This window comes from Nocardiopsis sp. NPDC055879 (genome assembly GCF_053615935.1).
The window spans coordinates 225,789-456,474 of sequence record NZ_JBSHCT010000001.1; the positions used below are offsets into that span (position 1 = coordinate 225,789).

Here is a 230,686-nt window from a genome sequence, read left to right on the forward strand (position 1 = left end):
CTTCGCCCTCACCGAGCACTCCCGAGGCGAGCACATCCGTCTGGAGGCCAACCCCGACCACTGGCGTGGCCCGGCCGGCTTCGACGAGCTGTACTTCCGTTACTACTCCGAGAAGGACGCCGCCGTCGAGGCGCTGCGCAGCGGCGAGGTCTCCTTCGTCTACGAACTGACCGACGCCCAGGTCACCTCCCTGGAGTCGACCGAGGACATCGCGGTCAACATCGCCGACGGCAAGCGGTTCCAGGCCTTCACGATCAACCCGGGCGCGGAGACCCAGGACGGTGAGGCGTTCGGCGACGGACACCCCGCGCTCCAGGACCGGACCCTGCGCCAGGCCATCGTCATGGGCATCGACAACGAGGAGATCGTCCAGCAGGGCGCCAACGGCCAGGCCGTCGCGGCCGGTGGCTACATCCCGCCGCGCTACACCGACTTCCACTGGTCGCCCGAGGGCGAGGAGGCCACCCTCGACTTCGACCCGGACGCCGCCAACGAGATGCTCGACGAGGCCGGCTACGAAAGGGGCGACGACGGGGTGCGCGTCTCACCCGACGACGACCGCCTCGAACTGCGCATGCACGTGCACTCCGACCGCCCGGACAACGTCCAGGCCGGACAGGTCATCGCCGAGCGCCTCGCCGACATCGGCATCGAGATCGACAACCAGACCGTCGACCCGGGCATCCTGAGCGACGCCCTCTACGACGCCGAGTACGACCTCATCTTCACCGGGTGGACGGTCAACCCCGACCCCGACTACGTGTTCAGCATCCACACCTGCGACGCGCTGCCGACCGAACCGGGCACCATGCAGGGCGACGCCTACTTCTGCGACGAGGAGTACGACGAGCTCTACGAGGCGCAGCTGAGCGAGTACGACCACGAGGCCCGCGCCGAGATCGTCCACCAGATGCAGGAGATCCTCTACGAGGAGGCCGTGGTCAACGTCCTGGCCTACCCGAACATCATGGAGGCCTACCGGACCGACCACATCGAGAGCATCCAGCTGGAGCCGACCGAGGGCGGCAACATCTGGGGCCAGGACGGCTACTGGGCCTGGTGGTCCGCCCAGCCCGCTGAAGGCGGATCCGACGCGAACGGCGGCGGGATCTCCACCGGGGTGGGCATCGGCATCGGCGTCGTGGTCCTCGTCCTGCTCGCCGGTGGCGCGTTCCTGTTCTTCCGCAACCGTTCCACCGTGGAGGACCGCGAGTGACGACCACGCCCATCGAGGTGGACGGACCGGACGGGGCGGGGGCCGATGGGCTCCCCGCCCCGGCGGCCCCGGGGGGAGGGCACCGGGCACGACGGGTGATCACCTACGTGGCCGGCCGCCTGATGACCGCGGTCGTGTCCCTGTTCGCCGTGATCGTCGCCGGGTTCTTCCTCTTCCGGATCCTGCCCGGCGACCCCGTCCGCGCCATGACGGAGGGACGCGAGGTCACCGCCGAACAGCGGGCGGAGCTGCGCCGCCAGTTCGGCCTCGACCAGCCCCTGTGGCGACAGTTCCTCGACTACGCCGAAGGGCTGATCCACCTCGACCTGGGTGTGTCCTTCCAGTACCGCGAACCGGTCGTGGACCTCATCCTGGAACGTCTGGGGCCGACCATCCTGCTCGCCGGTACCGGCACGGTCATCGCCGCGCTGCTCGGCCTGTTCCTGGGCTCGCGCGCCGGTTGGAGGCCGGGCGGGCGCGGCGATCGGGTCAACACCGCCGTCGCGCTGTTCTTCTGGTCGGTGCCCACCTTCTGGCTCGGCCTGCTCCTCATCGTCCTGCTGGCCTCCGGCCGCGGCTTCATGCCCGGCCTGTTCCCGACCGGCGGCATGGTCGACCCGGGCCTGACCGGCCCCGTGGAACGTGCGCTGAGCACCGCCCAGCACATGGTCCTGCCGGTCACCACGATGGTGGCGGTGATCTACGCCCAATACCTGATGATCATGCGCTCCTCCCTCATGGACGAGAAGGGGGCGGACTACCTGACCACCGCCCGCGCCAAGGGGTTGCGCGACGTCCTGGTCAGGCGCAGGCACGCCGTGCCCAACGCGCTGCTGCCCACCGTCACCCTCATCTTCCTCAACCTCGGACAGGTCGTGTCCGGGGTGATCCTGGTGGAGACGGTCTTCTCCTGGCCCGGCCTCGGCCAACTCTTCTACTCCGGCCTGGAAGTCCCCGACCTCGGCCTCGTCCAAGGTCTGTTCGTGGTCTTCGCGGCCTCGGTGATCCTCATGAACCTCCTGGCCGACCTGGTGTATCCGCTGCTCGACCCCCGGGTGCGCCCATGAGCGCCCCCACCGAACCCGCGCCCGGCACGGCGGTCTCGCCCCGCGCCCTGGCCCGGAAACGACGTCGTGAGGCCCTGGGTCGGTTCGCCCGCGACTACGCGCGCAACCGCGCCGGCCTGTTCGGCCTGGCCTCGCTGCTCACGATCGGCGTGCTCGCCCTGACCGCGCCCCTGTTCGTGGACCAGGCGCACCTGACCATCACCGGTGCGCCCGGTGACAGCTACCAGCCGCCCAGCACGGAGTTCCCGCTGGGCACCGACAACTTCGGCCGTTCGATCCTGGACCTGATCATCTGGGGCGCGCGCGTCTCGTTGACGGTCGGGCTGCTGGCCACGTTCGTCTCCGTCACCCTGGGCACCCTGGCCGGGGTGACCGCCGGTCACTTCGGCTCCTCCGGAGGGGTGGGCGGCCGAGTGGTCTCCTCGGTGATCATGCGCGTCACCGACTGGTTCCTGGTGCTGCCCACCCTGGTCCTGGCGGTGGCCCTGGCCGCGGTGCTGCCGCGCGGCACCGGCACCATCATCCTCGCGATCGGGCTCACCGTCTGGCCGCCCACCGCCCGACTGGTGCGCGCCCAGACGCTGGCGGTGGAGGCCCGACCCTACGTGGAACGCGCCCGGGCCCTGGGCGGCGGCCACGCCCACGTCATGGGCTGGCACGTGCTGCCGAACGTGATGCCGGTGGTGCTCGCCCAGACCACGCTGTTGGTGGCGACCTCGATCATCGCCGAGTCCACCCTCGCCTTCCTGGGGATGGGCGACCCCACCACCATCTCCTGGGGTGGCATCCTCCAGGCCGCACGCACCTCCGGGGCGATCAGCGCCGGGATCTGGTGGTACATCGTCCCACCCGGGCTGGCCATCGCCGTGGTCGCGCTGTCCTTCACCCTGTGCGGGCGCGCGGTCGAGTCCGTCATCAACCCACGTCTGAGGGGAGGAGCCGGGTGAGCGGCCTTCTCGACGTCCGGGACCTGCGCGTCACCTACGCTACCGGTGGGGGTGAGATCCCGGCGGTGCGCGGCGTGAACCTGTCCCTGGGCCGCGGTGACACCCTCGGTGTGGCGGGGGAGTCCGGCAGTGGCAAGTCCACCGTGGCCCTGGCGCTGCTGCGCCTGCTGCCCGCCACCGCCCGCGTCACCGGGGACATTCTGCTGGAGGGCGAGAACGTCCTGGAGATGAAGTGGGGACGCCTGCGCGCCGTGCGCTGGGTCGGTGCCTCGGTGGTCTTCCAGGGGGCCATGCACTCCCTCAACCCGGTCAAGCGGATCGGCGACCAGATCGCCGAGCCCCTCGTGCTGCACCGGACCGTGAAGTCGGACCGGGTCGCTACCCGGGTCACCGAACTCCTGGAACAGGTGGGCCTGCCGGTCTCCCGTTCCCAGGACTATCCCCACCAGTTGTCCGGGGGACAACGCCAGCGGGTGATGATCGCGATGGCCCTGGCCTGCGAGCCGCGGCTGATCATCGCCGACGAGGCCACCACCGCCCTGGACGTCATGATCCAGGCGCAGATCCTCGCGTTGCTGCGCGGGCTGGTCGAGGAGACCGGCATCGGCATGCTGATGATCAGCCACGACCTGTCCGTACTGGCCGCCACCTGTGATCGGCTCGCGGTCATGTACGCCGGTCGGATCGTGGAGGAGGGGCCGGCGCGGGACGTGGTGCACCGGCCCGCCCACCCGTACGCGAGCGCGCTCAGCGCCGCCTTCCCCAAGATCGGCGACCCCGCCTCCCGACTGGCCCCGCGCGGCCTGCCGGGCGACCCACCGGACCCGGCCGACCCACCGTCGGGCTGCGTGTTCCGACCGCGCTGCGCGGTGGCCGAGTCGGTGTGCGCCACCGTGGACCCGCCACTGTGGCCGGTCCACCCCGGCGCCGACGGGCACGCCGACCGGCACGCGGCGTGCGTGCACGTGGGGCCGGGATCACTCTCGAAGGAGAGCGAGGGCGTCGACCCGACCGGGGAGACCAGCACAGAGGAGACGAGCCGTTGAGCGCCGACACCGCCCCCCGCCCGCCCTCCGCCGACGCCGAGGCGCGGACACCGCCCGTCCTGCGGGCCGACTCCGTGGAGGTGGCCTTCACGGCCGGGTTCGCCCCCGGCGGAGGGCGGGGCACCGCCCGTGCGGTGGACGGCGTTCACCTGGACGTGGCGCCCGGGGAGATCGTGGCCCTGGTCGGGGAGTCCGGCTGTGGCAAGACCACCCTGGCCCGCACGCTCCTGGGATTGGAGCGGCCCACCGCCGGCCGGGTGTTGTTCGAGGGCGAGCCGCTGCGCTACCGCTCCCGTGACCTGCGGTCCTACCGGCGCCGAGTGCAGCTCGTGCAGCAGGACCCGATGGGTTCGCTCAATCCGAGGCGCACCGTATACGAGTCGGTGGTCGAGGGTCTTCGTGTGCACGAGGGCACCACGGTCGACGAGTCGGAACGGGTGGAACGCGCGCTGTCCCGCGCCGGTCTGCGCCCGCCCGAACGCTTCCTCTCGCGCTACCCGCACGAGCTGTCGGGGGGCCAACGCCAGCGTGTGGTGATCGCCGGAGCCCTGGTCCTGGACCCCGAGGTGCTGGTGGCCGACGAACCGGTGGCGTCCCTGGACGCCTCGGTGCGCGGCGAGATCCTGCGACTCTTGCTGGAGTTGCGCGACGAACTGGGGTTGTCCGCCCTGGTGGCCACGCACGACCTCGGCCTGGCCTGGAACATCGCGGACCGGGTGGCCGTGATGTACCTGGGACGAGTGGTGGAACTGGGCACGGTGGAGGAGGTGCTGTCCTCGCCCGCGCACCCGTACACGCGCGCCCTGCTGTCGGTGCTGCCCGACTCCGGTGTGGAGGAGGGGCCGGTGGTGCTCAGCGGTGAGCCACCGGACCCCAAGCAGGTGCCTCCGGGGTGCCGTTTCCATCCGCGCTGCCCGATCCTGGCCTCAGGGGAGGCCGAGAGGGCAGGGGTGGCCGACCGGTGCGTGAGCGTGGATCCGGCGATCCTGAGCGGCGGGGCCGAGCGTCGCGTGGCCTGCCACTGGGCGGCCGCCGACGAGTCCGGTCGCCTGCCCGAACGGGCCACCTGACCGACCGAACCACTGACCGTGGACGGCTCCGGGACTCGGGGTTCCACACCTTGTCCCCGGCCGCGAGGCCCCGGCGTCCGGGCCCGGACGTGAGGTGCGCGAGTCACCGGTGGGAGCGGTGGGACAGGTGCGGCACGAGGTCTTCGAGGTGGGCCTTGACCAGCGGGGACGTGACGTGGGCGCGGCACGGGGGCGAGCCTCCCGTTCAATGTGACTCAGATCACTTTTTGTGCGGGTAAGGCCGGCGTCGACACCTCCCGCGCGAGAAGCGTGTGGCCGGCGGGTGTGCCGACAGGATGTCGGTCCACCCGCCGGCCGCCCTCGATCCGGTTGGGGTGATCGCACATGTTCACCGTCGCGGCGCTCCGGGCAGGACCCTTGAGGTGTCACTCCGAGGGAGTCAACCCATGCCGCACATGACCACGGAAGACGTTCACGAGTACATCAACGGGATCTGTTTCAAGACCGGCCCTCCCGGCAAGGTCGGGGCCGAGACCGAATGGTTGGTCACCGACCCCGAACGTCCCACCGCACCCGTCACCATCGACCGTCTCGCGGAGCTCGTGGAGGCCTGTGGCCCCCCGCCCGCGGGAAGCCGGATCACCTTCGAACCGGGCGGCCAGATCGAGCTCAGCTCACCGGCGTTGCCGGGACTCGCCCAAGCCCACGAGGCCCTCGCCGTCGACCTGCGGCACGTCGAGAAGGCCCTCACGGGCGCCGGACTGTACCTGGCCGAGACCGCGCTCGACCCCGTACGTCCGCCCGAACGACAGCTCCGATCTCCCCGTTACACGGCGATGGAGCGTTTCTTCGACCGACACCGCCACGCCAGTGGCCGCACCATGATGTGCAGCTCCGCGTCCATCCAGGTGTGCCTGGACAACGGAGCGGACGCCGCCGACATCCGTGGGCGTTGGCGGTTCCTGCACCGTCTGGGCCCCGTCCTGGTCGCCGCCTTCGCCAACTCGGCCGTCTGGCGAGGCCACCCGACCGGCTGGAAGTCCTCCCGGTGGGCCATCTGGGCGGCCACCGACGCGACCCGCACCCGACCCGTGCTGGAACCCGGCCCCGAGACCGATCCCGCCACCGCCTGGGCCGAGTACGCCCTGGGCGCGCGGGTGATGGCCCTGCCCGAGATCCCCGGTGGGGGCGGTGCCTGGACCGCCGACCCGGGGATCACCCTGGCCGACTGGGTCGACGGGCGGGGCCCGCGTCCGGTGACCCTCGCCGACCTGGAGTTCCATCTGAGCACCCTGTTCCCGCCCATCCGCCCGCGCGGCTGGTGGGAACTGCGCATGATCGACACCGTGCCCTTGCGCTGGTGGCCGGTCCCGGTGGCGCTCGCCGCCGCCCTGACCGACGACCCACGGGCCAGGGCCATCGCGGAGGAGGCCACCGAGCGCCTGTGCCGCGGCGCCGCGCCCACTCCCACGCTGTGGCTGCGCTCCGCCCGACTGGGCCCCGAGGACGCCGATGTCGCCGCGTGCGCGAGGGCCTGCTTCGACGCCGCGACAGAGGCCCTGCCCCGCATGGGCGCGGCCGGGCTCGCCGCACTCGTCGACGAGTACGCCGACCACTACGTTCGGCGAGGGCTGTGCCCCGCCGACACCGCTCTCCAGGTGCCCGCGCCGCGACCCGCCGACTCGACGGTCACCGCGCGCCGGCACCCCGCCCACCGTGGAGGTTCGTCATGAGCCTGGAACAGGAACGCGCCAAGGAACGCATCGCCGCCGAACTCGACCACAGCAGGCGGCACAGCAGGGAACTGACCATCGATGCCCTCGACGAGGACGAACTGCTCGCCCAGCACTCCCCGTTGATGTCGCCCCTGGTCTGGGATCTGGCGCACGTGGGCAACTACGAGGAGCAGTGGCTGCTCCGTGCCGCGGGCCGCCGCGAGGCACTGCGCCCGGACATCGACGGGCTCTACGACGCCTTCGAGAACCCGCGCGCGGACCGGGTCACCCTGCCGCTGCTGCGTCCCGACGAGGCGAGCGAGTACAACGCGCGGGTGCGGCGGGAGGTCCTCGACACCCTGGACGGCGCCGACCTGTCCGTCCCCCCGCCGACACCGGGCGAGGTGACGCCCTCGGAACACTCCCTGCTCGAAGCGGGCTTCGTCTTCCACATGGTCATCCAGCACGAGTTCATGCACGGAGAGACCATGCTCGCCACCCACCAGCTGCGTCGTGGCGCTCCCGTCCTGCTGGAGAAGGCCTCCGTCCTCGGGCCGGTGAGCCCTCCACCGGCCCGAGAGGTCCTGGTCCCGGCCGGCCCCTTCACCTTGGGCACCGACGACGACCCGTGGTCCTTCGACAACGAACGCCCCGCGCGTACTGTCGACCTCCCCGCCTTCTGGATCGACACCGCCCTCGTGACCAACGCCGCCTACCAGGAGTTCATCGCCGACGGCGGCTACCGGGACCCGCGCTGGTGGAGCCCCGCCGGCCGGGAGTGGGCTCGTGCCAGGGACGCCGCGGCACCGGCCTTCTGGACCCTGGAGAACGGCCTCTGGACCCGCCGCCGCTTCGGTCGACACGAGGAGGTGCCGCCGAACGAGCCCGTCCAACACGTGAGCTACCACGAGGCCGAGGCCTACGCCCGTTGGGCGGGCAAACGGCTGCCCACCGAGGCCGAGTGGGAGAAGGCGGCCCGGTTCGACCCCGCCACCGGACGCTGCCACCGCTTCCCCTGGGGCGACGCCGAACCCGAACCACGCCACGCCAACCTCGGTCGGCGTCGGCTCGGACCCGACCCGGTGGGCACCCACGCCGACGGCGCCTCCCCGCTCGGCGTCCAACAACTCATCGGGGACGTGTGGGAGTGGACCTCCACCACCTTCCACGGTTACCCGGGGTTCCGATCCTTCCCCTACCGCGAGTACTCGGAGGTCTTCTTCGACGACGGCTACAAGGTCCTGCGCGGAGGGTCGTGGGCCACCCATCCCGCCGCCGTGCGTTCCACCTTCCGCAACTGGGACCACCCGATCCGACGACAGATCTTCAGCGGCTTTCGTTGCGCACGCGACGCGGACCGCGCCTGATGTGCCGCCACCTCGCCTACCTGGGCCCGCCGCGCACGTTGCACGAGCTGCTGTACACGGCGCCGCACTCGCTGTTCGTCCAGTCCTGGGCGCCCCGACACCAGCGGTACGGAACCGTCAACGCCGACGGGTTCGGTGTCGGTTGGTACCCGCCGGGGCCCGGGCCGGAGGCGACCGAAGGGCCCACGCCACCCCTGCGCTACCGGAGGGCCATGCCGATCTGGGGTGACTCCTCCTTCGGTGACACGGCCCGCGCCATCACCTCCGGGTGCGTGGTCGCGGCCGTGCGCGACGCCACCGTCGGCTTCGGTTCCGAGGAGTCCGGCGCCCAACCCTTCCGGGCGGACCACCTGCTGTTCAGCCACAACGGGGCGGCCAAGGACGACCACGCGCTCGCCGTGGCGCTCGGCTCGCCCCCGCTCCCGGACGCCCTGGAGGCGCGGGCGCCGGTGGACTCGGCCCCGTTGTTCGCGCACACGCTGCGGCTGTGGCGGGCCTCCGGTGATCTGCCGGGGGCCCTGGCCGCCGTGGTGCGCCGGGCCCGCGAACACTCCGAGGGTCGTTACAACCTGCTGGCCGGGGACGGCACGACGATCGTCGGCACGACCGCCGGGGACACCCTGTTCACCCTGCGTCGGCCCGGACGCGCGGAGGGGGAGGGCGACGAGGTCTTCCTGGCCTCCGAGCCCTTCGACGATGGGCGCGGCTGGCGGGAGGTCCCCGCGGAGTCCTTGGTGGTCGCCACCCGGGAACACACCGACATCCGGCCGCTCGGCTGACCGGTATGGGAAACAGGAGGCAACATGTTCCGGATCGACCGAAACCTCACCGCGGACGACCTCGACAAGGCGTTGCGCGCCGACGTCGCCGAAGGCCTCACCGCCCACCCCAAACGGCTCCCGCCCAAGTGGTTCTACGACGAACACGGCAGCGCCCTGTTCGAGGACATCACCCGGCTGCCCGAGTACTACCCCACCCGTGCCGAACGCGGCATCCTCGAACGGCGCTCGGACGAGATCGCCCGGACCGCCGACGCCGTCACCCTCATCGAGCTCGGATCCGGCTCCGGGGTCAAGACCCGGCTGCTGCTCGACGCCCTGCGCCGCCACGGTGCCCTGAAACGCTTCGTCCCCGTCGACGTCAGCGGTGACTTCCTCGCGGACTCCGCCCGACGCGTCGCCGACGAGCATCCCGACCTGGACGTACACGCCGTGGTCGGTGACTTCGAACACCACCTCGGTCTGTTGCCGGTCAACGACCACGACGGGCGTCGCCTGCTGGCCGTCCTGGGATCCACCATCGGCAACCAGGCTCCCGCCGAACGCGCCGGGTTCCTGCGCGACGTGCGCGGCGCCCTCGACCCGGGCGACACGCTCCTGCTCGGCGCCGACCTGGTCAAGGATCCGGCGCGCCTGGTCGCCGCCTACGACGACTCCCAGGGCGTCACCGCGGCCTTCGACCGCAACGTCCTCTCGGTGATCAACCGGCGACTGGGCGGGGACTTCGACCCGACGGCCTTCGACCACCTGGCCGTGTGGAACGCCGAGCACGAGTGGATCGAGATGCGCCTGCGCGCCCGCTCCCACCAGCGCGTCCGGGTGGCCGACCTCGACCTGGAGGTCGACTTCGCACCCGGAGAGGAGATGCGCACCGAGATCTCCGCCAAGTTCCGTCGTGAGGGGCTCACCGAAGAACTGGACTCGGCCGGTTTCACCCTCACCCACTGGTGGACCGACCCGGCCGGTGACTTCTCCCTCAACCTGTCCACCGTCCGCTGAACCACCCGGTGACCGCGCACCGCGCCGACACCGCGCCACGGCCCCACCACCTGGACTCCGGTACGCTCGTCCCGTGTTCAAGGTAGGAGTTTTCGGCGCCGATGGGCGCATGGGGTCAGAGGTCGTCAAAGCGGTTCAGGCCGCCGACGACATGGAACTCGTCGCGGGCGTGGACGCCGGCGACGATCGTGACGCGGTGCTGGGGGCCGACTACGTCGTCGATTTCACCCACCCCGACGTGGTGATGGACAACCTTCGGTGGTTGATCGACAACGGCATCCACGCCGTCGTCGGCACCAGCGGCTTCGACGAGACGAAGCTGGCGAGCGTCCGCGAGGCGCAGGCCGCGAAACCGGGTGCGAAGGTGCTCATCGCCCCGAACTTCGGCATCGCCGCGGTGCTGATGATGCACTTCGCGAAGAAGGCCGCGCCCTACTTCGACTCCACCGAGATCATCGAGCTGCACCACCCGAACAAGGCCGACGCGCCCAGCGGTACGGCCTACCGGACCGCCGAGCTGGTCGCCGAGGCCCGCCGCGAGGCCGGCACCGCGCCGATGCCGGACGCCACCACCTCCGAGATCCCGGGCGCCCGCGGCGCCGACGTGGAGGGCGTCCGCGTCCACGCGCTGCGCATCCAGGGCCTGATCGCCCACCAGGAAGTGGTCTTCGGCACCGACGGCGAGACCCTGAAGATCCGCCACGACTCGATGAACCGCACCTCGTTCATGCCGGGTGTCCTGCTCGGCGTACGTCGAGCAGCGGACCTGCCCGACCCCCTGACGCTGGGCCTGGAGCCCCTCCTGGGCCTGGAGTAGCCACAGCCGTTCCGAAGGGGGCCGCCCGGTGGGCGGCCCCCTTCACGTGTGTTCAGGCGCCGCGGCGGCAGGTGTAGAAGAGCTGGACCTCGGGTCGGGCGTCGGGGTCCTTCGGTTCGAAGGTGACCACGCGCTCGTCCTCGATGACCAGACCGGCGTTGGTGACCACCTCGCGCAGCTCGTCGCGGGGATATCCCGACACGCGGATCGCCGAACCCAGGAACGGGATCGGTTCGTCGTCGAGGTCGGTCTCCACCATGGACAGGCACAGCAGACCGCCCGGACCCAGGGAGGCGCGCACGCGGCCCAGGGCCTGGGCGATGCGGTCCTTGGGCAGGCACAGCAGCGAGAAGAACGCCACGATGGCGTCGTAGGAGGTTTCGACCGGGTCCAGGTCCATGATGTCGGCCTGGCGGAACTCGGCCCCCGGAACGTTCTCGCGGGCCAACTCCAGCATGCGTTCGGAGATCTCGAAACCGGTCACCCGGGCACCGGCGTTGACCAGCTGGAGGGCGGTCGGCAACCCGGTGCCCGAACCCAGGTCCAGGACGTGCGCCCCCTGGGGGAGGGAGTCCAAGAGTCGACGGACGCAGTCCTCCTGACCCTCCTTGTTCGGGAACGCCTCCTCGTAGCGTTCCCCGATGGCGTCGAAGGCCTCGGCCTGCTCGGCGCGTCGTTCGGCCCACGCTACGGGGTCCGGGGCGAGGTCACGTTGGTCTGTGTGGTCACTCGGCACGGCGGTGGTCTCTCCCTGGTAATGCGGGTTGGGAGGCGAATCCTAACCGGACATGTGTCCAATGTGGTGAACGTTCAGATCCGCCCTGGCAGAACGGGGTGTCCGTCCTCCAGGTAGACCGGTCCACCGGAGTGGTCGTCCACGTGGACACCGGCGATCATCCGGCGAGCCGAACGACCGACCAGGTACTCCTCCAGCTTCTCCGGCGGCACCCAGGCCCATCCGGACAGCTCCTCCTCGGGCAGGACGAACTCCTCCGAGGAGACCTCCACCCGGAACAACCAGTGCAGGGCCGGGGTGCGCGGTGGTGCGGGCGGCGCCCAGTCGGTCACCAACAGGGCCCGGGGCGACGCGGGCACCCCGAGTTCCTCGGCGAGCTCACGAAGACAGGCGGTCAGCGGAGACTCGCCCGCCTCCATCATCCCGCCGGGGATGCCCCATGGCCGATCGGGCGCGTACACCCGCCGTACCAGCAGCACGTCGCCCTCGGCCGAACGGATGAGCGCCCCCGCCGAGCCACGAGTGGCCGGCAGGGACGCGAAGAAGTCCTCTTCGCTCAGTTCCCTCACCCGAACGACTATAGGCCCGCACTATCCCAGGAGCAGGGCGACGGAGAACAACGCCCCGAAGACCATCTGCAGTTTCCCGGTCTCGCCCAGCCCCAGGACCAGGTCGCGGCCGACCTGGCCGCCCAGCACCCGGCGCAGCGGCGGCACGGCCAGGGGCGCCGCCGGCAGCACCAACAGCACCCACCAGGACAGCGGCAGCAGGGCCAACGCGAACACGAACGAGCCGACGATCATCCCCGCGTACATACGGCGGGTGCCGGTCTCGCCCAGACGCACCGCCAGGGTGATCTTCCCGGTCTCCCGGTCGGTGGGGATGTCGCGCAGGTTGTTGATCACCAGCACCGAGCAGGACAGCAACCCGACCGGTACCGACGCCACCCACGCCTGCCAGGGGGCCGCCTCCAACTGCACGAACACGGTGCCCACCACGGCCACCACGCCGAAGAACACGAACACCGAGACCTCGCCCAGACCCCTGTATCCATAGGGGGTGCGACCACCGGTGTAGTACCAGGCGGCGGCGATCGCGGCCACACCGATCAACAGCAGCCACCACGAGGTGGTCGCCACCAGCACCAGCCCCACCAGACCGGCGAACGCGAAGCTCCCCAGCGCCGCCGACAGGACCCGTCGAGGCGTGGCCAGGCCGGAGGCGGTCAACCGGGTGGGCCCGGTCCGCTCCTCGGTGTCGGTGCCCTTCACCCCGTCGCTGTAGTCGTTGGCGAAGTTCACCCCCACCTGCAGGGCCATCGACACCACCAACGCCAGGAGCGCCTTCCACCAGACGAACCCGTCCAGGGCGAAGGCCAGCGCGGTGCCCACCGCCACCGGCACGATCGAGTTCGGTAGCGTGCGGGGGCGCAGCCCCGAGACCCATTCACTGACCGTGGCCACGCGCCGGTCCTCCAGTTTCCACACAGTGGCGCTTCTTGGCGCGCCGCAACGACCACCCCACGGTAGTCCCTGCTCGAAGCGGGCCCGAACGCTACTCGGAGATGGCCGCGTGCAGCCGCACCATGGACACCAGTCGGCCCATGTCGATCTCCCGGCGGGCACCGTCGGCGCGCCACCCCGAAGCCTCCACGAACGACCTCAGCGCGTTGTCCTCCTCCGGGGTCCACACCTGCACCGTGCCGAACCCGCCCTCCACCAGGTGGTCCACGCACGCGTTCAGCAGTCGGCTGCCGTGCCCTTGACGGGTCCGCTCGGGGTCCACGTGCAGGGCGAACAGTTCGGCGTCCTTGGCCGGCCACAGGTCGGGATCGCCGGCCGGGCCGAACGCGGCGAATCCCACAACCGTGCGTTCCCCGTCCACCTCGTCGGTGGCCACCACCAACCGGTGCTTGGAGGTGGGGGGCGACTCCAACGCCGTCGTCCACTGCTCCCGAAAACTCTCCCGGGCCTGGTCACCCGACATCTCCTCGGTCACCTCGGCGGGCAACAACCCCCCGTACAGCGCACGCCACGACGCCACCTGAAGGTCCACCACCGTGTCCACGTCGGCGGCACGGGCGGGACGGACGAACTGCGCACTGGACACGAAGGGCCTCCTCTGGGGGCCATACCCGAAACAAGTGGATGCCGGAGTTTCCGGAGCTTGCCCGAGCATGGGAACATCTATGGTGTGAGCCTCATTATCAGAGTTATCGTGAACGCGCTCGCCCTTTGGGCGGCTGTATTCCTGATCGACGGCATCGAGATCCAGACCGACGACACCGTCGGTCAGATCGTCGTCTACCTGATCGTCGGTGCGATCTTCGGCGTGATCAACGCCGTCATCAAACCGATCGTCAAAACGGTCGGCTGCCTGTTCTACGCCCTGACCCTGGGTCTGATCGGGTTGGTCGTGAACGCGCTGCTGTTCATGCTCACCGGGTGGATCGCCGGACTCTTCGAGCTGCCCTTCCACATCGACGGCTTCTGGCCCGCCTTCTGGGGCGCCATCGTCGTCACCATCGTGAGCTGGCTGCTCAGCATGTTCCTCCCCGACGGCAAGGACGACTGACCCCGGTACGTTCGCCACCTTTCGAATACGGTGGTCTCCGGGTCCCGCCCGAGTGGCGAGGGCCCGGGCCGGGTAGGTTCACACTTCCGGGCCTCACACACCGGCGACGGTCCCTCACCTCGACAGACGAGGACGGGGACCGAACCGGATCACGCTCCCGACACTCATAGGAGCGACACAGACTTTCCCGCGTCCGGCCCCTCACGGCCGATCGCGGTGGCGGACGCACAGCGCCGCCTCACCCGTGCACGGAGGAAAGCACCCGACACGGGACGCATCAGCTGATCGCGCAACACATGGAGAGGAGGAGGGGCACACGAGGGTCCGACCGCCTCACGGCCACGGACCCGAGGGCCTTTCACACACGATGATGGAGAACAAGTACCGGCCGTTCGGCAAGATGCTGACCGCCATGGTCACCCCGATGCTCGAAGACGGCGAGCTCGACTACGACGGCGCCGCCAGACTCGCCACCTACCTGGTGGACGAGCAGCACAACGACGGCCTGATCATCAGCGGCACCACCGGTGAGTCGCCCACGACCAGCGACGAGGAGAAGGACCGCCTGCTCCGCAGCGTCGTCGAGGCGGTCGGTGACCGCGCCCAGATCGTCGCGGGGGTGGGCACCAACGACACCCGCCACAGCGTCAGACTGGCCAAGGCCGCCGAGAAGGCGGGCGCGCACGGCCTCCTGGCCGTCACGCCCTACTACAACAAGCCTCCGCAGGAAGGGCTGATCCGGCACTTCACCGAGATCGCCGACACCACCGAACTGCCGGTGATGCTCTACGACATCCCGCACCGCACCGGGACGCCGATCGCCTCCGAGACCCTGGTCCGGCTGGCCGAGCACCCGCGCATCGTCGCCAACAAGGACGCCAAGGACAACGTCGGCGCCAGCTCCTGGGTCATGGAGCGCACCGACCTGGCCTACTACTGCGGAACCGACATCCTGAACCTGCCGCTGCTGTCGGTGGGAGCCGCCGGTTTCGTCAGTGTCGTCGGCCACATCGTGGGCGCCGACCTCAAGGACATGATCGACGCGTTCGAGAAGGGCGAGGTCGGTCAGGCACTGGCCATCCACCGCCGCCTCACCCCGGTCTACACCGGCATGTTCCGCACTCAGGGCGTCATCACCACCAAGGCCGTCCTCAACCTCTTCGGTCTTCCCTCCGGGCCGGTGCGCACCCCGCTCGCCGACGCCTCCGCCGAGCTCCAGGCCCTCCTTCGCGAGGACCTGGCCGCGGCCGGGGTCAAGGGCCCGATCGGGCTCGCCCCGCACCAGGCGGTTCCGGCCAGCGCCGTCCGCGTCGAACGTCTCACGGAGGGTTCCGTATGAGTCACCCGCATCCCGAGCTCGGCCCGCCCCCGCCCCAGGGCGAAGGCGTTCTGAGAATCGTCCCGTTGGGCGGTCTCGGAGAGATCGGTCGCAACATGACCGTCTTCGAGTACGCGGGTCGACTCCTCATCGTCGACTGCGGCGTGCTCTTCCCCGAGGAGGAGCAGCCCGGCGTCGACCTGATCCTGCCGGACTTCGACTACATCCGGGATCGCCTGGACGACATCGAGGCCATCGTGCTCACCCACGGGCACGAGGACCACATCGGTGGTGTGCCGTTCCTGCTGCGCGAGCGCGCGGACATCCCGATCGTCGGCTCCAAGCTCACCCTGGCGCTGATCAGCGCCAAGCTGGGGGAGCACCGCATCAAGCCGGAGACGGTCCTGGTAGAGGAAGGGGAGCGGCACGACTTCGGCCCCTTCGACCTGGAGTTCTTCGCGGTCAACCACTCCATCCCGGACGCGCTGGCCGTCGGCATCCGCACCCCCGGCGGGTCGGTGCTGCACACCGGTGACTTCAAGATGGACCAGCTGCCGCTGGACAGCCGCCTCACCGACCTGGCCGGGTTCGCCCGGTTCGGCGACGAGGGCGTCGACATCCTGCTGTCGGACTCCACCAACGCCGAACAGCCCGGGTTCGTCGTCAACGAGCGCAACCTGACCGAGGCCATCGACAAGGTGTTCCGGCAGGCCAAGAAGCGCATCGTCGTGGCCTGTTTCGCCTCGCACGTGCACCGCGTCCAGCAGGTCATCGACTCGGCGACCCAGCACGGCCGCAAGATCGCGTTCGTGGGCCGCTCCATGGTCCGCAACATGAACATCGCGCGCGACCTGGGCTACCTGAGCATCCCCGGCGACACCATCGTCGACGTCAAGCAGCTCGACAAGATGCCCGCGGACGAGGTCGTGCTGATCTGCACCGGCTCCCAGGGCGAGCCCATGGCGGCGCTGAGCCGCATGGCCAGCCGGGACCACCAGATCCGCATCGAGGAGGGCGACACCATCCTGCTCGCCTCGTCGCTCATCCCGGGCAACGAGAACTCGGTCAACCGGGTCATCAACGGCCTGACCCGCTGGGGCGCCAAGGTCGTGCACAAGGGCAACGCCCTCGTGCACGTGTCCGGCCACGCCTCCGCCGGCGAGCTGCTGTACGTGCTCAACATGGTGCGCCCGCGCAACTTCATGCCGGTGCACGGCGAGTGGCGGCACATGCGCGCCCACGCCGACCTGGCCAAGCTCACGGGTGTGCCGAGCGACCGTATCGTCATCGCCGAGGACGGCGTGGTGGTCGACGTGTACAAGAACCGCGCCAAGATCGTGGGCGCCGTACAGGCCGGCTACGTGTACGTGGACGGCTCCTCGGTCGGCGACGTCACCGACGCCGCGCTCAAGGACCGCCGCATCCTCGGCGAGGAGGGCTTCATCTCCGTCGTCGTCGCGGTGGACTCGGGCTCGGGCAAGATCCTCGGCGACCCCGAGATCCACACCCGGGGCGCGGGCATGGGCGCGGAGGCCTATGACGACGTCATCGACAAGATCCAGGACGCCCTGGACAAGGCGGCCGCCGACGGGGTCAACGACCCACACCAGCTGCGGCAGCTCATCCGCCGCAGCACCGGCCGCTGGGTGAACGAGACGTACCGCCGTCGTCCCATGATCATCCCGGTCCTGGTCGAGGTCTGACCGGCAGCAGACGATCCACCGAACGGCCCGGAGCGCGACCAGCGTCCCGGGCCGTTCTCTCTGAGGCGGCGCGCTCTCCTTCGAAGGGACGACACGCCGGGGGAGTGTTCGTGCCTCGGGCTGGACGGCTTAGTAGGCTTCCCGCCGTGCCGGGACGCTGTGTCCGGGCCCCCGAGTTCGACCCCGTCCCCGTGGAGGTGACCCCCGATGGCCACGCGTGCCTCCTCTGGTGGTGCCGGGCGCAAGAAGCCCGCCGCGCGCAAGCCCGCGGCCAAGAAACGCATGCCGGACGGGCCCATCGCCTACGTGGTGGCCCTCTTCGGTCAGTTCCTGCTGGTCCTGTGGAAACTCATCGCCCACACGGTGGGCGGCGCGGCCCGCGCGGTCGGCCGTAGCGCCCGTGATCTGGACCCCGACCTGCGCCGGGACGGCGTCGGACTGGTCCTGCTGGCCCTGGGCATCCTGGTGGCCGCCGCCGTGTGGTGGCAGAGCGACGGCCCCCTGCTGGAAGCCACCCGAATGGTGGTCGTCGGCGGCGTCGGCGCCTTCTCACCGATCCTGCCCCTGCTGTTCCTGCCCCTGGCCATCAAACTGATGCGCACGCCCAGCACCGCCAAGGAGGGCGACGCGGGCCGGCTCTTCATCGGGGTCACCTCGATCATGCTCGGTCTGCTCGGGCTCATCCACATCGCCCACGGCATCCCGCAGCCCGCCGACGGCATGGAGGGCGTCCAGAACGCCGGCGGCATCATCGGGTTCGTGGCCTCGGGCCCGCTCAGCTCGGTGGTCACCCCCTGGCTCACCGGCCTGTTGTTGGCCCTGGTCCTGATCTTCGGTGTCCTCGTGGTCACCGCGACCCCCATACGGCGTATCCCCGACCGACTCCAGACCCTGTTCAACGCCTTGATGGAACGCGACCCCGGGCCGGACGCGGGCATCGGGATCCTGGGCGCCGAGGCGGAGAAGAAGCCCGCCAGGTCGCGCAAGCGCAAGGCCGCGCCCGCCGACAACGAGACGGTCGCCGGCGACCACGAACGTCCCTACGACACACCCGTGGTCTCCGAGGCCGCCGGGACGATCGCCCCGGCCCTCACCGACGAGGAGGAGGCGGCCGCCCAGGCGGAGAAGGCGCCCCCCAAGAAGAAGGCCAAGGCCAAGGCCAAGACCACGGCCCCCGACCCCACGCCGGCGCCCGTCACCACCGAGCAGCTCTCCATCCCCTCCCGCGTGGTCGAGGGCGACTACGAACTGCCGATCACCACCCTGCTCAAGCCCGGATCCGCGCCCAAGGAGCGGACCAAGGCCAACGACGACGTCGTGGCGGCCCTGTCCGGGGTCATGGAGCAGTTCAAGATCGACGCCGAGGTCACCGGGTTCACCCGTGGGCCGACGGTCACCCGTTACGAGATCGAGCTCGGTCCCGCGGTGAAGGTCGAGAAGGTCACCGCCCTGTCCAAGAACATCTCCCTGGCGGTCAAGAGCGCCGACGTGCGTATCCAGTCGCCCATCCCCGGTAAGTCCGCGATCGGTGTGGAGATCCCCAACACCGACAAGGACATAGTGAGTCTGGGCGACGTGCTCCGCTCCGCGGCGGCCACCTCCGACGACCACCCGATGCTGGTCGGGCTGGGCAAGGACGTGGAGGGCTCCAACGTCGTGGCCAACCTGGCCAAGATGCCGCACGTGCTGGTCGCGGGCGCCACCGGCGCCGGTAAGTCCACCTGCATCAACGGGCTCATCACCTCGCTGATGATGCGCGCCACGCCCGACGAGGTACGCATGATCCTGGTCGACCCCAAGCGGGTCGAGCTCACCATGTACGAGGGCATCCCGCACCTGATCACCCCCATCATCACCAGCCCGAAGAAGGCCGCCGAGGCACTCCAATGGGTGGTGGGGGAGATGGACCGCCGCTACGACGACCTGGCCGCGTCCGGTTACCGGCACATCGACGACTTCAACGCAGCCGTGCGCACCGGCGAGCTCACGGCCCCGCTCGGCAGCGAACGCCGGTACGAGGCCTACCCCTACCTGCTGGTCATCGTCGACGAGCTCGCCGACCTGATGATGGTCGCCCCGCGCGACGTCGAGGACTCGGTCGTGCGTATCACCCAGCTGGCCCGGGCCGCCGGCATCCACCTGGTCCTGGCCACCCAGCGGCCCAGCGTCGACGTCGTCACCGGTCTGATCAAGGCCAACGTCCCCTCCCGGTTGGCGTTCGCCACCTCCAGCCTCGCCGACAGTCGGGTCATCCTCGACCAGCCCGGCGCGGAGAAGCTCGTCGGCAAGGGCGACGCCCTGTTCCTGCCGATGGGCGCGGGCAAACCCATCCGATTGCAGAACGCGTGGGTCGCCGAGAAGGAGATCCGCGGGATCGTCGACCACTGCAAGAAGCAGGCCGAGCCGAGCTACCGCGAGGACGTCGCCACCGAGGCCGTCAAGAAGAAGGAGATCGACGAGGACATCGGCGACGACATGGACGTGCTGTTGCAGGCCGTCGAGCTGGTGGTGACCACCCAGTTCGGGTCCACGTCGATGCTGCAGCGCAAGCTCCGGGTCGGCTTCGCCAAGGCGGGCCGGCTCATGGACCTCATGGAGAGCCGCGACGTGGTCGGCCCCAGCGAGGGTTCCAAGGCTCGTGACGTCCTCGTGCAGGCCGACGATCTGGCCGCCGTGCTGACCGACATTCGCGGCGGCTGAACCCTCCCCCGACACGCTCACGCCGTCCGGGTCGCCCGATTTGGTGCGATCTTGGAGACGGCATGGGGCGTGGTGACCTGCGATGAGTGCCCTGAAGTAGCAGAGTGGGTCGACGTAGGCACGGACAGTCGCGGGGGGAGTGCACATGGCGACGATCGGCCAGACCCTGTCCGCCGCACGGATCGCGGCGGGTTGCTCCTTGGAGCACCTGAGCACACGTACACGCATCCGCATGCAGGTCCTCAGGGCCATCGAGAACGAGGACTTCGTCCCCTGTGGAGGGGACTTCTACGCACGCGGTCACATCCGCAGGATCTGCAAGTTCCTCGGAGTCGACGCGGGGCCTCTGTTGGAGGAGTACGACCGCGAACACGCCTCGGACGAGAAGCCCCTCTTCGTTCCCCCACAGTGGCAGCCGGTCACGAAGACGAAGAAGAGGGCGCGGGCCGCGGCGGCCCGAGGAGAGCAGGGCCACGCGGAGAACGAGCAAGAGGAGGGCGAGGAGCCCCAGGACGTCACCCGTCGGGTCGGTGACGAGGCCCTCGACCCCACGCAGCGGGCCGAGCGCTGGGGCCACTTCGAACGCAACAAGAAGCTGGCGCGCCCGCCCCACCCGGCGGGTCGATCCCACAGGCGTGCCGCCGAGGTGCCGCCACCTCGTGGTTCCGAGGAGGGGCAAGCGGAGGAGGCCGACACCGAAGTGGCCGCCACCGAAGACGCCGCCACCGGGACGACGGTCGAGGAACCGCGGACCCGGAGCACCGCCGCCCGGACACGCCCGATCGGGGGCGTACGTCGACACTGGCCCTGGGCGGTGGTCGGCCTCATCCTCGTCGTCGCCCTCATCGTCGGTGTGCGGACCTGGAACGGCTGGGAGGAGGGAGATCCGTCCCGGACCGCCTTCGAGAACGTGACCGACGACGACTCGGGCGCCGAGAAGAACGCGGGTTCCGTGGTCGTGCCCGAGGAGGAGAACGTGGGGAAGGCACTGGCACGGGGGCCCGAGAAGGCCGCCGAGCCCACCGAGTTCACCGTTCGACTCACGGGCGTCGGACGGAGCTGGGTCGAGGTCACCGACCACGCGGGCGGGGACGTGTTCACCGGCTTCATCGTCGAGGGCGAGAGCCTCGACTACGTCACCGAGGATCCCTTGGGCTTCCGTCTCGGGAAGCCCTCGCTGGTCGGCGTCTCCGTCGACGGCGAGGACCTGGGGAGCGGGGCGGAATCCGGGGGAGTCGGGGACTTCACCGTCGGGGCCGGCGGATTCGTCGACTGAAGTAGGAGAGGGTCCACCCCACCGGAGCGGGAATACGTGAAGGCCGGGGTACGGGCGGGTGAGCCGACCACTGTAGGGTGGGGGGCTGCGGGCGACTCCGAGCGACGTCGCGCCGCGCGAGCGATCCGACCGTACTTCCGGCCTTCGCCGTGCCGCGTTCCCGCACCACTCACAGCTCTCCCACACGCTTGGAAGCCATGTCATCGCGCCGTACTGTCTCACTCGTCACCCTGGGGTGTGCGCGTAACGAGGTCGACTCCGAAGAGCTCGCCGGACGCCTGGCGGCCGGCGGCTGGGACCTCGTCGACGACGACACCAAGGCCGACGTGACCGTCGTCAACACCTGTGGTTTCATCGACGCCGCCAAGCAGGACTCCATCGAGACCCTGCTGGAGGCCGCCGAGAACGGTGGCAAGGTCGTCGCGGCCGGATGCATGGCCGAACGGTACGGCTCCGAGCTGGCCGACTCCCTGCCCGAAGCCCAGGTGATCGGCTTCGACGACTACGCGAACATCACGGACCGTCTCGACGACGTCGTGGCCGGACGTTCTCTGGTCCCGCACGACCCGCGAGACCGTCGCACCCTGCTGCCGATCAGCCCGGCCGACCGCGACGCCTCCCAGGTCCACGTGCCCGGCCACGCCACCTTCGCCGACGCGGAGGGCGCCGAGGGCACCGAACTGCCCTACCGCAGCGCCGTTCCGCGCCGTCGTCTCACCGGCGGACCCGTGGCCAACCTCAAGATCGCCTCGGGCTGCGACAGGCGCTGCACCTTCTGCGCCATCCCGGCCTTCCGCGGCGCCTACATCTCCCGTCAGGCCGACGAGATCGTCCGCGAGGCCGAGTGGCTGGCGAGTGAGGGCGTGCGTGAGGTCTTCCTGGTCAGCGAGAACTCCACCTCCTACGGCAAGGACCTGGGCGACGTGCGCGCCTTGGAGAAGCTGCTGCCGCGCCTGGCCGCCGTCGAGGGGCTGGAGCGGGTGCGGGTCAGCTACCTGCAGCCCGCCGAGGTCCGCCCCGGCCTGGTGGAGGTGCTCACCACCACCCCCGGCGTGGTGCCCTACTTCGACCTGTCCTTCCAGCACGCCAGCGGCCCCCTGCTGCGCCGCATGCGGCGCTTCGGTGACCGTGAGCGCTTCCTGGAGCTGCTCGCCACCGCCCGCAAGGGCGCACCGGAGGCCGGCGCGCGCTCCAACTTCATCGTCGGTTTCCCCGGCGAGACGGAGGAGGAGTTCGAGGAGCTCGTGGCCTTCCTCGGCGAGGCCCGTCTGGACGCCATCGGTGTCTTCGGCTACTCCGACGAGGACGGTACCGAGGCCCTGAACCACGCCGACAAGGTGGCGGAGGACGTCGTCGCCGAGCGTGTGGACAGACTCAACCGGTTGGCCGAGGAACTCATGGCCCAGCGGGCCGAGGAACGCATCGGCGGTGAGGTGACCGTCCTGGTGGAGGCCGTTCTCGAAGACGGTGTCTACGAGGGCCGGTCCGACCACCAGGCACCCGAGGTGGACGGCAGTACCATCCTGTACGGCGAGGGCCTTTCCGTCGGTGACCTGGTGCGCGCCACCGTCATCCAGGCGGCCGGGGCCGACCTCGTCGCCGAACAGGATGGGGAAGCCGGAGAAAGATGAGCACCCACGACCCCGCGGCGTCGCCCGCCCCCCAGGTTCCCCTGTGGAACATCGCGAACATCCTCACGATGAGCCGCCTGGTCATGGTGCCGGTCTTCGTCTGGTTCATGTTCCTGGACGGCACGTGGTGGCGTCTGGCGGCGTTCGGCGTATTCGTCGTGGCCGCCATCACCGACCGTGTCGACGGTGAACTGGCCCGTCGCCGCAACCTGGTCACCGACTTCGGCAAGATCGCCGACCCGATCGCCGACAAGGCGCTCACCGGGGCGGCGCTCATAGTGCTGTCCATCCAGGGCGACCTGTGGTGGTGGGTGACCATCGCCATCCTGGTGCGTGAGTGGGGCATCACCTTCCTGCGCCTGGCCGTGCTGCGCTACGGGGTGATGCCCGCGAGCAGCGGCGGCAAGCTCAAGACCGTCCTGCAGATCGTCGCGATCAGCATCTACCTGTTCCCGTTGCACCTGCTGCCGTTCACCGACGTGTTCACCTGGATCGCCCACATCGTCATGGCGGCCGCCCTGACGATCACCCTGTGGACCGGGCTGACCTACGTCCTGGACGCGGTGCGTCTGGTGCGCGCCAAGGGTGGCAACAGGACGTGAGCGAAGAGGCGCCCCGGCCCGTGGGCGGATCCATCGGTACGGCGGCCCTGGAGGCCGCCACCGACGTCCACCGCGCCCTGTTCGAGGCCGGGGCCACCTGCGCCACCGCCGAGTCCCTCACGGGCGGTCTGATCGGCGCTCACCTGACCGCCGTCCCCGGCACCTCCGCCACCTACCGGGGCGGGTTGGTGACCTATGCCACCGACACCAAGGCCTCCTTGGCGGGGGTGCCCGCCGACCTACTGGCCGAGCACGGCGCCGTCCACCCCGACGTGGCCTTCCACATGGCCCGGGGCGCCCGCCGTGCGTTCGGATCGGACTTCGCGGTCGCCGTCACCGGCGTCGCCGGACCGGATCCCCAGGACGGGCGACCCGTCGGCACCGTCTTCGCCGCGGTGGCGGGACCCGACTCGCGCACATGGGTCGAACGGTTCCGTTTCACCGGCGATCGTGCGGGTATCCGCTACCACACGGTCGAGGGCGCGCTAAGGCTCCTGATGACCGCCGTTCGCGGGAACGATGCGGGCAGCAGCACCCGGTATTGACCCTTTCGCCCGGTGCCCTCTCCCATAGCGTGGGAACAAAAACACCCCCGGATGGGGTTCACCCTCCAGCGAACAGGACAATGAGAGGTGCCCGAATCGGGCGTGAGGCGGGTACGGTGTTGTATATGAAGGTCGCTACCGGTGGGAGGGAGCGCGAATGATGGTCCTGCTTCGTCACCTACTTGGTGACGTGCTCAGGCGGCTAAGGCAGCGCCAGGGCCGCACCCTCCGTGAGGTGTCGGCCGACGCACGTGTTTCCCTCGGTTATCTTTCCGAGGTCGAGCGCGGGCAGAAGGAAGCCTCTTCCGAGTTGCTGTCATCGATCTGCGGGGCCCTCGGGGTGCCGCTGTCGCAGGTGCTCAGGGAGGTCTCCGACCAGCTCGCGTTGGCCGAACTCCAGGAAGCCGCCCTGTTGGAGGACGCGGTCTCCGGCGACCCCGTTCCCGCCCGGGACCTCGGCATCGCGCCCGTACCCGACCGGGTGCCCCAGGTGGCCGACATGGCCGGCGTCTGACCAGGCCCTCCCACACATAGACGTGGGAAACCGGTCCTTCCCCTGAGGGGAGGACCGGTTTCTCGTGTCTTCGGGGGTTCAGCGGTGGCTGTGGTTGACCCAGGAATCGGGGTCCTCGGCCAGGACCCGCACCTGGTCGGGGAGGTCGTTGGTGACCAGGTGCTGGAGGTTGACCCCCTCCAGGATGGCGCGTTCACTGGCGCGCAGGGCGATCCACACCTGTTGCAGACTGCGGGCCGCCCCGTCGTAGTCGACGTGTTCGGGGCGTTCACCGCGCACGTTGGCGAGCGGTCCGTCGACCGCTCGGATGATGTCGGCGAGGGATATCTCCCCCGCGGGCCGGGCGAGCCAGTAGCCGCCAACGGGACCCCGTTGACTACGAACCAGACCTGCTCGGCGTAGCTGGGTGAGGATGTTCTCTAGGAATTTTCCGGGGATGGCCTGCGCGCGTGCGAGCTGCTCGGCCGTCACCGGACCGTCGCCGGCGACAGCGAGCTCTGCGGCCGCGCGAAGCGCGTAGTCGACCCGGGCTGAAAGGCGCATGCTGTGATTATGCCGTGGTTAGAAGGGCGAATGGGGCACCGGTCCCCGACGGGTGTCGCCGAAGGCCGGGATGCTACGGCTCAAGGATACTTCTCCTACCGGGTACGGGGGACATGGGTGACGATTCGGAGACGGGTACGGCGAGAGACATCGGGGCGGCCCACGCGACCGAAACCGGTCAGCCGGTCACCTCCAGGGCCCCGGCCGCGCCGAGAAGTTCGGCCGCGCTCAGCCCGTTGACGTGGGCGGCCCCGTACGTGCTCACATAGGCGCCGCAGTCGGGCCGCCAGATGGGCAGGCCCATCTCCACCACCACCGCCTTCGGGTGGGTCGCCAAAAGGCCTCTGACGAACGCCTGGGCGCTCGGGTAGCGGTGCGCGTCCCGCACGACCACGACCAGGTCGCGATCGCCCACCGCGGACAGGACCGTCGAGGGATCGTCGACCTCGGGGGAGACCCGCACCGTGTCGCGGAACCACGGACCCAGGCCCCAGGGGACGTCGCCCACCGCCATGCCGGCCGGTGCGTCCACCTCGACCACGTACGGGTCCGCCAACGACGGCAGCTCACCGTCCACCCGTACGGCCCGACGGGCGCCGGTCAGCCCGATGGCCGAAGAGGCGTCGTGGCGGGCGCGTTCGACGGCCGAACGACCCACCCACGCGCGCAGGTCCGCGTTGCGTTCGGCGGCCTCCTCCAGCCGTTCCCCGCGGAGCCGACCCTCGCGGACCGCCCGCACCAGGGCGGCCCGGACCTCGGCGACCTGGTCGGCGTACACGAAGCGGCCCAGGCACAACAGGTCGCAACCGGCCGCGACGGCCAGCACGCTCGCCTCGGGGATGCCGATGCGCTCGCTCACCCCGCGCATGTCCATGGCGTCGCTCACCACGACCCCGGTGAAGCCCATCTCCTCGCGCAGCAGGTCGTTGAGCAGCGCGTGGTTGAGGGTGGCGGGCCCCTCGGTACCCAGCGCGGGTAGTTCGATGTGGGCGGTCAGGATCGAACGCACACCCGCGTCGACGGCGGCCCGGAAGGGCATCAGCTCACGGCGGCGCAGCAGGTCGGCGTCGGCCTCCACCAGGGGCAGCGTGTGGTGGGAGTCCTGCGAGGTCGCCCCGTGGCCGGGGAAGTGCTTGGCGCAGGCGGCCACTCCGGCCTCCTGCAGGCCCCGCACCGAGGCGGCCGCGTGTCGGGCCACCAGTTCGGCGTCCGAACCGAAGGAGCGCGTTCCGATCACCGGGTTGTCGTCGGCGACGTTGACGTCCACCGATGGCGCCAGGTCCAGGTTGAAGCCCAGGCCGGCCAGTTCCAGCCCCAGGGCCCGGAAGGTCTCGCGGGTCAGGTCGGGGTCGTCGACCGCGCCCAGCGCGGCGTTGCCGGGGTAGTCGCTGCCGTGCGCCTGGCCGATGCGGGTGACGTCGCCGCCCTCCTCGTCCAGGGAGATCAGCGGCGGAAGGTCGGTGACCTCACGCAGGCTCGCGTTGAGCGCGGTCACCTGCTCGGGGCTGCGCAGGTTGTTGTGGAACAGACAGACGCCCGAGATCCCGTCCGCCAGACCGTCCAGGATCCAGCGGGGGGCCTGGTAGGACTCGAAGGGCACCAGCAGGGTGGCGTTGGCCAGACGCTCCAGGGTCGGGTCGTGCGGCATGGCGGACTCCGTTCGTGAACATGGGTGCCCGATCGCGGGCATACGTGTGGCGGGTGAAGGGGGTGTCGGTGTGTCTTACGAGGTCAGCCCTTGACCGCTCCCATGGTCAGGCCCGATACCATGCGGCGTTGGACGAAGAGGAAGAAGATCATCACGGGGACGGTCAGCAGCGTCGAGGCGGCCATGATCGACCCCCACTCGATGGACACGGCGCCGAAGTAGTACTGCAGGGAGATCGGCAGGGTGTAGGCACCGGTGTTGTTCTGCAGGAACGTGAAGGCGACGAGGAACTCGTTCCACGCGGTGATGAACGCGAAGATGCTCGCCGCGGCCAGGCCGGGCGCCACCAGCGGCATGAGGATCCGCCAGAAGATCGTCCACCCGCCGGCGCCGTCGATGGCCGCCGCCTCCTCCAACTCCCGGGGCACCGCGGACACGAAGTTGCGGATCATCAGGATGGTGATCGGCAGCGCGACCGCCACGTAGATCACGAACACGCCGGACAGGTTGCCGACCAGTTCGAGGTCCAGGGCGTTGCCCAGGTGGAAGAAGTTGATGAACAGGGAGATGATCAGCGCTTCGACCGGGACCATCTGGATCACCAGCAGCATGATGATGAAGGCCGAGCGCAGCTTGAACCGGAACCGGGCCACGGCGATGGCGGCGAGCAGGGCCAGCATCGCCGCGAAGGCCACCGATCCGACGGTCACCACCAGGCTGTTGCCGAGGAAGGACCAGAACGAGGTGCCGGGGATGAGGACGCCCGACAGGACCCGCTCGAAGTGCTCCAGGGTGATCTCACGTGGGAACAGGGTGGGCTGCCGGGTGAAGATCTCGCCGGTGGGCCGCAGAGCGGTGGCCAGGACCCAGTAGACGGGAAAGACCGCGAAGACGAAGACCGCGAGGGCGGCCAGGTACAGGCCGAGTCTTCCGACGGACCTGCGCAGTCGGTGGACGTTGTTCATCGGGCCTCCTCCTGGCGGATCATGGTGCGCAGGTAGTACGCGCTGATCACGAGCACCAGGACGGTCATGATCACGGCGATCGCCGACCCCATGCCGTAGTTGGGCGGGGTCGAGGCGAAGCCCAGTTGGAAGATGTAGGTCGGGATCAGCGAGATGTCCCGGTTGCTGACGCCGTTGCCGAGGATGAACAGCTGGGTGAAGATCCGGAAGTCCCAGATGACCTGCAGCACCAGCAGCAGCGCGAAGAGCGGGCGCAGCATCGGGAAGGTGACGCTCCAGAAGCTCTTCCACGCGCCGGCGCCGTCGATGCGGGCGGCCTCGTAGAGCTCGTGCGGGATGCTCTTGAGCCCGGCCAGGACGCTGATCGCCACGAACGGGAACGACTGCCACACCACGGTGACGATGAGGATGGGGAAGAGGGTGCTCGGTGAGTTGAACCAGTTGAACTCGTTCCACCCCGAGCCCACCAACCAGTCCGGCAGCGCGGTCAGGAGGGTGTTGATCAGTCCGTACCTGGTGTCGAACAGCCAGCGGTAGACGATGGCGGCACTGATGACGGGCGTGGCCCACGCCAGCATCAGGCCGAGTCCCAGGGTGGTCGACGCCCACTTGGGCAGCTTGTGCATGAGGAGGCCGACGAGCGTTCCGAGGATCATCGTCAGGACCACCATGGTCAGGCAGACGATGATCGTGTTCCGGAACACCGACCAGAAGCGCTCGTCGGTGAGCACGTAGAGGTAGTGGCCGAAATCGTTCCACTGCGCCTCTTGGCCCCGCAGCTGCTGTAGTCCGTAGTCGTGCAGCGAGATCCACAGCATCTGGCCGATCGGCCAGAGCAGGACCACCGCGAGCACGGTCAGCGCGGGCAGGATCAGGAGGTAGGGGACGAGTCTGATGCGGGTGCGACGGGAGGCGGCCCGTGGCCGTCCTGGCGAGGGCGCCTCGGGTTCCGTGGCGCGTTCCAACGTTTGAGTCATGGACCGTTCCTGGCGGGTCGAGGGGCGGCCGCCTGGTGCGCGACCGCCCCTGTGCTTGGGGCGACCTACTCGGAGACCTCACGGTTGAGGGCCTCGGTGAGCTCTTCGTTGAGCTCGGGCAGGACGTCGTCGGCGGACTCGCCCTCGGCCATGCGCTGGACGGCGGTCTGGATCGTGGTCAGTTCCCACTGGACGTGGCCCCAGTTGGCGGTGTCGGGGAACAGACGCAGGTCGCCGGTGGCCTGGGTGGCGGCGCCGGCCAGGATCGGGTCCTCCTGGAAGGTGTCGCTCTCCAGCACGTCGGTGTAGGTGGGGAACATCGACGACACCTCGTTGTAGGGCAGCGCGTTGTCCTTGCTGTTCAACGTGGTGATGTAGTCGAAGGCGGCGTCGGGGTACTCGGAGGTGCCCCACACGGCCAGGTCGGAGCCGCCGCCGAAGGCGGGCGCCATACCGTCCACCCCCGGGATGGGCGTGGTGGCCCAGTGGCCGGCGTGCTCGTCGTTGAGGTCCTCCAGCTGGGCCTGGGCCCAGGGACCGTCGATGAACATGCCGACCTCGCGGTTGACGAAGTCGGCGTGGGCGCAGTCGACCTCGTTGAGGCCCACGCAGGCGCTCGGGGAGATGCCGTCGACGGTCAGCCCGGCGTAGAACTCCAGGGCCTCGGCGGTCTCGGCGGAGTCGAGTTGTCCGACCCACTCGCCGCCCTCCTCGACGGCGAACTCACCGTCGTTGGCCCAGACGAAGCTGGCGATGCCGTTCAGGAAGTCGGTGGGCGCGGCGAAGCCGGGGACGTCGTACTCGTCCTCGATGTCCTCGGCGACCTCGACCAGTTCGTCCCAGGTGGTGGGCGGCTCGTGGCCCAACTCCTCCAGCTGGTCGGTGTTGTACCAAAGGGCGCGAACGCCGCTGTACCAGGGGATGCTGTACTGTGCGTCGCCGAAGGTACCGTTGGCGTAGGCCCCTTCGAGGAGGTCGGCGCTGTCGTCCCAGCCCTCGACGTACTCGGACACGTCGTAGAGGGCCTCGGCCTCGGCCCAGGTGGCGACCTGGTCGTTGCCGATCTCTACGACGTCGGGGCCGCCGGAGACCAGAGCGGTCTGGAAACGCTGGCTGAACTCGCCCCACGGGATCCACTGGACGTCCACGTCGGTGTCGGGGTAGAGCTCCTGGTACTGCTCGGTGACCGAGTCCATGAAGGCGTTCTGGTCCTCGTTGGCGTCGCCCATACGCCAGACGGTGAGGGTGTCGGGGGCGTCACCGGACGAGCCGCCGTCATCGGATCCGCCACCGCAAGCGGCGGCCAACATGACCACGGTCGAGGCCAGTGCGATCTTGGGGAACCTCATGTGAACCTATCTCCCTTCGCACGTCGCGCCGGGGCGCGGCGCCTGTGCTCGAAGCAACCTGGGATCATGAACGGATCCGTGTGCCTCGACGTCTGATCGGGGGGTGCTGGGGCAGCACTTTCCTGGTCGCCCCTCCGGCGCGGGTACCGGGGTCCGAAACCACTACGGACCAGCCGGGACGTGACCTCCTGTGAGGTTGTGAGCTAAATTAACAGGAAACTTTCCTAATAAAAACAGGGTGAGGTGTCACGGTTATGTCTCAACGTCCGGGGACTCCCCGGCTGCTGCGCCAATTGAACGATCGCGCGGCACTCGAACTCCTACTCTCCGGCGGCCCGTTGACCAGGACGCAACTCGGCACGAGGACCGGTCTGTCGAAGGTGACGGCGTCCCAACTCCTGGCTCGGCTGGAGGAACGCGACCTGGTCCGGGTGGTGGGCAGCAGGGCCGGAGGGCGAGGCCCCAACGCCGCCCTCTACGCGGTCGTCCCGGAGAGCGCCTACGTCGCCGTCCTCGACGTCAGCGCCCACCGCGTCACCGCGACCATCGCCGACATCACGGGTCGGATCATCAGTGACGTCAGTGTCGACCCCAGCGCCTCCGACGATCCGGTCGCCCTGGTCCACACCGCCGTGATGCGGCTGGTGGAGACCGCCGAGGTCCCCCTCGAAAAGGTCCGCGCCTGCGTCATCGGCACCCCCGGGGTCGTCGACCCGCGCACCGGGGACATCCGCTTCTCCTTCGACCTCATGTCCTGGCACGAAGGGGTGCTCGAAGCGCTGCGCGCCGACCTCGAACGCTCGGTCATGTTGGAGAACGACGTGAACCTGGCGGCCCTGGCCGAACACGCGGAAGGGGCGGCCAAGGGGGTCGAGGAGTTCGTGCTCATCTGGCTCAGCGCCGCCGGCGGTGTCGGTATGGCCTCCATGATCGGCGGGCGCGTCCACAGGGGCCGCTCCGGTGGCGCGGGCGAGATCGGCTACCTGCCGGTGCCCGGAGCCCCCCTGTCCACCGACGTGGGTCTCTCCGGTGGCTATGAGTCCCTGAAGTCCGACGGCGACCGGGAGCTGCCGCACGGCTTCCAGGCGCTGGTCCACGCCAAGCAGGTGCTGCGCCTGGCCGCCGAACACGGCTTCACCGGAGAGGACGTCACCGAGGTGGTCGCCCGCGCCGCCGGCTCCGGAACCCCCGAGGGCGACGCCTTCCTCGACGTCTTCGCCGAACGGCTCTCCCGAGGAATCGCCGCCGTCAGCGTGATGATCGACCCCGGGCTGGTCGTCCTGGGCGGGGACGTCGCCCGCGCCGGAGGACCCAAGCTGGCCGAACGGGTGGAGGCCGCGACCGCCCGGATCGCACCCAACGCCACCGAGGTCGCCCTGGGAACGGTCGAGGGCAGCCCGGTCGTGCGCGGAGCCCTTCTGCACGGCCTGGAACGCGCCCGCGACGAGGTGTTCTCGGCCACCGTCTGACACCGTCTGACCCCCGACCGCGCCCCGGACGCCCCGGGGCGCGGGGGAGTCAGTCCTCCTCGCCGTCCGGGGACGGGGCGAAGGAGTCGAGCACCATCTCGAAGTCCTCCCGCTGTTCCTCCCGCAGGTCCTGCGGGAAGTTGAAGCTCAGCCGGTAGGAGACCGCGGTGTTCCCGTCGGTGATCTCACGGGTGAACATCCACCGTTCGGGGATCTCGCGCTCCTCGTGGATGTAGGTGGCCTCGTAGACCGCGCTCTGCACGCCGGGGCCCTCCAACCGCGGCTCCAGCATCAGCTGTTCCGCGTCGCTGTAGGCCTCGTCCTCGTTGAGCAGCTCGTCCATCCGGAGCATGGCGCCCTCGGCGTCGAAGACCAAGAGGTCGTATCTGGTCACGAACAGATCCATGTCGCCGGTCTCCACGCCGGTATCGAACTCGTAGGAGGCCAACCGGGTGACGCCGTTGCCCGGTGAGTCCTCCTCGTTCTCGACCATCGCCCAGCCCTCGGGGGCGACCAGCGTGACCACCCCGTCGTCGTAGCGGGTGAACCCCTCGGGAGCCCCCTCGGTCGAACCCTCCTGGGCCTGGGCGGAGGGTTCCGCCGATGGTTCCGGACTGGGTTCGGCGGCGGGCGTTTCCGGATCGGCGGCGACCTCCCGATCATCGGAGGAGAAGACGGACCACACCGTGAACGCGCTCAGCACCAGTAGGGCCAGGACGGCGGCCGCTCCGACGAACAGCGGCGTACGCGAGCGGCCGGGCCTGGTTCCGGTCGACGGCTCCGAGGCAGGGGTCGGGGTCGGAACAGGGGCCGGGGTCGGGACGGGATCGTCCAACAGGGCCAACGCCCGCTCCGGCAGCAGCCGGCGGCGCGGATCCCGTTCCAACAACCCGTTGATCACCGAGGCCGTCCGTCCCCGGGCCGGTACCGGCGGTACCGGATGGGTGAGCACCGCGGTGAGCGTCGATGTGATGGTGTCGCGTTTGAACGGCGACTCCCCGGCCAGGGCCGCGAACAGGGTGGCGCCCAGGCTCCACAGGTCCGACACCGCGCCGTTGTCGTCGTGTTCCAGGCGCTCGGGTGCCGCGTACGCCGCGGTGCCCAGGATCGCGCCGGTCCCCGTCAGCGCCGTCCCCCCGTGGTCGGGCAGGTTGGCGATGCCGAAGTCGGTCAGCACCGGCCGGGTACCGCCCGACGTCAGCATGATGTTGGCGGGCTTGACGTCACGGTGGACCACCCCGGCCCGGTGCGCCGCCCACAACGCGTCCAACAACGGGCGCGCGATCCGCTCCACCTCGGCCTCCGGCATGGGGCCGGTGCGGCGCAGACGGTCGCGCAGGGACTCGCCCTCCAACAGCTCCATGACAATGAACGGGGTCCCGTCCACCTCCAGGACGTCGTGCACGGTCACCACCGAGGGGTGGGCCACCCGTGCCGCCGCCTGCGCCTCGCGGATCATGCGCGCCCGGGCGCGCTCGCGTTCACGTGGGGGCATGTCGTGGGGGAGGTGGACCTCCTTGACCGCCACCTCACGGTTCAAACGGGTGTCGTGGGCACGCCACACGGTGCCCATGGCGCCGCTGCCGAGCTCGCCTCGAAGCTCGTAACGGCCGACGGAGGTACGGGGCGCCGGGGGATCAGTGGGGACCATGGGCACATCATCTCAAATCGGGAGCGCCGGAGCGTCCCGAGGCCGGGACGGATCCCGCCACATCGCCACGCGGGGACGGACCAGGATGCCCGCCTCCTCTTCGATCTCCCACTGACGGACCAGACCCGGTCCCCACTCGGTCCGGGCGAGTGTGACGAAGCCCCGCCGCTCGTACCAGGGGCCGTTCCAGGGCAGGTCACGGAAGGTGGTGAGGGTGACCCGGTCTCGTCCCCGGGCGGCGGCCTCGGCGCACACCCGCTCCAGTAGGGCACCGCCGATTCCGCGCCGGCCGTGTTCCGGATCCACCGCGAGCTGTTCCAGATGTGCGGCGTCGTCCAACGTGATGGTCGCGGCCAGACCGACCACGGAGCCGGCCACCTCGGCCACCCACACGTGTTCGACGTGCTCCACCATCTCCCGCGGATCGTCAGGGGGCAGCTCCAGTCCCGCTCGCGCGAACAACGTGTCGGCGGCCAGGGAGACCGCCACCACCGCGTCCATGTCCTGTCGCCGCATGCGGCGGATCACCGGTTCGATCATGATGCTCAGCGTCGCAGACGCAGACCCTTGGGGGTGACGTGGAAACCCGCCGCCACCAACGCCGGGTCCAGCGACGTACCGAACACCTCGACCCCGTCGGCCCGCTCCACCAGCAAGGACTCGACCCGGCCGCTACGTACCAGATCGGCCACGGCCCGGGCCGCCCGCTCCAACAACGCCGCGGCGGACCCGAAGGTCAGCGCGGACCGGCCCGGCGACAGGTACAACGTGGGCAGGCCCCCGTCCAGGACGACCAGGGCCCCCGCCGTGCGACCCGGTCGATGCGCGCCCACCACGCCCGCCGGCCACGCCAGCTCGACGCCGTACGGATTGGCCGGATCGGTGGCCGCCAACACCACCGGATCCGAGGTCCCACCGGGTGTCTCTCCCGACAGGGCCCGCAGCCGGTCCACCGCACCCGGCAGCGCGAACTGCGCGCCACCGAGACCCTCCACGAAGTAGCCCCGACGCACCCGCCCGGTCTCCTCCATGGACCGCAGCACCCGGTATTCGTCCGTCGACAGGCCGCGCCCCTGGTGCCCGCGCACCAGGACCCCGCCGCGTGCCAGTCGTGCCTCCACCCGTGCCAGGGCCCGCCGGGTCGGATCCGGGTCCGGTTCGGGCAGCGCCCACCACCGGCCCGCCGCCGTCGGCGGCCCCGCGCGGGTCGGCAACACCGGGCGTCGTCGCGAACGTGACGAGGGCCGACGTGGCGCCGGGCCCGAACCCGCCCACGCACGCAACGGCGCCAGGGAGTCATTGGTGACGCACCCCGACCACACCAGCTCCCACAACGCCGTCACCAGATCGGCGTCGGAGAACACCGCACCGCCCGCCGCCCGGGCCACCCCGTCGGCGAGGTCACGGAAGAACAGGGCCCCGCCCGAGCGCAGTGTCCCCAACACGGCCGCCGCCGTCGTTCCCTCCTGCGGTGGAAGCGGCTCCGGCAACGACGACGAGGCGTCCTCGGCGGGGGCCACCACCAACCAACCGTCCCCACCCGGCAGCGAGCCCGCGCCCGTCCACACCACCTCACCGGCCTGGGTGAGCGCGTCCAACGAGGCGGGGACGAAACCCTCCACCCTGGCCGGCAGCACCAACGATTCCAGGGACGAGGCCACCAATGGCACGCCCCGAAGCGACTCCACCGCCTCGAACACCGCGTCCGGACCACGCCACCGCTCACCCGGAACCGCCCGTTGCCACAACGGGACGAAGACCGCCAACGTCGCCGGTTCCACCGGTTCCACCTCGCGGCGCAGCCGGGCGATCGACCCCCGCCGCAACCGGCGCAGCACGTCCGCGTCACACCACTCGGTGCCCGTGCCACCGGGACGGAACCCACCACGGGCCACCCTGCCCCGCCGGGCCAGGTCCCGCAGGGCGCCCTCGACCGCGTCGACGCCCACACCCCAGCGGGCCGACACCTCCGCCGACGTGAACGGTCCGTGCGTGCGCGCGTACCGGGACACCAGGTCCGAGAGGGGATCCTCCACCGGTTCCAGGAACACCGACGGGACCCCGGGCGGTGGCTCGGAGCCCAACGCGTCCCGCAGCCGCGACACGTCCTCCACCGCGCACCAGCGCTCCACCCCGGCCACCCACACGCGCACCACGCGCCTGGCGCCCTCCAGGGCGAACAACCAGTCGGGGTCCGCCCCACGCTCGACCGCCTCATCGGTCGACAACGGACCCACCTCCCGCAGCAGGTCCGCGGTCCCCTCCAGGTCCCGCACCGGAGCCGCCGACCGCTGCAACAGGGCGCCGGTACGCTCCACCACCTCCGGGTCCAACAACTCCCGCAGGTCCGCGCCGCCCAACAGGTCCGCCAACAACGACGTGTCCAGGGTCAACGCCTGCGCCCGCGACTCCGCCGCCGGCGCGTCCCCCTCGTACAGGAACGCGGCCGTGTACTCCATCAGCAACGACCGCGCGAACGGCGACGCGTGCGTGGTCTCCACCTCCACCACCCGGATCCGCCGCGCCCGCACGTCCGACAGCACCCGCGCCAACTCCGGAACGTCGAACACGTCCCGCAGACACTCGCGCACCGTCTCCAACACGATCGGGAACGACCCGTACCGACCCGCCACCGACAACAGGTGCCGCGCCCGCAGACGCTGCTGCCACAACGGCATCCGACGGTCCGGGCGTTGACGCGGCAACAGCAGCGCCCGCGCCGCGCACTCACGGAACCGCGACGAGAACAACGCCGACCCGGTCAGCTCTTCGGTGACCAGCGCCTCCACACCGTCGGGGTCCACCGACACCAGATCCGTCAACTCGCCGGGACGACCCACGCCGCCGTTCTCCACGTCCGGCAGCCGCAGCACGATCCCGTCGTCGCCGTGCACCACCTGGGCGTCCATCCCGAACCGGTCGCGCAACCGCCCACCGATCGCCAACGCCCACGGCGCGTGCACCCGGGCGCCCAACGGCGAATGCACCACCGCGCGCCAGTCGCCCACCTGGTCACGGAAACGTTCGATCACCACCGTGCGATCGTCGGGCACCTGACCGGTGGCCTCACGTTGCTCCGCCACGTACTCCACCAGGTTGTCCGCCGCCCACTCGTCCAACCCGGCGGTGATCGCCCAGGCGCGCCCCTCCTCGGCGTCCGCCCCGGCCAACTCCCTGGTGGCCGCGCCCACGGCCCGACCCAGCTCCGCCGGACGACCCTGCGCGTCCGCCTTCCAGAAGGGCATCCGCCCCGGTCGCCCCGGCGCGGGCGACACCATCACCCGGTCCGCGGTGATCGCCTCGATCCGCCACGACGTCGAGCCGAGTACGAACACGTCGCCCACCCGCGACTCGTACACCATCTCCTCGTCCAGCTCACCGACCCGGGTGGGCGCCCGACCGTCCGGATCCGAGGCCAGATGCACCTTGAACAGGCCCCGGTCGGGGATGGTCCCACCACTGATCACGGCCAGTCGCTGGGCGCCGGGGCGGGCGCGCAGCACGTCCTCCTGCCGGTCCCAGACCAGACGTGGGCGCAGCTCCGCGAACTCGTCCGAGGGATAGCGTCCCGACAGCATGTCCAACACCGACTCCAGCACGGAGTCGGCCAGGTCGGAGAAGGGGGCCGCGCGCCGCACCACCGAGGCCAGCTCCGACACCGACCACTCGTCCATCGCCACCATCGCCACGACCTGCTGGGACAGCACGTCCAGGGGGTCGCGCGGCATCTCCAAACGCTCGATCCCGCCCTCGCGCATCCGCCCGGTCACGACGGTGGTCGCCAACAGGTCGCCCCGGAACCGGGGCAGGAACACCCCGCGCGAGACCTCGCCTACCTGGTGTCCGGCCCGTCCGACGCGTTGCAGACCACTGGCCACAGACGGGGGAGAGGCCACCTGTACGACCAGGTCCACGGCGCCCATGTCCACACCCAGTTCCAGGCTGGAGGTGGCCACCACGCAGCGCAGTCGGCCCGTCTTCAGGTCGTCCTCGATGAGTGCCCGCTCCGACTTGGACATCGACCCGTGGTGGGCGCGGGCGATCACGGCGTCCGCGCCCCGGCTCTGTCCGGACTGGCCGGCGACCTGCGCGGCGACCTCCTCCTCGGGCAACGTGACGCCGGTGCGTTCGGCGTACAGATCGTTGAGCCGGGAGCACAGCCTCTCAGCGGTGCGGCGGCCGTTGGTGAAAACGATGGTGGAGTGGTGCGCCTCCACCAGGTCCAGGACCCGGCGTTCCACGTGCGGCCACACCGATCCGCCCGGCTCGTCCAGGTCCGGCACCGGGACCTGCACCCGCAGATCCATGTGCGGGGCGTCCGGAGGGGCGACGATCCGCGCGCCGCCCAGATAGTCGGCGACCACCTCGCGCGGGCGCACGGTGGCCGACAACCCGATCCGCTGCGCCGGACGTTCCAGGAGTCGGGCGAGTCGTTCCAGACTGAGGGCCAGGTGGGCGCCGCGTTTGGTCCCCGCCAGGGCGTGCACCTCGTCCACGATGATCGTCTCCACCCCGGCCAGCCCCTCACGGGCCTTGGAAGTGAGCACCAGGAACAGGGACTCGGGGGTGGTGATGAGTACGTCCGGCGGGTGTGTGGCCAGACGGCGACGTTCCCGAGCCGGGGTGTCTCCGGTGCGCACCCCCACCGTGACGGGGGAGAGTTCCTGTCCGTCGGTGGCCGCGGCGTCGGTGATGCCGGCCAAGGGGCGACGCAGGTTGCGCTCCACGTCCACCGCGAGCGCCTTCAACGGGGACACGTACAGGACCCGGCAACGCCGAGAACGGTCCTCGGGCACGGGGGAGTGGAGCAACCGGTCCAACGACCACATGAAGGCGGACAGGGTCTTGCCCGAACCCGTGGGCGCCACCACGAGGGTGTCGTCACCGCCCGCGACCGAGGCCCACGCCTCGGCCTGGGCCCGAGTGGGCCCGTCGGGGAAGGCCTGTTCGAACCAGGTCCGCGTCGCCGTGCCGAAGGGTTCCAAGGGGCCGCTCATCCGGCCAGTCTGCCGAACGGCTCGGACAGAAGGAGGCGGAGGACACACCCGGCACCTCGAAAAAGGGCCTGTGGACAACGCCGTCGGGGTCCCGTCCATCACCCATACTGGGGCCGATGAGACTCACCAACTTCTGGAACAACATGCGCGAGCAGTTCGGCGAGGCCTACGCCGAGAGCCTCGCCAAGGACTACGTGATCGAGGGACTGGGCTCTCGCACCATCGAGCAGGCGCTGGCCGAGGGGGTCGGGGCCAAGGAGGTCTGGCGTGCGGTGTGCGAGGCGTTCGACCTTCCGGCCACCGCCCGCTGACCGACACGTTCGGTCCGGGTCCGATCCGCGTTCGATCTGTGGATGAACCAAGAATCGAACATAGGTTCGGGTAGAGTGGCCGCATCGCCGGCGAACGTCGCGATTGTCGTACCGAAGGCGTAGCGTCAGGCGCATCATGAAGAAAAAGGCATCGACCCTACAGGGGAACCCCGTGGCTTCTGGAGACCGAGACAAGGCTCTCGAAACAGCGCTCGCGCAGATCGAGCGGCAGTTCGGCAAGGGCTCCGTCATGCGCCTGGGCGACGACGATCGTCCGCCGATCGAGGCGATCCCCACCGGCGCCATCTCGCTGGACGTGGCCCTGGGCATCGGTGGCCTTCCCAAGGGCCGGGTCGTGGAGATCTACGGTCCCGAGTCCAGCGGTAAGACCACCGTCGCCCTGCACGCGGTGGCCAGCGCGCAGAAAATGGGTGGCATCGCCGCCTTCGTCGACGCCGAGCACGCCCTGGACCCCGAGTACGCCAAGAAGATCGGCGTCAACACCGACGACCTCCTCCTGTCCCAGCCGGACACCGGTGAGCAGGCGCTGGAGATCGTCGACATGCTGATCCGCTCCGGCGCGATCTCCGTCATCGTCATCGACTCCGTGGCGGCCCTGGTGCCCCGCGCCGAGATCGAGGGTGAGATGGGTGACAGCCACGTCGGTCTGCAGGCTCGCCTGATGTCCCAGGCCCTGCGCAAGATCGCCGGCGCGCTGAGCTCCACCGGCACCACCGCGATCTTCATCAACCAGCTCCGTGAGAAGGTCGGCGTCATGTTCGGCTCGCCCGAGACCACCTCGGGTGGTCGGGCGCTGAAGTTCTACGCCTCGGTCCGGTTGGACGTCCGACGCATCGAGACCCTCAAGGACGGCACCGACGCGGTCGGTAACCGTACGCGGGTCAAGGTCGTCAAGAACAAGGTCGCGCCGCCCTTCAAGCAGGCGGAGTTCGACATCCTCTACGGGGTTGGCGTCTCCCGAGAGGGCAGCCTGATCGACCTGGGCGTGGAACACGGCATCGTGCGCAAGTCCGGTGCCTGGTACACCTACGACGGCACGCAGCTGGGCCAGGGCAAGGAGAACGCCCGCAAGTTCCTGCACGAGAACGTCGACATGGCCAACGAGGTCGAGAAGAAGATCAAGGAGAAGCTGGGCGTTGGCGTGACCGCCGGTGACGACAGCGCCTCCGGATCCGACGCCGAGTCCAAGGCCGACCCGGTCAAGGACGCGATCGGCAAGGACGCCGTCGCCAAGGCCCCCGCCGCGAAGAAGGCCCCGGCCAAGACCGCGAAGGTGACCGACACGGATGCGTGAGCGGCGCCGGTCATCCGACCGCGCCGGGGCGGATGAGTCACCCGACCCGATGAACGCCGAGCACACCCCGGACGGGCCCGAACGCCCGTCCGGGGAGGACACCGAGGCCAAGGTCAAGAACCTGGTCCTGCGTATGCTCACGCACTCCCCGCGCACCCGCGCCCAACTCGAACGTTCCCTGCACCGTCGGGAGCACGAGGAGGAGGTCATCACGCGAGTCCTCGACCAGATCGAGGAAGCGGGGTTGATCGACGACGCCGCCTTCGCCAAGGGGTGGGTCTCCTCCCGCCACCACAGCCGACACCTGTCCCGCCGCGCGCTCTCCCAAGAGCTGCGCACTCGCGGAGTCGAAGAGGAGACCGTCCGCGAGGCGGTCGCCGAGGTCAGCGAGGAAGACGAGACCGAGGCCGCTCGCGTCTTGGCCCGCAAACGGCTGACCGGTAGCCGAGGCCACGACCCCGATACCCGTACCCGCCGCGCCCTGGGCGCCCTGGCCCGCAAGGGCTACCCGGCCGGTCTGTCCTACCGGATTGTTCGGGAGGAGTTGGAAGCGGAGCTGGCGGCGGAGGCTGAGTTGGAGGCCGAGGGCGGGGGAACTGAGGGCGTGTAGGGCATGTGGGGTCGTGAGGTTGTGGGGTTGTGGGGTCGTGGGGCATCGGGATGCTGTCTGAAGCAGGCCGGCCCTGAACTGGGCCCTTGGGTTGTTGGGCGTTGCTCGGGTGGGTGTGTGGGGCGCCTCAGGTAGAGAACCTTGGGGTTGTTGGGCGTTGCTCGGGCGGGTGCGTGGGGCGCCTGGGGTCGAGTTCCTTGGGGTGGTTGGGCGGGGTGGGGGTGGGTTCTCCCTCCTTCCCCGCCGCGTGATTGTTGCCGCCCGCACCGCACGCGTCAAGGCGATGGTGAGTGCTCTGGCAGCGTGGCTGGTGGCCTTGACCCGTACGGCACGGGCGGCGGTTTGGCGGCTATCGGGGAAGGGGGGAGAGTGGTTGAGGTCCCAACGGCCCTGTGGGCCTGCGGGCCCCGGGGGCCCGGTCCGGCCGGATCCCTTCCCCACCGCCTCGCTGCATCGTTGAGCGCGTCGCCACTACGTGACGGGTGAGGTCACGAAGGACCCGCTACAGGCCAGGCACGGGGCGGGCCGCGTCCCTGCGGTAGCCGGCCCTGGTCTTCACAGCGATGATCTTGCTCGTAGCGCCCATTTGGGCGCCCAACATGGCGCTAGGAGCAAGATCGTTTCCATTCAGAGCCCCTTCCCTCGAATTCGCCAGGATTGTCTCCGCGATGGGCGGATCCGGCCATAGGGAAAAGGGGTTGCGGGCAACCCGAAACAGGGGTCCTCGTATGATAGGAATACCGGCCCCAGAATTCGGTCAATAAACTCGCGGGTAGGCCTGCCATTCTTGGGGGTGTTCGCATATAATCAGAGCATGAGCTTTCCTCCCCACGCACCGCGCCCGACCGGGAACACCCCGGTCGATAAGGCGATGGCGGGTGCGCGGGAGATGGCGGTGGAATTCTCCGAACGGGATATCCCGTCCGGGTGCGAAACCGAGGTGCTCGCCCAGTTCGGCCGCCTCAACCAGGAAACAGACCGGATCCGCTACGGGATGCTGCCCGCCCTGGCCCGTATGGAGGCCACCGGTGTCCTGTTGGAAGAGGGTGGCCAGCGCAGTATCCAGGCGTGGATCACCCACCAGTGGGGGACCTCTCCGGCCGAGGCCAAGAGCCTTGCCACCCTCGCCCGAGCGTTGCATCAGCAGCAGCTGCCCCTGGTGGAAGAAGCCTTCCAGAACAAGGCCCTGTCGCTGGGTGAAGCGTGCGCCATCGCGACCTCCACCGAAAAAGCCACCACCGAATGGGCGAAGGTCCTCGAAACAACGGATGAGGAATTCCGTGCCCAGCGTCCTTCGGCGGAGGGGTTTCGGGCCCGGTTAGAATACGGGCTCATCGCCTATAAGAAGGAATGCCCGCAGGCCTCGGTGCGCCAGCTGCGGGACGCGGCGAAATGGTTCGTCGCCCGCCTGGATCCGGATAAGGCCGACCGGAATTACGACGAAACGTTCGAGAACCGGGGCGCGCAATTCTCGCCCACGTTCGAGTCCGGGTTTCTGTTGCGGATGTGGGGGCCTGGGGCCGACCACGAGCTGATCCAGACCGCCCTGGAGGCCTACACCGAACCGTATGGGCCCGATGACGCGGCGATGCCGAAGCATCAGCGCACCTATGACGCGATGATGCGCATCTTCGAGACCGCTCTGACCCACCGGGGTTGCTCCAGCCTGAGCCGCCAACCGTTGGCGACCCTCAACATCACCGTCCCCCTGAAGCGGTTCCTCGGTGATGGGTCGGCTGAACCCGCCACCACCGAGGATGGGGTGGTGTTGCCCGATCAGATGGTGGCCCGCCTGACCCCCCACAGTTGGCTGCGCCGGTTCGTGACCGACGAACAGGGCCGGACCCTGTTGGACGTGGGTCGAAAGCAGCGATGCGCCCCCGACCCGGTGCGCCAGGCGGCGGGGTTCAAGAAGCCCTACTGCGAGTGGCACCAGGGCTGTGACATGCCGCGTAGCTGGTCGCAGTACGACCACATCGTCCCCTTCTCCCACGGCGGAGCCACCAGCGCCGACAACATGCAGATCCTGTGCTCGACCCACAACCGGCTCAAGCACCGGCTACAGGCCAAGGTGAACCGGCAGATCTGGGAACACCACCACGCCCAGAACCACCAAGAAGCGGGAAAGGAAAGCGGGTCCGGGGATGGTGAGGGGGAGCCAGCCCCAGCCACAGCCCCCTAACACCACCAACCGTTTCCACCGCCCGTTTCCGCCAGGTGGAACCCCACCCCGACGACATCACCCCCGGTTGGGTGTCAGACCCCAAGGGCCCGTGCCCTGTGGGGATATCGGCATGCCCAGAGCCAGGAACCCCACGCCCCCCACGAACCCCCCACCCGGAGTCATATCCCGGGGCCGGAGTGGCTCCCATCGGGGGTCTCGGCAGCACTCCTGGCGAGATCGGCCCCTACTGCGGCCACCCGCCCTACCGGTGCCACCCTCAGCACAGGTACCGGTCCACCGGCACCACCAACCCCGTGTTGTCTCTCCACCATGATGATCTTGTCCGTAGCGCCATGTTGGGCGCCCAACATGGCGCTAGGAGCAAGATCATCGCCAAAGGGGCGCCGGAGGTGGCTACCGCGGGGACGCGGCCCGCCACCCGTCCCACCTGTAGCGGGTCCTTCGTGACCTCACCCGTCACGTAGTGGCGACGCGGCCCACGAGGACACCAGAGGGAGGGGAAGGCATCCGGCCGCCTGCGGCCGGAGTGGGCCGCAGGCCCACAGGGCCCTTTGGGACCCCAACCACTCTCCCCCCTTCCCCGATAGCCGCCAAACCGCCGCCCGTGCCGTGCGGGTCAAGGCCACCCACCACAGCGTCACAGAACCCGACATCGCCTTGACGCGTGCGGTGCGGGCGGCAACAATCACGCGGCGGGGAAGGAGGGAGAAACCCACCCCCACCCCGCCCAACAACCCTCAGAGCCAGAAACCTGAGGCGCCCCACCAACCACCTCACACCCACCCACCCACTCACGCCCTCGGTCACCCCTCTGGGAGTGGACGTATTGAGCGGACGTGTTGAGCGGACGCTGTCAGGGGAACGAGCCGATGATGTGGAGGTCGCGGTCGAGAAGGGCGGCGACCTCAGGGCACTCCCCACCCCCGGTGGCCGAAGCGCGGTACAGGGGCTCCCGAACTCAGGGAGACGACCAGGCCTTCAGGTGGGGACGCAGCCGGGCAGCGGCCTCGGGGGCGCTTCGGTTCAGCTCTTCGACCAGGACATCGGTGAGAGCGGACAGGGCTCGCAGGATCTCGGGGGAGGTCGGCTCTCTTACCAGGGTGGGGCCCAGCGCCTCGGTGAAGGACTTGGGCAGGTGGTGGGCGCCCTTGGCGTAGGCGGTGGGCAGGCCGAGGCGCAGGCATGCCAGGGCGATCACCTGGGTGCGCAGGGCACCCACCCAGTGCTCGGCCTGCCAGAGTCGGTCACGCTCCAAGCAGACGCGGGTGTGCCGCCCGTGGTGCCAGGCCAAGCCGACCAGGGTGTCGAGGGTCGGGGCGGGGAAGGGCTCCAGGATGTGCTGGTCGCCGAACAGGGTCTTCCATTGGGGACCGCGGGCGCCGAAGTCGTCCTCGGGGACGAAGGACAGATCGACTTCCACCCCGTCGAGCATCAGGAACACCCGGATCACCCGGTGATCCGTTGTGGGCAGGTCCCAGTGGTGGGCCACGCCGAAGTGTGCGTGGAGTCGGGTGGCCCAGGCATCGGCCGTTGAGACAGGGGAGCCCTGGACAGCGAGGACCAGGTCGATGTCCGACCATCGGTCTCCTTCGCCCAGGGCCAGGGAGCCGGTGAACGCCGCACCCAGGATGTGGGGATCCGCCTCGGCCATGGCGACCAGTCGGTCACGGAGCAGGTTCGGGAAGGCGGCGTTCACCGGGACCTCATTCGTCCTTGGTGACGGGCTCTCCGGTGACGGGCTCTCCGGTTCTCGCGGTGACACCCGCTGCCGGAGTGACGTCCGGGAGCTGCTCGGCCACCGGGATGTCGTCCTCGGACACCTCGTGCGGGTCGGTGCCCGTGCCGGATCGCCTGGTCTCGGCTTCGGTGGAGGCCGGTTCGATGGCCGGGTCCGGGGTCGGCTCGGGTCGGGGCTCGGGTGGGGTGGTGCTGAGCTCAAGGGCCGGCACGTCGGGTTCGAACCCGAACACCTTCCCGTAGAAGGCCAGCTCGGCCTCCAGGGAACGCACGCGGGCCTCTTCGGTGTGGAAGCCGTGCGACTCGCCCTCGAACTCCAGCAGAGCGTACGGAATACCGCGCTCGCCCAGGGCCGTGGCCATGGAGAAAGCCTGGTCCGGGGTGACCACCGGGTCGTCCATGCCTTGGAGCAGCAGCACCGGTACGTCGATCTCGGCGATCCGGTTGATGGGTGAGCGTTCCTTGTATGTCTCGATGAAGCCGGGAAGTGGGCCGAGGAGGGTGTCGAGGAAACGCGACTCGAAGTCGTGGGTGGTCTCGGCGAGGCCGAGCAGGTCGGCGACACCGAAGTAGGACACCCCGCAGGCGAAGGTGTCACCGGTGAGCGCCAACAGCGCGGTGAAGCCCCCGGCGCTGGGGCCGCGGATCGCGAGGCGCTCGGGGTCGGCGACACCGCGGTCGACGAGGGCGCGGGCGACCGCGGCGCAGTCCTCCACGTCCACCACGCCCCACTCCTTGTGCAGACGCTTGCGGTAGGACCTCCCGTAGCCGGTGGAACCCCCGTAGTCCACGTCCACCACACCGATGCCGCGGCTGGTGAAGTAGGCCTTGTTCAGGTCCAGTTCCCGGCGGGAGTGGCCGACGGGCCCGCCGTGCGCCCACACCACGTACGGCGCGGGCTCGCTCCCATCGTGGTCCGGGTGGGTCGGCGGGTACACGTTGGCGTGCACCGTGGCCCCGTAGCGGCCGGGCAGGCGTTCCCGGCGGGGGGTGGGCAGGTAGCCGGCGTCCGGGGCCTGCTCCAGGGACCGGCGCAGGATCTCCACGCTGCGGCGGGCCGGGTCCAGACGCACCACGCAGGGCGCGGAGTCGGGGGAGGCGGCCACCGCGACGACGTTGAGCCCGTCGGAGTCGACCTGGGACCAGGAGGTGAGGTCGGTGGGGACGTCTTCCAGGTCCAGGGTGTCGGGGTCGTACAGGGCGGGGCGCAGCGCGGTGTCGCCGTGCAGCGTCACCACCTTGCCGTTCTCCAGCGCGCAGAAGGAACGGTCGCCCAGGCGCCCCGGCGCCTCGTGGAACTCCTCCTCGGCCGGGTAGAGCGCGATCGCCTGTCCCTTGAGACCGGCGTGGTAGAGGTTCCAAAAGCCCGGCCAGTCCGAGGCCAGGTACATGGAGTCGTCATCGACCCAGGTGGGGGAGAGCACGGACTCGTCGACCCCGCCCTTGAGCGTGTACTCGCCGAGCAGACCGGTCTCGGTGAGCTCGCCCACGCGAAGTTCGGTACCGTCCCAGGGCATCCGCGGGTGGTTCCAGCGCACGTAGGCCAGGTGGCGTCCGTCCGGGGAGGGGGCGGGGGAGGCGTAGAAGCGCGCCCCGGTGACCAGTTCGCGGATGGCGGTCGGGTCCGTGGCGCCCCGCCCGGAGAGCGGAACCGACACGATGGAGCGGCTCAGGTCCGCACCGGTGTGGTCCTCGCGCACGCAAAGGATCTGCTTGCCGTCCGGGCTCAGGACCGGATCGGCGTACCGCAGCCCCGCCTTGCGCGCGGGCTCGGGGGTGAGGGGGAGGGGATCCTTGGCGCCCCGCTCCAGCAGGAACAACCGCTGGGTGTCGTGGTCGGCGAACACCACGCCCACGCGGGGGATGGCCTTGTCGTCACGGCGGGGGACGGGCAGGTAGGAGCGCCCTCCGTACTCGTGCACCCGGGTTCCCACGTTCCAGGGCGCGGGAAGCAGGTCGTGCACGGACCCGTCCGAGTCCCGCCGTACCAGGGTCGTGCGGCCGTTCTCGGCCGGTCGGTACTCCTGCCACCAGACCTCGTCGCCTCGAACAGAGGGGAACGCGGGCAGCAGCGTTCCTCGGGCGACGTCTCCGGCGCTGATAGGCGATGGCCAGCGGCCATGAGGGCTCGACAGTTCAGACATGTCCCGCTCAGGATGGGTCGTGTGTGATGAGATGACATGTCGACCTTAGTGCTCCACGGGGTCGCTGTGCAGCCCTGACCGGTACTCGGAGGGACAAACGGCGGCGGCCCCGCCGATCGCACTCGGGGTGCGTTCGACGGGGCCGCGGCGTGAGCCGTGGAGCGGGCCCGGTCAGCCCTTGTCGGGGCCGGTCTCCCCCGTCGGCTTCTCGTCGGAACCACGGGTGCCGTTCACCTCGGAGGGAGCGCCTCCCGCGGCGGTGGGCTTGGCCGAGGGCCTGCCGCGCCGGGCGTTGCGACGCTCCAGCCAGATCGCGACCCTGCTCAGCGTCAGGTTGATCACGATGTAGATGAGGGCACAGATGATCGCCGCCGGGATGACGTTGCTCTCCCGGGTCGCCAGCAGGGTGAAGCTGCGCAGCAGCTCCGGGAAGGCGATGATGTAGCCGAGTGCGGAGTCCTTCAACAGGACCACGAGCTGCGCCACGATCGCGGGCATCATCGACGTGACGGCCTGAGGGATCAGGATCGTCCACATCGTCTGGGTCCGGCTCATGCCGATGGACTCGGCGGCCTCACTCTGTCCCTTGGGCACCGCGAGGATGCCCGCCCGGAACACCTCGGCCAGCACCGACCCGTTGTACAGGGTCAGACCGGTGACGACCGCGGCGAGCGCGGTCACCTGGAAGGTGCCGGTGGGAACGTTGAACACCTGCCAGGCCACGATGGGCAGCGCCATGGTGAAGAAGATCAGCATCAGCAGGGGGATGCCACGGAAGAACTCCACGATGGCCCCGGAGGGCACGCGGATCCACCAGTGCTTCGACAGCCGGCCGATGCCGAAGACCAGACCGAACACGACGGCCAGCACCGAGGCGGTCAGCGCCGCGGTCAGCGTGTTCTGCAGACCGGGGATGACGTATCCGGTCCAGGTGTCGGCGCGCAGGAACGGCGCCCACATGTCGGCGGCCCACTGGCCCGCCGGATTCACCGCCCAGGTCTCGGCGCTGAACAGGCTCGACTCGCGGTCGGTCAGGGTCCGGTTGAACCCCAGGTACAGGATGGACAGGCCGATCAACGCCAAGAAGACGGTGAGGACCGTGTAGAGGACGTTGCGCTTCCGGGCGCGGGGCCCGGGAACGTCGAAGAGAACCGAGGTCTGGATGCTCATCGGACCACCGCCACACGCTTGGCGAGCCAGCCGAAGAAGTAACCCATCGGCAGGGTCAGGATCAGGAACCCGATCGCGAATCCGACGAAGGTCGGCAGGACCGGAGCGATGCCCTGGTCGAACATGAGCTTCATCTCCCGGGACGCCTCTTGGACGCCCAACCCCGCGACGGAGGCGACGGTGGTGTTCTTGGTGAGCGCGATGAGCACACTGCCCAGCGGACCCACTACGGTGCGCAACGCCTGCGGTACGACGATCAGGCGCAGGTTCTGGGTGAAGGTCAGGCCCAGGGAACGGGCCGCCTCGACCTGCCCGAGGGGGATGGTGTTGATGCCGGAGCGCAGGGTCTCGGACACGAAGCAGGAGGTGTAGGCGGACAGGCCGATCACCGCCCACCAGAACACGTCCATCGCCACGCTGTCGGCCAGGCTCACGCCCAGGGCGCTGTTGAGGCCCAGACCGCAGAACAGCAGCACCAGGGTCAGCGGGGTGCTGCGGATGCCTTCGACGTAGGCGGTGGACAGTCCGCGGAGCAGCGGGACAGGGGAGACCCGCATCGCGGTGAGCAGGATGCCCAGGATGAATGAGAAGAAGGCACTGAGCAGGGTCAGCCTGACGGTCCATGAGAAACCGTCGACGACCCTGTCGATATTGCTGAGAAAGGCTTCCATGGGTCCCAGCCGGTCAAGGCCCGGAAGGTGGGGCCGGTTGTCGGCCCCACCTTCCGAACGAGGTCAAATGACGGTTTTAGGCGCAGGTTTCGAGCTCGGGGACTTCCTCCTCGTAGGCGAAGTCGGTCGCGCCGAAGGCGTTCTCCAGGTACTCGGTGGCCGCGCCCTCGTCCCACATCTTGGTGATGGCCGCGTTGACCTCCTCGCAACGCTCCGTGGAACCGGCGGGCAGGCCGACGCCGTACTTCTCCTCGCCGAACGGGTTGTTGACCATCCGGAACTCGTCCGGGTTCTGGGCCGCGAAGCCAGCGAGGATGGTGTTGTCGGTGGTCACGGCGTCGACGGTGCCGTTACCGAGCAGTTCCAGGCACTCGGAGTAGTTGCCGGCCTCGCGCAGCTCGGCGTCGATCTCCATCTCGTCGGTGATGTTGTGCGCCGAACGGGAACCGGAGGCGGAGCACAGCACGCGGCCGTCGAGGTCCTCGGGCCCGGTGATGTCGGAGTTGTCGGCCTGGGTCAGGATGTCCTGCTGGGCGACGTAGTAGGGGCCGCCGAAGTCGACGACCTGGCGACGCTCGTCGGTGATGGAGTAGGTCGCGATGATCATGTCCACGGTGCCCTGCTGGAGGAAGGACTCGCGGTTGGCCGAGGCTGCCTCGGTCCACTCGATCTGGTCGGCGGAGTAGCCGAGTTCCTCGGCGATGAAGGTGGCGACGTCGACGTCGAAGCCGACGGGGGAACCGCCCTCGTCGAGGCCGAGTCCGGGCTGGTCGTACTTGACACCGATGGTGATGGTGTCGCCACCGCCCTCGCCTCCGTCGCCGCCGGAGTCGCCGACCTCGGCGGTACCACAGGCGGTGAGGGCCAGAGCGAGGACGGCGGCGCCGCCCAGAACGGTGTTGATGCGACGGGCTCGCATGTGGGGTACCTCTTCCTTGAGCGTGCGAAGCTGCTGGGTCATCGTCCGGGGGCGGACTAGTGGGTCAGGATCTTGGACAGGAAGTCCTTGGCCCGGTCCGACCGGGGGGACGTGAAGAACTCGTCGGGGGTGTTCTCCTCGACGATCTGTCCGTCGGCCATGAACACGACCCGGTTGGCCGCGCGACGGGCGAACCCCATCTCGTGGGTGACCACGACCATGGTCATGCCCTCGTTCGCCAGGTCGGTCATGACGTCGAGGACCTCTTGGACCATTTCGGGGTCCAGGGCCGAGGTCGGCTCGTCGAAGAGGATCACCTTGGGGTTCATCGCCAAGGCTCGGGCGATGGCCACGCGCTGCTGCTGGCCGCCGGAGAGTTGGGCTGGGTACTTGTTCGCCTGGTCGCCGATCTGCACCCGGTCGAGCAGTTCCATGCCGCGCGCCTCGGCGTCCGACTTGGACTGCTTGAGCACCTTCATCGGGCCCAGCGTCACGTTCTGCAGAACGGTCTTGTGGGCGAACAGGTTGAAGGACTGGAAGACCATGCCGACGTCGCTGCGCAGCTTGGCCAGACCGCGGCCTTCGGCGGGCAGCGGTTGTCCGTCGAGGGAGATGGTGCCGGAGTCGACCGTCTCGAGCCGGTTGATCGTGCGGCACAGCGTCGACTTGCCGGATCCGGACGGACCGATGACGACTACCACCTCGCCGGAGTTCACCGTCAGATCGATGTCGCGGAGCACGTGCAGGTCGCCGAAGTGCTTGTTGACGTTCTCCAGCACGACGAGAGGAGTTGAAGTCATGATCGGAACCTAATGGGTCCGAGTTGCCGTGTCATCACGAAAACGCCACCTGGCTTCGCCAGTAGCAGACTTGTTACGGCGTGATTCGCGAAACCGTTATGTGATGGCACGCATGGATCCGCCCTCGTCGCAACGAGTGGCGGTTCCGTTCTGTAGCGTCTCATTCGTGACTCCCCGTGATCTCGTCGGGCTCCCTCCGTGCGGAGGCCTTCGGGAGATACCCAGGTCAGGATCGAAGTCCCCATCGGCCGGCCGATACCGGCCACCCACCGTGTCCGCCCTCGCTTCCGGTCTCCGGGACGGCGGCCCGTCCAAGAGCGGATAGCCTGGACCGGTGAGCCAGAGTCGTACCTACCAAGTGCGGACCTACGGCTGCCAGATGAACGTCCACGACTCCGAGCGCCTCTCCGGTCTGCTGGAGGACGCTGGGTACGCGCGCGCAGCCGAGGACACCACCGCAGACATCGTCGTCTTCAATACCTGTGCGGTCCGAGAGAACGCGGACAACCGCCTCTACGGCAACCTCGGGCACCTGCGTCCGGTCAAGGACGCCAACCCCGGGATGCAGATCGCCGTGGGCGGTTGCCTCGCCCAGAAGGACCGCGGCGAGATCGTGCGCCGCGCCCCGTGGGTGGACGTGGTGTTCGGAACGCACAACATCGGCTCCCTGCCGACCCTGCTGGAGCGTTCGCGCGTCCAGCGGGAGGCGCAGGTCGAGATCGCCGAGTCGTTGGAGCACTTCCCGTCCACGCTGCCCAGCCGTCGCGAGTCCGCGTACGCGGCCTGGGTTTCCATTTCGGTGGGCTGCAACAACACCTGCACCTTCTGCATCGTGCCCGCGCTGCGCGGCAAGGAGAAGGACCGCCGTCCCGGTGACGTGCTGGCCGAGGTGCGCGCGCTGGTCGAGGAGGGCGTCACCGAGGTGACCCTGCTCGGGCAGAACGTCAACGCCTACGGCAGCGAGTTCGGTGACCGTCAGGCCTTCTCCAAGCTGCTGCGCGCCTGTGGCGAGATCGAGGGGCTGGAGCGGGTCCGCTTCACCTCCCCGCACCCGCGCGACTTCACCGACGACGTCATCGAGGCCATGGCCGAGACGCACAACGTCATGCCGCAGCTGCACATGCCGTTGCAGTCGGGGTCGAGCAAGGTCCTCAAGGACATGCGTCGCTCCTACCGCCAGGAACGCTTCCTGGGCATCGTGGAGAAGGTGCGGGCCGCCATGCCGGAGGCCGCCCTGACCACCGACATCATCGTGGGCTTCCCCGGTGAGACCGAGGAGGACTTCGAGGAGACCCTGCACGTGGTCCGGGAGTCCCGGTTCGCGATGGCGTTCACCTTCCAGTACTCCAAGCGCCCCGGGACGCCGGCGGCCACCATGGACGAGCAGGTGTCGCCGGAGGTCGTCAAGGAGCGCTACCAGCGCCTGGTGGCCCTGCAGGACCAGATCTCCTGGGAGGAGAACCAGAAGCTGGTCGGTCGGGAGGTCGAGCTCATGGTCGCCGAGGGCGAGGGCAAGAAGGACGGCGAACACCGCCGCCTGTCCGGCCGCGCCCCCGACAACCGTCTGGTGCACTTCGGCCTGGGCGACGGCGAGGAGCCCCGCCCCGGCGACATGGTCACCGTCGAGATCACCTACGCGGCCCCGCACCACCTGGTCGCGGACTCCGGGGTTCGGAAACTGCGTCGGACCCGCGCCGGCGACGCCTGGGACGCCCGTCAGGGCAGGCCGGTCCAGGTGAGCAAGCCCGAGGTGCTGCTCGGCATGCCGAAGATCGGGGTCCCCGACGAACAGCCGGCCCCCGCCGGCGGCTGCTGCGACGTCTGACCCCGACCTCGACCGGACCTACGGCCGCACGAACAGGTTCTCCAAGCGGTTGAAGGCGAAGTTGGGCTGTCGGGAGGCGGGCCTGTCCGGATCCAGGGACAGGCCCGGGAAGGCTCCGAACAAGGACCCGAAGGCCACCTGACCCTCCAACCGGGCCAGGGCGGCGCCCAGGCAGTAGTGCATGCCGTGCCCGAACGCCACGTGGGCCTCACCGGGAACGCCCTGGTGGCGGGTGAGGTCGAGCCGGTCGGGATCAGGGTGCACGTTCGGGTCGCGGTTGGCACCGGCGATCATCGCGATGGCCGCCTCTCCACGTCGGACCACGCCGGTGTTCAGTTCCACGTCCTCGGTCGCGTAACGCATCCGGGTCTGGAACACCGGGCCGCACCAGCGCAGCAGCTCGTGGACGGCCGCGGGCAGCAGTTCCGGGTCGTCCTTGAGCAGCGTCAGCTGGTCGGGGTGGGCGAGCAGGGCGCGGGTGCCGTTGCCGATGAGGTTGGCGGTGGTCTCGTGCCCGGCGATGACGAGCGAGAGGATCATGGTGATCAGCTCGTCCTCGGACATGCGGTCGCCGTTGTCGTCGGTCACCCGGACCAGGTCGCCCAACAGGTCGTCGTGTTCCCGTGCCCGGTGGGCGGCGATGAGTCGTCGTGAGGCGGCGGTCAGTTCCCGCAGGGTCGAGTTGAGCCGCGCGGGATCGCTCAGGTCGAACGAGGTCAGGGCGTGGCTCCACACCTGCCAGATGTCGCGTTCCTCCTCGGGCACGCCCACCAGGTCGCAGATGACCCTGATGGGCAACGGGTAGGCGAAGTGCTGGAGCAGGTCGACCGAGCCGTCCTCGACGTGGTCGGGCAGTTCGGTCAGGAGCTCGTCGGTGATGGCCTGGACACCGGGGCGCATCGCCTGGACCCGGCGCACGGTGAAGGTGCGCGAGACCAGCTTGCGCAGACGCACGTGGTCGATTCCGTCCTTGTCCAGCACACCTTGGGTGGCGTAGACGATCAGGTCGGGTTCGATCCCCAGGTGACGCAGGAGTTCGGGACGGGACAGCGAGGTGGTCTCCCCCTCCATGTTCGCGGCGTCCACGACGAAGCGCCTGTCGCTGAGGATGGTGCGCGCGTCGGTGTCGTCGACGAACAGCCGGGCGGGTGATCCACCGAAGGAGGCGGGGGCCGAACCCCCGGCCTCGCGGAGGCGTTCCAGGATGCCGGGCAGTTCGGCGGCCGCCTCGGGTGAGGTCAGGTCGGGAAGCGTCGGAGTGCTCATGTCCCCTCCAAAGGGGAGGTCAGCCTACGGGTGGGAGATACTCCGCCAGGACGTCCCGGGCCGTGGCCAGCAGGGCGTCGAACAGGGGGAGGATCTCGTCTCTGGCCGCGAGCAACGCCTCAGGGCTCGCGGGTGACTCCAGGGCGCGGTGCACGGTGTCGGCGAGGATGTCCGCCCGTGTCGCGAAGTCCGGAAGCGGATAGGACTGCAGTTCCAGGAGCGACGGCGTGACCAGCGCCCCCAGAACGGTCGAGACGAACATGTGGTTCTGCTGCTCGGCGGTGCGCTCCGCACGGAGCAGACCGTGCCTTCGCAGCAGTTCGGTGTAGGTGAGCATCACCCGGGCCCGGCGCCTGATCAGGTCGCCGCGTTCCTCGCCGACGGCGGTGAGCATCGAGCCGAGGGTGTTGTTGTCACTGGTGAGCAGCGCCTTGAGGATCGGCCATCGCTCCTGGGCGAGGTGGATCTCACGGGCGATCGAACTCGGCAGGACCGCCGCGGGATCCGCCCGGAAACGTTCGATCAGGTGGGTGCCGACCTCGATCTGCGTGCGCACCAGCACCGTGCTGAACAGCGTCTCCTTGGTGGGGAAGTGCAGGTACACGGTGCCTTTGCCGACGTCGGCCCGACGCGCCACGTCCTCCATCGTGATCTTGGTGTATCCCCAGGTGACGAGGGCTTCCCCGGCCACGTCCAGGATGCGTGCCGCGCGTCGGGCGCGTTCGGCCTCCCTGGCCGTCCTGGAGCCGCTTCTCGTCGTCACGGTGGTACCTCGTCGTCTTCGGGTCGATGTCGCTGACTTCCTGACCGGATTTCAAAACCGGTCACGAAGTCAACGATAGATCGACCCGACGCCCCGCACAAGAGGTACCGGTGATTCGGCGGTAGCCTCCTCATGTGTTGATCGCCGCCGCCGTGTGTCCCCATCCGCCAGTACTTTTCCCCGAGGTCGCCCAGGGTGCTCGCGCCGAACTCGACCCACTGCGCGCCGCCTGTGACCGTGCCGTCACCGCGCTCGCCCGCCGCGGGGCCGACCGGCTGTACGTGGTGGGACGTGGCCCCATCGAACGGGAGTACGGAGCGGACACCGGTGGGGACCTACGGGCCTACGGCGTGGACGTACGCGTGGGACCGGCCCCGGGGGTGTTGGACCTGGCGGCGACCACGGGCCGATGGCTGGCCGAACGCGGTGGCCTCACCCCGGACGGCTACCTGGAACTACCCGCCGACGTCACCCCGGAGCGGGCCGCCGAACGGGGCGCGGCCCTGGCCGACTCCGCCGCGCGGGTGGTCCTGTTGGTGATGGGGGACGGCAGCGCACGCCGCACCGAGAGTTCACCCGGATACGTGGACGAACGCGCGATCCCCTACGACGACGCCGTCGCCGAAGCCCTGGCCGAGGCCGACACGGCTCATCTGGCCGGGCTGGACCCCGACACCGCCCGTGCGCTCATGGTCGCGGGCCGCCCCGCCTGGCAGGCCCTGGCGGGCGCGGCGGGGGAGCGGCCCTTCGACGCGGAGACCCTGGCCTACGAGGCCCCCTACGGCGTGGGCTACCACGTCGCCCTGTGGCTCAAGGCCTGATCAGGTGTCCTGGTCTCGGCCCTGCGGGAAGGGGACCATGGTGGCCACGTCCACCAGGGCCTCGCCCGGTTCGTCGCCGCGGCCGGTCAGGGCCGCCTCGACCAGGGCCATCGCCCGCTCCGTCAGGGTGGGGGAGTCGTAGGGCAGCCAACGCACGCGCGGGTCCCGGCGGAACCAGGACTCCTGCCTGCGGGCGAACCGACGGGTGGCCTGGGCGGTGCTCTCCTTGGCCTCCAATTCGGTGATCTCCCCGTCCAGCTGCGCCAACGCCTGGGCGTATCCCAGGGCCTTGGCGGCGGTGCGGCCCTCGCGCAGCCCCTGCTTGTCCAGTCGGCGGACCTCCTCCAACAGACCCTGGTCCCACATGCGCTCCACGCGCAGGTCGATGCGTTCGTCCAGTTCGGGGCGCGGGGTGGTCAACCCCAACTGCAGGCACGGGTAGAAGGACGTGTGGTCGGGCAGGTTGGCGGTGAACGGCCTGCCGGTGAGCTCGATGACCTCCAGCGCGCGGACGATCCGTCGTCCGTTGCCGGGCAGGATGGTGCGGGCCGCCTCGGGATCGGAATCGGCCAGACGGGCGTGCAGCAGACCCGGCCCCACGTCGGCCAACTCGGCCTCCAGACGGGCGCGCACCGCGGGGTCGGTGCCGGGGAACTCCATGTGGTCCAGCACCGCTCGGACGTACAGTCCGGAACCGCCCACCAGCACGGGGATGACGTCCCGGTCGGCGCAGTCCTCCACGAGTTCGCGGGCCATGCTCTGGTAGCTGGCCACGTCGGCGGGTTGGTGCACCTCCCACACGTCCAACAGGTGGTGGGGGACACCACGACGTTCGGCCTCGGAGAGTTTCGCGGTGCCGATGTCCATGCCCTGGTACAGCTGCATGGAGTCGGCGTTGATCACCTCGCCCCGGCGTCCGGTGCTCTCCTCCAACCGCTCCGCCAGGTCGACGGCCAGGTCCGACTTGCCCACAGCGGTCGGGCCCACGACCGCGATCACCTTGATCATTCCTCCAGCGTAACCACGCCGGGCACGGCTCGTGACCATCAACGGAGGATCGATGGTCGGGTCATGTCCACGAGCGCCCCTAGGATGGCCGCATGCGATTCGCCAAGGGCCACGGAACAGAGAACGACTTCGTGATCCTCCCCGACCCCGACGGGGAGCTTCGACTCACGGAGGAGGACGTCCGGCTGCTGTGCGACCGCAGAGCGGGCATCGGCGCCGACGGCGTCCTTCGGGTGATCCGCACGCGTGAGCTCGGCGAGGCCCTCGCCCCGGCGGCGCGCACCGCCGAACGGGCCGAGTGGTTCATGGACTATCGCAACGCCGACGGCAGCGTCGCCGAGATGTGCGGAAACGGGGTGCGCGTCTTCGCCCGCTACCTGTTGCACACCGGGCTGGTGGACGCCGACCGGTTCGAGGTCGGCACGCGTGACGGCGCCAAGGAGGTCGTCATCGAGGACGACGGTGACGTCACCATAGACATGGGCCGGGTGGAGATGCAGGGCACCTCCTCGGCCAAGCTCGCCCGTCAGGTCGTCCACGGCGACCAGATCTCCGTGGGCAACCCGCATCTGGCCTGCGAGGTCGACATCCCGGTCGCCGACGTCGACCTGAGCCTGCCCCCGGAACTGGACCCCGAGGCCTTCCCCGAGGGCGCCAACGTCGAGGTCTACAACGAGGTCGCTCCCGGGGTGCTGGACATGCGGGTGTTCGAGCGCGGCTCCGGCGAGACCCGCTCCTGCGGCACCGGCATCGTCGCGGCCGCCGCCGCGGCCGCCCCCGAGGGCCGAAGCTCCACCTGGAAGGTGCGTGTCCTGGGCGGCGAGTGCACCGTTCACCTGGACGCTTCGGGTGCCCGCCTCCGGGGCCCCGCGGTCATCGTCGCAGAGGGCGAGACCGTCCTGGTCTGACCCCGAGCAGTCGCTCCGCTCTCAGGCCGCGCAGGGAGGCGTCCAGGAGTCGCGCGGTGTGGGTCACCGTCACCGGCGTGCCGGCGCGTTCCATCGCCGAGGCGATCTGCAGTGAACACCCGGGGTTGCCCGACACCAGTACCTCCGCGCCGGTGGTGGCCACGTCCTGCCCCTTGCGGTCGCCCAGCTCGCCCGCGGCCTCGGGCTTGAACAGGTTGTACACGCCCGCCGAACCGCAGCAGATCTCCTTGTTGGGCAGGTCGACCACCTCAAGACCGGGGATCTGTCGGAGGAGCTCACGGGGCTGGTCGGTGATCCCCTGGCCGTGGGACAGGTGACAGGCGTCGTGGTAGGCCACCCGGAGCGGGATCGGGTGGCGCTCGGCGCGCGGTCCCAGGGCGACCAGGTACTCGGTCAGGTCCACCACCTTCGCCGAGATCGCCCGGGCGCGCTCCACCCAGGCCGTGCCCGCGCCCGCCTCCTCCAGGGTCCGGTCGAAGTGCTTCATGCTGGAGCCGCAGCCGGCCGAGTTCACCACGATCCGCTCCACCTGGCGTGCCTCGAAGACCTCGACCAGCCGTTTGGCGAAGCCGGCCGACTCGGTCAGCCTGCCCGAGTGACCCGACAGCGCTCCGCAGCAGCCCTGGGCGCGCGGGATCACCACCTCACAGCCTTCCAAGGCCAGTACCCGGGCGGTCGCGGTGTTGACCTCGGGGAAGAACGCGCCCTGCACACAGCCCACGAGCATGCCCACCCGGGCGCGTCGTTCACCCACGGCGGGTACCAGCTCGGGCAGCGGGGGCGGGGGAGCCGACAGCGGCGGGGCGATGCGCTCCATGGTGGCCAGGGTCGGCGAGATCCGGTCCAGGATCCCGGATCTGCGGATCAGCGACGAGACCCCGCTCGCCTGGTAGGCGCGCAGCGGGCCGCGCATGGCCCGGAGGCGGTTGCGGTACGGGAAGAGCGAGAACACCGCCCCGCGCAGCGCGCGCTGTCCCCGAGGGCGTTCGTACTCCTCCTCGACCCGGTACCGGGTGTGCTCGATGAGCGCGTCGTAGGCCACCCCGGACGGGCACGAGGACACACACGCCAGACAGCCCAGACAGTTGTCGAAGTGCCCGACGGCGGTCTCGGTGAGCACGTCCTCCTCGTGCATCTGCGACATCAGGTGGATGCGCCCGCGCGGGGAGTCCATCTCCTGGCCCCACAGCACGTCGGTGGGGCAGGTCGGCAGGCAGAAACCGCAGTGCACGCAGTCGTTCAGCAGATCGCCGAAGAGTCGTTCCGGTCCGGCTGCCGGTTCGGTCGGTCGTTCGGTCACGGGATCCTCCCAGGAGGCGCTCGGTGAACGGTTCAGATCCCGCCGGCGAAGCGGCCGGGCGAGAGTCGGTGGTCGGGATCGAAGGAGTCCTTGACCGCCCGCATCAGCGACAGGCCCGCAACCTCGCCCCAGGGATCGACCCCGGCCTCCCGCAGGTGTGGTTCGGCGCGCAGCAGGACCGCGGACCGATCGGGGGCGCGGCGGACCGCCGCCGACATCTTCTCCACGACGTCGGCGGGGGTACCGGGAGCGAACGACAGGTACAGGGTCCCCGCCGGGATCGACCCGTACCATCGGACGTCGCCGGCCAGGGCGTCCAGATCCTCGACCAGGGCCGGAACGTCGGCCGGAGGTACCAGGACCCGCGCCAGGGTGCCCTCGGTGGGCAGGACGCCCCACCCCTCGGGGAGCGCCTCGGCGATCTCCACGTCGTCCCCGCCCAACGCCCGAACGGTCTCCTCGACCCGGGGGACCAGACCCTCGGTGGTTCCTTCCAGGACCACGCACAACCGACCGTGGTCGAGTTCCACCGCCGCGGGTACCACCGTGGTGGCCCGCAGCGCCGACAGGACCCGCTCGGTCCCCTCCCGAGACCGCAGCGGCACGCCCACCACCCGAACGGCCGGTGGCAACGGGTGCAGCCGGAACGCCGCCGAGGCGATCACCCCGAGTGTTCCGTAGCCGCCGGTGTGCAGCTTGGCCAGGTCGTACCCGGCCACGTTCTTGACCACGCGACCACCGCTGCGTGCCACCACCCCGTCGGCGCGCACCACGGTCATCCCGATCACCAGGTCCCGCAGCGTTCCGGCGAGCAACCGACGGGGTCCGTTCACCCCGGTCGCCAACGCACCGCCCACGGTCCCGCCCACGCGCACCGGGTCGTAGGACAGGCGTTGCCCGGCCTCGGCCAGCGTCCGCCGAAGCTCGGCCAGTGGCGTACCCGCGCCCACCTCGACGACCAGGTCGCCGGCGTTGTGGTCGACCCAGGACAGCGCCGAGGTGTCCACCATCAGGTCGAGGGATCGGGGCGGCGAACCCCAGTCCAGGGCGGTGCCGCCCCCGCGCGGGGTCACCGTCGCCCCGGCGTCACGGGCGGCGGCCAGCAGCCGTCCGAGCGCCTCGGTGTCCTCGGGACGGGCCACACGGTCGGGTGCGACCCCGCACACCGCGTCCGCCCCGATCCCCGCCCGCAGGGTGACGCCTTCGACGTCCAAGTCCTTCACGCTCGCCCTTCCCACCTCTCGCCGTCCGGGGTCAGAACTGCTCGGCCCGCCCGGACTCCACCAAGGGGTGCGCCCCGGTGCGCACCCCGGGCCGTTCCCCGCACAGACGCGGGGTGGGCAAAAGCTTGTCCGGGTTGGCGATCCCGTCGGGGTCGAACGCCCGCCGGAACAGGTCGAAGGTGGCCAGGTCGTCGTCGGAGTACATGCGCGGCATCTTGCACGCCTTGTCCACACCCACCCCGTGCTCACCGGTGATGGAGCCCCCGTGCTCCACGCACAGGTCGAGGATGGCCCCGGACACCTCCTCGGCGCGCTCTCCCGCGCCGGGTTCGGCGTCGTCGAACAACACCAGTGGATGCAGGTTGCCGTCACCCGCGTGGAAGACGTTGGCCACCCGGATGCCCGTCCGGGCGGACAACGCGGCGATGCGGCCCAGCACCTCGCCCAGGGCCGTGCGCGGCACCACCCCGTCCTGCACGATGTAGGCCGGACTGATCCGGCCCACCGCGGCGAAGGCGGACTTGCGGCCCTTCCAGATCAGCGCCCGTTCCTCCGCGCCACTGGCGGTGCGGGTCTCGAAGGAACCGCTGGCGGAACAGAGCTCGGTCACCCTCTCCACCTGGGCGTCGACCTCCGAGGCCGGCCCGTCCAACTCCACCACCAGAACCGCGGCGGCACCCGCCGGGTAGTCGCAGGCCACCGCCGCCTCGGCCGCCTCGATGGCCAACACGTCCATCATCTCGATCGCGGACGGAAGTACCCCGGCGGCGATGATCGCGCCCACGGCCTCACCCCCCGCGTCCATGGACGTGAACGCCGACAGCAGGGTGACGGTCTTCTGTGGCGAGCGGGTCAGGGAGACGGTGACGCGGGTGGCGACGCCCAGGGTGCCCTCGGATCCGATGAACGCGCCGATGAGGTCGTATCCGTGCGCGCCGGTCGCCTTGCCGCCCAGCTCCACGACCTCGCCGGACGGGGTGACGATTTCCAGACCGCGCACGTGCCCGGAGGTGAACCCGTACTTGAGGCAGTGCGCCCCGCCGGAGTTCTCCGCGACGTTGCCGCCGACCGAACAGACCTGCTGGCTGGAGGGATCGGGCGCGTAGTAGTAGCCGTACGGGGCGGCGGCACGGGTGATGTCGAGGTTGGCCACGCCGGGTTCGACCACGGCGCACTCGTTCTCCAGGTCGATCTCGACGACGCGACGCATGCGCGAGGTGACGAGGAGGACTCCCTCGGCGTGGGGGAGCGCTCCCGCGGACAGGCCGGTGCCGGCGCCGCGGGGAACGTAGGGGACGCCGTGTTCGGCGCACAGGGAGATGACGGCTGCGACCTGCGCCGTGGTGGTCGGCAGGGCGACCACGCCCGGGGTGGCGCGGTGGTAGGTGAGGCCGTCGCTCTCGTAGACGCGACGTCGGGAGAGGTCGGTGAGGACACCGTCCTCACCGCAGATCTCGCGTAGTCGGGGGACCAGGGCGGTCAGCGCCGCCGGGATGCTCGTCGGGCGTACGGACGTGGCCATGGGCGTCTCCCCTGGTGCGGTCGGAAGGACTCGACCTCGCAGAGGGACCGTACGACCGCACCCCTTGCCGAGACAAGGGGTGCGGTGGAAACAATCTTCCGTTTTATGAAATATAACTGACCATTACGGCATGCGCTCGTAGGCGGGCAGGGTCAGGAAGTCGACGTACTCGTCGTCCAGGGCGACCTCGGTGAACAGCTCCTTGGCCTGCTCGAACAAGCCCTCGTCGTAGCCGGCGCCGAGGGCGTCCTCGATGGTGACGAGCTCCTCCTCGATGATCTGCTTGACGAGCTCGGCGGTGACCTTGGGCCCGTCGTCGAGGGTGACGTCGTTGTGCAGCCACTGCCAGATCTGCGAACGGGAGATCTCGGCGGTGGCGGCGTCCTCCATGAGGTTGTGGATGGCCACCGCGCCGTTGCCACCCATCCAGGCGGCCAGGTACTGCAGGGCGACGTTGATGTTGGCGCGCAGACCGGCCTTGGTGACGCCGCCGGGGGTCTGGTCGACGGCGAGCAGGTCGGCCGCGGTCACCTCGACGTCGGGGCGCTGCTTGTCGATCTGGTTGGGCCGCTCGCCCAGGACGCCGTCGAAGATCTCGCGGCAGATCGGGACCAGGTCGGGGTGGGCGACCCAGGAGCCGTCGAAGCCGTCACCGGACTCGCGGGACTTGTCGTCGCGGACCTTGGCGAAGGCGTTCCTGTTGACCTCCTCGTCCTTGCGGGACGGGATGAACGCGGCCATGCCGCCGATGGCGTGGGCGCCGCGCTTGTGGCAGGTCTTGACCAGCAGTTCGGTGTAGGCGCGCATCATCGGGGCGGTCATGGTGACGGCGTTGCGCTCGGGCAGCAGGAACCCGCGGCCGCGGGTGCGGTGGGTCTTGATGATGCTGAACAGGTAGTCCCAGCGGCCGGCGTTGAGACCCGCGGAGTGCTCACGCAGCTCGTAGAGGATCTCCTCCATCTCGAACGCGGCCGGGATGGTCTCGATCAGGCAGGTGGCGCGGATGGTGCCGCGCGGGATGCCCAGCCGCTCCTGGGCCAGGACGAAGACGTCGTTCCACAGGCGGGCCTCCAGGTGGCTCTGCATCTTCGGAAGGTAGAAGTACGGGCCCTTGCCCTTGTCGATCTGACGCTGTGCGCTGTGGAAGAAGTACAGCGCGAAGTCGACGATGCCGCCGCTCGTGCGCTGACCGTCGACGAGGATGTGCTTCTCGTCCAGGTGCCAGCCTCGGGGGCGCACGACGATGGTGGCCAGCTCGGAGTCCTCCTTCAGGGCGTAGGTCTTGCCCTGGGGGGAGGTGAAGTCGATCTGCCGGTCCAGGGCGTCGCGCAGGTTGAGCTGCCCCTGGATCATGTTCTCCCACAGCGGGGTGTTGGCGTCCTCAAGGTCGGCCAGCCACACCTTCGCGCCGGAGTTGAGCGCGTTGATGGTCATCTTGCGGTCGGTCGGTCCGGTGATCTCCACGCGGCGGTCGGTGATGCCGGGGGCGGCGGGCGCGACCTTCCAGGAGTCGTCCTCACGGATGTGCTTGGTCTCGGGGAGGAAGTCGAGGTCCTCCCCGGCCGCGACCCGCGCCTCGACGGTCCTGCGCGCGGCAAGGAGGTCCTGGCGGCGGGACTCGAAGGTGCGGTGCAGCTCGGCGACGAGCGCGAGGGCGTCGTCGGTGAGGATCTCGTCGAACCGGTCGTTGAGGGGTCCCGTGATCTCGACCCCGTGCGTGGCGCCCATGGAAAACCTTCCGCAATACGAAATAAGCTTCTGGTATGTGGAAGTGAAACTACTATCTCGATGTCAAGCGGTCAACGTCACTCGCGGTGTCGATGGCGGGTGAAGTTTCCGCTAAGGGAAGCTTCGTGAATCTTCTTCCGCAAATACGTGGTTTCTTTGGTCTCGCCGCACTTTCGAAGGTTACACGGCGACCGTGTCCTGGTGGCTTGTGTCACACCGGCCGCGATAATTAACGTGCCTTCACTCAAGGCGGATGCCACCATCGAGCCAGGGAAGATTCCCGGAGCCACCCGCGTTGACCCAACTGGAGGGATATGAATACTGCTGACTTCCACGGAGACGACCGAACCGGCCACGAGGCCGAGGACGCGTTCCGTGAGGGCTCGCCCGATCAGGGCGAGATGGAACTGGCCGAACGCCACGCGCTACGTCGCGTTCAGGGGCTGTCCACAGAACTCACCGACGTCACCGAGGTCGAGAACCGGGCCCTGCGCCTGGAGCGCGTGGTCCTGATCGGAGTCTGGACCCGGGGAACCCAGGCCGACGCCGACAACTCGCTCGCCGAACTCGCCGCACTCTCCGAGACCGCCGGTGCCCTGGTCCTGGAAGGCATCACCCAGCGCCGTTCCAAGCCGGACCCCGCCACCTATATCGGTAAGGGCAAGGCGGCCGAGCTCCGCGACATCGTCGAGGCCACCGGCGCCGACACCGTCATCACCGACGGCGAGCTCACCCCCGGTCAGCTGATCCAGCTGGAGGACGTGGTCAAGGTCAAGGTGATCGACCGCACCGCGCTCATCCTGGACATCTTCGCCCAGCACGCGAGCAGCAGCGAGGGCAAGGCCCAGGTCGAACTCGCCCAGCTCAACTACCTGTTGCCACGACTGCGCGGTTGGGGCCACTCCCTGTCCCGCCAGGCCGGTGGCGCCGGTGGTGGCGGCAACGGCGGAGTGGGTCTGCGCGGTCCCGGTGAGACCAAGATCGAGACCGACCGTCGTCGGATCCACGACAGGGTCGCCAAGCTGCGCCGGCAGTTGGTCCACATGCGCACCGCCCGCGACGTCAAGCGCGACGTCCGTCGTACCCGACAGGTGCCCTCGGTCGCTCTGGCCGGGTACACCAACGCGGGCAAGTCCAGTCTGCTCAACCGGCTCACCGGAGCCGGGGTGCTGGTGGAGAACGCGCTGTTCGCCACCCTGGACCCGACGGTCCGTCAGGCCCGCACGCCCGACGGTCGCGGCTTCACGCTCAGCGACACGGTCGGTTTCGTGCGCCACCTGCCGCACCAGTTGGTGGAGGCCTTCCGCTCCACCCTGGAGGAGGTCGCCGACTCCGACCTGATCCTGCACGTGGTCGATGGCTCGCACCCCGACCCCGAGGCGCAGATCTCCGCCGTGCACGAGGTCCTCGCCGACATCGAGGCCGGTGACGTCCGCGAGCTCATGGTGCTCAACAAGGTCGACGCCGCCGACCCCGACATCGTCAAGACCCTGCGCACCCGATACCCCGACCTGGTCGAGGTCTCGGCGCGTACCGGCGAAGGCATCCCGGGCCTGGTGACGGCCCTGGCCGAGGCGCTTCCCGAGATCGCCGAGGAGGTGCGCGCGCTCGTCCCGTACTCGCGGGGCGACCTCATCGCCCGCGCCCACGACGAGGGGCGCGTGGTCACCGAGGAGCACACCGCGGACGGCACCGAGCTGCACGCGTTCGTGCCCGCGTCGCTCGCGGCCAGGTTCGAGGGGTACGCGCTGAGCACCGTCTGACCGGAGGCCGTCCTCCGGACGGTGACACGCCCGGGGCCGGGGAGTCCGCATGGACACCCCGGCCCCGGGCGTCTTCCGGGTCTCTCGTGTTCTGAGAGATAGGCCGTTTTCCACCCGTGACGCGGGTCATCGCAGCTCAAGCGCAATTCGGGTGCTCTTCGTCACTCAACGATTCCGCGAACTTCGCCCCGGAACGTTCGCATTCGTCCCTGTGGGGAGGTGTACACGGCGTCGGCGAATGGACTACGGTTTTGGAGCACTGGCCGGCAGTGGCCTCCGCCCCCCGACGGTGCGCCCCCACTGACCCGGTACCGCGCGGTGGCCCCAGGCCGCCCACGGCCCTGTCGGAAGCACAGCCAGATACGAGGTCGCCATGTCCGCCCGTGTTCTTCGCGCCCCCCGTTCGCGTGGCGCGCAACGGACCTGACCGGCGGGGGCGGACCATCTGATGTCGGTAGTACTCCTCACCAACATCGGTCGCCTCTGGACCGGTAACGAGCTGTTGACCAAGGCGGCGGTCCTCATCGACAACGACCGCATCGCCTGGGTCGGACCCGCCGCCGAGCTGCCACAATGCATTCCCGGCGTGATGGAGGACCTCACCGGCGTCGACGAGATCGTCAACATCTACGGCGGACTCGTCACCCCCGGACTCATCGACGCCCACTGCCACCCCGTGTACGCCGGCGACCGCTACGCCGAGGTCAACATGTGGGCCAAGGGCGCCACCCGCGCCGACATCTTCGCCGCCGGCGGAGGAGTGTCCACCACCGTCACCATCACCCGTGGAACCGACCCCTGGACCCTGTGCAACGCCGTCCGCGAACGGCTCCGGCACTGGGTGCTCTCCGGCTGCACCACCGTGGAGGCCAAGACCGGCTACCACCTCACCCGGGACGGCGAACTCGCCGACGTGCGCCTGCTGCGCTCCCTGGAGGAGGAACCCGGCATGCCGCGCCTGCACGTCACGTTCTTCCCCGCGCACGGGGTACCGCCCGAGTTCTTCGGCCGCCCCCAGGAATACGTGGCCACCGCGGCCTCCTGGCTCGGCGACGCCGCCATGGCGGGCGCCGACGGGGTCGACATCTACTGCGACAACCAGCAGTTCACCACCGAGGACGCCCACATGCTGCTCGGCGTGGGACAGTCCGTGGGGTTGCGCACCACCATGCACGCCTGTTCACGGCCCCGCCACGGCGCCGTGCGCATGGCCGCCGAACTCGGCTGCACCTCCGTGGACCTGATGCACGAGGCCGACGACGAGGACATGCTCGCCCTGGCCGCCACCCGCACACCGGTGGTCGCCTGCCCCACCACGGCCCTGCACGAACGCCGCACCCCGCCGGTGCGAGCCCTGCTCGACCACGGTGTCCCCGTGGGGTTGGGCACCGACCACAACCCCGCCCAGTCCGGCACGACCTCCATGCCCCTGGTCATCTCCCTGGCGGTCTCCATGTTCGAGATGACCGTGCAGGAGGCGCTCAACGCCGCCACGGTCGGCGGCGCACGGGCCCTCGGACTCAACGACCGTGGACGGATCGCCCCGGGCGGTCTCGCCGACATGGTGCAGTGGGACGCCGACCACGAGGGTGCCTTCGCCTGGTCCATGGGGCTGAAGACCCTGCGCGTGTGGCAGGGCGGTCAGACCATCCGCTGACGGCCTCAGCGGTTGCTGCGGGCGCGGGCGATCTCGATGACCGCGCGCTCCAACGCGTACTCGGGGTCACGGCCGGCGCCCTTGATCAGCGCGTCCGTCTCCGCGACCACCGCCATGGCACGGGTGACCCCGGCGGGGCTCCATCCCCTGGCCTGTTGGCGCAGGGACCGCATCTTCCACGGTGGTACCTTCGCCCGCTTGGCCAGATCGGCCTCGCTCATCCCACGCGGGGGCTGGGCGGCCACCGCGATCCCGCGCACCGCCCCGGCCAGGGCGCTGTTGATCAGCACCGGTGCGGTGCCCACCGCCAGCGACCAGCGCAGCTGTTCCAGGGCCTCGGGCAGACGCCCCTCCACGGCCCGGTCCGCCACCGTGAACCCGGAGGCCTCGGCCTTGCCCGAGTGGTAGCGGGCCACCGCGGCGGCGTCCACACGGCCCTCGGTGTCGGCGATCAACTGGGTGCAGGCCGCGGCGATCTCCCGCAGGTCCGTGCCGACCGCGTCGACCAGGGCCTCCGCGGCGTCGGGAGTGATCTGTCGCTTGGCCGTGGTGAACTCGCCCCTGACGAACGCCACCCGCTCCGGACCCTTCTTGGGGCCCTTGCAGTCCATCCGCTGCGCCTTGGCCTTGGTGGCGGCCTCCAACACCGCCTTGCCCTTGGCGCCGCCGGCGTGGGTGAGCACCAGGTTCACGTCGTCGGCGGGGCTCTTGAGGTAGTCGATGACGGTCGCCGCCAGGTCCTTGGTCAGGTCCTGGGAGGAACGGAGCACCACCACCCGGCGGTCGCCGAACAGGGAGGGCGAGGTGACCTCCACCAGGGTGGACAGGCCGATCTGGGAGGGCACGAGGTCGTGGACGTCCACCTCCGGATCGGACTCGCGGACCGCGGCGACCACCGCAGCCACGGCCCGGTCGACGAGCAGTTCCTCGTCGCCGACGATGAGTGTGATGAGGGCGGGTGCAGGCATACCACGAGCATGCCACGACCCACCGACCGGCCGGTGCCGTTCGGTGGGTCATCGGCCCGGGGAGGGCCCGCGGGAGACCACGCGCACCGGGTCGTCCAGCACCGCCACGTCCCCGTCCGTATCGGTACGCGCGTTCACCGGCGCCATCCGTTTCAGGATGTTCCGGGTGAACGGTGCCGGGTGCCCGTAGGGGTTGTCCGCGCCCACCGAGGTCACCGACACCCTCGCCCGAGTCGCGGCCAGGAAGGCGGGGTCCTGGGTACCCGACCCGTGGTGCGGGGTGTTCAGGACGGTGACCGCCAACAGCTCGGAGTCCGGCCCGCGCAGCAGCTCACCCTGGGCCGGCACCTCGATGTCCCCGGTGAGCAGCGCCGACAGGTGCGTGCCGTCCGCCCGGACCACCACCGAGGTGTCGTTGACCGTCCCCACGTAGCCCGGCCGTGGCCACAACACCCGCAGCGTCCACGAACCCACCCTGAAGGTCTGTCCCCGCTCGGCGGTCAGGAGCTCCACGCCCTCCTCCGCCAACAGGCGCCCCACCGCGGTGTCCTCGAAACCCGCGGGGGCCAACGCCGCCGGGACCCGGCGGTGCCGCAGCACCCCCGGAACACCGTCCACGTGGTCGGAGTGGTCGTGACTGAGCATCAACAACGGGACCTCTCGTATCCCCAGCCGCTCCAGGCATCCGTCCACCAGTTCCACGTCGTCCCCGGTGTCGAACACCACCGCCTCTCCGGGGCCGACGGACAGCGCCAACGCGTCTCCCTGCCCCACGTCACAGGAGACCAGCGCCCACCCCTTCGGTGGCCAACCCCCCGGCAGGCAACGGGCCGAGAGTCCCAACAGGAGCACCGCGACGGTCACGGCGGCCAACACCCGGCGTGGCCGACCGCGGGTCAGCAGGAACACCGCCACCAGGGCCGCCAGCAGCAACGCCCCGGCCACGTCGGAGCGCCATGGCAGCGCCCCGTACGGAACCCGCGCCCCCACCGTCGCCACCGCGGCGATCCAGGACACCCCGAGTCCCGGCAGGTGCACCAGGACCGTCGCCGCATCCGACCAGACCGACGCCAGTGCGGCCAACGCCGACCCCGCCACGGTCACCACCGCCACCACCGGAGCGGCCAACACATTGGCCGGTACCGCCACCCACGACACCTCCCCCGACAGCAGCACCAGCACCGGGGCCACCGCCACGTGCGCCGCCACAGCCACCGCCAGGGCCTCCGCCACGGGAAGGGGCATCCGCGCCGACCAGGCGTGCGACCATCCCGGCACCAGCAGCAGAATCCCGGCCGTGGCCAACGTCGACAACGCGAACCCGAAGGAGGTCGCCAGCCCCGGAGCCACGAACAGCACGCCCACCACGGTCACGCCCAACGCGCCCAGACCGGCGTGCGCCCGCCCGGTGGCCAGCGCCAACAACCCCAACGAGCCCATGAACGCGGCCCGCACCACGCTCGGCTCCGGTCGGCACACCAGTACGAACAGCCAGATCATCACCGCGCCGCCCAGGACCGAACACCACGTCGGCGCCCGGGTCCATCGCGCCACCGCCAACACGAACCCGGTCAGGATCGCCAGATTGGCCCCGCTGACCGTCAACAGGTGCGTCATCCCGGTGGCCCGGAAGTCCTCCGCGGTCTCCTCCCGCAGCTCAGAGGTATCGCCGACGATCAACGCCGGCAACAGCCCGCGTTCCGGTTGGGGCAGCGCCGACGCGGCCTCCCTCAGGTCGGCGCGGACCTCACCGGCGAAGGCCTGGAGTCGCCCCGGCCCGTCGGTCTCCTCCGGAGGCCCGCGCACCGGTACCAACGCCGCCGTCAGTGGTTCGTCCTCGGCGGTCAGGAACACCCCGCGCGCGGTGAACTCCTGGCCCGGCAGGAGCCCCGACCAATCCGCACCGGAGGCCAACACCACCACCGACGCCCGCGAGGCACGGATCTCACCGTCCACACGGACCCACACGGTGCGGGCCGGGACCACCCATTGCGCCCTTCCCGGCCGGGGCATGCCCGCCCGAGACCGCGGATCGACGGTCGCCACGGCACGGAACTCCACCTCACCGCCCCGCTCGGCTGCGGCCACCGCGGCGCTGGTCACCGTCCGATGCACGTGGAGGCCGGCCACCGCCGCGACCGTCGCCGCGCACACCAGGGTCGCCGCGACGGCGGCGAGCGGAGCCTCCCCGAGCAGTGCGGACGCCCGTCCTCCCAGGAACGCCAGTGCCGCGGTGAGCGCCATCGCGGCCGCCAACGACCACGCCGCCCACGCGGGCACGGCCAAGGCCACCAGTGCCGCGGCCCAGGACGCCAAGGCCGGAGCGACCAGCCGTAGGTCCGGCGGACGCCCCAACCCGTGCGCGTCGGTCCCCAACCACGTCACCATGGTCGACTCACCCCACCGTCACGTGCGGACGCAGGTTCTCCAGGGTCTTCTCCGCGATCCCGTCCACCCCGAGCAGGTCTTCGACGCTGGCGAAGGAACCACCGATGGACTCCCGGTGGTCGATGATCTGGCGCGCCTTCTTCTCCCCGATCCCCGGGAGGGAACGCAACTCCTCCTCGTCGGCGGTGTTGATGTTCACCGTCGCTCCCTCCCCACCGCTCGCCGCCGCGCCACCGTCACCCGGTATCTCCTCCTGCGGAACCCCCACGAGGACGCGTTCGCCGTCGGTCAGCGTCCGGGCGAGGTTGAGCAGGTCGAGATCGGCGTCGGGAAGTGCGCCGCCCGCCTCCTCCACGGCGTCGGCCACGCGGGAACCCGCGGGCATCGTGTACAGGCCCGGTTCGTTCACCTCGCCGCCCACGTGCACCACCACCTCGCCGTCCGGGGCGTCGTCGTCCGGTGGGGGAGCGCCGGAGGCGGCCGGCGGGGCGTCGTCGGACGCCGCCTGGGTGACCAGCTCTGGTGCGACGACCTCCTCGGGGCGTTCGCGCAGCATCAGGAACGCGACCCCCACCGCCAGCAGACCCAAGACCACCAGTACGGCCAGGGAACGACGCGACAACGCGGCCTCGGTGGCCCAGCCCCGGGTGATCCGGTCCAGGGCCGCCGCGGGTTCGTCCGGGACCAACTCCGTGTACCCGGCGGGAGGGCGGGATGTTCCGGTGGGCCGGTCCGGCACCGAACGTCCACGGCGGCCGGGGTCCCGCCACGGGCCGGAACCGGTGTGGGGCTCGTCCGTCGAAGGGGTGGGCTCGGGCCGCTTTGTCCCGGGACCGGGAACGGGCGCGGGCGCGGGGACGGTGAGCACGTCCTCCGGGGCGCGTTCGGGCCAGTCCCGCCCGGCGGGCCGATAGGGGGTGCGGGTGTCGCGCACCGCGTAGGGCGCGCTCGGGACGTCGGTGCCCGGCCGGGGCACGGGGACGGTCGCGGGATCGGCGGGTGGACGCGGGATACGGGCGCGCAGACGCCTGGCGGAGGGGGAGGAGTCCAAGCCGAGTGCGCGGAGTCGTTCCTCGGGGGTCGAGACGGGAGTGCGGCGCCGTGACCGGCGCGAAGCGGTCATGGATTCAACGCTAGGGAGCTCACCACCGGCTGTCACCGGGTGATCTCAACCTGTGGATAACTCGCGGGTGGCCCGCCCGGGCGACCCGGGGACGCGAAGGGCCCGGTCTCCTCGGGGGAGACCGGGCCCTGAAGGTCGCGTGCTATCTGATCCCTAGGCGGACCGGAGAGCGTCCAGACGCTTGGCGATCGCGCTCTTGCGGTTCGCGGCCTGGTTCTTGTGGATGACGCCCTTGCTCGTGGCCTTGTCCAGGGTACGAGCGGCGTCACGCTGCAGGATGGTGGCCTTCTCGACGTCCCCGGCCTCGGCGGCTTCGCGGAACTTCCGGATGGAGGTCTTCAGCGAGGAGCGCACCGCCTGGTTGCGGAGACGAGCCTTCTCGTTCTGCCGGTTGCGCTTCTTCTGCGACTTGATGTTCGCCATGCGAAAACGTGCTCCAGTAACTTTGATCTGCGCGCCGATCGATCCGGCGGCTCGTCTCATGGGCAGCCGTTCCATGAGTGGCTCGCGTGGGCGCCGACGCAGGGTGTGTGTGAGACCAGAAGGGCTCGAATTCGAACGTGGAAGTCCGAGACACGGACTCTCCATTATGCCGTATCCGTTGGACCACTCGGACCTCGGGAACGCGAGGTCACGGTATCGGTCCCAGCCACCCCGTGCGATAGGCGTCCAGATCGGCCTCCTCGGCCTCGTCGGCCAGGTAGAGCGCCACACCCGTGGTGAGTTCCTCGGGCGGCTCCGCCCTGGAAAGCCCCAACCTGATCGCGGCGATCGCGGTCAGCGCGTTCTCGTTCTCATGGCCGGGCCCCCACTTCTCACCGCTGTAGGCGGGCACCCCGAAACGCAGGGTCAGGTCCTCGCGCCCACCCAGAGCCGCCACGGACTCGGTCACCTGCCGCACCATGAATCCGCCGTACATGCCCTCGGTCGGCATGTTCGCGTCCACCCCCGGCAACACGACCTCGTCGGCGTGTTCGGTCACCTGGTCCAGATACCCCTTGGACCAGTACTTCTCCTCGCCGTCGGCGACGAACGACGCCACGCGACCACCGGGGAGCAGTTCCACGTGGTGGGCCTGCACCGACAGCACCGGGTCCGCGCCCAACTCCTCCCGCACCATCGCCATCAGCGTGGGGATCGACGGGTCGTTCACCGTCACCGGTCGGATCTCCATGTGCAGCCCGGCGAAACCGTCCGCCGCCACCTCGGCGACAGTCGGCGCGAGCGTCTCACGGGCCTCGGTGGGGAAACGGTCCCTCAGCAACGACGACCCGGACTCCACGTGCCGCAACCACGCCAGCGGACGCACCTGCGGGTAGGTGGAGTCCAGCCACGAAAGCAGCGCCTCGGTGTCGGGCACCCGCTCCACCGTTCCGTCGGCGGCCACGTCGCCCGCGTACACGTACAGGGTGTTCACCGCGCCGGTGTCCAACAGCTCGGCCAGGGCTCCGGTGTCCTCCCACGAACCCACCCAGGCCGCGTCCGTTTCCTGGGAGGCGGCCCCGTCGCTCGGCGTGCCCGAGAACTGGAAGCTCAACAGCGCGCCCGCGGCGACCACCAGCACCAGGACCGCCGCGACCCCGGCCAACAGCCGTGTCAGAAACCACTTCACCCCTACGCCACCCGCTCTCACCCACCGGGTCCGTTCCCGGCGTCGGTTCGCATAATCTGGACATCGACACCCGCGCCTCGCGCCCATACTGCCGTACCGCCTCGGGATACACCCGGTGAGGGCGGTGCCCGCGTCATGGGAGGATGGAGGACGCCGTGTGCCCGCGGCCGAGGCGGGAAACCGCCCCCACAGGCGCACACGACCCTGAACCAAACCCGTTGAACGGAGCACGGTGGCACAGCCGAACTGGACCGATCCCGCGCTGATTCGCAACTTCTGCATCATCGCGCACATCGACCATGGCAAGTCGACGCTGGCCGACCGGATGCTCCAGATCACCGGGGTCGTCGAGGACCGCCAGATGCGCGCCCAGTACCTGGACCGCATGGACATCGAGCGCGAGCGCGGTATCACCATCAAGTCCCAGGCGGTGCGGATCCCGTTCACCGCCTTGGACGACAAGACCTACACGCTCGACCTGATCGACACCCCCGGCCACGTCGACTTCACCTACGAGGTGTCGCGTTCGCTGGCCGCCTGTGAGGGCGCGATCCTGCTGGTCGACGCCGCGCAGGGCATCGAGGCGCAGACGCTCGCCAACCTGTACATGGCGCTTGAGAACGACCTGCAGATCATCCCGGTGCTCAACAAGATCGACCTTCCCGCGGCCCAGCCCGAGAAGTACGCCGAGGAGATCGCCGGAATCATCGGCTGCGAGCCCTCCGAGGTACTCAAGGTCAGCGCCAAGACAGGTGAGGGCGTCGAGGAGCTCCTCAACGAGATCGTCAACCAGATCCCGGCCCCGGTCGGCGACGCGGACGCCCCCGCCCGCGCGATGATCTTCGACTCGGTGTACGACACCTACCGCGGCGTGGTCACCTACGTGCGGGTCGTGGACGGAAAGCTCAGCCCGCGCGAGCGCATCCAGATGATGTCCACCAAGGCCTCCCACGAGATCCTGGAGATCGGCGTCAGCGCGCCGGAGCCCCAAAAGTCCGGTGGCCTCGGAGTGGGCGAGGTCGGCTACATCATCACCGGCGTGAAGGACGTGCGCCAGTCCAAGGTCGGTGACACCATCACCGCCCTGAACCGGTCCGCCACGGAGATGCTCGCCGGGTACCAGGAACCCAAGCCCATGGTGTTCTCCGGGCTGTACCCGATCGACGGCACCGACTACCCGGTGCTGCGCGACGCCCTGGAGAAGCTCCAGCTCAACGACGCCGCCCTGAACTTCGAACCGGAGACCTCGGCCGCCCTCGGCTTCGGTTTCCGCTGCGGTTTCCTGGGTCTGCTCCACCTGGAGATCACCCGCGCCCGCCTGGAGCGCGAGTTCAACCTGGACCTGATCTCCACCGCCCCCAACGTCATCTACCGGGTGGAGATGGAGGACGGCACCGAGCACGTGGTGACCAACCCCAGCGAGTTCCCCGACGGCAAGATCGACTCCATCCACGAGCCCATGGTCAAGGCCACCCTGCTCACCCCCTCCGACCACATCGGTCAGATCATGGAACTGTGCCAGGAGCGCCGCGGCGAGCTACAGGGCATGGACTACCTGTCCGAGGACCGGGTGGAGATGCGCTACATCCTGCCCATGGCCGAGATTGTCTTCGACTTCTTCGACGCGCTCAAGTCCCGCACCAAGGGGTACGCCTCGCTGGACTACGAGCCCATCGGCGAGCAGGTGGCCGACCTGGTCAAGGTCGACATCCTCCTGCAGGGTGAGCCGGTGGACGCCTTCTCCGCGATCGTGCACAAGGAGAAGTCCTACGCCTACGGCGTGGAGATGACCAAGAAGCTGCGCGAACTCATCCCCAGGCAGCAGTTCGAGGTCCCGGTCCAGGCGGCCATCGGCGCCCGGGTCATCGCCCGCGAGAACATTCGCGCGATCCGCAAGGACGTGCTCTCCAAGTGCTACGGCGGCGACATCAGCCGTAAGCGCAAGCTGTTGGAGAAGCAGAAGGAGGGCAAGAAGCGGATGAAGATGGTCGGCCGGGTCGAGGTGCCCCAGGAGGCCTTCATCACCGCGCTGTCCACGGAGTCGGCCCCCGAGGACAAGAAGAAGAAGTAGTGGTCCGTCCGGCTTCGGCCGGCGGGCGACGACGAAGGGCGGTGGGGGAGTCCCCACCGCCCTTCGTCGATGAACGAGGTGTCGTTCGTGACCGCTAGCCCTTGACCGCTCCCGAGGTCAGGCCCTCGCTGATGTAGCGCTGGAGGAACCAGAACACCGCCAGGGTGGGCAGGGACAGCATGATGGCGCCCACCGCGAACATGCCGAAGTTGGCGTTGCGCTGGGAGTCCACCAGTTGGTACAGCCCCAGGCCCAGGGTCTGGGAGTCGGTGTCCCGCAGGAACACGCTGGCCAACAGGAACTCGTTGATGGTGTTGATGAACACCAGCAGCGCCACGATCGCCAGCACCGGGGTGACCAACGGCAACATGATCCGGAAGAACACCTGGGCGTGCGTGGCCCCGTCCATCTGGGCGGACTCGTCCAGCTCCTTGGGCACGGTGTCGAAGAAACCCTTCATCAACCACGTGTTGATGCTGAGCGCACCGCCCAGGTACACCAGCATCAGGCCCCAACGGGTGTCGAAGCCGATCGCCGGGTAGAGCTCGCCGATGTTGGAGAACATCAGGTAGATCGCCACGATCGCCAGGAACTGCGGGAACATCTGGATGACCAGAAGCCCGATCAGCCCCACCCGACGGCCCTTGAACCGCATCCGGCTGAAGGCGTAGGCCGCCAGCGCCGACAGCAGCACGGTGACCGCCGCGTTGGTGAGCGCGAAGAACAGTGAGTTCGCGTACCAGGTGGTGAACGGGGTGTTGCGGAACAGCTCCATGGCATTGGACAGGCTGGCGCCCGTCGGCCACAACTGGGAACTGCTCAGGGTACCGAGCGGGTTGATCGCGGCCGATACCACGAACAACACGGGGAAGATCGCGAACGCCGCGATCACCCACATGACGGCGTGACGCCAACCCAGCCGACCGGCCCACAGGGTGAACCGGGCGCTCGGACTGCGCCGGTAGACGGGCCTGGCGGCGACTTCGGAGACGCTCATCGCTCCACCTCCTGCAGGGCCTTGGTCCGACTCAGGGTGACCACGGACATCACCGAGACGATCAGGAAGATCATCACCGACAACGCCGCCGCGTAGCCGTACTGCGCGGTGGCCTCACTGAAGGCCAGCCTGTACGTGTAGGTGATGAGCAGGTCGGTGGCGCCACCCGCGGTGGTGCCCTCCGAACCGAACGGCCCACCCCTGGTGATCAGCCACACCGCGTTGAAGTTGTTGAAGTTGAACGCGAACGTGGAGATGAGGATCGGGGTCATCGCGACCATCAGCAGCGGCAGGGTGACGTGTCTGAAGGCCTGCCAGGGCCCCGCCCCGTCCAGCTGCGCCGCCTGGCCCAGTTCCCGGGGGATGGCCTGCAACGCTCCGGTGGCGACCAGGAACATGTACGGGTAGCCCAGCCACACGTTGGCCAGGATCACCGCGAACCGTGCCGCCCACACGTCGCCCAACCAGTCCACCTGCAACCCGAGCATGCGGTTGAACAGGCCGAAGTCGGCGTTGAACATGTCCCGCCACAGCAGGTACATGGCCAGCGAACTCATGGCGTAGGGCAACACGACCAGGATTCGGTAGACCACCTTGCCGCGCATCTTGGGCACGTGCAGGGTCAGGGCCACCGCCAGGCCGACCACGAACACCAGGAAGGTGACCGTGACGGCGAACACGATGTTCCACACCAGGGTGCCGAAGAAGGAGGAAGCGAAGGTCGGGTTGAACAGGAACCGGAGGAAGTTGTCCAGTCCCACCCCGACCTGCCACCCCTGGGGAAGGCGCTGACCGTCCTCGTCGTAGAACGCGCCGCGCTCGTCGTCCGCGTGGTAGACGACGCCGGTCTCGGTGTCCTCGATGCAGTCGCAGGACTCGTCGTAGACGCGAACGGCGTTGCCCTCGAAGGCACTGGACAGGCCGCTGGAACGGATGCCCGCGCCCTCGTCGGTGGGGACGGCGAACTCCTGCATCTCGTCGCTGCGCGAGTTCACCTGGGCGGGCGTCAGGACGGTGTAGCCGATGGTGTCGGTGATCTTGCCCGAGTCGTCTACCTGGGCGCCGACCAGGTCGCTCAGCCCCTCCTCGGTGCCGGCGTAGGTTCCACCCTCGCCGTCGCTGAGGAGGAAGACCAGTTCACCGGTCTCGGGGTCGCCGTTGGCGGCCACGGTGAGGACGAACTCACGGGAGTCGGCGTCGCGGGTCACCGAGAACGCCTCGATGGACGCGATCGCCTGGTCCTTGGAACCCCGGTGACCATCGCTCATGTTGGTGAGCGAGGTGCTCATCGTGTAGAGCACCGGGAAGATCTGGAAGGCCATCAGGAAGAGCACACCCGGCACGAGGTACTTGGCCGGGACGGTGCGCTTGGAGAAGTAGACCCAGTAGACGAGGGCCACCACGGCCACGACCAGACCGATTCCCCACCACACACCCGCGAGGTACAGGGGCAGGACCGCCCATACGCCGAGGGCGGTGAAGAGACCCAATAGGAGGATCTTCATGATCTGGCCGCCGAGGGAGCCGCCCGCCAGTGGGCCTCTCGGGCTTTTGCGGCCCGCGGGCGCCCCCTTGGAGGAGGCGCCCGCGTCGCCGGAACGGTCTGCCGCCACGGTTACCGGCCGATCCGCTCGGCGACGGCTTCGTGGGCGGTCTCCAGGGCCTCACGGGGGTCCGCGCCACTGATGATCTGGGCCTGGGCCACACCCAGGGGCTCCCAGGTCTCACCCATCTCGGGGATGTTCGGCATCGGCATGCCGTTCTCACCGGTCTCGGCCATCAGCGCGATGTTCGGGTCCTCTTCGGAGACGGCCTCCAGGGCCTCGCTCTGCACCGGGGTGCGCGGGTCGGCGTCGTAGAGCGTCTGGATGAAGTCGGAGTCGGTGACGTAGTTGACCACGAACTCCTCGGCCAGCGCGCTGTTGGCGCTGCCCTCGGTCACGAAGAAGCCCTGGTAGCCGATGTAGGGGCTGGCGGGGTCGAGCCCGTCGAAACCGGGGATGGCGCTGATCTCGTAGTCGATGTCGGAGGTGTTGGCGTCACTGACGTTCCAAGGGCCGGCGACGAAGAACGGGGCTTCGCCGTCGAAGAACAGGGAGGCCTCGTTCTCCAGGTCGATGGAGCGGCGCAGCACCCCTTCGCCCTCCTCGCCGTACTCGGCGATCTTCTCCATGGCCTCGATCGTCTCGTCGGAGCCGATGCCGAGGTCCTCGGGGTCCCAGTCGCCGTTGTCGTCCTGCCCGAACAGGTAGCCGCCGGCCGAGGTCATCAGGGCGTTCATGCGGAAGGGGTCGCCCTCCTGGCCGACCGCCATCGCCAGGACCTCGCTGGTCTCACCGTCGTCCTTGAGGTCGGTGCCGACCTCGACGAGCTCCTCGAAGGTCTCCGGGGCGTCCGGAGCCAACTCGGTGTTGCGCATGAGGAAGATGTTCTCCTGCGCGTAGGGAACGCCCAGGAGCTGACCCTCCAGGGTCATGGCCTCCACGGCGGTCTCGTCCAGCGCCTCGGCGCGGTCGGTGGGCAGCTCGATCGGCTGGACGGTGCCGTTGCGCAGCAGGTTGCCGGTCCAGTCGTGGGCGCCGATGAAGACGTCGGGGGCGTTGCCCGCCTGGTGGGCGTTGACGATGTCGCCCTGGATGTCGTCGAAGGAGACGTTCTGGACGTCGACCTCGATGCCGTTGGCCTCGGCGAATTCGGCGGCGGCGCTCTGGATGGCGTCGGCGCGCTCGGGGTCGGACCAGATGACGAGGGTGCCCTCTGCGGAGCCCTCCTCACCGCCGCCGGTGTCGCCGTCGCTGCCACACGCGGTCGCCATCAAGGCGATCGCGGCGATGCCTGCGACCGCTGACGCGCTTCGAGATCTCATGGTGTCTTCCTTCCAAGAGGACTGACGGAGGGCATGCATGCGGTTCTGGAGGTTGCGGGTCCGTTGCGGGCATGCTTGATGATGTGACGTTAGCAATAACTTGCAGGACATGAAAGTCCTTGCAAACTCTGGGGATAAAGATGTGGATACACCCTGGAAACAGTCGGGTGATGGTCACTGGGAGTGCATGAACCGGTGCTCGTTCGAGGGCCCGGGTCAGGGGCTGAAGCTCTCCAGGATCAGTTGTTCGGCCTCGGTCAGCGCATCCGCCGGGTCGGCTCCACCGATGATGTCCGCGGTCGCCTGGGAGAACGGGTTCCACACGGCCTCCATCTCCGGGATCGCGGGCATGGGGATGCCGCCCTCCCCGGCCCGTTGGAACGCCTCCATGTGGGGGTCCTGGCCGGCCACCATCTCCATCGCCGCGTCCAGCGCGGGCACACGGGGGTCGGACTCGTACAGGATCACCGACAGCTCGGGGTCGGCGAGGAAGGCCTCGGCCAACTCCTGGGCCAACGTCGGCTCGGCCGCGCCGGAGGCCACGAAGAACGTCTGCACACCGATCAGGGAGCGCGCCTCGGCGCCGTCGGCGAACCCGGGGATCGGGCTCACCTCGAACGGGATCCCGTTCGTCTCGATGGTGGAGACGCTCCAGGGGCCGCTGACCAGGAAGGGGGCCGCGCCCGTGGCGAACAGGTCGGTGGCGTTGTCGGCGGTGGTGTCGCGATCGAGCAACCCCGAACCGTCCTCGCCGAGTTCGGCCAACTTCTCGAAGGCCGCGATCGACTCGGGCGCCGCCACCCCCAACTCGGTGGGGTCCGGGTCGCCCGATTCGTCCTCGCCGAACAGGTAGCCACCGGCCGAGGTGAAGAACGGGTGGATGTGGTAGGCGTCGCCCTCCTCGCCGACCTGCAGACTCAACGCCTGATCGACCGACCCCGCGTCCACGAGGTCCTTCCCGATCCGGGCCATGTCCTCGATCGACTCCGGTGCCTCCGGGACCAGGTCCGTGTTGCGGAACAGCCCCAGGTTCTCGGTGGCGTACGGAACCCCGTACACCTCGCCGTCGTAACCGACCGCCTCCAAGGCGCCCGGTGAGAACAGGTCGGACCGGGAGGGGTCCAGCCCCACCGGAACGATCGACTCCGCCGCGGCCAGTTCACCCGTCCAGTCATGGGGGCCGACCAGGAGGTCCGGGCCCAGGCCGGTGGCGTGCGAACTCAGGAAGCTGGCGCGCAGCTCCTCGTGGTCGATCACGATCACCTCCACCTCCTGGTTGACGTCACGGGAGAAGGCCTCCGCGAAGGTCCGCATGGCCTGCGCACGGTCCTCGTCGGCCCAGATGGTCAAGGGGATCGACGAGTAGTCGTCGACCTCCTCCGCGCCCGAACACGCGACCAGGGTCAACGCCAGCGTGCCCGCGCACAGTGAGAGAGGAAGTTTCCTCATGATGCACTCCAAAGGAAGAGCCGGCGGGGACCGTGGACACACGGAAGGGGTGGCCCCGCATCAGGGGATCTGGGGGTGAAGCAGGGGTGAAACAGGGGGTGACGCCGGGCGGTCCGGGACGAGGGCCGCCCGGCGTCGGTGGTCAGACGCTCAGCCAGGCCGAGCTCTCGGCGGGCAGCGTCAAGGTGCCCTCGGACACCTCGACACCCGGGCCACTGGCGACCAGGACCTCACCGGAGGCGGACAGCTCCACCGGCGCCTCGGTCATGTTCACGGCCACCCGAACACCGGGCTCGCGCTCGAAGCAAAGGACACCCTCGGGCGACTCCAGCCAGTTCATGGAGCCGTCGCCCAGGGCGTCCAGCTCCCGACGCAGCCGCAGCGCGGTCTTGTACAGCTCCAGGGTGGAGCCCTCCACGCCGCTCTGGTCGGCCCGGGTCGACCCGGCCCAACGCTCGGGCATGGGCAGCCACGGGATGGAACCCTCGGGACCGAACCCGAACGGCGCCTCCTCGCCCTCCCAGGGCAGCGGCACACGGCACCCGTCACGGCCGCGCTCGGTACGACCCGAACGCTCCCAGTTGGGGTCCTGCAACGCTTCCTCGGGCAGGTCGGTGACCTCCGAAAGGCCCAGCTCCTCGCCCTGGTAGATGTACGCGGAACCGGGCAGGCCGAGCATGAGCAGCGTCGCCGCGCGCGCACGACGCAGGCCCTGCTCGCCGTCGCCGAAGCGGGTCACGTGCCGGACGACGTCGTGGTTGGACAGCACCCAGGTGGTGGTGGCGCCCACGGCCCCGTTGGCCTTCAGGGAACCGTCGATCACCTCGCGCAGCCGGGCCGCGTCCCAGGGGGCGGTCAGGTACTCGAAGTTGAACGCCTGGTGCAGCTCGTCCGGACGCAGGTAGCGCGCGATCCGGTTCGAGTCCTCGACCCAGGCCTCCGCCACCAGGGCGCGGTCGCCCTCGTAGGTGGACGCGATCCGCGACCAACGACGGTAGATCTCGTGCACGCCGTCCTGGTCGAAGTACGGCAGCGAGGTGCTGCCGTCGAGCATGTCGGCCTTGGCGTCGGGGTCGATGTCGGGCAGGGCCGGGTCCTTGACCATGCCGTGCGCGACGTCGATCCGGAAGCCGTCCACCCCACGGTCCAACCAGAAGCGCAGGACGTCGTCGAACTCGTCGTGCACCTCCTGGTGGGTCCAGTCGAAGTCGGGCTGACCGGGGTCGAACAGGTGCAGGTACCACTGTTCGGGGGTGCCGTCGGGGCGGGTGAGGCGGGTCCAGGCCGGACCACCGAAGATCGACTTCCAGTTGTTCGGCGGCTCCTCGCCGTCGGCGCCCTTGCCGTCCCGGAAGATGTAGCGCGCGCGAGCCGGGTCGCCCGGCTCGGCGGCCACGGCCTCGCGGAACCACGCGTGCTCCGAGGAGGAGTGGTTGGGGACGACGTCGATGATCAGACGGATGCCCTGTTCGTGGGCGTCCTTGAGCAGGGCGTCGAAGTCGTCGAGGGTACCGAATCGTGGGTCGACGTCACGATAGTCGGCGACGTCGTATCCGCCGTCGGCGAGCGGTGAGACGTAGAACGGGGTCAACCAGATCGCGTCGACGCCCAACTCCGCCAGGTGGGGGAGACGCTCGCGGATCCCCGCCAGGTCACCCTCTCCGTCCCCGTTGGAGTCGGCGAAGCTGCGCACATAGATCTGGTAAATGGCTGCTTCACGCCACCAGTGCGCCTCGTGCTGCATCAGCGGGGTCCTTCCGTAAGAGTGGCTGCAAGTTCTTGCGCAAGATTACCGTCAACTTTCTGCCATGTGACGCCGATCTCGACTAGAGTTGTCGTTATGGGTCCACGACTTGCCGACATCGCGCGGCACGCAGGCGTCAGCGAGGCGACCGTCTCGCGGGTGCTGAACGACAAGCCCGGCGTCGGCGGCGACACCCGAAAAGCCGTCCTGACCGCCCTCGACGTCCTTGGATACGAGCGTCCGGCGCGGCTGCGACAACGCTCCGCCGGGTTGGTCGGCATGGTGATCCCCGAGCTCGACAACCCGGTCTTCCCGATGTTCGCCCAGGCCGCGGAGGGAGCCCTCGCCCAGCGTGGCTACACCCCGGTGTTGTGCACCCAGACCCCCGGCGGAATATCCGAGGACGAATACGTCGAGCTGCTCCTGGAGCGCAACGTCTCCGGCATCCTCTTCGTCTCGGGCAAGCACGCCGACACCTCCGCCTCGCACGAGCGCTACCACGCCCTGGTCGCCAGACGGTTGCCGATCGTGCTGGTCAACGGCTACTCCGACGCCATCCCCGCGGCGTTCATCTCCGCCGACGACCGTGAGGCCGGCCGTCTGGCCGTCAACCACCTGGTCGCCCTCGGCCACACCCGCATCGGCTTCACCAGCGGACCCGAGCGCTACGTCCCGGTCCACCGCAAGCTGGAGGGCTTCCACCAGGCGCTGACCGAACACGGCCTGGACGCCGACGACCTCGTCGAACTCTCCCTGTTCGGGGTCGAGGGTGGGCACGCCGCCGCGAACCGCCTCATCGAACGCGGTGTCACCGCCATGGTCTGCGGATCCGACATCATGGCGCTGGGCGCCATCCGCGCCGCCCGCCAGCGCGGTCTGCGCGTCCCCCAGGACTTCTCCGTGGTCGGCTACGACGACTCCCAGCTCATCGCCTTCACCGACCCGCCCCTGACCACCGTCCGGCAGCCGATCAACGCCATGGCGATGGCCGCCGTGCGAGCCCTGTGCGACGAGATCGCCGGACACCCCGTCTCCCACGCCGAGTACGTCTTCGACCCCGAACTGGTCGTGCGCGGCTCCACCACCGCGGTACCGGCCGCCCCCTCCCACACCGTCGCGGCGCCCTCCCGACACCAACCCAGGGTCGCCGCCCAGGGCCACTGACCGGCCGGGCGCCCGAACACGAAGAGACACGAACACGAAAAGGGGGGTGCGTGCCGCGCGCACGCACCCCCGTTTCCCGTCCCGCACCCACCGCGGGACGGGAGCTCGGGTCACCGCAGGGCGGGGAACCCGCGGACCAGGGCGGTGGAACCCCACCAGCGACCCAGCCCGAGGGTTTCGGCCGACCGCACGCACGCCAGGCCCACCAGCACCAGGGCGTAGACGATGTGGTCGTCCATGAACGGGTTGGTCTCCAAGGGCAGCACCGCCGCCCACATCAGGATCATCATCAACGCGCCCGTGGCGGCGGCGATCCTCTCACCGATGCCCAGGACCAGGGCGGCTCCGATGCCCAGCAGCCCCGCCATGAACAGCGGGTCCGCCCAGAAAGTCCCGGCGATCGAGCCGAACGCTCCGGCGAAGGGACCATCGACCGCGTTGGTGAGGAACCCTTCGGTGGGGCTCGCCCCGTTGATCCAGGCGGCTTCGGCGGGGGTGGCGAACCCCAGCCCCAGCAGTTTGTCGAAGAAGGCCCACAGGAACACCCAGCCGATCGAGATCCGGGTGACGGCGAAGACGTAACGGGCCGCGCGGGACCCGATGAGGGATCGCCCCTCCATCGGCGCGCTCCGGGGGGTGGTCGTGTGGTCGGACATCGTGTGTCCTCTCGCCGAACTGTTGTGTCACCTCCAAGACAACCCCTTGTACGAGCGCCTTTCGAGGCCCGGTGGTAATGGCCGCCAAGGACGAAGGTCCCACCTCGGCGGGCGTTCCGGGAAAGCCCCGGATCACCGCCCCCGCGCACGTCCGCGACCGGTCGGTATGTGTCCGAGCTCTCGATGTCGCGAGCTCTCCGCCACAGCCGGGCCGCGACCGTGCCCGCCCACCCCGCCCCGTCGGCGACACTGGGAACATGCCTTCCGTAGCCCTCGACGGCGAACCGGTGCCCCGCACCGGGGAGCTTCCCGCGCACTCCCTCGCCGAACTCGGCGACCGGCCCCTCGGGTTCTACGTCCACGTGCCCTTCTGCGTCACCCGATGTGGCTACTGCGACTTCAACACCTACACCGCCGAGGAACTCGTCTCCCGGGACGGCACCGCCACCTCCTCCCGCGAGACCTACGCCGAACAGGCCATCGCCGAGATCGACCTCGCCGACAAGGTCCTGACCGGCGAGCGCCCCCCGGTGAGCACCGTGTTCATCGGAGGCGGCACGCCCACCCTGCTGCCCGCCGAGGACCTGGGGAGCGTGCTGGCCGCCATCAGGGACCGCTTCGGTCTCACCCCCGACGTCGAGGTCACCACCGAGGCCAACCCGGAGACGGTCACCCTCGACTACCTGCGCCGCCTACGCGAGGCCGGCTTCAGCCGGGTCTCCTTCGGTATGCAGAGCGCCCGCCCGCACGTCCTGCGCGTCCTGGAGCGAGGCCACACGCCCGGACGGCCCGAACAGTGCGTGGCCTGGGCACGTGAGGCCGGGTTCGAGCACGTCAACCTCGACCTGATCTATGGCACCCCGAGTGAGAGCGACGACGACTGGGCGGGGTCCTTGGAGGCCGCGATCGGCGCGGGCCCCGATCACGTCTCCGCCTACTCGCTCATCGTCGAGGAGGGCACCCGGCTGGCCGCCCGGGTGCGCCGCGGCGAACTCACCGAACCCGACGACGACACCATGGCCGACCGCTACCTCATGGCCGACCAGGCCCTGGCCGCCGCCGGATACACCCCCTACGAGGTTTCCAACTGGGCACGCGCGCCCGAGGGCCGCAGCGCGCACAACTCGCTGTACTGGACCGGTGGGCACTGGTGGGGCGTGGGCCCCGGCGCGCACAGCCACGTCGGTGGAACCCGCTGGTGGAACGTCAAGCACCCGGCCGCCTACGCCGCGCGCCTGGCCGCCCGGGAGACGCCGGCACAGGCCAGGGAGATCCTCACCGAGGACGAACGCCGCTTCGAACGCGTCCTGCTCGAACTACGGATGGAACAGGGCTGCCCCCTGGAGCTGCTCGACGCCTCCGGTCTGACCACCGCCGAACGCCTGGTGGGGGAGGGGCTGCTGGAACCCGGAGCCCACGCCCGCGGATACGCCGCCCTGACCCGCCGAGGCCGTCTGCTCGCCGACGCGGTCGTGCGCGACCTCACCTGAGTCGCGCCGGCGAACGCGCGACCCGGACACGACGAAGGGGCCCGGCCGAAGCCGAGCCCCGGTCGTGGCCGGAGACTACTTCACCCAGCTGACGTTGAACGGGTAGCGGTACCACTCGCCCTTGTTGGCCGCGATGCCGCCGAGGATGCCGAAGACGACCGCGCACACCCACACGGCCAGCTGCAGGATGGCCCCGATGAAGATGATGTACAGCACCGCCGAGATCAGGTAGCCGATCAACAGGATGAACTGGAAGTTCAGCGCCTGAGCGGCCTGGTCGCGAACGAACGGGGACTCGTCCTTCTTGATCAGGAAGAAGATCAGCGGGCCGAGGAAGCTGAGCAGGATGCCGCTCAGGTGACTGAGCAGACCCATGGTGCGCTCGTCCTGGTTGGGCTGACCGGTGGTCGCCGAGGACCCCTGCATGCCGGGGTGCGGGGCGTAGCCGCCGTACTGGCCCTGCTGCGCGTAACCACCCTGGTCGTAGCCGGGAGGCGGCGGGTAACCGCCCTGGCCGTAGCCGGGCTGCTGCGGGTGGCCACCCTGGTCATATCCGGGCTGCTGCGGGCCGCTCTGACCATAGCCGGGCTGACCGGGCGGCGGGGGCGGGTATCCTCCGCCCTGGTCGGGCGCGGGATAGCCGCCCGAGGGCTGACCGGGTTGGCCGCCCTGCTGGGAGTACGGATCCTCCGGAGATGGGCCGTTGGGGTAGGACATGGCTCGGTTTCCTTGTCGGTGCGAGAGCTGTATCTACTTGAGAAGTCGGATGCTGAACGGGTAGCGGTACCACGCCCCCTTGTTCGCGCCTGAGGCCCCTAGGACGCCGAAGACGATGGAAAGGATCCATACGAGGGCGATGAGAAGGGAACCGATCCACGCCAGGTTCCCGAAGAAGATACCCAGACCAACGTACAGAACCCCCGCGAACACGTAAGGGATCAGCATCGTGATCTGGAAGTTCGCGGCCTCGGCGGCGTGGTGCCGCACGAACGGCGACGTGTTGCGCTTGGCGAAGTAGATGGCCAGCGGCGGGATCCAGCCGAGGAAGGCGATCATGAAGCCGGTCAGGTGCGCCGACATCGCGACCAGGATGCCATCGTCGCCGCTCGACCGCTGGGGCTGCCGCGCGTACCCCTGCTGAACGTAGGGCTGCTGCCCGGGAACCTGCTGGGGCTGCTGGGCGAACCCCTGCTGTGGCGCCTGCGGCTGCTGCGCGTACTGCTGCCCGTGGTCGGCGGGTCGCGCGGATGCGGGCGGGGCGAAACCCGGCTGTCCCTGCTGGGGTGGCCGCTGCGCGTACTGCTGCGGCATCTGGGCCTGCTGCTGCGGCTGCTGAGGCGGATACTGCTGACCGGGACCGGGACCGGGACCGGGCCGGGCGCCCGGGGGCTGCTGCGGATGCGGCCCGGGCGTCCGCCCGTACCCCGGCCCGCCCTGCTGTGGGGGCGCCTGCGGCGCCTGTGGCGGCAGCGGAGGCCGTTGCTGCCCCTGCGGCTCGTCCGGGGACGGGGGATTCGACGGAGTCTCGCTCATGGTCTTCCTTGGATCCGCTGTCGGGGATGCTGATCGGACGTGCCCGAATGGTGGGGCCGGTGGTCCCGCAAGCCTAGTCTTCCAGGGGATGGGGGCCCGTGACGAAGTCGATGAGCTCCTCGACACGTCCCAACAGGGAGGGTTCGAGGTCACCATAGCCGCGCACCGACCCCAGGATGCGGCGCCATGCCTCACCCGTCTCCATCCGCCACCCCAGGGCGTCCACGACCCCCTCCTTCCACGGGAGTCCACGCGGCACCCGCGGCCAGGCCCCGATCCCGACCGCGCCCGGCCGGACCGCCTGCCACACGTCCACATACGGGTGCCCGACCACCAGCACGTCCTCGCCGCGCACCCGCTCGGCGATACGACTCTCCTTGGACCCGGGCACCAGGTGGTCCACCAGCACACCCAACCGGCGCCCCGGCCCGGGGGCGAACTCCGCCACCACCGCGGGCAGGTCGTCCACACCCTCCAAGAACTCCACGGCCACGCCCTCCACCCGCAGGTCGTGACCCCACACCTTCTCCACGAGCTCGGCGTCGTGCGCGCCCTCGACGTAGATACGGCTCTCCCGCGCGGTACGCGCCCGCGCGCCGGTCACCGCGATCGATCCCGAGGCGCTGCGCAGCGGGCCCTTCGGCTTCGCGGTGGGGCGCACCAGCGTCACCGGTCTCCCGTCCACCAGGAACGCGGCGGGTGCCAACTCGAACACCCGGCGACCACCGTCACGGTCCTCCAGGGTCACCGTGGCCTTGTCCCAGGCCACCACCGCCCCACAGAACGTCTCGTCGGCGTCCTCGACCACCAGGTCGTGGTCGAGTGGGATCTCGGGCACCGTGCCCTTCTTGGGGAGTCGCCGGTCTCCGGCCAGAACGTCGCGGCCGTAACGGCCGGTTCCATTGGTAACCACGGTGCCGCAGTGTACTGGTGACAGGCTCAGGAACCGCGTGGTCGGGTGGCGCACGTCGCCGATCCGTCGGGAAGAAGACGGCCTCGCTCCCGTGTTACTACCGGCGGGTACCCACACGCGTTTGCGGTCGGGCATAGAATTAGCACTGAGGACCACGGAGTGCCAGGAGGTGGCGAGTTGCTGGATGAGCGCAAGCTCGCGGTCCTGCGTGCCGTCGTCGAGGATTTCGTCAACACCAACGAGCCCGTCGGTTCCAGGTCGTTGGCCGACCGACACCCGCTCGGTGTCTCCCCGGCGACCATCCGCAACGACATGGTCGCGCTGGAGGAGGACGGGTACATAGCCCAGCCGCACACCAGCGCGGGGCGAGTGCCCACGGACAAGGGATACCGCCTGTTCGTGGACCGGCTCTCCTCGGTCAAGCCGCTCTCGGCCGCCGAACGCCGCGCCATCGAGTCCTTCCTCGGCGGTGCCGTGGACCTCGACGAGATCGTCGCCCGCACGGTGCGGTTGCTCGCGCAGCTCACCCGTCAGGTCGCGATCGTCCAATACCCGTCGCTGACCCGTTCGTCGGTGCAGCACGTGGAACTCGTACCCCTGGGCGGCCAACGCATCATGATGGTCGTCATCACCAACACCGGACGGGTCGAACAGCGCGTCATCGACGGTCTGGGCGTCGTCGACGAGAAGGTGGTCGACGATCTGCGCAACATGCTCAACCGCGCCATATCCGGGAAGCACCTCGGTGACGTACCGGACGCGGTGGACGACCTCCCCGCGCAGGTTGCCCCGGAGGACCGGCCCGTGGCGGTCGCCGTCCTCTCGGTCCTGCTGGAGAGCCTCGTCGAACGACACGAGGAGAAGATCGTACTGGCGGGAACCGCCAACCTCGCCGCGGTCGACTTCGCGGCGAGTCTGCGGGACGTGCTCGAAGCACTGGAAGAGAACATGGTCCTCATCCGTTTGCTGGGTGAGGCGAAGGACCCCTCGATGCTCACGGTGCGCATCGGCGCCGAGAACTTCCACGAGGGCCTTCGATCCACCTCCATCGTTTCGGCCGACTACGGTGTGGGAAACCAGTCGCTGGCCAAGATCGGTGTGGTGGGACCCACCCGGATGGACTACCCGGGGACGATGGGCGCCGTCCGTGCGGTGGCTCGGTATGTCGGACAGATTTTGGCAGGACAGTAACTCAGTGGCCAGAGACTATTACCAGGTTCTCGGGGTGCGTCGCGACGCGTCCAAGGACGAGATCAAGAAGGCGTACAGGCGGCTCGCGCGCGAGCTGCATCCGGACGTCAACCCCGACCCGGCGACCCAGGATCGCTTCAAAGAGGTGACCCAGGCCTACGAGGTCCTCTCCGACGAGAACAAGCGTCGGATGTTCGACATGGGTCACGACCCCTTCGCCCCGGGTGGCGGAGGCGGTGGCGGCGCCGGCGGCTTCGGTGGCGCGGGCGGCTTCGCCTTCGACGACATAATGAACGCCTTCTTCGGCGGCGGCCAGCCCGGTGGGCGGGGCCCGCGCGAGCGGGTCCGGCGCGGACGCAGCATCAAGATCCGCATCGAGCTGGACCTGGTCGAGACCGCGTTCGGCGTCAGCAAGGAGATCACCTTCCCCACCGCCATCCTGTGCGACACCTGCCAGGGTGAGGGGACGGCGGCCGGTTCACAGCGAACCACCTGCGACATGTGCCATGGCCAGGGTGAGGTATCCCAGGTCACGCGCTCCTTCCTGGGCCAGGTCATGACCTCGCGCCCTTGCCCGCAGTGCTCGGGCCAGGGCTCGGTCATCACCAACCCCTGCGGTGACTGCGCCGGTGAGGGGCGGGTCCGCGAGAAGGTCACCCGCACCGTCAAGATCCCCGCCGGTGTCGACGACGGCACCCGCATCCAGCTCGCGGGAGAGGGCGAGGTCGGCCCCAACGGCGGACCGCGCGGCGACATCATCCTGGAGATCGTCCAGAAGTCGCACCCGACCTTCGAGCGTCACGGTGACGACCTGCACTGCACCATCGCCGTGCCGATGACCGCGGCCGCGCTGGGCGCCTCCTTCGCCTTCGACACCCTCGACGGCACAGAGAACATCGACCTGCGCCCGGGTACCAACTCCGGACACGTCATCACCCTTCCCGGCAAGGGCGTCAGCCACCTCGACGGTGGTGGACGGGGCGACCTGCGCATCCGGGTGGACGTGGAGACGCCGAGCAAGCTCGACGAGGAGCAGGAGGTCCTGCTGCGCAAGTTCGCCGAACTGCGCGGGGAGGACCAGAACCCGGGCCGGTTCAGCCCTGGCCACGGCGGGTTCTTCTCCAAGATCCGTGACGCCTTCGGCGCCGGCAAGTGACCCCACCGGTATTCCTGGTCGACACCGCGGCCCTGGCCGCCGACCGGATCCGGCTCGACGGGCCCGAGGGGCGGCACGCCGCCGCGGTCCGACGCGTCCGTGAGGGCGAGACCGTTGATCTCTCCGACGGTCTCGGCTCGCGGGCGCGGTGCGAGGTGGTGGAGGTCCTCGGCAAGGAAGCCCTCCTGTGCCGGGTTCTCGAACGCCTCGACGAACCCGAGCCGCGTCCCCGTCTGACCGTGCTCCAGGCCCTGCCCAAACGGGACCGGGGGGAGCTCGCGGTGGAGACGATGACCGAGGTCGGGGTCGACACCATCGTTCCCTGGGCCGCGGAACGGTGCGTCACCCAGTGGAAGGGCGACCGGGGCGCCAAAGCCCTCGCCAAGTGGCGGGCCGTGGCCCGGGAGGCCGGCAAACAGGCCCGCAGGGCGCGCCTGCCCGAGGTCACCGAACCCGTCGACCGCAAGGGCGCGGCGGCGCTGCTGGCCGAGGCCGACCTGTCGGTGGTCCTGCACGAGGACGCGACCGAACGGTTGTCCCGACTGCCGCTGCCGGACTCCGTCACCGAGGTCGTACTTGTGGTGGGGCCCGAGGGCGGAGTGTCCGAAGCGGAGCTCGCCGCGTTCGACGAGGCGGGTGCCGTCCGGGCGCTGCTGGGCGATTCGGTCCTGCGCACCTCCACCGCGGGGGTGGCGGCCCTGTCACTGCTCCAGGCCCGAACCGGGCGCTGGTAGAACGAAACGAGGAGGACCCGCGCCGTAGGCGCGGGTCCTCCTCGTTTTCTCGGTGTCACACCACCGGAGTCCTCATGCCACCCGGGTCACTGGGCGCTGGGAAGCTCGTCCTCGGTACCGCCGCCGCCGTTGTTCCCGTTACCGGGGGTGCCGCCACCGGGGGACTCGTCGTCCTCGGGGTCGTCCTCCGGGGCGGTGCCGGGGTCCGTGCCGGGACCGGTCGGTTCCTCGGTCGGCTCCTGTTCCGGGTCGCACTCGGGATCGGCCGAAGCCGCGTCCCGCTCCTCCTTGTCCCGCTCGGAGTCGGTCGCCGTGGGCGTGACCTCGTCCTTGGGCGGGCAGCTGGAGGTGGACTCCACGCCCTCCTCCTCCGTGTCCTCCTCGTCCTCCGGAGAGGGGGAGGCCTCGGAACCCTCCTCGGGCTTCTCGGTGGGGTGGCTGGTCCCGGTCGCGGAGTCGCTCGCGGTGGACGAAGCGGACGCGTCACCGCCCTGCTCCTCACCGGCGGCGGGAGGGGTGTCCTCGCGGTCCGCCCCGGCGGGCACGATCTCCATCACCTGGTCGCGCACTTGGGGGTTCGACATGATCACCGAACCGGCGATGAGTACGGCCCCCGCCACCGCGGCGACGGGGCGTAGCCAGGGAAGACCGAGCCAGAGCGCGCCACGGCGGCGTTCGGTGCGCTCACGGATCAGATTGAGTCCCTCGGCCGACGGTGTGAATTCGTCGGCCGAGGCGTGCAGGGCCTGCCGGAGTCGGTTCTCGAACTCCATCTCGTTCGGATCGTTGGGGCTGCTCATGAGGTCTGCTCCAGTGCAGAGCGGAGCGCGGAAACACCACGGGAGGTGTGGCTCTTGACCGCGCCTCGGCTGATGCCCATGGCATCGGCGATCTGTGCTTCGGACAGGTCACCGTAGTACCGGAGCACGATGGCCTCTCGCTGGCGGGTGGGAAGTTTACGCAGGGCGCGGATCACGGCCTCGCGTTCCAACAGGTTCATGGCCCCGTGCTCGGCGCTGGGGGCGTCCGGCAGGGCCTTGGGGGCGTGCTTCTCGACCACGGCGCGGTGACGCAGGACGGACCTGGCCTTGTTCACCACCGCTTGACGCAGGTAGGAGAGGGCCTTGTTGGGGTCTCGCAGCCGGCGCCAGGCTCCGTGCATGGCCACGAAGGCGTCCTGGACGACCTCCTCGGCGGTCGCGTGGTCCCGGACGAGAAGGGTGGCGAGTCGAACGAGTGGACGGTAGTGCTCTCGATAGAGCTCCGTCACGGCGTGGTCCGCGTCCCACTCGACCGAGAGCGGCGCCGTGCCGGCTCCGGCGACCATGGTTTCTGTCGTCACGTCTGTTCGACGCACACCCTTGTCGCGGGGTTTACGAAAGGGCATACCTCTTCTTTTCCAGGTAGTCGTGCGATCCCGTCCGAACGCGCCGGATCCGGCCGAAGGGCAGGTGGAATGGACACTTCGACGCGCACGGACGCCAAGCCTATCGTGCCGTATCCCACTCCCGTGGGGGGAGCCGGGATCGGTACGATCCCGGAAAGGTTGAGGGTTCATCTCTTCCTTGTGTCCCCTGCGACCTACGGGCCACTGCGGCATCATGGTCCACGGACGAACCGGGTACGGGCCCCGCCGCACGGCGAGGGTCCCATGATGGAAGGTGTGCGATGGCCGACCCCGACTGCCTTTTCTGCAAGATCGTCGAGGGGGAGGTGCCGGCGGAGATCGTCCGTGAGGGAGAGCGGACGGTGGCCTTCCGTGACATCAACCCCCAGGCACCAACCCACGTCCTGGTGATCCCGCGCGACCACCACCCCGACGCGGCCTCCGCGGCCGCCCACGACACCGGCCTGCTGGACGCCCTGGTCCAGGACGCCCACGAGGTCGCCGTGGCCGAGGGCATCGACGAGACCGGATACCGGCTCGTCTTCAACACCGGCGCGGGTGCCGGGCAGACCGTGTTCCACCTCCACGCGCACGTCCTGGGAGGTCGTGGCCTCAACTGGCCCCCCGGGTGAGTGGCCGGAAGTGACGGTGGGGCGCGAACAAACTCCTCGAATCCGCCGGATCCGCCTTGGTAGACTCGAACACAGGGCCCCACCGGCCACTTCGGGTGAACCGAACCCCCGTGGTGAGCCGGAACGGCGCCGTCGACCGCGGTGCCTGGCCCGGGACCCGGCCCCGACGAGGGGTCTGTGACCGAAGGGTAGGGACAGCGGCCGTAAGGCCACACCATGGCCGATTCAACTCACACGCACCCGGACGCCGGCAGTCAGGTCAAGGTCGTGGTGCCGGACGAACACACGATGATCAGCCTGCTCGGCTCGGGTGACGAACTGCTCCGAGCGCTGGAGCGGGCCTTCGACAGCGACATCCACGTTCGCGGCAACGAGTTCACGATCAAGGGAGACCCCGAGGAGACGGCCGTCGTGGTCCGCCTCGTGGAGGAGCTCATCGAACTCGCCAAGAGCGGCACGCACGTCACCCCGGACACCATCGAGCGCATGATCCACATGCTGGGCGCCCCGGGCGACGAACGCCCCGCGGACGTGCTCACCACCAACATCCTGTCCAACCGGGGCAAGACCATCCGCCCGAAGACGCTGAACCAGAAGCGCTACGTCGACATCATCGACCAGCGCACCGTGGTCTTCGGCATCGGCCCGGCGGGTACCGGCAAGACGTACCTGGCGATGGCCAAGGCGGTCAAGGCCCTGCAGGACAAGGAGGTCAACCGGATCATCCTCACCCGCCCCGCGGTCGAGGCCGGTGAACGCCTGGGCTTCCTGCCCGGCACCCTCTACGACAAGATCGACCCCTACCTGCGTCCGCTCTACGACGCCCTGCACGACATGCTCGACCCGGACTCCATCCCCAAGCTGATGGCCGCCGGCACCATCGAGGTCGCCCCCCTGGCGTACATGCGTGGCCGGACCCTCAATGACTCCTTCATCATCCTGGACGAGGCGCAGAACACCTCGCCGGAGCAGATGAAGATGTTCCTCACGCGTTTGGGCTTCGGGTCCAAGATCGTGGTCACCGGTGACGTCACCCAGGTGGACCTGCCCGGTGGACAGACCAGCGGGCTGCGCACCATCGAGAACATCCTGCGTGATATCGACGACATCGCCTTCTGCCGGCTGACCAGTGAGGACGTCGTCAGGCACAAGCTCGTGGGGCAGATCGTCGACGCCTACGGCCGCTACGACGCCGCTCAGAGCGGGCGCGGCGGCGACGCGGGTGGGTCGCGGCCCCGTCGCGGGCGCCGACCCGCGGGCGACACCCGGGGAGAGGACGTCTCCGGGGACGGCCCGGAGCGGGCAGACTGAGGAAGAGTACGTAGTGACACCGGCCGGTGGGTCCGCCGAACGCGCGGGCCCACCGCTGTCGGATACGGCGTTGTCGCGAGAACGCCCGGCGGGTCGCCCCGCCGACCACCACCGATCAAGTGAGGCACCCGCATTCGATGAGTATCGACGTCGCCAACGAGTCCGGCGTCTCCGGCATGGACGAGGAGAGGCTCTCCCGCCTCGCCCGGCACGTGCTCGACGCCATGCGCGTCCACCCGCTGGCCGAACTCTCCGTCGTGCTGGTGGACGAAGGGCCGATGACCGACCTGCACGTGCGCTGGATGGACGAGCCCGGACCCACGGACGTGCTCTCCTTCCCCATGGACGAACTGCGTCCCGGTGGCCCCGGCCGCACCAGCGACCCCGGCGTGCTCGGTGACGTGATCATCTGCCCGCAGGTCGCCGAACGCCAGGGTGAGGAGGCCGGACACGGCACCGAGGCCGAGATCGACCTGCTGTGCACCCACGGCATCCTGCACCTGCTCGGTTACGACCACGCCGAGCCCGACGAACACAAGGAGATGTTCGGGCTCCAGGGTGAGATCCTGGCCTCCTGGCGCGAGCGTGAGGCCGCGCGGAAGGAAGAGCTCGAAGGGGACGAGACCGCACGATGAGCGCGCTTTGGCCCGATCTGGCACCGGTGAGCACCGGGGAACCCTGGGAATGGGCGCTGGCCCTGGTCGTCGCGCTGGTGCTGACAGCGCTGGCCGGACTTCTCGTGGCCGCCGAGGTCGCCGTCACCCGCGTGGTGGCGGTCGGTATGGAGGCGACCTACGGCGAGCGGGCGGTCAAGGCGAGTCCCGCCTGGGAACGGGTGGCCGCGGACCCCACCGCGCACCTCAACATGCTGCTGTTCCTGCGTGTGGTGTGCGAGGTGTGCGCCGTCCTGGCCGCCGGGATCGGCATGGTGTTCCTGCTGGGCATCGGCTGGCCCGCGATCATCCTGACCGCCGTCGTGATGATCGTGGTGGAGTGCGTCCTGATCGCCGTCACCCCGCGTATCCTCGGCCGGCAGTTCGCCGGACCCGTCGCCAGGTTCAGTGCCGCGATCATCCACCCGGTACAGGTCGTGCTGGGTCCCCTGGCCCGGCTGCTGGTGGGGGCGGGCCGGGCGCTCACCCCGCGCGGCAAGGGCGACCGAGAGGGACCCTTCAGTACCGAGACCGAACTGCGGCAGTTGGTGGACCTGGCCGAACGGGGTGAGGTCATCGACGCCGAGGAACGGCAGATGATCCACTCCGTGTTCAAGCTCGACGACACCTCCGTGCGCGAGGTGATGGTGCCCCGGCCCGACATCGTCTTCACCGCGCGCGAGGCCGACGCCGACGCGGTGCTCACCCTCGCCTTGGGCAGTGGCTACTCGCGCATCCCGGTCACGGGTGAGGACGAGGACGACGTCGTCGGCATCGTCTACCTCAAGGACCTGGTGGAGCGGCTGCGCGACCGTTGGGCGGCCGCCGCGGGCGGTGCCGACGACGTTCCGCTGACCGCGGGCGACGTGATGCGTCAGGCCACCTACGTCCCCGACACCAAGCCGATCGACGAGTTGCTGCGCGAGATGCAGAAGCAGCGCAACCACGTGGCCGTGGCCATCGACGAGTACGGCGGGACCGCCGGGCTGGTCACCATCGAGGACATCGTGGAGGAGATCGTCGGGGAGATCACCGACGAGTACGACCACGAGATCCCGCCGGTGGAGCGTCTGGACGAATCCCGGGTTCGGGTGACCGCCCGTCTTCCGCTGGGCGAGCTCGCCGAACTCTTCCCCGAACTCGACCTTGAGGTGTCGGACGTGGAGACCGTGGGCGGACTCGTCGCGTTCGTGCTGGGCCGGGTCCCCGCCGGAGGGGCCCAGGCCGAATACGCTGGACTCAGGCTCACGCTGGAGGGCAAGAGCAGCCGCCGCAACCGGATGACGACCGTCCTGGTGGAACGGCTGCCGGAGGAGGACTCCGGCCCCGAGGCGGGCAAGGAAGAGAACGTAAGGAGCATGGACCAGTGACGGACACGACGGGGCTCGACCCCGAGGACACCAAGCTCATCACGCTCGCGCGCGCCTCCCGGGCACGCAACGCGACCGCCGAGGGCGCCGCGGTGCGCGATGAGACCGGCCGAACGTACGTGGCCACGACGGTGTCGTTGAGCTCGTTGCGCCTGTCCGCGCTCCAGGCCGCCGTGGCCGCGGCGGTCTCCAGCGAGGCCTCCGCCCTGGAGGCCGCGGTGGTCGTCACCGAGGCCAAGGAGCTGACCGAGGACGACCGCGCTGTGGCGGACGACCTGAAGACCCAGGTGTTGGTGATCGCCGCCCCTGACGGGGTGCCCGCGAGCATCACCCGGCGCTGAGAAGGACCCATGAACGATCTCGACCTCGAGAAGCTCCGTGTTCCGCTCGAACTCCCCACCTATCCGGAGGGTTTCCGCAGCGGTTTCGCGTGCTTCGTGGGCCGACCCAACGTCGGCAAGTCCACCCTGATGAACGCGCTGGTCGGGCAGAAGGTGGCGATCACCAGCAATCGTCCCCAGACCACGCGGCGGACGGTGCGCGGGATCGTGCACCGCCCCGAAGCGCAGCTGATCATCGTGGACACCCCCGGACTGCACAAACCCCGCACCCTGTTGGGGGAGCGGTTGGACTCCCTGGTGCGGTCCACGCTGGTCGAGGTGGACGTGATCGTGTTCTGCCTGCCGGCCAACGAACCGATCGGCCGCGGCGACACCTACATCGCCAAGGAACTGGCCGCCCAGCGAAACACCCCCGTGGTGGCGATGGTGACCAAGGCCGACCTGGTCGACAAGAGCGCGCTCGGCGAACACCTGATGGCCGTGAACGAGCTGGGCGACTGGGCCGACATCGTGCCGGTGTCCGCGCAGAGTGGTTTCCAGCTTGATACCGCCGCCGAGGTGCTCTGCTCGCACTTGCCGGAGGGGCCGCCGCTGTACCCCGATGGCGACCTCACCGACGAGCCCGACGAGATGCTCGTGGCCGAGCTGGTGCGCGAGGCGGCCCTGGAGGGTGTGCGCGACGAGCTGCCGCACTCCATCGCGGTGGTGGTGGACGAGATGTTCGAGCGTGAGAACACCAAGCCCGGCAAGGAACTGGTGGACATCTACGCGTCCTTGTACGTGGAGCGCTCCAGCCAGAAGGCGATCGTGATCGGCTCCAAGGGTTCGCGGCTGCGGGACGTGGGTTCGCGGGCCCGTAAGCAGATCGAGGGTCTGCTGGGGCAGCGGGTCTTCCTGGATCTGCGGGTGCGTGTGGCCAAGGACTGGCAGCGTGACCCCAAGCAGCTGCGCAAGCTGGGATTCGACCAACAGACTTAGTCATTTTGGGTCTCCGCCGGCACTTGTGAGCATGACGAGGGGCCCTGACCGAAAACGGTCAGGGCCCCTCGTCATGGGTGCCTCAGGACTGGTTGTTGAGGTCGGTGGCCAGGAGCGTGGCCGCGCTTCGCACGATGGGTGCGGCCCGGTCGACGAACTTCCAGCTCACGCGGGCCTCCGGTCCGGAGATGGAGACGGCCATGCCCGAGGGGGCGTCCTTGACGGGGACGGCCACGCAGCGCACGCCGATCTCCTGTTCGCCGTCGTCGATGGCGTAGCCGGCCTCCCGGATGCGGTGGAGTTCGGTCAGGAAGGCGTCCGGGTCGGTGATGGTGCGTTCGGTGGCGGCGGGCATGCCGGTGCGCCGTACGGTGGCCAGCGCCTCCTCGTCGCTCAGCTGGGACAGCAGGGCCTTGCCCACACCCGCCGAGTGCGGCAGGACGCGCCGGCCCACCTCGGTGAACATGCGCATCGCGTGCGGCGAGGGGACCTGCGCCACGTAGATGACCTTGTCGCCGTCGAGCATGGCGAGGTTGGCGGTCTCCCCGAGGTCATCGACGAGCTGGGCCAGGTGGGGTCGGGCCCACGTGCCGAGCATCTGGGCGGCCTTGTCGCCGAGCCCGATCAGGCGCGGGCCCAGGGCGTATCGGCGGGACGGGAGTTGGCGGACGTAGCCGTTGCCGACCAACGTGCGGATGATGCGGTGGATGGTGGGCAGGGGGAGCCCGGAGGAGTCGGCGAGTTGACTCAGTGAGGCCTCGCCACCCGCCTCGGCCATGATCTCCAACAGGGAGAAGGCACGGTCGAGGGACTGTACGCCACCGGGGCGACGGGCCGTCTCCGCGGCGGGGCGGGGTTGGTCCATAGGGGGGGTCTGTGAGGCTGACAAGGGTCGTGCTCCCATGCTGAGGGCCGCTACGGTCACGCTCTCATTCTGCAATACGAAAGGTGTCTTTCGCTCTCGGTCACGCGGGGAAGCTCTCGGCGACGGATTTTCGCCGCCCGAGAGCTCTTGTTCTTCCGAATTGCAAAAGTTAGTATCCGCATGTAGAAAACTTGACCGGTCTTCGAGTGGAGACCGGTGACGCAGACGGAGGAGGACACCCCACGTGGCGAGTGACACCCCACCCGGCCTGAGCGGCCTGGCCACCGAACTCGACTCCCGGCTCGCCGAGGCCGACGCCCGCCTGGACCGTGAGTACCCGGGCGATCAGGGCGGCCGCCAGCCGATCCACAGCGTCTACGTCCCCGCCGACAAGGTCGGGGCCGCTCTCGCCGCCGACTGGGGCGCCAAGGCCCTGGCCGCGCTCGACGAGTTCGCCCCCAAGGCCGCCGACCTGGCCGCGGCCACCGGCATCGGTGAGGCCGCCGTCGCCGACGCCCTGCCCCTGGTCCGCGGCAAACTCGCCCGTGAACCCATCGAGGACCTGCGCGCCGACTTCGAGGACGGCTACGGCAGCCCCGGCGACGAGGCCGAGGACCGGGACGTGCTCAAGGTGGCCCGCGCCTTCGCGTCGGACCTGGCGAAGGGGGAGGCCACGCCCTACTTCGGCATCCGCATGAAGGGAATGGAGGCCGCCGGCCGACACCGCGGGGTGCGCACCCTGGGCATGTTCCTGGGCACCCTCCTGGAGGAACACGGATCCCTGCCCGACAACCTCGTGCTCACCCTGCCCAAGATCACCTCGATGGAGCAGGTCGAGGCCATGGTCTGGCTGAGCGAACGCCTGGAGAGGGACCTGGACCTGGCACAGGGGCGGATTCGCTTCGAGCTGCAGATCGAGACCCCCCAGTCGATCCTGCTGCCCGACGGCACCGTCGCGGTCTCCCGGATGATCCAGGCCGGACAGGGCCGCGTCACCGCCCTGCACTACGGCACCTACGACTACAGCGCGGCCTGCGGGATCACCGCCGCGCACCAGAGCCTGGCCCACCCCGTGGCCGACCACGCCAAGTCCGTCATGCAGGTGGCCGCCGCCGGCACCGGCGTGTGGCTCTCCGACGGCGGCAGCAACATCATGCCCGCCGGCACCCCCGAGGAGGTCCACTCCGCGTGGCGTCTGCACGCCGGGCTGGTGCGGCGCTCCCTGGAGCGCGGCTTCTACCAGGGCTGGGACCTGCATCCCAACCAGCTGCCCATCCGCTACCTGGCCACCTACGCGTTCTACCGCGAGGCCTTCGCCCCCGCGGCGGCGCGCTTGCAGGCCTACCTCGGCCACGCCGCCGGTAACGTCGTGGACGAACCGGCCACCGCCCAGGCGCTGGCCTCCGTCCTGGCCCGCGGCCTGCGGTGCGGTGCCCTGGAGGAGTCCGAGGTCGTCGACGCCTGCGGTACCGACGCCGCCGGCATCGAGGCCCTCGCCACCCGCCGGGTGGGACAGGAGCAGGGATGAGCGAACACGAACTCGTGGTGCGGGCCGACCGCGCCCTCACCCCCGAAGGGGAGCGCCCCGTCACCGTGGTGGTGGACGGTGGGCGCATCACCGACGTCCTCTCCGGGACCGACCACGCCGTCGGCGCCCGCCGTGAGCTGCGACCGGCCGACGACGAGGTCCTGTTGCCCGGACTGGTCGACAGTCACGTGCACGTCAACGAGCCCGGGCGTACCGAGTGGGAGGGGTTCGCCAGCGCGACCCGCGCCGCCGCCCTGGGCGGGGTGACCACCATCGTGGACATGCCGCTCAACAGCGTGCCGCCCACGACCACCACCGCCGGCCTCAAGGCGAAGAAGGCGGCGGCGGAGGGCAAGCTCGCCGTCGACGTGGGGTTCTGGGGCGGTGCCGTTCCCGAGAACACCGGACCCGACACCACCGGCGCCCTGGCCGACCTGTGGGCGGAGGGGGTGTTCGGGTTCAAATCGTTCCTGTCGCCCTCCGGAGTGGACGAGTTCGGGCACCTGGACCCCGAACACCTGGACACGGCGGCCGCCGCCATCCACGCCTTCGGCGGTCGGCTGATCGTGCACGCCGAGGACCCCACGGTGCTGGACTCGGCGCCCGCCGCGTCCGGGCGCGAGTACGCGGACTTCCTGGCCTCGCGTCCCGACGAGGCCGAGCACGCCGCGATCGCCCGGGTCATCGACACCGCCCGCCGTACCGGGGTGCGGGCGCACGTGCTGCACCTGTCCAGCGCCTCCGCGTTGCCGCTGATCGCCCAGGCCAAGGGGGAGGGCGTGCCGCTCACGGTGGAGAGCTGCCCGCACTACCTGACCCTGGTCGCCGAGGAGATCCCGGCGGGGGACACCAGCTACAAGTGCTGCCCGCCGATCCGGGACTCCGCGAACCGGGACCTGCTCTGGCGGGCGCTGCGGGACGGGTTGATCGACTGTGTGGTCAGCGACCACTCGCCCAGCACACCGGATCTGAAGGAGCTGGAGACCGGCGACTTCGGTACCGCCTGGGGCGGTGTCTCGGGACTCCAACTGGGTCTGTCGGCGATGTGGACCGAGGCGGCCGGCCGCGGGGTTCCGCTGGCCGAGGTCGTGCGGTGGATGTCGGAGGGGCCGGCCCGGGTCGCCGGGGTTCGGGGCAGGGGCGCCATCGAGGTGGGCGCCCAGGCGGACCTGGCCGTGTTCGCCCCGCAGGAGTCCTTCCGGGTGTCCGTGGGCGAGCTGGCCCACCGCAACCCGGTCAGTGCCTACGACGGCGCCGAACTCAAGGGCCGCGTGCGTCGCACGTTGCTGCGCGGCGTCGAGGTCACCGCGGACAGCGTGAACGGGCGGATGATCACCCGGTAGGCGTGTTCGGGTCGCAAGACCGTCCTCGGACGTAGGGAGGGCCCCACCGAAACGAACGGTGGGGCCCTCCCCTCATCGATTCATCGATGGACCGAGTGGTCAGGAGCCGGTGGCCTTCCAGCGGGACTCCAGGTCGGCCACACCGGTCTCGGTGAGGGTGCCGAAGACGTGCAGGCGGGCCATGCCGCCGTCCGGGAACGCGTCGACGCGCACGTGGGTCACGGTCACCGGGGCGTCCAGGACGAAGCGGTGCGGACTGTCGGGTTCCAGGCGGGTTCGGCCGACGATCTCGAACCAGGCGTCCGGGTCGGTGCCGCGGGCGTCACGGCCCTTGATGGTGATCCACCCGGCCGCGTTGCCCTTGAGGTAGGCGGTGTCCACCTCCAGGGCGCGCACGGTGGCCTGGGCGGTCAGCCGGAAGCGCACCCAGTCGTTGCCGGTGTCGCGGCGGCGCCTGTTCTCCCAGCCGTCGTCCATCTTGTGCGAACGCCCCGGGGCGATGATGTTCTCCGGCGGCGAGTAGAACCGGTCCGAGGCGTCCTCGACGGTACCGCCGTTGAGCAGCGCGGCCACGTCGAAGGCGCCCTGCGCGGCCAGCCAGGCGGGGTCGGCGACGGGTTCGCCGTACACGCGTAGGCGGGCCACGCCGCCGTCGGGGAACTGTTTGAGGCGCAGGTGGGTCCAGCGGCGGGTCGAGGTGACCTCGAAGCCGTTGGCGGCGTGCCCGTACACGGGGGTGCGGGGCACCAGCTCGGTCCAGTCGGCGGCGAGCAGCTCTTCGGTGGTGGGTGTGCCCTCCACCTGGGCGGCCTCCACACCGATCTCGGTGGGGTGGTTGCCTCGGAAGTGCGCGGTGTCGACGTTCAGGGCGCTGATCACGCCGGGCAGCGCCAGGCGGACGAGTGCCCAGTCGTGGTCATCGGCGGTGGGGTGGGGCCGTTCGGCGCTGACGCCGCGGCGGCGCCGGGTCTCCCAGCCGTCCATGACCTTGCCCTTGTGCCCGAAGGCGTGCGGGTCGAACGAGGCGGGTTCGGGTTTGAGGAGGTTCTCGCGCTGGGCGAAGAACTCGTCGTTGGCCGCGAGCACGCCGCCGCCCAGACGTCGGTCGGCGAGGTCGACCAGGCCGGAGAAGTCGAGCTCGGTCTTCTTGTAGTCGGCGTAGGGGTCACCTCCGCCGTAGGGCCGGGCGTTGTAGTCACGAGGATCGAAGGGCTGGGCCCCGCTCATGGTTCTCCTGTCACGTCGGTGGGTGGGGACGTATCCAGGTTGGCAGGGGAGACCGATAACTTCCAGCGAAACTTTTTGATCTATACGTTCACTTGTACTGAACGGTTGTGCTGTGTAGTTCTTCGGCGACCCGTGTAAGGGAGCGCAGGGCCGCGTCGATCTGGGGGCGTCGGCCCGAACCCGCGCGAACCGCCCACACCACGTGCCGGCGGGGTCGGTCCGACCGTGGGGTCCGCAGCACCACCCCGGGCGCGTCGTCGGCCGCGGCCAGTCGTGGGACGAGAGCCACCCCCAGTCCGGCCGCCACCATGTCGAGGATGGCCCGCCAGTCCGAGGCCACGTGCCCCTGCTCGGGTACGAAGCCGGCCTGGGCGCAGGCGGCCACCGTGATGTCGCGCCAGGGGCCGGACGCGCCGTAGATCCACGGTTCGTCTGACAGGTCGCGCAGATGCGGCGCGGGGGCGTCGGCCAGCCGGTGCCCGGCGGGCAGTGCCACGTCCAGGGGGTCGGTCAGCAACTCGCCTCGTTCGTAGCGTCCGTCCTGGTCACCGGGGGCGTGAGCGGCCAGGGACAGGCCGATGTCGACTTCCCCGGCGGAGAGCAGTTCGTACACCTCGGCGGCTTCGGCCTGGTGCACCCGTGTACGAAGGTGCGGATGGGTGCGGCGCAGGGCGCTCAACGCCGGCACCACCAGGGTCGGGATGGCGGTGGCGAACGCGCCCACGCGCACCCGGCCGGCCTCACCCCGGACGAATCCGTCCAGTTCGGCCTCGGCCCGCTCCAACTGGGCCAGCACCACGTCGGCGTGGCGCAGTAGCACGTGTGCCGCGTCGGTCAGTCGGACGCGGCGCCCGTGCGCCTCCAACAGCGCCACCCCCACCTGTCGGGACAGCGATGACAGCTGTTGGGAGACGGCGGAGGGTGTCATGGACAGCGCCTCGGCGGTCTCCCGGACGGTTCCGCGTTCGTGGAGGGTGCGGAGTACACGAAGCTTGCGCAGGTCCCAGTCGGTCACCTTCACAGGCATACCATTCACCTTCGCTGAACGGAATCGGATCCGTGGAACGAGAGAGGGGCGGGCGCACGATCCCCGTGCGCCCGCCCCGGAGGGTCGTCGATCAGACCGGGTCGGTCGTGCCGTCGCGGTAGGCGTGCCCGGCGTGGTCGGAGTACTTGGCCTCGCCCGGACCGGCGCTGCCGATGTCCTCCCGGTCGATGTCGGAGGGCGGGCCGGAGGCCGGTCGTCCGATCACGTTGAAGCAGATGTTCAACAGGATCGACACGATCGCCGCCCCGATGATGCCCGAGTGCGCGATCATCTCGACGGCCTCGGGGAGGAAGGAGTAGAAGGTCGGGTAGGCCAGGGGGATGATGGCGACACCGATGGAGGTGGCCACCAGGATCAGGTTGAGGTTGTTGGTGAAGTCCACCTTGGTCAGGGTCTTGACGCCGCTGGCGGCCACGGTGCCGAACAGGACCAGGCCCGCCCCTCCCAGGACCGGGGTCGGCAGGGCCGCCATGACCCCGCCCAGGATCGGGAACATGCCCAGCAGCAGCAGGATGCCGGCGCCGGTGGCCACCACGTAACGGCTGCGGATGCCGGTCAGGGCCAGCAACCCGATGTTCTGCGCGAAGGAGCTGGTGGGGGTGGTGTTGAAGATCGGTCCGATGATGGAGCCGCTCACGTCGGCGCGCAGACCGGCGGAGATGCGCTTGGCGTCGACCTTGGAACCGGTGATCTCGCCGACCGCGATGATGTGCGAGGCGCCCTCGGTGAGCACCACCAGCATGATCACGCACATCGTGGCGATCGCGGCGACCTCGAACTCGGGGGCGCCGAAGTAGAACACCGAGGTCGGGTTGAACACGATGTCCGCCTCGCCCACGCGGCTGAAGTCGGCCATGCCGAAGGGGATGGCGATGAGGGTGCCGACGACCAGGCCGAAGAGGATGGACAGACGTCCCCAGATGCCGGGGAACACGCGGGAACCGATCAGGATGACCGCGAGGGTCACCCCGGCCAGGGCGAGGTTGGCCATGGGGGCGGCCGGAACCGTGGAGCCGTCGTCGAGGACCGTGGTGGTGTCGTCCATGATCCAACCGGCGGCCACCGGCATGAGGCTGATGCCGATGACGGTGATGATCGTGCCGGTCACGATCGGGGGGAAGAAGCGGATGAGCTGACCGAAGAAGGGCGTCAGTAGCAGCGCGAACACGCCGGCGGCCATGGACGCGCCGAGGGCGACGGGCATGTTCTCCCCGTCCTGCCCGGCGGCCAGGGTGGCGATGGCGCTGACGGGGACGAACGAACAGGCCACCACGATCGGCATCTGCGCGCCGACCTTCCGGTGTCCGACGGTTTGCAGGAGCGTGGCGATACCCGCCATCAGGAGCGCGCCGCTGACGAGGATTCCCATGGCCGCGGGGTCGTTCGCGAGTCCAGCGGCGCTGCCGATGACGAGGGCCGGTGCCACCGCACCGGCGTACATGGTGAGGATGTGCTGGAGCCCGTAGACGAGGAGGAGCCGGACGGGCAGCTTCTCGTCCTCCGGACGATCGGGGGTCGTGGCGTTCGTTGTGGCCGAGTCCTTCGCGGACGGACTGTTCGACATGGCCAGTTTCCAGCCTTTGCGATCGGCGGTCGTGGAAGACCTGATTGCGGATGCGGGGGATCCGTGGTGTCGCTACGGCCCGGCGGACCGATTTCGGGTACGCCTGAGGCCGGCGGGGCCCATTGGAGCGTGGGCCAGGCGAGGTGGTCCTCGGATGGTGCCCTCAGGTCGGCGGAGCGGACGGGAGCATGAACCGGTCGCGGGGTACGCCGACGAGGGACCGGGGCCCGGCCGCACATGCGGGCCCCGGAGAACGGGAGTCCTGTCGAGGTCGGAGCCGAGACGGTGCCGCCTCGGCTCCGCACGTCGCGATCATGGGGACGTGGTCCCTCGACGTGGTACTAGATGAAGCCCGGGACGGCCTTCCAGGCGTCGCCTGCCTCGGGGGCGTCGTCACGCTCGACGACGGCCTCGATCTTGCCGTAGGGACGGTCGGCGGCGAAGAAGACCTCGTTGGGGTTGTCCAGGCCGAACGGGGACAGATCCACCAGGAAGTTGTGGTTGTTCGGCATGGAGAAGCGGATCTCGGCGATCTCCGGGTGGGCTTCGAGGACGGCCTTGCCCATCGCGTACAGCGTCTGCTGCAGGGCGAGGCTGTGCGTCTCGGCGAAGGCCTCCAGGCACAGGCCGCGGACGGAGGCGTAGACCTTGTCGAAGTCGTGTTCGGTGCCGACGTAGCGCCAGCGGGCGGTGACGTCGGTGGCGAGGATCCGGTCGTTGGTCTCGGGCAGCGTGGTGTACCGGGTCTTGGGGTAGCTGTGGAACTCCGAGCCGGTGGACTTGAGGACGGTCAGGCCCTCGAAGCCGGAGACCACCCACTCCTTGTCCCCGTCCTTGTTGACGACGGTGGTGCGGGTCTCGGCGCCACGGCGGGTGAACGCGTGGTCGTGCGGGCCCTTGGCGGTGGTGATGCGGTCCCAGGAGTACTCCTGGACCTCCTGCCGGGCGCCGTACACGTAGTCGTGCTCGTCCACGAAGTGCCGCGCGAGTCGAAGGGCGAAGTCCTCGATCGCGCCGACGCCGCCCCACTCCCGGGCCTTGGCGTAGACGGTGTTCTTCTGGGTGTCGGTCGGCAGGCACTTGGCGTTGTCGCCGATGGTGTGGACTTCCTCCAGGTCTCCGCGGAGCTGGGAGGTGACGTTGACGTCCTTGATCCGGTGGACGTCGGTGTCGCGGTTGATGTGGACGAGGCGGACCTCGGCCTTGCCGTACTGGTTGTCTCCGAGCCTGATGCCCATCAGGGTGAACTCCATCCGTGTGGATTCGTTTCATCGCTCGCGCCGGTGCGCGCTGTGCGTATGAGGGAGGACCGCTGTGGTCATGCGGAAGGACCTGTCACGCACTCGAAGAGTCGGGGGATGCCTTGTGTGCGGCGGGGATACGGTCTGGTGTTCCTCCTTCTCGGGGCCGGTGGTCCGGGGCTAGGAGCCCCGGTAGGTCGAGTAGGCGAACGGGCTGAGCAGGAGTGGCACGTGGTAGTGCGCGTCCTCGTCCGCGAGGTCGAACACGATGGTGACCTCGGGGTAGAAGCCCTTCTGCCCGGTCGCGGTGAAGTAGGACCCGGTGTCGAACACGACCCGGTAGTACCCGGCGTCGAGCCGATCGGGGCCGAAGTCGGGGATGCGCCCGTCGTCGTCGGTACGGCCCTCGGCCACCGGTTTCCAGGAGGTGCGCGCGTCGTCGGCGGCCGCCTCCAGACGTACGGGCACGTTCCGGGCGGGCAGCCCCAGCGCGGCGTCGAGGATGTGGGTGGTCACGTGGCTCATGCCGCCTCCAACAGTTTGACCAGGCGCAGCCCGGCGATCTTGCGCAGTTCGTCGCCGACCACGGCCAGTTCGGACTCGGGGTCGTTGTCCAGGCGGGCGACCAGGTCCGTGAGGAGTTCACGGCCGGAGCGTCCGCTGGCGCAGACGAGGTAGATCTGCCCGAACCGACCCTCGTACTCCCCCTGCGCGTAGGTGAAGATCCGCTGGACGCGGGTGGAGGCGTCGTCGGTGTCGGCGGAGAACGCGGACTGTTCCCCGCGTGACCAGGTCGCTTCGGTGTTCTCGCCCTTGGCCTTCTCCCCGATGCGCGGGTGGCGGGCCAGGGCGGTGGCGACCTCGTCGGGGGTGATCGCACGCGCGTGCTCGTCGGCACGGGCGAGCAGGGTGGCGCGGTCGGTGAAGGGCGCCTCCGTGGCGACGGCCTCCACCCAGCGGTCGATGTCCAGGCACTGCGCGAGTTCGGTGCGCAGGTCCTCCTTCGACAGCCGGTTCAGGCGGGCCAGTCCCGGCTCGGGGACGGCCCCCGAGGTGTCCGGGGTGGTCTCGGGCATGTGTTCTCCCTGGGTCCGGCCGGTGTCCCCCTGCTCACGGGGCACAGGGCCCACGGGGCGGGGAGTCCCGCGGCTCGGACCTTGGTTTCGTAGGGCAGATAGCTGATTCCGCATTACGGATTGAAGGGACTCTAAACGATGACAGTGTGACCTTGTCAACACTGGCAAGGGGCTTTCTGGGAAAAAGTCCCGGTTCTGTGTCCTCGCGCGAAGAACGCGGGAAGTTGCTGTTCGCGGGTGGTGGGCCGGTCGTTGGGGTGGGGGTGGGGCCGAAAGAGTGGTTGACAAGCCTCGGTGGGGCGCTGCACACTCAAATCATTCCTTAAAGTGAAAAGTAGTTTCCGCAAAGTGGAAGTAGCTTCTGGAGGCCGCGCATGAGCCACACACTCGGGTACACGGTGAACTGCTCCCTGCTGTTCACCGAGCTCCCCGTCAACGAACGCCCTCAGGCCGCCAAGGACGCGGGCTTCCACGCCATCGAGTTCTGGTGGCCCTTCGAGACCGCCACCCCCGAGCAGGCCGACGTCGACGCCTTCGTCGCCGCCATCGACACCGCCGGCGTACGCCTGACCGGCCTCAACTTCTTCGCCGGACGGCTGCCCGGCCCCGACCGCGGCGTGCTCTCCCACCCCGACCGCGTCGCCGAGTTCCGCGCCAACGTCGACGTCGTCGTCCAGATCGCCGAACGCACGGGGATCACCGGCTTCAACGCCCTCTACGGGCTGCGCCAGGACGGTGTCGACCCGGCCGAACAGGACCGCGTCGCGCTGGAGAACACCCTCGCCGCCGCCGAAGGCGTCGCCAAGGTCGGCGGCACGGTCCTCGTCGAACCCATCAGCGGGTCCGAGACCTACCCGCTCAAGACCGCGGCCGAAGGCCTGGCCTTCGTCGCCCGGGCCAAGGCCGCGGGGGCCGACAACGTCGCCCTCCTCGCCGACTTCTTCCACCTCGCCGTCAACGGCGAAGACCTCGCCGCCGTGGTGCGCGAGCACGCCGCCGACTTCGGACACGTCCAGATCGCCGACGCACCCGGACGCGGAGAGCCCGGTACCGGCGAACTCCCCCTCGCCGAACTCCTCACCGCTTCCCGGGCCGGCGGCTACCAGGGCCTGGTGGGCCTGGAGTACAAGCCCACCGTCCCCTCCGCCCAAAGCCTCACCCGGCTCCCGTGAACAGCGCACACACCGACAGACAAGGACCCGCCATGTCCGCCCGCAAGATCGCCTTCATCGGCCTCGGCATCATGGGCCTGCCGATGGCCGTCAACCTCGTCCGCGCCGGTCACACCGTCACCGGTCACAACCGCAGCACGCAGCGCGTCGACGCCCTGGTCGGAGAGGGCGGCCTACGCGGCGGCGGTGTCGCCGACGCGGTCGCCGACGCCGACGTCGTCATCACGATGCTCCCCGACTCCCCGGACGTCGAGGCCGTCCTGACCGGTCCGGACGGCGTCTTCGAGAGCGCCAAGCCCGGGACGCTCGTCATCGACATGAGCACCATCCGCCCCGACGTCGCCCGCGCCCTCGCCGCCACCGGCGCCGAGCGCGGCTTCCGGGTCCTGGACGCCCCGGTCAGCGGGGGTGAGGCCGGCGCCATCGAGGCCAAGCTGTCCATCATGGTCGGCGGCGCCCAGGAGGACTTCGACGCCGCCCGACCGATCTTCGACGTCCTGGGCACCACCCCGGTCCTGGTCGGCCCCAGCGGTTCCGGCCAGACGGTCAAGGCCGCCAACCAGCTCATCGTGGCCGGCCATCTCCAGCTCCTCGCCGAGGCCCTGGTGTTCCTGGAGGCGCACGGGGTGGAGACCGAGGCCGGCCTGGAGGTCCTGGGCGGCGGGCTCGCCGGCAGCACCGTCCTGCAACGCAAGGGCAAGGGCATGCGCGAGCGCGACTTCGAGCCCGGCTTCCGCATCGCCCTGCACGACAAGGACATGCGCATCATCACCGACTCCGCGAGCGCCGCCGGCGTGGCGATCCCGCTCGGGTCGCAGGTGGCGCAGTACGTCGCCGCGCTCAAGAACCAGGGGCACGGCGGCCTCGACCACTCCGCGCTGCTCAAGATCGTCGAACGGCTCTCCGGCCGCGACCGGTAGGAAACCGATCCTCCCGTAGAACACGGGGCGCGGCCGTCGTCCCCGGGTGTTGGCCCACCCGGGATCGGCACGACGGAGCCCCCACCCCCTGGCACACACAGTCACCCCAGCACTGAAGGGTTCGCTCCCATGGCGAAAATGCCCGCGATGAACGCCGTCGTGGAGGTTCTCAAGGATGAAGGCGTCGACACCGCCTTCGGCTGCCCCGGCGCGGCGATCCTCCCCCTCTACAAGGCCCTGGAGGACGTCGGCGGCATCGAGCACCTGACCGTCCGCCACGAGGAGGGCGCCACCCACATGGCCGACGGGTGGTCCCGCACCACCGGCAAGGTCGGCGTGGCCATCGGCACCTCCGGCCCGGCCGGCACCAACATGATCACCGGCCTGTACACCGCGATCGCCGACTCGGTCCCGATCGTGTGCATCACCGGTCAGCAGCGCACCGACCTGCTCGACAAGGAGGGCTTCCAGGCGGTCGACATCGTCGAGATCGCCAAGCCCGTCACCAAGTGGGCCGTGCAGATCAAGGAGGCGGCCACCGCCCCGTGGATCTTCCGCGAGGCTTTCCGGGTCGCCCAGGAGGGGCGCCCCGGACCGGTCCTGATCGACATCCCGTTGGACGTCGCCCAGCGGGTCATCGAGTACGACCCCGCGCTGGACGCCGCGCTCAAGATCAACACCGTCGAGCCGCACCTTCCACGCGTGGAGAAGGCGCTGGACCTGTTGCTGGAGGCCGAGCGTCCGCTCATCCTCGCCGGTGGCGGGGTCATCCTGGCCGAGGCCTCCGAGGACCTGCGCGAACTCGCCGAGTACCTCCAGGTCCCGGTGCAGGTCACCCTCATGGGGAAGGGTTCCTTCGATGAGGACTCACCCCTGTACTCGGGCATGACCGGCGTGCAGACCTCCCAGCGCTACGGCAACACGTCCTTCCTGGAGTCCGACCTGGTCCTGGCCGTGGGCGCACGCTTCGCCGACCGCCACACCGGTCAGATCGACGTCTACCGGGGCGAGCGCAAGTTCGTCCACGTCGACATCGAGGCCACCCAGATCGGTCGGGTCTTCGAACCCGACCTGGGCGTGGTCTCCGACGCCAAACTGTTCATCCGGGAACTGCTCGCCGCCGCCAGGCGTCGTGAGACCAAGGCGCGGGTGGGGGAGTGGATCGCCCGCGTCGGCGAGTTGAAGGAAACCCTGACCCGTCGCGAGGACTTCGACAGCGTCCCGGTCAAGGCCCCGCGCGTGTACAAGGAGATCAACGAGGTCTTCGACGCCGACACCTACTTCGTCACCGCCATCGGCCTCTACCAGATCTGGGGCGGCCAACACCAGAAGGCGTACAAGCCGCGCCACTACCAGATCTGCGGCCAGGCGGGCCCGCTCGGCTGGGAGATCCCCGCGGCCATCGGTGTCAAGAAGGCGCTCAAGAACACCGAACCCGACGCCGAGGTCGTCGGCATCGTCGGTGACTACGGCTTCCAGTACATGGTCGAGGAGCTGGCCGTCGCCGCCCAGTACGACGTGCCGTACGTGATCATCATGCTCAACAACGAGTACCTGGGTCTGATCCGTCAGGCCTCCATCCCGTTCGACATGAACTACCAGGTGGACGTCCACTACGACGAGTACGGCACCGACAACGTCAAGCTCATGGAGGCCTACGGGTGCTCCGGGCGGCGCGTGTGGGAACCGGGCGAGGTCCGCGACTCCCTGGAGTGGGCCCGCAAGGAGGCCAAGGCGACCTCGCGTCCGGTGCTGGTGGAGATCATGATCGAGCGCGAGGCCAACACCCCGCATGGTCCGGCGATCGACGCCGTCAAGGAGTTCGAGCCGCTGCCGAGCGCCTGATCCGAAGACCGCCACGGGGCCGGACCTGCACCCGAGCCCCGTGGCAGGGCCCCTCCGAGACCGGCAGGAGGGGCCCTTTCCCCGCTTCCGGCGTTCCCTCGCCGGGTACATCCGCGGAGGTTTCGAAAGACCCCAAGGCGATCACAGAGACCATGTGGACAAGAACTCTGAGTCATCATCGCTGGTGATCAAGAACGTACGCGTCTTCGACGGTGAGAACGACCGACTCGAACCCGGGCACGTGGTGGTGCGCGGAAGGCGCGTCGACCGGATCGTCCCTCACACGGACCCGGTCGCCGAACCCGACGGTGCCCGGGTCATCGACTGCGCCGGTGAGGCGGGAGAGATCACCCGGGTGCTCATGCCCGGGCTCATCGACGCCCACACGCATCTGGCGGTCGGCGGCATCTCCGCCCTCGAAGTGTTGACCGGTCCGGACGGGCTGGTGCACTGCAAGGCCCTCGTCGAGGCCCGGCGCATGCTCATGCGCGGGTTCACCTCGGCGCGTGACATGGGCGGGCCCACCGCGGCGATCAAGAACGTGATCGACTCCGGTGACTTCCCGGGTCCGCGTATCTATCCGAGCAACGCCGCGATCTCCCAGACCGCCGGACACGGCGACTTCTCCGCCGTCTACGACGCGCCCACCGCCCTGGGCGGGCCCCTCTCCCGAGCGGACCAGGTGGGGATCATGCGGGTCGCGGACGGCACCGAACGGGTGCTCGCCGCCGTACGCGAACAGCTCAAGAAGGGGGCCAGCCAGGTCAAACTCATGGCCGGTGGTGGGGTCACCTCGATCTACGACGACCTGGACGTGGTGCAGTTCACCCCGCAGGAGCTGCGGGTGGCGGTCCAGGCCGCCCAGGACTGGGGAACCTACGTCGCCGTGCACGTGTTCACCACCGAGGGGATCAAGCGTGCCCTGGACGCGGGGGTCCGCTCCATCGAACACGGGCAGTTGGCGGACGAGGAGACGGTCGCCCTCATCGCGAGCAAGGGGGCGTGGCTGAGTACCCAGCCCTTCGCCGAGGGCGACCACACCTTCCCCGACCCGCGCTCCAAGGAGAAGGACGCCAGGGTCTGTCGGGGAGTGGACCACCTGTTCACCTGGGCTCGCGATCACGGCGCGCGGATCGCCTTCGGCACCGACCTGCTCTTCGCCCCGGACGCGGGTGATCGACAATCACGGATGTTCGCCCGCCTGGACCGGTACATGTCACCGGTGGACGCCCTGCGCGTGGGCACCTCGGGCAACGCGGCCCTGCTGCGCATGTCCGGCGCCCGCGATCCCTATGGTCAGGCCGAGCTGGGGGTGGTGCGGCCGGGCGCCTGGGCGGACCTGTTGGTGGTGGAGGGTGATCCCACCCGTGACCTCTCCCTGTTGGCCGACCCCGAGCGGAACCTGTCGGTCATCGTCAAGGACGGGCTGACGTATCGCGATCGCCTCGGGTAGAGGAGAGGCCCCGGTCCGAGCGGGCGGACCGGGGGCCTCGATGAGGCGGCTCAGCCGCAGTAGGTCTCTTCCTGGTCGATGATGCGGTAGGGGCAGTCCGCGTAGTCGAGCAGGCGCAGCACCGCCTCCTCGTTGCGCGAGGTCTCACGCTCGATGACCGACGAGGGCGGGTAGAAACCACCGTCCGCGGGCGACTTCGGATACATCTCAAATGTGAAGTTCACGATGCCCTGGTCGGCCCACAACCAGTCGTTGATGGACCCGTCCGTGACGTACAGGTCGCTGGACTGTTGGGGCGTGTACCCGTTGGCCTCGGCCATGTACTCGCCCAGCGCCTCGTGGGTGTCGTACTCCTCCTGCGACATCGCGTCGTTGGTCTCGTCGTAGGTGTGGCCGAACGGCCAGAGGATGAGCTCGCTGTAGGTGTGGAAGTCGATGGCGCTGGTGATCTGCTGTTCGCCGTCCACCACGCGGCCGCGTACGAAGTCCGCGACGGCGGCCACCTCGACACCGGACTCGGCCGCGTCGCCCCGGTAGGTGATGCTCTCCGGGTCGCCGGAGGAACCGCCGCAGCAGCCCCAGTTGTAGGCCCAGTTACGGTTCAGGTCGGTACCGATGGCCGACGAACCCTCGCTGGGCTGGCGGTTCTTGCGCCAGTCCCGCCAGGTGTCATCCGCCATGTCGTACTCGCTGCCGTCCGGGTTGACGTTGGGCAGGATCCAGATCTCACGGCCGTCGACCAGTTCGGTGATCCGGTCGTCCTCGCCGTACCCGTCGGTGAGCAGGTCCATCAGGTAGATCGCCATCTCGACGGTGAGGTGTTCGCGCGCGTGTTGGGAGTGGGTGAACAGCACCTCGGGCCGGTCCTCGTCCACGGACACGTTGCCGCTGATCTTCACCGCGACCAGGTCCTGGCCCTCGTAGGACTGCCCGTAGACCTCCTTGGCGGCGAGTTCGGAGTGCTGGGCGACGACCTCGTCGACGATCTCCAGCAGTTCGGGGTAGGTGGTGTAGCCCGGGTCGGGGGAGGCCAGGGTCTCGGGGAGTTCGTAGGGCTCGGCGGCGTAACCGAGGGAGTCCAGTTCGTCGACGTCGTCGATCGAGCCGGTGATCAGCAACGAGTCGTCGCCGACGTGGTCGATGGCGACACCGGTGGCGGCGATCTCGGAACGTTCCTCGGCGGTGCTCACGCCGTCGACCTCGTACAGACCGTAGGAGGGTTCGGCGGTGGCGCTTCCGGTGGCCAGCGTCCCCAGGAGGAGGGCGCCGGCGGCGACGGGGACGAGGACTCTTCTGACGGGGGTCGTGGGGGAGGGGTACTCCACTATGCCTCCATGAGCGGGGAGTGAGGCGGCGAATACTAGGCGGTATTGGAGATCGGGCCACCCCGACCTGTCAATGTGGCGGATTTTCCGGCCGCGAGATGGCGAATCGTCTTGTTTGGAGTACTTGCCACGTGAAGCCCGCTTTTTCCGTGACCGCGCGGATGCCGAGCGTGGCCGGATCCGGCCACATGGGACCCCCGTGCCACGTCGACCGCCGCCCCTCGACCGCTTACCCGCGTCGGGCGCCGTCCGGCCAGATCACCTCGACCGGCAACCCCCGGTCCCGGGCCGCGACCACCGCGTCGGCGGTGCCTCCGCGTCCGTCGGAGGGATGCCCGTCCCAGACCGCGAAGAGCCGTTCCACGTTCGACAGCACCGCCTGGTTGGCGTCCTCGTAGGCGGCGCGGCCGGCCCGCCGGTGCGGCATGTAGCGCACCGACGACGCGCGGATGAGGAACCCGTCGAAGTCCTCGCGGTCCTCCGGCTTGACTTTGTTCTCCCGGTAGTCCGCGGAGGGGAGCACGACCTCGACCTTGCCCCCCGCGCGCAGGACGGCCTCGGCGAACAGCCGGTCGGCACCGCGCGCCAGGCAGGAGATGCCGACCAGGTCCTCGCCTCGGTAGGGCGTCAGGGCCGCGCCGAGCGCCTTGACGACCGCCTCGCGGCTCTCCTCGGTCAGGTTAGAGTGTCCGGTGATCCCGATCCGTGGCATCCTGCCCCCTTTGTCTTCTATGGCGTTGCCAGCAGGGTAAGGGGAAGTTCGTCACGGATCGCCGCCGTGTCCGGGTTTTTGTGCAGTGCGGAGGATTCGACGTACCAATCGCGCAGACGTCGGCGCACCCGCCCCGAGGCCAGGCCCGGGCCCGATCCCAGCGCCGCGCGCACGGAACGAGCCGACTCCGTGCCCTCTCCCAGGGCCGCGTACGTGCGGCCGAGTCCGATCAGGTCGAGGGTCCTTCCCCGGCCCGTCCCACGTCGCTCCAGCGCGGACGAGATGTACTCGACCGACTTCAGCGCGAACCGTTCGGACTCGGGCCGTTCCAGGGACCGACCCAGGTCGCGGTAGCGCGCGCCCACGACACCGGCCAGTTCGGCCTCGTCGAATTTTTGCGACCACTCGGGTGCGGGACCCTCCTCCCGTGCCAGGAGGTCCTGGGCCTGACCCACCGTGCGTTCGAACGACGCCACGCGACCCATGCGCGCGTACGACCACCCCTCGCGCGTGCGTAACAGGGCACGGACCGAGGGCGGGGCCCCGAGCGAGGCCGCCTGGTCCAGGGCCAGGCGCGTGATGTCGAGCGCGTCCTCGGGGTGGTGCAGGTCCAACATCTGACGCGCCATGTCGGCCAGCACCCGGACCCCGAAGGACGAGTGCTCGGGGCCCGCGTACCGGACCGCCCGCAGGGAGAGCGAGTAGTAGCGCTGCGCCGTGCCGTGGTCGCCCGAGTCGAAGGACATCGACCCCACGACCCGCGCGAGTTCGGCCATCACCGCGAACAGGCGCTGTTGCACGTCGGGCCGTTGTCGGTGCTCGACCAACTCCGAGACCTCCGAGAGCTGCCCGATCACGGCCTTGCGTCGTGTCCCCATCCGCCACCGTTCGTCCCAGTGGCGCAGGCACACGGTCGCCGCCTCGATCCGCTCCAGTTCCATCACACCGATGGTCGATCCGCCACTTCGGGTCCTTGGTGTGCCGGGTGCGGTCCACCGTTCCAGGAGTTCCGTCAGCGCGGCCCCGACCAGGATCGTGCCGCCGATGGCGAATGCCTCTCTACGTTTCATCAGGTCCCTCAGAGTCTGCTCGGCCATCTCCCGCGCCATATCCGCGGCGGGGGAGGAGTCGCTAACGCGTAAGGAGGATTCTGTCCACGACGCCTCCATTTCATTCTCGGAATCCGAGGCCGCGAGTCCGAGAACCCTTCTGGCCTGCGAGGGCATGGATAAACCGTCGGCCACACGGAGCCAGGTGTCTAGAGCGGTGACCGAACGGCGCCCGCACATGATCGCGCTCACGTGGGGCTGGGCCATGTCGATCGCCGAACCGATCGTCTGCTGGCTCGCACCGGTGTGCAGGCGCACGAGCCCCAAGAGGGCACCCGCGTCCCTTCGTGCGAGGCAGCCACGAACGTCGTTTCGATTCCAGAACGGACCCGGCGGGAGTACCCGGGTCTGGAGCTGCGATTTCGCCATACATATCACCGGTGTATATCTGTGCGGGATTCCGTGCCGAGGGGAAAACGAGGTTTGCTCGCCTTGTTCATCCTTACCCGGATTCGGTGGCCGGTGAATGGACCGAAGACCCTGATCGGTTCGTGTGCCCGCCACATGTGGAGGTCCCCATGTCCATCTCCCGATCGACACGCGAGCGTTCCATGAGCGTGGAGCTCGGACCGGCGGCCATCGAACGAAGAACGTGCCCGGTCGGAGCGGGGGAGGTGGGGACGTGAGCCGGGCCCACCGGAGGATGGTCGACCGTCTTCGCGCGCAGGTGCGAGTGGGCTCCGACTGGGAGAAGGTCTTCGCCGAGGTCCCGCGCCACCGGTTCCTTCCGGACCGCTTCGTCCCGGACGGTGGGCGGGACGAGGTCGACCGGTGGCACGACGAGACGGCGTGGATGGAGGCCGCCTACGCCGACCAGGGGGCCACGGTCGGACACCACCAGGCCGGCGGACTCGACGGCGCGCGCTCGATCGGTGGTTCCGTGTGTTCGCCCTCCCGGGCCGCCGACCTACTGCTCCGCGCCGATCTCACCCGCGGCATGCACGTCCTGGAGATCGGTACGGGCAGCGGCTATTGCTCCGCCCTGATGTGCGGGTTCCTGGGAGAGGACGCGGTGGTCTCGGTCGAGATCGATCCCGACCGCGCCGATCACGCGCGCGTCAACCTCCTGGGCGCGGGAGCGGTCCCCACGGTGGTGGCCGGTGACGGTGTGGACGGTTGCGCGATCCGAGCGCCCTTCGACCGGGTGGTCTCCTCGGTGCCGGTCGAGCGGCTGCCCGACCGGTGGGTGGAACAGTGCCTGCCCGGAGGGCGGATCCTCACCCGTTGGGGCGGTTCCTTCTCCCATGACCTGGTGGCCGACCTGCGCGTGGGCGCCGACGATCGTGCCCGTGGCCACTTCACGGTGGCGCGCCCCTGGGCTCCCGCGCTCGCGGGGGAGCACGAGGCCGCCCTGATCTCCCGGTACGTCAGACCGGGTGAGGAGGAACGGTCACACGCCTTCGACCTGGACGCGTGGGACCTGATGGACGAGGCGAGCGCGCTGTGCTGTGGTCTGACGATGCCCGGGGTGCGGCGGATCGTGCGGCCGGCGCTGTTGCGGTCGGACCTGCGCGTGGCCCTCTACCTCATCGATCCGGAGTCCGGTTCCTGGGCGCTGGGCGCGGTCGCGGCCCAGGCGCCACGAGGGGTCCTGGCCAGGCAACGCGGCCCGCGCATGCTCTTCGACGAGTGGGCGCGCGCCCACATGGCGTGGAAGCGGGTCGGGCGGCCGGGACTGGATCGCTTCGGGGTGACGGCCGGGCCCACGGGACAGACCATCTGGCTGGACGACGAGCGCACGGTGTGGGCGGTGACCGCATGAGGGGGTTCGAGGGCCGGGTCGGTCCGTGTGAACGTGTCCGGCCGCGAGCACGTGGTTCACGCACCGCCTATCCGGGTTTTCCCAGTTCACGTCGGTATCCACAGGTCGTGGAGGCGCTGACCAGGGCCAGGTTCGACGCGGCCCGGGACCTGAGGAAGGTGCCCGGCATGGATCCCTCGAAGCAGGCGGCCGTCATCCTCTGCGTCAGCGAGATGCTCACGGTGACCATGAGACGGGCCGCGCGCGGCGGGCGCAGCGCCGACGTGGTGCGCGTGCTCTCCCTGGGGCGGAACGGTGCCCGCACCATGCTGCGACTGATCGTCACCGAGCGGCCGGTGGGCAGTGCGGTCGAGGCGATGCCGTACCCGGAGGCGGACGATCCCGAGTCCGAGAGCCGGAACCTGGAGATGGTCGACCACCTCAGTGACCGGTGGGGCGCGCGGCGGCTTCGTTGGGAGTGGGGAGAGCCGGTGATCGCGCTCTGGGCGGAGTTCGCGCTGCCGCCGGTGACGGTGGCCCGAGGCGCTACGGGCTGAGAGAAGAAGGATGTCCGTCGGCGGTACCGGCACGCGGTGGCTCGGGCTTACCGGCCTGCCGAGGCCTCGGGTGTTGGCCGCACCCTGGGTCCCGCCGACGGACTCCGTATGACCCCCCTAGCACTGAAGGGTTCCCCTCCAGGGTAGCCCTCATCGCCTGTATCTTGAAGTCGAGGTACCCATTTTGAACGATCATCTCAAATCGTTGTGGGCCCCTCGCGTCACCCCAGATCACGTGGGCACCGTCTCAGCATGTGAGCATCGAGTGTCGAAATTTCGCGACCGTCTGCTAGCGTGACGATCGTTATGTTGCGCGAGCTGCTCCTCCTTAGTGGCCGCGGCGGGGATCGTTAGAAGGTCGGCCCCTCGCCGCGGGACTTCGGCTTGCCTTGTCGGCCGTTACATCACGTGCCACTGATTTCTCCCGAGGAGCAACACCGTTATGGTGCCGCAGCAAAAGCACAGTTCCATGCCGTTCGAGCGCTACCAGGCCTTCAAGCCGGTGGACCTGCCGGACCGCACCTGGCCCGCCGAGACCATCACCGAGGCTCCGCGTTGGCTGTCCACCGACCTGCGCGACGGCAACCAGGCGCTGATCGAGCCGATGGACCCCGCGCGCAAGCACGAGATCTTCCAGCTGCTGGTCAAGATGGGCTACAAGGAGATCGAGGTCGGCTTCCCAGCCGCCAGCCAGACCGACTTCGACTTCGTCCGGGAACTGATCGAGGGCGAACTGATCCCCGACGACGTGCAGATCTCCGTGCTGACCCAGGCCCGCGAGGACCTGATCGAGCGCACCGTGCAGAGCCTGATCGGCGCCAAGCGCTCCACCGTGCACCTGTACAACGCCACCGCGCCCACCTTCCGTCGCGTCGTCTTCAAGGTGGACGAGGAGGCGTGCAAGGACATCGCGGTCCAGGGCACCCGCCACGTCGTACGCTTCGCCGAGCAGTACCTGGGCGAGACCGAGTACTTCGGCTACCAGTACTCGCCGGAGATCTTCGTCGACACCGAGCTGGACTTCGCCCTGGAGGTCTGCGAGGCCGTCATGGACGTGTGGAACCCCGGCCCGGGACGCGAGATCATCCTGAACCTGCCGGCCACCGTCGAGCGGGCCACCCCCAACATCTACGCCGACCAGATCGAGTGGATGAGCCGCAACCTGTCCCGCCGCGAGCACGTGGTCCTGTCCGTGCACCCGCACAACGACCGCGGCACCGGTGTGGCCTCCGCCGAACTGGCGGTCATGGGCGGCGCCGACCGCGTCGAGGGCTGCCTGTTCGGCCACGGTGAGCGCACCGGCAACGTCTGCCTGGTCACCCTGGGTCTGAACCTGTTCAGCCAGGGCGTCGACCCCAAGATCGACTTCTCCGACATCGACGAGATCCGCCGCACGGTCGAGCACTGCACCCAACTGCCCGTGGCCCCGCGCCACCCCTACGGCGGGGACCTGGTCTACACGGCCTTCTCCGGCTCCCACCAGGACGCCATCAAGAAGGGCTTCGACGACCTGAACAAGCGCGCCGTCGAGGCCGGGGTCCCCGTCGAGGAGTACCCCTGGGACGTGCCGTACCTGCCCATCGACCCCAAGGACGTGGGCCGCAACTACGAGGCGGTCATCCGGGTCAACAGCCAGTCCGGCAAGGGCGGCGTATCCTACATCATGCAGCGGGACCACTCCCTGGACCTGCCGCGTCGCCTGCAGATCGAGTTCTCGCAGGTCATCCAACAGTTCACCGACGCCGAGGGCGGCGAGTTCCCGGCCGGCCGCATCTGGGAGATCTTCTCCAAGACCTACCTGGCCGACGAGGGCCCGGTCGCGGTTCTGGCGCACCGCTCCAGCACCGGTGAGGACGGCACGTACACGATCGAGGCCGACGCCCGCGTCAACGGCGAGATCCGTGAGCTGAAGGGCACCGGCAACGGTCCCATCTCCGCGTTCGCCGACGCGCTGACCGACGTCGACGTCAAGGTGCGCGTCAACGACTACGTGGAGCACTCCATGGGCGAGGACGGCAACGCCCGCGCCGCCGCCTACGTGGAGGCCGAGATCGACGGCGAGGTCGTGTGGGGCGTGGGCATCCACAGCAACATCACGACGGCTTCTCTGAAGGCCATGTGCAGCGCCATCGGCCGCGCCTGAGCCACGCTCGAAACCGACCCCTGGCACTGAGGGAACGGGCCGCGCCCCCATCGGGGACGCGGCCCGTCGCGCGTGTTCCTCGAACTACTCGTAGCCGAACTTCTGCGTCCAGGCCCGGTCGGCCTCGCCGACGCCGATGGCCTGCAGGTCGCAGTTGAGGATGTTGGCGCGGTGGCCCTCGCTGTTCATCCAGGCGTCCATGACCTGCTCGGCGCTCTGCTGCCCCTTGGCCACGTTCTCCGCGCCCCAGGAGTCGTAGCCGTGGCGGTTCGCTCGCTCGCCGGGGCCCTCCCCGTCCGGGCTCTGGTGCGCCATGTAGTCACGGGCGGCCATGTCGTCGCTGTGCTCCTGGGCGGCGGCGGTCAGCCGGTCGTCCACGTGCACCGGTTCGCAGCCGTTCGCGGAACGTTCGCTGTTGACCAGGTTCACGACCTCGTTGGCCAGGGGGCCACCGGCGTTGGAGGTGGTGCCGTCGCCACCGCCGCCTCCGTTGCCTCCACCACCGTCGCCGTTTCCACCACCGCCGTCGCCCTCGGAGCCGGCGTCCTCGCCGTCCTGGGGGGAGAACGTGGCGGTCGCCTGCGCGCTGAGGGTCGCGCTGTCACCGGAGGGCTCGGCGCGCTCCGGCGTCGCGGTCGGTTCGTCGAAGAAGTCGTCGTCCTCCGCGTTCTCGGGGACCTGGGAGTCGTCGGCGACGGCGCCCTCCCCGATCTCTCCGACGGCGCTCGCGCCATCGGCCGCGTCCGAACCGTCCTCGCCGACCGTGTTCAGGACCAGGGCCCCGGCCAGGGTCAGCCCGACCGGAACGGCGATGATCCCGGCGACCAGGGGCACCACTCGGCGCTTCTTGCGACGCGCGGAGCCATGGCCCCGCGCGTCGAAGTCATCGTCGTACTCGTCGTCGTAACGAGCGTCGTACTCCGATGACGGGTGGTCGCGGAGCGAGCGCTGTTCGCGAGCGCTCATCCTGCGCCTGCCTCGGCGGCCTCGCGCCATTTCGCTGTACCTTCCGTGCGGGGTCGGGGATCGCGCGGGCACCCCCGTGGGGGATACGGGTCGGGGCCGAGATCCGTCTCGGGGTGATCGTTCCCGTGCCCGCGTCAGAAGGAGCGTGTGCGACGTCGGGGGTCCTGTGAAGCCGAGGGGGGAAGGGCGGCACATCCCGAACGTCGAAACTCCCTAGCGCGTGAGAGTAGAGCAAATGTCCTAAAAAGGGAATCTAAACGGTACTAAACCACTTCAGGGGTGTGCGCGTCGGTATGGACAGACCGTCTGGTCGGTCTTTCCGGGAGCGGCCGACCAGATGGTCTGACGCATCCGCGACAATGGAGGGGTGAGCCTCTACCGAGACGAGGGTGTGGTCCTGCGCAACCAGAAGTTGGGCGAGGCCGACCGCATCGTCACCCTCCTGACCCGCCGCACCGGACTGGTGCGCGCCGTCGGCAAGGGCGTGCGCCGTACCAAGTCCCGCTTCGGCGCCCGCCTGGAACCGTGCACCCACGTCGACCTCCAACTGCACACCGGGCGATCCCTCGACGTCATCACCCAGGCCGAGACCATTCGGTCCTACGGCACGGCGGTGACCCACGACTACTCCCGGTACACCGCCGCGACCGCGATGTTGGAGACGGCCGAGAAGGTCGTCGCGGTGGAGAAGGATCCGGCGCTGCGCCAGTTCCTCCTGCTCATCGGTGCCCTACGTACCCTGGGTGAGGGAGGCCACGACTCCAGGCTGGTCCTGGACGCCTACCTCCTGCGGTCGCTGGCCGTGGCCGGCTACGCCCCGGCCCTGACCGAGTGCGCGCGCTGCGGAACCCGGGGGGAACACCGTGCCTTCGCGGTGCACGCCGGCGGTATGGTCTGCTCGGTGTGCCGCCCGCACGGCTCCGTGTACCCCGCCCCCGAGACGGTTCGACTCATGTTCGACCTGCTCGGAGGCGATTGGGGCAGCGCGGACGCCAGCGACGGCAGGCACCGCTCCGAGTGCAGTGGGATGGTCGCGGCCTACCTACAGTGGCACCTGGAGAACGGAATTCGATCCCTGCGCCATGTGGAGCGTTCTTGAGCCTGTTCAGCTTCGACAAAGGAGGGCGGGACCAGCGGGAGTACACCGCACCCGTCCCGCACCCCAGTGGGGCGCGGCCCCCCCGGATCCCCGCCGACCTGGTACCCCGCCACATCGCCGTGGTCATGGACGGCAACGGCCGCTGGGCCAAGGAACGCGGTCTGCCGCGCACCGAGGGCCACAAGGCGGGGGAGGCCTCCCTCTTCGACGTGGTCGAGGGCGCCCTGGAGATGGGTGTGTCCAACCTGTCCGCCTACGCCTTCTCCACCGAGAACTGGAAGCGTTCCCCCGACGAGGTGCGGTTCCTGATGGGCTTCAATCGCGACGTCATCCGTCGGCGCCGTGACGAGCTGCACGCCCGTGGCGTGCGCGTCAAGTGGTCCGGACGCGCGGGGATGCTCTGGAAGAGCGTCATCTCCGAGCTCAAGGACGCCGAGGAGATGACCAAGGACAACACGGCGCTGACCCTCCAGTTCTGCGTGAACTACGGCGGCCAGGCCGAGATCGTCGACGCCGCCCGCGCTCTGGCCCGTCAGGTCGCCGAGGGCCGCATGTCCCCGGAGAAGATCACCGAGGACACGATCTCCCAGCAGCTGTACGCCCCCGAGGTCCCCCCGGTGGACCTGTTCGTGCGCTCCTCCGGGGAACAGCGGCTGTCCAACTTCCTGCTGTGGCAGAGCGCCTACGCCGAGTTCGTCTTCCTGGAGACACTCTGGCCCGACTTCGACCGCCGCGACCTGTGGCGTGCCTGTGAGATCTACGCGAGCCGGGACCGCCGGTACGGAGGTGCCGTGCCCAACCCGGTCGAGGGGGAGAAGAAGTGAAGGATCGCGAGGACGCACTGATCCGACCCGGGATGTCCCTGGTCTCGATGGGGGACAGCTTCACCGAGGGCGTGGGAGACCCCTACGCGGACGGCTCCGGGGTGTTCCGCGGTTGGGCCGACCGGCTGGCCGAACACCTGGCCGACCACGTCGGAGAGATCCGCTACGCCAACCTGGCGGTACGCGGCAAGCTCATCCGGCAGATCGTCACCGACCAGCTGCCGCCCACCCTGGAGATGGCCCCGGACCTGGTGACCCTGTGCGCCGGCGGCAACGACCTGCTGCGCCCGGCCGGTGACCCCGAGCGCCTGGCCCGCGTCCTGGAGCACACCGTGTCCCGCCTGCGCGAGGGCGGTAGCGACGTGGTCCTCTTCACCGGCGTGAACATCGCGACCGGGTACATGCGCGGCACCATCGGCCTGTTCGCGCGCTACTACATGAACGTGCGCGCGATCGCCGACGAGTACGGCTGTCACGTGGTCGACCAGTGGTCCATGGACGTGCTCACCGACTCCCGCGCCTGGGACGAGGACCGACTGCACATGTCCCCCGAGGGACACCGCCGGTTGGCGCTGCGCGTGGCCGACGTCCTCGGCGTTCCCACCTCCGAGCGCTGGGACGAGCCCTGGCCCGAGATCGATCCGGTGCGCTGGGCCCAGGCGCGCCGTGAGGACCTGCACTGGGTGAAGGAGTCCCTGGGCCCGTGGATCGGCCGCCGCCTTACCGGGCGTTCCTCCGGTGACACGGTGACCGCCAAACGTCCTGAACTGACGCCCCTGACCAAGGATCGTTGACCCGGTCGGCGGGCGGGGACCATGGGCGGTCGCCCCGAGCGACCCAGGGCGCACCGCCCGTGGTGTGAGGTCCACCCCAAAACGTGACGAACCATCAACCTACTGTCGCGTAACCCGGGTCTCGGGTTGCATCATCGAACACCATGAGTGGTGTGCGGACCGGTTCCTCCGGTGAATGGAAGAGCAAGGACATCCTGTCCTACGTCGCCCTCGGTGACAGCTTCACCGAGGGTATGAGCGATCATTACCCGGACAGCGACAGCGTGCCCAACGGCCGCTATCGGGGTTGGGCCGATCGTGTGGCCGAGCATCTCGCCGAACACGTCGGTGAGATCCGCTACGCCAACCTCGCGATCCGAGGTCGCCTCATTCGCCAGATCCGCGACGAGCAGGTGCCGCGCGCGGTCGAGATGAAGCCCGACCTCGTCACCCTGTGCGCGGGCGGGAACGACATCCTGCGCCCCGGCAGCGATCCGGACCAGGTCGTGGCGATCTTCGAGTCGATGGTGGCCGAACTGCGCGCCACCGGCGCCCGGGTGGTCATCTTCACCGGCTTCGACACCAACTGGCAGCCGGTCATGCGCCACCTGCGCGGCAAGATCGCCACCTACAACATGCACATGCGCGCGGTCGCCGACAAGTACGGCTGCGAGGTCGTCGACGTGTGGAGCATGCGCGCCCTCGACGACAACCGTGCCTGGAGCTGGGATCGCCTGCATCTGTCCTCTGAAGGTCACCGGCGCCTGGCCCTGCGCGTGTGCGAGGTGCTGGACGTGCCGGTCGAGGGCGACTGGAACGAACCCTGGCCCCCGCCGGAGCCCCGTGACTGGCGTACCGCCCGCCACGAGGACCTGCACTGGGCGCGAGAGTTCCTGGTCCCGTGGATCCACCGCCGGCTGACCGGTCGCTCCTCCGGCGACGGTGTGAGCGCCAAGCGCCCCACCCTGCAACGCTGCGAGCCCACGCACCATCGCACCGACTGACCCGGTGCCCGGAGCCGTCCGAGCATGAGTGAGGCCCCCACCGATCGGTGGGGGCCTCACTCATGAGGGCGAGCGAAACGGTTCAGCCCTTGGAGCACTCGGCGCAGGTACCGAAGACCTCGACGGTGTGGGTCACCCCGGTGAAACCGTGTTGGGCGCCGATCTCGGCGGCCCAGCGTTCCACCGCGGGCCCCTCGATCTCCACCGCGGTGGAGCACACCCGGCAGACCAGGTGATGGTGGTGGTTCTCGGTGTCGCACGCGCGGTAGACGGCCTCGCCCTCGTCGGTGCGGAGCACGTCCACGTCGCCCGAGTCGCTCAGCGCCTGGAGGGCGCGGTAGACGGTGGTCAGGCCGATCTTGGAGCCGTCGGCCCGCAGGTCCGCGTAAAGGTCCTGCGCACTACGGAAACCGGAGGAGGCCGTCAGTGCCTGATGCACGGCCTCACGTCGTGTACTCATGGTGTCACCTTCCCCCGATCGGTCTGGAGCATCGTATCCGTGGGGCCTGTCGATGTCGGCGCCACCCCACGGCCCTTGGTGGCCCGGCGCAGAACCCCACCGGCGACCACGGCCACGCAGTACACCGCGAGGGCCAGGAGGACGATGGTGGCTCCGGGAGCCAGGTCCGAATAGAACGCGGTGGTCAGTCCGCCCACCGAGGACAGCAGGCCGATGAGCACGGCCAGGCCCATGGTCACACGGAAACTGCGGCTGAGCTGCTGCGCCGCGGCGACGGGGACGATCATCAGGGCGCTCACCATCAGCACGCCCACCACCCGCATCGCGATCACCACGGTCAACGCCGCGGTCACCGCCAACAGGATGCTGAGGAAGCGCACCGGCAGCCCGTGGGCCCGGGCCACCTCCTCGTCCTGGCACAGCACGAACAGCTCCCGGCCGAAGATCGCCAGGACCGCCAGTACGCCCACGGCCAGTACGCCCACGACCCAGATGTCCTCCTCGGCGACGGTGCTCACCGAACCGAACAGGAAGGAGGTCAGGGTGGCGTTGCTCGCCCCCGGCGTCAGCCCGATGAGCAGCACGCCACCGGCGATGCCGCCGTAGAACAGCAGCGCCAGCGCCACGTCGCCGCTGGTGCGGGTACGGACCCGGACCAACTCCATGAGGACGGCGCCCAGGGTCGCCACCACCGCGGCGGTCACCACGGGGGAGGTGCTGGTCATCAGGCCCAGCGCCACACCGGTCAGCGCGACGTGGCCGATGCCGTCGCCCAGCAGGGCCAGACGCCGCTGGACGAGGAAGGTGCCGATCACCGGGGTGACCAGACCCACCAGCACGGCGGCGATCAGTGCCCGCCGCATGAACTCGTAGTGCAGCAGTTCAGTCACGGTGGGGCACCTCTAGTCGGACGATCTCCGCGTTCACGTCGGTGGGCGCCACGCGGGGGTCGGGGTCGTTGGGATCGGGGTGGGGGTGCTGGTGTTCGTGCCCGGGCCGCGCGCACTCACCGGTGGCCTCGGGCGGGGCGCCGTCGTGCACCGACCGGCCGTGCTCCAGGACCACGGCGCGTTCGATGACGTTCTCCAGCGGCCCCAACTCGTGCAGGACCAGGACCACGGTGCTGCCTTGTTCGCGCAGGCGTGCGATGGCGCGGGCCAGTGCCCGCTGGTTCTCGGCGTCCACCCCGGCCATGGGTTCGTCCATGACGAAGGTGTCGGGGCGTCCGGCCAGCGCGCGGGCGATGAGCACCCGCTGCTGCTGGCCGCCGGAGAGCTCGCGTACGGCGTCGCCGGCCCGGTCTCTCAGGTCGACGGCGGCCAGGGCGTCGTCGACGGCGGCTCGGTCGGCCTTGGTGGACAGCGACAATCTGCGGCGTCGGGCGACCTGACCCGAGGCGACGATCTCGCGGACGGTGGCGGGCACGGCGCCCCCTGCGGTGAGCCGCTGGGGCACGTAGCCGATGCGCTTCCAGTCGCGGAAGCGGCGCAGCGGCGTGCCGTGGATCCGGATCTCACCTGAGGTGAGCGGGACGATGCCGAGCATCGCGCGCATCAGGGTCGACTTGCCCGAACCGTTGGGTCCCAGGACGGCCATGGTCTGACCTGAAGGGATCCGAAGGTCGACGCCGTTGAGGACGGGAGCGCCGTCGTAGGCGGCGTGCGCGTCGATGGCCTGGAAGGCGGGCGGGGTCTCGGGGGCGTTCGCCCTCGCCCCGGTGAACTGGTCAGACACTCACACATTATGGCGAAAACGAAAATGGTTGTCAAAACTTGATGTTCGGTTCGCCGCAGGTCAATAGCCCAGGACACGGGCCACCGCCAACACCGACACCACCAGGATCATCAGTATCCGGGGCGCCCGCCGGCGTCGGTCCAGGGTCGGCCAGGTCAGGTACGCCAACCATGAGAAGAACACCACCACCAGGGCCAGACAGAGCGCCCCCGGCACACCCGGCGCCATCAGGCCCGCGATGAACAGGGCGCCCAGCGCCACCGGTGCCGACCAGCGAGGGCGTTGGTGCAACCACACCAGTGGGACCGCGCTGCGCCGCTCCACCTCGCGGCGCAGTCGGCCCGCGCCCGGAGTGAACAGGGAGTCCCCCTCGGGAAGTGGGCGCTCGTCTTCGTGCTCGGGAGAGGTCATCGTCGCCCGTTTCCCCTTCATCGGTGTTCATCGGGATGTCCCGTCCCGCTTGCCTGGTAGATTCACATGCGTGTCCGCCGCAGGTGGCGGGCATGCGCGGGTAGGCGATCCGTGCCAGTCTGCCGAGACCTCTGGGTCACACCATGTCAGTGAAGCCCATGTCAGTGAAGCAGGAACCGGCCGCCGCCGCGAGGCGTGCGACACCACTCGAAGGTCGAGGATCGTCGAGTGGAAATCCCGTCCAGGGAGGAAGCCGAGTTCGTGGGTCAGACCCTGTCGCAGGGCACCGCGGCGTGGGAGCGGGCACCGTCGCCCGTCCCTCGCAGCCCCTCTCCCCCCGGTTTTCGCTGTCCGGGGCTCGGTGCACGAAGGGTCAAGTACCTTCTACATTCAGTTAGTGACCGTCTGATCAGCGCGGACCGTCCGCACTACGGTGCCCGCACGTCGCACCGCGACGAACCCTCCGGAGGGTGTCAACTTCCGTGCCCGAACCCACAGTCATCGTGACGTTCGACGTCACCGAGCCTCATCTGCAGAACTGCCTCGACTCACTGGCCCGTCAACGCGACGAGGTCCAGACCGGGGACGCGTCGCCCGACGACGCCAGGACCGACACCGAGATCGTCCTCGTGCCGGTCCGTAACGGCGGTGGCGACACCGTCGACGAGTCCACCGATCCGGAGGTCCCCGAGGGGCGGGCCACCGAATCGGATACCAACGGTGACAACGAGGACAACGAGGAGCCCGAGACCGGCTCCGAGGGGCCCGGTCCCGAGGAGGACGAGCAGGGCGACGAGGCCGTCGCCTCCGCGCGCGAGGACGGCTTGGCGACGGCCCGCGCCTTCGCGCAGGCACCGCCCGCCGGCCTGCGCGTTCGGCTTTTGGACGGGGAACCGGCGCCGCACCACCCCGAGGCCCGCGCACGCGGCGCGGCCGAGGCCGGCGGCAGCCACCTGCTCTTCCTCACCGGCTCCGACGCCCTGACCAGCTACGCGGTCGCCCACCTGTTCCACAGCGCCACCGACACGCGCTCGGACCTGGTCATCGGCAACGTGTACCGGTTCAACGAGTTGGGCGCCTCGCCCTCCAAGGCGCACAAGAGACTCTGCGGCCGTCTCCGCCTGGCCGAGGACCCCCGCAACATCGGTGGCCTCGCCTCCGACGCCACCCTGGGCAACCGGCTCTGGCGCAAGGAGTTCTGGCTCTCGCGCACCGCGCCCGAGATCGACCCGCAGGACGACGACCTCGCCGTCCGGCGACTCTCACTGAGCGCCGACGCCGTCGACGTCCTGCCCGCCCCGGTGCTGCTCAAGCGCGAACGCACCGACACCCGGCTGCCGCTGGAACAGGCCGTCCTGAAGCGGCGGCTGACCGCGATGCGCCGGATCGCCGAGGATCTGGGCGCGGCCGACCGCGAACTGTGGGACCGTACCCTCCTCCAGGGCGAGATCCACAACCTCCTCTTGCGCCTGGACGACGCGGACGCGCAGGTGCGCGAGATCGCCATGGACCTGGTCAACGCCTACCTGGACCACGTGTCCCCGTCCCTGCTGCGCGGCCTGTCGGTCCTGAACCGACTCCTGTACCACCTGGTGCGCAAGCGCCGTTCCCAGGACGTGCTGGAGGTCGCCACCTTCGCCAAGAGCGTCGAGATCAAGAAGGCGCCCGCCGTCCGTCAGGGGTTGGGCTACTACATCCGCTACCCCTTCTTCGAGACCGACGATCAGACCAAGTCCGTGCCCCGGGAGATCTACCGGCTCGAGGACGAGATCAAGGTCCGGCAGAAGACCGAGGCCGTCCACTGGGAGGACGGGCGCCTGCACATCAAGGGGCGCGTCGGCATCCGCCACCTGCGCGCCCACAAGCGCTGGCACCAGCACATCGTCGCCTTCGCGGTCAACACCGCCACCAAGCGACGCATCCGCGTACCCGTCCAGGTCCGCCTGGCCGCCGAGTACCGTCTGCCCGACCTGCCCGACGCGGCCCGTCACGACTACGGGGGCTTCACCGCGATCGTGGACCCGCGTCGACTGCGCTCGTCGCGCACCTGGGAGCCCGGCGACTGGAAGCTCGAACTGGTGGTGTTCAACCGCGGCCTGACCCGACGCAAGTTCATCTCCAACCCCGTCTCCGGTCAGCCCGAGCGCCCTGGCTACCACAGCGTCGGCGGCGACATGTGGATCCGCCCGCACTGGAGCCGGGAACGCCACCTGCTCATCAGCGTCGAACCCGCCCGTGCCCGCGTCACCGAACACCACTTCGAGAAGCGCGACGCCGAACTCCACATCGAGGGCGAACTGCTGGCCCCGCCCGCGGCGGAGGCCACCGGGATGCGCCTGATCCGCCGTCCCGGCACCGCTCGCCTGACCTACCCGGTCCGGATCGAGGGCGGTCGGTTCAGGGCACGCGTGCGCGCCGACGAGCTCTTCGCCCGGAGCCTGAGCGAGTGCGGCGGTGTGATCCGCCAGGAGGAGTGGGACGCCGAACTCGTGACGGAGGCGGGGGCCCGGGTGCCCCTGATCCTGCCGGACGAGGTGCCCGGACGTCCCTACAACTCCGACGGTGCCCAGCAGGAACTCGTGGTGCTGCGCAGCGCCACCGGCCACCTGAAGCTGCGCGCCGGTCGTGCCCATCCCGTGGTGGACAGCGCGGAGTGGCAGGAGCGCACCCTCGTGTTGGGCGGTGACTTCCCCGCCGGGGTGGACCTGCGCATCGTCGCCAAGGCCCGGGGCCGCGACGAGGAGCACGAACTCGAAATCGAACGCGACGGGGGCCGCTTCACCACCCGCTTCGATCCCTCCCGCATCCGCACCCTGTCCGGCGAGATCTCCCTGCCGGCCGGCTCCTACCAGCTGTGGGGGCGTATCGGGGAGGAGGGCGCCGACGAGGGCTCGGAGGCCACCGTCGACGTGGGCGTGGAGTTCGCCGACGCCATCATCGGTGAGCTGCCGTCGCAGACCGAGAGCCCCGAGCGCACCTACACGCTCACCTACCAGAACCGTGGCATCCCGGTGATCCAGGTCGGTAGCGACCTGCGCCCGGTGGAGCGGGGCACCTTCGCCCAGCGTCGCCTGCGCGAGGTCTTCTACCCGGCCCAGCGCGAACTGCCGGTGACCGATGGCGTCCTGTTCGACACCTACACCGGTCGTCAGTACTCCGACAGCCCGCAGAGCATCTACGCGGAGCTGCGCGAGCGCGAGGGCTGGGCCGACTACCCGATGTCGTGGCTGGTCGCCGACGGGCAGGTGCGCCTGCCCGACGACCTCACCCCGGTCCGTCACAAGGGCGAGGAGTTCTACCGGGAGCTGGCTCGCAGCCGCTACCTGGTGACCAACTCCCGCCAGCCCGCCTGGTTCCATCGCCACCCCGACCAGTTGGTCGTGCAGACCTGGCACGGGTCGATGCTCAAGCGCATCGGCTTCGACGTGGAGAACATCCGTGGCAAGTCGCGCGACTACTTCGACAAGCTGGCCTGGGAGACACAGCAGTGGGACTACCTGGTCTCGCCCAGCCCCTGGGCGACACCGATCCTGCGCAGCGCCTTCCGCTTCGACGGCGAGATCCTGGAGACCGGCTACCCGCGCAACGACATCTTCTTCTCCGCGGACAAGGAGCGCGTCGCCGAACGCACCCGGCGCGTCCTGGGCCTGCCCGAGGGCAAGAAGGTCGTGCTGTACGCGCCGACCTGGCGTGACGACAAGTACTACACCCGGGGCAAGCACAAGCTCGACCTGCACCTGGACCTGCGCCGGATGTACGAGAAGCTCGGCGACGACCACGTGCTGCTGGTGCGCCGCCACCCCCGTGTGGTCGACAGCGTGCCGATCGTCGGTGAGGACTTCGTCTACGACGTGTCCCTGTACCCGGAGATCATGGAACTGTTCCTGATCACCGACGTGCTCGTCACCGACTACTCGTCGATGATGTTCGACTTCGCCAACACCGGGCGTCCCATGCTCTTCTTCACCTACGACCTGGAGGGCTACCGGGACAACCTGCGCGGCTTCTACTTCGACTTCGAGGAGACCGCGCCCGGCCCGTTGCTGACCGAGTCCGACGACGTCATCGAGGCCCTGCTCGACATCGACGAGGTCGCGGCGCGCAACAGCGCCAAGTACCGGTCGTTCGTCGAACGGTTCTGCCCGCTGGACGACGGTCGGGCCTCCGCCAGGGTCGTGGACCGGGTGTTCGGCGAGTAGGCGCGGAAAGACCCGATCACGGGCCGTTCCGGGACTCCCGGGACGGCCCGGCCCGTCTCCTGGGCCACAATGGGATCGTGATCGTCATCACCCGTTACTCCGTGCCCGAGGCCGACACCGAGGCCTTCCGAACCGACGCCGACGCCGCCGTGGCGGTACTCGCCGAACGCCCCGGATTCCGGTGGCACCGCATCGGCCGTGCCGCCGACGATCCCACCCTGTGGACCGTCGTGACCGAGTGGGACGGCGCCGGCTTCTACCGTCGCGCCCTGTCCTCCTACGAGGTCAAGGTCACCGCCGTGCCGCTGCTGTCCCGAGCCATCGACGAACCCAGCGCCTTCGAGATCCTCCACCCCGCGAAGACCCCTTGACCTGATACGCGGCGGGTCGGCCGGCCCCGGTCCTGGGAAAGGAGTGCGCGAGAGTCCCTTGGTTGCTCTAGCCTGGGGTGACGCGGTCGCCCGGTGCGCCACATCCGTGGCTCCGCGCGTGATCCGCGTTCCCAACACACGACGATGTATCGCGAACAGCGATCCACCGACCGCCAGCCGGATGGAGAGTCACCCATGGCCGCCAAGTCAGAGGCAATGGACGCACTGGTCAACCTCGCCAAGCGCCGAGGTCTGGTCTACCCCTCCAGTGAGATCTACGGAGGTCTGCGCGCCGCCTGGGACTACGGCCCCTTGGGCGTGGAGCTGAAGAACAACGTCAAGCGCCAGTGGTGGCGTTCGATGGTGCAGGAACGTGACGACATCGTCGGCCTGGACTCCAGTGTGATCCTGGCCCGCGAGGTCTGGGAGGCCTCCGGTCACGTCCGTGAGTTCGCCGACCCGCTCACCGAGTGCCAGGCCTGCCACAAGCGCCACCGCGCGGACCACCTGATCGAGGCCTACGCAGAGAAGCACGGTCACGAGCCCGCCGAGGGCCTGGCCGAGATCGCCTGCCCCAACTGTGGCGCCAAGGCCTCCTTCACCGAGCCGCGCATGTTCAACGGTCTGCTCCGCACGTTCCTGGGCCCGGTCCAGGACGACAAGGGCCTCGCCTACCTGCGCCCGGAGACGGCGCAGGGCATTTTCATCAACTACAAGAACGTCGAGCAGAGCGCCCGCCGCAAGGTCCCCTTCGGCATCGGCCAGATCGGCAAGTCGTTCCGCAACGAGATCACCCCGGGCAACTTCATCTTCCGGACCCGCGAGTTCGAGCAGATGGAGATGGAGTTCTTCTGCAAGCCCGGCAGCGACGAGGAGTGGCACGAGTACTGGATCCAGCAGCGCCACCAGTGGTACCTGGACCTGGGCATCGCCAAGGACAACCTGCGCCTGTACGAGCACCCGCAGGAGAAGCTGTCGCACTACTCCAAGCGGACCGTCGACCTGGAGTACCGCTTCAACTTCCAGGGCAGCGAGTGGGGTGAGCTGGAGGGCGTGGCCAACCGCACCGACTACGACCTCAAGACGCACTCCGAGGCCTCGGGCGTGGACCTGTCCTACTTCGACCAGGAGAGCAACGAGCGTTACTTCCCCTACGTCATCGAGCCCGCGGCCGGTGTCGACCGGGCGGTGCTGACGTTCATGTTGGACGCCTTCAACATGGACGAGGCCCCCAACGCCAAGGGCAAGCTGGAGAAGCGCGCCGTCATGCGTTTGGACCCGCGTCTGTCGCCGGTCAAGGCCGCGGTCCTGCCGCTGTCGCGCAACTCCGACCTCTCGCCCAAGGCCCGTGAGCTCGCCGCCGCGCTGCGCAAGCGCTGGAACGTGGAGTTCGACGACGCCGGTGCGATCGGTCGTCGCTACCGTCGCCAGGACGAGATCGGTACCCCGTTCTGCGTCACGGTGGACTTCGACACCCTTGAGGACAACGCGGTGACCGTGCGCGACCGCGACACCATGTCGCAGGAGCGCGTGTCGTTGGACAACGTCGAGATGTACCTGGTGGAGCGCCTGCCCGGCTGCTGATCGGTACATCGGGGTTCGGGCCCCGTGCTTCGCGTTCGCGGAGCACGGGGCCCTTCTCGTCCGAGGGGACGGGGACGTTCGTCCTTACCCGTCCCACCCGAAATGCCCTGGTGCGATAGGAGCCGATCTGTACCTGTCGGCCCGACGGTTGTAACGTGACGCGGACACACGACCGGTGCGGACCGGCGTCGGAACGGGGGGCACATGGGACGGGTCACCACACGCCAGAGGATTCTGCGGATCAGGGACGGCGTGGTGAGCGAGCGGGCGGACACCCTGGTGGCCGAGGAACCGCTGGAGGTACGGATCGACGGTTCCCCGCTCACGGTCACCATGCGCACCCCCGGCAACGACTTCGACCTGGCCGCGGGGTTCCTGGTGGGGGAGGGCGTGGTCCACCACACCGAGGACGTGCGGGTCATCCGCTACTGCGCGGGCGCCACCGAGGACGGTTCCAACACCTTCAACGTGCTCGACGTGTCCCTGGCCCCGCACGTCCCGGCGCCGGACACCTCACTGGAGCGCAACTTCTACACCACCTCCTCCTGCGGGCTGTGCGGCAAGGCGAGCCTGGACGCGGTGCGTACCCAGGCCAGGTGGTCGGTGACCGAGAACGAGGCGGGGGTCGGGCTGTCGACGCTGACGCGACTGCCCGATCGGCTGCGCGAGGCCCAACGGGTGTTCGACCGTACGGGTGGCCTGCACGCGGCCGGGCTGTTCACCACCGAGGGCGAGCTGTTGGTGGTGCGTGAGGACGTGGGCAGGCACAACGCCGTCGACAAGGTGGTGGGCTGGGCCCTGCGAGAGGGACGTCTGCCGCTGCGCGAGAGCGTGCTGATGGTGTCCGGGCGCGCCTCGTTCGAGCTGGTCCAGAAGGCCTGGATGGCGGGGATCCCGACGCTGGCGGCGGTCTCAGCGCCGTCCTCCCTCGCGGTCGACCTGGCCACCGAGGCGGGGATGACGCTGGTGGGGTTCCTGCGCGGGGAGTCGATGAACGTCTACGCGGGCCGGGAGAGGGTGCTGATCGAGGCGGCCTCCCCCGTGGCCTGACGCTCCCCGGGAACGCGGAGACGGCCGGACCGGGGGGAGCGGTTTCCGGCCACCGGGTGGATCAACCCGACGTGTACACGACGAAGGACACCGCGATGTAGTGGCATACGAACGCCGCGATGGTCAGCGAGTGGAAGATCTCGTGGAAGCCGAACCAGCGGGGCGCGGGGTCGGGTCGCTTGAGCCCGTAGACCACGGCGCCGACGCTGTAGAGCACGCCGCCGACCAGGATGAGGATCCAGGTGGCCGGGTGCGTGCCGTTGACCAGGTCGGGGATGAACAGCACCGCCACCCAGCCGATGGCCAGGTACAGGGCGGTGGAGAGCCAGCGTGGGGCGTTGAGCCACAGGAGCTTGAACGTCACCCCGGCGATCGCCCCGCCCCAGACCAGGGCGAGCATGGCCACGCGCAGGGTGCCGTCCAGGACCAGCGTGATGAACGGCGTGTAGGTGCCGGCGATGATCAGGTAGATGTTCGAGTGGTCCATCCGGCGCAGCACGCGTTGGGCGGGCGGTGACCAGCGGCCCACGTGGTACACGGCCGAGGTGCTGAAGAGCAGGACCGAGCTGAGCGCGTAGATCGCGGCGGCGAGCATCGCGGGCAGGGTGGGGGAGAGCGCCACCAGGACCACACCGGCGGCGAGCGCGAGCGGGGCGGTGCCCAGGTGCAGCCAGCCGCGCAGTCTGGGTTTGACGGCCTCCAGCAGGTCACCGGCGGCCGTCGCGGCCCGTTCGGGTACGGAGGCGTTCGCCTCGGTCTCCACCCGCCCTTGCCTCTTGATCACGTCGCGCACCCTTCTGCCGGTCCGGTCCCGCCCCTTGACGGGTCCGGGTAAAGCCTAACTTACGGGAGCGTAGGTTACTTAAAGGTAGGGCTGTGTCGCCCCGCACAATATGGGCTTGGAGTGTCGGCCGGGGTGGGGGAGTGGTCCCGGGGTCGCCGGGGTCGGTGGTGGGCCTGGTGCGTTCGGATCCTCCTTGGTCGAACGGCCTTGACCGGTGGGTTCGTTCCATGGATGTGCGCCGATCCCAAGGAAGTCGAGGTGGGGGCGCTGATGAATAACTGGACCATTGGTATAGACCTTTTTAACGCCTTTGAACTGCGAATATGCCATGAAGTGGTGGTATCTGGAGGGTTGCTTTTGTCGGATGTGGATAGGGTCGCGCCCAGATCCAGAGGCCGGCCCCGAACGCCGGGTCGCCGCGAGAACGAGGGAGCACCCCCGTGACCAAGCATGTCTACAAGTTCACCGAGGGCAACAAGGATCTGAAGGATCTTCTCGGTGGCAAGGGCGCCAACCTCGCCGAGATGACCAACATCGGTCTCCCCGTTCCCCCCGGCTTCACCATCACCACCGAGGCGTGCCGCCACTACCTCGACAGCGGCACCATGCCCGCCGGACTGGACGAGGAGATCGAGGCCCACCTCGTCGAGCTGGAGAAGACGATGGGCCGTGAACTCGGCAGGCCCGACGACCCGCTCCTGGTGAGCGTACGTTCGGGCGCGCGCTTCTCCATGCCCGGCATGATGGAGACCGTCCTCAACATCGGCCTCAACGACGAGTCCGTCGTCGGACTGGCCATCCAGGGCGGCGACGAGCGCTTCGCCTGGGACTCCTACCGTCGCCTGATCCAGATGTTCGGCAAGACCGTCCTGGACATCGATGGCGAGCTCTTCGAGGCCGCCATCGACGAACTCAAGGCCGAGAAGGGCGTCACCGACGACCTCGATCTGGACGCCGCCGACTTCCGCCGACTCGTCGAACGGTTCAAGGAGGTCGTCGCAGACCAGACCGGGAAGCCCTTCCCGACCGACCCGCGCGAGCAGATGGCCCTGGCCGTCAAAGCCGTCTTCGAGTCCTGGAACGCGCCCCGCGCCGTCCTCTACCGTCGCCGGGAACGCATCCCCGCCGACCTCGGAACCGCCGTCAACGTCTGCTCCATGGTCTTCGGCAACCTCGGCATGGACTCGGGCACCGGAGTGGCCTTCACCCGCGATCCCGCCACCGGGCGACCCGGCGTCTACGGCGACTACCTGCGCAACGCCCAGGGCGAGGACGTGGTGGCGGGCATCCGCAACACCGTGCCCCTCTCCGACCTGCAGAACATCGACGCCCACGGCTACGAAGAGCTCATGGGCATCATGGACAAGCTTGAGAACCACTACCGCGACCTGTGCGACATCGAGTTCACCATCGAGCGCGGCAAGCTCTGGATGCTCCAGACCCGGGTGGGCAAGCGCACCGCCGCCGCGGCCTTCCGCATCGCCGACCAGCTCCTCGACCAGGGCATGATCACCCTCGAAGAGGCCGTCCAGAGGGTCACCGGCGACCAGCTCGCCCAGCTGATGTTCCCCCGCTTCGACGAGGAGGTCGCCGTGGGTGACGACTTCCACCTCCTGGGTCGCGGCATGAACGCCTCTCCCGGCGCGGCCGTCGGCAAGGCCGTCTTCGACTCCTACACCGCCGTCAAGTGGTCGCGCAGCGGCGAGAAGGTCATCCTGTGCCGCCGTGAGACCAACCCCGACGACCTCGAAGGCATGATCGCCGCCGAGGGCATCCTCACCAGCAGGGGCGGCAAGACCTCGCACGCCGCCGTCGTGGCCCGCGGCATGGGCAAGACCTGCGTCTGCGGCGCCGAGGAGATCGACATCGACACCAAGAACCGGCGCATGACCGCGCCCGGCGGAGGGGTGATCGAGGAGGGCGACGTCATCTCCATCGACGGCACCAGCGGCCGGGTCTACCTCGGCGAGGTACCCGTCGTGGACTCCCCGGTGGTCCGCTACTTCGAGGGCGAGATCGACCCCGCCTCCGACCAGGCCGACGACCTCGTGCGTTCGGTCGACCGGATGATGCACTACGTCGACGCCGCCCGCCGCATGTACGTGCGCGCCAACGCCGACACCCCCGAGGACGCCGCCCGTGCCCGCCGCATGGGTGCACAGGGCATCGGACTGTGCCGCACCGAGCACATGTTCCTCGGCGACCGTCGTCAGTCGGTGGAGCGCCTCATCCTCGCCGACACCCCGGAGGAACAGCGAGAGTCCCTGGAAACCCTGCTGCCCCTGCAACGCCAGGACTTCAACGGCATCCTCGAAGCCATGGACGGCCTGCCCGTCACCGTGCGCCTGCTCGACCCGCCGCTGCACGAATTCCTGCCCGACATCACCGAGCTGTCGGTGCGCGTGGCCGTGGCGGAGGCCCGCGGCGAGAGCCACGAGAACGACCTGCGCGTCCTACAGGCCGTGCACAAGCTGCACGAGCAGAACCCGATGCTGGGCCTGCGCGGCGTGCGCCTGGGCCTGGTCGTGCCCGGCCTGTTCACCATGCAGGTGCGCGCCATCGCCCAGGCCGCCGTCGATCGGATCCGTGAGGGCGGGCGGCCCCGACCGGAGATCATGATCCCGCTGGTGGGCACCGTCCAGGAGCTGGAGATCATCCGCGACGACGCCCTACGGGTGCTGCGCGAGGTCGGCGAGGAGAACGGGATGGAACTCGACTTCCCCGTCGGCACCATGATCGAACTGCCGCGGGCGGCGCTCACCGCGGGTCAGATCGCGCAGAACGCGGCGTTCTTCTCCTTCGGCACCAACGACCTCACACAGACCGTGTGGGGGTTCTCCCGCGACGACGTCGAGGCGTCGTTCTTCTCCGCCTACCTGGAGAAGGGTGTGTTCGGGGTCTCGCCGTTCGAGTCCCTGGACGTGGACGGGGTGGGCCGGCTCATCCGCATAGCCGTCGAGGAGGGGCGAGCCGCCCGTCCGGGCATCAAGTTGGGCGTGTGCGGTGAGCACGGCGGCGACCCCGCCTCGGTGCACTTCTTCCACGAGGCCGGGCTCGACTACGTGTCCTGCTCGCCGTTCCGGGTCCCCGTGGCCCGCCTGGAGGCCGGTCGCGCCGCCGGGCGTGCCCACTGACCGTGCTCCGGATCACCGCCCGTGGTGACGCCTGTTCGGAGGCGTCCCCACGGGCCGTTTCGTGAATAGACTCGGCGTGCGGGGCCGCCTCGCGCGAACCGGTTTCGTGATCTCCTCGTGATATATTCTGGCGGCCGTGACGGTCTCCCCGCCGACGTCTCCGGCACCCCCACACCTTCCTCACCACGTTCACGTGGGGTTCGCGAACCAGCGCGGGGTGGGGGCCGTCCCAGTCGGGGACAGGTATCCCGGTGACGATTGTGTGGAGGTGAGCCGGTGCGAATGGTCGGCGACGATCGCGGTGACGAGGCGTGGAACGGTTCCACGTCCGGCTCGACCGACGACGAGGCCACTCGGGTCTTCTCCCGCGATGATCTCGCCTCCTCCGGTGAGGCCACCAGAGCCTTCACCCGTGCCCAGGACACCGAGCCCACCCAGGAGTTCGGGCGGGCCGAGCCGCCGTCCGACGGGCCCGCGGCGGGCGAACCGGACAAGTTCACCCGCAAGTTCGTGCGGGAACGGCCCGGATCCCGGCCCCGGCCCCGGACCCGTGAGGAGCGCCCGCCGGCCCCGCCTCCCGAGCCCTACGACGACGAACCCTACGACGATGGGCCCTACGACGACGGGCCCTTGGACGAGGACCCCGAGCCCCGGCCCCGGCCCCGGCGGCGCAAGCGTCGCCGCTTCCGGTTGGGCCGGATCATCACCCTGATCCTTCTCGTCGCCCTGGCGATCCCACCCGCGACCTGGGGTTGGGTCTGGTACACGGCGCGACAGGACGACCGCGAGGCCTCCGACGCGATCATCGTGCTCGGGGCCAGCCAGTACAACGGTGTGCCCTCGCCCGTCTTCGAGGCGAGACTGCGCCAGGCCCAGGTCCTCTACCTGGACGGGGTCGCCCCCGTCATCGTCACCGTCGGCGGCAAACAGCCCGACGACAACTTCACCGAGGCCGCAGCCGGACGGAACTGGCTGGTGGACGTCGGAGTGCCCGCCGACCACGTCGTCGCGGTCGAGGAGGGAAGCGACACCCTCCAGAGCTTCCAGGCGGTCTCGGAGGTGTACGAGGCCAACGAGTGGGAGACCGCCATCCTCGTCTCCGACCCCTGGCACAGCCTGCGCTCCAAGGTGATGGCCTCCGACTTCGGCATCGAGGCGGGAACCTCGCCCTCGCGTTCGGGACCCGCCGTCATCGAACGCCGCACCCAACTCTGGTACATCACCAGGGAGACCGCTTCCCTTTGGTACTACTGGATCTTCAATGACAGCAGCGAACTCCGCGTCAACGCCGCCTGACCTCGGCGAGTAGGGTCACGAACATGACGACCACCCCGGGAGAGGCCACCGATCGCGGCTACACCGCCGACGACACCGAACGCTTCGCCCTCGAATCCCGCAAGAGCCGAAGACGTGGTCCGTTCGAACGCGACCGGGCCCGTGTCCTGCACAGTTCCGCGCTGCGCCGGCTCTCGGCCAAGACCCAGGTGGTACAGCCCGGGGTCAGCGACTTTCCGCGTACCCGACTCACCCACTCCCTGGAGTGCGCCCAGATCGGCCGGGAGCTCGGACAGGCGTTGGGCTGTGACCCCGACCTGGTCGAGGCCGCCTGCCTGTCCCACGACCTCGGACATCCGCCCTTCGGGCACAACGGCGAACGCGCCCTCGACGAGGCCGCCGCGGTCTGCGGCGGGTTCGAGGGCAACGCCCAGAGCCTGCGCCTGCTCATGCGACTGGAGGGCAAGGTCGTTGACCCCGACGGCCGCAGCGCCGGACTGAACCTCACCCGCGCCACCCTCGACGCCACGGTCAAGTACCCCTGGCGAAGAGGGGAGGGCGGCGACACCCACAAGTTCAACTGCTACCCCGACGACGTCGAGGTGTTCACCTGGTTGCGCAAGGGCGCGCCGACCGGTCGGACCTGCTTCGAGGCCCAGGTCATGGACTGGGCGGACGACGTGGCCTACTCGGTGCACGACGTCGAGGACGCCATGCACGCCGGGATGGTGCGCATGACGGCCCTGCGCGACCCGGCCGAACGCGCCGAGGTGGTGCGCATCGCCGGTGCCCACTACTGCGACGCCGACGCCGCCGAACTGGAGGACGCCTACCTCTCCCTGCTCGCCGAGCCGATCTGGCCCCGCGAGTTCACCGGCGACCTCGCCTCCCTGGCCGGGCTCAAGAACCTCACCAGCGAACTCATCGGCCGGTTCTGCCACGCCGCCGAACTGGCCACCCGCGAGGCCTACGGTCCCGGCGCGCTCACCCGCTACGGTGCCGACCTCATCGTGCCCCGCCGCACCCTCCTGGAGTGCGCCCTGCTCAAGGCCATGGCCGCGCACTTCGTGATGGACCGCGCGGAGGCGCGCCGCTATCAGATCGAGGAACGCCGCGTCCTCACCGAGTTGGTCGACGTGCTCTGGCATGGTGCCCCCGGGGCCCTCGAACCCCTGTTCCGGGCCCCGTACGAGACCGCGCCCGACGACGCCGCCGCGCTGCGCGTGATCATCGACCAGGTCTCCACGCTCACCGACACCTCGGCCTCGGCCCTGCACAGGCGGCTCCTGGGCTGAGCCCGGAGCCGCCGGCCCGGTCACTGGTAGCCGCGGATCTCCCGGAAGACCTCTTCCAGTTCCATCTCCCGCGCGTCGAAGACCCGACCGCCGGTCTCCGACGACAATCGCTCCATCTGCGCCGCGTCGGCGTCGCCGAACAACACGGTGAACACCGGGGCCGCCGCCACGTGCGAGGGCGCCTCCGCCAACGAACCCAGCAGTTCGTCCAGGTCCCTGCCCTGGTTGACCTCACCGTCGGTCATCAACACCACCGACAGCAGGTGGGAGTCCTCACCGGCCTCCTCCAACAGGTCGTAGGCGCGTCCCACCGCGTCGTAGGCCGCCGTCTCACCGTCGGCCTCCAGCGCGGCGACCTCCTCGGCCAGCTCCGCGCGCACCCCTTCCGAACCGTCCGGTTCCAGGACGAAGGTGAGCGGCTCCCCCGGTTCGTCGGAGAACGGCAACAGCGTGACCTCCTCCCGTTCCTGGAAGGTCTGACCACGCGAGGACAACGGGCCCTCGTCCGTGCCGGTCAACGCGGTCAGCGACGTACGCAGGTCGTCGATCCGCTCTCCGTCCATCGACCCGGACACGTCCAGCACGTACACGGTGCGCGCCGGGCGGCGCAGTTCGGCGAAGTACGCCGCCACCAGGTCGTCGACCACGTCCTGGCGGGCGGGGAACGGCAGCTCCACCACCGGTGGGAGGTCCCGGCCGGCGGCCTCGGCGGTGACCGGACGACGGAACGTGGTCTCGGCGATCTCGGTCTGGACCTCCTCCGAGGTCAGGTCGGCCACGACCCGCTCGTAGGCGTCCACCAGCTCCTGCGAGGCACCGGACAACAGGGTCAGCGGGTAGTCGGCGGTGACCACCCCGTCCTGCGGGTACACCAGGGCCAGGTCGTCCCCGGCCAGGTCGGAGCCGCGCGAGAGCAGTACCGACTCGTAGTTGAGCACCCCGTCCAGGGTGGGACCCTGCGCCCCGGCGTCGCCGGCCTGCCGCAGCACGAACTCGTCCATCAACCACCCGGAGGAACCGGCGGTGAGCCCCTGACCGGAGAAGAACGCCTCCAGACGGTCCTCGACGCCGGCCACGTCCTCGCTCTCCAGGGCCGCGCCGGTGTCCGCCATCGCCGAGGCCGCCCCGACCAGCGCGGAGAACCCGGAGTTGGACGCGGCCGGGCTGGACATCCCGTAGGTCAACCCCTCCCGTTCGACCGCGAGGGCGATGTCCTCCCAGGTCAGGTCGGGGACGGTCCCGTCCGTCACGGTCCAACCGAACGCCTCGGCCCGTGACTCCAGCACCCCCATCACCACGGGGGAGAGCATCATCGAGGTCTCGGTATGGATCGTGGAACGCCCCCCGTCGACCAGGTGCAGGTAGCGGTTGGAGGGGAACCACACCGCGTCGAACCCGTCGGCCCGACCCGCCGCGATCCGCTCGGTTCCGTCCAGGGTCCCGGAGTACTCCAGCTCCAGGCTCACCCCGGTGCGTTGCGCCGACGCCTCCAGCAGCGGCTCCATGTCGGCCAGTTCGCTGCCGGCCAGCACCCGCAGTGTCGCGTCCTCGGCCTCAGGCGCGCACGCGCCCGCGGTCAGCAGGGTCACCGCGACGGCCGCCGCCCCCCATGCCCTCCTCACGACCGACCACCCCCGGAACGGCTCGAAGCCGCTTCCTCCTCCACCGCGGGGCCGGCCCCGGTGTCCTCGTAGGCCGTCTCGACGCCGTTCAACAGGGCCTCCAGGGCATCGTGCGCGGGGGAGTGCACCACGTCACCGACACGTGGCCGCACGGGCAGCCCGTGTTCCTCCACCAGGTCGCCGAAGTGTTCGGTGTCGTCGGTGCGGTAACCGTGTTCGGTGATCAGTTCCCGCAGTTCGGGGTCCTTGGTCAGCAACCGTCCGACCTCGTCGCCGTTCTCGCCGAACGGGACGATCGTGTGGGTGGAGAACACCGTCGGCTCCGGGTACATCAGCACGGTGTCCTCCGGTAACGCGGGGCCGCGCACCGCCGCGTGCACGTACTGTGATTCGTAGGCCCACAGCAGCGGGGTGTGCCCCGGGCCCAGGTCTCGGAACTGTTCGAAGGGCTGCTGGGAGGACTCCGGTGGTTGCCCCTGGGACAGGAACAACCGGGACAGTGTCTCGACGAGCTCCTCGTCCTGCGCGCCGGGCGAGACGACCTCCTCGCCGTTGAGCAGGTAGGACAGCACCACCACGTGCATCGCGGCCGAGTTCGAGGTGCGCGGATCGGTGGTGCGGGCCAGGACCTCGTTGCGGTTGCCCGCGCTCACCGAGTCGCCCGGGAGGTCCCGCCAGCGGGTGCGCTCCTCGGTCAGCTCCAGGTAGGCGGACATGTCGAACGACCAGGCACCGTCCTCGGCCTCGCGCGCCACACCGAACTCCCGCAACGCCTCCGCCATGGGCGCGTAGGTCAGCATCACCATGGGGGTGCTGAAGGGGCGGTGCTCGGTGTCCACCCCGTGCAGTTCGCGCACGTGCTCGGAGGCGATGGTGGACCCGGGGGAGACGAAGTCGGACCGATCGGCCTCCTCGGCCATCAGCCGCGAGCCTCGCGGGCGAACCCGGACGTCGTACCCGAGTTCGGCGAACCGCTCCCGGACCCGCTCGTCCTCGAACAGGTCCACCTTCTCCGAACCCACGACCCCCTCGACCACCACCGGGGAACCCCCGAAGCGGTCGACCACCACGAATCCGAGCGTGGCGACCAGGATCACGACCAGGGCCCCGCCCACGAGAACGATCCACCTTCGGACACGGTCGGACCTGGACTGCGGATCCGGCAAGGGGGCCTCCCGGGGGAAGAGAAGGGACATCCCCAGCATGTCCGCCGGATCCGGCGGGGGACCGAATCCCAGGTGACACCGCGGTTGCGCCCGGACGAACCCGGAAGGTGTGGCCGGACCGCCTCGGGAGCGAACTAGGCTGAAAACCGTGGCAGGACGGATCAAAGACGAAGACATCGCACTCGTACGCGAGCGCACCCCCATCGCCGACGTCATCGGCGAGTACCTCCAGCTGCGCAACGCCGGAGGCGGTTCCCTCAAGGGACTGTGCCCCTTCCACGACGAGAAGTCGCCCTCCTTCAACGTCACCCCGTCGAAGAACCTCTACTACTGCTTCGGCTGTAACGAGGGCGGGGACGTCATCTCGTTCGTGCAGAAGATCGACAGCCTCAGCTTCGTTGAGGCGGTCGAGACGCTCGCTCGCCAGACCGGCATCACGCTGCGCTACGAGGAGGGTGGGCGCAGCACACCCAGGCGGGACGAGGGCAAACGCCAACGGTTGCTCGACGCGCACAAGGCCGCCGCGGACTTCTACGCCGAACAACTCCTGACCCCGGCCGCGGTGACCGCGAGACAGTTCCTCGACGAGCGCGGGTTCAACCGGGCGCACGCCGAACAGTTCGGGCTGGGTTTCGCCCCGGCGGGCTGGCAGAACCTCGTGGACCACCTGCGTCGGAAGGGTTTCACCGACGCCGAGGTCATCGAGGGCGGCCTGGCGAGCCAGGGGCGGCGCGGCGCCTACGACCGCTTCCGCAACCGGCTGCTGTGGCCGGTCCGTGAGGTCACCGGCGAGGTGGTCGGCTTCGGCGCGCGCAAGCTGGACCCGAGCGAGGACGGCCCCAAGTACCTCAACTCGCCCGAGAGCCCCATCTTCCACAAGGGGCGCCTTCTGTACGGGTTGGACCTGGCCAAACGGGAGATCTCCCGCAAGGGCGAGGCGGTCATCGTCGAGGGCTACACCGACGTCATGGCCTGTCACGAAGCCGGGGTGACCACCGCGGTCGCCACCTGCGGAACCTCCTTCGGTGAGGACCACCTCAAGATCCTGCGCCGCATGCTGTTGGGCCGCTCCAACCAGGGCGGCCGGGTCGTGTTCACCTTCGACGGGGACAAGGCCGGACAGAAGGCGGCCGTGCGCGCGTTCGCCGAGGAACACGGGTTCACCTCGGAGACCTTCGTGGCCGTCCAACCCGACGGTCTCGACCCCTGTGACCTGCGACTCCAGCAAGGCCCTCAGGCCGTGGCCGACCTGGTCGACGGCGCCAGCCCGCTGTACGAGTTCATGATCCGCACCATCGTCGAGGGCTATGACCTGACCAACGCCGAGGGCCGCATCGCCGCCTTGGACGCGGCCGCGCCCGTGGTCGCCAGCATCCGGGACGAGGGTGTGCGCCTAACCTACGGCAAGAACCTGGACCGCTGGCTCGGGCTGATGGACGAGGCCTTCGTGCTGCGCCGGGTCCGCCAGCACATGGGCCGAGGCCGTGGACGCGCCGCCGTCCCGGCCCCCGTCACGCCCACCCCGGACGCCCGGGAGGCCCCCTACGACCTGAGCGACCCGTCGGTGCAGCGCGAACGCCAGGCGCTCAAACTCGCGATCCAGCAACCGCACCTGGCCGTGGGCTTCGACGCGCTGGGGGAGGAGGACTTCACCGTCCCCCAGCACCAGGCGGTGCTACGGATCATCCGGGAGCGGGGCGGTGTGGCCGCCGCGGGAGACCCCCAGCACTGGCCGATCGTTCTGCGCGAGGCGGCGCCCAACGATCTCCAACGCGATTTCGTCACGCGCCTCGGTGTAGAGGAGATCAAGTTCTATGGAGAACTCGACGAACATTCCTCCCGAGTAATGCTGAGCACAATCAAGACTCATTCCATCAATCGGCGCGAGGCAAACCTCAAATCCGAGTTGCACCGTATCGATCAGGCGGCTCAGCCGGAGGAGTTCAACCGGGTGTTCGCCGAACTCATGCGGCTCGGCCAGCAAAAACGCGCACTGCGAGAGTCGGGGATCGAGGGTATGTAGCACGGGGGTGACAATAATGGTTCTCCCTATTTCGCTAGTATTGTGGGCACAATGTACGGGTGGCTCCCACGGTTGTGTCCCAGGAAATACCCTCCATTCGTCAGGTCGTCCCACTTCTCCCCGACTCGGGTCGGGGAACGGTCAGTCGTGGGGAGGTCGCGGCCGCGCTGGAACGTCTGGACGCGCCACCCGACTCCCTTGACCGGACGATCTCCGACCTGTCCCGCGCCGGGGTGGACGTGGCCGAACCGGAGGAGGTGCCCATCGTCCTCGACCAGGGCCGCCGCTCCGGCTCGGACCTGGTCCGGATGTACCTGCGGGAGATCGGCCGGGTACCCCTGCTCACCGCGCGGGACGAGGTCGACCTGGCCAAGGCGATCGAGGCGGGGCTGTACGCCGGGCGCAGGGACCCCGAGGAGGACTTCTGCACGGCGGAGGAACTCGCCGAACTGATCGAGGAGGGTCGCCGGGCCAAACGGCGCCTCATCGAATCGAATCTGCGCCTGGTGGTGTCGATCGCCAAGCGCTACATGGGGCGCGGCCTGATGTTCCTGGACCTGATCCAGGAGGGCAACCTGGGGCTCATCCGCGCCGTGGAGAAGTTCGACTACGGCAAGGGCTTCAAGTTCTCCACCTACGCCACCTGGTGGATCCGCCAGGCCATCACCCGCGCCATCGCCGACCAGGCGCGCACCATCCGCATCCCCGTGCACATGGTGGAGACCATCAACAAGATCATCCGGGTCCAGCACCGGTTGCACCAGCAACTGGGCCGTGAACCCAGCCTCGCCGAGATCTCCGCCGCGGCGGGCTTCGGCGGGGAGCGCGTCCTGGAGATCCAGCGCATCGCCCGCGAACCGGTCTCCCTACAGGCCCCCATCGGCGAGGAGGAGTCCGACTTCGGCGACTTCATCGAGGACTCCGACGCCGTCATACCGGTGGAGGCGGCCGCCTTCAGCCTGCTCCAGGAGCGGTTGCGGGTGATCCTGGGCGACCTGTCCGAACGTGAACGCCGCATCATCCGACTGAGGTTCGGGCTGGTCGACGGTCGTCCACGCACCCTGGAGCAGGTTGGCCGGGAGTTCGGGGTGACCCGGGAACGCATCCGGCAGATCGAGGCCAAGACCCTCGCCAAACTCCGCCACCCCTCGCGGGCCGGCACCCTGAAGGACTTCCTGCGCGGCGGTTGATCGCCGTACAACGTCCGGGGGCCGCCCACGGTTCCCCAACGTCCCGGAACGGCCTCATGTGGCCGACATGGGACGAACCACCGCCCCCACCGGGCTCCTGCCCCTACGGTCGTGGTGTGAACGCCCTGCCGACACCCTCCAGGCCCCGACCGTCCCCCGGACGGCGTCCGCTGCTGGTGGTGGGAGCGGCCGTCGTCGCCGTCGTACTCATCGTGGGGACCATCGTGCTCCTGAACAAGCGGCCGCTCGAACGCATCGGCTACTTCGCCGACTGGAACGTGGCCAACCGCGGATTCACCATCGAACGGCTCAGGCAGAGCGGGGCCCCCGAACACCTGACCCGCCTGATGTGGGCCTTCGGCGACATCGACCCCGAGGGCCTGTGCCACATCCCCGAGGACGACCACGACCAGCCCTGGGAGCTGTACCAGCGTCGCTACGACGCCGACGAGAGCGTCAACGGGGAGGCCGACGAGTACGAGCAGGAACTGGCCGGCAGCCTCAACCAACTCCGGCAACTGCGCGCCCTGCGTCCTGACCTGGGCGCGAGCCTGTCCCTGGGCGGGTGGAACTGGTCGGTGCATTTCTCCACCGCCGCCCGCACCGAGGAGTCCCGAGAGGCCTTCGTGTCCTCCTGCCTCGATCTGTGGCTGCGCGGGAACCTGCCGGTGCGCGGGGACGAACCCCAGGGCGGGGACGGGGCCGCGGCGGGTGTCTTCGACGGCATCGACCTGGACTGGGAATGGCCGGGCGGCCAGGGCAACGCCTCCAATGTCGAACACCCCGACGACCCGGCCAACTTCACCCTCCTGCTGGCCGAGTTCCGCCGCCAGATGGACGAACTCTCCGCCGAGACCGGCCAGGAGTACGTCCTGTCGGCGTCCCTGCCCGGCGGGGCCTCCCACAGCGAGGCCTACGAAGCGGAGATCTTCGACCACGTCGACTTCGCCACCGTGCAGGGCTACGACTTCTCCGGTCCCTGGAGCGAGAGCACCGCCCACCACTCCAACCTCTACGTCCCCGACTACGACGACGAGGCCAACAGCGTCGACCAGGCCGTCCGCCGCTACCTGGACCTGGGCGCCGACCCCGGTCGGTTGGTGATGGGGGTTCCGGCGTTCGGGCGCGGCTGGCAGGGCGTGCCCGCGGACGAGGGTGGCCGCGGCCAGACCGCGCAGGGACCGGCGGACGACGACTACGACGGCCCGACCCGCGCGTTCGGCGAGCTGGAGGAGGCGGAGGGACGCCGCTTCCTCGACGAGGAGGCCGGCGCCTACTGGGTCTACGACGGCGACGAGTGGTGGACCTACGACAACCCCGACGTGATCGCCCTCAAGGGCGAGTACGTGCGGGAGGAGGGTCTGGCCGGGATGATGGTCTGGAACCTCGACATGGACACCGACGGTGACCTGGTGCGCGCCATGGACGAGTCTTTGGAATGATCCGCTCCGAGGCGGTGAACGGGTGGTCGCGCGGCGTGGTTGCCAGGACGACGTGCCTCACGCCACGCTGATCCCATGGCCGACCCGAGCAGCACCACCGCACGCCCCGATCTCGCCGCCCTGCGCAGGGACCTGGAGGACTCCGTCCAGGGGACCGTGGCCCTGGACGCGGGAACCCTCGCCCTGTACACCTCCGACGCCTCCAACTACCGCCGTGTCCCCCTGGCCGTGGTCATCCCCGAGACGGTCGAGGACTGCGTGGCCGCGGTCCGCGCCTGCGCCGCGCACGGGGTGCCGGTGATCCCGCGCGGGGGAGGCACCTCCATCGCCGGGAACGCCATCGGCACCGGCGTGGTCATCGACACCTCACGCCATCTGCGGCGCGTCGTCGAGGTCGACCCCGCCTCGCGCACCGCCACCGTCGAACCCGGGGTGATCCTCGACGACCTGCGGGCCGCGACCGCCGAACACGGCCTGACCTTCGCCCCCGACCCCTCCACGCACAGCCGCTGCACCATCGGCGGCATGGTCGGCAACAACGCCTGCGGCTCGCACTCGGTGGCCTGGGGCACCACGGCCGACAACATCGTCGCCCTGGACGTGCTGCTGTCCGACGGCACCCGGATGACCGTCGGCTCCGGGCACACCGCCGAGGAGTTCGCCGCCCTGGCCGAACGCCCCGGCCGTGAGGGCGAGATCCACGCCGCCCTGGCCCGCCTGGTGGAGACCCATCGCGCCGAACTGCGCACCGCCATGCCCGAGTTCCGCCGCCGCGTCTCCGGCTACGGACTGGACCGGCTGCTGCCGGAGAAGGGACGCGACGTGGCCGCGGCGCTGGTCGGCACCGAGGGCACCTGCGTGATGGTCCTGGGCGCCACCGTCCGCCTGGTGGAGTCACCGCCCGCCCGGGCCCTGGCCGTCCTGGGGTACGACGACGCGCCGTCGGCCGCCGACGCCGTTCCCGCCCTGCTGGAACACTCCCCGCTCACGGTGGAGGGCATCAACGACCGCATGGTCGCGGCCCTGGACCGGCAGGGATCGAGTTCCCGGGTTCCGTTGCCGTTGGGCGGGGCGTGGCTGCTGGTGGAGATCGCCGGGAAGGACCCCCGGGACGCGGCCGAGACCGCCGAGGCGATGATCGCCTCGTTGGAGAACGACAGCCGACCCCGGGACGCGTCCGTGGTGGTCTCCTCCGTCCACCAGAAGGCGCTGTGGCGCATCCGGGAGGAGGGCGCCGGGCTCACCTCCCGCACCCCCACCGGTGCCGAGGCATGGTCGGGATGGGAGGACGCCGCGGTGCCCCCGGAGAACCTGGGCGACTACCTGCGCGACTTCGACGCCCTCATGGCCCGGCACGAGCGCTACGGGCTGGTCTACGGGCACTTCGGTGACGGCTGCCTGCACGTGCGCATCGACTTCGAGCTCACCCACGAACGGGGACGGCGGGAATACCGGGCGTTCATGGAGGAGGCCGCCGAGATCGTCGTCCGCCACGGCGGCTCCCTGTCCGGGGAACACGGTGACGGTCAGGCCCGTTCGGAGCTGCTCTCGCGCATGTACCCGCGCGGCGTCATCGACGCCTTCGCCGAGTTCCGGCGGATCTGGGATCCGCGGGGACTGATGAATCCCGGCATCATCGTCGACCCGCTGCCCCTGGACGCCGACGTGCGCGTGGCCACCGATCTGCGTCCCGAACTGCCGCTGATCTCCCAGACCACGCTCGCCTACACCGAGGACGACGGGGACTTCGTCAAGGCGCTGCGCCGCTGCTCGGGCGTGGGCAAGTGCCGCAGGCAGAGCGGACCCGGGGTGATGTGCCCCAGCTACCAGGTCACCCAGGAGGAGAAGCACTCCACGCGCGGGCGCGCCCACCTGCTGTTCGAGATGGCCAACGGCGAGGTGATCACCGACGGGTGGCGGTCCGAGGAGGTGCGCGAGTCCCTGGACCTGTGCCTGTCCTGCAAGGGCTGTCTGAGCGACTGCCCGGTCAACGTGGACATGGCCTCCTACAAGGCCGAGTTCCTGCACCAGCACTACCGGGGCCGGGTACGGCCGGCCGCGCACTACTCGATGGGCTGGCTGCCGGTGCTGGCCCGTCTGGCGTCGCTGGCGCCGGCCGAGACCAACCGGCTGGCGCGGCTACCGGGGGTGTCGTCCCTGGCGAAGAAGGCCGCCGGGGTGGCCGTCCAACGCGACCTCCCGGCGTTCGCGCGCACCACCTTCACCCGGGCCTTCAAACGGCGCCTGAACCGCGGGGAGGGACGCCAGGGCGGTCCCAAGGTGGTGTTGTGGCCGGACACCTTCGGGAACCTGCTCAACCCGGGGGTGCTGACGAGCGCGGTCCGGGTCCTGGAGGACGCCGGGTTCTCGGTGGTGCTGCCCAAGGGACAGGTGTGCTGCGGGCTGACCTGGGTGTCCACCGGACAGTTGGACGTGGCCAGGGCCGTGATGCGCCGGGCGGTGTCGGCCCTGGCGCCCCTGGTCTCCCAGGGGCTGCCGGTAGTGGGCCTGGAGCCCAGTTGCACGGCGGCGCTCAAGCACGACCTGGTGGAGCTGTTGCCGGGGGAGGAGAGCCGCCGGGTGGCGAACGCGGTGCACACCTTCGCGGGCTTCCTCAACGAGTACGCCCCGGACTGGACCCCGCCGAGGGTGGACGCCTCGGCGTTGGCGCAGGTGCACTGCCACCAACACGCGGTGGTCGGGTTCGACGCCGACCGGGAGCTCATCGCCCGCGCCGGCATCGACGGCGAGGTCCTGGACTCGGGCTGCTGCGGCCTGGCCGGCGACTTCGGGTTCACCGAGGGGCACTACGAGGTCTCCAGCGCCATCGGTGAACGCGAACTCCTACCGCGCGTGCGCGAGGCCGAGCGGGACACCCTGGTGCTGGCCGACGGGTACAGCTGCCGCACCCAGATCGAACAGGGGACCGGCCGCCGGGCCCTGCACCTGGCCGAGGTCCTCGCCCGGGCGCTCGGTGAGTCGAACTAGTGCCGCGGCACTAGACGCCCATCTGCTCGCGGATCAGGGCCAGGGCCCGGGAGACGGCGTCGGCGAGACGCGGGTCGTTCGGGTCCAGGCCCTCGCCCAGATGCACCCGCCAGTCGATCTCGTCGCCGAGTGGGGCGCGCCTGGCGACCAGACGGAAACCCTCGGTGGAGTCGGGGGAGGGGAACGGGACGAAGCGGTTGACCAGGATGCTGGAGGTGACCCGCTCGGCGACGGTCTCGGCCATCCGTCGGTAGTCGACGACGCCGCCGGTCAGCTCGGTGCGCAACCGTACGGTGCGCTCACCGTGTCCCTCCTCGATGAACCTCAGCTCCTCGGGGCCCCACTTGGCCTGATCGATGTCCTGCCAACGGACGGCGTGGCCGTCGGGCAGGTACAGGGAGCGGGTGGAGGCCACCAGAACCGGTGGCCGTCCCTCGGGAGAGGGCCCGGCCCCGGCCGGAGCGGCGACGGGCGCGTGCGCGAGCACACGTTCGCCGCGCCCCAACCGGGAACGGATCTGGGCGGGTACGTCGTCCCGTCCGAACCACGCCATGTTCACAGGTCCCGGTCGGGTCCGGTGCGGGGCTCGGGCGCGGTCCCGTTGACGGTGCCGGCCTCCCAATCGAGCAGTTCGGACTCTTCCTCGGTGGGGCGGGACAGGAAGTCCCGCACGGAGGTGATGGGCATCTTGTCCACGGCCTTGTCGTAGACGGCGCGGCCGGCGTTGCTCGCCTGCGCGCCGACGAGCCCGGCGACCTCCTGCACGAGCGGACTGTCGGCCACCTTGCGCGCGGTGCGGGTGAGCTGCTCGTAGCGGGCCCTGCCCGCCTTGGCGCCCAGGACGTAGCCGATGGCCAGTCCGGCGACGAATGTGATCCGGTAGCGCATGGGTCCCTCTTTACAGCCTTGGTGATGGTCGGAGTGGTCCGTGACCGACGTTACCGCCTCGTGGTTCCCACCACACGGGCCGACACCGGTCACGAGCACTCCGGGAGCGCGCTAGTCTAGTGATGTCGCCGAGGCCCACAGGGCCCCGGGAAAAGGCGCGATCCCGCGTAGCTCAATCGGCAGAGCAGCCGGCTGTTAACCGGCAGGTTACTGGTTCGAGTCCAGTCGCGGGAGCTGTGGACAAGGGGTTCGCGTCCCTTTCACGGGAGCGTTGGGCTTGTACCCGAACGCGATCCCGCGTAGCTCAATCGGCAGAGCAGCCGGCTGTTAACCGGCAGGTTACTGGTTCGAGTCCAGTCGCGGGAGCGGTGAGCGAGGCCCGTCGGAGGAATCCGGCGGGCCTTCGTCGTGCGCGGGGTGGACGCGAACAGACGCGGCCCCGCCCGCTGCCGGTCCTCCAGGGCTCCAACGCGGGTACGGGGATGTCGCGGTCAGATGCGGCCCATACCGCCGATGATCAGTCGACGGTTGCGGTGCGGCATCTGGTAGCTGCCCGGGACCGGGGGAGCCACCGGCATGGTGCGCCATTTCTGGGCCTGGAGCAGGCCGGGCGGAACCGATTCCCACCCGTCGAAGAACGCGGTGATCTGCTCCTCGGTGCGCCAGTGGCCGTGACCGAGTCGCTGTAGGAACAGTTGTTCCAGTTGTTCGGCGCGACGTGCGTCCTTGGGGTGCCGCACGGGGTCGGGGCGGCAGTAGTGGCTGAGGACCATGTGGCTGCCGGGGGCGAGGGCGTCGCGCAGGGTGGCGATGTTGCGGGCGGCGTCCTCCGCGTTCGGGGTATGCGAGACGGCACCGGTGAGCAGGAGGCCGACCGGTCGTTCCAGGTTCAGGAAGCGGCTGCTCTCGGGGTCGTGCAGCAGCCGCGCGGGGTTCTCCAGGCCGGCGGGCACGGCGGTGGTCGTGCGGCCGTCGCGGGTCAGGGCGCGATGGTGGGTGAGGACGATCGGGTCGGATGTGGCGTAGACGACGCGGGCCTCTGGAGAGACCTCCTGAGCGATCTGGTGAGGATCACCCGGCGCCGGTAGACCCGCCCCCACGTGGAGGAACTGGGTGATGCCCAGATCGGTGGCCATGTGCCGGACGGCGCGCTGCTGGAAGGCGCGTTCCCCCAGAACGAGGTCGACGAAGCCGGGCGCGACCTGGTCGGCCTGGGCGGCGAACTCCCGGTCCACCTCGAAGTGGTCCTTGCCCTTGAGGTGGAAGGAGTGCAGCCGGCTGATGGCGGCCCTGGTCAGGTTGACGGGCGGCGGGGGTTTCGCCCGGACGTGATTTTCCCCCGCCTGCCTCAGGAAATCGGGGGAGGTGAAACGAGACATCGCCGTCCTCTTGTTCTGAGGTGGGGAAGTGTGGTCGACTCCCAGGATTGTATTCGGAGTTCGCCTGGTTGTTAACCGAGTCCAGGATACATGTGGTAAAAAACGTCGCCCGAGGTCGACCTCGAAGAGGCTGGTCCTGTGGGTAAGGTTCGGCCTGGGGCCCCTTGTGTTTTTATGCCTAATGTCCATTATGCGAGGAATGGGCTCGGGGCGTGTGCGCGGTGAGCGCGGGCCACCGTGGGGATCCGAGGTGCCGAGCGACCCGGGCACTCGGTCGCGAACGGTCTCCAGCGGTCGACCATGGGAGTCGATGGAGGTAGCGGGCATGGTGAAAATACTCCGCCACCCTAAAGGAATGGTCCTGCTCAATTAGCGGCACCGTCCACTGCCAGCGAGAATCCACTACCGAAGAGCCCGACCGTATTCGTTCGACGTGGTTCCGAATCCCTCATGAAATGTACGACGCCGGGAAGGGAACGCGCCGTGCCGGTGCACTCGCCCGGCTCCGCTCCGGGTCCGGCTAGCCTGAGCGCATGGACCGTCCCTACACCATCCTGAGCTGCGCGATGTCGGTCGACGGGCGCATCGACGACAGTGGACCCGAACGACTTCGGCTGTCCAACGAGGCCGACTTCGCCGAGATCGACGAACTGCGCGCCGGATGCGACGCCATCCTCGTCGGCGCCGGCACCCTGCGGGCCGACAACCCGCGTCTCCTGGTCCGCTCGCCGGTGCTGCGCGAGCGCCGCCGCGAGCAGGGACGCACGGAGAACCTCCTCAAGGCCGTGGTCACCCGCGGTGGAGACCTCGACCCCAAGGCCCGGTTCTTCGCCACCGGTGACGCCGGAGCCGTGGTGTACACCGGGGGAGCGGGCGTGCGCACCGCCACCCGACTGCTCTCGGAGCGGCCCGAGACCCACCCGCCCGTGGACGTCGTCGACGCCGGTGACCCGCCCACCGTCGAGGGGATCCTCACCGACCTCGCCGATCGCGGGGTCGAACGTGTCCTGGTCGAGGGCGGCGGCCACATCCACACCCTCTTCCTCACCTCGGGGCTGGTCGACGAGTTGCGGCTGGCCGTCGCCCCGTTCTTCGTGGGGCAGGAGGACGCCCCGAGCTTCGTCCGGCCGGGCGCCTACCCCTACACCCCGCAAACGCCGATGCGTCTGGTGGAGGCCCGTGCCCTGGGCGAGGTCGCCGTCCTGCGCTACTGCCTCGCCCCGGAGGAAGGACGATGACCATGGCACACACGATGCGCGGACCCGCCCCCGCGGAGGGCGACGCCGATACCCACTGGCTGGAACACACGATCACGCTGTCCCGATCCTGCCCTCCGTCGGACACCGCCTACTCCGTGGGCGCCGTGATCGTCACCGCCGACGGCCTGGTCCTGGGCCAGGGGTACTCCCGCCGCGACGACCCCCACGACCACGCCGAGGAGGTCGCCCTGCGCGGCGTGGACCATCACGACCCCCGGCTGGCCACGGCCACGATCTACAGTTCCCTGGAACCGTGCAGCGCCCGCGCCTCCCGGCCCCGAGCCTGCAGCGCCCTGATCCTGGACACCCCGATCCCGCGGGTGGTGCTGGCCTGGCGCGAACCCGAGGTGTTCGTGGACTGCGACGGCGCCGAACGCCTGGCCGCGGCGGGCCGGGTCGTGGTGGAACGCCCCGACCTCGCCGCGCGGGTACGCGAGGTCAACGCGCACCTGCTCGATTGAACGCCTCGGTCACATCCGGTTCACGTCGGTGACGTGGACGACCGCCCGGCCCTCGGCGTCGGAGGCGGCCAGGTCGACCTCGGCGCTGATGCCCCAGTCGTGGTGCTCCTCGGGGTCGGCGAAGACCTGACGGATCCGCCACACGTCCTTCTCCTCCTCGATCTGGAGCATCTTCGGGCCGCGCGCGTCCGGGCCGATACCGATCTCGTCGTGCTCGGCGTAGTAGGCCTCCAAGGCCTCGGCCCACTCCTCGCCGTCCCATTCGTCGTCCTCGGACATCTTGCCGAGTTCGCCGTAGCGGCGGCGGGCGGCCAGCTCCACGCGGCGGAACATCTCGTTGCGCACCAGGACACGGAAGGCACGGGCGTTGGCGGTGACCGGGCGGACCTTCTCCTCGGCCTCCGCCTTGTCCTCGCCCTCGACCTCGTCCTCGGGGTTGGTGAGCTTCTCCCACTCGTCGAGGAGGCTGGAGTCGACCTGTCGGACCAGCTCGCCCAACCACTCGATGAGGTCGCGCAGTTCCTCGGTCTTGGCGTCGTCGGGCACCGTCTGGTTGAGGGCCTTGTAGGCGCCGGCCAGGTAGCGCAGGACCAGCCCTTCGGAGCGGGCCAGCTCGTAGTGGCCCACGTACTCCACGAAGTTCATCGCGCGCTCGTACATGTCGCGGGCGATCGTCTTGGGCCGCAGCGGGTGGTCGCCCACCCACGGGTGGCCTCGCCGGTACACGTCGTAGGCGTGTTCGAGGAGCTCTTCCAGCGGCTTGGGGTAGTCGACGTCCTCCAGCAGCTCCATGCGCTCCTCGTACTCGATGCCGTCCATCTTCATCTGCTGGACGGCCTCGCCACGGGCCTTGTTGAGCTGCGCGCCGAGGATCTGCCGTGGGTCGTCCAGGGTGGACTCCACGATGGTGAGCACGTCGAGCGGGTAGGTGGTCGACTCCACGTCGAGCAGGTCCAGCGCCGCCAACGCGAACGTCGACAGCGGCTGGTTCAGCGCGAAGTCGGCCTGCAGGTCGACGGTGAGTCGGGCGGTGCGCCCCTGCTCGTCGGGTTCGGGCAGGGTTTCCACGATGCCGCCGTCCAACAGCGAACGGTAGATCGCGATGGCCTCGCCGATGTGCTTGCGCTGGGCCTTGCGGTCGTCGTGGTTCTCGGTGAGCAGGTGCTTCATCGCCGCGAAGCAGTTCCCGGGGCGGGCGATGATGCTCAACAGCATCGCGTTGCTCACCCGGAACCGGGAGTTGAGGGGTTCGGGCTCGGCCTCGATGAGCTTGTGGAAGGTCGCGTCATCCCAGGCGACGAAGCCCTCCGGGGCCTTCTTGCGCACGACCTTGCGGCGCTTCTTGGAGTCGTCACCAGCCTTGGCCAGGGCCTTCTCGTTCTCGATGACGTGTTCGGGCGCCTGGGCGACGACGTTGCCGACGGTGTCGAACCCGGCACGGCCGGCGCGTCCGGCGATCTGGTGGAACTCGCGGGCCCGAAGCCTGCGCACCCGCACCCCGTCGTACTTGCTCAGCGCGGTGAACAGCACGGTGCGGATGGGCACGTTCACGCCCACCCCCAGGGTGTCGGTGCCGCAGATGACCTTGAGCAGTCCGGCCTGGGCCAACCGTTCCACCAGGCGTCGGTACTTGGGCAGCATCCCGGCGTGGTGGACGCCGATGCCGTGCCGCACGTACCGGGACAGGTTGCGACCGAACTTGGTGGTGAAGCGGAAGTTGCCGATCTCCTCGGCGATCCTCGCCTTCTCCTCCTTGGTGCACATGTTGATGCTGGTCAACGATTGCGCGCGTTCCACGGCCTGCGCCTGGGTGAAGTGCACGATGTACACGGGGGCGTCGCCGCTGCCCAGGAGTTCCTCAAGGGTCTCGTGCAGCGGGGTGACCCGATAGTCGTAGTAGAGGGGCACGGGGCGCTCGGCGGAGGAGACCACGGAGGTGGACCTGCCCGTGCGCTTCTCCAGGTCCTCCTCGAAGCGGCTGACGTCGCCGAGGGTGGCCGACATCAACACGAACTGGGTCTGCGGCATCTCCAACAGCGGCACCTGCCACGCCCACCCGCGATCGGGCTCGGCGTAGAAGTGGAACTCGTCCATGATGACGGTGTTGATGTCGGCGTTCTCGCCCTCGGCCAGGGCGATCTGGGCGAGGACCTCGGCCGTGCAGCACACGATGGGGGCATCCGCGTTGACGGAGGCGTCACCGGTCATCATGCCGACGTTCTCGGTGCCGAAGATCTCGCACAGGTCGAAGAACTTCTCCGACACGAGCGCTTTGATGGGCGCGGTGTAGAACGCGCACTCGTCCCGGGCCAGGGCGGCGAAGAGGGCACCGGTGGCGACCATGCTCTTGCCGGAACCGGTGGGGGTACTGAGGATGACGTTGGATCCGGAGACGACCTCGATCAAGGCCTCCTCCTGGTGCGGATAGAGGGTGAGACCCCGCTCCTCGGCCCACGAAGCGAAAGCCTCGAAGAGGGAATCGGGTTCAGGTTCGGCCGGAAGCACATCGATGAGACTCACGGTCTCTATACTGCCCGCTCTCGAACCCTCTTCGGGACAAAGGGGGAAGACGACGGCGGGCACCTCCTCATGGGAGGTGCCCGCCGTTCGTACTCGCGAAGGTCCTACTTGACCAGGCCGAGCTTGCGGACGGTGTCGCGCTCCTCGACGAGCTCCTGGACGGAGGCGTCGATGCGGCCGCGGGAGAACTCGTCGATCTCCAGGCCCTGAACGATCTCCCACGCGCCGTTCTTGGACACGACGGGGAAGGAGGAGATGATGCCCTCGGGCACACCGTAGGAGCCGTCGGACGGGATGGCCGCGGAGGTCCAGTCGCCCTCGGGGGTGCCGTTGACCCAGTCGTGGACGTGGTCGATGGCGGCGTTCGCGGCGGAGGCGGCGGAGGACGCTCCACGGGCCTCGATGATCGCGGCGCCGCGCTTGGCGACGGTCGGGATGAAGTCGTTCTCCAGCCACGACTGGTCGTTCACGGCCTGGGCGGCGTTGGAGCCGTTGACCTCGGCGTGGAACAGGTCCGGGTACTGGGTCGCGGAGTGGTTGCCCCAGATGGTGAGCTTCTTGATGTCGTTGATCGACACACCGAGCTTCTTGGCGAGCTGGGTGAGCGCGCGGTTGTGGTCCAGACGGGTCATCGCGGTGAAGCGCTCGGCGGGAACGTCCGGAGCGTGGTTCTGCGCGATGAGGGCGTTGGTGTTGGCGGGGTTGCCGACCACCAGGACGCGGACGTCGTCGGCGGCACCGGCGTTGATGGCCTCGCCCTGGGGCTTGAAGATGCCGCCGTTGGCCTCCAGGAGGTCACCGCGCTCCATGCCCTTGCCGCGGGGACGGGCGCCGACCAGCAGGCCGACGTTGGTGCCCTCGAAGGCCTTCTTGGCGTCGTCGAAGATGTCGATGCCCGCGAGCAGGGGGAAGGCGCAGTCGTCGAGCTCCATCGCGGTGCCCTCGGCGGCCTTGACCGCCTGGGGGATCTCAAGGAGACGCAGCTTCACCGGGGTGTCGGCACCGAGCAGCTGACCGGAGGCGATCCGGAACAGCAGGGCGTAGCCGATCTGGCCGGCGGCGCCGGTGACGGTGACGTTGACGGGTGCTTTGGACATGCGTGAACTCTCCTGACGACGATGTGCGACCCGCGATGTTACCAACGGGTTCGAAGCGGTTCCGGCGCCGGGCCCAGGGGGTACGGCCTGGCGAGCACCGCACCAACCCACCCTAGACCGCCCGTCTCCCACGTCCGTGACCAAGGTCGGGTCAGTCGCCACGGGACGCATACCGGGTGGTCGTGCAACCTCTGCCGAGTAACGGATTCGGGCGCGGAAACGGCGGACGCATCCTGTTAGGATGACGTTTGCCAACGGCGGAGGGCCGGTAGCTCAGTTGGTTAGAGCAGGGGACTCATAATCCCTGGGTCGCGGGTTCGAGTCCTGCCCGGCCTACCCCTTCCTAACACGCAAAAAGCGCTGCCGGCCTGCGGATACAGGCCGGTGGCGCTTTTCTCGTTATCCGAGTGACTACGGATCGTTGCGGCGCGGACCGGGGCGCTTACTCCCGTGCCGTTCGGCCGTCGCTGTTCCCGGCTCTACCGAAACGGTCGCTCTGGGTGGGGTTGGGTAACTCTCTCGACTGCCGTGACCTTTGTCCGAATGGTTCTCCCGTTTATGCATATGGGGGATTTCTCGCACAAAGCAGAAAGACCGTTCGGAATCGAGGCATGTGGGTCCGTCCTCAGTGACCGGCGAGGGGCGGGCCGGTAGCCCGACCTCCCCTAAACTGGCGGCCGGCCCGAGGGGCCCGACGTGTCCCAGGTCTCGGCAACCAACGCCGGGATGAGTACGTCGGACGGGTCGAAGGACATGGTGCGACCGGGGGAAGGCGTGGAGTGGACGGAGGTCGATCGACACGAACGGGGTGGCGGCGGCCTCGACCCGTCCAGGCCCTGCGTTGGGTCGCGGTGGCCGTGGCGGGCGCGATCCTGTTGACCGGGATCGGCCCTGAGGACGCCTTCGAGGTGACCTATCGCTCCGTGCCGGAGTCCGAGCGCTCGGACGCCCTCCCGTTGGCCTCCCTGCTGGATCGCACCGGTGTCTCCGAGGACGGCGATGCCGACGGAGGCGATCTCGACGGCGCGGGCAACAGCCTGTCCGCGCGCACGCTCGAATCCGCCGGTTGGCTCCCCGGTGGAGAGGTCACCCTGCTGGACACCGAGCTGCGCCTGCCCGCCTACGGGGAGGGACGCCCCGACCACATGGTCGCCGAAGGTCAACGCCTCGCCCTGACCGACGTCCCCACCCGGATGGACTCGGTGACCTTCCTGGCCACCGGGACCCGCACCGACGGCACCGGGGCCGACGTTCGCGGTGTGGGCAGCGTGGTCTACACCGATGGTGAGGAGCACAAGTTCGACCTGGTCGTCCCGGAGTGGGTGGCCGGCCCCGCCGGAGACGCCGCCCTGACCCTTCCCTACGCGAACTTCTCGACCGGTTTCGGGCAGGACGCCATCGGTTCGGTGCGCCTATACGCGCGCTCGATCCCCCTGGACCCCGGCCGCGAGGTCGACCACGTGGTCATGCCCGAGGTCGCCGACCCCCGAGCGAACATGCACGTGTTCTCCGTGGGCGGACGCCCGGCGGGTCAGGAGTGGACCGGAACCTGGGCGCGCGCCACCTCCGGATACGCCGAGGTCGGTCCCTGGGAGGACCAGACCCTGCGCCTGGCGGTGCGCTCCACCACCGGCGGCCACAAGGTGCGCGTGCGGTTGGACAACACCTTCGCCGCGCGTCCGGTCACCATCGGGGCGGCGTCCATCGCCCTGCAGGGAGACGGCCCGGCCACGTACGGCGCGGCCGTCCCACTGACCTTCGACGGGGCGCCCGGTGCCGTCATCCCGGCCGGCGGTCGCCTGTTCAGCGACCCTGTGGAAGTACTGCTACCACCGCAGACCGAGGCCCTGGTCAGCATCCACCTGCCCGAACAGGTGCGGTCGGCGCCGATCCACTACGCGGCGGTGGACACCAACTACACCAGCCCCCCGGGCAGCGGAGACCAGACCCTGGACCGCTCGGGTGAGCCCTACACGGGCGAGGTGGACCAGTGGCCCTTCCTCACCGGGATCGAGGTGACGGACGGTCCGGGCTCGGTGGTGACCTTCGGGGACTCCATCACCGACGGCATCCGTTCGACCAGGGACGCCCACCGGCGCTGGCCGGACGTGCTCAGTCAGCGCCTGCACGCGAGCCGGGACCTGCCCGACCCGGGTGTGCTGAACCTGGGGGTGGCCGGCAACCGGGTCACGGCCGACGGCTACCCGGGTGAGGGCGTCTCGGTCTACGCCAACGGTGTGAGCATGTTGCACCGGGCCCAACGGGACGTGTTCTCGCAGAGCGGCGTGGGCACCGTGGTGGTGTTCGCGGGCATCAACGACCTGCGCTGGGGTGCCTCCTCCGAGGAGGTGATCGCGGGTCTGAACCGGCTGGCGCGGATGGGCAGGGACCACAACGTGCGGGTGTTCGTGTCGACGTTGGCGCCGTGCGCCGGATCGCCGCGTTGCACGGCCACGGTGGAGGAACAACGGAGCCGGGTCAACTCCTACCTGCGCGAACAGGCGTACGACCCGGAGTCGTCGTTCGCCGGGGTGTGGGACTTCGAAGCGGTGCTGCGCGACCCGGAGTTCCCGACGCGGATGCGGCCCGAGTACGACTCCGGTGACCACCTGCACCCCAACGACGCGGGTCTGCGCGCGATCGCCGAGTCGGTGGACCTGTACGAGTTGCTCGGGGTGTGACCCGGAGGCGGGGCACGGCCCGGGGCGGAAGCCGCACGGTTCAGCGAGGACAGCCCAGCTGGTGGTGGATGACCAGGTCGACGTAGACCTCGCTCAGGTCCCGCAGACTCAACCCGGCCTCGGGGTCGTACCAGTGCACGAGGGAGTCGAAGGTCTCCAGGACCTTGTCGGCGGCCCCGCCCGTGTCGGTCACCACGAAGCGGCCTTCGGTGACCCCGGCGACGACGATCTCCCGCACGCGTTCGCGCAGGGCGCGGTACAGCCCGGCGATCTCCCGGTATCGGGCGGGGTCGATGGCGCGCAGGGTGGGCATGAGTTCGCGGCTGAGCGCGAGGGCGGTGCGGTGCTTCCAACCACCGATGATGTGGCCGCGCACGAGGCCGGCCATGCGCTCGGTGGCGCTCGCACGCGGATCGTCGGCGGCCAGCCGGTCCTGGACGTGCTCGTGGGTGGCGTGCAGGACGACCGCGTGGATCAGGTCCAAACGCGTGGGGAAGGCACGCCGTAGGTCGGCGGCGTCGATGTCGGTCTCGACGGCGATCCGTTGGGTCAGGACGGACATGGGCATGCCGCGAGAGCCGTGTTCGTCGAACAGGCGGGCGGCGCATTCCAGGACGGGGGCCGTGGTGCGCAGTGCGTGAGGGGAGAGGTCGGCCGTCATTGCTCTGGTTATCTCAGTCGGTCGTCGTACGCCTTTAAGGGGAAGGGCGCCAAGGATATCGCCGAAGGGGTGGCGAATTGCGTGGAACGGCGAAACTCGATGAGGAATGTCGAGATCACGATACGTATGTTGTCGATGTTCTGGTTGAAGTGGTCGATGTACCTTTCGGCGTTTTCGTCAGGGGTGGACGGACCCCTCCCTCCACCCCTGACACGTGCGGATCGTCAGGGAACCCGATTCGCGCCGGCCACCCCGGGGGCAACGGGGGGAAGGGCACCGGAATCGGCTTCCACGGGTATCGGAGGCGCCTGCGCCCGGCCGGTGGTCAACGACACCAGGTCGTCGACGCGTTCGGTGGCCAGTGCGTCCACTCCCATTCCGATGAGTCGTGCCATCTCCGGGAATTCGTTCACGGTCCAGGCGACCACCCGGTGACCGGAACGGTGTATCTCACCGATCGTTTCCCGGTCCAACAGGGTGTAGTGAGTGCCCAGGAAAGTGGGACACAGTGAACGCACCAGGTCCTGCGGTGGGGCCCCCGGCCGATCCCAGGCCAGCATCAGCCGCGCGCCCGGGCTGCGCTCGCGCAGCGCCCGGAGCACCTCCACCGGTCCGGTGAACAGGGCCTGATCGACGAAACCGTGTTCGCGCAACACCTTGTCGGCGGCCAGGGCCGTCTCGGGTGTGAGCGCGTCGATCATCAGCGGGGAGGCCTCCCGGCCGCAGAACTCGGCCAGGACCTCCATCAGTGTCGGGACACGCCGCTCCACGTCCTCGCGAGCGGCGGCGAGCTCGGCCAGGGTCAGTTCACCCACCTGGCGAGTCTGGGAACCCGGGACGGTCACGACACGTTCGTCCACCAGGACGGGATATCCGTCCGCGGTCAGGTGGACGTCGATCTTGACCAGGTCGACCCCGCCGCGCAAGGCTGAACGTAGGGCCGGCAGCGTGTTACCCGGGTAGCGTGCGGTGTCTCCGCGTAGTGCGATGGACAACGTCATGTGTCCAAGGGTCGCAAAAACCGGCGCCGCACGTGGCGCAAACAGGAAAAACGCCTACCAAGGCCGTCCCTGTCGGGCTTGTGGACGCATGGATGGTCCCCCGCGGACCCAGTGCGAGCGTTGTCACGTCGCGTCGGTCCGTTCCGACCGCGACGAACTGGGAAACTTTGTTATCGGGTGTCGTGACGGCACGGCACCCTCAGGCAGGCCCCGAGTGTGAGGCGAACGATGATTCCGGACCAACGACGAGAGCACATCCTCAAACTCCTCCAGGAGCGCCATGTGCTGAGTATCAACGAGCTCACGTCGATGCTGTCCGTGTCCCACATGACGGTGCGCCGGGACATCCAGGCCCTGGAGAACGACGGCAAGGTCCTGTCGGTCACCGGCGGGGTGCGTCTGGCCGCCCGTCTCAAGAGCGAACCCTCCTACCTGGCCAAGGCCCAGCTGGAGGTCCCCGCCAAGCGCGCCATAGCGCGCGCCGCCGCCGACCTGGTGCGCGAGAACTTCACCATCTACCTGGACGCGGGCACGACCACGCTGCAGATGGTGCCGCTGCTCACCGACAAGGTGGGGCTGACCGTCATCACCAGCGACTTCAACGTCGTCGGCCACCTCATGGAGTACCCGGGCATCGAGCTGATCCACACCGGTGGCGTGGTCTCGCACTCGGACCACTCCTCGGTCGGCCAGTTCACCGCGGACTTCCTGCGCAAGGTCAACGTGGACCTCGCGTTCATCGCGAGCAGCTCCTGGGACGTCGACCGCGGCTCCACCACCCCGTCCGAGGCCAAGGTGATCGCCAAGCAGGAGTTGCTGCGCATCGCCTCCAAGAGCGTCCTGGTGGTGGACAGCACCAAGTACGGCAAGTTCGGCACCTTCCGGGTGGCCCGTCTGGAGGAGTTCGACCTGATCGTCACCGACGACCGGTTGCCCCGTTCGGCGGTGGACGAGCTCACCGAGCGCGAGATCCGTCTCCAGATCGTCCCCAGCGAATAACGCCCCGGCCCCGGCGGCGCACCGACTACGTCCTCAACGAGGGTTCGGCGGGCGCCTCCGGGGCCGACTCGTTCCGGCGCGTGTACCAACGACCCCGCATCACCAGGGTGGTCATCGCCAGCGAGATGACACCGCCCGCCGTCCCCAGCGCGAACGCGCCGTAGTGACCGTGGGCGTCGGCGAGGGCCCCGGCGACCATGGAACCCAGCGCCTGCCCGAGGATCAGACAGCTCAGTACGATGGCCATGGACTGCGAGAGCCGTTCGGGCGGAGCGGCCCGCTCGATCAGACCGAACAGACTCACGATGTGCGGGCCGATCGCGAAGCCGAGCGCGAAGAGCGTCACGGCGAGTGTCGCGGGACCGTGTTCCAGGTACAGCGGCAGGGTGAGCAGGGCCAACCCCGCGGCGGCCACTCGCGTGCGGGCGGTCAGGGTGAACCCCACCGGCAACGAGGCCATCAGCAGGCCCGCCACGGCGCTGCTGGTCCCCATCACCGCGTACATGAGCCCCGACAGGTCGCCGTGGCCCGCGTTGTCGGCGAAGGCGGTCACACCCGTGGACATCCCGCCGAAGAACAGGCCCTGGCAGAACATGGGGACGGTCAGCACCATCAGGGCCGGGCGCAGGATGCGCCCGCCGTTACCGGGCGCCGGCGCGCTGCCGGACGGGGCGGTGGGGTGCAGGGCGAACACGGTGCCGAACACGCCCAGGAGCACGGCGGCGCCGATGACGCTCGCGGTGGGGGACATGGTCACGGTGAGAATGCCCACGAGCGCCGGGCCCAGGACGAAGGACGCCTCGTCCAGTACGCCCTCCACGGACATGGCGGCCGACACCGAGCGTTCGCGCTCCAGGCCGCGCTCGGGCCCCTCGCGGATCAGTACCACCCAACGGGTGCGTGCCATGGGGCCGACCTGGGGCAGGCACAGGCCGCCGAGTGCGGCGAGCGCGACCAGCACCGCCAAGGGGGCGTCGGCGATCACCGCGATGACGAGCGCGGCGATCAGGACGGTGTCCACCAAGGCCGTGACCAGGACCGGGAGACGTTGCCCGTGACGGTCGGCGAAACGGGCGATGACGGGGCCGCCCACGGCCTCTCCGAGGGCGAACGCGCCCGAGACCAGCCCTGCCGCGGCGACGCTGCCGGTGGTGACGGTGACGAGCGTGAGGAGCCCGATCAAGGTCATCGAGATGGGGAGACGGGCCAGGAAGGTGGCGAGGAGCAACGGCCAACCGGCGATCCGGTGCATGCGCCGCAGGGTTTCAAATGGTGACATCCGCCCTCGTTCTGTACTCGCCCTCGGCCGCGAACCATCCCATGATAGGTCCACCGAAGTCCCGATTCGGGTTCGCGAATGTGTAGGTTCCCTCCCATGGACCACCCCCATCCCCTCGGCGGGCCACGCTCATTCCTCACCCCCGGGCCCGGCTGGCCCGACCGGAGCGCGGTCGTACGCGACGTCTTCCTGACACTGGGCTTCTACCTGCTCATGGCCGCCGAACTGTACGCGTTGTCGGTGCTGGACATCCTCGGCCCTTGGCAAGTCCTGGGCGCGCTCATCGGGCCGGTGGTGGTGGTACTGCTCGGCCGTCTCCATCCGCTGCTCGCCCCCTGCGCGGCCATGATCCTCGGCTACCTGCTCCTGGCCTTCGTCGTCGTGCTGACGTGCGCGTCCTACCTGGCCGGACGGCGTTCCCCGAAGGCGAGGCCGGTGGCGATCCTCATCGTGTTCGCGGTCGTGGTGTTCGCCGACGTGTGGCGCAGCGGGATGGGCGGGGAACCGGTGATCTGGATCCTCTCGCTCCTGGTGACCGTGTTGTCCGTGGCCGTGCCGTGGTTGGTCGGTGTCTACCGACGCCAACACGTGGAACTGATCGAGGGCGGATGGGAACAGGCCCGCCGGTCACGCCGGGAGCAACGGCTGACCGCGGACCAGGCAAGGATGCGCGAACGTTCCCGCATCGCCCGCGACATGCACGATTCCCTGGGCCACGAACTCACCCTCATCGCGCTCCGGGCGGGTGCCCTGGAGGTCGCCCGCGACCTGGACGAACGGCACCGGGAGAAGGTGGTCGAGCTTCGGGAGACCGCGGTCTCGGCCACCCGGAACCTGCGCGAGATCATCGGGGTCCTGAACGACGACGAAGGCGAGCGGTCGGCGCCCACCGGCCCCGCCGGCGAGAGCGTCGTCGCGTTGGTCGAACGGGTCCGCGACTCCGGACTCCGGGTGATGCTCGTCCAGGAGGGACCGATGGAGGATCTGGCCCCGATGGTGGATCGAGCCGCCCACCGGGTGGTGCAGGAGTCCCTCACCAACGTCGTCAAGTACGCCCCGGAGTCGCGGGCCACGGTGCGGCTCACCGCCGACAGCCGAAGGTTGGCGGTCCATGTCACCAACACCGCCACCGAGGGCGCTTCCGGGGAGGGCGCGGTCAGCGGTCACCGTGGACTCGCCGGCCTGCGGGAACGGGTCCGGCTGACCGGCGGCACCTTCGCGGCCGGTCCCGCCGAGAACGGCTGGGAGGTGTGCGCGATCCTGCCTCTGGACGGTGAGGCGGTTCCGGACGAGGAGATCCGCACCGACGGCGCCGCGGAGATCGACCGGCTCCGGCACAATGCCCGTCGCGGGGTCCGGAACTGGTCCGTGGCGCTGTTCGCCGCTCCCATCATGTTGCTCATGGCCGTGGCCGTCTTGATGTACCTGTTCGTCCTCGACGTCCTCACGGAGTCCACACTCTCCCCGCAGGACTACGCCGAGGTCGAGGTGGGGCGCGACCAGGACGAACTCGCCCCCCTGCTGCCCGCCTACCCGCTCGACCAGACGACACAGCTCGAAGAGGTCGCCGACCCCGACCCCGACTGCGACCAGTACCGGGTCGATCAGGGAGCGTCCGACACCGACGCGGACTTCTACCAACTCTGCTACGAGGACGGGGTCCTGGTCAGCAAGGAGGAGTTGCGGGGGCCGTGATCGGGCCCTTGTGGGATGCTTCCCGCGGACCACCGACCCCCGAGGAGGAACGTTCGTGATCAGGGTGCTGCTCGCCGACGACGAGGCGATGATCCGCGCGGGTGTGCGGGCCATCGTGGAGAGCGACCCGGACATCGAGGTGGTGGCCGAGGCGGCGGACGGACGCGAGGCCGTGGAACTCGTCCTCGCCCACCGCCCCGACGTCGCCCTGCTCGACATCCGCATGCCCCGGATGGACGGCCTGGCCGCCACGGCCGAACTCCGCAAGCTCGCGCCGGACACCCGGGTCGTCATCCTGACCACCTTCGGCGAGGACGAGTACATCGCCCAGGCGCTCGGTGACGGGGCCGCCGGGTTCCTGCTCAAGGCCGGTGACCCGCGCCAGCTCATCTCCGGAGTGCACGCCGTCGCGGACGGTGGCGCCTACCTGTCCCCACACGTGGCACGGCAGGTGATCAGCCGGATCGGTTCCGGGAGGGCGGCCAGGGAGGCCGCCGCCGCCGAACGTCTGGCCGAACTCACCGATCGCGAACGTGAGGTGCTCGCCCTGGTCGGCACGGGGTTGTCCAACGCCGACATCGCCGGACGGCTCTTCCTGGTGGAGGGCACCGTCAAGAGCTACGTGAGCGCCATCCTCGGCCGGTTGGGGATGAAGAACCGGGTCCAGGCCGCCATCCTCGCCTACGAGGCGGGCCTGGTGGAGCGGGACGCCGACGACGGTGGGAGGCTCGGGCCCGGGCCGACGTGAGCGCCGAGATCGAACGGCCGCGTCAGACCTGCGACGAGGGCCGGCTTCTCCGGTCGAGCATCGGCCGGTGCTTGGGCCTGCGCAACCCCGAGGCGCGCAGCCGGGTGACCAACTCGCGTCCGCTGACGTGTTCGGCGCCGAGCGCCACCGCCCGGGCGTGTACGTGCTCGGGGATGTCGTAGTGGTCCCGTTCGAAGGCGCGCTCGGGAACCCCGAGCTCGCGGGCGAAGGCGTGCAGTTCGTCGAGGGACACGTCGCTGACCAGGTGTGCGAAGCGCCATCCGCGTGGACCGGGCCAGACCGGGCTGTCGACCAGGACGCTCACGACGCCTCCGGTGCGGTCACCGCGCGCCAGGGCACCGGACTGGACATGACCATGGTGCTGGAGGGCCGACCGTGCTCGGCGAGCTGGTCGATGACCTCCTCGAAGTGCTCCATGGAGCGCACCGCGATGAGCAGGAAGCAGCAGGCGTCACCGGTGACCCGGTGGACCTGGAGGATCTCGGGCAGCTCCAGCGAGGACCGTTCGCGCAGCAGGCAGTGGGCGCCGAAGCACTCCATCCGGACCAACGCCGTCACCGGCAGCCCGGCGGCGGCCGGGTCGACGTGCGCGTGGTAGCCGGTGATGACCCCGCGGTCGGTGAGCCTGCGGACACGGTCGGCCACGGCGGGCGCCGAGAGGTTGACCCGGCGGGACAGCTCGTTGAACGACAGACGCCCGTCCTGTTGGAGCTCGTGGAGGATCCGCTGGTCAACGCCGTCCAACGGGAGGGGAGTGTGTGGGGCCATGCTTTTCGTTCCCAAGGTCGAGATCGGTTTCCAGTAATGAATGTAAACCCGATGGGGGATCCGCGTTACCATCGGCCATTCCTTCCCTGGGTGATATGTCCGATCATGTGAGCTCACGTTCACGGCGCCGTGCACGGCGGAACCCGGTGGCGCCGCAGGGCGTGCGAACACCGAAGCCACGCCGTACCCGAGGGGTAGAGACCATGCTCTCCAACACGTCCGTCCAGCAGTGCCCCTACGCACCCGCCGAGGGCGGCGCGCAGGACGTCGCGACGGCCCGGGCCCGCAAGGCCGAGAGCAACAAGGGCGAGCCGACCCTGGCCTTCGACCACAACACCCCCTACGTCGACTACGTGGGCATCGACACCCTGCTCGACCTGGAGCGACCTCGCACCGAGGAACCCGCCGAGTCCGCGTTCATCGTCACCACCCAGGTCATGGAGCTGCTCTTCCCCCAGGTACAGCGACGGTGGGAGACGGCCCGCGACGCCCTGGAAGCCGACGACGTACCCGCGGCCCTGGTCGCGCTGCGCGGCGCGTGCAACGTCCAGGACGTACTCAACTCCTCCTGGGGGCTGCTCTCCGACATGACCCCCACCCAGTTCAACCGGTTCCGGGACGCCTTCGGCGAGGCCTCGGGCTTCCAGTCCTACGGCTACCGAAAGCTGGAGTTCCTCCTCGGCAACAAGTCCGCCGCCATGATCCGCCCGCACAAGGGCATGACCGGTGTGGCCGCCGAACTCGCCGAGATCCTGGAACGCCCCGGTCTGTACGACGCCGCGCTGCGCCTGCTGGGCCGACGCGGTCTGCCGGTCCCCACCACGGTCACCGAGCGCGACTGGACCGGTGAGTACGAACCCTCCGCCGAGGTCGAGCGCGTCTGGCTGGGGGTCTACGAGGACGACCGTCCAGGCAACGACCTGTTCCTGCTGGCCGAGGGACTGCTGGACGTCGCCGAGCGGGTCACCCGGTGGCGTCACCTGCACTTGATGGCGGTGAAGCGCACCATGGGGGGTAAGCCCGGCAGTGGCGGGTCCAACGGACTGAACTGGTTGGCCCGCAACGTCGAGAAGGACGTCTTCCCCGAGCTGTGGTCGCTGCGCAGCACGGTCTGACGTCGACCCGAACCTTTCGAGCCACCCCGGCCCACCGGATCTATGTAGGAAGCGGGACCCGATGACACCCACCACCCGTGAGGACTGCGCCGCGCTGGACGCGGCCGACCCCCTCGCCCACCTCCGCGAGGAGTTCGTCCTCCCCGAAGGGGTGATCTACCTCGACGGGAACTCGCTGGGCGCGCTGCCGCGTTCCACCCCCGGCCGGGTGGCCGACATGATCGAGCGCGAGTGGGGACAGGACCTCATCCGTAGCTGGAACGACGCCGGCTGGTGGGACAAGCCGCGCACATTGGGCGCGAAGGTGGCCCCTCTGGTGGGCGCCGACCCCGACGAGGTGATCGTCGGCGACGGAACCTCCGCCAATTTGTTCAAGTGCCTGGTCACGGCGTTGCGCCTGTCCGGCCGATCGGTCGTGTTGGGGGAGGCCGGCAACTTCCCCACGGACCTGTACGTCACCGAGGGCGCCGTCTCCCTGACCGGCGCCCGCCAGCGCCGGATCGACCCGGACGGCCCCGCGTTGGCCGCCGAACTCGCCAGGGGCGACGTGGGCGTCGTGCTGTTGAGCCACGTGGACTACCGCAGTGGCGTGCTGCGCGACATGGCCGGCATCACCCGAATGGCCCACGAACACGGCGCCTTGGTGGTCTGGGACCTGTGCCACAGCGCCGGAGCCGTCCCCATGGACCTGTCCGGCCAGGACGTGGACTTCGCCGTGGGGTGTACGTACAAGTACCTCAACGGCGGTCCCGGCGCGCCCGCGTTCCTGTACGCGGCCCGTCGCCACCACACCACGGCGGAGCAGCCGCTGAGCGGCTGGCACGGTCACGCCCGCCCCTTCGACTTCACCCCCGAATACGAGCCCTCCCCGGGCGTCTCCCGGTTTCTCAGCGGCTCACAGCCCCTGGTGGCGGACGCCGCGCTGGAGGCGGGGCTGGACGTGTGGGCCAAGGCCGACATGGCAGGGGTGCGGGCCAAGAGCCTGGCCATGACCGACCTGTTCTTGGCCCGTGCGGCTTCGGTGGGACTGTCCTCGATCACCCCGGCCGAACACGATCGTCGTGGCAGTCAGGTGTCCCTGCTCGAACCGGAGGAGGGCGCCGGGTATCCGATCGTGCAGGCGCTTATCGAACGCGGCGCGATCGGTGACTTCCGGTCCCCCGACGTCATGCGGTTCGGGTTCACGCCGCTGTACCTGCGTTACGTGGACGTCTTCGACGCGGCCGCCCACCTGGTGGAGGTCGTGGAGTCGGGTGAGTGGCGAGACGAGCGCTTCAACCGGAGGTCACAGGTCACCTGACCCGGATGACCCGGAATCGACTCCCCGGTGGGACGACCCACCGGGGAGTTCTTTACGTCCGATGGACCTCGACCGATGTGACCTGACCCCGGGCCGGCATGGACTTGCGTGTCCTTTACCACGACAGGCCCCTCCGAAGTCACGTCCGACATATGCGGCGTGTCGTGACCTACCGGCCGTTATGAGGGCTTTGAGAGGGGTTCCGGGTGGTCTCGCGCCATGTATCTCGGTTTATGGCGAGGGTCACCATCGGGCCCCTTCGCCGCCCTCGTTCAGACCCTGGGTCCCCTGTGGTCAGGGGTTTTTCGTGGTTTCAGGCCCTTTGTCGGGTGGCGTCATAAGGTAATTGCACGAATGCCGACCGTCATTTTACCCAGAATCCTTCGGTACTTTGCCAACCGCTGGGTTAGTGTCCTTCGTGACCGGTTCGTTATTGATCTTTAACGAGCCGGTGCCGAGCCCTTGACCGGCCACAGGCCGGAAGGGAAGACGAGGCCTTCTTTTCGTCTCAGGGAACGAGCCGCGCGAATCCAAGTGCCGGCTGTTACGGCGGAGCCGATCCGGCCCCCCGTTCCCACCCGCCGCTCGCCGCCGGCGACGCGGGAAGCCCCATGACCTGATCTCACCCACCGTGTGCCGCTCCGCGTGCCCCCGTGTGCCCCGACCTGTCCTGGGCGGCCTTCTCGGCCCTGTCACCAACCTGGCTGATAATCCATGAGCAACGACACTCCCATCCAGTACGGCGAAGTCACCGCGACCTATTTCTGGGACGACGGTTCCGGCATCAACGGTGACACGGGTGCGCCCGCAGGTGGCGAGCCCATGCAGAAGGGGCTCTTCTCCAGCCCCAGTTGGCCGTTGGGTACCGAGGGCTACATCGAGTACGAGGGTGAGCAGCACGAGTTCTTCATCGGCGACCGCGGTCCCGGTGAGCCCTCCAACGACTGTGACGTCCTCCTGGACATCGACGGCAAGACCTTCGCCGACATGATGGGCGAGGAGTGGAACGACGAGACCCTCGTCGTCGACGGCGGCAACGGTCACGCCGAGGTCGAGTACTTCATCACCGAATGGGGCGACGGCAACGGTGAAGAGGGCGCCCCCCACCCCTTCCAACAGCCCGACAACAAGTGCGAGAACGCCGTCGCCCCGGTCCCCGAGGAGCACCTGCCCCAGGAGGAAGAGGAAGAGGAGGAGCCCGAGGAAGAGCAGGCCGAGAAGGAGTCCGAGGACTCCTCCGAGAAGCAGGACGAGCAGGAGACCGAGGAAGAGGAGCAGCAGGACGCCGCTCCCGCGACCTCCGAGGACGAGGGCCAGGACGACGGCGTCACCGCCGAGACCGCGGCCAACGACCTGTCCGGCTTCGGGCTGATGAACGCCGAGGGCACCCCTTCGGCCGCCGGCCTGCTGACCCTGGCGATCATCCCCGCCATCCTCATCGCGCTGGCCTTCGCCTGGATCCGTCGTCCCTCAGGCGCCCACGCCGGTGCCACCGACGACAGCGGCAAGGGACTCATGGCCGAGAGCGACGGCCGTCACGGCATCGCCTCGTTCATCGACCGTCTGCGTGGCAAGGACAAGTAGCCGAGACCACCACCCCGGACGGTTCACCGGAGAGTGGGCAGAGGAAGGGTCGCGCGTATCGCGCGGCCCTTCCTCACATGTCGCCGAGCAGAAGTTCGGGGCGCTCCACGCAGTCGGCCACCCAACGCAGGAAACCGCCCGCGACACCGCCGTCGCACACACGGTGGTCGAAGGCCAGGGTGAGCTCCACCACCGGGCGCGGCACCACGTCGTCGCCCACCACCCACGGACGACGCAGGATCCGACCCAGGCCGAGGATCGCCACCTCGGGGTGGTTGATCACCGCCGCCGAGCCGTCCACCCCGAACACCCCGTAGTTGTTGACGGTGAAGGTCCCGCCGGACAACTCGCCGGGGCCGAGGGAACCGGAGCGCGCCGCCTCGGCGCGCTCGCCCAACCGCGCCGACAACTCACGGGTGGTGAGGCGGTGCGCGTCGGCGAGCACCGGGACCACCAGGCCGCGCGGAGTCTGCGCGGCGAACCCCAGGTGCACCGCGTCGAAGCGCACGGTCTCACCGCGTTCGGTGTCGAAGTGACCGTTGAGTTCGGGGAAGCGGGCCAGACCCAGCAGCGCGAACCGGGCAACCAGGCCCAGTACGCTCACCGGCCGGTCCGGCGCCGCCTCGTTGAGCCGTGAACGCAGCTCCATCATCGCGCCGGCGTCGGCGTCCACCCACACGGTGGCCTCCGGGATCTCCCGGCGTGAACGCGACAGTCTTTCGGCCATGGTCCGGTGCGCGCCCCGCAACGGCGCACGGTGCACCCCGGGTTCCTCGGACGTGCGGGGCGGTGGGGCAGAGGCGATCCGAGACTCCACGTCCCGGCGCAGCACCAGCCCGTTCTCTCCGCTGCCGCGCAACGCGGACACGTCGACGCCGTGCTCCCGTGCCAGCCGTCGGACCAGGGGCGATATCACCCTGGTCGGCCCATCGGAGGTCGTGGGCGAGCCGTCGATCGCCGTTGATCGAGGCGGCCCGCCCGACCCGCGGGCGGCGCGACGCGAGGGCCGCGCGCCCGTTCCCGTGCCGTAGCCCACCAGGACGGCACCCGAATCCGCGCTGTGGTCGGCGGCGCCGTTGCCGCCCGCGGAGTCCGGGACCTCCCGTGTGCTCGGCACGGTGGTCCGAGGGTCGCCACCCGCCCCGGAGGGTCGGGCGGGGGCGACGGAGATGAGCGGAGCGCCGACGGCGACGACCGCGCCGACCGCTCCGTGCAGTTCGGTGACGACGCCACCGAAGGGACAGGGGACCTCCACGGTGGCCTTGGCGGTCTCCACCTCGGCGACCGGCTGGTCCACGACGATCTCGTCGCCCGCGCTCACCAGCCACGACACGATCTCGGCCTCGGTCAACCCCTCACCCAGGTCGGGGAGTTCGAAGGTGCTCACCGGTCCTCCACCCACTCCGACTCCCACTGCAGGCGGTCCACGGCGGCCAGGATCCGGTCGACCCCGGGCAGGTGGTGTTCCTCCAGCTTCGGTGGGGGATAGGGGACGTCCCACCCACCCACGCGCAGTACCGGGGCCTCCAGGTGGTGGAAGCACTGTTCGGTGACGCGCGCGGCGACCTCGGCCCCGTAGCCGCCGAAGACCGAAGCCTCGTGCACCACCACGGCGCGGCCGGTCCGGCGTACCGAAGCGGTCACGGTGGCGTCGTCGAACGGGGCCAGTTGACGCAGGTCCACCACCTCCAGGTCGCGCCCCTCGCCGGCGGCGGTCTCGGCGGCCTCCAGAGCTGTGGCCACCATGGGGCCGTAGACGATCAGGGTGGCGTCGGAGCCGGACCGTCGTACCACCGAACGCTCCATGGGTTCGGTGCGTACGGGCAGTTCGACGGCCTCCTTGGCCCAGTAACGGCGCTTGGGTTCGAGGAACAGCACCGGGTCGTCGCAGTCGATGGCCTCGCGCAGCATCGAATAGGCGTCCGCGGGCGTGCCCGGGGTGACCACCCGCAGTCCGGGGGTGTGCGTGTAATAGGCCTCGGAGGAGTCGCTGTGGTGCTCCACTCCGCCGATCCCACCGCCGTAGGGGACACGGATCACCACGGGCAGCGTCACCGCGCCGCGCGTCCGGTTGCGCATCTTCGCCAGATGTGAGGTGACCTGCTCGAACGCGGGATAGGCGAAGGCGTCGAACTGCATCTCCACCACGGGCCGTAGCCCGTACGCGGCCATCCCGATCGCGGTGCCCACGATCCCCGACTCGGCCAGGGGCGAGTCGAAACAGCGCTCCTCGCCGAAGGCCGCCGTCAGCCCGTCGGTCACCCGGAACACCCCGCCCAACGGTCCGACGTCCTCGCCGTAGACCAGCACGTTCGGGTCGGCGGCCAAGGCGTCGTGCAGGGCACGGTTCAGGGCCGCGCCCATGGTGGTCTCGGAGGTGGGGAACGTGTGCGCCATCAGACCTCCCGCAACTCCTCGGCGAGCTCGCTCCGTTGCCGCTCCAGCACCGGCGGGACCTCGGCGTAGACGTCGGTGAACAGGGACGCGGGGTCGAGTCGGTCCTCGCCCGCCATCCGGTCGCGGACCACGGTGGCGACCCGTTCGGCGTCGCGTTCGTAGACCTCCAGGAGTCCGTCGTCGACGATCTGCTCGTTGCGCAGCAGCGTCTCCATACGGATCAACGGGTCACGCTCGACCCAGTACGCCACCTCGCCGTCGTCGCGGTACCGCTGCGGGGCGTCGGCGTTGGTGTGCGGATCGACCCGGTAGGTGAGCGCCTCCACGATGGCCGGGCCGCCGCCCGCGCGGGCCTCGGCCAGGGCGTGGGCGACCACGGCGTGCACGGCGGCGGCGTCGTTGCCGTCCACGTGGTGGCCGCGCATGCCGTACCCCACCGCCTTGTGGGCCAGCGTGGGGGCCGCGCTCTGCCGGTGCAGCGGCACGCTGATGGCCCAGTGGTTGTTCTGGACCAGGAACACCACCGGGGTGTTCCACACGGCCGCGAAGTTGTAGGCCTCGTGGGCGTCGCCCTCGCTGGTGGCCCCATCGCCCATCAGGACCAGGGCGGCCACGTCGTGGCCCTTATGTCGGGCGGCGTAGGTGAGGCCGACGGCGTGCGAGGCGTTGGTGGCCAACGGGGTGCACTGCGGGGCGCAGCGGTAACGGGGCGGGTCGTAGCCGCAGTGCCAGTCCCCGCGGAAGAGTGTGAGCGTCTCCACCGGGTCCACGCCGTGCGTGATCATGGCGACGCTGTCGCGGTAGCTGGGAAAGAGCCAGTCCCGTTCGCCCAGGGCCAGCACCCCGCCCACCTGCGCGGCCTCCTGTCCGGTGGAGGACGGGTAGACCGCGAGCCGTCCCTGGCGAGCGAGGGTGCCGGCCTGCTGGTTGAAGCGGCGTCCGATGACCATCGCTCGGTGGAGTTCGGCGAGCACGGCGGGGTCGGGAGCGGTGAACGAGGAGTGTTCGCGACGGCCGCCGTGCCGGTCCACGAGGCGCACCGGTTCCTGGGAGGGCAGGGGAGGAACCGGACGAGTTCGCTCATCGGTGTGCTTCATGTCTTGAATATGAGCCGAATCACCCCATATTGTCGATCCCTCCACGCCGATGCTGGACGAATTGCTCGGCATGGTGCCCCCCGGTACAGAACATCTAATATGTCCATCACCTGGACGGTATGAGGTAAGACACATGGCCGTGCAGCTGGATGACACCGACCGTCGGATCATCGCCCTCCTTCGCGATGACGGTCGTATGTCGATCCGCGCCGTCGCCGAGCGCGCGCACATCTCCCGGGCCAACGCCTACTCCCGGCTCGAACGCCTCCGCAACGACGGGGTGATCAGGGGCTTCACCGCCGTCATCGACCCTGAGAAGTACGGCACCGCCCTGTCCGCCTACGTGTCGGTGCGCATCGAACAGCACTCCTGGGAACGATTTCGCGAATACCTGCGCGACATCCCCGAGGTCGACCACGCCGCACTCGTCTCCGGCGACGTCGACCTGCTCCTCCTCGTACGCGTCACCGACGCCGCGGCGCTGCGCACGTTCGTCCTCGAACGCCTCCAACGCCTGCCCGAGGTCAAGAGCACCCAGACCATGTTCATCCTGGACGAGCCACATCTACAGTGACCGCCACGTCCTACCCTGAAGGTATGGAATATCGAGTCGTCGACGCCTTCACCGACCGACCCTTCAAGGGCAACCCCGCGGCCGTACTCGTCCTGGACGGTCCCTACGACGAGGCATGGGCCCGGCGGGTGGCGGCCGAGTTCAACCTCTCCGAGACCGCCTTCACGCGCCCCCTGGCCGACGGCACGCGTGAACTGCGCTGGTTCACCCCCGAAGTCGAGATCGACCTGTGCGGGCACGCGACCCTGGCCACGGCACACGTGCTCACCGAACTCGGTGTCGAGGGGCCCTACCGCTTCAGCAGCCGCAGCGGTCCCCTCACCGTGACCGCGGAGGACGGGCGGCTGTGGCTGGACTTCCCCTCACGACCGGCCGAGAAGATCGACGCCCCCGAAGGACTCGCCGAACACCTGGGCGTGGAACCCCTCTGGGTCGGTCGCGGCGGAACCGACGACCTGCTCGTCGAGGTCGCCGACGAAGCCGCCGTCCGAGGCCTGGAGCCGAACCTGTACGGCCTGCGCGACATCCCCGCGCGTGGAATCATCGTGACCGCGCCCGGTACCGAGTACGACATGGTCTCCCGGTTCTTCGCCCCCGGTTCCGGCGTACCGGAGGACCCGGTGACCGGCAGCGCCCACACCGTGCTCGCGCCCTTCTGGGGCGAACGCCTGGGCCGCACCGAACTCACCGCCCACCAGGCCTCAGCGCGCGGCGGCGACCTGCTCCTGCGTTGGCGCGGCGACCGGGTCCACATCGGCGGGCACGCCGTCTCCGTCGCCACCGGCGACCTCAAGGTCTGAAAGGGATCCCCCATGGAGCAGTGGAACACCAGGGACGAGATCGTCGCCGGACTGACCCGACTGGAGGAGGAACATCCCGGTTGGGAGCGACCCGCCGCCTACGCCGTCGGTGTGCACCAAGGGGGCGAGACCGGTTTCACCCTGGTCAACGTCGGTGAGCGCCTCCTCCCCGCCATCGCCCTGGGGCGTGCCTGTGGGCACACCTCCGGAACCGCCACCTACGAGCTCACCCCCGAGCAGCTGGACACGGCCATCGCCGGTCTGTCCCCGGCCGTGGGGTGCACCGAGATGGAACACCCCAACCATCACCACTGGGTGGAGGTGTCGGAGCAACTCCGGGATGGTGGTGGTCGGGCCGTGGCGGTGTTCGTCGCGTCGCTGGATGACGCGCCCGTCGACGACCACGACCGCGCGTTCCGCACCACCATCTCCGGTACCGCTGGTGGCTGACCAGGGGTTGTTGGGCGGGTGTGGGGTGTGTGGGCGGGGCCCCGACCCGAGGCGCCCCACCAACCCACCCCACTCACTCACGCCACCCCTTCCGGGAGCCGACGTGTTGAGCCGACGCGGTCAGGGGAACGGGTCGGTGATGTGGAGGTCGCGATCAAGAAGGGCGGCGACCTCCGGGCCCTCCCCGGCCTCGACAAGAGCGAGCAGGCCCAGAAGCCGGCCACGGGCCTGGGCGAGCAAGTGGGGCAGATCCCGCAGGGGTATCTCGATGCGCTGTTCTCGGCCCTCCTGGGACAGGTGCACCTTGTCGCCTACGAATTCCTGGTCGACGCCGGGGTCGTGGCCCATCCACACGGGCAGTCGGTCCAGCAGGCCCAGCCAGGTTCGCCGGTACTCCAGGCCGCAGCAGCAGCCCGGGTTCACGCCCGTTCCGGAGGCGTGGACGGTGCGCAGGCCTCCCGGGACGAGGGTCATCTCCTCCGTGAGGAGTTCGCGCAGGCTCTCGACACCGTTGTAGTCGGTCCATTCGCGCAGAAAGATGGTCAGCTCGGTGGGGGAGAGGTCACCGGACAGCGGTAGGAAGGCTCCGTCAGGGAGCTCCAAGACCGGCTCGACGCGGATCATCTCGTGATCAGGGCGTGGATGTGGTCGGCCGCGTTCCGGGCGCCGTCGGTGTGGGCGAGGTGCTCGCGCAGGTCCTGGGCGCGGGCGCGCAGGGCCGGGTCGTGCAGGACCGCTTCGAAGGCGCGGCGGAGGGACTCTCCGTGGGCTTGTCGGGGGCTGAGCCCCACGGCGTTGCCGAAGCGTACACATTCGTCGACGTTCCAGCGTTGTTCGAACTGCAGGCCGATACCCACGAACGGTTTTCCGGAGGCGGCGGCGGTCTGCACGGTGCCCTCGCCGCCGTGGATGACGGAGACGTCGATCAGGTCGTCGAGCCGATGCGCCGGGAGCAGGTCGAACACGTGCACGTGCTCTCCGAGTTCCGGGTGGTCGTCGGGGACCAGGTAGCGGGCGACCGGGGCCAGGACGGTGACGGGCAGACGGGACAGCTCACGCAGGACGCGAAGGACGATGTCCCGGTTCGCCGAGCTGCCCATGGCGAAGTACACCACCGGGCGTTGACTCTTGCGGGCCTTGCGCACCAGGTGTGGCACCTCGGGCGGGAGTTCGTGGTCCAGGTGGGCGTAGACCGGCCCGACCCAGCGGTAGTTCGGCGGCAACAGGTAGGGGCGCAGCCGGATGGAGGCGACGAGGTTGAGGTCGCCGTCCAGCGCGTCGACGGTGCGCCGGGGCAGGCGCACGCCGTTCTCCTGGGCGATCCGGACCCAACCCCGGGGTTTGAGGGTGGTGTGCCGGGCGGTCTCGCGCAGGAGCCGGGCCGCGGTGGTGTTGACGGCGCGGGCGAGGCGACCGTGCCCCTGGACGACGGGCAGCGCGGAGGTTTGGCGCAGGTGCGGCCAGGAGTACGCGAACGGTTTGACGTAGACCAGGGGGACGCCGTCGGCGCGCGCGGACACGAACTGGCTGAGGGTACTGCCGATGACGGTCGCGGCCGGGCGCAGCAGGGCGTTGAGGGCGCGTTCGCTCTCCACCCGCTCCCGGAACATCTCGGGGGTGAAGGGGTGTTCGAGCCCGGCGCCCTGGTCGAAGCGGATCGCCTGGTCGGCCTGTTCCTCGCTGAGCGGGGGAGTGAGCGCGTGGTACTCGAACCCCGCCTCCTCGATCAGCCCCGCGTAGCGCTCGGAGTAACCGGCGAAGACGCACTCGTACCGGTCCCGCAGTCGACGGGCCACCTCGATCGCCCGCGTGGTCTCGGCGAGGTTGAAGGTCTCCGGGGCGAACAGGACCGTGTTCACGGCGGAACTCCTTGTCTGGAAGGGCCTCTAGGCAACGTAGTCGCCCGGTCCGCGACACGGCAACGTTGTCCACAGGCTCGGAGCGAGAACTTCTGGAAAGTCCTAACCTGGCGGGGCAGCGCAGTACACCGAACTGGGGGAAACGATGTCGGGACGTCAGGGGAACGGTCACCGAGGTGGCGGTGGCGGTGGCCGTGGGGGTGGTGGCCGCAGGCCCGAACCCGAACCCATCCGCGGCGTGCGCGACGACGCCCGTCTGTCCCAGGAACTGCTGAGGATGGACGGCGCCTCCTACGGGCGCTACAAGTCCCTCAAGGGCGACTGGGACTTCGGCGACTTCACCCTGACCGTGGAGCGGGTCCAGGCCGACCCGTTCGCCCCACCCTCGCGGGTGCGCATCCTCCGTCCCGACGCCGGGATCCCGAGCGGCGCCTACGCCGATCCGGTGCGCCGCCGGGCCACCGCCGACTTCCTCGGCCGGTTGGCCCGCCGCCGACTCAAGGGGTCGCTGCTGCGGATCGACACCGGGGGTCAGGAGGTCATCGCGCGTTCGTCCTGCCAGGTGGGCGCGGACGGTTCACTGGACCTGCGGATCGGCCTGGACCTGCCCGGGCACGGGCGGCGCATCGACGGCCGTACCGCCGAACGCGAGCTGTGCCGCACCGTCCCCGAGCTGGTCGACGACCTGGACTGGGAGGAGATCGACCAGGACGCCGCCCGTGCCTTCGCCGACAGTGTGGCCGACACCGTCGCGCTGCGCGCCTCTCTGGCCGAGCGCGGACTGGTGGCGTTCGTCGCCGACGGGGCGATCCTGCCCCGCCTCAGTGGGATCAGCGACGAACCCATGCGCGGCGAGGGCGTGGTCCCCTTCACCTCCCCGGACTCCCTACGGGTGAGCGTGGACCTGCCACACCGGGGCACGGTGACCGGGATGGGGGTGTCCGAGGGCATCACGCTGATCGTGGGCGGCGGCTTCCACGGCAAGTCGACCCTGCTGCACGCCCTGGAGCGCGGGGTGTACGACCACGTACCCGAGGACGGCCGGGAACTGGTGGTGACCAGGGACGACGCGGTGAAGATCCGCGCCGAGGAGGGTCGCCGGGTGGAGCGGGTGGACGTCAGCCCGTTCGTGCGCAACCTGCCCACCGGGGCGGACACCCGTGACTTCCGCACCGAGAACGCCTCCGGCTCCACCTCGCAGGCGGCCAACATCTGTGAGGCGGTGGAGATCGGCGCGCGCACCCTGCTGGTGGACGAGGACTCCACCGCCACCAACCTGATGATCCGAGACGAACGCATGCAGTCCCTGGTGCACGGAGACCGCGAACCCCTGGTGCCCTTCGTCGACCTGGTGCGCCCGCTGCGCCGAGAGCACGGGGTCTCGACCGTGTTGGTCATGGGCGGCAGCGGCGACTACTTCGACGTGGCCGACCACGTGATCATGTTGGACGCCTACCACCCGCACGACGTGACCGAACGTGCCCGGGACCTGGCCCGGGATCGTACCGACGCGGAGTTCGCGCTGCCACGCGCCCGCATCGTGGACCGCGCGTCGGTGGACGATCGCACCGACCGGGGGCGGTCCAAGCTCAAGCGACGCGACATGGACGTGCTGGTGTTCGGCGAGAGCGACATCGACGTGCGCGCGGTGGAGCAGTTCGTCGACGCCGGGCAGATCACCGGAGCGGGGCTGGCGTTGCGCGCCCTGGTGGCCGGTGGCCACCTGGACGGTGGGAGGACCCTGGCCGAGGCCCTGGACTCCCTGGAGGAGGGTCTGGCCGAGCGGGGCGTGACCCTGCTCGGTGAGGACTTCGCCGGGGACTACGCGCTGCCGCGCAGGCAGGAGATCGCAGCCGTCCTCAACCGGTTGCGGAGCATGCGGGTGGCCGAACAACGCTGAGTTCGCGCCGGGACCCGCCCGTGGGGTGGCCGCGGTGTGTCCGTGGTCACCCGGAGGGGGTCGAGGCCGGTCGTTGGTCGGGGCGGGTCGGTATTGTGGAAACGCAGGGTGCGGTAGCCCCGAAGGACATCGAAACGGAACATCTCGGACCGATGTCGGTGTGAGTGCCGTCCTGCGTTCCCGACCCCTTTGGAGACGAGAATCCGGTGCGTGACCCCGCAGATCTGTACCAACTCCATCCCGGTTTCGACGACGTCGCCGGGCAGGCGATGCTGGTCTGTTTGGACGGCTTCGTCGACGCCGGACACGCGGGACGTCAGATGGCCGAGTTGCTCTTCGAACGGTTCTCCGCCGAGGAGATCGCGACCTTCGACACCGACCGGCTCGTGGACTACCGCGACCGTCGCCCATCGATGACGTTCCGTGAGAACACCTGGATCGACTACACGGCGCCCAAACTGGCCCTGTACCGGATGCACGACGACGAGGGCGCGCCCTTCCTCGTCCTGCACGGCCCCGAGCCGGACCGTGAGTGGGAGCTGTTCGTCGCCGCCGTCCAGCGGCTGGTCGACCGTTTCACCGTCTCGCTGTCCGTCAGCACCCATGGGATCCCCATGGCGGTTCCGCACACCCGCCCGGTGACGGTCACCCCGCACTCCACCCGCCCCGAACTGGTCGCCGGTCACACACCCTGGATCGGTCGGGTCGAGGTGCCCGGCAGCGCCGTGTCGCTGCTGGAGTTCCGCCTGGGCGAGAGCGGCCACGACTTCATCGGCTACGCCGTCCACGTACCCAGTTACCTGTCCCAGTCCCAGTACCCGCGCGCGGCCATCGCGGCCCTGGGCTACGTCACCGGGGCCACCGGACTGGCCGTGTCCACCACCGAGGTGGAGGAGACGGCGGCCACCACCGATGTGGAGATCGCCGAGCAGGTAGCGTCCTCCGAGGAGATCCAGCGTGTGGTCACCAACCTGGAACGCCAGTACGACGACATCATGTCCTCGCGCTCCGAGGGCGACACCCCGGGCTCCCCGCTGGGCGAGGACGAAGTAGGCCTGCCCACCGCCGACGAACTCGGCGCGGAACTCGAACGCTTCCTCGCAGAGCGCGAGGGCGACGGAAACGGATAGCCGTGTTCTACCAGATCCTCTTCAGCTCGGTCCTTCGGCACATGGACGCCGAGAGGGCCCACAAGCTGAGTTTCGCCGCACTGCGCGGAGTCACCGCGATCCCCGGCGTGGCCGAGACCCTGACCCGGGTCCTGGGGCCGCGCGAGCCCGAGCTGACCGTGCACGCCCTGGGCCGGGACTTCCCCGGCCCCCTGGGCATGGCCGCCGGGTTCGACAAGAACGCGGAGAGCCCACGCGGCCTGGCCGCGCTCGGCTTCGGCTACGTGGAGGTGGGCACCGTCACCGCCCACCCGCAGCCCGGCAACCCACGGCCCCGCCTGTTCCGCCTGGTCGAGGACCGCGCCATCGTGAACCGGATGGGCTTCAACAACGAGGGTTCGGCCCTGGTCGCCGAGCGGCTGCACCACGAGCAGGCCCGTCTGGAGCGCCAGGCAGGCCGCGCAGGTCGGGAACGTCCCCTGCTCGGGGTCAACATCGGCAAGACCAAGGTCACCCCGGAGGCCGAGGCTCCCGCCGACTACGCGCTCAGCGCCCTACGACTGGCCCGCTACGCCGACTACATGGTCGTCAACGTCAGCTCGCCCAACACTCCCGGCCTGCGCAACCTCCAGGGCGTGGAACAGCTGCGCCCCCTGCTGGCCGCGGTCCGCGCGGCGTTGGTCGAGGCCGGCCGCCCCACGCTGCCGCTGCTGGTCAAGATCGCCCCCGACCTGGCGGACGAGGACGTCGACGCCGTCGCCGACCTGGCCCTGGCCGAGGGCCTGGACGGGATCATCGCCACCAACACCACCATCTCCCGGGAGGGGCTGGACGCCCCGGAGGAGCGGGTGACGGAGGCCGGCGCCGGCGGCCTGTCCGGTGCCCCGCTCAAGACGCGTTCCCTGGAGGTGCTGCGCCGGCTGCGCGCCAAGGTCGGCGACCGCGTCACCCTGGTGGCCGTCGGCGGTATCGAGACCCCTGAGGACGCCTGGGCGCGCATCCGCGCCGGGGCGACCCTGGTGCAGGGCTACACCGGTCTGATCTATGGCGGTCCGCTGTGGCCGCGCGGCATCCACCGTGGGCTGGCCCGCCTGGTGCGTGCCGCCGGTTACCGGTCGATCCAGGAGGCCGTGGGTGTGGACGCCCCGGCCCCCGCCCTGAAGGTGGTCCCGGAGACCACCGAGGCCGGCTGACGCCCGGGACGGCGACCGGTCACCAGTCGCCGTCCCAGTCCTCGGGGAAGCTGTAGCCGGGTTCGGGGTGGCCCATCGCCTGGGTCGAGGTGACGAACACGTAGTCCAGTCCCCGCAGGCGTTCGATGATCTCGGGGACGGCCGCCAGCGTCTCGGGCAGCGGGTCGTGCATCAGTACCACCGCGCCCGGCTCGACCCGGCCGATCACGTTCTCCACGATCTCGTCGCGCTTCAGGTCCTCCCAGTCCTGGCTGTCCACCGTCCACATGGTCTCCACCAGCTCCTGCTCGGCGATGGCCCCGTGCACGTCCTCGTCGGTGGCGCCGAACGGTGGCCGGAACAGCTCCACCGTGTGCCCGGTCTGCCTGCGGATCATCGCTCCCACCGCCGCGACCTGGGCGGGCAGTTCCTCGGCTTCCATCCGGTTCATCGGGTCGTGCACGTCGCCGTGGCTCGCGATCTCGTGGCCCTCGGCGTAGGCGCGACGCAGTACCCCCGGCCGGGTGAGGGTGGGGCCTCCGTTCAGGAAGAACGACGCGGTGACCTCTTCCTCGGCCAGGATGTCCAACAGGTGTGGTGTGGCCTCTACCGGACCGTCGTCGAAGGTCAGCGCCACGCAACGCGTTTCGCCGTCGTAGCAGTCCACGTCCGGGACATGGGGGACGAACACCCCGGGCGGCGGTGGGTCCTGCGCGTCGTCGTCCTCGGCGGTGGGCAGCGTCAGATCGGTCTCGTCCACAAGGGAGGCCTCCCTGGCCCGCTCGCCCAGGTCGGACAGGAGCGGCGCGGCGGTCTCGTGGTCGACCACCACGACCTTGCGGCCGAACTCGGCGGAGGGCACGTGTCCCTCCTCCACGGGTGACAGGTGCCCGTCGTCGAACTCCACCACCAGGTCGCCGTCGCCGTTGAAACCGATGGAGTCGTAGGTGCGCAGGACGGGGAACAGGGAGTCGGGGTCGACCTCCACGTCCTCGGAGAGGTCTTCGCGGACGATGTCGTTGAGCGCGTCCAGCTCCTCCTGCCCGGCGAGCAGCTCGGTGGAGTAGGCGGTGTGCCGGGTGGTCCCGTCGTACCAGTAGGTGGAATAGCCCTCGCGAAGGCCGTGCATGTCCTCCTCGGTGCGCAGGAGTCGCACCCCGAGCACTCCGTCGGCGGCGGCCACCAGCTCCCAGTCGATGTCCAGGCTCACCGGGTCGCGGGTTCCCGCGCGAAAGTCCTGGACCTCGTCGTCGGCTCGGGCCGCGAGGGTCTCGGTGAAGGGCTCGGCGTTCGCGAACTCGGGGAGGGAGACCGCGACCTCGGCCTCCGGGACGTGGTGGTGATCCTCGTACCCCTCCGCGCCGGTCGTCCGTTCCCGGACGCCGTCACCGATCTCCGCGGACAGGACTCCGATCGACTCGGGGTCGCCGCCGCCCGCCGGGTCCTGCGTACACGCGGCGAGGGGGAGGGCCAGGGCGACCATCAGGGATCCGGGCCAGAGCCGTCCCCCACCGCTCCCACGACGTCGGGCGGTGGTGTGTCCCGGTGCGTTCTCGCTCGACGACAAACCCGGCTCCCTCTCCCTGAAAGCGGATGCTCCCGCACCTGATGGGAGCAACATAGGGGAGAAGAACGCCGGGCCCGGGGCGCTGTCCACATGTGGACAGCGCCCCGGGCCCGGTAATCCCAGGATCCCCGTCAGCCGTCCTCGGCGGCCCCCTGGGCCCCCTCGGACTCCTCGTCCTCGGGCTCCTCCGGAACCCCGTCGACGTAGCTGCGACCCGGCTCCGGGGTGCCGAGCAACTGCGAGACCGTCACCATGGTGTAGCCCTGCTCGTCCAGCTCACGGACGATCTCGCGGGACGCGTCGATGGTGGTGTCGTGGATGTCGTGCATCAGGATGATCGCCCCGTCCGAGGCGCCGTCCACGGCCCGGTCGGCGACCACACCGGCCTTGCGGTCCTTCCAGTCGTTGGTGTCCACGCTCCACAGGATCTGGGCCATGCCCATCTCCTCGGTGACCTGGGCGACGGTGTCGTTGGTGGAACCGTAGGGCGGACGCATCAGGTCCATCGTGTATCCGGTCTCCCGGTACACCAGCGCCTGGACCGGGTCCAGGTCCGCGCGCACGCCTCCGGCGCCGAGCGTGGCCAGGTCGGGGTGGGCCAGGGTGTGGTTGGCCAGTTCGTGGCCCTCCGCGTAGGTGCGGCGCACCGTGAACGGGTCCTCCATCACCGGGTGGCCGGTGACGAAGAAGGTCGCCTTGGCGTCGTGCTCGGCGAGTGTGTCCAGCAGCTCCGAGGTCCGGCCGCCGGGGCCGTCGTCGTAGGTCAGCGCCACGCAGCGCGTCTCGGGGTCGGTGCAGTCGATCCCGTCGTCGACGGGGGAGATCTCACCGGGGGAGGCGACGCCGGTGCCATCCTTCTCCGCCTCGGGGGCCGCGGCCACGGTGAACTCCTCGACGCCCTTGGTCGCGGCGTCGCGCGCCCGCACCCCGAACTCCGACAGCAGTTCCTCGGCCTCGTCGCGTTCGATCACGACGCCGACGCGACCCTCGGAGGTGGGCGCGACCTGTCCATCGTCGAACTCCACGATCAGGTCGCCCTCGGGGCTGAACGCGAGGGAGTCGTAAAGGCCGCTGATCGGGTACAGGGACACCGCCGCCACGGTGTCCGGGACCTCTTCGAGTACGCGGTCGTTGAGCGCGGCCAGCTCGTCCTGTCCGGCGAGCAGGCCGCTGGAACCGTGCACCGAGCCGTCGTCGGTCTCGTACCAGTAGGTGCTGTGACCGACGCGGGTCTCCTCCGAGTCGGTCTCGGTGGTGGTGATCCGCACGCCCACGACCCCGTCACCGGCGGCGGTCAACCGCCACTCGCCCTCGAAGGAGGCCGCACCGGGGTTGGCGGCGTCGAAGGCGTGCACCTGGTCGGTCAGGGTGCGGTCCAGGAAGTCGGTGAGGGGGTCGGCGTTGGGGATGGCCGGGTAGGCGACGGCCACCTCACTGTCGCCCTCGTAGTCGACCGAGGCCTCCTCGGTGCCGGGGAGCGCGGCCGTGTCCACCACGGTCGTCCCCTCCTCGGAACCTTCCGCCGGAAGGTCGTCGTCGGTGTCCACCGCCACGTTCCGTGTGATGCTCTCGATGACTCCGTCCTCGGGCAGGCCCGGTGGTCGTGTCGCCGACAGCACCAGTCCCAAGAGGACGACCATCGCGATCGCTGCCGTGAGAACGGGGCGGTCGGGGGCCATGCTGGGACCGTCTTGCTGCTTCACCTGGGGGCTCTCCACGCTCATCGTCAGACGAACGTTCGCGAAAGGACGGGGGTCTTTCGCGTAACGCTGGTATCGGGTGTGATGCCGGGCACACGAAATGGGTTCGCTGGTGTGCTCCGGGCCAAGGGGTCACGCCGGGTGCAGGGGCGAAGGGGGTGCTCCCTATACTTGCAGGCGTGGAAGGTACACACTCCCACCATCGACTCCCGGAGCCCGCTCCGGTCGGTCGGAGTGTGTCGAAAGAGGGAACCCGGTGCGAATCCGGGACTGCCCCGCAGCGGTATGTGGGAACGAGCGTCGCCATAAGCACTGGTGATCCGACCGGAAAAGTCGGAAAACCGGGAAGCGGTGATCATTAGGACGACCGGCGCACGACGTCGGAAACGCCCACGAGTCCGAAGACCTGCCTCCACCCGGTGGTGCGCCTGTGCCGCCGGTGGTCCCGCGCCCCGAGGGAGGGCCGAGGTCGTCAGGCACGTGCGCCCCGGGTGAGCCCCTCGTCGTGCCGCGCTCCTCGCCCCGCTCTCGTGGCCGGTACCCGGCTTTCGACGAGGGAGAGAAGCTTCATGGTCAGCAACCCCGCGGCCTCCGGGCCGTCCGTGCGCTCCACGGTCCACGGTTACCCGCGCATCGGCCCCGCCCGCGAACTCAAGCGCGCCAGTGAGTCCTACTGGAAGGGCGACACCACGGCCGCCGAACTCGACGCCGTCGCCGCCGACCTGCGCAAGGGCGTCTACGCCCGACTGCGCGAGGCCGGAGTGGACGACATCCCGTCGAACACCTTCTCCTACTACGACCAGGTGTTGGACACAGCGGTCCTGTTCGACCTCGTGCCCGCCCGTTTCACCTCCCCGGCCCAGGCAGAGGAGCGGGACGAGCAGCTGCGCCGCTACTTCGCCCTCGCCCGCGGCGAGCAGGGCGCGCCGCCGCTGGAGATGACCAAGTGGTTCGACACCAACTACCACTACCTGGTCCCCGAACTCTCCCCGAGCACCCGCCCGCGCCTGGTCGGCGACAAGCCCCTCGCCGAGTTCCGTGAGGCCGCCGAGGCCGGTTTCCAGACCCGCCCGGTCCTGGTCGGTCCGCTGACCTTCCTGCTGCTGGCCAAGGCCGCCGAGGACGCTCCCGAGGGCTGGGAGCCCATCGAGCTCCTCGACCAGCTCCTGGACGCCTACGCCAAGCTCCTGAGCGACCTGTCGGCCGCGGGCGTCACCGAGGTCCAGCTCGACGAGCCGATCCTGGCCACCGACGAGGGTCGCGCCGCCGTCGGCCACCTGGAGCGCGCCTACCAGCGCCTGGGGTCGCTCACCGAGCGTCCCTCGCTCCTGGTGTCCACCTACTTCGGTTCCATCGGCGCCGCCGCCCTGCGCGTGCTCAAGGACTCTCCGGTCGAGGCCGTGGGCCTGGACCTGGTCACCGACTCCGAGGGTGCCTCCGACCTCACCGCCGTCTCGGGGCTGGGCTCCACCCGCCTGGTCGCGGGCGTGGTGGACGGCCGCAACGTCTGGCGCACCGACCTGCCGGCCGCCGTCGCCGAACTGGGCACCCTCCTGGCCCTGACCGACGAGCTCACGGTGAGCACTTCCTGCTCGCTGCTGCACGTGCCCATCGACCTGGACGCCGAGACCTCACTGGCGCCCGAGCTGCGCTCCACCCTGGCCTTCGCCGAGCAGAAGACCAGGGAGGTCGCGCTGCTCGGTCGGGTGCTCTCCGAGGGAGCCGACGCCGACTACCAGGGCGCGTCCGAGCCGCGGGACGCGTCCTTCACCGACGCCCGGGTGCGCGCCCGCCTGGACGCCCTCGGCCCGGACGCCTACGAGCGTCCCCAGGATCGGGACGTGGCCGCCCTGCGACCGCTGACCACGACCACCATCGGCTCCTTCCCGCAGACCGCCGAGCTGCGTCGCGCCCGCGCCGCGCACCGGCGGGGCGAACTGCCCACCGAGGACTACAAGGCGCTCCTGCGCGCGGAGATCGACCGGGTCATCGCGCTCCAGGAGGAGATCGGTCTGGACGTGCTGGTGCACGGCGAACCCGAGCGCAACGACATGGTCCAGTACTTCGCCGAACAGCTGGAGGGCTACGCCACCACCGAGAACGGGTGGGTGCAGTCCTACGGTTCGCGGTGCGTGCGCCCGCCGATCCTGTTCGGGGACGTCTCGCGTCCCGAGCCGATGACGGTGGAGTGGATCACCTACGCCCAGTCGCGCACCGACAAGCCGGTCAAGGGCATGCTGACCGGTCCGGTCACCATGCTCGCCTGGTCGTTCGTGCGTATCGACCAGCCGCTGGGTGAGACCGCCCGCCAGGTGGGTCTGGCGCTGCGCGACGAGGTCGCCGACCTGGAGCGGGCCGGCATCCGGCACATCCAGGTCGACGAGGCGGCTCTGCGCGAGTTGCTTCCGCTGCGCGAGGAACAGCGGGCGGCGTACCTGAAGTGGGCGGTCGACTCGTTCCGACTGGCCACCTCCGGGGTCGCGTCGAGCACGACCATCCACACGCACATGTGCTACTCGGAGTTCAACCAGATCGTCGACGGGATCGAGGCGTTGGACGCCGACGTCACCAGCGTCGAGGCGGCCCGGTCGCGCATGGAGCTCGTGGAGGCCCTGGGCGAGCGCGGTTACAAGCGCGGGATCGGTCCGGGCGTGTACGACATCCACTCGCCGCGGGTGCCCTCGGTCGAGGAGATCGAGGCCTCGCTGCGACTGGCGGTCTCGCACGTGGACGCCGCGAACCTGTGGGCCAACCCCGACTGTGGTCTGAAGACGCGCGGTTACACCGAGACCGAGCAGGCGCTGCGCAACATGGTGGAGGCGGCCCGCCGGGTGCGCGCCGACCTCTGATCCCACCCCGAACGCACGAAAAGGGGGCCGCGGCACGAAGCCGCGGCCCCCTCTCGTCGTTTCTTCCGGGGAGGAGCCGGTGATTTCCTACTCGGCGCCGAGCAGGGCGATCGCCTCTTCGGCGGAGTTGGTGAGCAGGGCCTCGACGTCGTCGACCATCGTCAGGTCGGAGCCCTCGAAGTCCGAGACCTGGTAGGTGATCTCGATGTTCATGTTGGCCGAACGGACCAGCATGATCGCCGTGGGGGCGGGGTCGTCGAGGATGATGTTCTCGGTGATGATGAGGTGCGCCTCATCGCCGAGACCGTCGATCTCCTTCTCCTCCTCCAGGTTCTCCTCCGGGTAGTAGTCGCTACCACCGGTGTAGTTGGCGAGGGAGTCCTGGTAGTCCGACGAGGCGCCCTCGACGGAGTCGCTGCCGGCGTAGGGCGTGGCGTACTCCAACCAGAGGCTGCTGTAGGCGCGCTCCGGGTTGCCCTCGGGGGCGTCACCCGTGGCGGTGCAGCTGGCGCGGTTGTCGGAGACGCTCTTGCTGGGGTCGTCCCGCAGGATGAAGTCCGTGGAGACCTGCTCGGTGATGGCGTCGCAGGGCTCGATGGGCAGCGCGTAGGGCGGCTCCCCGGCGGGCCCGTCACCGCCGCCGGAGTCGGGCTCCTCGGTGTCGTCGTCGACCGGCTCGTCGGTCTCCTCGGTGCCCTGGGTGGTGTCGGGACCGGTGGCGATCTCCTCGCCGCCGGTGTCACGCGTGACGAGCATGACGATCACGGCGATGACGAGCACCACGATGATCGCGCCGCCGCCGATGACCACCCAAAGGCCGGCCTTGCCGCCGCCACCACCGCTCTGGGGCGGCGGGGGCGGGGGGTATCCGCCGGGTCCACCCGGACCGCCGGGGCCACCGTAGGGCGGCTGGCCACCCGCGTACATGCCCTGGTCCTGACCGGGGCCGCCCTGGTAGGGGCCCTGGCCGTAGCCAGGCTGCCCGCCGGTGCCGCCCCCATAGGGGTTCTGCGGAGGCTGGTTGTAAGGTCCGTTTTCGCTCATGGCTCCCCTCGCCCGGTGAAGTGTTGGCCGTGTTCTCTGGGACGCGTGTGCCCATTGGTGGGTTCTCACGAGTTTCCCGTGACGGCCGCCGGCGGATCGCCGGGTGGGTGACGGCACGGGAGACCGTGGGGGAGGAGAGCCCGGGACCAACGCCGGTCCGCGGGCGAGTGCGGTACGGCGAGGAGCGGGAATTCCCCGTGTCGTGAGTGGATGCCCCGACTGCGCGCGGGGTTCTTTCCGACCGCCGAGATGATGCCGAGGGGACGGGCCACGGCGACCGGGGGTCGGGACGACAAGCATCCTAACCGTGACCTTAAGGGGAGCGGCGTAGCGGGCCAGGGGTAACGGGGCGAATCGTCATCGATTCGTTCCGGTCGAGCCACACGTCACCCTTGGCGTGACTTGATCGTGATTATCCTGTGTGGTTTTTCGAGTCGTTTCACCGGTAAAGGGGCCGTCCTTTCCGGCCCTTGGTCCCGAGAGGACGGGTGCGGGGAAGTCGTGTTCGCCGCACCCGCCGGGGATCAGAACATCGAGATGTGCACGTGGTCGAAGTGGTTCTCGGTGATGCTGCCGCGGTCCGACATCGGGCGCCAGTCGGTGTCGCCTCGACGCACGTCCCAGATCTGCTGGCGGTAGATCACGTACATGACCCCGAGGTCGTCGGCGTTGTCCCGGGCCCAGTTCGCGATGTCCCAACCGCGCTCGACCTGGTCCTCCGGGGGCATGGAACCGTTGCCGTCCACCATGAAGTCGCAGGCCCGGCCCTTGGGGTGCTCACCCACGACCCAGCCGCCCACCGCGCGGTAGCAGCCGACACCGCCCACTTCCGACCCGCGCCCGAAGATCTCGATGCCCAGGTCGCGCATCTGCTCGGTGCGCGGAGTGATGTTGTCCGGCGGTCGCATGGGCTGCTCCGGGTGGTCGGCGATGAGCCGGCGGACGTCCATGCGACGATCCTCCAGCTCGTCCATGTCGGCCTCGGCCTCGGCCAAGCGATCCTCGGCGTTCTCTTGGGCGACCTCGTCCCGGGACAGGGCCTGGTCCAGCTGGTCGATCTTGTCCTGGTTGCTGGTGGACAGGTAGTCGATGACGACCGCGCGCTCGATGACCTCGTCGGGCTCGGCCTCGACGAACAGCGACATGGAGGGGTCGATTCCGCCGCTGGTGTAGGTCGCCACCGCCAGGGAACGGACCTGCCCACGGGCGGCCTCCACGTCCTCGCGGGTGGAGTCGGCGCGCGACTGGGCGCGGTCGGCCTCCTCCATCACGTTCTCCATGTCCCGGAGTTCGCCGTTGTACTCCTCGGTGAGGGTCTCGGCGCGCGATTCCAGGGTGCCCATGTCCTCGTTGTCCCGGGGGACCGGCGCGGCCAAGGCGGGCGCGGGCAGGGCGAGGGCTGCCAACAGCGACAGGACCACCGCCGCGGTGCGGCCCGGGGTCGGGTTCGTGCGCACGACCGTCGGAAACGGGCGCGCGCAGTCGGCGATCAGCTCCCGCCAGGTGCGGACGGGAGGATCGGGCGCCCAGAAGTCGGCGTGGTCGGCCACTCGGCTCGGATCGTCTGACTGCAAGGTGTGGTCGCTCCTCGTGCCCACACACGGACCCCATAGCGGGCACGGGGACGCTGTGGACGCAGATGCTCGTCTTTCCCGGACGGGGCGCGGGGCACGTCGTCTTCGCGGGCCGCGCCGCACTCACCCCGCTCGAAGGGGGAAAGGTCACGGGACGGTAATGAGTCTAAGCATTCTCACGGGTCTTCGGGAGGGACGAGGTGATCACATCCCCCAACAAAGCCGTAGGTGTGGTCTAAATAACCATATTCGGGTCAAGAATTTTGCCGAATCGAGGCATCCGAGATGGTTGAGTTGGTGCCGTGATGGCTCCTGAACACTACGAAACGACCCCCGTCACCTTGGCGGACACCACCCGGCGGTGCGTACCTCTGCCCGGTGGTCGCTGTCGTCCGTCCCGTCGTTCCTGAGTCCGAGGGCGAGAACCCGCCCCGTTCGGCGCCACCGCGCCCTCCGACCGCCGCTCCGGCGCGTCGCCGCCGCTCGCCCACCGCGCGCTTCGTACGCTCGGATGCGGGCGTCGACCCCCACGCTGAGTCCGGTCTCCTTCCGCGCCCCCACGCGCGTGGGAGCCGTGACACCACCGCCAGACGTCGATGGGAAAACCGTGATTGACGCAGTGGGTCTCCACAAGACCTACAGGTTGAAGAAACGTCGGATCGAAGCCCTGAAGGGGGTCGATCTGCACGTCGAGTCCGGCGAGATCTACGGGGTCGTGGGCCAAAGCGGTGCGGGTAAGAGCACCCTCCTGCGCTCGGTGAACCTCCTGGAACGCCCAGACGGTGGCACCGTCCGCGTCGGGGACGAGGAACTCACCTCGCTGCGCGGCGCCCGCCTGCGCGAGGCCCGACGCCACATCGGCATGGTGCACCAGCACTTCGCCCTGCTCTCCTCGCGTACGGTCGCCGGCAACGTCGGCTTCCCGCTGGAGGTCACGGGGATGTCCCGCGCCGCGCGCGCCACCCGGGTCGGTGAACTCCTGGAACTGGTCGGCTTGGGCGACAAGGCCCGCGCCTACCCCTCCCAGCTCTCCGGCGGCCAGAAGCAGCGCGTGGGCATCGCCCGCGCCCTGGCCTCCGACCCCAAGGTGTTGCTGAGCGACGAGGCGACCTCCGCCCTGGACCCGGTCACCACCGAGTCCATCCTCGCGCTGCTGCGCCGACTGCGCGACGAACTCGGCCTGACCATCCTGCTCATCACGCACGAGATGGACGTGATCAAGCGGATCTGTGACTCCGCCGCGATCATGGAGGACGGCGAGTTCCGTGAGTCCGGCCGGGTCCTGGACCTGATCGGGACCCCCGGTTCGCTGCTGGCGCGTTCGCTGTTCCCGCTGCCGGAGCACGGGGGGCCGGAGACGGTGTTCATCACCTACCCGCGCTCCTTCGACGAACCGTTCATGTCCGAACTGACCCGTCGGTTCGACGTGGACGTCAACATCCTCGGTGGCGGTGTGGAGCAGGTCGCCGGTCAGTCCGTGGGCCGGCTCAGCGTCGACATGCGTGGAAGCCGTCGTCGTGAGGCACTGACCTACCTGTCCGAGAACGGCCTGCTGGTCGAGGAGGCCGGAAAGTGATCACCAACGAGATCCTCTACCTGGCCCAGGAGGGCAACGCGGTGACCGCGATCACCGACTTCGTCCGGGACTGGCCGAACATGTGGCCGAGCCTGTGGCTGGGAACCATGGACACCGTCTACATGGTGTGGTGGGCCACGGTCTTCAGCGTCCTGTTCGGTCTGCCCCTCGGCGTGCTGCTCGTGGCCACCGACAAGGGCGGCCTCATCCCGGCCCCGGCCGCGCGCGCGGTGCTCAGCGCCATCGTCAACATCGGCCGTTCGCTGCCGTTCATCGTGTTGATGGTGGCGGTGCTGACGCTGACCCGCTTCCTGGTGGGCACCACGCTCGGCCCGACTGCCGCCATCGTGCCGCTCAGCATCGGCGCCATCCCGTTCTTCGCGCGCCTGGTGGAGACCGCGCTGCGCGAGGTGGATCGGGGCGTCGTCGAGGCCGCGCACGCCATGGGCACGCGCAAGTTCACCATCGTGGGCAAGGTGCTGCTGCCCGAGGCCATGCCCGGGCTCATCGCCGGCCTGGTGATGACCGTGGTCACGCTCATCTCCTACTCGGCGATGGCCGGCGCCATCGGCGGAGGCGGTCTGGGAGACCTCGCCATTCGTGAGGGCTACCAGCGCTTCAACGACCACTACCTGTGGGCGACCGTGATCCTGCTCGTGGTGATCGTGCAGGTCGCGCAGAGCCTGGGCGACCTGTTGGTGCGCCGACTGTCCAGGCGCTGACGCGTCCCTCTCGATCCCGCCCCCCCGTGATTCCCCCCGAGTCGTCCGGTACCAACGGCAAGGAGACAACCATGACCAGGAGAGCGAACGTACTGCGGGGCGCCGCGGTGTTCGGCGCCGCGACCGTGCTGCTGGCGGGGTGCGGGAGCCCGAGTGAGCGGGCCGACGAGGGTGGTGGCGACGACGACGTGGTGACCCTGAAGGTGGGGGCCACACCGATGCCGCACGCGGAGATCCTGGAGTTCGTGAACGATGAGCTGGCGGCCGACGCGGGCCTGGCCATCGAGGTGGTCGAGTACACCGACTACAACCAGCCCAACGCCGCCCTCGTCGAGGGAGAGCTGGACGCGAACTACTACCAGACGGTCCCGTTCCTGGAGGAGTACCAACAGGGCAACACCGACGCCGACCTGGAGTACGTGAGCAACGTGCACCTGGAGGCCTTCGGTCTGTACTCGCAGGAGTTCTCCGACCTGGAGGAGCTCCCCGAGGGCGCGGAGATCGGGGTGCCCAACGACGTGTCCAACATGGGCCGGGCGCTGAACCTGCTCGATGCGAACGACGTGATCACCCTGTCCGAGGGCGCCGGGGACAACGCGGCGGAGTCCGACATCGAGGAGAACCCGCTCGACATCACCCTCACCCCGGTGGAGGCCGCGCAGCTGCCGCGTTCCCTGGAGGACCTGGACGCGGCCGTGGTCAACGGCAACTACGCGCTGGAGGCCGACCTGGCCGAGAACGCGAACGTGATGGCCTGGGAGGAGACCGAGGGCAGTGTGTACGGCAACGGTCTGGTGGTACGCACGGAGGACGCCGAGTCCGAGGAGATCGAGCGGCTCGACGAGCTGCTGCACAGCCCGGAGGTGAGCGACTTCATGGAGGAGCGCTGGCAGGGCGTGGTCATCCCCATGGGCGGGATGCGGGACGACGACGAAGACTAGGGGACCAGGGGACCAGAGGTCTCGTGTTCGGGCGTCGAAGGCGGATCCGCCTTCGACGCCCGAGCCATGTCGGTAACGGTTGGGTTTCGGGGGCCTACTGGCGAGTTGACTTGACCCGTGGCTTCTGCTTCCGTTATGGGAGCGCTCCCAAGCTGATTTCGCTCGTCATGGAAGGTGCGTAACAAAGCAGTGAGTAACCCGAACGATTTCCCCGAGGGCTTCCTCTGGGGGGCGGCCACCGCCTCTTTCCAGATCGAGGGCGCCACCACCGCCGACGGCCGAGGCCGCAGTATCTGGGACACCTTCGCCGAGACCCCGGGCAAGGTGCTCAACGGGGACACCGGTGACCCCGCGGACGACCACTACAACCGTTACACCGAGGACATCGCGCTCATGAAGCGCCTCAACCTCGGCTCCTACCGCTTCTCCGTCGCCTGGCCGAGGATCCTGCCCGAGGGCGGTGGCAAGGTGAACCAGGCGGGCATCGACTTCTACGACCGCCTCGTCGACGGTCTCCTCGAAGCCGGCATCCAGCCCTGGGCCACGCTTTACCACTGGGACCTGCCCCAGCCCTTGGAGGACGCGGGCGGCTGGCCCGAACGTGACACCGCGTTGCGCTTCGCCGACTACGCCAAGGTCGTCGCCGACGCCCTCGGCGACCGGGTCTCCCACTGGATGACCATCAACGAACCCTGGTGCTCGGCCTTCCTGGGCTACCACAACGGCCACCACGCCCCCGGACACCGGGACGCGGAGAAGGCCCTGGCCGCCACCCACCACCTGCTCCTCGGCCACGGCCTGGCGGTCGAGGCGATCCGCTCCACGGGTCACCCGGCCACCGTGGGCCTGGCCCACAACCAGGCGGTCATCCGACCGCACGGGGCCAACGCCGCCGACACCCGGGCCGCCCGACGGGCCGACGGCGTGCGCAACCGCATCTTCACCGACCCCCTGTTCAAGGGCGCCTACCCGGCGGACGTCCTGGAGGACCTCGCCGACATCAGCGACTTCTCCTTCGTCAAGGAGGGGGACCTGGCCACCATCTCCGCCCCCCTGGACTTCCTGGGGGTCAACTACTACTCGCCCGAGTTCGTCGCGGGTTCGGCCAAGGGCCTCGACCCGGCCCTGGTCAGCGGCGAGGGCGAGGCCTGGCTGGGCGCCGACCCCGAGGAGGTGCACGTCTCCCAGGGGCTGCCCGTCACCCACATGGGATGGGAGATCGACCCCAGCGGCCTGTTCGACGTCCTCCAACGACTGGCGGGCGACAGCGGCGGCATCGACCTGTACGTGACCGAGAACGGCTGCGCCTTCGAGGACACCGTGGTCGACGGCGCCGTCCACGACGTGGATCGCACCGACTACTACGAGGGTCACCTGCGGGCCGCCAAGGAGGCGATCCACGCCGGGATCCCCCTGCGCGGCTACTTCGCGTGGTCCCTACTGGATAATTTCGAATGGGCGTGGGGGTACTCCCGCCGATTCGGCATCGTGCACGTGAACTACGAGACGCAGGAGCGCATCGTCAAGGACACGGGCCACTGGTACGCCGAACTGGCCAGGACCGGGAGGTTCCCCACACGGTGAACCACGAGAGTTCGTGGGGTGTCCCTCCGGGGCACCCCACGCGCTCCGGGACGGGTTCGGCCCCGGGCACGGGACCGAACCCGTCCACGCCCGCCGTCCGGAAGGTCCGGTCGGATCGGTAGAGAACGCGCAAGGAGCCTCGAAGTGGCCAAGAGCGGCGGTCGACAGCGACCGACCCTGGAAATGGTGGCGCAGCGGGCCGGGGTCGGCCGGGGGACCGTATCCCGGGTGATCAACGGATCCTCACAGGTCAGCCCTCGTACCCGCGAGGCGGTCCACGACGCGATCTCGGAACTGGGCTACAGCCCCAACCATGCCGCGCGCACCCTGGTCACCCGACGCACCGACATGGTCGCGTTGGTCGTCTCGGAGTCCAGGGACCGACTGTTCGAAGACCCGTTCTTCGCCGACATCATCCGCGGCGTGAGTTCGGTGCTGCACGAACGCGACCTGCAGTTGATGCTCACCACCGCCCGGGGCGACGCCGAGCACAAGCGGGTGGGCGAGTACCTCAGCGGCTCGCACGTGGACGGCGCCATGCTCGTCTCCCTGCACCGGGACGACCCCCTCACCTCTCGGCTGGCCGACTCCGGAGTGCCGGTCGTGCACGGAGGCCGGCCCTACTCCGAGGCGGTGCCCGCGCGCTTCTTCGTGGACATCGACAACGTGGAGGGCGGGCGTATGGCCACGCGCCGGCTGCTGGAGACCGGACACGAACGCGTGGGGACCATCACCGGCCCCCAGGACATGAACGCCGGCATCAGCCGTCTGCGGGGCTTCCGGGAGGCCATGGCCGAGAGTGGCCGTGAGGTCGACCCGAACCTGGTGGCGCAGGGCGACTTCAGCGTCGACGGTGGGGCAGTGGCCATGGCGGAGATGCTCGACCAGGGCGGGAACCCGGACGCCCTGTTCGTGGCCTCGGACATGATGGCCATCGGCGCCATCCGTACCCTGCGCGAGCGCGGCCTGAGCGTGCCCGAGGACGTGGCCCTGGTCGGGTTCGACGACAGCATCATGGCCCAGCACAGCACCCCGGCGCTGACCACGGTCCACCAACCCACCGTCCAGATGGGTCAGGAGATGGCCCGACTCCTCGTGGACGTGGCCATCCCACGTGCCGCCGACTCCGAACGGGTCACGCTGGAGACCCACCTGGTGGTTCGCGAGTCGGCCTGAACCGGGGTCCGGATCGGTACGAGAACCCCGACAACGCCGCTGACCCGGACTTTCGTCCCTTTCGTCCCTCTGGACTCGCCGGTCCGGCCTGTGCGAGGCTGGTCCAGGTTTCGGGACGGTGGGAGCGCATGGATTCTACGGGGGAGCCCACCCACGCCCGATGCGCCATCGCCGAGTGCGGTTGGTGCGATCGGGACGGGCTGGAATGCCGGTACTGCCGTGGCACCGGATGGTGGCGGCCGGAACGGCCGTATCGGGAGCTCAGCGGTGTGATCGTCTGGTCGCGGATCGACGAGCCCTGTCGGGGCTGCGCCGGGACCGGCAAGGAACACGGCCCGGTGGTCGCCACCTGAGGGCGCGGTGGGACCATGGCCGCGTGGGATGGACGACCGCGGGGACCGACCTCGCGAGGAGCCTGACCAGCACGGGGGAGTGGGCGCATTGCGTTGGGTCACCTATCTGTCGCCGAGCGGCGGCGGTACCCGAGTGGGCGCGCTCGACGACGGCGACGTGATGGGCAGCCCCGACGAGGGCGCCCTGGACCGGCTGTTGGAAGGCGGTCCGGCGGTCCTGGAGGCCGCACACGAGCGCGCCGTGGAGCACGCCATCGAGATCATCGTGGAACCGGAGACGCGAATGTGCGCCCCGGTCGCGCCCACCTCCCTGGTCCCGGTCCGGATCGGCGACCGCGAGCTGGAGATCCACCCTGAGATGGTGCGCGGCGTCGACGACGCCGTGCTCTCCGAGGCCCGCACCGCCTGTGTCGGCGTGGCCGCGCTCACCGTGGGCCGGGGCGAGGCCTTGGCCTACACGCCCGCGTGCCTGTGGCTGGACGCCACCGGGGACGCGGTGCAACTGATGTTGGGCCCGGTCCTGACCACCGCCGACGAGATCGTCGGTGGCACGGTGGAGATCGCCACCTCGGTGGAGGACGAGGAGAACGGCCGCGGCCTGGTCGACCTGGAGGACGAGGGGCTCGCCCATGGTCCCGGTCGGGTGCGGGCGCTGCTCACCGTCGTCACACCGGCTCTGGAGGTCGACGACGAGCTGTTCGTCGACGTGGGCGAGCTCGGCACCTTCGAGGTCAGGGTCGGCTCCCAGGTCTGACCGAGGGGTCAGGGCGTGTACTCCCAATGCCAGGGCTCGAACCCACCGCGCGCCCAGTCGGGGTTGTCCCATCCGTGCTCGGGGGCGTGTTCGAGCATCCAGCGATGCTCGACGGTCTCGGGTTCGTTGACGCCCCCGCACAGGTCCACGGCCATGCCCATCCCGTGCGCGCTGGTCCCGGGGTGGGCCGCCATGCCGGGCAGCATCTCCTCGAAGAGTCGCACCTGCTCGTGGTAGGGCCGGTAGGAGTCGGTCACGCACATCGGGCGGCCGAACTCGGACCGGTAGGCGCCGTCCAGTTCGATGAAGGCCTCCGCTGCGTCGGAGCGCAGGCTCTCCCCGGTCTGGGGGAGCGGGCACAGCATCGTGTCCGGGACATGACCGTTCGCCGGCCCGGTGGTGTCGCCGGGATCGCAGGCGCCCTCGCGGGCCGGCGGGGTCCCGTCACGGCGCCCCTTCTCGCCCGAGCCCCGCCCGTCGTCGGACGCGGCCAGGGCCTCCTCCAGCTCCGTCTGCTGTTCGAGTAGATCCCGAGCGCGCTCCTCCTGCCTCTCGATCGCCTCCTCGGCCTCCTTGCGGGCCTCGTCGGCGGCGTCGGTCGCCTCGGCCTGTTCCTCCTCAGCGGTACCGGCGGCCTCGGCCAGAGTGGTGGCGGCGACCTTGGCGGCCTCCGACCGGCTCACGTCGGCGGAGCGGTGCTCGCCCAGGAGGGTGAGGTAGGCGCCGCGTTCCAGGAGCCCCACGGGACCTTCGGGGCCGGCCCAGGCGCGGGTGATGCTCAGGTCGGCCCCCTTGTAGGCGCCGGCGGCCTGGCGGGCGGCGCCCAGGCGTCGGTCGTCGTGGCGCTCCGCCGCGGTTCGCGAACGTCGGTCGGCGGCCCTTCGTGTTTCGGTGGCCTCCTCCAGCCGCCCGGCCTCCTCCCTGTAGAGGTCGATCTTCTCCGTGGCCTCGTCTCGGAGGGTGGCCACCTCCGATCGGGCGGTGGCGAGTTCGACGCGCAGCGTCCGGAGCTCGTCGGCGGGCTCGGCCACGGCGGGGGAGGCGAGGGAGAGCGCGCACAGCAGGGTGACGCTCAACGGGAGCAGGCCTATGACCGAAATATGTTCGAGTGTGCCGGCCCGATCCGATTCCATAGTAGAGCCCAGAGTGCCAGAAGCATCACTCTGAGTGTTCGCATTTGAGCGTCGTGTGGTGCGCATTCCCGAAAACTCCCCCGGACCTGCATATGTGTCCTGTCAGGATGTCACGAGTCGTCGCTCTTGGTAATGGAGTGGGGGTGTGTCCAAATAGTTACCTCAATGTCTGAGGTGGTTTCGGTCTCCCCGTCTGACCTGGGTGATTGGTCATAATGTGGACGTAGGGGGCATTATGTCCCTGGGTGAACGATGATGATCTTGCGGATCGGCACCAAACGACCGAAGCGAGTGCTTCGCGCCCATTGATACGCTATCCACCGCACGCGCACCTCGAAGTTTCTAGGTGCGCGGCTCCTCTCCTCCCAGGCGAGTCCGGCGGACAGTCTTCACATCTCCCCACACTCCCACCGTTTTCTCTATCTGGTGGACCACGTGGTCTCAACCGATTTTCCGGTCCGGAGCGGTCCAACCCCTGGGTTCAACAGCCGTTCGAGGCGGTGACACGAAAGGTTGCGAGGGTCCGTGTCGACACGAGCGACGAAAAACGGGGCCGGCGCGCAGAGCGAGGCCGCGCAGGCCGACAGCGCCGATGCCAAGCCCCGGCGCAGAGCCAATTGGTGGCGGCCACGTAACTGGCGGGTGCGCTCCCGACTGGTGGCCCTCATCGTCATTCCCACCGCCGTGGCGCTCGCGCTCGGTGGTCTGAGGGTTTACGAGGCCTCGGTCTCGACCGTCACCCACGCGCACATCGAGGACAGAGCCGAGGTCGGCGTCCTCATCGTGGAGTTGGCCAACCAACTGGGCCGTGAGCGCACGGCCAGCGCGGTCTACATCTCCGACAGTGCGGACCCGAGCAATCGTTCGGACTCCCTCCGTCAGGAACTGGACGAAGAGCGGGACTCCTCCCGCGACCTCCAGAGCACACTGACCGCTCGCCTGGACGACATGGGCGAGATGGACGGGGACCTGGCCCAAGGCCGGCTCTCCACGATGCGCAGTCAGCTCGCCACTCTCGAAGCCCTGCGCACCGAGGTGGACGAGACCCGCATCACGGTCCTTCCGGTGGTCACCAAGTACCGCACCATCGTCCGGTCCCTCGCGGACTTCAACCAGACGATCGCGGACGAGACCAACGACACCGACCTGCGAGAGAGCGTCCGCGCCCTCACCGCGCTGTCGAACGCGCGAGACCAGCTCTCCTACGAGACGGCGCTCATGGGTCACTCCCTGGCGCGGAACTCGATGACCGGCGGTATCTCCGAGGCCATCGACTCCAGCCGGGCCCGCTACGAGAACGAGATCTCCAACTTCGTTCAGGCGGCCAACCCGAACCAGCGCGCGATCTTCGACGAGAACTTCACCGGTCTGGAGGTCAGCCAGGTCTCCACCATGCGCATGCGCGTCATGTACCGCGCCGAGCGCGGGGACGACCTCACCGGTGTGACCGCCAACGACGGTCCCGAGGACTACAAGGCCATCGCCGACGTCGCCCTGGAACGTCTCCAGCTGGTCGAGACCGGCCTTGCCGAGGGCATCGCCGAGGACGCCAACGACCTGCGCGGCACAGCCCTGCTGCGTACGATCATGGACCTCGTCATCGTCGCCGGCGTGCTCCTGGCCGTCTTCATCCTGACCTCGCTGGTGGTCCGCTCCCTGGTGCGCCCACTGCGCATCCTGGAGGACGGCGCCCGTCGAGTCGCCGAACGCGACCTGCCGGACGCGATCAACCGGATGCAGGAGGCCGGAGCGGTCCCCGACACCGTCAAGGTGACGCCCATCGAGGTCGACACCCACGACGAGATCGGCGAGGTGGCCCGTGCCTTCGACGACGTTCACCGCGTCGCCCTGACACTGGCCTCCGACGAGGCCGCGCTGCGCAGCAACGTCAACGCGATGTTCGTCAACCTCTCGCGTCGAAGCCAGACCCTGGTGGAACGGCAGCTGCGTCTGATCGACGGTCTGGAGCAGTCCGAACAGGACTCCGACCGCCTGTCCGACCTCTTCCAGCTGGACCACCTCGCGACGCGTATGCGTCGTAACAACGAGAACCTCCTGGTTCTGTCCGGCCAGGACAACACCCGTAAGTGGGCTCAGCCCGTCCCGCTGGTCGACGTCCTCCGTGGCGCCGTCTCCGAGGTCGAGCAGTACGAGCGCGTCAACGTGCGCGCCCCTTCCCACATCTCGGTCCTGGGCCGTCCGGTCAACGACGTCATCCACCTCGTCGCCGAGCTGGTGGAGAACGCCACCGCGTTCTCCCCGCACGACACCGAGGTGCTCGTCAGCGCCAAGAACCTGGACAGCGGAGCCGTCCAGGTCGACGTCACCGACAGCGGCATCGGCATGGCGCCCGAGGACCTGGCGGGGGTCAACGCCCGACTGGCGGCCCCGCCGGTCATCGACGTCGCGGTCTCGCGCCGCATGGGTCTGTTCGTGGTCTCGCGCCTGGCGCACCGCCACGGCATCAAGATGAGCCTGAAGGAGGCGCACGGCGGCGGCACCACCGCGGTCGTGACCTTCCCGCCGGACCTCCTCATCACCCCGGTCGACGGTCAGCACGCCCTGGGCGGCCCCGACGCCCGTCCCGAGCTCTCCGCGGGAACGCCCGACACCTTCGCCGACGCCCAGGCGGCCTTCGCGGCCACCCCGGCGGCGCAGGAGCCCGGCGACCCCTGGGAGAACCAGGACGGCGCGGGTCTCTCCCCGGGCGAGCTGGGCGGCCTGCCCAAGCGCACGCCCGGCGCGGGTACCCGCGACGAGGAGCACCCGCCGAGCGGACAGGACCTGTGGAACACCGACAAGAGCGGTGACACCGGTTCGGTCTGGGAAGCACCCAAGCGGGCCGAGGGGATCTCCCCCACCAACGGCGCCTTCGGCGACAACGTCGGCTCCGTGGTGGACCCCTACGACACGCCGGAAGAGGACGAGCCGAAGCCGGAACAGACCGGTCGCAGCCTCTTCGACCCGGCGCCGCGCAACACCGACACCGGATCGTTCTCCGCACCGGACACCGGTGCCTTCCGTCGACCGAGTGCCGACACCGGCGCCTTCCGTCGGCCCACCGAGGCCGAGCGGCGGGAGACCGACTCCTACGACGCGTTCGGTGGCCGTACCGAGGCCGCTCCCACGGACACCGGGACCCACCGCACGAGTGCGTTCGACACCGGCTCCGGCCGGGGCGCGGGTCGGTACGACGAGGCCAGCACCGAGTCGTTCCCCGCGGTCTCCGCCTGGGATCCCGCGCCGGCCGGTCCGGAGCAGTCGCAGCAGCCGGCCCAGGCCGACCCCAACGAGACCGGTGGTCGCCGCAGCGGTATCGGTGACAGCCGTGAGGGTTACGGCTCCACCGCCTACCTCTCGCGCCGCTATGGTGGGGCTCAGGGACCGAACAACACCGTTGTTCCCCCCACGCCCGCCGGTGAAGGCTCCGACTCGCTGCCGATCTTCGACGCGATCGAGTCCAACTGGTTCAAGCGTCGCAGTGGTGGACCCACCGTGGACGCCACCGAGACCGGTCCGATCCCGCAGGTCCCGCCTGCGGAGGGCCGTCCCACGGCCGGCGAGGTCGCTCCGCGCGCCGAACAGGCCCCGCGGGCCGAACCGGCCCAGGGTCCCGACCAGGACTGGAACTCCGCCGCGGACCGTGGTTGGAAGGCCGCGCGTACCGCCGCCGAGCCGCTCGCGGGTGGTCTGACCACCTCGGGCTTGCCAAAACGAGTTCCCAAGGCAAACCTTGTCCCAGGGACTGCACCCAAGCCGGAGAACTTCAAGCAGATGCCCACACGAAGCGCGGACCGAGTCCGCAACCGCTTCACGGGCCTGCAGAAGGGCGTCCGGGACGGGCGTACCCGACTTGGCGACAATCCGGCGGAGGAGTGACTCACGTGGCCAGTGGTGGGACGGGGTCCCTCTTATTCCGGGAAGCAGGATGCAATAGCATCTATCGAGCTTCTCGGACGCACCACACCCGTCACTTGACGAGAACACAACACCAGACTCCCGGCTTCCCCCACGGGAGGGGCCGGGCAGTTCGCAGAGGCAGTGCTGTCACATGCCGTGCCGGCGGTAGCAGTGCCAAAAGACCAGCCGGCGAACTTGGACAGGAGATCAGATGAGTCGACAGGTCAATGAACTCAACTGGTTGATCACTGACTTTGCCGACCGGGTACCCGATGTCGCCCACGCGATCGTCGTCTCCTCGGACGGCCTTCCGTTGGCGTCATCCTCGGGCTTCCCCACCGACAGGGCGGACCAGCTGGCGGCCATCGCCTCCGGCCTGTCCAGCCTGACGCAGGGAGCGTCCCGGGTGTTCGAGGGTGGAGCGGTCGCCCAGACCGTCGTGGAGATGGAGCGGGGGCTGATGCTCATCATGGCCATCAGCGACGGCTCCTGCCTCGCGGTCCTCGCGGCGGCCGAGAGCGACCTCGGTCTGGTCGCGTACGAGATGACCCTGCTCGTAGAGCGGGCCGGGAGGGCGCTGACACCAACGGCGCGTACCTCGGGAATCCACTGATCCACCACCGACAGGAGGAAGTGGTGGCACCTCACAGTAGAGATGCCGGGAGCGCCTCGTGGTTCGGTCAACAGCCGGGCCATCCCCCCACGGGAGGGATGCCGGCCGTGCCGGGCGGCGGAGATGTTCCTCGACCAATCCAACAACCGTATGACCAACGACCCGCGTCGAGCAGCGCGCCCAGTTCGCTGGTGCGTCCGTACGCGGTCACCAAGGGCCGTACCAAGCCGAAGTCTCAGCTTCCACTGGAAGCGCTGATCTCGGCCACGGAGGCGGCCCGGAACGAGTCGGGCATGCTGACGCCTGAATGGCAGGCGATCAGTGACCTGTGCCGGGAATGGCGTTCCGTCGCGGAGATCTCCGCGTTGTTGCGGATGCCTCTCGGCGTGGCGCGGGTGCTTGTGGCGGACATGTCCGAGCAGGGACTGGTCCAGATCAGGTCTTCGCTCAACAACGAAGCTCGCCCCAACACCAACCTGCTTGAAAGGGTGCTCAGTGGACTTCGCAAGCTCTAGCCCAGCCGAGGAAGGCGGTGCTGGGGGGAACGCGATGACGTCGGTCAAGATCGTCGTCGCCGGGGGCTTCGGTGTCGGGAAGACGACATTCGTCGGCTCTGTCTCCGAGATCGTGCCGCTGACGACCGAGGCGGTCATGACCAGCGCCAGCGTCGGTGTGGACGACCTCGCCAAGACGCCGGACAAGCAGACCACCACCGTCGCCATGGACTTCGGTCGTGTATCCCTCGACTCGGACCTGATCCTGTACCTGTTCGGCACCCCCGGACAGCACCGGTTCTGGTTCATGTGGGACGACCTGGTCAAGGGCGCCATCGGTGCCGTCGTGCTGGTGGACACCCGCCGGCTGGCGGACTGCTTCCCCGCGATCGACTACTTCGAGGAGGCGCGTTTGCCCTTCATCGTCGCGATCAACGGGTTCGACGGCTACTACCCCCCACGCCGCGGACGAGGTCCGGGACGCGCTCACGCTCAGCCCGGAGATCCCCATCGTCCAGGTGGACGCCCGTGACAAGGGCTCCACGAAGTCGACGCTCATCACCCTCGTCGAGCACGCCATCACGGTGGGGGACCCCGAGGGCGCCGCAGGGCAACAGCCCACCTCCACCGGGGGTCAGAACTCCTGGCGGTGACCGGAACCTCCCGGGCCGGGGTCCCGCACAAGCACGGCCCGGTTCCCGTCTGACGGGAACCGGGCGTCCGTGCCGGCATCATGGCCGGATGAGCTCTTCCTCCGACGCCGCCGCGATGACCCGACGGTTCCGTGAGGTCGCCGAGCGGGTGCTCGACGCGTTGCTGGAGGACGCGCCCGAATGGGCGTTGGACCTCGGCGACGTCCGTGGCGCCCACCGGTTGACCGATCACACGGTCGAGGCCGACACGCGCCGTGTGGCGACCCTCACCGACGCACTCGGTTCCCTCGACGAGATCGACCAGGACCTGTTGCCGACCGAGGACTCGGTCGACCTGGAGGTCCTGCGTTCACGCGTGTCGGCCGATCTCTGGCACACCACCGAACTGCGGCCGCACACCTGGGATCCCCTGACCTACGCGCCGGGCGAGGCCCTGCACGTCCTCCTCGAACGCGACTCCCTGCCGTTGCCGGAGCGCCTGGAGGCCTTGGCCGCCCGCTGCGCGGCCCTTCCCGACCACCTGGCCACCGCCCGTGAGCGACTCTCGGAGGGGCCGGGTATCCCGCGTGCGCACGCGGAGACCGCGTTGGCCCAATTGGCCGGCGCCCGCACGCTGCTCACCGACACACTTCCGGTACTCGCCGCGACCGCGTCCGCCCCGCCCTCCCGGTTGGAGGGATCCCGTGAGGCGGCTCTGGCGGCCGTGGACGAGTACACCTCGTGGCTGCGGGCGGAGAACGAGTTCGCCACCGCCGATCCCCGTCTGGGGGAGCGGGTCTTCGCCGCTCGGCTCTGGTACACCCTGGACTCCGAACTCTCACCCGAGGCCCTGCGCGTGCGCGCCGAGAGCGACCTCATCGCCACGGAGGAGGAATTGGCGGAGGTCGCCGCCGAGTACGAGGGCCGCCCCCGACATCGGGGGCAGGCGACCGAGGTCCTGGCCGCCCTGGCCCGGGAGAACGCCACCGACGCGGACACGGTCCGACCCATCGCCGAACGGGCCCTGGCGCACCTGAACGAGCGGGTGCGCGAACTCGACCTGGTCACCGTGCACGACGACCCGGTGCGGGTGGTGCCGATGCCCGAGTCACGCCGTGGGGTGGCCGTGGCCTACTGCGAGCCGCCCGGCCCGTTGGACCCCCGCATGGCCGAACTGCCCACCCTGGTCGCGGTCGCCCCGCCGCCCGCGGACTGGCCCCGCGAACAGCGGGAGTCGTTCTTCCGCGAGTACAACGGGATGCTGCTGCGCAACCTGATGGCCCATGAGGCGCTGCCGGGGCACGCCCTCCAGCTGGCCCACGCCGCCCGCCACGATGGTTCCACCCGGGTGGGACGGGTCCTGTGGAGCGGCACCTTCGTCGAGGGGTGGGCGGTGCACGCCGAGTCGGTCCTGGCCGGGCACGGTTGGACCGATGGAACCGACGAGGCCTCCCGCAGGGAGAACCTGGCGCTGCGCCTGGTCCAGCTCAAGATGCGACTGCGCATGATCCTCAACGCCATCCTGGACGTTCGAGTGCACACCAAGGACATCACCGAGGCCGAGGCGATCGCCCTGATGGTCGAGCGCGGCCACCAGGAGGAGGGTGAGGCCCGCGGCAAGTGGCGCCGGGCCGAACTCACCAGCGCGCAGCTGTCCACCTACTACGTCGGTCAGGCGGAGGTCGCCGACATCGCCCACGACCTGAAGATCGCCCGGCCCGGGGCGTCGGAGCGAGAACGCCACGACGCGATGCTCTCCCACGGGGCCCCGCCCCCGCGTCACCTGCGAGCCCTACTGGGGCTCTGAGCGGCGGGTTCGTTCACCGCGCGGTCATCGGAGCGCCCGTGGCCCACGACACGGGCGCTCCACCACGCTTCTATGCTGGGACGAGACGCAAGAAAACGGTCATCGAGGGGACGGACGAGTCATGCGCGGCGCCGACGACGAGCCCGACAACGCGACCCCGACCGGGGTGGGGACCGGCGTCCCCGACGGTCGGGAACGGCTCTGGACCCCGCACCGCATGGCCTACATCAAGGGCGAGGGCAAGCCCACCGGCCCGCGGGCCGAGGACGGTTGCCCGTTCTGTCGGGCCCCCGAGGTGACCGACGTCGAGGGCCTGGTCGTGGCGCGCGGCGAGACCGCCTACGTGGTCCTCAACATCTACCCCTACACCAGCGGCCACCTGCTGGTCTGCCCCTACCGTCACGTCTCCGACTACACCGCGTTGGATGAGACCGAGACGGCCGAGATCGCCTCCCTCACGCAGGCGGGCATCCGAGCGCTCACCGACTCCCACCGACCGCAGGGCTTCAACGTCGGCCTGAACCTCGGTACGGTGGCCGGAGCCGGGATCGCCGCCCATCTCCACCAGCACGTCGTGCCCCGATGGGGTGGCGACACCAACTTCATGCAGGTGATCGGCGACACCGGGATCCTGCCCGAGATGTTGGAGCAGACCCGGACCCGCCTGACCGAGCACTGGCCGCGAGGGTGAGCCCGATCGGTCCCGGGCCCGAGCCGTGAGACCGCCGTCCCGGTGACGCGCCACCCCCAGCGGACAGCGGCTCCCACCCCCATGACCGTTCCCGTCCTACGATCACAAGAAGACATGCTGAGAATCCTTCGCCCCATGATCTCCCGGGTCACCGCTCCGCTCGGCCGGAGCCTGGCCCGGATCGGCCTGACCCCCAACATCGTCACGATCGTCGGCGCCGCGGGTGTCGTCATCAGCGCCCTCTACTTCTATCCCCGCGGCCAGCTCTACGCGGGGTCGGTGGTCATCACCGTCTTCGCGCTCTTTGACATGCTCGACGGGGCGGTGGCCCGGGCCAGGGACAGTGCCAGCGCCTTCGGGGCCTTCCTGGACTCCAGCCTCGACCGGATCGCCGACGCCGCCATCCTGGCCGGACTCATGTGGTGGTTCGTCGGTGAGGGCGACGACCCGCTGCTCGCGGGACTCACGCTGTTCTGCCTGATCAGCGGGTTCATGGTGTCCTACATCAAGGCGCGCGCGGAGGGTCTGGGCGTCAACTGCGACGTCGGTGTCGCCGAACGCACCGAACGGCTGGTCATCATCCTGATCGCGGTCGGCGTGAGCGCGCTCGGGGTGCCCTACATCCTCGCCGGCGGCCTGTGGCTCCTGGCCGGGATGAGCCTCATCACCATCCTCCAACGGCTCATCGAGACGCGCGCCCGTCTCAACGACCCCGACTTCGCCCAAGAGCAGGGTGAGGACGCCGACCACAAGACCGACAACGACGTCTGAGCCACACGGCCGGGCACCGTAACGACGAAGAAGCAGCGGGACGAGGAAGCGCGACGTGGACGAACGCATGGCCGACCTGGCCTACGCGGCCGGGTGGTCACTGGTCCGCCGCTCACCGGAGAGCGTGGGGCGGGCGGTGTTCCGCCGGATCGCCGACCGCTCCTGGCGCACCCACGACGGCGGCACCAGGGGACTGGAACGCAACCTGCGCCGGCTGATGGGCCCCGATGCCCCCACCGTCCGGCTCAGGGCCCTGTCCAAGGCCGGTATGCGCTCCTACATGCGCTACTACTACGAGCTCTTCCGCCTGCCCGCCATGGGGCGCGACCACATCCTCTCCCACACCCGACAGAGCGGTGTGGAGGTTCTGGAGGAGCACATCCGCTCCGGCAGGGGAGTGGTCGCCGCCCTACCGCACATGGGCAACTGGGACCACGCCGGCGCCTGGATCGCGGCCCGCGGCACCCCGCTGACCACCGTCGCCCAGCGGCTGAGTCCGGAGAGCCTCTACCGGCGCTTCACCTCCTACCGCGAGTCCCTGGGCATGGAGGTGCTGCCGCTCACCGGAGGTGGCGCCAACACCGTGGGCGTGCTCGCCCGGCGCCTGCGCGAGGGCGGCCTGGTGTGCCTGCTCGCCGACCGCGACATCCACGGAAACGGCCCGGAGGTGGACTTCTTCGGGGAGAAGGCGCGCATGCCCTCCGGTCCGGCGGCCCTGGCCCTGAACACCGGCGCCGCCCTGATGCCGGTCTCCCTCTGGTACGACGGCCCGTACTGGAACATCCGTGTACACGAGGAGATCCCCGTCGTCGAGGCGCCCACCCGAGCCCAACGGGTACAGGAGACCACCCAGGCACTGGCCCGGGTGTTCGAGGGCGCCATCGCCGAACACCCCGAGGACTGGCACATGCTGCAGCCGGTCTTCAGCTCCGACCACGAGGCGGACCATGGGTAGGGCCACGACCGCGCCGGAGGAGTCCGTTGAGGGTGGTGGTGGGCGACGGGTGGGCATCGTCTGTCCCTACTCCTGGGACGTTCCCGGCGGGGTCCAACAGCACGTGGGCGACCTCGCCGAGGCGCTCATCGGGATGGGCCACCACGTGTCCGTCCTGGCCCCCGTGGGCGACCCCGAACACCCGACCCCGGCCCACCTCGTCTCGGCGGGGCGTCCCGTGCCCGTTCGCTACAACGGCTCGGTGGCCCGCGTCCGCTTCGGCCCCCGGGCCTCCACGCTTGTGCGCCGTTGGATCGCCGAGGGGGACTTCGACCTCGTGCACGTCCACGAACCGGCCGCGCCCAGCCTCTCCCTGCTGGCCTGTTGGTCGACGGACGGTCCCATCGTCGCCACCTTCCACACCTCCAACCCGCGCTCCCGGGCGATGTCGGCCACCTCCACCGCCCTGCGTTCGGCCATGGAGAAGGTCAACGCGCGCATCGCCGTGTCCGAGGCCGCGCGACGCACCCTCGTCGAACACGTGGGCGGTGACGCCGTACTGATCCCCAACGGGGTGTCGGTGCGTCGTTTCGCGCACGCCGACCCGCTCCCCGGATGGCCCGGCGAGGGCGGCTCCATCGGTTTCCTCGGCCGCCTGGACGAACCCCGCAAGGGCTTGGGCGTGCTGCTGGAGGCCTTCACCCGCCTGGCCCCGCACCGGCCGGGTCTTCGGCTGCTCGTCGCAGGACCGGGTCACCCCGACCTGTCCGGTGTCCCCGACGATCTGCGCGAACGTGTGGTCCTGCTCGGTCGACTCGACGACGCCGACAAGGTCCGCGCCTACCATTGCGCCGACGTCTTCTGCGCGCCCAACCTGGGCGGGGAGAGCTTCGGCATCGTCCTCACCGAGGCGATGGCAGCGGGCGCCGCCATCGTCGCCAGCGACATCCCGGCCTTCGACGCGGTCCTGAACGGAGGCGAGGCCGGGGAGCTCTTCCGGGCCGGCGACGCCGAACACCTGGCCGAACGTGCCGCCGCCCTGCTCGACGCCCCCGACCGGCGCGCGGAACTCTCCCGGGCGGCCCGCGCCGCCGTGCGCGCCTATGACTGGGACGCCGTCGCCGCCGACATCGCCCACGTGTACGAGACGGTCCTGGCCGGAAACAGGCCCCTGACCGCCGTCTCGTACCGCCGGGGTGAGCGGCCCTGATCGGTGACGCCTCCTTCGTGGGCACGGTGGCCGCCGTCCTGCTGGTCCTGGTACTGGCCGGCTTCTACCTGTCCTGGCGGGCCACCCGGTTGGACCGGCTCCACCATCGCGTGGAGACCGCGCGAGCGGCGCTGGACGCCGCCCTGCTGCGCCGGGCCGCGGCCGTCCTCGACCTCGCCGCCTCCGGTCACCTGACCTCCGAGGCGTCGATCGGGCTCGCCGAGGCCGCCAACCGGGCACGCCGCGCCGACGACCACCGTGAGCTGGCCGAGAGCGCGCTGTCGGCGACCCTGCGCGAAACCCTGGACACACGCACCGACATCACCACCGCCCCGGAGCTCCAGGAGGTGCGGGTCGCCGCGCGCGGGGTCCACCTCGCCCGCGTCTTCCACAACGACGCGGTCGGCGACACCCGTCGCGCACGACGTTCCCGCCTGGTCCGGCTCCTGCGTCTGGCCGGCACCGCCGCCCTGCCCGAGTTCTTCGAGATGGACGACCAGACGCCCGGAGCCGCCGCCCCGGGGCCCCGCTGAACCCGTCGTGTTCCACCGTGGAGTGCACGATTCGCGACAATCGACCATCTGGCCAAAAGTCCCGAAAGGGGCCTGACTAGGATGGTGGCCTGGTCGACCCAGGGTGCGCGGCGCCGACGGTGTCCGCGTGACCTTCGCGCGTGCGCCGGTGAGCCGCGGGCCCAGGGTGCACCGAGGCCCGCACGTAGGGGCCGAGCCCCTAACCGGAAAACGACAACGGGAGCCCATCACCGTGGCCGAGAACGCAACGAACAACGCCGAGAACGCCGTCGGCACCCAGCGCGTCAAGCGCGGGATGGCCGAGCAGCTCAAGAACGGCGTCATCATGGACGTCGTCACCCCCGAGCAGGCGAGGATCGCGGAGGACGCCGGTGCCGTGGCGGTCATGGCCCTGGAACGCGTCCCCGCCGACATCCGCAGGGACGGCGGCGTGGCCCGCATGTCCGACCCCGACATGATCGACGGCATCGTCGAGGCGGTCTCCATCCCCGTGATGGCCAAGGTCCGCATCGGCCACTTCGTCGAGGCCCAGGTGCTGGAGTCCCTCGGCGTGGACTTCGTCGACGAGTCCGAGGTCCTCACCCCCGCCGACGAGGCCCACCACATCGACAAGTGGGCGTTCACCGTCCCCTTCGTGTGCGGTGCGACCAATCTCGGCGAGGCCCTGCGCCGCATCTCCGAGGGCGCCGCGATGATCCGTTCCAAGGGCGAGGCCGGTACCGGCAACGTCGTCGAGGCCACCCGCCACATGCGCTCCATCAGGGGCGAGATCAAGCGCCTGGGCACCTTGGACGAGGCCGAGCTGTTCGGCGCCGCCAAGGAGCTGCGCGCCCCCTACGAGGTGGTCAAGGAGGTCGCGCGACTCGGCAAGCTGCCGGTGCCGCTGTTCTCCGCCGGTGGTGTGGCCACCCCCGCCGACGCCGCCCTCATGCGGCAGCTGGGCGCCGAGAGCGTCTTCGTGGGCTCGGGCATCTTCAAGTCCGGTGACCCGGCCAAGCGGGCCGACGCCATCGTGCAGGCCACCCTGCACTACGAGGACCCCGCCGTGATCGCTCGTGTCTCGCGAGGCCTGGGCGAGGCCATGGTCGGCATCAACCTGGAAGAGCAGCCCGACTCACAGCGTTACGCCGGTCGAGGCTGGTAGGGACGCACCCGAGAACGAACGGGGGCGGCGGGGCCCACGGAGGCCCCGCCGCCCCCGTCGCCACTCCGGCTCCCACCGCCCCTCTCCATCGGCCGAGAAGGAACCGCACTTGAGCGCCGCACCCACCATCGGAGTCCTCGCCCTACAGGGTGACGTCGCCGAGCACATCGCCGTCCTGCGCTCCCTGGGCGTGCACGCGGTGAAGGTGCTCTCGCCCGAACGGCTGGACACCGTGGACGGGCTGATCCTGCCCGGCGGCGAGTCCACGACCATGTCCAAACTGGCACTGCGCTACGGGCTCATGGAGCCGTTGCGCGAACGCGTCGAGGCGGGCATGCCCGCCTACGGGACCTGCGCCGGCATGATCATGCTCGCCGACGAGATCCTCGGTGGTACCCACGACCAGCGAACGGTCGGCGGGATCGACATGACCGTGCGCCGCAACGCCTTCGGCCGCCAGACCGAATCGTTCGAGGCTCGCGTGCACGTGGACGGGATCGGCGAGGACCCCTTCGACGCGATCTTCATCCGCGCCCCGTGGGTGGAGAGGGTCGGGCCGGAGGTCACGATCCTCGGGAGAGTAACCGGCCCGGACGAGGCCGGTAGGATCGTCGCCGTACAAAAGGGCGGCCTGATGGCGACGTCCTTCCACCCCGAACTCACCGGCGACGCGCGCATTCACCGCCTCTTCGTCGACATCGTGAAAGGACACGCATGAGCGGCCACTCCAAGTGGGCCACCACCAAACACAAGAAAGCCGTCATCGATGCCAAGCGGAGCAAACTCTTTGCGAAGCTGATCAAGAACATCGAGGTGGCCGCGCGTACCGGTGGTGGGGACACCGAAGGGAACCCGACGCTCTACGACGCCATCCAGAAGGCGAAGAAGAACTCGGTGCCCGCCGACAACATCGAGCGCGCCCGCAAGCGCGGCTCCGGTGAGGAGGCCGGTGGCGCCGAGTGGCAGACCATCATGTACGAGGGCTACGCCCCCGGTGGTGTCGCACTGCTCGTCGAGTGTCTGACCGACAACCGCAACCGCGCCGCCTCCGAGGTGCGCGTGGCGGTCACCCGCAACGGTGGCAACATGGCCGATGCCGGTTCGGTGTCGTACCTGTTCAACCGTAAGGGTGTCGTGCTCGTGCCCAAGGAGGGCACCACCGAGGACGACGTGACCCTGGCGGTCCTGGAGGCCGGCGCCGAAGAGGTCGAGGACCTCGGTGAGTCCTTCGAGATCATCTGCGAGGCCACCGACCTGGTCCCGGTCCGCACGGCGCTGCAGGAGGCCGGCATCGACTACGACTCGGCCGACTCCAGCTTCCTGCCGACCATGGAGGTCCCGGTCGACGCCGAGACCGCCAAGAAGGTCCTGCGGGTCGTGGACGTCCTGGAGGACTCCGACGACGTGCAGAACGTCTTCACCAACGCGAACATCCCCGACGAGGTCCTGGCCGAGCTCTAGGGTTCGCCCTTCCTCCTCAGCACCTGTGGCCGCACCCCGGGGTGCGGCCACAGGTGTTCCCGCGTCGTCTCGTCAGTCGGTCAGGTTCATCACGGCGACCACCTTGGTGGGCCGCAGCCGCACCACCAGTTCGCCGGGCACACCGTTGCGGCGGCCGAACTCCTCGGCGAGTTCCGCGCCCATGTAGCGGCGGGCGATCTCCGTGGCGGTGCGGAGCAGTTCGCCGGGGTCCTCGGACACCAGGGCCTCACCCTGCACCTGGACGAACCCGAACGGAGGCTCCTCCAGGTCGACCACCAGGGTGACGCGCGGGTCCCGGGCGATGGAACGTGCCTTGGCGGTGCCTCGGCCGGTGTTGAACACCAGGGTGTCGCCCTCCAGAACGAACCACACCGGTACCACCAGGGGGCGACCGTCGGCGGAGGTGTAGGCGATCTTGCCGGTACGGGTCCCCTCGGTGAGGAACGCGCGGACCTCGGGGTCGGTGATGGAAGCCATGCCCTCACGCTAGACCGACACGCGCCCGCGCCCGCGCGCTCGACACGCCGGGTCCCGGTCGTCCCCGGGCCGAAGGGCCCGAGGCGGCGCGGCCCCTTTCGGTGACCACGCGCGCGTCGGCTCGGGTCGGGCCGGAGAACACCGCGGCCAGTGGCACCCCGAGGGCCTGGGAGATCGCCTCGGCCGGTTCCTCGGGGATCGGCGCGAGCACCGGGCGGGCGTCGGCCAGCCTCCGGGTGAGCGAGGCCTGCCGGTCCAGGTCACCGGTCGGGCCCGGAGCGATGCTCAGTGGCGCGCCCGCGCCGTCCCGGTAGTCCGCGCACCAGCGCAGGTCCCGCCCGAGCCGCTCGGGAGCGTCGGCGTGCGTCACCACCAGGGCGTCCACCCCGCCGGTCGCGGCCAACGCGTACCGGGCCGCCACCAGGTCCAGGTGCCCCACCCGGAACGCCCCCTGCCAGGGGTGGTCGCGGTTGTGCCGATCGGGCAGACGGGCGGTGAGCACGGGGTCCTCGGTCACCAGCGGACCGGCGCCGTGCCTGGTGGTGAAGGTGCGCAGCACCCCGAGCCGGCGGGCGTCTCCCGACCGGCCCGCCTCGTCGAGCAGGGTCAGCGGGTTGGCGGTCGTGGTCGTGGACCAGGTGGTGTGCGGGTGGAAGCCGTGCCACTCGTCCAGCAGCACGCCCTGGGCCCCCTCGAACACCACCGGGGTTCGAGCCAGCAGTCGGGGCAGGTACGTCTCGTCCACCAGACGCACTCGTTCGGCGAACGCCGCGTAGGCCCGCAGGCACTCCTCCAGGTCGGGCCCCTCCGCATCCGAGTCGGACGGTCCGAGCGCCTCGGCCAGGGAGACCAGCCTGCGGCGCAGCCGCGCGGGTGTGGCGCAGTCGCCCACGGTGGGCGCCAGGTCGGGGTGGTCGAGGGCGTAGGCCATGGTCTCGCCCACACCCATCCCGCAGGATCCGTGCCGGTCCGCGCCTCGGGCCCGCTCCCGCGCCCGGTTGGCCGCCCGGTGCCACGGGGTGCTGATCAACGCCCGCCGGTCCACGGTGACCAGGGACAATGGATCCGCGATCCCGAGCGACGCCAGGTGCGCGGCCTCCATCGCCAACGCGAACGGATCCACCACCATGAACCGGGACAGGTGGGTGGGGGCCGGACCGCCCGGGGCGAGTGTGCCCGCCCCGAACTGGGAGAACGTGTGGTGCCGTCCATCGGGGGCGACCACGTTGTGCGCCGCCTGGGCGCCCCCGTTGGCCCGCACGACCGCGCCGTAGTCACCGGTCGCGCACAGCAGGTCCACGGTCACCCCCTTGCCGGCGTCGCCGAATCCCAGGTCGACGACGATCGCGTGCGAGGTCACAGCCGGTCCACCCCCGGTCCGTCACCGGCGAGCCCGCTCACGTCCGAGTCGGAGACGACCGACCCACGGCCCCGCGACAGTGGCCGCAGCGCCTTGCCGACGGCCTCGCCGGCGTTCGACCCGGAGTCGGCCAGGTCCCGAAGCCCCTCCTCCAGGTCGATGGCCTCCTCACCCAGGCCGACGGTGACGGCGATGGTCTCGCACACCGCGTCCAGGTCCTCCAGCAGGATCAGGTTCTGACCCAGGTGCTTCTCCCAGAAGGTCCGGACCCGGTCGTCACGGAAGTGGGCGCTGCCGGTCGGCATGATGAAGAAGACCTCGAACCGGCGTCGCAGCTCGTCCAGGATGGCGGGGAAGGCGATGTTCTCGTCCAGGTCGTCGCCGATCACCTCGCGCACCTCGCGGGCCTTGACCGCGCCGTAGGCCATCTCGTCGCCGACGATGAACAGGTAGCCGCGTCGGCCGCGCTCGTCCAGGCAGTCCATGGCGGTGTGCCGGGCCATGAAGTACATGGCGAGCTCGTAGGACTCGGTCATCTGGCCTCCGCCCCCGCCCTCCAGGAGCAGGTTGCCGAGGTCGTCCTCCAGTTCGTTGCCGGACTCGAACTGGCCGACCTGCAGCGGAACCCGGTCGCACGTGGCGTCACCGACGGCGCCGAACAGGATCTGCGGGTCCTCCACGTACCCCTTGCGCAGCAGCAGACCGAACAGGTCGGGCAGTTTGGTGCGCAGCACGCGCGGAACGCTTCCCATGGAGCCGGTGACGTCGAACAGCACCGACACCGCCAGCGAGTTCGGGTGGGCGTCGGAGTCGCGGCTCTCACGGACGGTGACCCCGTGCGGGTCGAGGGTCGGGTGCGGCTTCCAGCCGGCGCGCGCCTTCTTGGTCGCGTTGTCGTGGTAGTCGAACGCTCCGATGCCGCGCGAGTCCCGGAAGGCCTGGCGGGCGTGGTAGGCGTCGGTGGACCAGTGGCTGCTTCCCATGTCTGTCTCCGTGGATCGTGATGAGGGTGGGTGCGGGGGCGAGATTTCAGTCGGGCATGTGGAAGGGGTGGAACCGGGGTGGCCCGAAGGTCCGCTCCAGGGCCTGGTCCAGCTCCTCCAGCAGGGCGAACGCGTCGGATGGTCGCCGCTCGGGCGCCGGCAGCGAACTGCCTCGTGCGAACGCCGCCAACTGACGCGGTAACCGGCCCGCGGTCACGAACTCCACGCACCTGGTCGCCATGTACACGTCGGTGGCGGGTCGCGCGGGGCGCCGGGCGGCGACCTCGGGCGGATACACGTCCTTGCGGTGCGGCACCATCGCCGGGACATGCGGGGCGGTACGGGTCGCGTCGAAGGTCACCGAGTAGCACCAGTCCACGAGCACCAGACCGTGCTCGTCCGGGTGGATCAGCACGTGTTCGGGCACCACGGCCCCGTGCACGACGCCGGCCCGGTGGGCGTCGCCGATCGCCACCAGCAGTCGGCGCCACATCCAGGCGGCGTCGCGGGGATCGACCCCGTCGGGGTAGGCGCGCCGCACCTCGGCCAGGTCGTAGAACCCCGACAGCCGCCGCAGGACGTTGCCGTGCCGCTCCACCCGCGTGGCCGGGTCCCGGTGCCGGAGCGTTCCGACCAGTTCGGGCCTGAAAGCGCGGTAGCGGGGCGCGCCGCACTCGTGGATACGCCGCAGCGCGGCGGCCTCGGCCCGCACCAGGTCGTTGTCGCGGGGCGCGCGGGGAAGTTTGAGCACCGCGTCCCGCCACCGGTCCCCGTCCCGGTAGCGCACCGCGCGCAGGTCGGCGATGTCGCCCTCGGCCACGGGGCGGCCGCGGTCGACGTGGTAGGTGCGCTCCTCGGTGGTCAGCACCAGGTCGTCCAGGCCCGGACCGCCCTGGACCGCGTTCCGGTAGCGGCGCCAGGCGTCGGTGAGACGGGCGAACCCGTCGGCCGCGTCGTCCCGTCGCCGCGTGGGCGCGGTGTCGGGGTGCAGGAGCCTGGCGAGCCGGCGGTAGACGGCGGTGGCGTCCGGCGGGATCCGGCCGTCCCGGGGCGGTGCTCCGAACAGGTCGGTGGGCCCGGTGGCCATGTCGACCCCGCGCAGGGCCGAGTCGAAGTCGTCGTGCGTGCGCGATTCGCCGTCCATGTCGTCCTCCCTTCGGGGGTGTGGGTCGGGGCCGGTCATTGGGCGCCGCGGAGCAGCGGTGGGTGCAGCAGGGCGGCCTCGCCCGCCCGGTACAGGCGGGCGCGTCGTCCGCCGCCCGAGCCGCCGCGGTCGGCCAGTTCGCCGGTGTCCTCGACGAAGCCGGGTGTGGCGAGGATCTTGCGGTGGAAGTTGGCGGCGTGCAGGGTGCGCCCCCAGATCGCCTCGTACACCCCGCGCAGGGCGGTGATGGTGAAGGTCGAAGGGAGGAACGCGGTGGCCAGCGACGTGTACTCCAGCTTGGAGCGGGCCCGTTCGACGGCGTCGTCGAGGATGCGGGCGTGGTCGAAGGCCGTCTCCTCCTTCGTCGTCCAGGGCACCCACGCGGCTTCGGAGATGTCGCGTCCGGTCCCGGGATCGGGCAGGTCGGGGGCGAACACCATGTACGCCACCGAGATCACCCGCATGCGCGGGTCGCGGTCGAAGGCGCCGTAGGTCCCCAGCTGTTCCAGGTGGATCTCGGTGGGCATCGGGGTCTTCTCGGCGAGGACCCGCAGCGCGGCGTCGGGAAGGTCGAGGTCGGCCGGTCCGGCTTCGGAGTCCTGGGCACGGACGAATCCGCCGGGCAGTGCCCACAGTCCGCGTTGGGGGTGCGCGGCGCGGCGGGCCAACAGGACGTGGGGGAGGCCCTCGCGGATGGTCAGGGCGACCACGTCGACGGTCACCGCGGCGGGTGCGAAGGCGTGCGGGTCGTAGGAGGAGAGGAAACCGCGCTCGTCCCCGTCGTCGTATCGCCCATCGATCCCCTCGGACACCGTTGACCCCTCTGGTTGTTCTCAATCTGAGTAATTCTCGATTCGAGAACAACATAACCCGAGCTTCGTCCGCTGTCCAGTCCCGGGACGGTGGCGTCGACACGCCCGAAGGGCGGCGGGCGCTGTCACTCCGCGCCGCTAGCATGGTGCGAACGAACGTTCGATGAATCGATGGAAAGCAGGGTGACCACGTGCGCGTGCTGGGGATCGACCCGGGACTGACCCGCTGCGGCATCGCCGTGGTCGAGGGATCCATCGGTCGCCCACTGCGCCTGATCGCCGCCGACGCGATCCGCACCAGCCCCGACACCGACCTGCCCCAACGCCTCCTGGGCATCGAACGCGGCATCGAGGAGTGGCTCGACAAGTACGAACCCGAAGCCGCGGCCGTCGAACGCGTCTTCGCCCAGCACAACCTGAGCACCGTCATGGGCACCGCCCAGGTCAGCGGCCTCGCCCTGGTCTGCGCCGCCCGCCGCGGCCTGCCCGTCGTCACCCACACGCCCAGCGAGGCCAAGGCCGCCATCACCGGCAACGGGCGTGCCGACAAGGCGCAGGTCGGCACGATGGTGGCGCGTATCCTCGGTCTCGATGGCCCGCCCAAACCCGCCGACGCCGCCGACGCCGTGGCCCTGGCCATCTGCAACATCTGGCGCGGCGGTGCCCAGTCCCGGGCGGCCCAGGCCCAACAGGACTTCGCCCGCAAGGTGGAACTGGCCCGCCGAGCGCGCGGCCGCTGACACCGCCCCCAGGAAGGAGACGGACACCCCTCCGGGTGTCCATGACAGATGATCGCGTTCCTCACCGGCCGGGTGGCCGCACGCGGCGCGGGCAGCGCCGTCATCGACGTGGGCGGGGTCGGCATGTCCGTCCAGTGCACCCCTTCCGCCCTGTCCCGACTGCACGTGGGGGAGGAGGGCACCGTGGCCACGAGCATGGTCGTGCGCGAGGACTCCCTCACCCTGTTCGGGTTCGTCGACGACGACGAGAAGCACCTGTTCGAGCAGTTGCAGACCGCCTCGGGGGTGGGCCCCCGTCTGGCCCTGGCCATGCTCGCCGTGCACAGCCCCGACAGCCTCCGCCAGGCCGTCCACACCGAGGACACCGCCGCCCTGACCAGGGTCCCCGGCATCGGCAAGAAGGGGGCCCAACGCATCGTGCTGGAGCTGAAGGGCAAGCTGGAGGCGCCGATCAGTACCGACGGCACCCTGCCCGGCGCGGACCCCACCGCCACCGCCCGACCCAACGGCGCATGGCGGGGACAGGTGGTCTCCGGACTGGTCAACCTCGGCTGGTCCGGCAAGGACGCCGAGGCCGCCGCCTCCGCCGTCGCCGCCGAGGCCGAGACCACCAGCGACGTCACCGTCCTGTTGCGCAGCGCCCTGCGCAAACTCAGCCGCGCCTAAGGCCCGAAGGAGAACCCCGTGCACGAACGTGATGCGGTCTCGCCCGAGGCCGACGTCGACGAACTCCGGATCGAGGGGGCACTGCGCCCTCGAATACTGGACGAGTTCGTCGGCCAGGAACGGGTCCGCGAACAGTTGTCCCTGGTCCTGCACAGCGCACAGCGTCGCAACCGCGCTCCCGACCACATCCTCATGTCCGGCGGTCCAGGTCTGGGCAAGACCACCCTGGCCATGATCATCGCCGCCGAACTCGGTGCGCCGTTGCGCATCACCTCCGGCCCCGCCATCGAACGCTCCGGTGACCTGGCCGCGGTGCTCTCCACCCTCCAGGAGGGCGAGGTCCTCTTCCTCGACGAGATCCACCGCATGGCCCGGCCCGCCGAGGAGATGCTCTACGTCGCCATGGAGGACTTCCGGGTCGACGTCATGGTCGGCAAGGGCCCCGGAGCCACCGCGATCCCCCTGGACATCGCCCCGTTCACCCTGGTCGGGGCCACCACGCGGGCCGGGATGCTGCCCGCCCCGCTGCGTGACCGGTTCGGGTTCACCGCGCACATGGACTTCTACGAACCCGCCGAACTGGAGCGCATCCTGCACCGGTCGGCGGGGCTGCTCGGCGCGCCCCTGGACGAGGACGCCGCCCGCGAGGTCGCCGGGCGTTCGCGCGGTACGCCTCGTATCGCCAACCGGCTGCTGCGTCGGGTCCGCGACTACGCGGAGGTGCGCGGCGACGGACAGCTCACCCTGGCCAACGCGCACGCCGCCCTGGAACTGTACGAAGTGGACGAGCTGGGCCTGGACCGGTTGGACCGGGCCATCCTCGACGTGCTCATGAACCGCTTCCGTGGCGGACCGGTGGGACTGTCCACCCTGGCGGTATCGGTGGGGGAGGAGGCCGAGACCGTGGAGGTGGTCGCCGAACCCTTCCTCGTCCGCTCCGGTTTCCTGGCCCGCACCCCACGGGGGAGGGTCGCCACTCCGCAGGCCTGGGCGCACATGGGACTCACCCCGCCACCCGACGCCGCGTTCGGCGCCGCCCAGGCGGCCGCGAACACCGGCGGCACCACGGGCACCAACGGCGCCACGCCCTGAAGCCCGGGCGTCGACCGCTTCCACCTGTCACGATGGAGCCCACGAACGAAAACGGGGCCGAACCGTTAGCCCTCCGAACCCGGGGAGCTGGTGACCGGTGACTCATGCCACGTAAACTGGGACGTACCGGCCAAGAGCGGGGCACCACCCCGTGAGGTGTCGTTTCGACATCGGCGGAACGAGTTGGCACTCTGGTGCGTTGTATACGCCGGGTGCGAATCCGGCCGCCGTGGTCGGGCGACCCGCAAGGTGGTCGTCACGGGTGTCACGAGCCGACAGCCGTCGTCCACGAGAACCGTCAGGAAGGACGCCCCGTGCAGGGCCTTATCAATCTCGCAGCGGACGCCCCCCAGGGTGAGGGCAGCATCATCGGCATGTTGCTTCCCTTCGTACTGATCCTCCTGGTCTTCTGGCTGCTGTTCTGGCGCCCGAACCAGAAGCGCCGCCAGCAGGAGATGCAGATGCAGACCTCCCTGGTTCCCGGCGTCGAGGTCATGACCAAGGCGGGTATCTTCGCCACCATCGTCGAGATCCACGACCAGGACGTGCTGCTGGAGATCGCTCCGGGCACCCGTATCCGTATGCTCAAGGCCGGTGTCGGGGAGGTCATCACCCCCGCGGCCGACGACACCCCGGTCGAGGACCGTCCGGACTTCGGGGACGACGACAAGCCCAAGGGCTAGGATCCCGGAGGGCCCGTTCCCTCCCGCGCCCGTGGCGCACCACAGACTTCGGTACCGGCCCCCGAACACCGGGGCCGGTACCGCTGCTTTTCGGTGACTTCAGCCGAACCCGCTTCCCATCTGAAACGAAGGCCTGAGCCGCCATGACCAACGACACTGTGACGCCCGACGCGGACCTCGCCTTGATCGAGGCCAACATCCGCGACGTCCCGGACTTCCCGCACGAGGGCATCCTGTTCAAGGACATCACCCCGCTGCTGAACCACCGGGAGGCCTTCGCCGCCACGGTCGACGGGCTCAGCGCCCCCTACCGCGGGGCCGGCGTCGACCACGTCGTCGGACTGGAGGCGCGCGGCTTCATCTTCGGCGCCCCCGTGGCCATGGCGCTGGGCGCGGGCTTCGTTCCGGCGCGCAAAGCCGGGAAACTGCCCGCGGACACCATCGATCAGGCCTATGATCTCGAATACGGCACCGCGACCGTCGAGATCCACGCCGACGCGATCACTCCGGGCAGCCGTGTCCTCATCGTCGACGACGTACTCGCGACGGGTGGCACGGGCAGGGCCGCGGTGGAGTTGGTCCACAAGGCTGGTGGTACGGTCGTGGGATTCTCCGTTCTGATGGAGCTCTCCGCGCTCCGAGGACGCGAGAAGCTGCCCGACGTGGAGCTGCACACCCTCCTCTCGGTCTGACCGGACGACCTCGCGCGCACGGTGGGAATAGCGCGAAGGTTCCTCCTCGTTGACCTACACCAGCACTCGGTGTGACGCAATCGGTGACCAGGGTCACTACGCGTACCATCGGGCCGCCGGAGTACGGCGACGCACGAGGGGTCAGGTTCCGCCACCCCGCCCCACCTGGGCGGGCGCCACTAGACTGGTGGGAGAGGTGACCGCGGCGGCCACGTCGGTGACCGGCCCTGATGACACGCACGCGTTCCGGAGGCAGCCGATCCTTGGACTGTCGGCTCCACCGGGCGGATCCGCGGGAGGTAGGCATGCCAAACGAAGTGGTCTCGACCGGAGCGGTGTCCGCACGGGAGCAGGGGTCGAAGGCCCCGCGGGGTTCGGCCACCGAACGGGAGACGACCGCCGACGAGGGACGTGCCTCGCGGGGGGACGCCGACACCGGTATGCCACAGGGGCGTAACGACGGGGACCACACCGGTCCCAATGACAGACCACGTGACGAACGGCCGGAGGGCGCTGCGGAACAAGCGGCGCCCTCCGACGTATCCGAGCAGGACGTCTCCGGGCAGGGGGCCCAGGGGCGGCAGCCGGCGACCACCACGCCCTCCACCGTGCGAGTACGCAGAAGGCTCGCCCGACTCGGCGCCCAGCGGGGAGTGACGATGAACCCGGTGCTCGAACCACTGATCAAGACGGTGCGCGCCACCCACCCCAAGGTGGACGTCCGTCTGATCGAGCGCGCCTACGAGGTCGCCGCACACCACCATCGCCACCAAAAACGCAAGAGCGGCGACCCCTACATCACCCACCCGCTCGCGGTGGCCACCATCCTCGCCGAACTCGGCATGCAGGAGGCCACCCTCGCCGGCGCCCTGCTGCACGACACCGTCGAGGACACCGACTACTCCCTCGACGAGCTCCGAGCCGACTTCGGCGACGAGATCGCCCTCCTGGTCGACGGCGTCACCAAGCTGGACAAGGTCAAGTACGGCGAGGCCACCCAGGCCGAGACGGTCCGCAAGATGGTCGTGGCCATGGCCCGCGACATCCGCGTGCTGGTCATCAAGCTCTGCGACCGCCTGCACAACATGCGCACCCTGCGCTACCTGCCCAAGAAGGCCAAGCGCGAGAAGAAGGCCCGCGAGACCCTGGAGATCTTCGCGCCGCTCGCCCACCGCCTGGGCATGAACACCATCAAGTGGGAGCTGGAGGACCTGGCGTTCGCCACCCTCTATCCCAAGCGCTTCGACGAGATAGCCCGACTGGTCTCCGAACGCGCCCCCCGGCGCGACGTGTACCTGCAGGAGGTCATCGAGGCGGTCTCGGGCGACCTGCGCGAGTCCAAGCTCAAGGCGACCGTGCGCGGGCGGCCCAAGCACTACTACTCGATCTACCAGAAGATGATCGCCCGCAACTGCGGCTTCGACGAGATCTACGACCTCATCGCGGTGCGGGTCCTGGTGGACAGTGTTCGGGACTGCTACGCGGCGCTGGGGACCATCCACGCGCGGTGGAACCCGGTGCCGGGCCGGTTCAAGGACTACATCGCGATGCCGAAGTTCAACATGTACCAGTCGTTGCACACGACGGTCATCGGTCCCTCCGGCAACCCGGTCGAACTCCAGATCCGCACCCGCGCCATGCACCGGCGCGCCGAGTACGGCATCGCCGCGCACTGGAAGTACAAGGAGGACCGCAACTCCACCGGGACCGAGACCAAGCCCAAGGGCACCACCGACATGCAGTGGCTGCGTCAGCTCATCGACTGGCAGCAGGAGACCAAGGACCCGGGCGAGTTCCTGGAGTCGCTGCGCTTCGACCTGTCGGTGCAGGAGGTGTTCGTCTTCACCCCGCAGGGTGACGTCATCTCCCTGCCGGAGGGCGCCACCGCCGTGGACTTCGCCTACGCCGTGCACACCGAGGTCGGCCACCGCACCGTCGGCGCTCGTATCAACGGCCGTCTGGTGCCGCTGGAGAACGAGCTGCACAACGGCGAGGCCGTGGAGATCCTCACCTCCAAGGACCCCGACGCCGGGCCCAGCCGCGACTGGCTCAACTTCGTCAAGAGCGCTCGTGCCCGCAACAAGATCCGGCACTGGTTCACCAAGGAGCGCCGCGAGGCCGCGATCGAACAGGGCAAGGAGGAGATCGCCAAGATCATGCGCAAGCAGGAGCTTCCGGTCAAGCGCCTGTTCAGCGGAGAGGCGATCATCGCCCTGGCAGGCGATCTGCGCTACACGGACGTGGACGCCCTGTACGCCGCCGTGGGCGAGCACCAGGTGAGCGCACAGAGCATCGTGAGCAAGCTCGTGGACTCCATGGGTGGGCTGGACAGCCACACCGAGGACATCGCCGAGTCCTCGCTGCCCACCAAGGCCGCCACCACGCGCCAGCGCTCGGGCAACCCGGGCGTGGTCGTGGCGGGCGACGGTGACGTGTGGGCGCGCCTGGCCAAGTGTTGTACGCCGGTGCCCGGTGACGACATCGTCGGTTTCGTGACCCAGGGGCATGGGGTTTCGGTGCACCGCGCCGACTGCGCCAACGCCGCCAGCCTGGACCAGGAGCGCATGGTCGACGTCGAGTGGCGGCCCACCGAGGACTCCATGTTCCTGGTGGCCCTGCACGTGGAGGCCCTGGACCGCTCCCGGTTGCTGTCCGACATAACACGCGTGTTGTCCGACCAGCACGTCAACATCCTTTCCGCCACGGTGCAGACCAGCCGCGACCGGGTGGCGCAGAGCCGCTTCACCTTCGAGATGGCCGACCCCACCCACCTGGGCAGCGTGCTGCGCGCCGTGCGCGGCGTGGACGGGGTCTACGACGTCTTCCGGGTGCGCAACTGACCCGCCACCCGGTTCGTTGGAAAACCGATGGCACCCTCGGGACACCGGTGGTTAGCGTGTGCGCGTACACGACCCCCCACCGGTGAAGGCAGGCCCTCGTGCTCGAACTCCGTCCCCCGCGCCCCGAGGACACTCGCGCGCTCGAACTGCTCGCCCGGCGCTCGTGGCCGGTGGGGACCCACCCCGGTGGTCTGGGTTGGCAAGCGGCCACCGAGGACATGCCCCGGCCGATGGCGGTGGCCGAACGAGACGGTGAGATCGTCGCCTGGGCCGGGGTCACCGGCGCCAACGCCATCTCCGAGCACACCAGGGTCACCCTCGAAGGGGCCCGGACCGACCCCGAGGCCGGGGCCGCCCTCCTGGATTGGGCCCTGGCGCGTACCGAGGGTGGGACACACCTGCCGGTCTTCCACGGTGACGAGGAGCTCCGGTTCCTGGCCGAGAAGGCGGGCTTCGCACACGAAGGGACCCTGGACACCTGGATGCGTCGTGCCGCCACGGAGGAGTCCCCGGCCCTGCCCGAGGGGTACGTGATCCGGCCCGTCCGCGAGGGCGAGGAGGAAGCCCGGGTGGAGTGCCACCGCCTCGCCTGGAAGCCCGCCGACCTGCCCTGGCCGGAGAGCGTGGGTCCGGTGGACCCATCGCTGAACAGCCGTTTCTCCCGGACCTACTACGACGCCACCCGTGCGTCCCTGCTGTACGACCCCGAACTGGACCTCGTCGTCCAGGCCCCGGACGGCTCCCTGGCCGCCTGCTGCGTGGTGTGGTTCGACGCAGAGAGCGGCACCTCGGAGGTCGAACCCCTGGGAGTGGTCCCCGTCCACCGCCATCGAGGCCTGGCGGCCGCCCTGGTGCTGGAGGCGTGTTCCCTGACCGCCCACCGAGGCGGCGACCGCGTGTTCATCAACACCGCACCCAACCCGCTGTATCCGGCCCCGGCGAGGACCTACGCGAAGGTCGGCTTCGAGGAGGTCGACCGCGGCCGCGTGTACGTGCGTCGCGCCCCGTGAACACCACGGCCCCGGACCCCCTCGACGGGGTGACCGGGGCCGTTTCTGCTCAGGCCCTTCCTGCTCGGGCCGTCCGCGCTCGGGTCAGATCCGGATGGTCGTGGACCGCACGACGCGGAAGACCGGGTGACGATCCGCCTCGGCCACGAAGGCCTCCACCGGGGCTTCCGGCGGCGCCTCGAAGTACGGGCCGACGATCGCCGAACGCGGGTGCTCCAGGTACTCCTTGAGCGCCGTTCCGGCCTCCTCGGGGTCCACCTCCAGCACGCTCACCAGTTCGATCCAGCCGCCCTGGCGCAGGGTCGCGAACCCGTCCTTGCGGATGTTGTGCACCCAGTTCACCTCGCCGTACGGGGAGACCAGATACCGGCCGCGCTCGCTGTCCAGCACACTCACCGGGGTGGTGCGCAAGAATCCGGACTTGCGGCCCCGGGTGGTCAGCAGGTGCATCTCCTGCGGGCAGACCCCGTACTTGACGAAGTTGCTGACGACCGCGTCCGAGACGCGGCGCAGCTTGGTCGCCTCGAACCGCTTCGTCGGTTCGTTCACCATCTTGGGCAACTCCCTCACTCGGCTGCTCTCCATTGTGGTGGCTGGGAGCACCCGTTGGCACCCGGGATACCGGCGAGATCCGGCACACGTCGCTCACCTGCGACCCGTCGCCACACGGGCCTCCCGGGCCGTCTCGGTCGTTAGCGGAACGCGGAGATCCCCGTGACGGACTGGCCGATGCTCAGCGCGTGGATGTCCTCGGTGCCCTCATAGGTGGCCACCGTCTCCAGGTTCACCATGTGCCGCATCACCGGGTACTCCAACGTGATGCCGTTGGCGCCGTGCAGGCCGCGCGCGGTCGCCGCCACCCGCTGGGCCGCGGCCACGTTCGCGAACTTGCCGAAGCTGACGTGGTTGTGGTGGCATTCGCCCCGGTCCTTGAGACGACCGATGCGCAGGGCGGTCATGCCGGCGTGGTTGACGTCCACGACCATGTCGGCGAGCTTGCGCTGGGTGAGCTGGAAACCGGCGATGGGTCCGCCGAACTGCTCGCGGGTGAGCGAGTAGTCGCGGGCGGCCGCGTAGCAGGCGCGGGCGGCACCGGCCGCGCCCCACACGATGCCGTAGCGGGCCTCGTTGAGGCAGGAGAGGGGAGAGCCGAGCCCCTTGGACTCGGGCAGGATCGCGTCGGCGGGCAGACGCACGCCCTCCAAGACCAACTCCGCGGTGATGGAGGCGCGCAGCGACAGCTTCTTGTGGATGACGTTGGCGCTGAACCCGGGGGCGTCGGTGGGCACGACGAACCCGCGGACGCCCTCGTCGGTGGCGGCCCACACCACGGCGACGTCGGCCACCGAACCGTTGGTGATCCACATCTTGGTGCCGTCGAGCACCCAGTCGGAGCCGTCCCGGCGGGCGCGGGTGCGCATCGAACCCGGGTCGGAACCGGAGTCGGGTTCGGTCAGCCCGAAGCAACCGATGGCCTCGCCCGCGGCCATGCGCGGCAGCCACTCGTTCTTCTGATCCTCGGACCCGAACTTGTGGATCGCCGTCATGGCGAGGGAGCCCTGCACGGACACGAAGCTGCGCAGCCCGGAGTCCACGGCCTCCAACTCGCGGCAGGCCAGGCCGTAGGCTACGGCGCTGGAACCGCCGCAGCCGTAGCCTTCCAGGTGCATGCCGAGCACCCCGAGGTCGCCGAAGGCCTTGGCCAGGCCGCGCGGGTCGGGCAGGGTGCCGGCCTCGAACCAGTCGGCGACCTCGGGCAGCAGTTCCGCGGCGGAGAACTCCCGCACGGCGTCGCGGATGTCGCGTTCGGTGTCGGACAGTTCGGCGTCCACCGCCAGGAAGTCGAGCGGGTCGGGGGCGGCGGCCTTGCGGGAGTCGCTCATGGTGGGTGTCCCTTCGGGGTACGTGGTGTACGAAGTCCGTTGGTCAGTCGACGTCGGTCTGTTGGGCGGCGCCGCGCTCGAACAGTTCCTCGATCCGGTCGGGGGCCAATCCCAACTCGGTGAGGATCTCTCGCGAGTGCTGGCCGAGCAGTGGGGGAGCGGACATGGGGACGGGGGTGTCCGCCATCCGGAAGCCCGCCCGGACCTGTTCGAGGGGCCCGGCGGTGGGGTGTTCGACGGTGCGCAGGACGTCGTCCCCCGAGGCGTCGGCGGTACGCAGCGCGTCCAGGACACCGCGCACCCGACCCACCGGGACCCCGGCGGTGACCAGGACGTTCATCCAGTGGTCGGCGGGGCGGGAGGTCAGCGTCTCGGTGAGTTCGCCGACCAGCTCCTCGCGGTGCGCCACCCGTTCGGGGTTGGTGGCGTAGCGGGTGTCCTCGGCCAGGTCTGGGCGGTCGATGGCCGCGCACAACCGTCGGTACAGGGCGTCGTTGCCCGCGGCCACGACGATCTCCGCGTCGGCGGTGGGGAAGACCTGGTAGGGGACGATGGTGGTGTGCGCGTTGCCCACCCGGGCCGGTTCCGTCCCCGTGATCAGTGCCTGCTGGGTGAGATTGACCAGGCTCGACAGCGTGGAGTTGACCAGCGAGACGCTGACGTCCTCACCGCGGCCGGTGGCCTTGGCCCGCATGAGCGCGCCGAGGATGCCCACGGCGGCGTTGAGGCCGGTGAGCACGTCGGTCAGCGCCACACCGACCTTGCTGGCCGGTCCGTCGGCCGGGCCGGTGGTCGCCATCAGCCCGCTCTCGGCCTGCACGACGATGTCGAAGCCGGGGCGGCCCTCCGGTCGGTGTTCGGGCCCGAAGCCGCTCACCGAGCAGTAGACGACCGCCGGGTTGCGCTTGCCGATCTCCTCGTAGCCCAGCCCCAGCCGGTCGATCACTCCGGGTCGGAAGTTCTGGATCACCACGTCGGAGCCGGCGCACAGTTCCCGGACCGCGGCGAGCCCGTCGGGGTCCTTCAGGTCCACGGCGAGGCTGCGCTTGTTCCGGTTCACCGACAGGAAGTAGGCGGCCTCGCCGGGGGCGTGCGCCGCGCGGTGCTCTTCGGTGGGCTCGGCGTAGGGAGGTCCCCAGGAACGAGTGTCGTCGCCTCGCCCGGGTTGTTCGACCTTGATGACCTCGGCGCCCATGTCCGCCAACAACATGGTGGCGTAGGGGCCGGCCAGGACCCGGGACAGGTCGGTGATCCGCACACCGGCCAGGGGGAGTGGGGCACCCCCCGTCCCGGGTTCCTCTGTGGATTCGTGACTGGAAGGGTTCAAGGGTCACTCCTCGCCGTGGGGGGAACCGGGCAGTTGGTCGCCGTCACGCAGTTGGTAGTAGGTCTCCAGGCAGCGGCGCAGCGCGGTGGTGAGCGCGGCGCCCGATTGGCCCGCGTACCGCGTCTGCACCCGCTGGACGA

At 69.6% G+C, this 230,686-nt stretch carries 196 protein-coding genes, 3 tRNA genes, 1 pseudogene and 1 riboswitch (2 of these 201 only partly in view); of the genes and pseudogenes, 112 read left to right on the plus strand and 88 right to left on the minus strand.

Going from position 1 to position 230,686, the window contains the following annotated elements; translation table 11 throughout:
* The 10 genes from ACWGKS_RS00915 to dapB all read left to right on the plus strand — a co-directional run.
* Positions 1–1,216, plus strand: partial view of an ABC transporter substrate-binding protein gene (locus ACWGKS_RS00915; RefSeq protein ID WP_358508964.1) — the 3' portion only. The gene continues 623 nt to the left of window position 1, outside the view; the window shows 1,216 of its 1,839 coding nt (coding positions 624–1,839); its start codon lies beyond the left edge, outside the window; the stop codon is at positions 1,214–1,216.
* Entirely contained in the window at positions 1,213–2,283 is a 1,071-nt protein-coding gene (locus ACWGKS_RS00920) for an ABC transporter permease (protein ID WP_358508966.1), read from the plus strand. Before ACWGKS_RS00915 ends, ACWGKS_RS00920 begins: the two co-directional genes overlap by 4 nt.
* Positions 2,280–3,230 carry an ABC transporter permease gene (locus tag ACWGKS_RS00925; protein WP_358508968.1) on the plus strand — a complete coding sequence of 317 codons (951 nt, stop codon included), beginning with the start codon at positions 2,280–2,282 and terminating at the stop codon, positions 3,228–3,230. The genes ACWGKS_RS00920 and ACWGKS_RS00925 overlap by 4 nt, the downstream gene beginning before the upstream one ends.
* A complete protein-coding gene (locus ACWGKS_RS00930) occupies positions 3,227–4,276 on the plus strand; it encodes an ABC transporter ATP-binding protein (RefSeq protein WP_358508970.1) in 1,050 nt (349 codons plus the stop codon). Before ACWGKS_RS00925 ends, ACWGKS_RS00930 begins: the two co-directional genes overlap by 4 nt.
* On the plus strand, positions 4,273–5,346 hold the full coding sequence (locus ACWGKS_RS00935) for an ABC transporter ATP-binding protein (protein WP_358508971.1): 1,074 nt from the start codon (positions 4,273–4,275) through the stop codon (positions 5,344–5,346). Before ACWGKS_RS00930 ends, ACWGKS_RS00935 begins: the two co-directional genes overlap by 4 nt.
* A 407-nt stretch (positions 5,347–5,753) precedes the next feature.
* Positions 5,754–7,040: an ergothioneine biosynthesis glutamate--cysteine ligase EgtA gene (gene egtA, locus ACWGKS_RS00940; RefSeq protein ID WP_358508973.1), complete on the plus strand. Its 1,287-nt coding sequence runs from the start codon at positions 5,754–5,756 to the stop codon at positions 7,038–7,040.
* A complete protein-coding gene (egtB, locus tag ACWGKS_RS00945) occupies positions 7,037–8,389 on the plus strand; it encodes an ergothioneine biosynthesis protein EgtB (protein ID WP_358508975.1) in 1,353 nt (450 codons plus the stop codon). Before egtA ends, egtB begins: the two co-directional genes overlap by 4 nt.
* Entirely contained in the window at positions 8,389–9,168 is a 780-nt protein-coding gene (gene egtC / locus ACWGKS_RS00950; protein ID WP_358508977.1) for an ergothioneine biosynthesis protein EgtC, read from the plus strand. Before egtB ends, egtC begins: the two co-directional genes overlap by 1 nt.
* A 24-nt stretch (positions 9,169–9,192) precedes the next feature.
* On the plus strand, positions 9,193–10,167 hold the full coding sequence (gene egtD, locus ACWGKS_RS00955) for an L-histidine N(alpha)-methyltransferase (RefSeq protein WP_358508978.1): 975 nt from the start codon (positions 9,193–9,195) through the stop codon (positions 10,165–10,167).
* Between the two features lie 73 nt (positions 10,168–10,240).
* Positions 10,241–10,984 (plus strand): 4-hydroxy-tetrahydrodipicolinate reductase, encoded by a 744-nt coding sequence (dapB, locus tag ACWGKS_RS00960; RefSeq protein ID WP_358508980.1) that lies wholly within the window; start codon positions 10,241–10,243, stop codon positions 10,982–10,984.
* 52 nt (positions 10,985–11,036) lie between these two features.
* Here dapB and ACWGKS_RS00965 read toward each other — a convergent pair whose 3' ends face one another.
* The 4 genes from ACWGKS_RS00965 to ACWGKS_RS00980 all read right to left on the minus strand — a co-directional run bounded on the left by ACWGKS_RS00965 (position 11,037) and on the right by ACWGKS_RS00980 (position 13,829).
* Positions 11,037–11,720: a class I SAM-dependent DNA methyltransferase gene (locus ACWGKS_RS00965; protein ID WP_358508981.1), complete on the minus strand. Its 684-nt coding sequence runs from the start codon at positions 11,718–11,720 to the stop codon at positions 11,037–11,039.
* 74 nt (positions 11,721–11,794) lie between these two features.
* The gene (locus ACWGKS_RS00970) at positions 11,795–12,289 is read right to left on the minus strand and encodes an NUDIX hydrolase (protein ID WP_358508983.1); all 495 of its coding nucleotides are present in this window, start codon (positions 12,287–12,289) and stop codon (positions 11,795–11,797) included.
* A 21-nt stretch (positions 12,290–12,310) separates the two neighbouring features.
* Positions 12,311–13,183, minus strand: a complete 873-nt coding sequence (locus ACWGKS_RS00975) for a 1,4-dihydroxy-2-naphthoate polyprenyltransferase (RefSeq protein ID WP_358508985.1) — start codon at positions 13,181–13,183, stop codon at positions 12,311–12,313.
* A gap of 91 nt (positions 13,184–13,274) precedes the next feature.
* Entirely contained in the window at positions 13,275–13,829 is a 555-nt protein-coding gene (locus ACWGKS_RS00980) for a GNAT family N-acetyltransferase (RefSeq protein WP_358508987.1), read from the minus strand.
* 84 nt (positions 13,830–13,913) lie between these two features.
* On the opposite strand from ACWGKS_RS00980, the gene ACWGKS_RS00985 reads away from it, so the two are divergent.
* The 9 genes from ACWGKS_RS00985 (at position 13,914) to ACWGKS_RS01025 (ending at position 24,583) form a co-directional block, all read left to right on the plus strand.
* A complete protein-coding gene (locus ACWGKS_RS00985; protein WP_304069661.1) occupies positions 13,914–14,294 on the plus strand; it encodes a phage holin family protein in 381 nt (126 codons plus the stop codon).
* Between the two features lie 367 nt (positions 14,295–14,661).
* Positions 14,662–15,633: a 4-hydroxy-tetrahydrodipicolinate synthase gene (gene dapA, locus ACWGKS_RS00990; RefSeq protein WP_358508989.1), complete on the plus strand. Its 972-nt coding sequence runs from the start codon at positions 14,662–14,664 to the stop codon at positions 15,631–15,633.
* Positions 15,630–17,315, plus strand: coding sequence for a ribonuclease J (locus tag ACWGKS_RS00995; RefSeq protein ID WP_358508991.1), 1,686 nt, complete (start codon positions 15,630–15,632; stop codon positions 17,313–17,315). Before dapA ends, ACWGKS_RS00995 begins: the two co-directional genes overlap by 4 nt.
* A gap of 207 nt (positions 17,316–17,522) precedes the next feature.
* A complete protein-coding gene (locus ACWGKS_RS01000; protein WP_358508993.1) occupies positions 17,523–20,015 on the plus strand; it encodes a DNA translocase FtsK in 2,493 nt (830 codons plus the stop codon).
* Between the two features lie 145 nt (positions 20,016–20,160).
* Complete coding sequence (locus tag ACWGKS_RS01005; RefSeq protein WP_358508995.1) at positions 20,161–21,291, plus strand: helix-turn-helix domain-containing protein; 1,131 nt, start codon at positions 20,161–20,163, stop codon at positions 21,289–21,291.
* Positions 21,292–21,488: 197 nt separating this feature from the next.
* On the plus strand, positions 21,489–22,922 hold the full coding sequence (gene rimO, locus ACWGKS_RS01010) for a 30S ribosomal protein S12 methylthiotransferase RimO (protein WP_452455863.1): 1,434 nt from the start codon (positions 21,489–21,491) through the stop codon (positions 22,920–22,922).
* The gene (gene pgsA, locus ACWGKS_RS01015) at positions 22,919–23,524 is read left to right on the plus strand and encodes a CDP-diacylglycerol--glycerol-3-phosphate 3-phosphatidyltransferase (RefSeq protein ID WP_358506243.1); all 606 of its coding nucleotides are present in this window, start codon (positions 22,919–22,921) and stop codon (positions 23,522–23,524) included. The genes rimO and pgsA (ACWGKS_RS01015) overlap by 4 nt, the downstream gene beginning before the upstream one ends.
* The gene (locus ACWGKS_RS01020) at positions 23,521–24,069 is read left to right on the plus strand and encodes a CinA family protein (RefSeq protein WP_358506246.1); all 549 of its coding nucleotides are present in this window, start codon (positions 23,521–23,523) and stop codon (positions 24,067–24,069) included. The genes pgsA (ACWGKS_RS01015) and ACWGKS_RS01020 overlap by 4 nt, the downstream gene beginning before the upstream one ends.
* A gap of 157 nt (positions 24,070–24,226) precedes the next feature.
* Entirely contained in the window at positions 24,227–24,583 is a 357-nt protein-coding gene (locus ACWGKS_RS01025) for a helix-turn-helix domain-containing protein (RefSeq protein WP_067604946.1), read from the plus strand.
* A 78-nt stretch (positions 24,584–24,661) separates the two neighbouring features.
* On the opposite strand, the gene ACWGKS_RS01030 is transcribed toward ACWGKS_RS01025, so the two are convergent.
* The 5 genes from ACWGKS_RS01030 to ACWGKS_RS01050 all read right to left on the minus strand — a co-directional run bounded on the left by ACWGKS_RS01030 (position 24,662) and on the right by ACWGKS_RS01050 (position 30,065).
* The gene (locus ACWGKS_RS01030; RefSeq protein ID WP_358506250.1) at positions 24,662–25,126 is read right to left on the minus strand and encodes an RrF2 family transcriptional regulator; all 465 of its coding nucleotides are present in this window, start codon (positions 25,124–25,126) and stop codon (positions 24,662–24,664) included.
* Positions 25,127–25,304: 178 nt separating this feature from the next.
* Complete coding sequence (locus ACWGKS_RS01035; protein ID WP_358506253.1) at positions 25,305–26,774, minus strand: glycoside hydrolase family 3 protein; 1,470 nt, start codon at positions 26,772–26,774, stop codon at positions 25,305–25,307.
* An 83-nt stretch (positions 26,775–26,857) separates the two neighbouring features.
* Positions 26,858–27,739 carry a carbohydrate ABC transporter permease gene (locus ACWGKS_RS01040; protein WP_067604953.1) on the minus strand — a complete coding sequence of 294 codons (882 nt, stop codon included), beginning with the start codon at positions 27,737–27,739 and terminating at the stop codon, positions 26,858–26,860.
* Positions 27,736–28,716, minus strand: a complete 981-nt coding sequence (locus ACWGKS_RS01045) for a carbohydrate ABC transporter permease (RefSeq protein WP_358506256.1) — start codon at positions 28,714–28,716, stop codon at positions 27,736–27,738. Before ACWGKS_RS01045 ends, ACWGKS_RS01040 begins: the two co-directional genes overlap by 4 nt.
* A 65-nt stretch (positions 28,717–28,781) precedes the next feature.
* Entirely contained in the window at positions 28,782–30,065 is a 1,284-nt protein-coding gene (locus ACWGKS_RS01050) for an extracellular solute-binding protein (protein ID WP_358506259.1), read from the minus strand.
* Positions 30,066–30,319: 254 nt separating this feature from the next.
* On the opposite strand from ACWGKS_RS01050, the gene ACWGKS_RS01055 reads away from it, so the two are divergent.
* A complete protein-coding gene (locus tag ACWGKS_RS01055; RefSeq protein ID WP_358506262.1) occupies positions 30,320–31,534 on the plus strand; it encodes an ROK family transcriptional regulator in 1,215 nt (404 codons plus the stop codon).
* A gap of 49 nt (positions 31,535–31,583) precedes the next feature.
* On the opposite strand, the gene ACWGKS_RS01060 is transcribed toward ACWGKS_RS01055, so the two are convergent.
* The 3 genes from ACWGKS_RS01060 to ACWGKS_RS01070 are packed head-to-tail and all read right to left on the minus strand — an operon-like array spanning position 31,584 to position 38,182.
* Entirely contained in the window at positions 31,584–33,185 is a 1,602-nt protein-coding gene (locus ACWGKS_RS01060; RefSeq protein WP_358506265.1) for a serine/threonine-protein kinase, read from the minus strand.
* A gap of 12 nt (positions 33,186–33,197) precedes the next feature.
* Positions 33,198–33,725 (minus strand): GNAT family N-acetyltransferase, encoded by a 528-nt coding sequence (locus ACWGKS_RS01065; RefSeq protein ID WP_358506268.1) that lies wholly within the window; start codon positions 33,723–33,725, stop codon positions 33,198–33,200.
* 5 nt (positions 33,726–33,730) lie between these two features.
* The gene (locus ACWGKS_RS01070) at positions 33,731–38,182 is read right to left on the minus strand and encodes a DEAD/DEAH box helicase (RefSeq protein WP_452521418.1); all 4,452 of its coding nucleotides are present in this window, start codon (positions 38,180–38,182) and stop codon (positions 33,731–33,733) included.
* 116 nt (positions 38,183–38,298) lie between these two features.
* Here ACWGKS_RS01070 and ACWGKS_RS01075 point away from each other — a divergent pair, with 116 nt between their 5' ends.
* The 4 genes from ACWGKS_RS01075 to ACWGKS_RS01090 all read left to right on the plus strand — a co-directional run bounded on the left by ACWGKS_RS01075 (position 38,299) and on the right by ACWGKS_RS01090 (position 42,600).
* Positions 38,299–38,493 carry a DUF3046 domain-containing protein gene (locus tag ACWGKS_RS01075; protein WP_358506277.1) on the plus strand — a complete coding sequence of 65 codons (195 nt, stop codon included), beginning with the start codon at positions 38,299–38,301 and terminating at the stop codon, positions 38,491–38,493.
* 172 nt (positions 38,494–38,665) lie between these two features.
* Positions 38,666–39,808, plus strand: coding sequence for a recombinase RecA (recA, locus tag ACWGKS_RS01080; protein WP_358506280.1), 1,143 nt, complete (start codon positions 38,666–38,668; stop codon positions 39,806–39,808).
* Positions 39,801–40,418 (plus strand): regulatory protein RecX, encoded by a 618-nt coding sequence (locus ACWGKS_RS01085; RefSeq protein ID WP_452521420.1) that lies wholly within the window; start codon positions 39,801–39,803, stop codon positions 40,416–40,418. Before recA ends, ACWGKS_RS01085 begins: the two co-directional genes overlap by 8 nt.
* Before the next feature lie 814 nt (positions 40,419–41,232).
* A complete protein-coding gene (locus ACWGKS_RS01090) occupies positions 41,233–42,600 on the plus strand; it encodes a DUF222 domain-containing protein (RefSeq protein ID WP_452521421.1) in 1,368 nt (455 codons plus the stop codon).
* Between the two features lie 961 nt (positions 42,601–43,561).
* Here the strand turns inward: ACWGKS_RS01090 and ACWGKS_RS01095 are convergent.
* The 6 genes from ACWGKS_RS01095 to ACWGKS_RS01120 all read right to left on the minus strand — a co-directional run bounded on the left by ACWGKS_RS01095 (position 43,562) and on the right by ACWGKS_RS01120 (position 50,044).
* Positions 43,562–44,299 (minus strand): hypothetical protein, encoded by a 738-nt coding sequence (locus tag ACWGKS_RS01095; protein ID WP_452521423.1) that lies wholly within the window; start codon positions 44,297–44,299, stop codon positions 43,562–43,564.
* A gap of 7 nt (positions 44,300–44,306) precedes the next feature.
* Positions 44,307–46,484 (minus strand): S9 family peptidase, encoded by a 2,178-nt coding sequence (locus ACWGKS_RS01100; protein ID WP_358512117.1) that lies wholly within the window; start codon positions 46,482–46,484, stop codon positions 44,307–44,309.
* Between the two features lie 171 nt (positions 46,485–46,655).
* Positions 46,656–47,654 carry an amino acid ABC transporter permease gene (locus ACWGKS_RS01105; protein WP_358512114.1) on the minus strand — a complete coding sequence of 333 codons (999 nt, stop codon included), beginning with the start codon at positions 47,652–47,654 and terminating at the stop codon, positions 46,656–46,658.
* Positions 47,651–48,325 (minus strand): amino acid ABC transporter permease, encoded by a 675-nt coding sequence (locus tag ACWGKS_RS01110; RefSeq protein WP_358512111.1) that lies wholly within the window; start codon positions 48,323–48,325, stop codon positions 47,651–47,653. The genes ACWGKS_RS01105 and ACWGKS_RS01110 overlap by 4 nt, the downstream gene beginning before the upstream one ends.
* Positions 48,326–48,401: 76 nt before the next feature.
* Positions 48,402–49,244: a glutamate ABC transporter substrate-binding protein gene (locus ACWGKS_RS01115; RefSeq protein ID WP_358512132.1), complete on the minus strand. Its 843-nt coding sequence runs from the start codon at positions 49,242–49,244 to the stop codon at positions 48,402–48,404.
* 56 nt (positions 49,245–49,300) lie between these two features.
* Positions 49,301–50,044: an amino acid ABC transporter ATP-binding protein gene (locus tag ACWGKS_RS01120; protein ID WP_157091065.1), complete on the minus strand. Its 744-nt coding sequence runs from the start codon at positions 50,042–50,044 to the stop codon at positions 49,301–49,303.
* 358 nt (positions 50,045–50,402) lie between these two features.
* Here ACWGKS_RS01120 and miaB point away from each other — a divergent pair, with 358 nt between their 5' ends.
* Positions 50,403–51,869, plus strand: a complete 1,467-nt coding sequence (miaB, locus tag ACWGKS_RS01125) for a tRNA (N6-isopentenyl adenosine(37)-C2)-methylthiotransferase MiaB (protein ID WP_452521525.1) — start codon at positions 50,403–50,405, stop codon at positions 51,867–51,869.
* Positions 51,870–51,887: 18 nt separating this feature from the next.
* Here the strand turns inward: miaB and ACWGKS_RS01130 are convergent, their stop codons facing one another.
* Positions 51,888–53,135 carry a cytochrome P450 family protein gene (locus ACWGKS_RS01130; protein ID WP_452521425.1) on the minus strand — a complete coding sequence of 416 codons (1,248 nt, stop codon included), beginning with the start codon at positions 53,133–53,135 and terminating at the stop codon, positions 51,888–51,890.
* Between the two features lie 19 nt (positions 53,136–53,154).
* The gene (locus ACWGKS_RS01135) at positions 53,155–53,898 is read right to left on the minus strand and encodes a TetR/AcrR family transcriptional regulator (RefSeq protein ID WP_358512105.1); all 744 of its coding nucleotides are present in this window, start codon (positions 53,896–53,898) and stop codon (positions 53,155–53,157) included.
* Positions 53,899–54,032: 134 nt separating this feature from the next.
* Between ACWGKS_RS01135 and ACWGKS_RS01140 the strand changes: the two genes are divergently transcribed.
* Entirely contained in the window at positions 54,033–54,719 is a 687-nt protein-coding gene (locus ACWGKS_RS01140; RefSeq protein ID WP_358512102.1) for a class III extradiol dioxygenase subunit B-like domain-containing protein, read from the plus strand.
* Here ACWGKS_RS01140 and miaA read toward each other — a convergent pair whose 3' ends face one another.
* Positions 54,720–55,727, minus strand: coding sequence for a tRNA (adenosine(37)-N6)-dimethylallyltransferase MiaA (gene miaA / locus ACWGKS_RS01145; RefSeq protein ID WP_358512099.1), 1,008 nt, complete (start codon positions 55,725–55,727; stop codon positions 54,720–54,722). It lies immediately after the preceding gene.
* Between the two features lie 92 nt (positions 55,728–55,819).
* Between miaA and dapF the strand changes: the two genes are divergently transcribed.
* Positions 55,820–56,635, plus strand: a complete 816-nt coding sequence (gene dapF / locus ACWGKS_RS01150; RefSeq protein WP_358512096.1) for a diaminopimelate epimerase — start codon at positions 55,820–55,822, stop codon at positions 56,633–56,635.
* Here the strand turns inward: dapF and ACWGKS_RS01155 are convergent.
* From ACWGKS_RS01155 to aceB, 4 genes are all read right to left on the minus strand, one after another.
* Positions 56,601–57,956 carry a (Fe-S)-binding protein gene (locus tag ACWGKS_RS01155; protein WP_358512093.1) on the minus strand — a complete coding sequence of 452 codons (1,356 nt, stop codon included), beginning with the start codon at positions 57,954–57,956 and terminating at the stop codon, positions 56,601–56,603. The two genes, dapF and ACWGKS_RS01155, sit on opposite strands and share 35 nt — an antisense overlap.
* Positions 57,957–57,988: 32 nt before the next feature.
* Positions 57,989–59,179: an FAD-binding oxidoreductase gene (locus ACWGKS_RS01160; RefSeq protein ID WP_358512091.1), complete on the minus strand. Its 1,191-nt coding sequence runs from the start codon at positions 59,177–59,179 to the stop codon at positions 57,989–57,991.
* Positions 59,180–59,210: 31 nt separating this feature from the next.
* On the minus strand, positions 59,211–60,701 hold the full coding sequence (locus ACWGKS_RS01165) for an FAD-linked oxidase C-terminal domain-containing protein (protein ID WP_358512088.1): 1,491 nt from the start codon (positions 60,699–60,701) through the stop codon (positions 59,211–59,213).
* 123 nt (positions 60,702–60,824) lie between these two features.
* A complete protein-coding gene (aceB, locus tag ACWGKS_RS01170) occupies positions 60,825–62,429 on the minus strand; it encodes a malate synthase A (RefSeq protein WP_358512086.1) in 1,605 nt (534 codons plus the stop codon).
* A gap of 314 nt (positions 62,430–62,743) precedes the next feature.
* Here aceB and hflX point away from each other — a divergent pair, with 314 nt between their 5' ends.
* Positions 62,744–64,192, plus strand: coding sequence for a GTPase HflX (gene hflX / locus ACWGKS_RS01175; protein WP_358512083.1), 1,449 nt, complete (start codon positions 62,744–62,746; stop codon positions 64,190–64,192).
* Between the two features lie 448 nt (positions 64,193–64,640).
* Entirely contained in the window at positions 64,641–65,849 is a 1,209-nt protein-coding gene (locus tag ACWGKS_RS01180) for an amidohydrolase family protein (protein ID WP_358512080.1), read from the plus strand.
* A 5-nt stretch (positions 65,850–65,854) separates the two neighbouring features.
* Here the strand turns inward: ACWGKS_RS01180 and holA are convergent, their stop codons facing one another.
* The 5 genes from holA to ACWGKS_RS01205 form a co-directional block, all read right to left on the minus strand.
* Positions 65,855–66,817 (minus strand): DNA polymerase III subunit delta, encoded by a 963-nt coding sequence (gene holA, locus ACWGKS_RS01185; RefSeq protein WP_358512077.1) that lies wholly within the window; start codon positions 66,815–66,817, stop codon positions 65,855–65,857.
* 48 nt (positions 66,818–66,865) lie between these two features.
* Positions 66,866–69,205, minus strand: a complete 2,340-nt coding sequence (locus tag ACWGKS_RS01190; RefSeq protein WP_358512074.1) for a ComEC/Rec2 family competence protein — start codon at positions 69,203–69,205, stop codon at positions 66,866–66,868.
* 7 nt (positions 69,206–69,212) lie between these two features.
* A complete protein-coding gene (locus tag ACWGKS_RS01195) occupies positions 69,213–70,328 on the minus strand; it encodes a helix-hairpin-helix domain-containing protein (RefSeq protein WP_358512071.1) in 1,116 nt (371 codons plus the stop codon).
* A 153-nt stretch (positions 70,329–70,481) separates the two neighbouring features.
* On the minus strand, positions 70,482–70,751 hold the full coding sequence (gene rpsT / locus ACWGKS_RS01200; RefSeq protein ID WP_067605805.1) for a 30S ribosomal protein S20: 270 nt from the start codon (positions 70,749–70,751) through the stop codon (positions 70,482–70,484).
* Positions 70,752–70,959: 208 nt separating this feature from the next.
* Positions 70,960–71,940 (minus strand): hypothetical protein, encoded by a 981-nt coding sequence (locus ACWGKS_RS01205; RefSeq protein ID WP_358512068.1) that lies wholly within the window; start codon positions 71,938–71,940, stop codon positions 70,960–70,962.
* Positions 71,941–72,172: 232 nt separating this feature from the next.
* Between ACWGKS_RS01205 and lepA the strand changes: the two genes are divergently transcribed.
* Positions 72,173–74,011: a translation elongation factor 4 gene (lepA, locus tag ACWGKS_RS01210; RefSeq protein ID WP_358512065.1), complete on the plus strand. Its 1,839-nt coding sequence runs from the start codon at positions 72,173–72,175 to the stop codon at positions 74,009–74,011.
* Positions 74,012–74,105: 94 nt separating this feature from the next.
* On the opposite strand, the gene ACWGKS_RS01215 is transcribed toward lepA, so the two are convergent.
* From ACWGKS_RS01215 to ACWGKS_RS01235, 5 genes are all read right to left on the minus strand, one after another.
* Positions 74,106–75,008, minus strand: coding sequence for a sugar ABC transporter permease (locus ACWGKS_RS01215; protein ID WP_358512062.1), 903 nt, complete (start codon positions 75,006–75,008; stop codon positions 74,106–74,108).
* Positions 75,005–76,621: an ABC transporter permease subunit gene (locus tag ACWGKS_RS01220; protein ID WP_358512059.1), complete on the minus strand. Its 1,617-nt coding sequence runs from the start codon at positions 76,619–76,621 to the stop codon at positions 75,005–75,007. The genes ACWGKS_RS01215 and ACWGKS_RS01220 overlap by 4 nt, the downstream gene beginning before the upstream one ends.
* Before the next feature lie 2 nt (positions 76,622–76,623).
* Positions 76,624–77,874 (minus strand): sugar ABC transporter substrate-binding protein, encoded by a 1,251-nt coding sequence (locus ACWGKS_RS01225; protein ID WP_358512056.1) that lies wholly within the window; start codon positions 77,872–77,874, stop codon positions 76,624–76,626.
* Between the two features lie 216 nt (positions 77,875–78,090).
* Positions 78,091–79,323 (minus strand): sugar ABC transporter substrate-binding protein, encoded by a 1,233-nt coding sequence (locus ACWGKS_RS01230; protein WP_358512054.1) that lies wholly within the window; start codon positions 79,321–79,323, stop codon positions 78,091–78,093.
* A 142-nt stretch (positions 79,324–79,465) separates the two neighbouring features.
* Positions 79,466–81,067 carry a glycoside hydrolase family 13 protein gene (locus tag ACWGKS_RS01235; RefSeq protein WP_358512051.1) on the minus strand — a complete coding sequence of 534 codons (1,602 nt, stop codon included), beginning with the start codon at positions 81,065–81,067 and terminating at the stop codon, positions 79,466–79,468.
* A 96-nt stretch (positions 81,068–81,163) separates the two neighbouring features.
* Between ACWGKS_RS01235 and ACWGKS_RS01240 the strand changes: the two genes are divergently transcribed.
* A complete protein-coding gene (locus ACWGKS_RS01240; protein WP_358512048.1) occupies positions 81,164–82,231 on the plus strand; it encodes a LacI family DNA-binding transcriptional regulator in 1,068 nt (355 codons plus the stop codon).
* A gap of 110 nt (positions 82,232–82,341) precedes the next feature.
* On the opposite strand, the gene ACWGKS_RS01245 is transcribed toward ACWGKS_RS01240, so the two are convergent.
* Entirely contained in the window at positions 82,342–82,887 is a 546-nt protein-coding gene (locus ACWGKS_RS01245) for a hypothetical protein (RefSeq protein WP_358512045.1), read from the minus strand.
* A gap of 257 nt (positions 82,888–83,144) precedes the next feature.
* Between ACWGKS_RS01245 and hemW the strand changes: the two genes are divergently transcribed.
* Positions 83,145–84,377: a radical SAM family heme chaperone HemW gene (hemW, locus tag ACWGKS_RS01250; protein ID WP_452455883.1), complete on the plus strand. Its 1,233-nt coding sequence runs from the start codon at positions 83,145–83,147 to the stop codon at positions 84,375–84,377.
* Between the two features lie 75 nt (positions 84,378–84,452).
* On the opposite strand, the gene ACWGKS_RS01255 is transcribed toward hemW, so the two are convergent.
* Together ACWGKS_RS01255 and ACWGKS_RS01260 are read right to left on the minus strand one after the other, a co-directional pair.
* Entirely contained in the window at positions 84,453–85,094 is a 642-nt protein-coding gene (locus tag ACWGKS_RS01255) for a DUF4870 domain-containing protein (RefSeq protein WP_358512039.1), read from the minus strand.
* Positions 85,095–85,127: 33 nt separating this feature from the next.
* A complete protein-coding gene (locus ACWGKS_RS01260; RefSeq protein WP_358512036.1) occupies positions 85,128–85,457 on the minus strand; it encodes a DUF4870 domain-containing protein in 330 nt (109 codons plus the stop codon).
* Here ACWGKS_RS01260 and ACWGKS_RS01265 point away from each other — a divergent pair.
* The gene (locus ACWGKS_RS01265) at positions 85,446–85,943 is read left to right on the plus strand and encodes a hypothetical protein (protein WP_452521435.1); all 498 of its coding nucleotides are present in this window, start codon (positions 85,446–85,448) and stop codon (positions 85,941–85,943) included. The genes ACWGKS_RS01260 and ACWGKS_RS01265 overlap by 12 nt on opposite strands.
* Positions 85,944–85,983: 40 nt before the next feature.
* On the opposite strand, the gene ACWGKS_RS01270 is transcribed toward ACWGKS_RS01265, so the two are convergent.
* Positions 85,984–86,823 carry a DUF3097 domain-containing protein gene (locus tag ACWGKS_RS01270; protein WP_452455886.1) on the minus strand — a complete coding sequence of 280 codons (840 nt, stop codon included), beginning with the start codon at positions 86,821–86,823 and terminating at the stop codon, positions 85,984–85,986.
* 177 nt (positions 86,824–87,000) lie between these two features.
* Between ACWGKS_RS01270 and hrcA the strand changes: the two genes are divergently transcribed.
* From hrcA to ACWGKS_RS01285, 3 genes are read left to right on the plus strand one after another with little or no spacing between them, the layout of a single operon-like run.
* The gene (gene hrcA, locus ACWGKS_RS01275; protein WP_067605768.1) at positions 87,001–88,014 is read left to right on the plus strand and encodes a heat-inducible transcriptional repressor HrcA; all 1,014 of its coding nucleotides are present in this window, start codon (positions 87,001–87,003) and stop codon (positions 88,012–88,014) included.
* Positions 88,015–88,018: 4 nt separating this feature from the next.
* The gene (dnaJ, locus tag ACWGKS_RS01280; protein WP_358512026.1) at positions 88,019–89,170 is read left to right on the plus strand and encodes a molecular chaperone DnaJ; all 1,152 of its coding nucleotides are present in this window, start codon (positions 88,019–88,021) and stop codon (positions 89,168–89,170) included.
* Complete coding sequence (locus ACWGKS_RS01285) at positions 89,167–89,904, plus strand: 16S rRNA (uracil(1498)-N(3))-methyltransferase (protein WP_358512023.1); 738 nt, start codon at positions 89,167–89,169, stop codon at positions 89,902–89,904. Before dnaJ ends, ACWGKS_RS01285 begins: the two co-directional genes overlap by 4 nt.
* A gap of 86 nt (positions 89,905–89,990) precedes the next feature.
* Here ACWGKS_RS01285 and ACWGKS_RS01290 read toward each other — a convergent pair whose 3' ends face one another.
* Both ACWGKS_RS01290 and ACWGKS_RS01295 read right to left on the minus strand, forming a co-directional pair.
* On the minus strand, positions 89,991–90,704 hold the full coding sequence (locus ACWGKS_RS01290) for a hypothetical protein (RefSeq protein WP_358512020.1): 714 nt from the start codon (positions 90,702–90,704) through the stop codon (positions 89,991–89,993).
* Entirely contained in the window at positions 90,701–91,231 is a 531-nt protein-coding gene (locus ACWGKS_RS01295) for a SigE family RNA polymerase sigma factor (RefSeq protein WP_358512126.1), read from the minus strand. Before ACWGKS_RS01295 ends, ACWGKS_RS01290 begins: the two co-directional genes overlap by 4 nt.
* A gap of 341 nt (positions 91,232–91,572) precedes the next feature.
* Here ACWGKS_RS01295 and ACWGKS_RS01300 point away from each other — a divergent pair, with 341 nt between their 5' ends.
* The 6 genes from ACWGKS_RS01300 (at position 91,573) to era (ending at position 96,576) form a co-directional block, all read left to right on the plus strand.
* The gene (locus tag ACWGKS_RS01300; RefSeq protein WP_358512017.1) at positions 91,573–91,923 is read left to right on the plus strand and encodes a histidine triad nucleotide-binding protein; all 351 of its coding nucleotides are present in this window, start codon (positions 91,573–91,575) and stop codon (positions 91,921–91,923) included.
* A gap of 216 nt (positions 91,924–92,139) precedes the next feature.
* Positions 92,140–93,234, plus strand: coding sequence for a PhoH family protein (locus ACWGKS_RS01305; protein ID WP_358512014.1), 1,095 nt, complete (start codon positions 92,140–92,142; stop codon positions 93,232–93,234).
* Between the two features lie 137 nt (positions 93,235–93,371).
* Entirely contained in the window at positions 93,372–93,869 is a 498-nt protein-coding gene (gene ybeY, locus ACWGKS_RS01310) for an rRNA maturation RNase YbeY (RefSeq protein ID WP_304077739.1), read from the plus strand.
* Positions 93,866–95,257, plus strand: a complete 1,392-nt coding sequence (locus tag ACWGKS_RS01315; protein ID WP_358512010.1) for a hemolysin family protein — start codon at positions 93,866–93,868, stop codon at positions 95,255–95,257. The genes ybeY and ACWGKS_RS01315 overlap by 4 nt, the downstream gene beginning before the upstream one ends.
* Positions 95,254–95,598 carry a cytidine deaminase gene (locus ACWGKS_RS01320; RefSeq protein WP_358512008.1) on the plus strand — a complete coding sequence of 115 codons (345 nt, stop codon included), beginning with the start codon at positions 95,254–95,256 and terminating at the stop codon, positions 95,596–95,598. The genes ACWGKS_RS01315 and ACWGKS_RS01320 overlap by 4 nt, the downstream gene beginning before the upstream one ends.
* Before the next feature lie 9 nt (positions 95,599–95,607).
* A complete protein-coding gene (gene era / locus ACWGKS_RS01325; protein WP_358512005.1) occupies positions 95,608–96,576 on the plus strand; it encodes a GTPase Era in 969 nt (322 codons plus the stop codon).
* An 82-nt stretch (positions 96,577–96,658) separates the two neighbouring features.
* On the opposite strand, the gene ACWGKS_RS01330 is transcribed toward era, so the two are convergent.
* Positions 96,659–97,441 carry an IclR family transcriptional regulator gene (locus ACWGKS_RS01330; protein WP_358512002.1) on the minus strand — a complete coding sequence of 261 codons (783 nt, stop codon included), beginning with the start codon at positions 97,439–97,441 and terminating at the stop codon, positions 96,659–96,661.
* A 244-nt stretch (positions 97,442–97,685) separates the two neighbouring features.
* Here ACWGKS_RS01330 and ACWGKS_RS01335 point away from each other — a divergent pair, with 244 nt between their 5' ends.
* Together ACWGKS_RS01335 and allB are read left to right on the plus strand one after the other, a co-directional pair.
* On the plus strand, positions 97,686–98,969 hold the full coding sequence (locus tag ACWGKS_RS01335) for a DUF6986 family protein (RefSeq protein ID WP_452521441.1): 1,284 nt from the start codon (positions 97,686–97,688) through the stop codon (positions 98,967–98,969).
* Entirely contained in the window at positions 98,966–100,312 is a 1,347-nt protein-coding gene (gene allB, locus ACWGKS_RS01340; RefSeq protein WP_452521442.1) for an allantoinase AllB, read from the plus strand. Before ACWGKS_RS01335 ends, allB begins: the two co-directional genes overlap by 4 nt.
* 99 nt (positions 100,313–100,411) lie before the next feature.
* Here the strand turns inward: allB and alc are convergent, their stop codons facing one another.
* The 6 genes from alc to uraD all read right to left on the minus strand — a co-directional run bounded on the left by alc (position 100,412) and on the right by uraD (position 106,468).
* Positions 100,412–101,539, minus strand: a complete 1,128-nt coding sequence (alc, locus tag ACWGKS_RS01345; protein ID WP_452521444.1) for an allantoicase — start codon at positions 101,537–101,539, stop codon at positions 100,412–100,414.
* Between the two features lie 88 nt (positions 101,540–101,627).
* Positions 101,628–102,566 (minus strand): LysR family transcriptional regulator, encoded by a 939-nt coding sequence (locus ACWGKS_RS01350; RefSeq protein WP_358511990.1) that lies wholly within the window; start codon positions 102,564–102,566, stop codon positions 101,628–101,630.
* Between the two features lie 91 nt (positions 102,567–102,657).
* Positions 102,658–104,151, minus strand: a complete 1,494-nt coding sequence (locus tag ACWGKS_RS01355) for a nucleobase:cation symporter-2 family protein (protein ID WP_452521446.1) — start codon at positions 104,149–104,151, stop codon at positions 102,658–102,660.
* A gap of 341 nt (positions 104,152–104,492) precedes the next feature.
* Entirely contained in the window at positions 104,493–105,389 is an 897-nt protein-coding gene (pucL, locus tag ACWGKS_RS01360) for a factor-independent urate hydroxylase (RefSeq protein ID WP_358512123.1), read from the minus strand.
* Between the two features lie 183 nt (positions 105,390–105,572).
* On the minus strand, positions 105,573–105,917 hold the full coding sequence (uraH, locus tag ACWGKS_RS01365; RefSeq protein ID WP_358511984.1) for a hydroxyisourate hydrolase: 345 nt from the start codon (positions 105,915–105,917) through the stop codon (positions 105,573–105,575).
* Positions 105,914–106,468, minus strand: coding sequence for a 2-oxo-4-hydroxy-4-carboxy-5-ureidoimidazoline decarboxylase (gene uraD, locus ACWGKS_RS01370; protein ID WP_358514223.1), 555 nt, complete (start codon positions 106,466–106,468; stop codon positions 105,914–105,916). The genes uraH and uraD overlap by 4 nt, the downstream gene beginning before the upstream one ends.
* A gap of 374 nt (positions 106,469–106,842) precedes the next feature.
* Here uraD and ACWGKS_RS01375 point away from each other — a divergent pair, with 374 nt between their 5' ends.
* The 4 genes from ACWGKS_RS01375 (at position 106,843) to ACWGKS_RS01390 (ending at position 111,858) form a co-directional block, all read left to right on the plus strand.
* A complete protein-coding gene (locus ACWGKS_RS01375; protein WP_452521448.1) occupies positions 106,843–107,640 on the plus strand; it encodes a hydroxypyruvate isomerase family protein in 798 nt (265 codons plus the stop codon).
* A 32-nt stretch (positions 107,641–107,672) separates the two neighbouring features.
* Positions 107,673–108,560: a 2-hydroxy-3-oxopropionate reductase gene (locus ACWGKS_RS01380; RefSeq protein ID WP_452521450.1), complete on the plus strand. Its 888-nt coding sequence runs from the start codon at positions 107,673–107,675 to the stop codon at positions 108,558–108,560.
* Positions 108,561–108,689: 129 nt separating this feature from the next.
* Positions 108,690–110,405 carry a glyoxylate carboligase gene (gene gcl, locus ACWGKS_RS01385; protein WP_452455892.1) on the plus strand — a complete coding sequence of 572 codons (1,716 nt, stop codon included), beginning with the start codon at positions 108,690–108,692 and terminating at the stop codon, positions 110,403–110,405.
* Positions 110,406–110,559: 154 nt separating this feature from the next.
* Positions 110,560–111,858 carry an amidohydrolase family protein gene (locus tag ACWGKS_RS01390; protein ID WP_452521452.1) on the plus strand — a complete coding sequence of 433 codons (1,299 nt, stop codon included), beginning with the start codon at positions 110,560–110,562 and terminating at the stop codon, positions 111,856–111,858.
* A gap of 50 nt (positions 111,859–111,908) precedes the next feature.
* Here the strand turns inward: ACWGKS_RS01390 and ACWGKS_RS01395 are convergent, their stop codons facing one another.
* The 3 genes from ACWGKS_RS01395 to ACWGKS_RS01405 all read right to left on the minus strand — a co-directional run bounded on the left by ACWGKS_RS01395 (position 111,909) and on the right by ACWGKS_RS01405 (position 114,965).
* Positions 111,909–113,183, minus strand: a complete 1,275-nt coding sequence (locus ACWGKS_RS01395) for a M14 family metallopeptidase (RefSeq protein ID WP_452521453.1) — start codon at positions 113,181–113,183, stop codon at positions 111,909–111,911.
* A 229-nt stretch (positions 113,184–113,412) separates the two neighbouring features.
* Entirely contained in the window at positions 113,413–113,895 is a 483-nt protein-coding gene (locus tag ACWGKS_RS01400) for a hypothetical protein (protein ID WP_358514211.1), read from the minus strand.
* A gap of 17 nt (positions 113,896–113,912) precedes the next feature.
* Positions 113,913–114,965 (minus strand): hypothetical protein, encoded by a 1,053-nt coding sequence (locus ACWGKS_RS01405; RefSeq protein WP_358514209.1) that lies wholly within the window; start codon positions 114,963–114,965, stop codon positions 113,913–113,915.
* Between the two features lie 661 nt (positions 114,966–115,626).
* Between ACWGKS_RS01405 and ACWGKS_RS01410 the strand changes: the two genes are divergently transcribed.
* From ACWGKS_RS01410 to leuA, 3 genes are all read left to right on the plus strand, one after another.
* Entirely contained in the window at positions 115,627–116,766 is a 1,140-nt protein-coding gene (locus tag ACWGKS_RS01410; RefSeq protein ID WP_358514207.1) for a protein-L-isoaspartate O-methyltransferase family protein, read from the plus strand.
* Positions 116,767–116,933: 167 nt separating this feature from the next.
* Positions 116,934–117,302 carry a hypothetical protein gene (locus tag ACWGKS_RS01415; RefSeq protein ID WP_452455894.1) on the plus strand — a complete coding sequence of 123 codons (369 nt, stop codon included), beginning with the start codon at positions 116,934–116,936 and terminating at the stop codon, positions 117,300–117,302.
* A gap of 442 nt (positions 117,303–117,744) precedes the next feature.
* Positions 117,745–119,445 carry a 2-isopropylmalate synthase gene (leuA, locus tag ACWGKS_RS01420; protein ID WP_358514203.1) on the plus strand — a complete coding sequence of 567 codons (1,701 nt, stop codon included), beginning with the start codon at positions 117,745–117,747 and terminating at the stop codon, positions 119,443–119,445.
* Positions 119,446–119,529: 84 nt separating this feature from the next.
* On the opposite strand, the gene ACWGKS_RS01425 is transcribed toward leuA, so the two are convergent.
* Entirely contained in the window at positions 119,530–120,411 is an 882-nt protein-coding gene (locus tag ACWGKS_RS01425; protein ID WP_358514201.1) for a CAP domain-containing protein, read from the minus strand.
* 367 nt (positions 120,412–120,778) lie between these two features.
* Between ACWGKS_RS01425 and recO the strand changes: the two genes are divergently transcribed.
* From recO to ACWGKS_RS01445, 4 genes are all read left to right on the plus strand, one after another.
* Positions 120,779–121,510 (plus strand): DNA repair protein RecO, encoded by a 732-nt coding sequence (recO, locus tag ACWGKS_RS01430; RefSeq protein WP_452521457.1) that lies wholly within the window; start codon positions 120,779–120,781, stop codon positions 121,508–121,510.
* Entirely contained in the window at positions 121,507–122,334 is an 828-nt protein-coding gene (locus ACWGKS_RS01435) for an isoprenyl transferase (protein ID WP_358514197.1), read from the plus strand. Before recO ends, ACWGKS_RS01435 begins: the two co-directional genes overlap by 4 nt.
* 32 nt (positions 122,335–122,366) lie before the next feature.
* A complete protein-coding gene (locus ACWGKS_RS01440) occupies positions 122,367–123,128 on the plus strand; it encodes an SGNH/GDSL hydrolase family protein (RefSeq protein WP_358514225.1) in 762 nt (253 codons plus the stop codon).
* A 143-nt stretch (positions 123,129–123,271) separates the two neighbouring features.
* Positions 123,272–124,111 (plus strand): SGNH/GDSL hydrolase family protein, encoded by an 840-nt coding sequence (locus ACWGKS_RS01445; protein ID WP_358514195.1) that lies wholly within the window; start codon positions 123,272–123,274, stop codon positions 124,109–124,111.
* 82 nt (positions 124,112–124,193) lie between these two features.
* Here the strand turns inward: ACWGKS_RS01445 and ACWGKS_RS01450 are convergent, their stop codons facing one another.
* From ACWGKS_RS01450 to ACWGKS_RS01465, 4 genes are read right to left on the minus strand one after another with little or no spacing between them, the layout of a single operon-like run.
* Positions 124,194–124,571: a Fur family transcriptional regulator gene (locus ACWGKS_RS01450; RefSeq protein WP_358514193.1), complete on the minus strand. Its 378-nt coding sequence runs from the start codon at positions 124,569–124,571 to the stop codon at positions 124,194–124,196.
* Positions 124,568–125,461: a metal ABC transporter permease gene (locus ACWGKS_RS01455; RefSeq protein WP_358514191.1), complete on the minus strand. Its 894-nt coding sequence runs from the start codon at positions 125,459–125,461 to the stop codon at positions 124,568–124,570. Before ACWGKS_RS01455 ends, ACWGKS_RS01450 begins: the two co-directional genes overlap by 4 nt.
* Positions 125,454–126,305: a metal ABC transporter ATP-binding protein gene (locus ACWGKS_RS01460; RefSeq protein WP_358514189.1), complete on the minus strand. Its 852-nt coding sequence runs from the start codon at positions 126,303–126,305 to the stop codon at positions 125,454–125,456. The genes ACWGKS_RS01455 and ACWGKS_RS01460 overlap by 8 nt, the downstream gene beginning before the upstream one ends.
* Positions 126,306–126,365: 60 nt before the next feature.
* Positions 126,366–126,716 (minus strand): DUF6703 family protein, encoded by a 351-nt coding sequence (locus tag ACWGKS_RS01465; RefSeq protein WP_358514187.1) that lies wholly within the window; start codon positions 126,714–126,716, stop codon positions 126,366–126,368.
* Positions 126,717–127,198: 482 nt separating this feature from the next.
* On the opposite strand from ACWGKS_RS01465, the gene ACWGKS_RS01470 reads away from it, so the two are divergent.
* The 4 genes from ACWGKS_RS01470 (at position 127,199) to fdhD (ending at position 133,920) form a co-directional block, all read left to right on the plus strand.
* Positions 127,199–130,915 (plus strand): CDP-glycerol glycerophosphotransferase family protein, encoded by a 3,717-nt coding sequence (locus ACWGKS_RS01470; protein ID WP_358514185.1) that lies wholly within the window; start codon positions 127,199–127,201, stop codon positions 130,913–130,915.
* Positions 130,916–130,992: 77 nt separating this feature from the next.
* Positions 130,993–131,286, plus strand: a complete 294-nt coding sequence (locus ACWGKS_RS01475; RefSeq protein WP_358514183.1) for an antibiotic biosynthesis monooxygenase — start codon at positions 130,993–130,995, stop codon at positions 131,284–131,286.
* A gap of 195 nt (positions 131,287–131,481) precedes the next feature.
* Positions 131,482–132,870 carry a glycine--tRNA ligase gene (locus ACWGKS_RS01480; protein WP_358514181.1) on the plus strand — a complete coding sequence of 463 codons (1,389 nt, stop codon included), beginning with the start codon at positions 131,482–131,484 and terminating at the stop codon, positions 132,868–132,870.
* Between the two features lie 204 nt (positions 132,871–133,074).
* The gene (fdhD, locus tag ACWGKS_RS01485; protein WP_452521461.1) at positions 133,075–133,920 is read left to right on the plus strand and encodes a formate dehydrogenase accessory sulfurtransferase FdhD; all 846 of its coding nucleotides are present in this window, start codon (positions 133,075–133,077) and stop codon (positions 133,918–133,920) included.
* A 61-nt stretch (positions 133,921–133,981) separates the two neighbouring features.
* On the opposite strand, the gene trhA is transcribed toward fdhD, so the two are convergent.
* Entirely contained in the window at positions 133,982–134,704 is a 723-nt protein-coding gene (gene trhA, locus ACWGKS_RS01490) for a PAQR family membrane homeostasis protein TrhA (protein WP_358514177.1), read from the minus strand.
* 440 nt (positions 134,705–135,144) lie between these two features.
* Between trhA and ppdK the strand changes: the two genes are divergently transcribed.
* The 3 genes from ppdK (at position 135,145) to ACWGKS_RS01505 (ending at position 140,408) form a co-directional block, all read left to right on the plus strand.
* On the plus strand, positions 135,145–137,838 hold the full coding sequence (ppdK, locus tag ACWGKS_RS01495; RefSeq protein ID WP_452455897.1) for a pyruvate, phosphate dikinase: 2,694 nt from the start codon (positions 135,145–135,147) through the stop codon (positions 137,836–137,838).
* A 276-nt stretch (positions 137,839–138,114) separates the two neighbouring features.
* Positions 138,115–139,134 (plus strand): YdcF family protein, encoded by a 1,020-nt coding sequence (locus ACWGKS_RS01500; protein WP_452521464.1) that lies wholly within the window; start codon positions 138,115–138,117, stop codon positions 139,132–139,134.
* Positions 139,135–139,157: 23 nt separating this feature from the next.
* Positions 139,158–140,408, plus strand: coding sequence for a deoxyguanosinetriphosphate triphosphohydrolase (locus ACWGKS_RS01505; protein WP_358514844.1), 1,251 nt, complete (start codon positions 139,158–139,160; stop codon positions 140,406–140,408).
* Between the two features lie 20 nt (positions 140,409–140,428).
* Here ACWGKS_RS01505 and ACWGKS_RS01510 read toward each other — a convergent pair whose 3' ends face one another.
* Both ACWGKS_RS01510 and ACWGKS_RS01515 read right to left on the minus strand, forming a co-directional pair.
* Positions 140,429–142,030 carry a VWA domain-containing protein gene (locus tag ACWGKS_RS01510; protein ID WP_452455899.1) on the minus strand — a complete coding sequence of 534 codons (1,602 nt, stop codon included), beginning with the start codon at positions 142,028–142,030 and terminating at the stop codon, positions 140,429–140,431.
* The gene (locus ACWGKS_RS01515) at positions 142,027–143,196 is read right to left on the minus strand and encodes a hypothetical protein (RefSeq protein WP_358514847.1); all 1,170 of its coding nucleotides are present in this window, start codon (positions 143,194–143,196) and stop codon (positions 142,027–142,029) included. The genes ACWGKS_RS01510 and ACWGKS_RS01515 overlap by 4 nt, the downstream gene beginning before the upstream one ends.
* 148 nt (positions 143,197–143,344) lie before the next feature.
* Between ACWGKS_RS01515 and dnaG the strand changes: the two genes are divergently transcribed.
* From dnaG to ACWGKS_RS01535, 4 genes are all read left to right on the plus strand, one after another.
* The gene (dnaG, locus tag ACWGKS_RS01520; protein ID WP_358514850.1) at positions 143,345–145,219 is read left to right on the plus strand and encodes a DNA primase; all 1,875 of its coding nucleotides are present in this window, start codon (positions 143,345–143,347) and stop codon (positions 145,217–145,219) included.
* Positions 145,220–145,278: 59 nt separating this feature from the next.
* Positions 145,279–146,409, plus strand: a complete 1,131-nt coding sequence (gene rpoD / locus ACWGKS_RS01525; protein WP_452455900.1) for an RNA polymerase sigma factor RpoD — start codon at positions 145,279–145,281, stop codon at positions 146,407–146,409.
* Between the two features lie 116 nt (positions 146,410–146,525).
* The gene (locus tag ACWGKS_RS01530) at positions 146,526–147,851 is read left to right on the plus strand and encodes a glycoside hydrolase family 18 protein (protein ID WP_358514856.1); all 1,326 of its coding nucleotides are present in this window, start codon (positions 146,526–146,528) and stop codon (positions 147,849–147,851) included.
* 75 nt (positions 147,852–147,926) lie between these two features.
* Positions 147,927–150,839, plus strand: coding sequence for an FAD-binding and (Fe-S)-binding domain-containing protein (locus ACWGKS_RS01535; protein WP_358514859.1), 2,913 nt, complete (start codon positions 147,927–147,929; stop codon positions 150,837–150,839).
* Positions 150,840–150,849: 10 nt separating this feature from the next.
* On the opposite strand, the gene ACWGKS_RS01540 is transcribed toward ACWGKS_RS01535, so the two are convergent.
* Together ACWGKS_RS01540 and ACWGKS_RS01545 are read right to left on the minus strand one after the other, a co-directional pair.
* The gene (locus ACWGKS_RS01540; RefSeq protein WP_358514862.1) at positions 150,850–151,392 is read right to left on the minus strand and encodes a hypothetical protein; all 543 of its coding nucleotides are present in this window, start codon (positions 151,390–151,392) and stop codon (positions 150,850–150,852) included.
* 2 nt (positions 151,393–151,394) lie between these two features.
* Positions 151,395–151,727 (minus strand): hypothetical protein, encoded by a 333-nt coding sequence (locus ACWGKS_RS01545; protein ID WP_358514864.1) that lies wholly within the window; start codon positions 151,725–151,727, stop codon positions 151,395–151,397.
* A 161-nt stretch (positions 151,728–151,888) separates the two neighbouring features.
* Between ACWGKS_RS01545 and ACWGKS_RS01550 the strand changes: the two genes are divergently transcribed.
* Positions 151,889–151,961: transfer RNA gene (locus ACWGKS_RS01550), tRNA-Asn, on the plus strand.
* Positions 151,962–152,020: 59 nt separating this feature from the next.
* Positions 152,021–152,093: transfer RNA gene (locus tag ACWGKS_RS01555), tRNA-Asn, on the plus strand.
* Positions 152,094–152,218: 125 nt separating this feature from the next.
* On the opposite strand, the gene ACWGKS_RS01560 is transcribed toward ACWGKS_RS01555, so the two are convergent.
* The gene (locus tag ACWGKS_RS01560; RefSeq protein ID WP_358514867.1) at positions 152,219–153,106 is read right to left on the minus strand and encodes an SAM-dependent methyltransferase; all 888 of its coding nucleotides are present in this window, start codon (positions 153,104–153,106) and stop codon (positions 152,219–152,221) included.
* A gap of 533 nt (positions 153,107–153,639) precedes the next feature.
* Here ACWGKS_RS01560 and ACWGKS_RS01565 point away from each other — a divergent pair.
* Together ACWGKS_RS01565 and ACWGKS_RS01570 are read left to right on the plus strand one after the other, a co-directional pair.
* Positions 153,640–154,344, plus strand: a complete 705-nt coding sequence (locus ACWGKS_RS01565) for a RibD family protein (RefSeq protein WP_452455904.1) — start codon at positions 153,640–153,642, stop codon at positions 154,342–154,344.
* Positions 154,341–154,826: a cytidine/deoxycytidylate deaminase family protein gene (locus tag ACWGKS_RS01570; RefSeq protein ID WP_358514873.1), complete on the plus strand. Its 486-nt coding sequence runs from the start codon at positions 154,341–154,343 to the stop codon at positions 154,824–154,826. The genes ACWGKS_RS01565 and ACWGKS_RS01570 overlap by 4 nt, the downstream gene beginning before the upstream one ends.
* A gap of 9 nt (positions 154,827–154,835) precedes the next feature.
* Here ACWGKS_RS01570 and ACWGKS_RS01575 read toward each other — a convergent pair whose 3' ends face one another.
* Both ACWGKS_RS01575 and ACWGKS_RS01580 read right to left on the minus strand, forming a co-directional pair.
* Positions 154,836–157,331 (minus strand): DEAD/DEAH box helicase, encoded by a 2,496-nt coding sequence (locus ACWGKS_RS01575; RefSeq protein ID WP_358514884.1) that lies wholly within the window; start codon positions 157,329–157,331, stop codon positions 154,836–154,838.
* 119 nt (positions 157,332–157,450) lie between these two features.
* Complete coding sequence (locus tag ACWGKS_RS01580) at positions 157,451–158,443, minus strand: malate dehydrogenase (RefSeq protein WP_358514876.1); 993 nt, start codon at positions 158,441–158,443, stop codon at positions 157,451–157,453.
* Positions 158,444–158,705: 262 nt separating this feature from the next.
* On the opposite strand from ACWGKS_RS01580, the gene ACWGKS_RS01585 reads away from it, so the two are divergent.
* Together ACWGKS_RS01585 and ACWGKS_RS01590 are read left to right on the plus strand one after the other, a co-directional pair.
* Positions 158,706–158,779 (plus strand) — tRNA-Ile (locus ACWGKS_RS01585).
* A gap of 443 nt (positions 158,780–159,222) precedes the next feature.
* Positions 159,223–161,124, plus strand: a complete 1,902-nt coding sequence (locus ACWGKS_RS01590) for a GDSL-type esterase/lipase family protein (protein WP_452455926.1) — start codon at positions 159,223–159,225, stop codon at positions 161,122–161,124.
* Between the two features lie 40 nt (positions 161,125–161,164).
* On the opposite strand, the gene ACWGKS_RS01595 is transcribed toward ACWGKS_RS01590, so the two are convergent.
* The gene (locus ACWGKS_RS01595; RefSeq protein WP_358516359.1) at positions 161,165–161,785 is read right to left on the minus strand and encodes a TetR/AcrR family transcriptional regulator; all 621 of its coding nucleotides are present in this window, start codon (positions 161,783–161,785) and stop codon (positions 161,165–161,167) included.
* A 224-nt stretch (positions 161,786–162,009) separates the two neighbouring features.
* Positions 162,010–162,786, minus strand: coding sequence for a glycerophosphodiester phosphodiesterase (locus tag ACWGKS_RS01600; RefSeq protein WP_452455927.1), 777 nt, complete (start codon positions 162,784–162,786; stop codon positions 162,010–162,012).
* Positions 162,787–163,014: 228 nt separating this feature from the next.
* Between ACWGKS_RS01600 and ACWGKS_RS01605 the strand changes: the two genes are divergently transcribed.
* A complete protein-coding gene (locus tag ACWGKS_RS01605; protein ID WP_358514720.1) occupies positions 163,015–163,785 on the plus strand; it encodes a DeoR/GlpR family DNA-binding transcription regulator in 771 nt (256 codons plus the stop codon).
* Between the two features lie 25 nt (positions 163,786–163,810).
* Here ACWGKS_RS01605 and ACWGKS_RS01610 read toward each other — a convergent pair whose 3' ends face one another.
* Entirely contained in the window at positions 163,811–165,064 is a 1,254-nt protein-coding gene (locus tag ACWGKS_RS01610) for an MFS transporter (protein ID WP_358514722.1), read from the minus strand.
* Positions 165,065–165,160: 96 nt separating this feature from the next.
* Here ACWGKS_RS01610 and ACWGKS_RS01615 point away from each other — a divergent pair, with 96 nt between their 5' ends.
* Both ACWGKS_RS01615 and ACWGKS_RS01620 read left to right on the plus strand, forming a co-directional pair.
* Positions 165,161–166,759, plus strand: a complete 1,599-nt coding sequence (locus ACWGKS_RS01615) for a sensor histidine kinase (RefSeq protein WP_358514724.1) — start codon at positions 165,161–165,163, stop codon at positions 166,757–166,759.
* A gap of 55 nt (positions 166,760–166,814) precedes the next feature.
* Positions 166,815–167,507, plus strand: coding sequence for a response regulator transcription factor (locus tag ACWGKS_RS01620; protein ID WP_358514726.1), 693 nt, complete (start codon positions 166,815–166,817; stop codon positions 167,505–167,507).
* Positions 167,508–167,529: 22 nt separating this feature from the next.
* On the opposite strand, the gene ACWGKS_RS01625 is transcribed toward ACWGKS_RS01620, so the two are convergent.
* Positions 167,530–167,832: a DUF4031 domain-containing protein gene (locus ACWGKS_RS01625; protein WP_358514728.1), complete on the minus strand. Its 303-nt coding sequence runs from the start codon at positions 167,830–167,832 to the stop codon at positions 167,530–167,532.
* Positions 167,829–168,296, minus strand: coding sequence for an Lrp/AsnC family transcriptional regulator (locus ACWGKS_RS01630; RefSeq protein WP_358514730.1), 468 nt, complete (start codon positions 168,294–168,296; stop codon positions 167,829–167,831). The genes ACWGKS_RS01625 and ACWGKS_RS01630 overlap by 4 nt, the downstream gene beginning before the upstream one ends.
* Positions 168,297–168,499: 203 nt before the next feature.
* Between ACWGKS_RS01630 and ACWGKS_RS01635 the strand changes: the two genes are divergently transcribed.
* The 3 genes from ACWGKS_RS01635 (at position 168,500) to ACWGKS_RS01645 (ending at position 172,295) form a co-directional block, all read left to right on the plus strand.
* The gene (locus ACWGKS_RS01635; protein ID WP_452521471.1) at positions 168,500–169,411 is read left to right on the plus strand and encodes a tryptophan 2,3-dioxygenase; all 912 of its coding nucleotides are present in this window, start codon (positions 168,500–168,502) and stop codon (positions 169,409–169,411) included.
* A 61-nt stretch (positions 169,412–169,472) separates the two neighbouring features.
* Positions 169,473–170,711 (plus strand): kynureninase, encoded by a 1,239-nt coding sequence (gene kynU / locus ACWGKS_RS01640; protein WP_358514734.1) that lies wholly within the window; start codon positions 169,473–169,475, stop codon positions 170,709–170,711.
* Between the two features lie 714 nt (positions 170,712–171,425).
* Complete coding sequence (locus ACWGKS_RS01645; RefSeq protein WP_358514736.1) at positions 171,426–172,295, plus strand: hypothetical protein; 870 nt, start codon at positions 171,426–171,428, stop codon at positions 172,293–172,295.
* 73 nt (positions 172,296–172,368) lie between these two features.
* Here the strand turns inward: ACWGKS_RS01645 and ACWGKS_RS01650 are convergent, their stop codons facing one another.
* The 3 genes from ACWGKS_RS01650 to ACWGKS_RS01660 are packed head-to-tail and all read right to left on the minus strand — an operon-like array spanning position 172,369 to position 175,789.
* The gene (locus tag ACWGKS_RS01650) at positions 172,369–173,682 is read right to left on the minus strand and encodes a dihydrolipoamide acetyltransferase family protein (protein ID WP_358514738.1); all 1,314 of its coding nucleotides are present in this window, start codon (positions 173,680–173,682) and stop codon (positions 172,369–172,371) included.
* The gene (locus tag ACWGKS_RS01655) at positions 173,679–174,692 is read right to left on the minus strand and encodes an alpha-ketoacid dehydrogenase subunit beta (RefSeq protein ID WP_358514740.1); all 1,014 of its coding nucleotides are present in this window, start codon (positions 174,690–174,692) and stop codon (positions 173,679–173,681) included. The genes ACWGKS_RS01650 and ACWGKS_RS01655 overlap by 4 nt, the downstream gene beginning before the upstream one ends.
* Positions 174,692–175,789: a thiamine pyrophosphate-dependent enzyme gene (locus ACWGKS_RS01660; protein ID WP_358514743.1), complete on the minus strand. Its 1,098-nt coding sequence runs from the start codon at positions 175,787–175,789 to the stop codon at positions 174,692–174,694. Before ACWGKS_RS01660 ends, ACWGKS_RS01655 begins: the two co-directional genes overlap by 1 nt.
* A 133-nt stretch (positions 175,790–175,922) precedes the next feature.
* On the opposite strand from ACWGKS_RS01660, the gene ACWGKS_RS01665 reads away from it, so the two are divergent.
* From ACWGKS_RS01665 to ACWGKS_RS01675, 3 genes are read left to right on the plus strand one after another with little or no spacing between them, the layout of a single operon-like run.
* Complete coding sequence (locus ACWGKS_RS01665) at positions 175,923–176,363, plus strand: Lrp/AsnC family transcriptional regulator (protein WP_358514745.1); 441 nt, start codon at positions 175,923–175,925, stop codon at positions 176,361–176,363.
* 23 nt (positions 176,364–176,386) lie between these two features.
* The gene (locus ACWGKS_RS01670; protein WP_358514747.1) at positions 176,387–177,163 is read left to right on the plus strand and encodes a PhzF family phenazine biosynthesis protein; all 777 of its coding nucleotides are present in this window, start codon (positions 176,387–176,389) and stop codon (positions 177,161–177,163) included.
* Positions 177,164–177,175: 12 nt separating this feature from the next.
* Positions 177,176–177,613, plus strand: a complete 438-nt coding sequence (locus tag ACWGKS_RS01675; protein ID WP_452455929.1) for a hypothetical protein — start codon at positions 177,176–177,178, stop codon at positions 177,611–177,613.
* A 120-nt stretch (positions 177,614–177,733) separates the two neighbouring features.
* Here ACWGKS_RS01675 and ACWGKS_RS01680 read toward each other — a convergent pair whose 3' ends face one another.
* Entirely contained in the window at positions 177,734–178,237 is a 504-nt protein-coding gene (locus ACWGKS_RS01680; protein WP_452521476.1) for a hypothetical protein, read from the minus strand.
* Positions 178,234–179,472 carry a glycosyltransferase gene (locus ACWGKS_RS01685; protein WP_452455931.1) on the minus strand — a complete coding sequence of 413 codons (1,239 nt, stop codon included), beginning with the start codon at positions 179,470–179,472 and terminating at the stop codon, positions 178,234–178,236. The genes ACWGKS_RS01680 and ACWGKS_RS01685 overlap by 4 nt, the downstream gene beginning before the upstream one ends.
* A 145-nt stretch (positions 179,473–179,617) precedes the next feature.
* Here ACWGKS_RS01685 and ACWGKS_RS01690 point away from each other — a divergent pair, with 145 nt between their 5' ends.
* The 3 genes from ACWGKS_RS01690 (at position 179,618) to ACWGKS_RS01700 (ending at position 183,674) form a co-directional block, all read left to right on the plus strand.
* Positions 179,618–181,372 carry an ABC-ATPase domain-containing protein gene (locus tag ACWGKS_RS01690; protein WP_358514756.1) on the plus strand — a complete coding sequence of 585 codons (1,755 nt, stop codon included), beginning with the start codon at positions 179,618–179,620 and terminating at the stop codon, positions 181,370–181,372.
* Between the two features lie 206 nt (positions 181,373–181,578).
* Positions 181,579–182,502, plus strand: coding sequence for a proteasome assembly chaperone family protein (locus tag ACWGKS_RS01695; RefSeq protein WP_358514758.1), 924 nt, complete (start codon positions 181,579–181,581; stop codon positions 182,500–182,502).
* Positions 182,499–183,674: a quinone-dependent dihydroorotate dehydrogenase gene (locus ACWGKS_RS01700; protein ID WP_358514765.1), complete on the plus strand. Its 1,176-nt coding sequence runs from the start codon at positions 182,499–182,501 to the stop codon at positions 183,672–183,674. Before ACWGKS_RS01695 ends, ACWGKS_RS01700 begins: the two co-directional genes overlap by 4 nt.
* A 19-nt stretch (positions 183,675–183,693) precedes the next feature.
* Here the strand turns inward: ACWGKS_RS01700 and ACWGKS_RS01705 are convergent, their stop codons facing one another.
* Together ACWGKS_RS01705 and ACWGKS_RS01710 are read right to left on the minus strand one after the other, a co-directional pair.
* Entirely contained in the window at positions 183,694–185,136 is a 1,443-nt protein-coding gene (locus ACWGKS_RS01705) for a polysaccharide deacetylase family protein (RefSeq protein WP_358514760.1), read from the minus strand.
* 215 nt (positions 185,137–185,351) lie between these two features.
* Positions 185,352–186,944 carry a polysaccharide deacetylase family protein gene (locus tag ACWGKS_RS01710; protein WP_452455932.1) on the minus strand — a complete coding sequence of 531 codons (1,593 nt, stop codon included), beginning with the start codon at positions 186,942–186,944 and terminating at the stop codon, positions 185,352–185,354.
* 181 nt (positions 186,945–187,125) lie between these two features.
* A riboswitch (cobalamin riboswitch) is annotated at positions 187,126–187,348 on the plus strand.
* 141 nt (positions 187,349–187,489) lie between these two features.
* Between ACWGKS_RS01710 and metE the strand changes: the two genes are divergently transcribed.
* Positions 187,490–189,769, plus strand: coding sequence for a 5-methyltetrahydropteroyltriglutamate--homocysteine S-methyltransferase (gene metE, locus ACWGKS_RS01715; protein ID WP_452455933.1), 2,280 nt, complete (start codon positions 187,490–187,492; stop codon positions 189,767–189,769).
* Positions 189,770–189,856: 87 nt separating this feature from the next.
* Here metE and ACWGKS_RS01720 read toward each other — a convergent pair whose 3' ends face one another.
* Both ACWGKS_RS01720 and ACWGKS_RS01725 read right to left on the minus strand, forming a co-directional pair.
* On the minus strand, positions 189,857–190,813 hold the full coding sequence (locus ACWGKS_RS01720) for a DUF3558 domain-containing protein (RefSeq protein WP_358515876.1): 957 nt from the start codon (positions 190,811–190,813) through the stop codon (positions 189,857–189,859).
* 524 nt (positions 190,814–191,337) lie between these two features.
* Entirely contained in the window at positions 191,338–192,387 is a 1,050-nt protein-coding gene (locus tag ACWGKS_RS01725) for a coiled-coil domain-containing protein (protein WP_358515879.1), read from the minus strand.
* Positions 192,388–193,006: 619 nt separating this feature from the next.
* Between ACWGKS_RS01725 and ACWGKS_RS01730 the strand changes: the two genes are divergently transcribed.
* The 7 genes from ACWGKS_RS01730 to ACWGKS_RS01760 all read left to right on the plus strand — a co-directional run bounded on the left by ACWGKS_RS01730 (position 193,007) and on the right by ACWGKS_RS01760 (position 199,493).
* Positions 193,007–193,963 carry a methionine ABC transporter ATP-binding protein gene (locus ACWGKS_RS01730; RefSeq protein WP_358515888.1) on the plus strand — a complete coding sequence of 319 codons (957 nt, stop codon included), beginning with the start codon at positions 193,007–193,009 and terminating at the stop codon, positions 193,961–193,963.
* On the plus strand, positions 193,960–194,685 hold the full coding sequence (locus tag ACWGKS_RS01735) for a methionine ABC transporter permease (protein ID WP_452455934.1): 726 nt from the start codon (positions 193,960–193,962) through the stop codon (positions 194,683–194,685). The genes ACWGKS_RS01730 and ACWGKS_RS01735 overlap by 4 nt, the downstream gene beginning before the upstream one ends.
* 71 nt (positions 194,686–194,756) lie before the next feature.
* Positions 194,757–195,626: a MetQ/NlpA family ABC transporter substrate-binding protein gene (locus ACWGKS_RS01740; RefSeq protein WP_358515882.1), complete on the plus strand. Its 870-nt coding sequence runs from the start codon at positions 194,757–194,759 to the stop codon at positions 195,624–195,626.
* 189 nt (positions 195,627–195,815) lie between these two features.
* Complete coding sequence (locus ACWGKS_RS01745) at positions 195,816–197,210, plus strand: GH1 family beta-glucosidase (protein ID WP_358507459.1); 1,395 nt, start codon at positions 195,816–195,818, stop codon at positions 197,208–197,210.
* A gap of 144 nt (positions 197,211–197,354) precedes the next feature.
* On the plus strand, positions 197,355–198,386 hold the full coding sequence (locus ACWGKS_RS01750; protein WP_452521480.1) for a LacI family DNA-binding transcriptional regulator: 1,032 nt from the start codon (positions 197,355–197,357) through the stop codon (positions 198,384–198,386).
* A gap of 128 nt (positions 198,387–198,514) precedes the next feature.
* A complete protein-coding gene (locus tag ACWGKS_RS01755; RefSeq protein ID WP_452521482.1) occupies positions 198,515–198,739 on the plus strand; it encodes a hypothetical protein in 225 nt (74 codons plus the stop codon).
* An 88-nt stretch (positions 198,740–198,827) separates the two neighbouring features.
* Entirely contained in the window at positions 198,828–199,493 is a 666-nt protein-coding gene (locus ACWGKS_RS01760) for a hypothetical protein (RefSeq protein WP_452521484.1), read from the plus strand.
* Positions 199,494–199,501: 8 nt separating this feature from the next.
* Here the strand turns inward: ACWGKS_RS01760 and ACWGKS_RS01765 are convergent, their stop codons facing one another.
* Entirely contained in the window at positions 199,502–200,626 is a 1,125-nt protein-coding gene (locus ACWGKS_RS01765; RefSeq protein ID WP_452521486.1) for a D-alanyl-D-alanine carboxypeptidase family protein, read from the minus strand.
* A gap of 642 nt (positions 200,627–201,268) precedes the next feature.
* On the opposite strand from ACWGKS_RS01765, the gene ACWGKS_RS01770 reads away from it, so the two are divergent.
* The 13 genes and pseudogenes from ACWGKS_RS01770 (at position 201,269) to ACWGKS_RS01830 (ending at position 214,816) form a co-directional block, all read left to right on the plus strand.
* Positions 201,269–204,505 carry a sensor histidine kinase gene (locus ACWGKS_RS01770; protein ID WP_358507625.1) on the plus strand — a complete coding sequence of 1,079 codons (3,237 nt, stop codon included), beginning with the start codon at positions 201,269–201,271 and terminating at the stop codon, positions 204,503–204,505.
* Positions 204,506–204,737: 232 nt separating this feature from the next.
* Complete coding sequence (locus ACWGKS_RS01775) at positions 204,738–205,139, plus strand: roadblock/LC7 domain-containing protein (RefSeq protein WP_067600806.1); 402 nt, start codon at positions 204,738–204,740, stop codon at positions 205,137–205,139.
* Between the two features lie 98 nt (positions 205,140–205,237).
* Positions 205,238–205,654 carry a DUF742 domain-containing protein gene (locus ACWGKS_RS01780; RefSeq protein WP_223809137.1) on the plus strand — a complete coding sequence of 139 codons (417 nt, stop codon included), beginning with the start codon at positions 205,238–205,240 and terminating at the stop codon, positions 205,652–205,654.
* A 34-nt stretch (positions 205,655–205,688) separates the two neighbouring features.
* A pseudogene (locus tag ACWGKS_RS01785) lies at positions 205,689–206,286 on the plus strand (GTP-binding protein).
* Between the two features lie 88 nt (positions 206,287–206,374).
* Positions 206,375–208,072: a DUF885 domain-containing protein gene (locus ACWGKS_RS01790; protein WP_358507468.1), complete on the plus strand. Its 1,698-nt coding sequence runs from the start codon at positions 206,375–206,377 to the stop codon at positions 208,070–208,072.
* Positions 208,073–208,193: 121 nt separating this feature from the next.
* Positions 208,194–208,763, plus strand: a complete 570-nt coding sequence (locus ACWGKS_RS01795; RefSeq protein WP_358507470.1) for an HIT family protein — start codon at positions 208,194–208,196, stop codon at positions 208,761–208,763.
* 135 nt (positions 208,764–208,898) lie between these two features.
* The gene (gene pgsA / locus ACWGKS_RS01800; RefSeq protein WP_358507627.1) at positions 208,899–209,534 is read left to right on the plus strand and encodes a phosphatidylinositol phosphate synthase; all 636 of its coding nucleotides are present in this window, start codon (positions 208,899–208,901) and stop codon (positions 209,532–209,534) included.
* A 55-nt stretch (positions 209,535–209,589) separates the two neighbouring features.
* On the plus strand, positions 209,590–210,489 hold the full coding sequence (locus ACWGKS_RS01805) for a phosphatidylinositol mannoside acyltransferase (RefSeq protein ID WP_358507472.1): 900 nt from the start codon (positions 209,590–209,592) through the stop codon (positions 210,487–210,489).
* A complete protein-coding gene (locus ACWGKS_RS01810) occupies positions 210,482–211,678 on the plus strand; it encodes a glycosyltransferase family 4 protein (protein ID WP_358507474.1) in 1,197 nt (398 codons plus the stop codon). The genes ACWGKS_RS01805 and ACWGKS_RS01810 overlap by 8 nt, the downstream gene beginning before the upstream one ends.
* A gap of 17 nt (positions 211,679–211,695) precedes the next feature.
* Positions 211,696–212,211 carry a hypothetical protein gene (locus tag ACWGKS_RS01815; RefSeq protein ID WP_358507476.1) on the plus strand — a complete coding sequence of 172 codons (516 nt, stop codon included), beginning with the start codon at positions 211,696–211,698 and terminating at the stop codon, positions 212,209–212,211.
* A 232-nt stretch (positions 212,212–212,443) separates the two neighbouring features.
* Positions 212,444–213,355, plus strand: coding sequence for a pyridoxal 5'-phosphate synthase lyase subunit PdxS (gene pdxS, locus ACWGKS_RS01820; protein WP_358507478.1), 912 nt, complete (start codon positions 212,444–212,446; stop codon positions 213,353–213,355).
* A 109-nt stretch (positions 213,356–213,464) separates the two neighbouring features.
* Positions 213,465–214,073 carry a pyridoxal 5'-phosphate synthase glutaminase subunit PdxT gene (gene pdxT / locus ACWGKS_RS01825; RefSeq protein WP_452455936.1) on the plus strand — a complete coding sequence of 203 codons (609 nt, stop codon included), beginning with the start codon at positions 213,465–213,467 and terminating at the stop codon, positions 214,071–214,073.
* Positions 214,070–214,816 (plus strand): YebC/PmpR family DNA-binding transcriptional regulator, encoded by a 747-nt coding sequence (locus tag ACWGKS_RS01830; RefSeq protein WP_358507481.1) that lies wholly within the window; start codon positions 214,070–214,072, stop codon positions 214,814–214,816. Before pdxT ends, ACWGKS_RS01830 begins: the two co-directional genes overlap by 4 nt.
* 72 nt (positions 214,817–214,888) lie before the next feature.
* On the opposite strand, the gene ACWGKS_RS01835 is transcribed toward ACWGKS_RS01830, so the two are convergent.
* Genes ACWGKS_RS01835 through ACWGKS_RS01855 form a run of 5 tightly spaced genes read right to left on the minus strand, consistent with a single transcriptional unit; the run spans position 214,889 to position 219,613 of the window.
* Complete coding sequence (locus ACWGKS_RS01835) at positions 214,889–215,314, minus strand: PPOX class F420-dependent oxidoreductase (RefSeq protein ID WP_452521490.1); 426 nt, start codon at positions 215,312–215,314, stop codon at positions 214,889–214,891.
* Between the two features lie 4 nt (positions 215,315–215,318).
* Positions 215,319–216,674 carry an adenylosuccinate synthetase gene (locus ACWGKS_RS01840; protein WP_452521492.1) on the minus strand — a complete coding sequence of 452 codons (1,356 nt, stop codon included), beginning with the start codon at positions 216,672–216,674 and terminating at the stop codon, positions 215,319–215,321.
* Entirely contained in the window at positions 216,671–217,657 is a 987-nt protein-coding gene (locus ACWGKS_RS01845) for a hypothetical protein (protein WP_452521493.1), read from the minus strand. Before ACWGKS_RS01845 ends, ACWGKS_RS01840 begins: the two co-directional genes overlap by 4 nt.
* Positions 217,658–217,703: 46 nt before the next feature.
* The gene (locus ACWGKS_RS01850; RefSeq protein ID WP_452521495.1) at positions 217,704–218,801 is read right to left on the minus strand and encodes a lipopolysaccharide kinase InaA family protein; all 1,098 of its coding nucleotides are present in this window, start codon (positions 218,799–218,801) and stop codon (positions 217,704–217,706) included.
* A 35-nt stretch (positions 218,802–218,836) separates the two neighbouring features.
* Positions 218,837–219,613, minus strand: coding sequence for an NUDIX hydrolase (locus tag ACWGKS_RS01855; RefSeq protein ID WP_358507488.1), 777 nt, complete (start codon positions 219,611–219,613; stop codon positions 218,837–218,839).
* Between the two features lie 191 nt (positions 219,614–219,804).
* Between ACWGKS_RS01855 and ruvC the strand changes: the two genes are divergently transcribed.
* The 7 genes from ruvC to ACWGKS_RS01890 all read left to right on the plus strand — a co-directional run bounded on the left by ruvC (position 219,805) and on the right by ACWGKS_RS01890 (position 227,336).
* A complete protein-coding gene (ruvC, locus tag ACWGKS_RS01860) occupies positions 219,805–220,353 on the plus strand; it encodes a crossover junction endodeoxyribonuclease RuvC (protein WP_358507490.1) in 549 nt (182 codons plus the stop codon).
* A 48-nt stretch (positions 220,354–220,401) separates the two neighbouring features.
* Positions 220,402–221,019 carry a Holliday junction branch migration protein RuvA gene (ruvA, locus tag ACWGKS_RS01865; protein WP_358507492.1) on the plus strand — a complete coding sequence of 206 codons (618 nt, stop codon included), beginning with the start codon at positions 220,402–220,404 and terminating at the stop codon, positions 221,017–221,019.
* A gap of 18 nt (positions 221,020–221,037) precedes the next feature.
* Positions 221,038–222,111: a Holliday junction branch migration DNA helicase RuvB gene (gene ruvB, locus ACWGKS_RS01870; protein ID WP_358507494.1), complete on the plus strand. Its 1,074-nt coding sequence runs from the start codon at positions 221,038–221,040 to the stop codon at positions 222,109–222,111.
* Positions 222,112–222,425: 314 nt separating this feature from the next.
* Positions 222,426–222,794: a preprotein translocase subunit YajC gene (gene yajC / locus ACWGKS_RS01875; protein WP_067600762.1), complete on the plus strand. Its 369-nt coding sequence runs from the start codon at positions 222,426–222,428 to the stop codon at positions 222,792–222,794.
* 143 nt (positions 222,795–222,937) lie between these two features.
* Positions 222,938–223,486, plus strand: a complete 549-nt coding sequence (locus ACWGKS_RS01880; protein ID WP_358507496.1) for an adenine phosphoribosyltransferase — start codon at positions 222,938–222,940, stop codon at positions 223,484–223,486.
* A 659-nt stretch (positions 223,487–224,145) separates the two neighbouring features.
* Complete coding sequence (locus ACWGKS_RS01885; protein WP_358507629.1) at positions 224,146–226,326, plus strand: RelA/SpoT family protein; 2,181 nt, start codon at positions 224,146–224,148, stop codon at positions 226,324–226,326.
* A gap of 98 nt (positions 226,327–226,424) precedes the next feature.
* Positions 226,425–227,336 carry a GNAT family N-acetyltransferase gene (locus ACWGKS_RS01890; protein WP_358507498.1) on the plus strand — a complete coding sequence of 304 codons (912 nt, stop codon included), beginning with the start codon at positions 226,425–226,427 and terminating at the stop codon, positions 227,334–227,336.
* A gap of 84 nt (positions 227,337–227,420) precedes the next feature.
* Here ACWGKS_RS01890 and ACWGKS_RS01895 read toward each other — a convergent pair whose 3' ends face one another.
* From ACWGKS_RS01895 to ACWGKS_RS01910, 4 genes are all read right to left on the minus strand, one after another.
* On the minus strand, positions 227,421–227,888 hold the full coding sequence (locus ACWGKS_RS01895; protein WP_358507500.1) for a nitroreductase/quinone reductase family protein: 468 nt from the start codon (positions 227,886–227,888) through the stop codon (positions 227,421–227,423).
* A 140-nt stretch (positions 227,889–228,028) separates the two neighbouring features.
* Positions 228,029–229,219 (minus strand): acyl-CoA dehydrogenase family protein, encoded by a 1,191-nt coding sequence (locus ACWGKS_RS01900; protein ID WP_358507502.1) that lies wholly within the window; start codon positions 229,217–229,219, stop codon positions 228,029–228,031.
* Positions 229,220–229,262: 43 nt separating this feature from the next.
* Positions 229,263–230,546 carry a CaiB/BaiF CoA transferase family protein gene (locus ACWGKS_RS01905; RefSeq protein WP_358507504.1) on the minus strand — a complete coding sequence of 428 codons (1,284 nt, stop codon included), beginning with the start codon at positions 230,544–230,546 and terminating at the stop codon, positions 229,263–229,265.
* A gap of 3 nt (positions 230,547–230,549) precedes the next feature.
* Positions 230,550–230,686: the 3' end of a DUF3870 domain-containing protein gene (locus tag ACWGKS_RS01910; RefSeq protein ID WP_358507506.1), read on the minus strand. The gene runs 247 nt beyond the window's last position; 137 of the gene's 384 nt are visible here — the last part of the coding sequence; the start codon falls outside the window, past its right edge; its stop codon occupies positions 230,550–230,552.

Coding starts and splice junctions, on each gene's coding strand:
- ACWGKS_RS00925 (WP_358508968.1), top strand. CDS start 2,280: ATGAGCGCCCCCACCGAACCCGCGCCCGGCACGGCGGTCTCGCCCCGC.
- egtA (WP_358508973.1), top strand. CDS start 5,754: ATGCCGCACATGACCACGGAAGACGTTCACGAGTACATCAACGGGATC.
- egtB (WP_358508975.1), top strand. CDS start 7,037: ATGAGCCTGGAACAGGAACGCGCCAAGGAACGCATCGCCGCCGAACTC.
- egtC (WP_358508977.1), top strand. CDS start 8,389: ATGTGCCGCCACCTCGCCTACCTGGGCCCGCCGCGCACGTTGCACGAG.
- egtD (WP_358508978.1), top strand. CDS start 9,193: ATGTTCCGGATCGACCGAAACCTCACCGCGGACGACCTCGACAAGGCG.
- dapA (WP_358508989.1), top strand. CDS start 14,662: ATGATGGAGAACAAGTACCGGCCGTTCGGCAAGATGCTGACCGCCATG.
- ACWGKS_RS00995 (WP_358508991.1), top strand. CDS start 15,630: ATGAGTCACCCGCATCCCGAGCTCGGCCCGCCCCCGCCCCAGGGCGAA.
- ACWGKS_RS01000 (WP_358508993.1), top strand. CDS start 17,523: ATGGCCACGCGTGCCTCCTCTGGTGGTGCCGGGCGCAAGAAGCCCGCC.
- ACWGKS_RS01005 (WP_358508995.1), top strand. CDS start 20,161: ATGGCGACGATCGGCCAGACCCTGTCCGCCGCACGGATCGCGGCGGGT.
- rimO (WP_452455863.1), top strand. CDS start 21,489: ATGTCATCGCGCCGTACTGTCTCACTCGTCACCCTGGGGTGTGCGCGT.
- pgsA (WP_358506243.1), top strand. CDS start 22,919: ATGAGCACCCACGACCCCGCGGCGTCGCCCGCCCCCCAGGTTCCCCTG.
- ACWGKS_RS01025 (WP_067604946.1), top strand. CDS start 24,227: ATGATGGTCCTGCTTCGTCACCTACTTGGTGACGTGCTCAGGCGGCTA.
- ACWGKS_RS01030 (WP_358506250.1), bottom strand. CDS start 25,126: ATGCGCCTTTCAGCCCGGGTCGACTACGCGCTTCGCGCGGCCGCAGAG.
- ACWGKS_RS01035 (WP_358506253.1), bottom strand. CDS start 26,774: ATGCCGCACGACCCGACCCTGGAGCGTCTGGCCAACGCCACCCTGCTG.
- ACWGKS_RS01040 (WP_067604953.1), bottom strand. CDS start 27,739: ATGAACAACGTCCACCGACTGCGCAGGTCCGTCGGAAGACTCGGCCTG.
- ACWGKS_RS01045 (WP_358506256.1), bottom strand. CDS start 28,716: ATGACTCAAACGTTGGAACGCGCCACGGAACCCGAGGCGCCCTCGCCA.
- ACWGKS_RS01050 (WP_358506259.1), bottom strand. CDS start 30,065: ATGAGGTTCCCCAAGATCGCACTGGCCTCGACCGTGGTCATGTTGGCC.
- ACWGKS_RS01055 (WP_358506262.1), top strand. CDS start 30,320: ATGTCTCAACGTCCGGGGACTCCCCGGCTGCTGCGCCAATTGAACGAT.
- ACWGKS_RS01060 (WP_358506265.1), bottom strand. CDS start 33,185: ATGGTCCCCACTGATCCCCCGGCGCCCCGTACCTCCGTCGGCCGTTAC.
- ACWGKS_RS01065 (WP_358506268.1), bottom strand. CDS start 33,725: ATGATCGAACCGGTGATCCGCCGCATGCGGCGACAGGACATGGACGCG.
- ACWGKS_RS01070 (WP_452521418.1), bottom strand. CDS start 38,182: ATGAGCGGCCCCTTGGAACCCTTCGGCACGGCGACGCGGACCTGGTTC.
- ACWGKS_RS01075 (WP_358506277.1), top strand. CDS start 38,299: ATGAGACTCACCAACTTCTGGAACAACATGCGCGAGCAGTTCGGCGAG.
- ACWGKS_RS01085 (WP_452521420.1), top strand. CDS start 39,801: ATGCGTGAGCGGCGCCGGTCATCCGACCGCGCCGGGGCGGATGAGTCA.
- ACWGKS_RS01090 (WP_452521421.1), top strand. CDS start 41,233: ATGAGCTTTCCTCCCCACGCACCGCGCCCGACCGGGAACACCCCGGTC.
- ACWGKS_RS01100 (WP_358512117.1), bottom strand. CDS start 46,484: ATGTCTGAACTGTCGAGCCCTCATGGCCGCTGGCCATCGCCTATCAGC.
- ACWGKS_RS01105 (WP_358512114.1), bottom strand. CDS start 47,654: ATGAGCATCCAGACCTCGGTTCTCTTCGACGTTCCCGGGCCCCGCGCC.
- ACWGKS_RS01110 (WP_358512111.1), bottom strand. CDS start 48,325: ATGGAAGCCTTTCTCAGCAATATCGACAGGGTCGTCGACGGTTTCTCA.
- ACWGKS_RS01115 (WP_358512132.1), bottom strand. CDS start 49,244: ATGCGAGCCCGTCGCATCAACACCGTTCTGGGCGGCGCCGCCGTCCTC.
- ACWGKS_RS01120 (WP_157091065.1), bottom strand. CDS start 50,044: ATGACTTCAACTCCTCTCGTCGTGCTGGAGAACGTCAACAAGCACTTC.
- ACWGKS_RS01130 (WP_452521425.1), bottom strand. CDS start 53,135: ATGAGCACTCCGACGCTTCCCGACCTGACCTCACCCGAGGCGGCCGCC.
- miaA (WP_358512099.1), bottom strand. CDS start 55,727: ATGATCAAGGTGATCGCGGTCGTGGGCCCGACCGCTGTGGGCAAGTCG.
- dapF (WP_358512096.1), top strand. CDS start 55,820: ATGCGATTCGCCAAGGGCCACGGAACAGAGAACGACTTCGTGATCCTC.
- ACWGKS_RS01165 (WP_358512088.1), bottom strand. CDS start 60,701: ATGGCCACGTCCGTACGCCCGACGAGCATCCCGGCGGCGCTGACCGCC.
- aceB (WP_358512086.1), bottom strand. CDS start 62,429: ATGGGCGCCACGCACGGGGTCGAGATCACGGGACCCCTCAACGACCGG.
- hflX (WP_358512083.1), top strand. CDS start 62,744: ATGAATACTGCTGACTTCCACGGAGACGACCGAACCGGCCACGAGGCC.
- ACWGKS_RS01180 (WP_358512080.1), top strand. CDS start 64,641: ATGTCGGTAGTACTCCTCACCAACATCGGTCGCCTCTGGACCGGTAAC.
- holA (WP_358512077.1), bottom strand. CDS start 66,817: ATGCCTGCACCCGCCCTCATCACACTCATCGTCGGCGACGAGGAACTG.
- ACWGKS_RS01190 (WP_358512074.1), bottom strand. CDS start 69,205: ATGGTGACGTGGTTGGGGACCGACGCGCACGGGTTGGGGCGTCCGCCG.
- ACWGKS_RS01195 (WP_358512071.1), bottom strand. CDS start 70,328: ATGACCGCTTCGCGCCGGTCACGGCGCCGCACTCCCGTCTCGACCCCC.
- rpsT (WP_067605805.1), bottom strand. CDS start 70,751: ATGGCGAACATCAAGTCGCAGAAGAAGCGCAACCGGCAGAACGAGAAG.
- ACWGKS_RS01215 (WP_358512062.1), bottom strand. CDS start 75,008: ATGAGCGTCTCCGAAGTCGCCGCCAGGCCCGTCTACCGGCGCAGTCCG.
- ACWGKS_RS01225 (WP_358512056.1), bottom strand. CDS start 77,874: ATGAGATCTCGAAGCGCGTCAGCGGTCGCAGGCATCGCCGCGATCGCC.
- ACWGKS_RS01230 (WP_358512054.1), bottom strand. CDS start 79,323: ATGAGGAAACTTCCTCTCTCACTGTGCGCGGGCACGCTGGCGTTGACC.
- ACWGKS_RS01235 (WP_358512051.1), bottom strand. CDS start 81,067: ATGCAGCACGAGGCGCACTGGTGGCGTGAAGCAGCCATTTACCAGATC.
- ACWGKS_RS01240 (WP_358512048.1), top strand. CDS start 81,164: ATGGGTCCACGACTTGCCGACATCGCGCGGCACGCAGGCGTCAGCGAG.
- ACWGKS_RS01245 (WP_358512045.1), bottom strand. CDS start 82,887: ATGTCCGACCACACGACCACCCCCCGGAGCGCGCCGATGGAGGGGCGA.
- hemW (WP_452455883.1), top strand. CDS start 83,145: ATGCCTTCCGTAGCCCTCGACGGCGAACCGGTGCCCCGCACCGGGGAG.
- ACWGKS_RS01255 (WP_358512039.1), bottom strand. CDS start 85,094: ATGTCCTACCCCAACGGCCCATCTCCGGAGGATCCGTACTCCCAGCAG.
- ACWGKS_RS01260 (WP_358512036.1), bottom strand. CDS start 85,457: ATGTCGGCGCACCTGACCGGCTTCATGATCGCCTTCCTCGGCTGGATC.
- ACWGKS_RS01290 (WP_358512020.1), bottom strand. CDS start 90,704: ATGAGCAGCCCCAACGATCCGAACGAGATGGAGTTCGAGAACCGACTC.
- ACWGKS_RS01295 (WP_358512126.1), bottom strand. CDS start 91,231: ATGGTCGCCGGAGCCGGCACGGCGCCGCTCTCGGTCGAGTGGGACGCG.
- ACWGKS_RS01300 (WP_358512017.1), top strand. CDS start 91,573: ATGGCCGACCCCGACTGCCTTTTCTGCAAGATCGTCGAGGGGGAGGTG.
- ACWGKS_RS01305 (WP_358512014.1), top strand. CDS start 92,140: ATGGCCGATTCAACTCACACGCACCCGGACGCCGGCAGTCAGGTCAAG.
- ybeY (WP_304077739.1), top strand. CDS start 93,372: ATGAGTATCGACGTCGCCAACGAGTCCGGCGTCTCCGGCATGGACGAG.
- ACWGKS_RS01315 (WP_358512010.1), top strand. CDS start 93,866: ATGAGCGCGCTTTGGCCCGATCTGGCACCGGTGAGCACCGGGGAACCC.
- era (WP_358512005.1), top strand. CDS start 95,608: ATGAACGATCTCGACCTCGAGAAGCTCCGTGTTCCGCTCGAACTCCCC.
- ACWGKS_RS01330 (WP_358512002.1), bottom strand. CDS start 97,441: ATGGACCAACCCCGCCCCGCCGCGGAGACGGCCCGTCGCCCCGGTGGC.
- allB (WP_452521442.1), top strand. CDS start 98,966: ATGAGCGAACACGAACTCGTGGTGCGGGCCGACCGCGCCCTCACCCCC.
- alc (WP_452521444.1), bottom strand. CDS start 101,539: ATGAGCGGGGCCCAGCCCTTCGATCCTCGTGACTACAACGCCCGGCCC.
- ACWGKS_RS01350 (WP_358511990.1), bottom strand. CDS start 102,566: ATGCCTGTGAAGGTGACCGACTGGGACCTGCGCAAGCTTCGTGTACTC.
- ACWGKS_RS01355 (WP_452521446.1), bottom strand. CDS start 104,151: ATGTCGAACAGTCCGTCCGCGAAGGACTCGGCCACAACGAACGCCACG.
- pucL (WP_358512123.1), bottom strand. CDS start 105,389: ATGGGCATCAGGCTCGGAGACAACCAGTACGGCAAGGCCGAGGTCCGC.
- uraH (WP_358511984.1), bottom strand. CDS start 105,917: ATGAGCCACGTGACCACCCACATCCTCGACGCCGCGCTGGGGCTGCCC.
- uraD (WP_358514223.1), bottom strand. CDS start 106,468: ATGCCCGAGACCACCCCGGACACCTCGGGGGCCGTCCCCGAGCCGGGA.
- ACWGKS_RS01375 (WP_452521448.1), top strand. CDS start 106,843: ATGAGCCACACACTCGGGTACACGGTGAACTGCTCCCTGCTGTTCACC.
- ACWGKS_RS01380 (WP_452521450.1), top strand. CDS start 107,673: ATGTCCGCCCGCAAGATCGCCTTCATCGGCCTCGGCATCATGGGCCTG.
- gcl (WP_452455892.1), top strand. CDS start 108,690: ATGGCGAAAATGCCCGCGATGAACGCCGTCGTGGAGGTTCTCAAGGAT.
- ACWGKS_RS01400 (WP_358514211.1), bottom strand. CDS start 113,895: ATGCCACGGATCGGGATCACCGGACACTCTAACCTGACCGAGGAGAGC.
- ACWGKS_RS01405 (WP_358514209.1), bottom strand. CDS start 114,965: ATGAAACGTAGAGAGGCATTCGCCATCGGCGGCACGATCCTGGTCGGG.
- ACWGKS_RS01415 (WP_452455894.1), top strand. CDS start 116,934: ATGGATCCCTCGAAGCAGGCGGCCGTCATCCTCTGCGTCAGCGAGATG.
- leuA (WP_358514203.1), top strand. CDS start 117,745: ATGGTGCCGCAGCAAAAGCACAGTTCCATGCCGTTCGAGCGCTACCAG.
- ACWGKS_RS01425 (WP_358514201.1), bottom strand. CDS start 120,411: ATGAGCGCTCGCGAACAGCGCTCGCTCCGCGACCACCCGTCATCGGAG.
- ACWGKS_RS01440 (WP_358514225.1), top strand. CDS start 122,367: ATGTCCCTGGTCTCGATGGGGGACAGCTTCACCGAGGGCGTGGGAGAC.
- ACWGKS_RS01445 (WP_358514195.1), top strand. CDS start 123,272: ATGAGTGGTGTGCGGACCGGTTCCTCCGGTGAATGGAAGAGCAAGGAC.
- ACWGKS_RS01450 (WP_358514193.1), bottom strand. CDS start 124,571: ATGAGTACACGACGTGAGGCCGTGCATCAGGCACTGACGGCCTCCTCC.
- ACWGKS_RS01465 (WP_358514187.1), bottom strand. CDS start 126,716: ATGACCTCTCCCGAGCACGAAGACGAGCGCCCACTTCCCGAGGGGGAC.
- ACWGKS_RS01480 (WP_358514181.1), top strand. CDS start 131,482: ATGGCCGCCAAGTCAGAGGCAATGGACGCACTGGTCAACCTCGCCAAG.
- fdhD (WP_452521461.1), top strand. CDS start 133,075: ATGGGACGGGTCACCACACGCCAGAGGATTCTGCGGATCAGGGACGGC.
- ACWGKS_RS01505 (WP_358514844.1), top strand. CDS start 139,158: ATGACGACCACCCCGGGAGAGGCCACCGATCGCGGCTACACCGCCGAC.
- ACWGKS_RS01535 (WP_358514859.1), top strand. CDS start 147,927: ATGGCCGACCCGAGCAGCACCACCGCACGCCCCGATCTCGCCGCCCTG.
- ACWGKS_RS01540 (WP_358514862.1), bottom strand. CDS start 151,392: ATGGCGTGGTTCGGACGGGACGACGTACCCGCCCAGATCCGTTCCCGG.
- ACWGKS_RS01545 (WP_358514864.1), bottom strand. CDS start 151,727: ATGCGCTACCGGATCACATTCGTCGCCGGACTGGCCATCGGCTACGTC.
- ACWGKS_RS01560 (WP_358514867.1), bottom strand. CDS start 153,106: ATGTCTCGTTTCACCTCCCCCGATTTCCTGAGGCAGGCGGGGGAAAAT.
- ACWGKS_RS01565 (WP_452455904.1), top strand. CDS start 153,640: ATGGACCGTCCCTACACCATCCTGAGCTGCGCGATGTCGGTCGACGGG.
- ACWGKS_RS01570 (WP_358514873.1), top strand. CDS start 154,341: ATGACCATGGCACACACGATGCGCGGACCCGCCCCCGCGGAGGGCGAC.
- ACWGKS_RS01580 (WP_358514876.1), bottom strand. CDS start 158,443: ATGTCCAAAGCACCCGTCAACGTCACCGTCACCGGCGCCGCCGGCCAG.
- ACWGKS_RS01595 (WP_358516359.1), bottom strand. CDS start 161,785: ATGACGGCCGACCTCTCCCCTCACGCACTGCGCACCACGGCCCCCGTC.
- ACWGKS_RS01600 (WP_452455927.1), bottom strand. CDS start 162,786: ATGACGTTGTCCATCGCACTACGCGGAGACACCGCACGCTACCCGGGT.
- ACWGKS_RS01605 (WP_358514720.1), top strand. CDS start 163,015: ATGATTCCGGACCAACGACGAGAGCACATCCTCAAACTCCTCCAGGAG.
- ACWGKS_RS01610 (WP_358514722.1), bottom strand. CDS start 165,064: ATGTCACCATTTGAAACCCTGCGGCGCATGCACCGGATCGCCGGTTGG.
- ACWGKS_RS01615 (WP_358514724.1), top strand. CDS start 165,161: ATGGACCACCCCCATCCCCTCGGCGGGCCACGCTCATTCCTCACCCCC.
- ACWGKS_RS01630 (WP_358514730.1), bottom strand. CDS start 168,296: ATGGCCCCACACACTCCCCTCCCGTTGGACGGCGTTGACCAGCGGATC.
- ACWGKS_RS01635 (WP_452521471.1), top strand. CDS start 168,500: ATGCTCTCCAACACGTCCGTCCAGCAGTGCCCCTACGCACCCGCCGAG.
- kynU (WP_358514734.1), top strand. CDS start 169,473: ATGACACCCACCACCCGTGAGGACTGCGCCGCGCTGGACGCGGCCGAC.
- ACWGKS_RS01645 (WP_358514736.1), top strand. CDS start 171,426: ATGAGCAACGACACTCCCATCCAGTACGGCGAAGTCACCGCGACCTAT.
- ACWGKS_RS01655 (WP_358514740.1), bottom strand. CDS start 174,692: ATGGCGCACACGTTCCCCACCTCCGAGACCACCATGGGCGCGGCCCTG.
- ACWGKS_RS01660 (WP_358514743.1), bottom strand. CDS start 175,789: ATGAAGCACACCGATGAGCGAACTCGTCCGGTTCCTCCCCTGCCCTCC.
- ACWGKS_RS01665 (WP_358514745.1), top strand. CDS start 175,923: ATGGCCGTGCAGCTGGATGACACCGACCGTCGGATCATCGCCCTCCTT.
- ACWGKS_RS01670 (WP_358514747.1), top strand. CDS start 176,387: ATGGAATATCGAGTCGTCGACGCCTTCACCGACCGACCCTTCAAGGGC.
- ACWGKS_RS01675 (WP_452455929.1), top strand. CDS start 177,176: ATGGAGCAGTGGAACACCAGGGACGAGATCGTCGCCGGACTGACCCGA.
- ACWGKS_RS01680 (WP_452521476.1), bottom strand. CDS start 178,237: ATGATCCGCGTCGAGCCGGTCTTGGAGCTCCCTGACGGAGCCTTCCTA.
- ACWGKS_RS01690 (WP_358514756.1), top strand. CDS start 179,618: ATGTCGGGACGTCAGGGGAACGGTCACCGAGGTGGCGGTGGCGGTGGC.
- ACWGKS_RS01705 (WP_358514760.1), bottom strand. CDS start 185,136: ATGGTCGCCCTGGCCCTCCCCCTCGCCGCGTGTACGCAGGACCCGGCG.
- ACWGKS_RS01710 (WP_452455932.1), bottom strand. CDS start 186,944: ATGAGCGTGGAGAGCCCCCAGGTGAAGCAGCAAGACGGTCCCAGCATG.
- metE (WP_452455933.1), top strand. CDS start 187,490: ATGGTCAGCAACCCCGCGGCCTCCGGGCCGTCCGTGCGCTCCACGGTC.
- ACWGKS_RS01720 (WP_358515876.1), bottom strand. CDS start 190,813: ATGAGCGAAAACGGACCTTACAACCAGCCTCCGCAGAACCCCTATGGG.
- ACWGKS_RS01740 (WP_358515882.1), top strand. CDS start 194,757: ATGACCAGGAGAGCGAACGTACTGCGGGGCGCCGCGGTGTTCGGCGCC.
- ACWGKS_RS01755 (WP_452521482.1), top strand. CDS start 198,515: ATGGATTCTACGGGGGAGCCCACCCACGCCCGATGCGCCATCGCCGAG.
- ACWGKS_RS01765 (WP_452521486.1), bottom strand. CDS start 200,626: ATGGAATCGGATCGGGCCGGCACACTCGAACATATTTCGGTCATAGGC.
- ACWGKS_RS01775 (WP_067600806.1), top strand. CDS start 204,738: ATGAGTCGACAGGTCAATGAACTCAACTGGTTGATCACTGACTTTGCC.
- ACWGKS_RS01780 (WP_223809137.1), top strand. CDS start 205,238: ATGCCGGCCGTGCCGGGCGGCGGAGATGTTCCTCGACCAATCCAACAA.
- ACWGKS_RS01790 (WP_358507468.1), top strand. CDS start 206,375: ATGAGCTCTTCCTCCGACGCCGCCGCGATGACCCGACGGTTCCGTGAG.
- ACWGKS_RS01795 (WP_358507470.1), top strand. CDS start 208,194: ATGCGCGGCGCCGACGACGAGCCCGACAACGCGACCCCGACCGGGGTG.
- pgsA (WP_358507627.1), top strand. CDS start 208,899: ATGATCTCCCGGGTCACCGCTCCGCTCGGCCGGAGCCTGGCCCGGATC.
- ACWGKS_RS01810 (WP_358507474.1), top strand. CDS start 210,482: ATGGGTAGGGCCACGACCGCGCCGGAGGAGTCCGTTGAGGGTGGTGGT.
- ACWGKS_RS01830 (WP_358507481.1), top strand. CDS start 214,070: ATGAGCGGCCACTCCAAGTGGGCCACCACCAAACACAAGAAAGCCGTC.
- ACWGKS_RS01835 (WP_452521490.1), bottom strand. CDS start 215,314: ATGGCTTCCATCACCGACCCCGAGGTCCGCGCGTTCCTCACCGAGGGG.
- ACWGKS_RS01845 (WP_452521493.1), bottom strand. CDS start 217,657: ATGGGAAGCAGCCACTGGTCCACCGACGCCTACCACGCCCGCCAGGCC.
- ACWGKS_RS01850 (WP_452521495.1), bottom strand. CDS start 218,801: ATGGACGGCGAATCGCGCACGCACGACGACTTCGACTCGGCCCTGCGC.
- ruvA (WP_358507492.1), top strand. CDS start 220,402: ATGATCGCGTTCCTCACCGGCCGGGTGGCCGCACGCGGCGCGGGCAGC.
- ACWGKS_RS01880 (WP_358507496.1), top strand. CDS start 222,938: ATGACCAACGACACTGTGACGCCCGACGCGGACCTCGCCTTGATCGAG.
- ACWGKS_RS01885 (WP_358507629.1), top strand. CDS start 224,146: ATGAACCCGGTGCTCGAACCACTGATCAAGACGGTGCGCGCCACCCAC.
- ACWGKS_RS01895 (WP_358507500.1), bottom strand. CDS start 227,888: ATGGTGAACGAACCGACGAAGCGGTTCGAGGCGACCAAGCTGCGCCGC.
- ACWGKS_RS01900 (WP_358507502.1), bottom strand. CDS start 229,219: ATGAGCGACTCCCGCAAGGCCGCCGCCCCCGACCCGCTCGACTTCCTG.